At 59.2% G+C, this 230,686-nt stretch carries 209 protein-coding genes, 10 pseudogenes and 1 riboswitch (2 of these 220 only partly in view); of the genes and pseudogenes, 130 read left to right on the top strand and 89 right to left on the bottom strand.

Translation table 11 applies throughout. The annotated features are described in order from the left end of the window. Positions 1–289, top strand: partial view of a tyrosine-type recombinase/integrase gene (locus OMP44_RS15675; protein ID WP_280309551.1) — the 3' end only. It extends 332 nt beyond the left edge of the window; 289 of the gene's 621 nt are visible here — the last part of the coding sequence; its start codon lies beyond the left edge, outside the window; the stop codon is at positions 287–289. A 210-nt stretch (positions 290–499) separates the two neighbouring features. Here OMP44_RS15675 and OMP44_RS15670 read toward each other — a convergent pair whose 3' ends face one another. Then, entirely contained in the window at positions 500–1,771 is a 1,272-nt protein-coding gene (locus OMP44_RS15670; RefSeq protein WP_280309549.1) for an aspartate carbamoyltransferase, read from the bottom strand. Positions 1,772–2,108: 337 nt separating this feature from the next. Between OMP44_RS15670 and OMP44_RS15665 the strand changes: the two genes are divergently transcribed. The 5 genes from OMP44_RS15665 to OMP44_RS15645 all read left to right on the top strand — a co-directional run bounded on the left by OMP44_RS15665 (position 2,109) and on the right by OMP44_RS15645 (position 5,290). After that, positions 2,109–3,248: a hypothetical protein gene (locus tag OMP44_RS15665; protein ID WP_280309547.1), complete on the top strand. Its 1,140-nt coding sequence runs from the start codon at positions 2,109–2,111 to the stop codon at positions 3,246–3,248. Between the two features lie 79 nt (positions 3,249–3,327). Further along, positions 3,328–3,537, top strand: coding sequence for a hypothetical protein (locus OMP44_RS15660; protein ID WP_280309545.1), 210 nt, complete (start codon positions 3,328–3,330; stop codon positions 3,535–3,537). A gap of 353 nt (positions 3,538–3,890) precedes the next feature. Beyond that, positions 3,891–4,406 (top strand): hypothetical protein, encoded by a 516-nt coding sequence (locus OMP44_RS15655; protein WP_280309543.1) that lies wholly within the window; start codon positions 3,891–3,893, stop codon positions 4,404–4,406. A 50-nt stretch (positions 4,407–4,456) separates the two neighbouring features. After that, entirely contained in the window at positions 4,457–4,663 is a 207-nt protein-coding gene (locus OMP44_RS15650; protein ID WP_280309541.1) for a hypothetical protein, read from the top strand. Between the two features lie 318 nt (positions 4,664–4,981). Then, positions 4,982–5,290, top strand: coding sequence for a hypothetical protein (locus OMP44_RS15645; protein ID WP_280309539.1), 309 nt, complete (start codon positions 4,982–4,984; stop codon positions 5,288–5,290). Positions 5,291–5,381: 91 nt separating this feature from the next. Here OMP44_RS15645 and sppA read toward each other — a convergent pair whose 3' ends face one another. After that, complete coding sequence (sppA, locus tag OMP44_RS15640) at positions 5,382–6,326, bottom strand: signal peptide peptidase SppA (protein WP_280309537.1); 945 nt, start codon at positions 6,324–6,326, stop codon at positions 5,382–5,384. A 181-nt stretch (positions 6,327–6,507) separates the two neighbouring features. Here sppA and OMP44_RS15635 point away from each other — a divergent pair, with 181 nt between their 5' ends. The 4 genes from OMP44_RS15635 (at position 6,508) to OMP44_RS15620 (ending at position 8,507) form a co-directional block, all read left to right on the top strand. Next, positions 6,508–7,101: a hypothetical protein gene (locus tag OMP44_RS15635; protein ID WP_280309535.1), complete on the top strand. Its 594-nt coding sequence runs from the start codon at positions 6,508–6,510 to the stop codon at positions 7,099–7,101. Between the two features lie 420 nt (positions 7,102–7,521). Continuing rightward, entirely contained in the window at positions 7,522–7,839 is a 318-nt protein-coding gene (locus OMP44_RS15630; protein WP_280309533.1) for a hypothetical protein, read from the top strand. 26 nt (positions 7,840–7,865) lie between these two features. Continuing rightward, complete coding sequence (locus tag OMP44_RS15625) at positions 7,866–8,309, top strand: DUF6012 family protein (protein ID WP_280309531.1); 444 nt, start codon at positions 7,866–7,868, stop codon at positions 8,307–8,309. 3 nt (positions 8,310–8,312) lie between these two features. Further along, entirely contained in the window at positions 8,313–8,507 is a 195-nt protein-coding gene (locus OMP44_RS15620) for a hypothetical protein (protein WP_280309529.1), read from the top strand. Positions 8,508–8,636: 129 nt separating this feature from the next. On the opposite strand, the gene OMP44_RS15615 is transcribed toward OMP44_RS15620, so the two are convergent. The 8 genes from OMP44_RS15615 to OMP44_RS15585 form a co-directional block, all read right to left on the bottom strand. After that, on the bottom strand, positions 8,637–9,047 hold the full coding sequence (locus tag OMP44_RS15615; protein ID WP_280309527.1) for a phosphohydrolase: 411 nt from the start codon (positions 9,045–9,047) through the stop codon (positions 8,637–8,639). 322 nt (positions 9,048–9,369) lie between these two features. Continuing rightward, positions 9,370–9,627 (bottom strand): hypothetical protein, encoded by a 258-nt coding sequence (locus OMP44_RS15610; protein WP_280309526.1) that lies wholly within the window; start codon positions 9,625–9,627, stop codon positions 9,370–9,372. Continuing rightward, on the bottom strand, positions 9,617–9,871 hold the full coding sequence (locus tag OMP44_RS15605; RefSeq protein ID WP_280309523.1) for a hypothetical protein: 255 nt from the start codon (positions 9,869–9,871) through the stop codon (positions 9,617–9,619). Before OMP44_RS15605 ends, OMP44_RS15610 begins: the two co-directional genes overlap by 11 nt. Positions 9,872–10,147: 276 nt before the next feature. Then, positions 10,148–10,648: a hypothetical protein gene (locus OMP44_RS15600; protein ID WP_280309521.1), complete on the bottom strand. Its 501-nt coding sequence runs from the start codon at positions 10,646–10,648 to the stop codon at positions 10,148–10,150. 43 nt (positions 10,649–10,691) lie between these two features. Continuing rightward, on the bottom strand, positions 10,692–11,036 hold the full coding sequence (locus tag OMP44_RS25075) for a DNA cytosine methyltransferase (protein WP_431312652.1): 345 nt from the start codon (positions 11,034–11,036) through the stop codon (positions 10,692–10,694). A gap of 117 nt (positions 11,037–11,153) precedes the next feature. Beyond that, on the bottom strand, positions 11,154–12,902 hold the full coding sequence (locus OMP44_RS15595; protein ID WP_431312651.1) for a DNA cytosine methyltransferase: 1,749 nt from the start codon (positions 12,900–12,902) through the stop codon (positions 11,154–11,156). 181 nt (positions 12,903–13,083) lie between these two features. Next, on the bottom strand, positions 13,084–14,259 hold the full coding sequence (locus OMP44_RS15590; protein WP_280309519.1) for a tandem-95 repeat protein: 1,176 nt from the start codon (positions 14,257–14,259) through the stop codon (positions 13,084–13,086). 421 nt (positions 14,260–14,680) lie between these two features. After that, positions 14,681–16,117: an Ig-like domain-containing protein gene (locus OMP44_RS15585; protein WP_280309517.1), complete on the bottom strand. Its 1,437-nt coding sequence runs from the start codon at positions 16,115–16,117 to the stop codon at positions 14,681–14,683. Between the two features lie 163 nt (positions 16,118–16,280). On the opposite strand from OMP44_RS15585, the gene OMP44_RS15580 reads away from it, so the two are divergent. The 3 genes from OMP44_RS15580 (at position 16,281) to OMP44_RS15570 (ending at position 19,110) form a co-directional block, all read left to right on the top strand. Next, positions 16,281–16,895 carry a hypothetical protein gene (locus OMP44_RS15580; RefSeq protein WP_280309516.1) on the top strand — a complete coding sequence of 205 codons (615 nt, stop codon included), beginning with the start codon at positions 16,281–16,283 and terminating at the stop codon, positions 16,893–16,895. A gap of 489 nt (positions 16,896–17,384) precedes the next feature. Next, positions 17,385–18,005 carry a hypothetical protein gene (locus OMP44_RS15575; RefSeq protein WP_280309514.1) on the top strand — a complete coding sequence of 207 codons (621 nt, stop codon included), beginning with the start codon at positions 17,385–17,387 and terminating at the stop codon, positions 18,003–18,005. Continuing rightward, complete coding sequence (locus tag OMP44_RS15570) at positions 17,998–19,110, top strand: ImmA/IrrE family metallo-endopeptidase (protein ID WP_280309498.1); 1,113 nt, start codon at positions 17,998–18,000, stop codon at positions 19,108–19,110. The genes OMP44_RS15575 and OMP44_RS15570 overlap by 8 nt, the downstream gene beginning before the upstream one ends. Positions 19,111–19,191: 81 nt before the next feature. On the opposite strand, the gene OMP44_RS15565 is transcribed toward OMP44_RS15570, so the two are convergent. From OMP44_RS15565 to OMP44_RS15550, 4 genes are all read right to left on the bottom strand, one after another. Continuing rightward, positions 19,192–19,320, bottom strand: a complete 129-nt coding sequence (locus tag OMP44_RS15565) for a hypothetical protein (protein ID WP_280309496.1) — start codon at positions 19,318–19,320, stop codon at positions 19,192–19,194. Between the two features lie 176 nt (positions 19,321–19,496). After that, positions 19,497–22,916, bottom strand: a complete 3,420-nt coding sequence (locus OMP44_RS15560; protein ID WP_280309494.1) for a DEAD/DEAH box helicase — start codon at positions 22,914–22,916, stop codon at positions 19,497–19,499. Positions 22,917–22,995: 79 nt separating this feature from the next. Continuing rightward, positions 22,996–23,775, bottom strand: a complete 780-nt coding sequence (locus tag OMP44_RS15555; RefSeq protein ID WP_280309492.1) for a Hachiman antiphage defense system protein HamA — start codon at positions 23,773–23,775, stop codon at positions 22,996–22,998. Between the two features lie 138 nt (positions 23,776–23,913). Next, on the bottom strand, positions 23,914–24,678 hold the full coding sequence (locus OMP44_RS15550; protein WP_280309490.1) for a hypothetical protein: 765 nt from the start codon (positions 24,676–24,678) through the stop codon (positions 23,914–23,916). A gap of 167 nt (positions 24,679–24,845) precedes the next feature. Between OMP44_RS15550 and OMP44_RS15545 the strand changes: the two genes are divergently transcribed. The 6 genes from OMP44_RS15545 (at position 24,846) to OMP44_RS15520 (ending at position 29,787) form a co-directional block, all read left to right on the top strand. After that, positions 24,846–25,910, top strand: a complete 1,065-nt coding sequence (locus tag OMP44_RS15545; protein ID WP_280309488.1) for a helix-turn-helix domain-containing protein — start codon at positions 24,846–24,848, stop codon at positions 25,908–25,910. A 100-nt stretch (positions 25,911–26,010) separates the two neighbouring features. After that, positions 26,011–26,790 (top strand): hypothetical protein, encoded by a 780-nt coding sequence (locus OMP44_RS15540; protein WP_280309485.1) that lies wholly within the window; start codon positions 26,011–26,013, stop codon positions 26,788–26,790. Further along, positions 26,790–28,274: an ATP-binding protein gene (locus OMP44_RS15535; RefSeq protein WP_280309484.1), complete on the top strand. Its 1,485-nt coding sequence runs from the start codon at positions 26,790–26,792 to the stop codon at positions 28,272–28,274. The genes OMP44_RS15540 and OMP44_RS15535 overlap by 1 nt, the downstream gene beginning before the upstream one ends. After that, positions 28,246–28,572: a hypothetical protein gene (locus tag OMP44_RS15530; protein WP_280309482.1), complete on the top strand. Its 327-nt coding sequence runs from the start codon at positions 28,246–28,248 to the stop codon at positions 28,570–28,572. The genes OMP44_RS15535 and OMP44_RS15530 overlap by 29 nt, the downstream gene beginning before the upstream one ends. 140 nt (positions 28,573–28,712) lie before the next feature. Beyond that, a complete protein-coding gene (locus OMP44_RS15525; RefSeq protein WP_280309480.1) occupies positions 28,713–29,081 on the top strand; it encodes a response regulator in 369 nt (122 codons plus the stop codon). A gap of 397 nt (positions 29,082–29,478) precedes the next feature. Beyond that, positions 29,479–29,787: a hypothetical protein gene (locus OMP44_RS15520; RefSeq protein ID WP_280309478.1), complete on the top strand. Its 309-nt coding sequence runs from the start codon at positions 29,479–29,481 to the stop codon at positions 29,785–29,787. Positions 29,788–29,793: 6 nt separating this feature from the next. On the opposite strand, the gene OMP44_RS15515 is transcribed toward OMP44_RS15520, so the two are convergent. The 3 genes from OMP44_RS15515 to OMP44_RS15505 form a co-directional block, all read right to left on the bottom strand. Then, positions 29,794–30,081, bottom strand: a complete 288-nt coding sequence (locus tag OMP44_RS15515) for a hypothetical protein (RefSeq protein ID WP_280309476.1) — start codon at positions 30,079–30,081, stop codon at positions 29,794–29,796. An 85-nt stretch (positions 30,082–30,166) separates the two neighbouring features. Continuing rightward, positions 30,167–31,414 carry a DNA methyltransferase gene (locus OMP44_RS15510; RefSeq protein ID WP_280309475.1) on the bottom strand — a complete coding sequence of 416 codons (1,248 nt, stop codon included), beginning with the start codon at positions 31,412–31,414 and terminating at the stop codon, positions 30,167–30,169. 70 nt (positions 31,415–31,484) lie between these two features. Next, a complete protein-coding gene (locus OMP44_RS15505) occupies positions 31,485–32,003 on the bottom strand; it encodes a hypothetical protein (protein ID WP_280309473.1) in 519 nt (172 codons plus the stop codon). 274 nt (positions 32,004–32,277) lie between these two features. On the opposite strand from OMP44_RS15505, the gene OMP44_RS15500 reads away from it, so the two are divergent. After that, positions 32,278–33,105 carry a hypothetical protein gene (locus OMP44_RS15500; protein ID WP_280309472.1) on the top strand — a complete coding sequence of 276 codons (828 nt, stop codon included), beginning with the start codon at positions 32,278–32,280 and terminating at the stop codon, positions 33,103–33,105. 576 nt (positions 33,106–33,681) lie between these two features. On the opposite strand, the gene OMP44_RS15495 is transcribed toward OMP44_RS15500, so the two are convergent. Then, complete coding sequence (locus tag OMP44_RS15495) at positions 33,682–34,065, bottom strand: histone-like nucleoid-structuring protein, MvaT/MvaU family (protein ID WP_280309470.1); 384 nt, start codon at positions 34,063–34,065, stop codon at positions 33,682–33,684. 189 nt (positions 34,066–34,254) lie between these two features. On the opposite strand from OMP44_RS15495, the gene OMP44_RS15490 reads away from it, so the two are divergent. From OMP44_RS15490 to OMP44_RS15480, 3 genes are all read left to right on the top strand, one after another. Beyond that, a complete protein-coding gene (locus OMP44_RS15490; protein WP_280309468.1) occupies positions 34,255–35,139 on the top strand; it encodes a hypothetical protein in 885 nt (294 codons plus the stop codon). Between the two features lie 107 nt (positions 35,140–35,246). Continuing rightward, a complete protein-coding gene (locus tag OMP44_RS15485) occupies positions 35,247–35,663 on the top strand; it encodes a hypothetical protein (RefSeq protein ID WP_280309466.1) in 417 nt (138 codons plus the stop codon). Positions 35,664–35,912: 249 nt separating this feature from the next. After that, the gene (locus OMP44_RS15480; RefSeq protein WP_280309464.1) at positions 35,913–36,791 is read left to right on the top strand and encodes a DsbA family protein; all 879 of its coding nucleotides are present in this window, start codon (positions 35,913–35,915) and stop codon (positions 36,789–36,791) included. A 299-nt stretch (positions 36,792–37,090) separates the two neighbouring features. On the opposite strand, the gene OMP44_RS15475 is transcribed toward OMP44_RS15480, so the two are convergent. Beyond that, entirely contained in the window at positions 37,091–38,578 is a 1,488-nt protein-coding gene (locus tag OMP44_RS15475) for a 3'-5' exonuclease (RefSeq protein WP_280309461.1), read from the bottom strand. A 220-nt stretch (positions 38,579–38,798) separates the two neighbouring features. Here OMP44_RS15475 and OMP44_RS15470 point away from each other — a divergent pair, with 220 nt between their 5' ends. Next, positions 38,799–39,344 carry an SEL1-like repeat protein gene (locus tag OMP44_RS15470; protein ID WP_280309459.1) on the top strand — a complete coding sequence of 182 codons (546 nt, stop codon included), beginning with the start codon at positions 38,799–38,801 and terminating at the stop codon, positions 39,342–39,344. Between the two features lie 647 nt (positions 39,345–39,991). Here OMP44_RS15470 and OMP44_RS15465 read toward each other — a convergent pair. Continuing rightward, positions 39,992–40,261: a hypothetical protein gene (locus OMP44_RS15465; RefSeq protein ID WP_280309457.1), complete on the bottom strand. Its 270-nt coding sequence runs from the start codon at positions 40,259–40,261 to the stop codon at positions 39,992–39,994. Positions 40,262–40,407: 146 nt separating this feature from the next. Between OMP44_RS15465 and OMP44_RS25070 the strand changes: the two genes are divergently transcribed. Continuing rightward, positions 40,408–40,905, top strand: a complete 498-nt coding sequence (locus OMP44_RS25070; protein ID WP_431312650.1) for a PD-(D/E)XK nuclease family protein — start codon at positions 40,408–40,410, stop codon at positions 40,903–40,905. A 31-nt stretch (positions 40,906–40,936) separates the two neighbouring features. On the opposite strand, the gene OMP44_RS15460 is transcribed toward OMP44_RS25070, so the two are convergent. Then, a complete protein-coding gene (locus tag OMP44_RS15460) occupies positions 40,937–41,983 on the bottom strand; it encodes a ParB/RepB/Spo0J family partition protein (protein ID WP_280309455.1) in 1,047 nt (348 codons plus the stop codon). After that, positions 41,980–42,168 (bottom strand): hypothetical protein, encoded by a 189-nt coding sequence (locus tag OMP44_RS15455; RefSeq protein WP_115947003.1) that lies wholly within the window; start codon positions 42,166–42,168, stop codon positions 41,980–41,982. Before OMP44_RS15455 ends, OMP44_RS15460 begins: the two co-directional genes overlap by 4 nt. A 176-nt stretch (positions 42,169–42,344) precedes the next feature. Here OMP44_RS15455 and OMP44_RS15450 point away from each other — a divergent pair, with 176 nt between their 5' ends. The 23 genes from OMP44_RS15450 to traN all read left to right on the top strand — a co-directional run bounded on the left by OMP44_RS15450 (position 42,345) and on the right by traN (position 76,975). After that, a complete protein-coding gene (locus tag OMP44_RS15450; RefSeq protein WP_280309450.1) occupies positions 42,345–42,878 on the top strand; it encodes a hypothetical protein in 534 nt (177 codons plus the stop codon). Between the two features lie 945 nt (positions 42,879–43,823). Continuing rightward, on the top strand, positions 43,824–46,487 hold the full coding sequence (locus OMP44_RS15445; protein WP_280309448.1) for a zinc dependent phospholipase C family protein: 2,664 nt from the start codon (positions 43,824–43,826) through the stop codon (positions 46,485–46,487). Between the two features lie 472 nt (positions 46,488–46,959). Continuing rightward, positions 46,960–47,796, top strand: a complete 837-nt coding sequence (locus tag OMP44_RS15440) for a hypothetical protein (RefSeq protein WP_280309444.1) — start codon at positions 46,960–46,962, stop codon at positions 47,794–47,796. A 189-nt stretch (positions 47,797–47,985) separates the two neighbouring features. Further along, entirely contained in the window at positions 47,986–51,432 is a 3,447-nt protein-coding gene (gene mobH / locus OMP44_RS15435; protein WP_280309441.1) for a MobH family relaxase, read from the top strand. Between the two features lie 5 nt (positions 51,433–51,437). Then, a complete protein-coding gene (traD, locus tag OMP44_RS15430; protein ID WP_280309439.1) occupies positions 51,438–53,303 on the top strand; it encodes a conjugative transfer system coupling protein TraD in 1,866 nt (621 codons plus the stop codon). Next, complete coding sequence (locus OMP44_RS15425; protein WP_143008589.1) at positions 53,300–53,749, top strand: hypothetical protein; 450 nt, start codon at positions 53,300–53,302, stop codon at positions 53,747–53,749. Before traD ends, OMP44_RS15425 begins: the two co-directional genes overlap by 4 nt. Continuing rightward, complete coding sequence (locus OMP44_RS15420; RefSeq protein WP_064306964.1) at positions 53,742–54,383, top strand: IncC plasmid conjugative DNA transfer DtrJ family protein; 642 nt, start codon at positions 53,742–53,744, stop codon at positions 54,381–54,383. Before OMP44_RS15425 ends, OMP44_RS15420 begins: the two co-directional genes overlap by 8 nt. Before the next feature lie 153 nt (positions 54,384–54,536). Continuing rightward, on the top strand, positions 54,537–55,346 hold the full coding sequence (locus OMP44_RS15415) for a DsbA family protein (RefSeq protein WP_064306965.1): 810 nt from the start codon (positions 54,537–54,539) through the stop codon (positions 55,344–55,346). Then, a complete protein-coding gene (traL, locus tag OMP44_RS15410) occupies positions 55,346–55,627 on the top strand; it encodes a type IV conjugative transfer system protein TraL (protein WP_064306966.1) in 282 nt (93 codons plus the stop codon). The genes OMP44_RS15415 and traL overlap by 1 nt, the downstream gene beginning before the upstream one ends. A 7-nt stretch (positions 55,628–55,634) precedes the next feature. Then, on the top strand, positions 55,635–56,273 hold the full coding sequence (locus OMP44_RS15405; RefSeq protein ID WP_064306967.1) for a TraE/TraK family type IV conjugative transfer system protein: 639 nt from the start codon (positions 55,635–55,637) through the stop codon (positions 56,271–56,273). Continuing rightward, a complete protein-coding gene (locus OMP44_RS15400) occupies positions 56,263–57,459 on the top strand; it encodes a TraK domain-containing protein (protein ID WP_093256561.1) in 1,197 nt (398 codons plus the stop codon). The genes OMP44_RS15405 and OMP44_RS15400 overlap by 11 nt, the downstream gene beginning before the upstream one ends. A gap of 10 nt (positions 57,460–57,469) precedes the next feature. After that, positions 57,470–58,831 carry a TraB/VirB10 family protein gene (locus OMP44_RS15395; RefSeq protein WP_093256558.1) on the top strand — a complete coding sequence of 454 codons (1,362 nt, stop codon included), beginning with the start codon at positions 57,470–57,472 and terminating at the stop codon, positions 58,829–58,831. A 94-nt stretch (positions 58,832–58,925) separates the two neighbouring features. Next, entirely contained in the window at positions 58,926–59,438 is a 513-nt protein-coding gene (gene traV / locus OMP44_RS15390) for a type IV conjugative transfer system lipoprotein TraV (protein ID WP_280309431.1), read from the top strand. Between the two features lie 29 nt (positions 59,439–59,467). Further along, entirely contained in the window at positions 59,468–59,860 is a 393-nt protein-coding gene (gene traA / locus OMP44_RS15385; RefSeq protein ID WP_064306971.1) for a TraA family conjugative transfer protein, read from the top strand. A gap of 80 nt (positions 59,861–59,940) precedes the next feature. Next, positions 59,941–66,726 (top strand): Ig-like domain-containing protein, encoded by a 6,786-nt coding sequence (locus tag OMP44_RS15380; protein ID WP_280309426.1) that lies wholly within the window; start codon positions 59,941–59,943, stop codon positions 66,724–66,726. A 121-nt stretch (positions 66,727–66,847) separates the two neighbouring features. After that, a complete protein-coding gene (locus tag OMP44_RS15375; RefSeq protein WP_280309424.1) occupies positions 66,848–67,528 on the top strand; it encodes a DsbC family protein in 681 nt (226 codons plus the stop codon). Then, positions 67,528–69,930, top strand: a complete 2,403-nt coding sequence (gene traC / locus OMP44_RS15370) for a type IV secretion system protein TraC (protein WP_280309422.1) — start codon at positions 67,528–67,530, stop codon at positions 69,928–69,930. The genes OMP44_RS15375 and traC overlap by 1 nt, the downstream gene beginning before the upstream one ends. Continuing rightward, a complete protein-coding gene (locus OMP44_RS15365) occupies positions 69,927–70,247 on the top strand; it encodes a hypothetical protein (RefSeq protein WP_280309420.1) in 321 nt (106 codons plus the stop codon). Before traC ends, OMP44_RS15365 begins: the two co-directional genes overlap by 4 nt. Further along, complete coding sequence (gene lepB / locus OMP44_RS15360) at positions 70,244–70,735, top strand: signal peptidase I (RefSeq protein WP_280309418.1); 492 nt, start codon at positions 70,244–70,246, stop codon at positions 70,733–70,735. The genes OMP44_RS15365 and lepB overlap by 4 nt, the downstream gene beginning before the upstream one ends. Further along, positions 70,729–71,865 (top strand): TrbC family F-type conjugative pilus assembly protein, encoded by a 1,137-nt coding sequence (locus OMP44_RS15355; protein ID WP_280309417.1) that lies wholly within the window; start codon positions 70,729–70,731, stop codon positions 71,863–71,865. Before lepB ends, OMP44_RS15355 begins: the two co-directional genes overlap by 7 nt. After that, complete coding sequence (locus OMP44_RS15350) at positions 71,862–72,533, top strand: EAL domain-containing protein (RefSeq protein WP_280309416.1); 672 nt, start codon at positions 71,862–71,864, stop codon at positions 72,531–72,533. Before OMP44_RS15355 ends, OMP44_RS15350 begins: the two co-directional genes overlap by 4 nt. Positions 72,534–72,551: 18 nt before the next feature. Further along, positions 72,552–73,598, top strand: coding sequence for a TraU family protein (locus OMP44_RS15345; RefSeq protein WP_093256535.1), 1,047 nt, complete (start codon positions 72,552–72,554; stop codon positions 73,596–73,598). Positions 73,599–73,606: 8 nt separating this feature from the next. Then, positions 73,607–76,975, top strand: coding sequence for a conjugal transfer protein TraN (gene traN, locus OMP44_RS15340; RefSeq protein ID WP_280309415.1), 3,369 nt, complete (start codon positions 73,607–73,609; stop codon positions 76,973–76,975). A 47-nt stretch (positions 76,976–77,022) separates the two neighbouring features. Here the strand turns inward: traN and OMP44_RS15335 are convergent, their stop codons facing one another. Continuing rightward, on the bottom strand, positions 77,023–77,676 hold the full coding sequence (locus OMP44_RS15335) for a hypothetical protein (protein WP_064306979.1): 654 nt from the start codon (positions 77,674–77,676) through the stop codon (positions 77,023–77,025). Between the two features lie 313 nt (positions 77,677–77,989). Between OMP44_RS15335 and OMP44_RS15330 the strand changes: the two genes are divergently transcribed. The 21 genes from OMP44_RS15330 (at position 77,990) to OMP44_RS15230 (ending at position 93,992) form a co-directional block, all read left to right on the top strand. Further along, positions 77,990–78,121, top strand: a complete 132-nt coding sequence (locus OMP44_RS15330) for a hypothetical protein (protein ID WP_256326465.1) — start codon at positions 77,990–77,992, stop codon at positions 78,119–78,121. Beyond that, positions 78,118–78,465: a hypothetical protein gene (locus OMP44_RS15325; RefSeq protein WP_064306980.1), complete on the top strand. Its 348-nt coding sequence runs from the start codon at positions 78,118–78,120 to the stop codon at positions 78,463–78,465. Before OMP44_RS15330 ends, OMP44_RS15325 begins: the two co-directional genes overlap by 4 nt. 84 nt (positions 78,466–78,549) lie before the next feature. Then, the gene (locus tag OMP44_RS15320; protein WP_064306981.1) at positions 78,550–78,741 is read left to right on the top strand and encodes a hypothetical protein; all 192 of its coding nucleotides are present in this window, start codon (positions 78,550–78,552) and stop codon (positions 78,739–78,741) included. A gap of 224 nt (positions 78,742–78,965) precedes the next feature. Next, positions 78,966–79,553 carry a single-stranded DNA-binding protein gene (ssb, locus tag OMP44_RS15315; protein ID WP_280309414.1) on the top strand — a complete coding sequence of 196 codons (588 nt, stop codon included), beginning with the start codon at positions 78,966–78,968 and terminating at the stop codon, positions 79,551–79,553. 70 nt (positions 79,554–79,623) lie between these two features. Then, entirely contained in the window at positions 79,624–80,751 is a 1,128-nt protein-coding gene (locus OMP44_RS15310; RefSeq protein WP_280309413.1) for a recombinase RecT, read from the top strand. Between the two features lie 68 nt (positions 80,752–80,819). After that, a complete protein-coding gene (locus OMP44_RS15305) occupies positions 80,820–81,833 on the top strand; it encodes a YqaJ viral recombinase family nuclease (RefSeq protein ID WP_108576341.1) in 1,014 nt (337 codons plus the stop codon). A gap of 210 nt (positions 81,834–82,043) precedes the next feature. Next, on the top strand, positions 82,044–83,093 hold the full coding sequence (locus OMP44_RS15300) for an AAA family ATPase (RefSeq protein WP_280309412.1): 1,050 nt from the start codon (positions 82,044–82,046) through the stop codon (positions 83,091–83,093). Continuing rightward, positions 83,090–83,554: a hypothetical protein gene (locus tag OMP44_RS15295; protein WP_257706735.1), complete on the top strand. Its 465-nt coding sequence runs from the start codon at positions 83,090–83,092 to the stop codon at positions 83,552–83,554. The genes OMP44_RS15300 and OMP44_RS15295 overlap by 4 nt, the downstream gene beginning before the upstream one ends. 60 nt (positions 83,555–83,614) lie before the next feature. Further along, positions 83,615–83,941, top strand: a complete 327-nt coding sequence (locus OMP44_RS15290; protein WP_108576338.1) for a DUF5983 family protein — start codon at positions 83,615–83,617, stop codon at positions 83,939–83,941. A gap of 196 nt (positions 83,942–84,137) precedes the next feature. Next, positions 84,138–85,334: a DUF3150 domain-containing protein gene (locus tag OMP44_RS15285; protein WP_280309411.1), complete on the top strand. Its 1,197-nt coding sequence runs from the start codon at positions 84,138–84,140 to the stop codon at positions 85,332–85,334. A gap of 66 nt (positions 85,335–85,400) precedes the next feature. Beyond that, complete coding sequence (locus OMP44_RS15280; RefSeq protein WP_280309410.1) at positions 85,401–87,134, top strand: VWA domain-containing protein; 1,734 nt, start codon at positions 85,401–85,403, stop codon at positions 87,132–87,134. A gap of 99 nt (positions 87,135–87,233) precedes the next feature. Beyond that, positions 87,234–87,656: a hypothetical protein gene (locus OMP44_RS15275; protein WP_074585472.1), complete on the top strand. Its 423-nt coding sequence runs from the start codon at positions 87,234–87,236 to the stop codon at positions 87,654–87,656. Positions 87,657–87,875: 219 nt separating this feature from the next. Continuing rightward, a complete protein-coding gene (locus tag OMP44_RS15270; protein WP_278897442.1) occupies positions 87,876–88,631 on the top strand; it encodes a hypothetical protein in 756 nt (251 codons plus the stop codon). A gap of 87 nt (positions 88,632–88,718) precedes the next feature. Next, entirely contained in the window at positions 88,719–89,129 is a 411-nt protein-coding gene (locus OMP44_RS15265) for a hypothetical protein (protein WP_108576318.1), read from the top strand. A gap of 80 nt (positions 89,130–89,209) precedes the next feature. Continuing rightward, a complete protein-coding gene (locus tag OMP44_RS15260; RefSeq protein WP_278897440.1) occupies positions 89,210–89,692 on the top strand; it encodes a hypothetical protein in 483 nt (160 codons plus the stop codon). A 57-nt stretch (positions 89,693–89,749) separates the two neighbouring features. After that, the gene (locus OMP44_RS15255) at positions 89,750–90,400 is read left to right on the top strand and encodes a hypothetical protein (RefSeq protein ID WP_278897439.1); all 651 of its coding nucleotides are present in this window, start codon (positions 89,750–89,752) and stop codon (positions 90,398–90,400) included. A 192-nt stretch (positions 90,401–90,592) separates the two neighbouring features. Continuing rightward, a complete protein-coding gene (locus tag OMP44_RS15250) occupies positions 90,593–91,078 on the top strand; it encodes a hypothetical protein (RefSeq protein WP_278897437.1) in 486 nt (161 codons plus the stop codon). A gap of 72 nt (positions 91,079–91,150) precedes the next feature. Continuing rightward, positions 91,151–91,414 carry a hypothetical protein gene (locus OMP44_RS15245; protein ID WP_074585436.1) on the top strand — a complete coding sequence of 88 codons (264 nt, stop codon included), beginning with the start codon at positions 91,151–91,153 and terminating at the stop codon, positions 91,412–91,414. Between the two features lie 143 nt (positions 91,415–91,557). Beyond that, the gene (locus OMP44_RS15240; protein ID WP_081049679.1) at positions 91,558–92,928 is read left to right on the top strand and encodes an IS3 family transposase; all 1,371 of its coding nucleotides are present in this window, start codon (positions 91,558–91,560) and stop codon (positions 92,926–92,928) included. 151 nt (positions 92,929–93,079) lie between these two features. Then, positions 93,080–93,140, top strand: a riboswitch (Fluoride riboswitch). 107 nt (positions 93,141–93,247) lie between these two features. Further along, positions 93,248–93,631, top strand: coding sequence for a fluoride efflux transporter CrcB (gene crcB / locus OMP44_RS15235; RefSeq protein ID WP_027597932.1), 384 nt, complete (start codon positions 93,248–93,250; stop codon positions 93,629–93,631). Between the two features lie 10 nt (positions 93,632–93,641). Further along, complete coding sequence (locus OMP44_RS15230; protein WP_027597933.1) at positions 93,642–93,992, top strand: DUF190 domain-containing protein; 351 nt, start codon at positions 93,642–93,644, stop codon at positions 93,990–93,992. Between the two features lie 165 nt (positions 93,993–94,157). Here OMP44_RS15230 and OMP44_RS15225 read toward each other — a convergent pair whose 3' ends face one another. From OMP44_RS15225 to OMP44_RS15210, 4 genes are all read right to left on the bottom strand, one after another. Beyond that, positions 94,158–95,321 (bottom strand): TDT family transporter, encoded by a 1,164-nt coding sequence (locus OMP44_RS15225; protein WP_027597934.1) that lies wholly within the window; start codon positions 95,319–95,321, stop codon positions 94,158–94,160. A gap of 129 nt (positions 95,322–95,450) precedes the next feature. Beyond that, entirely contained in the window at positions 95,451–95,825 is a 375-nt protein-coding gene (locus tag OMP44_RS15220; RefSeq protein ID WP_027597935.1) for a COG4315 family predicted lipoprotein, read from the bottom strand. A gap of 25 nt (positions 95,826–95,850) precedes the next feature. After that, positions 95,851–97,311, bottom strand: a complete 1,461-nt coding sequence (locus OMP44_RS15215; protein WP_037007585.1) for a YncE family protein — start codon at positions 97,309–97,311, stop codon at positions 95,851–95,853. A gap of 5 nt (positions 97,312–97,316) precedes the next feature. Further along, complete coding sequence (locus OMP44_RS15210; RefSeq protein ID WP_051398701.1) at positions 97,317–97,670, bottom strand: DUF305 domain-containing protein; 354 nt, start codon at positions 97,668–97,670, stop codon at positions 97,317–97,319. Positions 97,671–97,800: 130 nt separating this feature from the next. On the opposite strand from OMP44_RS15210, the gene OMP44_RS15205 reads away from it, so the two are divergent. From OMP44_RS15205 to OMP44_RS15130, 16 genes are all read left to right on the top strand, one after another. Next, the gene (locus OMP44_RS15205) at positions 97,801–98,313 is read left to right on the top strand and encodes an RNA polymerase sigma factor (RefSeq protein ID WP_027597937.1); all 513 of its coding nucleotides are present in this window, start codon (positions 97,801–97,803) and stop codon (positions 98,311–98,313) included. Positions 98,314–98,342: 29 nt separating this feature from the next. After that, entirely contained in the window at positions 98,343–99,065 is a 723-nt protein-coding gene (locus tag OMP44_RS15200; RefSeq protein WP_108576350.1) for an anti-sigma factor family protein, read from the top strand. Positions 99,066–99,315: 250 nt separating this feature from the next. After that, positions 99,316–99,657: a hypothetical protein gene (locus OMP44_RS15195; protein WP_077171998.1), complete on the top strand. Its 342-nt coding sequence runs from the start codon at positions 99,316–99,318 to the stop codon at positions 99,655–99,657. 59 nt (positions 99,658–99,716) lie between these two features. Beyond that, a complete protein-coding gene (locus OMP44_RS15190) occupies positions 99,717–100,214 on the top strand; it encodes a hypothetical protein (RefSeq protein WP_278895122.1) in 498 nt (165 codons plus the stop codon). A gap of 68 nt (positions 100,215–100,282) precedes the next feature. Continuing rightward, positions 100,283–101,167, top strand: a complete 885-nt coding sequence (locus OMP44_RS15185; RefSeq protein ID WP_280309386.1) for a DNA adenine modification methylase — start codon at positions 100,283–100,285, stop codon at positions 101,165–101,167. Positions 101,168–101,665: 498 nt separating this feature from the next. Continuing rightward, complete coding sequence (locus OMP44_RS15180; protein ID WP_171991231.1) at positions 101,666–101,806, top strand: hypothetical protein; 141 nt, start codon at positions 101,666–101,668, stop codon at positions 101,804–101,806. A gap of 267 nt (positions 101,807–102,073) precedes the next feature. Further along, positions 102,074–102,370: a hypothetical protein gene (locus OMP44_RS15175; protein WP_278895110.1), complete on the top strand. Its 297-nt coding sequence runs from the start codon at positions 102,074–102,076 to the stop codon at positions 102,368–102,370. A 62-nt stretch (positions 102,371–102,432) separates the two neighbouring features. Then, positions 102,433–103,080, top strand: coding sequence for a hypothetical protein (locus OMP44_RS15170; RefSeq protein WP_278895108.1), 648 nt, complete (start codon positions 102,433–102,435; stop codon positions 103,078–103,080). Between the two features lie 148 nt (positions 103,081–103,228). Next, positions 103,229–103,522, top strand: coding sequence for a hypothetical protein (locus OMP44_RS15165; RefSeq protein WP_064307005.1), 294 nt, complete (start codon positions 103,229–103,231; stop codon positions 103,520–103,522). 211 nt (positions 103,523–103,733) lie between these two features. Continuing rightward, positions 103,734–103,874, top strand: coding sequence for a hypothetical protein (locus tag OMP44_RS15160; protein ID WP_156522273.1), 141 nt, complete (start codon positions 103,734–103,736; stop codon positions 103,872–103,874). Positions 103,875–104,288: 414 nt separating this feature from the next. Further along, a complete protein-coding gene (locus tag OMP44_RS15155; protein WP_278895104.1) occupies positions 104,289–105,086 on the top strand; it encodes a hypothetical protein in 798 nt (265 codons plus the stop codon). A gap of 139 nt (positions 105,087–105,225) precedes the next feature. Then, the gene (locus OMP44_RS15150) at positions 105,226–106,359 is read left to right on the top strand and encodes a DUF7146 domain-containing protein (protein ID WP_280309373.1); all 1,134 of its coding nucleotides are present in this window, start codon (positions 105,226–105,228) and stop codon (positions 106,357–106,359) included. Continuing rightward, positions 106,356–106,646: a hypothetical protein gene (locus OMP44_RS15145; RefSeq protein WP_280309371.1), complete on the top strand. Its 291-nt coding sequence runs from the start codon at positions 106,356–106,358 to the stop codon at positions 106,644–106,646. The genes OMP44_RS15150 and OMP44_RS15145 overlap by 4 nt, the downstream gene beginning before the upstream one ends. Before the next feature lie 121 nt (positions 106,647–106,767). After that, complete coding sequence (locus OMP44_RS15140; protein WP_256563469.1) at positions 106,768–107,010, top strand: DUF1654 domain-containing protein; 243 nt, start codon at positions 106,768–106,770, stop codon at positions 107,008–107,010. Positions 107,011–107,121: 111 nt separating this feature from the next. After that, positions 107,122–107,850, top strand: coding sequence for a hypothetical protein (locus tag OMP44_RS15135; protein ID WP_280309368.1), 729 nt, complete (start codon positions 107,122–107,124; stop codon positions 107,848–107,850). Between the two features lie 7 nt (positions 107,851–107,857). Further along, entirely contained in the window at positions 107,858–108,274 is a 417-nt protein-coding gene (locus OMP44_RS15130; RefSeq protein ID WP_064306999.1) for a hypothetical protein, read from the top strand. Positions 108,275–108,418: 144 nt separating this feature from the next. On the opposite strand, the gene OMP44_RS15125 is transcribed toward OMP44_RS15130, so the two are convergent. Both OMP44_RS15125 and OMP44_RS15120 read right to left on the bottom strand, forming a co-directional pair. Beyond that, positions 108,419–110,068: a hypothetical protein gene (locus OMP44_RS15125; RefSeq protein ID WP_280309365.1), complete on the bottom strand. Its 1,650-nt coding sequence runs from the start codon at positions 110,066–110,068 to the stop codon at positions 108,419–108,421. Positions 110,069–110,076: 8 nt separating this feature from the next. Continuing rightward, on the bottom strand, positions 110,077–111,768 hold the full coding sequence (locus OMP44_RS15120) for an Hsp70 family protein (RefSeq protein WP_280309364.1): 1,692 nt from the start codon (positions 111,766–111,768) through the stop codon (positions 110,077–110,079). A gap of 258 nt (positions 111,769–112,026) precedes the next feature. Between OMP44_RS15120 and OMP44_RS15115 the strand changes: the two genes are divergently transcribed. Then, entirely contained in the window at positions 112,027–112,659 is a 633-nt protein-coding gene (locus tag OMP44_RS15115) for an SOS response-associated peptidase (RefSeq protein WP_077171985.1), read from the top strand. 358 nt (positions 112,660–113,017) lie between these two features. Here the strand turns inward: OMP44_RS15115 and OMP44_RS15110 are convergent, their stop codons facing one another. The 14 genes from OMP44_RS15110 to OMP44_RS15045 form a co-directional block, all read right to left on the bottom strand. Beyond that, a complete protein-coding gene (locus OMP44_RS15110; RefSeq protein ID WP_077171983.1) occupies positions 113,018–113,866 on the bottom strand; it encodes a hypothetical protein in 849 nt (282 codons plus the stop codon). Positions 113,867–113,997: 131 nt separating this feature from the next. Beyond that, the gene (locus OMP44_RS15105) at positions 113,998–114,441 is read right to left on the bottom strand and encodes a hypothetical protein (protein WP_280309358.1); all 444 of its coding nucleotides are present in this window, start codon (positions 114,439–114,441) and stop codon (positions 113,998–114,000) included. 156 nt (positions 114,442–114,597) lie between these two features. Continuing rightward, the gene (locus tag OMP44_RS15100) at positions 114,598–115,977 is read right to left on the bottom strand and encodes a heavy metal sensor histidine kinase (protein ID WP_044340845.1); all 1,380 of its coding nucleotides are present in this window, start codon (positions 115,975–115,977) and stop codon (positions 114,598–114,600) included. Then, on the bottom strand, positions 115,974–116,660 hold the full coding sequence (locus OMP44_RS15095; protein WP_044340846.1) for a heavy metal response regulator transcription factor: 687 nt from the start codon (positions 116,658–116,660) through the stop codon (positions 115,974–115,976). Before OMP44_RS15095 ends, OMP44_RS15100 begins: the two co-directional genes overlap by 4 nt. Positions 116,661–116,715: 55 nt before the next feature. After that, on the bottom strand, positions 116,716–117,648 hold the full coding sequence (gene copD, locus OMP44_RS15090) for a copper homeostasis membrane protein CopD (protein ID WP_044340847.1): 933 nt from the start codon (positions 117,646–117,648) through the stop codon (positions 116,716–116,718). A gap of 2 nt (positions 117,649–117,650) precedes the next feature. Next, a complete protein-coding gene (gene copC / locus OMP44_RS15085) occupies positions 117,651–118,028 on the bottom strand; it encodes a copper resistance system chaperone CopC (RefSeq protein WP_044340848.1) in 378 nt (125 codons plus the stop codon). A 53-nt stretch (positions 118,029–118,081) separates the two neighbouring features. Further along, positions 118,082–119,116, bottom strand: a complete 1,035-nt coding sequence (locus tag OMP44_RS15080; RefSeq protein WP_144959389.1) for a copper resistance protein B — start codon at positions 119,114–119,116, stop codon at positions 118,082–118,084. 5 nt (positions 119,117–119,121) lie between these two features. Beyond that, a complete protein-coding gene (locus tag OMP44_RS15075; RefSeq protein ID WP_044340849.1) occupies positions 119,122–120,966 on the bottom strand; it encodes a copper resistance system multicopper oxidase in 1,845 nt (614 codons plus the stop codon). Positions 120,967–121,093: 127 nt separating this feature from the next. Next, positions 121,094–121,288 carry a co-regulatory protein PtrA N-terminal domain-containing protein gene (locus tag OMP44_RS15070; protein WP_007162445.1) on the bottom strand — a complete coding sequence of 65 codons (195 nt, stop codon included), beginning with the start codon at positions 121,286–121,288 and terminating at the stop codon, positions 121,094–121,096. Between the two features lie 316 nt (positions 121,289–121,604). Next, positions 121,605–123,011 carry an ISNCY family transposase gene (locus OMP44_RS15065; protein WP_280309349.1) on the bottom strand — a complete coding sequence of 469 codons (1,407 nt, stop codon included), beginning with the start codon at positions 123,009–123,011 and terminating at the stop codon, positions 121,605–121,607. A gap of 260 nt (positions 123,012–123,271) precedes the next feature. Next, positions 123,272–123,481, bottom strand: a complete 210-nt coding sequence (locus tag OMP44_RS15060; protein WP_007162516.1) for a hypothetical protein — start codon at positions 123,479–123,481, stop codon at positions 123,272–123,274. Between the two features lie 91 nt (positions 123,482–123,572). Further along, positions 123,573–126,710 (bottom strand): CusA/CzcA family heavy metal efflux RND transporter, encoded by a 3,138-nt coding sequence (locus OMP44_RS15055; RefSeq protein WP_280309345.1) that lies wholly within the window; start codon positions 126,708–126,710, stop codon positions 123,573–123,575. Positions 126,711–126,719: 9 nt separating this feature from the next. After that, entirely contained in the window at positions 126,720–127,988 is a 1,269-nt protein-coding gene (locus tag OMP44_RS15050; protein ID WP_371099833.1) for an efflux RND transporter periplasmic adaptor subunit, read from the bottom strand. 47 nt (positions 127,989–128,035) lie between these two features. Beyond that, positions 128,036–129,244, bottom strand: coding sequence for a TolC family protein (locus OMP44_RS15045; RefSeq protein WP_280309341.1), 1,209 nt, complete (start codon positions 129,242–129,244; stop codon positions 128,036–128,038). A 265-nt stretch (positions 129,245–129,509) separates the two neighbouring features. On the opposite strand from OMP44_RS15045, the gene OMP44_RS15040 reads away from it, so the two are divergent. Beyond that, on the top strand, positions 129,510–130,184 hold the full coding sequence (locus OMP44_RS15040; RefSeq protein WP_007162511.1) for a heavy metal response regulator transcription factor: 675 nt from the start codon (positions 129,510–129,512) through the stop codon (positions 130,182–130,184). A 5-nt stretch (positions 130,185–130,189) separates the two neighbouring features. Next, the gene (locus tag OMP44_RS15035; RefSeq protein ID WP_169887035.1) at positions 130,190–131,617 is read left to right on the top strand and encodes a heavy metal sensor histidine kinase; all 1,428 of its coding nucleotides are present in this window, start codon (positions 130,190–130,192) and stop codon (positions 131,615–131,617) included. 372 nt (positions 131,618–131,989) lie between these two features. On the opposite strand, the gene OMP44_RS15030 is transcribed toward OMP44_RS15035, so the two are convergent. After that, positions 131,990–134,200, bottom strand: a complete 2,211-nt coding sequence (locus OMP44_RS15030; RefSeq protein ID WP_425326784.1) for a heavy metal translocating P-type ATPase — start codon at positions 134,198–134,200, stop codon at positions 131,990–131,992. A gap of 292 nt (positions 134,201–134,492) precedes the next feature. Here OMP44_RS15030 and cadR point away from each other — a divergent pair, with 292 nt between their 5' ends. Beyond that, positions 134,493–134,924 carry a Cd(II)/Pb(II)-responsive transcriptional regulator gene (cadR, locus tag OMP44_RS15025; protein WP_186354194.1) on the top strand — a complete coding sequence of 144 codons (432 nt, stop codon included), beginning with the start codon at positions 134,493–134,495 and terminating at the stop codon, positions 134,922–134,924. A 265-nt stretch (positions 134,925–135,189) separates the two neighbouring features. Here cadR and OMP44_RS15020 read toward each other — a convergent pair whose 3' ends face one another. Beyond that, positions 135,190–135,441, bottom strand: a complete 252-nt coding sequence (locus tag OMP44_RS15020) for a helix-turn-helix domain-containing protein (protein ID WP_231893101.1) — start codon at positions 135,439–135,441, stop codon at positions 135,190–135,192. Positions 135,442–135,816: 375 nt separating this feature from the next. Here OMP44_RS15020 and OMP44_RS15015 point away from each other — a divergent pair, with 375 nt between their 5' ends. Genes OMP44_RS15015 through OMP44_RS15000 form a run of 4 tightly spaced genes read left to right on the top strand, consistent with a single transcriptional unit; the run spans position 135,817 to position 141,629 of the window. Then, positions 135,817–136,116 carry a hypothetical protein gene (locus tag OMP44_RS15015; RefSeq protein WP_280309332.1) on the top strand — a complete coding sequence of 100 codons (300 nt, stop codon included), beginning with the start codon at positions 135,817–135,819 and terminating at the stop codon, positions 136,114–136,116. Beyond that, the gene (traF, locus tag OMP44_RS15010) at positions 136,113–137,171 is read left to right on the top strand and encodes a conjugal transfer protein TraF (protein WP_280309330.1); all 1,059 of its coding nucleotides are present in this window, start codon (positions 136,113–136,115) and stop codon (positions 137,169–137,171) included. Before OMP44_RS15015 ends, traF begins: the two co-directional genes overlap by 4 nt. Beyond that, on the top strand, positions 137,155–138,588 hold the full coding sequence (locus OMP44_RS15005; protein WP_280309328.1) for a conjugal transfer protein TraH: 1,434 nt from the start codon (positions 137,155–137,157) through the stop codon (positions 138,586–138,588). The genes traF and OMP44_RS15005 overlap by 17 nt, the downstream gene beginning before the upstream one ends. Continuing rightward, the gene (locus tag OMP44_RS15000) at positions 138,588–141,629 is read left to right on the top strand and encodes a conjugal transfer protein TraG N-terminal domain-containing protein (protein ID WP_280309326.1); all 3,042 of its coding nucleotides are present in this window, start codon (positions 138,588–138,590) and stop codon (positions 141,627–141,629) included. The genes OMP44_RS15005 and OMP44_RS15000 overlap by 1 nt, the downstream gene beginning before the upstream one ends. 35 nt (positions 141,630–141,664) lie before the next feature. On the opposite strand, the gene OMP44_RS14995 is transcribed toward OMP44_RS15000, so the two are convergent. The 7 genes from OMP44_RS14995 to OMP44_RS14965 form a co-directional block, all read right to left on the bottom strand. Beyond that, positions 141,665–142,402: a hypothetical protein gene (locus OMP44_RS14995; protein ID WP_280309324.1), complete on the bottom strand. Its 738-nt coding sequence runs from the start codon at positions 142,400–142,402 to the stop codon at positions 141,665–141,667. 113 nt (positions 142,403–142,515) lie between these two features. After that, entirely contained in the window at positions 142,516–142,812 is a 297-nt protein-coding gene (locus OMP44_RS14990; RefSeq protein ID WP_280309322.1) for a hypothetical protein, read from the bottom strand. Positions 142,813–142,893: 81 nt separating this feature from the next. Then, positions 142,894–143,892, bottom strand: a complete 999-nt coding sequence (locus tag OMP44_RS14985; RefSeq protein WP_280309320.1) for a DNA replication terminus site-binding protein — start codon at positions 143,890–143,892, stop codon at positions 142,894–142,896. Positions 143,893–144,835: 943 nt separating this feature from the next. Beyond that, a complete protein-coding gene (locus OMP44_RS14980) occupies positions 144,836–145,891 on the bottom strand; it encodes an antitoxin Xre/MbcA/ParS toxin-binding domain-containing protein (protein ID WP_280309318.1) in 1,056 nt (351 codons plus the stop codon). Positions 145,892–146,314: 423 nt separating this feature from the next. Further along, on the bottom strand, positions 146,315–146,608 hold the full coding sequence (locus OMP44_RS14975) for a hypothetical protein (RefSeq protein WP_280309316.1): 294 nt from the start codon (positions 146,606–146,608) through the stop codon (positions 146,315–146,317). 361 nt (positions 146,609–146,969) lie between these two features. Then, positions 146,970–147,452: a hypothetical protein gene (locus tag OMP44_RS14970; RefSeq protein WP_280309314.1), complete on the bottom strand. Its 483-nt coding sequence runs from the start codon at positions 147,450–147,452 to the stop codon at positions 146,970–146,972. Next, on the bottom strand, positions 147,449–148,441 hold the full coding sequence (locus OMP44_RS14965; protein ID WP_280309312.1) for a coiled-coil domain-containing protein: 993 nt from the start codon (positions 148,439–148,441) through the stop codon (positions 147,449–147,451). The genes OMP44_RS14970 and OMP44_RS14965 overlap by 4 nt, the downstream gene beginning before the upstream one ends. Positions 148,442–148,825: 384 nt before the next feature. Here OMP44_RS14965 and OMP44_RS14960 point away from each other — a divergent pair, with 384 nt between their 5' ends. Further along, complete coding sequence (locus OMP44_RS14960) at positions 148,826–150,037, top strand: tyrosine-type recombinase/integrase (protein ID WP_280309310.1); 1,212 nt, start codon at positions 148,826–148,828, stop codon at positions 150,035–150,037. 202 nt (positions 150,038–150,239) lie between these two features. Here OMP44_RS14960 and OMP44_RS14955 read toward each other — a convergent pair whose 3' ends face one another. Genes OMP44_RS14955 through OMP44_RS14945 form a run of 3 tightly spaced genes read right to left on the bottom strand, consistent with a single transcriptional unit; the run spans position 150,240 to position 151,929 of the window. Then, positions 150,240–151,022, bottom strand: coding sequence for a FlhC family transcriptional regulator (locus OMP44_RS14955; RefSeq protein WP_280309308.1), 783 nt, complete (start codon positions 151,020–151,022; stop codon positions 150,240–150,242). Between the two features lie 38 nt (positions 151,023–151,060). Further along, complete coding sequence (locus OMP44_RS14950) at positions 151,061–151,552, bottom strand: hypothetical protein (RefSeq protein ID WP_280309307.1); 492 nt, start codon at positions 151,550–151,552, stop codon at positions 151,061–151,063. Beyond that, complete coding sequence (locus OMP44_RS14945) at positions 151,549–151,929, bottom strand: lysozyme family protein (protein WP_280309305.1); 381 nt, start codon at positions 151,927–151,929, stop codon at positions 151,549–151,551. Before OMP44_RS14945 ends, OMP44_RS14950 begins: the two co-directional genes overlap by 4 nt. Before the next feature lie 599 nt (positions 151,930–152,528). On the opposite strand from OMP44_RS14945, the gene OMP44_RS14940 reads away from it, so the two are divergent. Beyond that, positions 152,529–153,224, top strand: a complete 696-nt coding sequence (locus OMP44_RS14940) for a S24 family peptidase (protein ID WP_280309303.1) — start codon at positions 152,529–152,531, stop codon at positions 153,222–153,224. A gap of 749 nt (positions 153,225–153,973) precedes the next feature. Here OMP44_RS14940 and OMP44_RS14935 read toward each other — a convergent pair. Continuing rightward, the gene (locus OMP44_RS14935; protein WP_280309301.1) at positions 153,974–154,981 is read right to left on the bottom strand and encodes a ParM/StbA family protein; all 1,008 of its coding nucleotides are present in this window, start codon (positions 154,979–154,981) and stop codon (positions 153,974–153,976) included. Positions 154,982–156,032: 1,051 nt separating this feature from the next. Here OMP44_RS14935 and mobI point away from each other — a divergent pair. The 6 genes and pseudogenes from mobI (at position 156,033) to OMP44_RS14905 (ending at position 163,139) form a co-directional block, all read left to right on the top strand. Then, entirely contained in the window at positions 156,033–156,506 is a 474-nt protein-coding gene (gene mobI / locus OMP44_RS14930) for a conjugative transfer protein MobI(A/C) (RefSeq protein WP_208693715.1), read from the top strand. Between the two features lie 56 nt (positions 156,507–156,562). Next, the gene (locus OMP44_RS14925) at positions 156,563–156,886 is read left to right on the top strand and encodes a hypothetical protein (RefSeq protein WP_280309299.1); all 324 of its coding nucleotides are present in this window, start codon (positions 156,563–156,565) and stop codon (positions 156,884–156,886) included. A 676-nt stretch (positions 156,887–157,562) separates the two neighbouring features. Continuing rightward, positions 157,563–158,015, top strand: coding sequence for a hypothetical protein (locus OMP44_RS14920; RefSeq protein ID WP_280309297.1), 453 nt, complete (start codon positions 157,563–157,565; stop codon positions 158,013–158,015). After that, positions 158,008–158,640: a translesion DNA synthesis-associated protein ImuA gene (imuA, locus tag OMP44_RS14915; protein WP_280309295.1), complete on the top strand. Its 633-nt coding sequence runs from the start codon at positions 158,008–158,010 to the stop codon at positions 158,638–158,640. The genes OMP44_RS14920 and imuA overlap by 8 nt, the downstream gene beginning before the upstream one ends. Positions 158,641–158,652: 12 nt before the next feature. Next, positions 158,653–160,068 (top strand): annotated as a pseudogene (locus tag OMP44_RS14910) (Y-family DNA polymerase). A gap of 17 nt (positions 160,069–160,085) precedes the next feature. Beyond that, the gene (locus OMP44_RS14905) at positions 160,086–163,139 is read left to right on the top strand and encodes an error-prone DNA polymerase (protein WP_280309619.1); all 3,054 of its coding nucleotides are present in this window, start codon (positions 160,086–160,088) and stop codon (positions 163,137–163,139) included. A 1,074-nt stretch (positions 163,140–164,213) separates the two neighbouring features. Here the strand turns inward: OMP44_RS14905 and OMP44_RS14900 are convergent. From OMP44_RS14900 to OMP44_RS25060, 3 genes and pseudogenes are all read right to left on the bottom strand, one after another. After that, positions 164,214–164,495, bottom strand: coding sequence for a hypothetical protein (locus tag OMP44_RS14900; protein WP_280309293.1), 282 nt, complete (start codon positions 164,493–164,495; stop codon positions 164,214–164,216). A gap of 837 nt (positions 164,496–165,332) precedes the next feature. Then, positions 165,333–166,163, bottom strand: coding sequence for a methyl-accepting chemotaxis protein (locus OMP44_RS25065; protein ID WP_431312658.1), 831 nt, complete (start codon positions 166,161–166,163; stop codon positions 165,333–165,335). Positions 166,164–166,190: 27 nt separating this feature from the next. Beyond that, positions 166,191–167,165, bottom strand: a pseudogene (locus tag OMP44_RS25060) (methyl-accepting chemotaxis protein); the annotation flags it as partial. 1,863 nt (positions 167,166–169,028) lie between these two features. Here OMP44_RS25060 and OMP44_RS14890 point away from each other — a divergent pair. After that, positions 169,029–169,607 carry a hypothetical protein gene (locus OMP44_RS14890; RefSeq protein WP_280309289.1) on the top strand — a complete coding sequence of 193 codons (579 nt, stop codon included), beginning with the start codon at positions 169,029–169,031 and terminating at the stop codon, positions 169,605–169,607. Further along, positions 169,558–169,755 (top strand): helix-turn-helix domain-containing protein, encoded by a 198-nt coding sequence (locus OMP44_RS25055; protein WP_431312649.1) that lies wholly within the window; start codon positions 169,558–169,560, stop codon positions 169,753–169,755. Before OMP44_RS14890 ends, OMP44_RS25055 begins: the two co-directional genes overlap by 50 nt. Positions 169,756–169,766: 11 nt before the next feature. On the opposite strand, the pseudogene OMP44_RS14885 reads toward OMP44_RS25055, so the two are convergent. Both OMP44_RS14885 and OMP44_RS14880 read right to left on the bottom strand, forming a co-directional pair. After that, positions 169,767–170,395 (bottom strand): annotated as a pseudogene (locus tag OMP44_RS14885) (beta-ketoacyl synthase N-terminal-like domain-containing protein); the annotation flags it as partial. Between the two features lie 108 nt (positions 170,396–170,503). Further along, positions 170,504–170,818 carry a hypothetical protein gene (locus tag OMP44_RS14880; RefSeq protein WP_280309287.1) on the bottom strand — a complete coding sequence of 105 codons (315 nt, stop codon included), beginning with the start codon at positions 170,816–170,818 and terminating at the stop codon, positions 170,504–170,506. A 743-nt stretch (positions 170,819–171,561) separates the two neighbouring features. On the opposite strand from OMP44_RS14880, the gene OMP44_RS14875 reads away from it, so the two are divergent. Both OMP44_RS14875 and OMP44_RS25050 read left to right on the top strand, forming a co-directional pair. Continuing rightward, positions 171,562–172,485 (top strand): PAS domain-containing protein, encoded by a 924-nt coding sequence (locus tag OMP44_RS14875; protein ID WP_431312648.1) that lies wholly within the window; start codon positions 171,562–171,564, stop codon positions 172,483–172,485. 16 nt (positions 172,486–172,501) lie between these two features. Then, positions 172,502–172,918, top strand: a pseudogene (locus OMP44_RS25050) (methyl-accepting chemotaxis protein); the annotation flags it as partial. A gap of 742 nt (positions 172,919–173,660) precedes the next feature. On the opposite strand, the gene OMP44_RS14870 reads toward OMP44_RS25050, so the two are convergent. Then, entirely contained in the window at positions 173,661–174,134 is a 474-nt protein-coding gene (locus OMP44_RS14870) for a helix-turn-helix domain-containing protein (protein WP_280309285.1), read from the bottom strand. A gap of 78 nt (positions 174,135–174,212) precedes the next feature. Here OMP44_RS14870 and OMP44_RS14865 point away from each other — a divergent pair, with 78 nt between their 5' ends. Next, positions 174,213–175,343, top strand: coding sequence for a lactonase family protein (locus tag OMP44_RS14865; protein ID WP_280309283.1), 1,131 nt, complete (start codon positions 174,213–174,215; stop codon positions 175,341–175,343). Between the two features lie 1,177 nt (positions 175,344–176,520). Here OMP44_RS14865 and OMP44_RS14855 read toward each other — a convergent pair. From OMP44_RS14855 to OMP44_RS14830, 6 genes are all read right to left on the bottom strand, one after another. Continuing rightward, positions 176,521–176,982, bottom strand: a complete 462-nt coding sequence (locus OMP44_RS14855) for a TetR family transcriptional regulator (RefSeq protein WP_280309281.1) — start codon at positions 176,980–176,982, stop codon at positions 176,521–176,523. Positions 176,983–176,988: 6 nt separating this feature from the next. Next, a complete protein-coding gene (locus OMP44_RS14850) occupies positions 176,989–177,135 on the bottom strand; it encodes a TetR family transcriptional regulator (protein ID WP_280309279.1) in 147 nt (48 codons plus the stop codon). Positions 177,136–177,484: 349 nt separating this feature from the next. Continuing rightward, on the bottom strand, positions 177,485–178,771 hold the full coding sequence (gene fabF / locus OMP44_RS14845) for a beta-ketoacyl-ACP synthase II (RefSeq protein ID WP_280309277.1): 1,287 nt from the start codon (positions 178,769–178,771) through the stop codon (positions 177,485–177,487). 69 nt (positions 178,772–178,840) lie between these two features. Next, on the bottom strand, positions 178,841–181,933 hold the full coding sequence (locus OMP44_RS14840) for an efflux RND transporter permease subunit (protein WP_280309275.1): 3,093 nt from the start codon (positions 181,931–181,933) through the stop codon (positions 178,841–178,843). Next, positions 181,930–183,048: an efflux RND transporter periplasmic adaptor subunit gene (locus OMP44_RS14835; protein WP_280309274.1), complete on the bottom strand. Its 1,119-nt coding sequence runs from the start codon at positions 183,046–183,048 to the stop codon at positions 181,930–181,932. Before OMP44_RS14835 ends, OMP44_RS14840 begins: the two co-directional genes overlap by 4 nt. A 64-nt stretch (positions 183,049–183,112) precedes the next feature. Next, positions 183,113–183,730: a TetR/AcrR family transcriptional regulator gene (locus OMP44_RS14830; protein WP_280309272.1), complete on the bottom strand. Its 618-nt coding sequence runs from the start codon at positions 183,728–183,730 to the stop codon at positions 183,113–183,115. A 97-nt stretch (positions 183,731–183,827) separates the two neighbouring features. Here OMP44_RS14830 and OMP44_RS14825 point away from each other — a divergent pair, with 97 nt between their 5' ends. The 3 genes from OMP44_RS14825 (at position 183,828) to OMP44_RS14815 (ending at position 187,564) form a co-directional block, all read left to right on the top strand. Continuing rightward, positions 183,828–185,282 (top strand): efflux transporter outer membrane subunit, encoded by a 1,455-nt coding sequence (locus OMP44_RS14825; protein ID WP_280309270.1) that lies wholly within the window; start codon positions 183,828–183,830, stop codon positions 185,280–185,282. Positions 185,283–185,379: 97 nt separating this feature from the next. After that, positions 185,380–186,369, top strand: coding sequence for an NmrA family NAD(P)-binding protein (locus OMP44_RS14820; protein WP_280309268.1), 990 nt, complete (start codon positions 185,380–185,382; stop codon positions 186,367–186,369). Next, a complete protein-coding gene (locus OMP44_RS14815) occupies positions 186,359–187,564 on the top strand; it encodes a multidrug effflux MFS transporter (protein ID WP_280309266.1) in 1,206 nt (401 codons plus the stop codon). The genes OMP44_RS14820 and OMP44_RS14815 overlap by 11 nt, the downstream gene beginning before the upstream one ends. A 1,607-nt stretch (positions 187,565–189,171) precedes the next feature. Here OMP44_RS14815 and OMP44_RS14810 read toward each other — a convergent pair. The 14 genes from OMP44_RS14810 to OMP44_RS14745 all read right to left on the bottom strand — a co-directional run bounded on the left by OMP44_RS14810 (position 189,172) and on the right by OMP44_RS14745 (position 205,934). Then, positions 189,172–189,393 (bottom strand): hypothetical protein, encoded by a 222-nt coding sequence (locus OMP44_RS14810; RefSeq protein WP_280309264.1) that lies wholly within the window; start codon positions 189,391–189,393, stop codon positions 189,172–189,174. A gap of 10 nt (positions 189,394–189,403) precedes the next feature. Next, positions 189,404–189,874, bottom strand: a complete 471-nt coding sequence (locus OMP44_RS14805; RefSeq protein WP_280309262.1) for a chemotaxis protein CheW — start codon at positions 189,872–189,874, stop codon at positions 189,404–189,406. Next, positions 189,874–191,529 (bottom strand): methyl-accepting chemotaxis protein, encoded by a 1,656-nt coding sequence (locus OMP44_RS14800; RefSeq protein WP_280309261.1) that lies wholly within the window; start codon positions 191,527–191,529, stop codon positions 189,874–189,876. The genes OMP44_RS14805 and OMP44_RS14800 overlap by 1 nt, the downstream gene beginning before the upstream one ends. A 716-nt stretch (positions 191,530–192,245) precedes the next feature. After that, positions 192,246–193,658 (bottom strand): lipid II flippase MurJ, encoded by a 1,413-nt coding sequence (locus tag OMP44_RS14795; RefSeq protein ID WP_280309259.1) that lies wholly within the window; start codon positions 193,656–193,658, stop codon positions 192,246–192,248. Positions 193,659–193,666: 8 nt separating this feature from the next. Further along, positions 193,667–194,488, bottom strand: a complete 822-nt coding sequence (locus OMP44_RS14790) for an acyltransferase (protein ID WP_280309257.1) — start codon at positions 194,486–194,488, stop codon at positions 193,667–193,669. Beyond that, positions 194,485–195,801 carry an O-antigen ligase family protein gene (locus OMP44_RS14785; protein ID WP_280309255.1) on the bottom strand — a complete coding sequence of 439 codons (1,317 nt, stop codon included), beginning with the start codon at positions 195,799–195,801 and terminating at the stop codon, positions 194,485–194,487. The genes OMP44_RS14790 and OMP44_RS14785 overlap by 4 nt, the downstream gene beginning before the upstream one ends. A gap of 80 nt (positions 195,802–195,881) precedes the next feature. Continuing rightward, entirely contained in the window at positions 195,882–196,973 is a 1,092-nt protein-coding gene (locus OMP44_RS14780; protein ID WP_280309253.1) for a glycosyltransferase family 4 protein, read from the bottom strand. Continuing rightward, positions 196,964–198,178 (bottom strand): glycosyltransferase family 4 protein, encoded by a 1,215-nt coding sequence (locus OMP44_RS14775; RefSeq protein WP_280309617.1) that lies wholly within the window; start codon positions 198,176–198,178, stop codon positions 196,964–196,966. The genes OMP44_RS14780 and OMP44_RS14775 overlap by 10 nt, the downstream gene beginning before the upstream one ends. 25 nt (positions 198,179–198,203) lie before the next feature. Next, the gene (locus OMP44_RS14770; RefSeq protein WP_280309251.1) at positions 198,204–199,517 is read right to left on the bottom strand and encodes a glycoside hydrolase 5 family protein; all 1,314 of its coding nucleotides are present in this window, start codon (positions 199,515–199,517) and stop codon (positions 198,204–198,206) included. Next, the gene (locus OMP44_RS14765; RefSeq protein WP_280309249.1) at positions 199,504–200,694 is read right to left on the bottom strand and encodes a glycosyltransferase; all 1,191 of its coding nucleotides are present in this window, start codon (positions 200,692–200,694) and stop codon (positions 199,504–199,506) included. The genes OMP44_RS14770 and OMP44_RS14765 overlap by 14 nt, the downstream gene beginning before the upstream one ends. Positions 200,695–200,696: 2 nt before the next feature. Then, positions 200,697–202,700, bottom strand: a complete 2,004-nt coding sequence (locus OMP44_RS14760; protein WP_280309247.1) for a GumC family protein — start codon at positions 202,698–202,700, stop codon at positions 200,697–200,699. Then, the gene (locus OMP44_RS14755; RefSeq protein ID WP_280309245.1) at positions 202,697–203,506 is read right to left on the bottom strand and encodes a polysaccharide biosynthesis/export family protein; all 810 of its coding nucleotides are present in this window, start codon (positions 203,504–203,506) and stop codon (positions 202,697–202,699) included. The genes OMP44_RS14760 and OMP44_RS14755 overlap by 4 nt, the downstream gene beginning before the upstream one ends. A gap of 6 nt (positions 203,507–203,512) precedes the next feature. Next, positions 203,513–204,424, bottom strand: coding sequence for a glycosyltransferase family 2 protein (locus OMP44_RS14750; protein WP_280309243.1), 912 nt, complete (start codon positions 204,422–204,424; stop codon positions 203,513–203,515). Positions 204,425–204,494: 70 nt separating this feature from the next. Then, the gene (locus OMP44_RS14745) at positions 204,495–205,934 is read right to left on the bottom strand and encodes an undecaprenyl-phosphate glucose phosphotransferase (protein WP_280309241.1); all 1,440 of its coding nucleotides are present in this window, start codon (positions 205,932–205,934) and stop codon (positions 204,495–204,497) included. Between the two features lie 544 nt (positions 205,935–206,478). On the opposite strand from OMP44_RS14745, the gene OMP44_RS14740 reads away from it, so the two are divergent. The 12 genes from OMP44_RS14740 to OMP44_RS14685 all read left to right on the top strand — a co-directional run bounded on the left by OMP44_RS14740 (position 206,479) and on the right by OMP44_RS14685 (position 211,541). Further along, the gene (locus tag OMP44_RS14740; protein ID WP_280309239.1) at positions 206,479–206,859 is read left to right on the top strand and encodes a hypothetical protein; all 381 of its coding nucleotides are present in this window, start codon (positions 206,479–206,481) and stop codon (positions 206,857–206,859) included. A gap of 116 nt (positions 206,860–206,975) precedes the next feature. After that, positions 206,976–207,152: a hypothetical protein gene (locus OMP44_RS14735; RefSeq protein ID WP_280309237.1), complete on the top strand. Its 177-nt coding sequence runs from the start codon at positions 206,976–206,978 to the stop codon at positions 207,150–207,152. 1 nt (position 207,153) lies between these two features. Then, positions 207,154–207,279: a hypothetical protein gene (locus OMP44_RS14730; protein WP_280309235.1), complete on the top strand. Its 126-nt coding sequence runs from the start codon at positions 207,154–207,156 to the stop codon at positions 207,277–207,279. A 299-nt stretch (positions 207,280–207,578) separates the two neighbouring features. Further along, positions 207,579–207,818, top strand: coding sequence for a hypothetical protein (locus OMP44_RS14725; protein WP_044340832.1), 240 nt, complete (start codon positions 207,579–207,581; stop codon positions 207,816–207,818). Positions 207,819–207,921: 103 nt separating this feature from the next. Next, positions 207,922–208,392, top strand: a complete 471-nt coding sequence (locus OMP44_RS14720; protein ID WP_280309230.1) for an STY4534 family ICE replication protein — start codon at positions 207,922–207,924, stop codon at positions 208,390–208,392. Between the two features lie 141 nt (positions 208,393–208,533). Further along, positions 208,534–208,701: a hypothetical protein gene (locus tag OMP44_RS14715; protein WP_165904673.1), complete on the top strand. Its 168-nt coding sequence runs from the start codon at positions 208,534–208,536 to the stop codon at positions 208,699–208,701. 50 nt (positions 208,702–208,751) lie between these two features. Continuing rightward, positions 208,752–209,000 carry a hypothetical protein gene (locus OMP44_RS14710; protein ID WP_027597851.1) on the top strand — a complete coding sequence of 83 codons (249 nt, stop codon included), beginning with the start codon at positions 208,752–208,754 and terminating at the stop codon, positions 208,998–209,000. A gap of 72 nt (positions 209,001–209,072) precedes the next feature. After that, entirely contained in the window at positions 209,073–209,630 is a 558-nt protein-coding gene (locus OMP44_RS14705) for a hypothetical protein (protein ID WP_280309225.1), read from the top strand. 67 nt (positions 209,631–209,697) lie between these two features. After that, entirely contained in the window at positions 209,698–210,129 is a 432-nt protein-coding gene (locus OMP44_RS14700; protein WP_280309223.1) for a hypothetical protein, read from the top strand. Positions 210,130–210,196: 67 nt separating this feature from the next. Continuing rightward, positions 210,197–210,556, top strand: coding sequence for a hypothetical protein (locus OMP44_RS14695; protein ID WP_280309221.1), 360 nt, complete (start codon positions 210,197–210,199; stop codon positions 210,554–210,556). Between the two features lie 280 nt (positions 210,557–210,836). Beyond that, positions 210,837–211,073 (top strand): hypothetical protein, encoded by a 237-nt coding sequence (locus OMP44_RS14690; RefSeq protein WP_280309218.1) that lies wholly within the window; start codon positions 210,837–210,839, stop codon positions 211,071–211,073. 144 nt (positions 211,074–211,217) lie between these two features. After that, positions 211,218–211,541, top strand: coding sequence for a hypothetical protein (locus OMP44_RS14685; protein ID WP_488803454.1), 324 nt, complete (start codon positions 211,218–211,220; stop codon positions 211,539–211,541). A 140-nt stretch (positions 211,542–211,681) separates the two neighbouring features. On the opposite strand, the gene OMP44_RS14680 is transcribed toward OMP44_RS14685, so the two are convergent. Beyond that, positions 211,682–212,476: a class I SAM-dependent methyltransferase gene (locus tag OMP44_RS14680; protein ID WP_280309215.1), complete on the bottom strand. Its 795-nt coding sequence runs from the start codon at positions 212,474–212,476 to the stop codon at positions 211,682–211,684. A gap of 334 nt (positions 212,477–212,810) precedes the next feature. On the opposite strand from OMP44_RS14680, the pseudogene OMP44_RS14675 reads away from it, so the two are divergent. The 5 genes and pseudogenes from OMP44_RS14675 to OMP44_RS14660 all read left to right on the top strand — a co-directional run. Further along, positions 212,811–213,451, top strand: a pseudogene (locus OMP44_RS14675) (DUF3275 family protein). Between the two features lie 497 nt (positions 213,452–213,948). After that, positions 213,949–217,028: pseudogene (locus OMP44_RS14670) on the top strand (error-prone DNA polymerase). A gap of 523 nt (positions 217,029–217,551) precedes the next feature. After that, entirely contained in the window at positions 217,552–217,827 is a 276-nt protein-coding gene (locus tag OMP44_RS25045) for a glycine zipper domain-containing protein (protein WP_431312647.1), read from the top strand. Between the two features lie 64 nt (positions 217,828–217,891). Next, the gene (locus OMP44_RS14665) at positions 217,892–218,821 is read left to right on the top strand and encodes a TraB/GumN family protein (RefSeq protein ID WP_280309213.1); all 930 of its coding nucleotides are present in this window, start codon (positions 217,892–217,894) and stop codon (positions 218,819–218,821) included. A 175-nt stretch (positions 218,822–218,996) separates the two neighbouring features. Next, positions 218,997–219,340: pseudogene (locus tag OMP44_RS14660) on the top strand (OB-fold nucleic acid binding domain-containing protein); the annotation flags it as partial. Positions 219,341–219,532: 192 nt separating this feature from the next. On the opposite strand, the gene OMP44_RS14655 reads toward OMP44_RS14660, so the two are convergent. Further along, positions 219,533–219,982, bottom strand: coding sequence for a hypothetical protein (locus OMP44_RS14655; protein ID WP_280309211.1), 450 nt, complete (start codon positions 219,980–219,982; stop codon positions 219,533–219,535). A 1,061-nt stretch (positions 219,983–221,043) separates the two neighbouring features. On the opposite strand from OMP44_RS14655, the gene OMP44_RS14650 reads away from it, so the two are divergent. The 3 genes and pseudogenes from OMP44_RS14650 to OMP44_RS25035 all read left to right on the top strand — a co-directional run bounded on the left by OMP44_RS14650 (position 221,044) and on the right by OMP44_RS25035 (position 224,511). Beyond that, positions 221,044–222,957 carry a HAMP domain-containing methyl-accepting chemotaxis protein gene (locus OMP44_RS14650; RefSeq protein WP_280309209.1) on the top strand — a complete coding sequence of 638 codons (1,914 nt, stop codon included), beginning with the start codon at positions 221,044–221,046 and terminating at the stop codon, positions 222,955–222,957. A gap of 195 nt (positions 222,958–223,152) precedes the next feature. Then, positions 223,153–223,923: pseudogene (locus tag OMP44_RS25040) on the top strand (PAS domain-containing protein); the annotation flags it as partial. Further along, positions 223,924–224,511 carry a methyl-accepting chemotaxis protein gene (locus OMP44_RS25035; RefSeq protein WP_431312657.1) on the top strand — a complete coding sequence of 196 codons (588 nt, stop codon included), beginning with the start codon at positions 223,924–223,926 and terminating at the stop codon, positions 224,509–224,511. Between the two features lie 209 nt (positions 224,512–224,720). On the opposite strand, the gene OMP44_RS14640 is transcribed toward OMP44_RS25035, so the two are convergent. From OMP44_RS14640 to OMP44_RS14630, 3 genes and pseudogenes are all read right to left on the bottom strand, one after another. Then, entirely contained in the window at positions 224,721–225,869 is a 1,149-nt protein-coding gene (locus OMP44_RS14640; RefSeq protein ID WP_280309205.1) for a GGDEF domain-containing protein, read from the bottom strand. Between the two features lie 37 nt (positions 225,870–225,906). Then, positions 225,907–226,572, bottom strand: a complete 666-nt coding sequence (locus OMP44_RS14635) for an OmpW/AlkL family protein (protein ID WP_280309203.1) — start codon at positions 226,570–226,572, stop codon at positions 225,907–225,909. 358 nt (positions 226,573–226,930) lie between these two features. Beyond that, positions 226,931–227,344: pseudogene (locus tag OMP44_RS14630) on the bottom strand (transposase); the annotation flags it as partial. Positions 227,345–228,874: 1,530 nt separating this feature from the next. Here OMP44_RS14630 and OMP44_RS14625 point away from each other — a divergent pair. Then, on the top strand, positions 228,875–229,837 hold the full coding sequence (locus OMP44_RS14625; protein ID WP_280309200.1) for a helix-turn-helix transcriptional regulator: 963 nt from the start codon (positions 228,875–228,877) through the stop codon (positions 229,835–229,837). Between the two features lie 2 nt (positions 229,838–229,839). On the opposite strand, the pseudogene OMP44_RS14620 reads toward OMP44_RS14625, so the two are convergent. Together OMP44_RS14620 and OMP44_RS14615 are read right to left on the bottom strand one after the other, a co-directional pair. Then, positions 229,840–230,514, bottom strand: a pseudogene (locus OMP44_RS14620) (beta-ketoacyl synthase N-terminal-like domain-containing protein); the annotation flags it as partial. Positions 230,515–230,593: 79 nt separating this feature from the next. Then, a protein-coding gene (locus tag OMP44_RS14615) for a hypothetical protein (protein WP_280309199.1) crosses the window boundary here: on the bottom strand, positions 230,594–230,686 show its 3' end. 231 nt of this gene lie beyond the right edge of the window; 93 of the gene's 324 nt are visible here — the last part of the coding sequence; its start codon lies off the right edge, out of view — the gene reads right to left on this strand; the stop codon is at positions 230,594–230,596.

Genomic DNA, 230,686 nt, shown 5'->3' with positions numbered 1-230,686 from the left:
TCGAAGCGAGAACTTCCTGTTCCCAAGTAGACTTGCCCACTCCGAGCATATTTCCACCCGGCAGTACGCACGGATCGTCAAAGCCTGGGTGACAGCGATTGGTTTGGATCCAGCCTTGTACGGAACCCATACCCTGCGGCGAACCAAGGCGTCGCTGATCTACCGCAGGACAAAGAACCTCAGGGCCGTACAGCTCCTACTGGGCCATACGAAGCTAGAAAGCACTGTCAGGTACCTTGGCATCGAGGTAGACGACGCTCTGGAGATGGCCGAACAGACAGAGGTATAGCCGCATGACCTGGCGACGGCTGCGGGGCCGTCGCTATCCGGCCAGAAGCGACCCTAAGCTACCGTATCGCCGTAGGGCCGCTGGCGGCCAAGAGCAGACATACGCGAACTTGGAGCTGCCGTCAGGCTGCAATGGCGCGGAGCGCGCCCCAGTTTCTGAAGGGCCTGCAACCCTTTTTGCAGCTTACGGCAGCTCCACACTGCTTGCAGGTCATTGGTCGCGATATGGCACTTCTTCCTCCGGCCCTAGGTACACCGGCACCCGCCACCCCACCTCGCGCAATGAGTGCTGGACCTGGTCCTGAACGCCCAGCAGTGTGGCAAAGATGGCCATGCGTACGGCGATACCGTTATCCGTCTGTTTGAAGATGGCCAGCCGCGAGTCAAAGTTCAGGTCGACACTCAGGTCATTGGCGCCCGGGCGCGAGTCCCGTGGCAGCGGATGCATGATCAGGGTGTGGGCACCGCAGGTGGCGTTGACCAGGGCCTGGTTGATCTGGAAGTCGGTGCTGTAGCCCTCCAGCGTTTCCTGCTGGGCAAAGCGCTCTTTCTGGATGCGGGTGGCGTAGACCACATCGGCGCCCTTCAACCCACCGGGTAGGTCGTGGGTCTGTTCGACGTGGTGACCATTGCGCGCAAGGTACTCCACCAGATGCTCAGGCAACATCAGCGACGGCGGCGAGATCAGGGTGACCCTCAAGTTGCGGTGCAACGCCAGCAGTTTGGTCAGCGAGTGCACGGTGCGGCCGTATTTGAGGTCACCGACAAAGGCGATATGGGCGCCATCGACCAGCTTGTCCAGGCGCGAGAATTCGCGTTGGATAGTGTATAAATCAAGCAATGCCTGGCTGGGGTGTTCACCTGGCCCGTCGCCAGCATTGATCACCGGCACGTGGGTGGCACGGGCAAACTCAGCCACCGCCCCCTGCTCCGGGTGGCGCACGACAATGGCATCGGCGTAGCCGCTGATGACCCGACTGGTGTCATGGATCGACTCGCCCTTGGCCATCGAGGAAAAGGTGAAGCCGGTGGTGTCGCACACCGACCCACCCAGCCGGGCGAAGGCCGAGCTGAAACTCAGGCGCGTGCGGGTGCTGGCCTCGAAAAACAGATTGGCCAGCACCGCGCCTTCCAGCACGCGCGTGGTTTTCTGTCGGCGTGCAACCGGCTGCATGATATCGGCGACACGCAACAGCGCCTCTACCGAATCTCGGGTATAGCCGTCCACCGACAACAGGTGCTGACCCGATTCACTATTACCAGTCGGATGATTGTATACATCCTGCGTATCGATCGATGTCCTTTTAAGGATTTCCAGGACGAACCGCTGGGCAATCTCTGGCATCTTGCGCATCTCCGGCGACTCGTCTGGCAGCAGCCAACTGTCCAGTGCTCGCCGTGAGACGCCGATGCGCTGGGCGAGCGCATCACGAGTGAAGTTCAGACGACGCATGGCATCGCGCAGAAAGACTTGTTGGGGCATTAGGGATGATCTCGGTCGACATATACACAATGCGTATTGTCACCCGCCAAATCAAGCAACTCAAGCGTGGACTTTGAGCTAATCTCACAGGCAGTGCCGGCCGATAGGAGATTCTATGGTTGACCGCAACATTTGCGGTGAATCTACCAGCCTGCATCGCGGTGTGTCAGGCAAGACGCCATCGCGGAGAATAGGCCGGCTCCTCCTGAGTGAAGTTGAAGCGAACCATAGAATCTCCTACACGGTGTGATCCCGATGTCGGCTTTGGGTCGAAAGCTGACAACTTGCGTTTTATCGATCCTCCGTACGCTGGCTGCTTCAACTGGAGGCAGCCAAGATGAAATCCATAGAATTCGTCGCTCCGGAACGGGCTTCTTTCCCCCTCGAGCACTACCGCCAGGCGATCCTGTGCAGCGAGGCTTATTACTGGGCGCGACGGCACCTCGTATCCCTTCAGTCGGACACTGTTTGCGCCGTGCTGGCCGCGGTGCCGCTTCACCTGCAGCAACCCGTCCAGCTCATAGCCGAAGCTGTCCAGTGTGGTTGGTTCGTGGTGCCCAATGGCAAGAATGGGACGTTCAGCGCCCGCCAGTTTGCCGAGCGCTGGCGGATGGCCGCAGCGCTGTCGTGGCTGCCGGACATCCTGCAGCGGGCGCTACAGGCGGAAGCACGGGCGCGGTACCACCGCCCCGCGGAACGCCACACCTTCGGCGTTCGGCGGCTGCCCGGGTTCGTGGATCAGGCTCTGGGCCTGCCTCACCGCCTGTCTCGGCTTCCGCTCAATCACCAGGCCGGCGCCGTCACGGCAGAGCTCTGGTTCCAGGTACTGACTGACGTGCACGCTGCGACCGCCGCGCTCGCGGCGCAGATCGAGTGCTTTGCGCCGGCGTGGATGTGGGATCCGGCCGCCTCACTTGCACACCAGGTTGAGCGCCTGCGGCAGCATGGGTGCGCGCACCTGCTGATTGCCTACGTGTCGCAGACACGAGATCGCTGGATCGATAGTCCTGAGCAAAAGAAGCTCGAAAATGTGCTGTACCGAGGGCTACCGGTGGTGGAGTACGAACGGTGGTACCTGGAGAGGGCTACCCGTGCGCAGGTTGAGGAGGAGGGTAGATGGCGCGCGCACTTCGCCCGGATCCGCGAGCTCGCCGGAATCTTCGATGACGCTCGCAGCTTTGCGCGGATTCCGTTGGGGCGGCTGATCCGCGAGCTTTCGGGAGGCCGCTTCACATTGCGGCGCGAGGCGGCCGCAAATCCCGGGCTGGTCGTTGAGGTCTCGCCAAATTACCTGGTTGGTGTAGGAGAGGAGATAGACGAGCCATTCGCGCTCGCAAACTTTTGCCAGGCGCTTGCCGATGCGCTGGCCGATGTTTCGTGTTCCTTTGCTGGGTACCTTGAGGCGTGCCGCCAGGCTCGGACCTCGCTCGTCGCGTTCCAATCCGACATGGCTGCGCCCTGCGAGCGTGCCGGCTAGCGCCTGAGACGAGCTAACTGCAGATTCACACCTTTGGCTGGCGTGAACTTGGCCTGCAGCAGTGCTGAGCTATGCGAGGATGATGATCATCTGGCCTATAGGGAGACCACCGGTGAAGGTAAGCATTGAGGTAACGACGGACGAGCTCGAGGACATGGGGTGCGATTCGGTTGAAGAGCTTGCAGCCCGCCTGCGGGAGCAGCTGGATACCGGCGTTGTGGGCGACGCCGGCGAGGCAGGTAGCGATTGGCTCGTCTCCTACGAGTTGACGGCTAAGCTCGGGAGTTAGGGGAGAATGGGAATAGTCCTGCCTCAAGCAGGACGCTCCCATACGAGTGATGCTCACTGAAGCCATGATGTGCGAGGCCATGGACCTTCCGATTCCTTTCCCCGCAGCGAAACTCGTCGTGCGCGCCGGCGCTTCAAGTTCGTGCTCTCCGTGCGCAAGCCTGGAGGCGGTATCTGCTACCGCTTCGAACATGAGGACGACACCATCAACAAATTCGAGGCACGCATGAATGCCGAGAATGCCGCGCGCCGGCCGGGTACATGGTCTGGGCCCTGCAGGATGTCGAGCACCCATAAGCTAGGCCACAACGGCCGTGCAAGGCACACTATGGTTTTGAGCAGCGAGAAAAAAACGTGGCGCGTTTAGGCGTGTGGGAGAAGTATCGAACATTGGCGGAGGCCGCTCGTGAGGACGCCGTCGATACGGTTGCTGCTAAGCCTTGGATCGTCGATTACAAGCTTGATCCAGCGCTGTTGCGTTTCGGTAGGGTCAACCAGAAGGCGTTAGCCGCGCTCCAAGAGTGGGAGCCGCGACGATACGACTTCAACTGGGAAAAGAAGCACAACCATGCCAGGGCAATTGACCTATCCCTGTGGTACGACGATCAACTCTACGGCCTCTGTTTTGCGACAGCCAAACACAGCAAGCTGCGCATCAAGTGGACGCTGCTGGAGGGTCACCTAGATACAAACCATCCCCTCAGGGGATACGTCGCCACCCTGATGCTGATCGTTCTTGAGTCCTATGCGCTCGGTATCGGGGTTCCGATGATCCTCATCCCGGAAGCGCTGGCAGGGGCGATACCCACCTATCGCGAACTTGGCTTCGACTACAACTCCAAAGGCCAGCTTGTCAAGCAGGTCGAATAATATTATTGTGGTGACACCCCTGAAGGGTGTCATCTACTTGCGGAGGACCTATGTCCAGAGCACAGTCCAATACCATGCAGGCCAAGAAAGACGCGGCCAAAGCCAAGCTCAAGGCTGAGGCAAAGGTGCGGATGAGCAAGCTCAGACATTCTCATGAGCAGATGCTGATCAAGGCCACTCGGCGCGGTTCAGATTTCGAACCTACGGGTCCGCTGATCGGCCCCAGAGTGAACGAGCGCACCGCTGCTCGCGCCTGAAGACGGATAGCCTAGAAAACCGCCCTCGTGGCGGTTTTTTTCTGCCTGTCGTGCGGCAACGTTCGCCCAGGCACTATCGCCTGGAGCTCTTGGAAGTGCTCCACTTATAGAGCAGACCTGGCGAAGGGCTACCTCATTCCGTGGTCCTGGCTTCCGTGCCGCTCAGTCTGTGGACGGCCCAGATCAGCAGACACGCTGCCAAGGCCTGGGCAGCCTTCGAAGCTTCGATACCTCAGCTATCGCGCTGTAGCAGGATCTTTATCCGAAAACGACAATCTCTATGACCTCGGTAATCGATGCCCATAGCAAGGAGATGTCATGGAACAAGGAATCGATCGGCTTAGAGCGGCCCTAGCGCCGTACACCACCACAGCTGCGCCACGCCCGGCTGACAAGGCGCTTGTGGTAACGGTCAGTTATGAGGCGGCGGAGGTCACGCGCGCTGTGAAGCTTGCGGACCTGGAAGATCCGGCCAAGCTCGCCGATGTCATCAACGATTTCAAACGCGATGTGGCACTGGGTCGGGAGGGCGGTGAGGAGGAGCACGCGAAGCTGATGCGGCGCCTAGGCTCGCGCGGGTTGAAGTCTTTCAATCCAGAGCTGCATGCCGCGCGCAAGGCGAAATAGCTAATTCGGACAGGTACAGATAGTGACCGCGCCTGAGGCATCGTCAGCCGCGGCTATCGCTATCGGTGCGGCCGTTGGCCGTCCCTACTCCTCATCGTAGCGACACACCACTGAAGCCGAGCGCCATCGACAGCTGCTGCGCAGCAGAGGCGCCCAGGCGCTTCGCGAACCGATCGAAGGCATTGTCCTTGACGGTGAAGTCGACCTGGCTCGTGGCGCCCACTAGGTCCCGGGCGACGTAGTCGACATCCCCCAGCTTGTCGATCAGGCCCAGCTGCTTGGCCTGCTCGCCGGTCCAGATCAGGCCGGAGAAGAGCTCCGGATGATCGGCATCCTTCAGGCGATCGCCGCGGCCGGTCTTCACCGACTGGATGAACTGCTGGTGTGTCTGCTTGAGCACGTCATTCCAGAAGACGGTCTCTTCAGGGTTCTTCGGCTGGAACGGATCCAGGAACGCTTTGTGCGCGCCAGAGGTGTAGGCCCGGCGCTCCACCCCGACGCGGTTCATCAGCTCGACGAAGCCGAACGACGCCGCCGTCACGCCGATGGAGCCGACCAGCGAGGCTTTATCTGCCACGATCTCGTCAGCGGCCGCGGCGATGTAGTAGGCACCTGATGCGCCCAGGTCCTCGATGACGGCGTAGACCGGCACCTTCGGATGCAGGCCGCGCTGGCGCTTGATCTCGTCGAACACCTGGCCAGCCTGTACCGGGCTGCCGCCGGGCGAGTTGATCTTGAGAACCACGGCTTTGGCGCGCTCGTCATCGAACGCGCGCCCGATGGCCTTCTTCAGCGCGGCGGCGTTTGCCTCGGCGCCGTCGGCGATCTCGCCCCGCACCTGGATGACGGCCGTGATCTGCTTGGCTTCATCCGCCTCGTCAAGTTGCAGGTGCTCGACTAGTACCGCGCCTGCAACCAGCAGCAGGCCGGTACCCCAGAAGGAGTACTTGAGCAGCTTCAGCCGGCGAGATGCGTGCCGCTCTTTGATGAGGTCGCGGATGAGTTCGGGAAGCAGCGTGTTGTCGTGCTCGGACATTGGAACCTCGTGGCGGGTATCAGACCGTCAGTGTCACGAGACCCGCGCCGAAAAAGTCACGAGTTTGCCCCTCGAAAGGGCGTGTACTGGCCCGGTTCTCGCCCTGGAAAGGTTTGAATCGGCCGCCTAGGGCGTGGTGGCGCGTCGATACTGATGATCTCTACCAGTCGGGATTCCAGCCATGAAATACGCACTCGAACACACGGGAGGCCGCACCCTGCCAGTCGACCCGGCCATTTACCTGAAAGCTATCAAGGCCCGTTTGGCATGCGCCCAGGCGCAAGGTGCCAGGAGCATATGGATCGATCACCGCGATGGGCTGTGGCATGGCAAGGCGACCCATACGGCGCTGATCAGCGCCCTGGAGCTACTCACTGCAGAAGGGTACGGATTGAGTTGGGACGAGATGCGAGGCATCCAAGTACTGCGGTTGGATGTCGATCCGAAAGTGTATCTGGCGCCGGCGGCCGTCCGTAGAGCGCTGGGCCTGGTCGAGACCTGGGACACCACTCCTTTCAAAGCACCGGGGCCGGTGGCAGCGCCGGTGAGCCATAGCAGCCAGGTCGGCGACTACCTGCTCTTTATCGTGCTGATCGTATTCTTTGGCAGCCTTCCATTTACCTTGGCGCGAGTGATGGGCGATCCGACGCCGCGCCTATGGATGCTAGTGCTCTACTACCTTGTGTTTGGGCGAACCCTCTATACCTGGTGCTCGGTTCTCGTGCAGGGCATCTGGGCTGCGGAACGTTCGCGGCGGCACACCCCGCCGGCGTGATCGGCCCCCGGCGCCTATCGATGGCGCCAGGTGCTGGCGGCTGGCTGAATGTCCTCTTGACGCTGCGCGCTACCGGAATGACATTCAGCGGCCCACATTTCGGAGGGTGAACATGACTCAACCTCGTGCCCAGGCACCAGGCCCGACTCCCGATCGGCCGGCGCCGGCGGCGGATCACGACGCCCACTCACTGGCCCGCCAGCTCCTGGCAGAGCTCACCGGCACGCCTGGTGAGCTCCAAGCCGAGCTCGATGCAGCATCTCGGGCAACGCCCGAATCCCTTACCAAGAAGGGCGTGAATCGACGCTTGCGCTGAGGGCGGCAGCTGCACACTAGGCCGACCGCCCGGGTCGACGCCTTTGCTGCCATGTGGGAAAGCGCGTTGATCTGGGACGGACCATTTCTATCGAGGACGGCCCCATGCTCGACCTGTACAACATGATCGGTGCACTGATCCCCATGGCTGGCCCCACCAAGGCCCATCCAGATGACGCTTACCGTGAAGGCTACGCCGCCGCGATTGATGACGCGTTGAAGAAGGTCGACCAGGCGCCTGACGCATCCACGGCCGCGATCGCTTTCGCGCTGGAGACCGACGAAGGCATGACCTTCCTACGCTGCTGGAACGAAGGCGACTTCGATGCCATCCGCCGTGAGTGGCCGGAAGCGCCGGATGAGGTCTTCGAGGACGCCGATCCGCTGTTCAAGCGATCGCCCTCGCAGGGTTCGGCTGGGTAGCACCCCGACGCGCGAGGCAGCCGCTCATGCTCATCCACCTGGTACCACGGTTCCTGACCTGCCCCGTCTCGGGGCCGCACGTCCAGCTGATCGATCTGAGGATCGACTCCGTAGGCCTGCTCCTGCGTGATCGGGTGGACCTGGCCACACGCCGGCCGGTGCCGAACAAGCGCATGGCGATTGGCTGCAGTAAGCGCGGCCGGATGGCGCGGGTAGGTTTGCTGATCGATACGCTCCGGCCGGCCAAGCCGTTCACCGTGGTGTATCGGTGTGCGGTCGCGGCAGAGCAGCTGATCGTGCATCGCGTGCACTATGAGCTGCTGGGGGAGCCGGACGCCTACCAGGTAGTCTCAGACAAGATGGCGACCTGGCCGCAGCGGCCGATGGAGCACCGGGATTCGATCCCGACCTTCGTCCAGCCGCGGCTGGAGTCGACGTGCCTGGTGCCCCGCGACAAGGTCGTCAACTAGCGAGTGGGAAGCAACGGGCTGCTGCTCGAGCGCGAGGAGTCGTTCCAGGTCCCGCTACTGGACCGGGGTGATTGGTTCAAGCGGCTGAACGAGTCCCTGGGTGATCGGGCGCCGCGCCTCAAGGACGTCGTGACCTGTCCGCTCGGTACCACAAGCCACGGGGTCGATCCCTATCCCTTTGCTGGCGGTGAGGACTAGACCAGAGTGCCGGCGAAAGATTCTTTCGCCCCCTGGATACCACCTGGCCGGATCGCAGCTGCCGCGACGCCTTTGTAAGATTCTTACACGGTGGAAACGCCGGACAGCGTCCCAAACCCGCTCAGGGGGCTAGGCCTCGGCCGCCTCGGCGGCCTGGCGCAGCTGAGCAATTTCGCCGCAGGACCGCACGAGCTGCTTGAAGCGTCGCTTGAATGCTAGGCGGGCGAACGCCGGCGGCCAGGGCACGATCCGGTTTGGGAGCGGTTGGATCCCCTCAAGCAACGGCCATGGAGGACCCGGTGGCAACAGGTCACGCCGCTCCGTTGCCATCAGCACTAGGTCTGCCACCTTGATGCTGGCCGGCATCTCCTGAGCGATCCCGAAGCGCGCCGCGATGGCAATCCAGATTCGCGCCTCGATCACCTTGAAGCCGGGCAGCAGGTCCTTGAGGGGACTTACCATGTCGCCAACATAGGCCTCGGCGGCATCGTGCAGCAGCGCGTGAAGCGCGTCCGCCGACGGCACCAGGTGGCTGGCCAATACGCTGTGTTGGCCAACGCTGTAGTGGGTCTGGGTGTAACCGCGAATCGGCAGATGTTCGCCAGTGCATGGGCGATGTCATCCAGCACCACCATGTCGGCTTTAGGGGCAAGCAGGTCAAACTGCTTTCCAGACTGGGTGAGGATCCAGCTTGCGCTCATGCGCTACTCCCGTGAGGCAAAAGACCAGGCAGTGGCCAACGTAACCCACCTTTGTCGACGCGCTAGTGCCAATACCCGCCTGTGGCGGGGCCTCAATAGCGAGGGCGCTCCTCCGCCCGCGCAATTCTCCACGCCGCGGGATCGTGGACTGCAGCCGACGGTCAACCGGCGAGCTGGGCGCAGCGCAGTGCCAGCTTGTGGTGGTAGTCGGCACCGGTGCAGGTGCGCTCCAGGCGGATGACGTCTTCCAGCGGCACATCACGCGCGCTGCGCTCGGCGGCGGCCTGGGCCAGTGCTTCGCACATGCGCACGACATAGCCGGGCGCGAGATATCGCGGATCCCGGGCGAGATCACCCTCCGCGGTGCCGCGTGATTGGAGCGCTCGCTGGATGATGCCGTCATACGGTTCATAGTCCACCTGGGGCACGATCCTCTCCTTCAAGGGTTTCCGCGTAGCGTAGTGCGGTCTGAACGAGACGACGGCCGCCGGCGGCACGTGCGGCCTTCTGCGTTTTTCCGATCACGCGGCGAAGGCCATCGCGCGCGAGTTTTAGGCTAGTCGCCTCAGCGTCGGCGGCTTCGAAAAGCGCGTACAGAATTCCGTCGGCTTCCTGCAAGGCATCCAGGTCCTCGGCCGACACGTAGATCGTCCCACCACTCATGGCCGATCCGCCTGGCCGATGAAGTCCGCTTCCGATAGGTGGCTAGCATCGGGCATTCGCGGATGCTCCCGGGTGCTCTGGGCCGCGCCCATCAATAGGCCGCGACGGTGCTGCGCCGCCCCCGCCGTTCTGCTTTGAGATACGCCTGTCACGTTGATTTTCTCCTGTGCAGTGGATGGTGTCCCGCTTAGCCAGGTGGCGCCGCCACCGGCCGAATCGATGTATCGACGCATTGACAAGCGCCGGGCAATCCAACGTGGTTATGCAAGACAGTCGTCAATTCACATCCTGTATGTCGAACCGAGTGGCGAGTGCAGCTCGTACACGCTCGATGATGGTCCTGGCACTGAAAGCCTGTTCACCCTGGAGCTGTGGGACTTCAAGGAGAACCCGCAAAGCGTCTTCCAGCTCCGTACCTTGAGCGCCCTGGGCCTCCAGCTGCTCGGCCTCGGACGACGTGTTGCGGGCGAGGAGGGCGTTTAGGAGGACGGCTTCTTCCAGCTCCTCGAAGTTTCCGTCAACCCCGTATCCGTTCTTTTCGGCGAGGCGCGTCATCCAGGGCTGCAGCTTCTTCAACAGCTCCTTAGCCTCCGCCAGCTGCCTGTCGGCGGCGCCGCGCCGCTTCAGCAGGCCGATTACCCTGTCCCGCTCCGCACGAGCTAGAGCCAGGGCTTCGCGCTGCGCTTTGTCGTGGGCGCGCAAAGCTTCCGCGGTACTTGGAAATCGCCCCTCTACCAACTGCATAACTTGCTCGAACTTCTCGCGGTTCATGCTCATGGGTCATTACTCTTTCGACGGGCTGGATGGAGTGGTGGAGGGGTTAAGCAGCTGCGGTCCTGCTCGGCGTCATCGCCGCGGCGCGCCAGGGGTCGTTGGCCCGGGCAATCGCTGCCATGTGCGGCGGTGAGACGCTGTTGCCGTACATGTGTACCTGCTCCGACTTGGTGAACGGCTTGCCGTCGTGGCCAAACTCGATTTGGTAGGAGTCCGGGAAGCCCTGGGCGCGGTACAGCTCGCGCGGCTGCAGCATGCGCAGACCGATGTCGACTACGACGTAGGGGGTACCTCCGATCGTGACGGTCACGAGCGCAAGGCGATCCTTCGTGGTGACAGTAGGGGAGGGCTCATCCGGCCGGCTCGTGTTGTCCGCACCGTAGTAGCTCATCAGGAAGGCGGCGACGCGCAGGGCACCGGCTTCGACTTCGGGCGAGAGCTGCAGCTCGACTACCGAGTTCTTGCCTCCGCCGCCGGCGGTGATGGTCGGTGCAGGCTCGTCGACTCGTTAACCAACGGAGCCGCCGAACTGCCGGGACAGGAATGCGGTGACCGCGCCGTGGTGCTGGCCGGAAGCGCTGATGGTGTGCAGCGGTTCCCCGAGGGAGCGGGCATCGCAATTACCGCGCAGGTGAGCGAGGGTGGCCACCGCCAGACGCTGTTGGCTTCCAGTGTTGGTGATGGTGGTCATTGGCTGTTCGACGCTGTGCGCAGGCGTGGTGTTGAAACCGCCGTTCGCCTGTTCCAGGAACGCCGTGCACACGCCCATCGCATGTGCTGCGCCGGCGGGGCGCTGGCAGTCACCACCACTGGTGATGGTGGGCATCGGCTCATCGGCAGCGGCGCCAGCGGAGTCGAAGCGGAATTTCACCAGGTGCGCGGCTGCGACCGCGTGCTTGATCCCACCGGCCATTACCGTGCCCAGCGTCTTGTCCAGGCCCGGTACGCGCGGTTCCTGCCCCTGGCGCTCGCCGTAGCCCACCGAGACGAGCGTGGGCGCCACCACCGCGCGGTGGTTTTCGGTCAGGATGCTACCCAACGGGGCGCCGGCATCGGCAGGCTTCCCTGCATAGGCCGGGACTCCCAGGCCGATCAGCGTGGGGCTGACAAGCATCTGCTCGCCGCGGTTAGCGCACGTCACAGTCGGCAGTGGGTCACGCGGGTCGTGCACCCGATCAGCGCCTTGGTGGGTAGCCGGCGCGATGATCGGGCTTGCCACCGCGAAGGATCCGCCGCGCGGCCAGGCCGTGATGGTGTGCAGCGGCTCACCCACCGAGATGGCCGCCTCTCGCGACCAGTTGGCGATCGGCACAATGAAGGGGTCGGCGGACTCCAGGACGAACTTGCGCAGTCCCTTGGCGACGCGGCGAAGCGTGGCAGCAGCCAGCGGCTTCTTGCGCTTGAAGATCGACGGGCACGGGACCGACCAGTCGATACACTCAGCGGCGACGCGGAGCGGCTTCTGTCCCCTGCCCGGCTTCTTGGCGTGGGTCTGCGCTGGCCAGATGATCGGCTGACCGTCGCAGCGAGCGATCATGAACAGTCGCTCGCGGCTGGTCGGCGCGCCATAGCTGGAGGCCCGGCCGACCTCCCATTCGACTTCGTAACCCATGCCCTGCAGCAGCTGCACGAACCGGCGCCAGGTTTGCCCTTTGCGCTTGGGGTCAGGCACCAGGAACTGGTTGTGGACCGGAACCTGCTCACCGACGGCGGCTACCCGGTTCACGAACTTCTTGGGCTTCGTCGGGTGAGGGATACGGTCCAGGGTCACAACCCGGCCGGTTGCAGGGTCGCGCTTGGCGATCAGCGGGCCCCACTGCAGGATCTGCTTCACGTTCTCGAGGCTGATAACCCGCGGCTGCTTCTTGCCGGCCCATTTCAGCCCAATCCAGGAGAGGTTACGGATTTCGTGCTGGCGCGGCTGGCCGCCGGCCGCCTGGCTGTGGTGGGTGCAGTCGGGCGACATGTGAAACCAGCCTACCCGCCGGCCGCCGCATTCAGTGTCCGGGTCGCCGTCGAAGACATCGGTGGTGAAATGCCGCGCCGCCGGGTGGTTGGCGGTGTGCATGCTGATGGCTTTCGCGGAGTGGTTCTTGGCCACGGCGACTGGACGACCCAGGCCCATCTCTAGCCCGGTACCAGCGCCGCCGCCGCCGCAGAAGAAGTCTACGACGATCTCATCTTCCTGAGCGGTGAAGCTCAGGCTGTACTGAGTCTTGAAGTCGACAGGAGGTTGCTTGCGGGGAAATGCGGTCATGGGGAGGGGCCTCAGTGCGTCGAGGCGCCAGCCGCCTCACTGAGCCCATCCTCCAGGCATCTCTGAAAACGCAAGTTCGCGAGCCTTCGCCAGCTGGCCCGCGACGTGGCTACTGGCTGCCCCAGGCTGGTAGGCCTTCAGAAGATGCGAGCCAGGGAAAGAACCTTTCGCTTCCCCACCATCAAGGCGTCGTCACCCGGGCGCGGACCGTCACAGGCCTGGACTCCACCGTCTTGATCTGCAGCGGTGTCGTGGCGGTCGGGGCATCGTTGATCGGCCGCACCAGCACCGTCAACCTTGCTGCAGCCGAATAGGCGCCCTCGGGGTCGCGTGCCCGGTAGGTGAAGCTGGCTGTGCCATTCCAGTCCTTGGCCGGTTCGAAGCGCAGGTTGGCGCCCTGGATGGTTGCAACGCCCACGGTCTTGAGGGGAGGAGAGACCAGCTCGAAGTAGGAGGGTGGCGCCGAGTCGATGTCGGTACCTGACAGCGTCGTCTCGACCGGAGTATCCTCGTCCGTGGTCAGGGCAACCGGCTGGACGACGGGCGGATCATTCACCGGCATGACGACGATGGTCACGGTGCCAGGGCTTGACGTGGCTCCGCGGTTATCGGTGACCTGGAAAGTGAGGGTTGTCGTGCCAGACCAATCGGCAGGTGGCCAGTAGGTGATGGCGGAAAAGCTTTGGGTGATGGTGCCGACGCTAGGCTGTTGGAGAATGGTGTAGCTGCTGATGCTACCGTCGGTGTCCGTCGCCTGGAGATTGAATCGGCCGATGGTGTCCTCGTTGACGGTAGCGGTGGAATTTAGAGCCGACGGTGGAGAGTTCGGTATGACTCGTGTGATCTGACACATGTTGCCCGTGTAGCGAACATAATTGGCTTCGACGACATAGCTACCGTACTGGCGCCGTGCAGAGTCGAGACAGTCGCGATCGAACATCGATTGATAGGCTGCTGGGCCGCCCTTCGACCGCACGTCTGCGTCGGCCGCTTCCTGCCATCGAGAGCTGAAGCTTGCGTAGGTATCGCCGTGCTGGCGTATGTCGTCCTGCCAATAGATCCAGCCGCCCTGGTCAGGGCAGCGTCCGAGGTTGGTCGAATACTGCCGATAGACCGAGATGATGTGGTTCTTCCAACCAGTGTCCAGCGATCCACCCCAGTAGCCATTGGAGTTCGAGTCGCAGATGAAGGAGTTCTGGCTGAAGGTTGTGCCAGTCTCGTCCGCACGCGAGAGCGCGCTGAAGAGGCTGAGCAGCAGGATAAGGGCCGCAGCGACGATCGTGATCGGTACAGGTGCGGTTGGGCGCGAAGGCATAGCCACCTCGGCATAGGGGAGTGGGACAAGTAAACGGGACATCGGGTAGCCCTGGGGCGCGAGTTGACGCCGTGGGAAGGGAGTCAACGGGCCTTTCCAGACGTGCGGGCCTCGATGAAGTCGAGAATGCGGTTAATCCTGCTCATTGCAGGGCGACGGGTGCCTGGTACGGAGCGGGGTGTCTTTCGCACCGCGCGAGTCAACAGCCGTCCTAGCTGGGCCGCCGGCCGATCCGAAAGCTCCAGGGCTTCGAAGGCATCCGCTGCGTCCTGCAGCTGCAGGAAGTTGGCGACGTAGCACCAGCGTGTGGCCAGGCGAAATCGCCTGGTGGTTGGCTGTAAGAGCAGGTAGACCCGCTCACCGCCGGCAGTGAAAGAGCTGCGTATTACTTCCATAAGGCGCCTCATATGCTTGGGTCAGTCGAGGCTAAGTCCTATCTCCAGAATGCAAGGCCGGCGTGTCCTCACTGGATGATCCGGGCACGCGTGGTGACCGGCACTGATTCCTTCGTGCGTATCTCCAACGACACGTCAGTCAGCGCCGGGGCGTCGTTCACCGGCCGCACGGTGACGGCAACCGCTGCCGGCGCCGACCAAGCGCCAGCGGTATCCTGGGCGCGGTAGGTGAACTGGGTGGCGCCGTTCCAATCCTTGGTCGGCTTGAAGGTGGCGGTGGCCCCGGCGAGGGTGACCTTGCCGACCGCGGCTGGCGGCACGGCGACGAGCTGGAAGACGGTGGGGGCAGGGGAGTCGATGTCCGTTGCGGACAGCAGCACGCTGGCCTGGGTGTCCTCATCGAGGCTCAGGGCCTTGGCGTCGGCGACCGGGGCATCATTCACCGGCCGGATGGTTATCGACACGGTGGCCACGTTCGACCAGGCGCCGCTGGGGTCCTGGGCGCGGTAGGTCATCGACGTCGCACCATTCCAGTCAGCCGCGGGCGTAAAGACGACGGTGTTACCGGCGAAGCGAGCGGTACCCGCGGCTGCAGGCGCTGCGTTGACGATCTGGTAGGTGAAGGTCGAATGGTCGTCGGTCACCGGCAGGGCGCCGCTGGCCAGCGCGTTCTCGTCGCTGGCGATCGCCAGGTTGCCGGCAACCGGTGTCCGGTTGTAGCAGGTGGAGGTGTCGCCCCAAACCGACTCGTTACGATGGCTGCCGTCGGTGTAGAGGTCATAGCTGCGGCTCTGAGTCCACGTGCCGCTTGGCGTCGCGGCCGGGCAGCTCAGCTGACGGCTTTCCGATCCTTTGGACGAGTAGATCGCGGTGCAGGTGTTGCCGGTCGTCCTCCAGCCGGAATCATTGCGGCGGCTGCCGTCCGACCACACCTCATAGGTCTGCTGCTGGGTAATGGTGCCCTGGGGCTGGGTCGCCGGGCAGTCCTGATTGCGCGACTCGGTTTGCGTCGAGTTGTAGACCGCCTGGCAGTTGCGCCCTATCTCGTTCCAGCCGGAGTAATTACGACGACTGCCGTCGGACCAAACCTCGAAAGTGCGTTGCTGAGTAATCGAACCGCTGGGATGAGTCGCAGGGCAGTTGGCCTGCTGCTTTTCTGATTGCGTGCTCTGATAGTTAGGTCCGTATTCCCCACAGACCGGCTGGCGCAAGGTGTTTCGGTCCACCTCTGGACCGATTCGATACCGCTTTCCGTTGGAGGCAGTGAAATACATGCCTCTATCGATCTCAATCTGATCAACACTGTATAACTCTTGCCCCTCGATCCAGAGGTATCGGTAAACGATGTCGTTGCCATCGTTGCTGTTCTCGTACAGAAACCACGTTTGGTCATCCAGCTTGCACGTCTCTGCGATCGCGCTTCCTGACCATGTAAGGGCGCAAAGGATGATCGCCAATAGGTAGCGATAGCCCGCTAACCTGCGCGTCTGTTGTTGGCTGGACATTCTGATGGCTCGATTTGCAAGACAGATGAGCCATTGTGTCGCTGTAGGGAGCAGCTAAAACGGTCGATTCGAGCCAGTCCAGGGCGTGGATAGAGCGAGGCCGAGGTCAGCGTTTGCGTTTTCAGGGGTGAGGGGATGCTTGAGCTTTCTCTCGGAGGACGCCATGACCACTACCCACTTCTCCGCCCCTACGCGCCGTGTGTGCGGCCACACCGACAACGCGTCCTTCCACTACCACTCCAGCAAGGCGCGCCAGGATGAAGAGCGCTACGCACGCTACTCGCTGTGCAGCGATTGCTCCAAGCAACTGCGATCGGCCTGGGCCAGTGCGCCGGCGGCGCAGGCGGTCGCCGAATCGGGACTTCCTGACCTATGGGGTGGCTCCGCCAAACAGCAGGCGTGGGCGGATCGCATTCGCCGTTCGCGGCAGCAGCTGGTTGCGGGCTTCCACGTTCGCGTTGTCGAGACGCAAGACCCGCTGCTTGAGCTGGCAAGCCTCACCCTCGACTTGATGTTCCGCATCCAGGATCAGGGCTTCTGGATCACTTCGGAGAAGGCCAGCTTCCACGTTGACGCGCTCAAGGTCGACATGGAGCTGCTGTTGAAAGGCAGGCTTTCGCCGCTGGATCGCACGATGGCCGGATCCGTCGTCGGATACTGGCTGCAGGCCGATTGGTCGGTCATCAACTCGCTAGCACGTGACGTTAGCGATCGGATCAAGCCGCGGCTCGCAGGAGAACCGTCGGTCGCAGCGCCGGCGCTGATGCAGACCGCGTAGGGTGGCGTGCCTGGAATCGCAGAGGCCGCGCCGGTGTGGATAGTGAGCACCTTTGCCCCGGCATGCACCACGCCGACGCAGTCCAGCTGCTCCTACGCGAAGGTGGTAGGCCATCCGTGGCCTGGGTGAACCTAGTCCTGGTCGACGTTGTTGCCTTTCCGCCCGTCAGGTTTCGCCCAAACATAAGGCGTTCCGTTGCGAGTCACGATCCCGAAATCTGGGTGCTTTCCTGCTTCTACCTCTCGCCCCAGCTGGGGCCGCGGACATTGCCCCGTCACGGGATGGTGTAGGACTGGTTCTCGCCGTTCTTACCGTCACCGTTGCCGCGAATGTGATTAGTCATGCTCAGTCCTTCCCGAAATCGAAGACGAGCTTTGACTGCGGCGATATGACGAAAGCGTGTGAAGAATTAGGTTGACAGATCTAGAAATATGCACAAAAATTCGGTTGACAGAAAATTGATTTTGCACGCTTTACGGAGAAATATCTATGCGCGAAAACCTGCATCCTAGTGTGCTGGAACCCAGGCTAACGGCCGAGTACGTCTCTGTGGTTTGCAATGAAGCCTTGGATGCAGCGTACCTAGCGATAGAGGCCGCTTCTACGGATGACGATACTACCTGGACGGTGGGCACTCTTACCTACGGACGTGTGCAAGGTCGCTTCAAAACCATGAGTCATGATCCTGAGCTTCCCTGGTTTCGTCTCGCGAACAGCACGATGGACTACACCCCTAGCATTAACGGCGTACTCCTACAGGTCGTCATGGATGATCCTGCTCGGCGAAAAAAATCGCACCGCCTATCTCCCAATGGTGTTGAGCGTTTCCAGGCAAGTCTTTTAGGTATGGCATGTGACCGAAGTCTTACATGGCGCCTCTACATCGACAGCGACTTGAACCCAGACGGACGAAAGCTGACGGCGACAGTCATGGGCTTCGATTCTAACCTCAATGTGATGTGCCAATGGGTTCATAACTACGTACCGCTCATTTCGGTTCGCACATCGGAACTGCCTCAAGAGGTCGAGATCCAAGACCCGCAGCCACAACGCCGAAAAAAAGACGCCGAGCAAGACAAGCCAAATGACACTAGAATAAATAATGAGTAGGAAGACAGGTTTTCTGCCACTAGGTGATGAGTTCTCGCCTGATAAGCTTCGGCTCGCAAGATGCGCGGCTGGACTTTCCCTAGCCGACATTGGTGAGAAGCTGGGAGTGACAAGGCAATACGCTCATAAGCTCGAAGTGAATGCGATCCCGTCCCCGTCGCAGCTCACGCTACTGAGTGAAATTTTGGATGTGGAGGAGAGTTTTTTCTTCGCGCCTAGGCGTAGTTCCGTAGAGCTGGAGCAGTGCCATTTCCGCAGCCTCAAGTCTTCGACCCAGACTTTGAAGAAGACTATCGCAGCTCAGGTTGAGATGTTCGAGCTATTGGTCGACGAGCTCGATAAAGAGATCGCTTTTCCTGCTGTGGAGTTCAAAGCATTCGACTGCGCGATTGATGATTTTCGAAAGATTGAGCAGATCGCAGAGAAGTTTCGCCGAGAGCAGGGATTGGGATTTGGCCCTATTTCTAGCGTAACTAAGCTGGCCGAGAAGATCGGCGTACTAGTAGTCGACTTGAATGCTGTCGACGAGAGGGTGGATGCATTCTCCCTCTATAATAAGCGTCCATTGATCGTTCGCAGCATTGCGAAGGCGAGCCCAGGCAGACAACGTTTCGACCTGGCTCATGAGTTAGGCCACCTCGTTATGCATCAGGGCATCGAGACGGGGTGCCGTCTTACTGAGGACCAGGCGAACCAGTTTGCTAGCTCCTTCCTGATGCCTCGTGCCAGCTTTGCGGCTGAGTTCCCGGCGATGAGAGGTCGCTACCTCAACTGGTCTGCGCTTAAGGAGTTAAAGCTTCGTTGGAAGGTGAGTTTCAAGGCATTGATCTATCGCGCTCGTAGTCTGGATCTCATAACTGCGGAGCAGGCGAAGTCAGGTTTCACATACTTAAGCCGAAAGGGATTTACCAAAGATGAAGAGTTCGACGAGCTCGTTCCTAAGGAATCGCCGGCTCTCGTTCAGCGTGCTATCGACCTGCTAGATTACTCGACTTGGCAGGGGATCCTTGAAAGCTCAGGACTGACTACGAGCTTGGTTACTGACCGATTTCTGCTCAGGGCTCCGCTGCCCCCGCTTCGGCTGTTGAGATGTGGACAAGAGTAAGTCGCGCTCAGCAGCTTGTTGGAAACGCCCAGCAATACGCCCGGCTTGCTATGGAAAGCGAGCTTATAGCGTTTGGCGTATTTATTTATGCTCGCCGTGAGTCGCGTCCTGTTGCTCCAGAAGGGTAACTTCGAAGGAGAAGTTGCTGACGGAAACGCCAGACGCCAGCGCGGCGTAGAGCGTCAAGGGGGTCCAGTTCAGGGAAGGCATGCATCGCTCCTTGGCGGTGGTAGATAGCAGTGTGCCGCTGCCAGAGCCAAGCTTGCCCCGTCCTGAGAAAACGCAACGGCGGACTCACCCCGTCAGCGTGTGAACTCCCCATTCCTTCAAGTCTTGTCCAGAGCTTGATAATTCATGTTATGAGCGTAAGCGTTCGCCCAACGGTGTTAACGCCCGATCAGATCATCCGGTCCCAGGTATGTTATGTCGATCTTAATAGGGTCCTGTGCGACCTGTGCTCGTAAGACACCAGCGAGGCCTGGCCTCGAAGGCATTTGAAGCACACCTAGCGGCTTACCGTCGCTCGAGAGCGCAGTTGGCATTCCGGTACCAAAGACCACTTGAATCGGGGTCCCGGGCGGCGGCGCTACACCGTGCCAAGCTACATTTGCCCAGTATCGACGATTAACCCAAGTGCGATTCATAACCGGTGTAAATGCCTGCGAAAACTCAGTCCAAAGGTGCTTGGTCTCTCGGCTAGGCCATTCGGGGGACGCACTCCGAGCCGCTACGGCGTCAGAGGTGAGCCACTGACGTAATTCTTGCCCTGTCGTGAATCCAGCGCTGGTATCAATTACAGCTTTGATCGCGGCGAGTCTTGAATTAAATCCCGCCTGTATAAGAATGGCAGCAGAACGGTTTAAGGTGCCGGTCTCAACGGTAGGCACCGCGACGCCGAGTTCATAGTCCTCTAATGCGAAGTCACCAACCATGTCGTCGTTTGCACTGGCGCGGACACGAATCGCTTCGAGTGCCCATGGCAGTCGATAGACCAACCCTCCTTCGACAAACTGCAGTGTTTCCGATGGATTCTCGCCCGAATAAGTAGTAAGTGGCTCGCCAAGCAGCCATGCTCTGAGTATGAGACGCCAATTTATAGGTAGCGGTTCGGGCTGGAATGGGTAAATCGCAAATACCAACTCTGCAAGCCGAGTGATACTGGAGATCGCCAGCTCTGCATCATCCGCATTAATTGCGTAATTCGCCGTAACAAGTAACGTGTTTGCTTCTTCGGCTATTGCGTCGAGGGCATGGCCAGTATTCAGTCCTACTCCGGACAAGAAGTATCCGCGACGCTGAGCGGCAGTGGATTCGCGCCAAATTAGTCTACTGCGCGAGACTAGACCCGCTTTGAGAACCTGTCTGACCGGATCGCTCTTCCGAAGAAGACGCCGTTGCCATAGGGAGGACTTTAGAATGTCATCTAGCGCTACCTCGATTCCTTCATCCGGAATGTCGTTCTCGCCAATAAGGCTGAGGATCGCGGTGTCCAAAGTCGCTACATTCCGTTTCCAGTCTGACCACGCGATTTCACGCTGTTCTGGCTTTTCATTTCTAATTTCTGGAAAATTCCAGGCGACCGCGTTATTAACAACATAGTCGCAAAGACTAGCGATATCGCCCCCTGTGCATTTCTGCATCCGCTGGAGCAGATTGATTAGTAAGCGAACAAGGCCGCTTTCCATCTCTCGTGCGCCCAGATCATTGATCAATCGCTCCCAATGTCGGCGCTTTTTTGCTATTTCGTCAAAAATGGGATAAAGAACTACGCCCTCTATGTCGACGTAGGCGCGTCCAGCGCGCCCGATTACGTTCTTGAATTCACTAACTTCGATTGGCTCGCCTGCTCGGAATAAGGAGTGCATGACAACGGACGTCGCTGAAAGGTTGAGGCCCTGAGCCAAAGTGGGAGAGGAAACTGTTACCTTCAGAACCCCTTCACGTAATAGTCGTTCAACTTCTTTGCGATAGGCTGTTGGTAACGCACCATGATGTAACGCTATCCCTAGACGAAGGCATTTGAGAATGAGGCTGTTTGCGCCAAGCCATTCCTCTCCCAAAGCGATCGCTGTGTTAAGTACGATCGGATCGGCGTCAAACAGCGAGCGCAGAGCGCCGCGATCGTGTAGATCGACGACGACCCCCGCAAACGGTTCGACGCTTCGGCGCTCTGGGCAGAAGATGAGAACCGTGTGCCCATCGTCGACAAGCCGCCACGCGGTCGCGAGACAGAGCTCGCGCTGGTCTTTGGGAAAGAGCTGCGATCTGCGCCGCTTTGGCGGAACCCATGTTGGTGGTGTTGCACCGGTGAGAAAGCGCGGGACGTAGGGTCGCTCATCTCCTACGCGCAGTGACAGCCGAGCGATTGGTCTATCCCACGTTACCTCACCGAAGCGCAGACGGGTCGGTCGCCAATCATTCTTCACTATTTCACCGGGATTATCCCTGCGTAGCCAAGCAGCGAAATCGTTGAGCTGGTCGCCGTCAGGTAGGATCGCCGACAGGCAGACGATTCGACGCTCCTGGGCATCAGCGCGCTGCAATAATCTCTGGATTTGAATTTCGTATCGAACCTCCCGTTCGTTAGGCCCGATCATATGGCCCTCGTCGAACACGAGCAGGCCCACATCGTTAAGAAGGGATGGATCGTTACGAAGCGCGAAGTCGAGTTTCTCTGGCGTAGAGACCACAATATCTCGCTCACGGATTGCGTCTTCATCTAACCCGCTTGCGCCAACGCTTCCGTACAGGGACGAGATGGTCTTGCCGAGTGGCCCGAAGGTTCTTCGTAGGGTTGTTTCAGTCTGTGCGGATAAGGCACGTAGTGGTGTGATGAATATGACCCGCTTTCTGGCGGCGAGGCAGCGTAGGATGCATAGCTCAGCGATCCGCGTTTTGCCTGCGCTCGTAGGCAGTGACACGACTAGGTCATCGGCCTGGTCGACGGCACGGGCTGCAGCTTCGATCTGACTAGGCCAGAGATCAATCTCGGCCTTAGCACGACGCTGTAACAGCGCGATGAATATCTCCCGTAACTGCTCCCAGTCATCCGCTTGGCCGCCACTGGGATCTTTGGGAAGCCTTTCATGGAAAGTGCTCGACCATAGATCATGCAGCAGATGAATCGCGATGCGGTGAACCCACCACTGCGGAAGCATATTCATCTCGCCGCAGATACTTAGGCCTTCTTGAAGACGTTCGAGGGCTTGGTCAACCAGACCTCGTTCTCCGCGTTCAATCGCGAGGAGGTAGAGGGACATCGCTGCGAGAAAGGCATCGGTTAGCGCGGTATCGAGGCCGTCGAAAAGGAAGTCGGTACCGTCTGCATCTTGCGGAAGGTCTTGATTATCAACCTGAGCTAAATGAGCCTCAAGATCGGCGGTAATTGACGCGTCGCTACCTCGGCCAGAGGTTCGGTAGTCGACAACGATAGTCCGCAGTTGGCCGAAATCACGACGCAGTAACTGCGCTAACGCTGACTCGATCAAGGAGAAGTTTTCATCTGCCGCGACAATCGCGAGGAGCGAGTACGCGCGCGCAGAAAGGTGCGCTAGGTGGTAAGCGGCGGCTGCAATGACGAAGTGGAAGTCGCGATCCGGCTCCTCGCTTGCTCCCTTGGCTATTGCCGCCTCCAGCGCAGTAGCCGCCTGTTCAAAAGCCTTCCGGGCATGAGTAGGATCTCCACCGGCTTCGCGAAGGCGCAGGCCTAGTCCCAATAGTCCATACGCGTAGCTGTGCAAGTCATAGCTCAGCTGAGAGGCAAAGTTTGGCGCGTCGGGAGGTAGCACGCCGTCACGCCAAATCATAGCGCGAGCCTGCCCTCGGGCGATTAGCCGAGCGCGGAAGCCGGTAGCTGCCGCTTCCGTGATAGCTGCCACGATTGAGTCAGGCGTTGTTGGCATTGGCGATCACCCGTTCGTAGATATCGCCAATGAATGTGCCATGGTCTTCGACCCGAAGCCCCAAACACCACTGGGTAATAGGGCCAGGATAGCTATGGATAGCGGCCCGTAGAAGCGCATCCGGTGCGTTGCCGGAAAATGTGAAAAGCAGGTGACGGACGCTTTGCGTTGCGATGCCGTGTCTATACAGCGCATCATCGATGGCATCGGCAAGCGGGGTGTTATCTAACTCCTGCAGACGTTCTGAAATAAACATCAGGGCATGTGCTGATGGCAGGCCTGCGTCTTTATCCAATCCCGCGCGGGCTTCGGTTAGCACCTGTGTCGTCAGAGCAACGCGGCTCTTAGCTTCTGTCTTTAAGAAAAGCAGACGTTGCGACTGAGGGTCTTGCTGGATGGCTATCACATCGTCACCACGCATCGCCATTTCTCGATGGTCTTTCCAGCGCAGCCGCTTAATTGGAGCACTGTAGCCGCCGCTGTGGGCATTGATCCATTCTGTCGCATAGATCTCCCCAAGGTCGCCCGAACGAAGGGGCTTGGTGATCGGCAATCTGGTCTCGATCAAGTGCGCGGCTGCTGTCTTGCCAAGCCGCGCGAGCGCCCGAGCGACTTTCTCCTCTGACGCGTAATGGGAGGGCAAGATGGCCGCGGTTGCCTGGATGCCGACTTCGCGATGAGCCACAGCAGCGGTAAGGACTCCCAGATGATGGTGTCCTATAGACTCATAGGTCCAAACGCACCAATCATTGAACTGCGCCATCTTTCTACCTTTTGACTACTGATGAAAAAGGTCACGCACGCGCATGCATGAAGGGTGCACCTGTTTCTGCGGCCCGGCGAACCTTTCGTTCTAGGACTTCGGTGAGCGGAATTTCTTGATCTAGCATATCGAACAAGTCTAAGCCATCCATACAGATGACTTTTCCCCACTCCCAAACGCGTTGAGACCTTTGACGGTGAAGTCGCTGTTACTAACAAACATGCCACGCATCCAAGCAGCTTTCGTGCGAGATCTCAGCCAGTTGGCGTGAGAGCTAATTGTGGCCCCAGTATTGCGGGTCAGCATGGCATGGACCTTGTCTCGTAGCTCATCGGTCATCACCACCCGTCCCAGGATGTGGAAATCGTCGTGCGCGAGCGTCCGACAGTCAGCTGCGGTCATTGCAGCAAGGTTGGACGGGATGCCGGCGCAGAAGGCTTTGGTACCCAGAAGGCCGATCGCCTCCTGCAGCACCTCGCCGGCTGATAGCAAGCCGGCCTGCAGGGGAATGATTATCCGGGCGCCGGCGTCTATCCAGCTCCGTATGTCCTGCGCATACCGGTGCCAAAGGAGAAGTGTCGCCTGCTGATCGCCCACTACGTCCGGGGCGATGATGCTCAGGTTCTCCGGCCGAATAGTCGTGGTGCACAAGGCGCGATAGAGCGTGGGAACCTTCGGCCAGTCCATGGCCAGCTGCCGACGGAAAGCCGTGAACGCACCCGAATCGACGAATACCTTGCCGCCCCTGTCCAGGTGATCAGGCAGGGAGCGCAGCTGCTGCCTGAGCGTCACTCGGTCGGAGACAACTCCAATGGCTATCCCGACATCGAGGGCGGCCTGCAGATCGCTATCGGCGGTGAAGCCGGAATGGAACGCGATATTCCAGGTGAAATGGGACGGCATGGTCGGCGACTCGCTTAGGAAAATGCCTACCCTGTCAGCCTTTTGAAATACGCAAGTCACAAGCGCACTAAGCGGGGCTCTAACCCCTCTAGCCCGGTATCTGGAGTGCGGACTTGCATTTTGAAAACTCGTGGGACCGTCGATCTACCCCAACAGAGGTAGTAGATATGACGAACCAGTGGTTTGAAGCGAATCGATTGGAAAGACGATGGCCTGCCATCCGGAGGGCGCTCACTCAGCGCGGAACCAATCTGACGCAGCTCGCGGATAGCAATCAGTTATCGAACCTGCGGACCGCCGAACGGCGCTCCTTTCCTGCTGCAGAAGCGGTTATCGCCGAAGCGCTTCAGGTGACCGTGGAAGCGCTCTTCCCGGAGCGTTATGGCGTCCAGTGGTCGGCGGTCGCACAGCAGGCCTTCGACGCGCTGCTCGAACAGCTGAGCGGCGCCACAGCGGCACAGGCCGGTATGGAGGGCTTCGGCTTGCATGTCGCCCAATGGGAGACGCGCCCGCAGCCTTTACAGGAATGTCCTCGCACTGAGCCAGGCCGGCTTCGTTGGATCAAGGCAAGGCTGCAGCAGCGGCAGTTCGTCCTTGAGCACCTTGCCCATCATGCCGGTGTAACGCGGAAGGTCTTCGATAGCCTCGGCCGTTCACCACATGTCGGCCTGCAGTTGCTCATCGCGCGCTGCCTCGGCGTGTCACCCCGCGAGCTCTGGCCGGAGCGATACGGCCGCGATGGGCGAGCGCTCGGCAGTGACATCCCTGATGGCGAGCACCAGGAACGTCAGGTTCCGGAAGCATCGCGCTTGAGTCTGGGCACCGGCCTTTGGCTCCCCCTGCGTGAGGTGGTTGGATTGCCCGGACTGCACGGACGTTTCAACGCGATACGCCGACGCGCGCAGGATGAGCGCTGGATCCTGCGCGTGCGTTTTGAGGTGACTGAGGTGCTGTTCACCTCACTGCCACCCGAAACCAAGGCTCACCTCTTGGACGTGCGCTCGGACCCTGACATCGCCTCCCGCGTAGAGATGACCTATGCGGCTGACCCGGTACCGCTTTCGTGCAGCGATCAGACCGCTGCGCCTGCGGCAAACGTTGCGGCGATCGAAGGCGGGGTACGCCTGGGATTGGTCGGCGAGACTGGCCAGACGCTGGATGTGCGAATCTGCAGACGGGCTGTGCCGAGCTTCGCCATCGCGCTGCTGGGGCAAGGCAGGAACGGCACGTAGGGGCGGTGAATGAGCAGGGTTCGCTCCTGCTGCGGGAGTGAACTCGGCTCGAAAGCGCAGGCTCTTTCGCCATGCTGGGCTTCTCCAAGGAGCTCAGTCCATGAACACAGCTGCTGTATTCGCCGCGCTATCGCGCGCAGGCATCGAACCGTTACCGTGGTGCCCAGTTAAAAGCGAGCTTTCGCCCAAGCAGATGCATCGCCTGCTACTGCAGCTTGTGACCGCACCTTATGCAGACGGCTATCTCGCGATCACCGACGGTGCTGATCTCGCCGAGTTGGCGCCCTCGCTGACTCGGCTCGGGTTACCTGGTGCTTCGGTCCTGGTTGGCCGCATGGCGGGCAGCGCGCTACGACCGGGTGAAGAAGCAGTTCACCTTGCAGCGCAGATGGAGCGTGTTCGCACCAGAGCCGAGGGCCTCTATCAGTCTGAGCTTTTACGTTCCGCCTATGTGCAGGATCCTGTTGCTGCTGAGCCAGACGGTTGCGCCTATCAGGTGCTAGAGCTCATCAACGAGACGTTGGACCAGTCGAATCTGCGCCAGACGACGCCGAAATGCGTGCGGACCCTGGCCGCTTTGGAAGCGGCACACCGTCAGAAATTGGGCTGGAGGCGACACCTACCTCGCCCAGGAATCCTGGGTTGGCTCGGGGCGATCGCCTTTGCCGATGCCGCTGCGGCGCTTTGGAAAGGACGGATTATTTACGGCCTGGCAGTGGGCTCGGTAAGCCTTGGACTGCTTGGCTTAGCCTGTAGCGAGAAGCAACGTGCGTCGAGGGGTAGGAAACTTCGCGCCGCACCGCGCGACGATTTGATGTGCGTGTCGCCGCCAGCTGCAGGACAAATCGTCCAAGTCGAGCGCGGTAACAAGGCCACCTGATGCAGATCATCTTCGGTATCGACGCGGCTGAGCAAAAGCAGCATCGCCAGGTCCCGGTCATGTGGGACAGCGACAAACTGGTGAACGGCCACACCCTCCTGGTGGGGATGTCCGGATCGGGCAAGACCTACACCTTGCGCAAGATGATCAGCCACATGCTGCAGTCCTGTGGCAGTCACATTCCGCGGATCCACATCTTCGACGTGCACGGCGATCTGTCGATTCCCGGGGCGTCGGAGGTTCGTTTTTCCGAGCGCACCAACTACGGACTCAATCCGCTTCGCGTGAACCCCGATCCACACTTCGGCGGTGTGCGAAAGCGCGTGCAGTCCTTTCTCGCCACCATGAATCGAAGCATGCGCCAGATGGGGCCCAAGCAGGAGGCTTGCCTGCGCAATGTGCTGAATGACGTCTACGCCCAGTACGGCTTCCGGCAGGAGGATCCGAGTACCTGGATCGTGGAGGAGGGCGCCGCGGTGGTCATGACTGACGGCAACGACGACCGCTTGTTCATCGACGTGCCCAAGGGCGAGAAGGACGAGGCCAAGGCCCTGGGCGCGCGCTGGTCGGGTGCGCCGTTGTACAGCTGGTGGGTACCGCAGATCGAGTACCAAGGCGCGATCACCCGGTGGCCGCCCAAGCTCATGGGGCGGGCCCATCCCAGTATCCGGGACGCGCTGCGCATGGCGCAGAACATCCTGCAGCAGTCCTTTATGGGCTCCGGCGCCGAGGCCGTGACTTACCTGGAGGTGGCCAACCGTGCCGCCCAGGGGCACCGCAAGAAGGTGATCCAGGCCCTGCGCAAAGGGCAAAGCCAGTTCGACGAGGAAGCGGAGAAGACGGAGCTCGACAAGAGCAAGCGCAAAGCCATCGACAGCTATACCGCCTACATCGATGCGATCACCACCGGCAAGGAGCTCGACAGCCTAATGCGCTACGACAGCACTGATGTGCTGAAGTCCGTGGTTGATCGGCTGCAGAACCTCGAGGCGATCGGCATCTTCAAGTCGGGGATTCCGCCCTTCGACCCCACCAACCCGGTATGGCGCTACAACATCCACGCCCTGTCCATGGAGGAGCGCAAGCTGATCGTGCTCTTTCGGCTGGAGGAGCTGTTCCTCGCAGCTGTCGAGCGCGGTGAGCAAGACCACATCGTCGACGTCGTGATCCTGGATGAGGCCCACATCTACGCGGATGACGACCCCGGGAGCCCGATCAACCGCATCGCCAAGGAGGCTCGCAAGTTCGGCCTGATGCTCGTGGCCGCCTCGCAAAGCCCAACGCATTTTCCGGAGGACTTCGTCGCATCCGTTGCGACCAAGATCGTCCTCGGCATCGATGAGATGTATTGGCGCCAGAGCGCCACCAAGCTTCGTCTGCGGGAGGATGCCCTGGCTTGGGTGACCCCGACGAAGACCATGTTGGTTCAGCTGAAGATGAAGGGGGAGACCCAGAATGACTGGTTCTGGTGCACGATTGCTTAAGTGGCTGCTGCTGGCCGTGATTGCCAGTTTGCCGCTCGCCGGGGCCGTTGCGGCCGAAACGCCGGACGAACTCCCCCTGCTCGATCGCCTGGAGGCCGTGGCCATCCCGATCGGCCGCGGCGCTGTGCTGCAGGACGCCCGGGGCTGCTTGTGGGGGGTACGGCCAGGCCAGAAGGTCCCGCAGCTCGTAGCCATCTCAGATGAGGCTGGCCACGCGTTGTGCCGCAGTGCTGCGCCAGGCGCTGCACCGGGGGATGAGCCGGAGCCGCAGGTGCGCCGCACGCCGCTGGTGAATTAAGCGCGCGATAAGCGATAAGGCCGTCTAATCCGCACTATTGGCGATGTCGTTTGAAATACCTATCCCTTCATCGGGTTAGCCGAACGAACGCCTCGCTGTCCGCATCTGGTGATGCATGCGTTTCTTGATCGGTGGCCGCGATGTGCCTGGTAGTGATTGCTGAAGATGAACCGCTTCTTGTGGAGATGCTGACGGAGATCTTCCAATCCGAAGGCCTCGATGTCACTGCCTTCGCGACGGCGGACGATGCCTGGCGGCATCTGCAGACCGCGGCGCGAGCGCCGGATCTTTTGTTCACCGACGTGCGAATGCCCGGAGCCATGGATGGGTTGGCCTTGGCCAAACAGGTGATGGCGCGCTGGCCAGCGACTTCGATCGTCGTATCGTCTGGCAATGTGTCAGCGGCACCGGAGCTACCGAAAGCCTCGTTTCTCCCTAAGCCGTGGTCGTTCGGTCAGCTGACCACCCTGTGTCGCAATGTCCGGGCTCTGCACCATCGCGCGGACTAGCCTGCGTGCTGAACAGCTCGGAGTCCTGCGGTACCCGGGCCGTGGAGCGTCGACAGCAGCTGCTTGACCGTCTGGCCGGGCTGCCGCGTGGCGCTTATAGCCGCGCGCCAACGCTGAAGAGGGTGGCCCAGGCTCTGACAGGCACTCCACGCCCACGCCCACGCCCACGCCTGCTGCTGCAGATCGTAAAGCTCAGGCCAATCCATATCGTGTCCGTCGGCCGAGTCGGCGTGTAACCGCTTCGCCTGGGCGATCACGGCAAGCAAAAACTGGATGTGCTGCTCCGGAGAGAACGTCATGCCGGCGGGCCCTTATTTTTGCGGTGATGACGCCTACTACCGGGCTGGCGGCCGAACCTAGACGGTCTATAGTAGTACGATGACCTTAAGGAGGCGTTATGGCAGACCTTGAGTTTCTTCCCCACCAAGCGCGACTGCGCTGGGTCGCGCTGATCGAGCAGATGGCCGTCATGGGGCTTGGCCACCTGGTTCGCCTTTACGGGCAGCTGGAAGGGTACATCCTGGCCTTGCTCGATGTCGGTTCGATTACCGCGCCACAGCATCGACATCTCGCCCGCCTGGCCGGGGAGTGGTTCGCTCAGTGCCGGGCCGAATTCCTCAAGCGCAAGCAGAACCCTTGGCGGCGAATAGCGGGCGCGGTTGGAGCCAGGATTGATGAGAGTGATAGGCGGCCAGAGCACGCCTGATCTGAGCTACTTGGCGTGGCAGTAAAGGGCCGCCGGAGAATGTTCGAGCCAGTCGGGCGAGGTCGGGCGGTCGCCGAGTAGGCCCGTGTGCGAAGGCGCGGGGGCGGTTCCGATCAGCCCCGACGTAAGGGCCGCTCGATCCGCTGCCAGCGGGCAACCGTCGGCGCCGCTGCCACCGGAAAGCGATCGGCTCAGCGGCCCGGCGGAAAAGGCAATGCTGATGGCGCCGCAAAAGCCGACGGTGAGGAGCGTCCCGCTTGTGGTGCCCTGGGTGATTCGCTGAAGAAGGTGCATGCTGCCGAGCTCCGGTTTGATCGACAGCTGCAGGGTAGCCAGGGCCAGTCCTCAAAATGCCTGAGTTCGACCCGTCGCCGGGCGTTCAAAGCGGCGGTCTAGGCTGGAGCGCAGGGTTGATCCAGAGCCCGTCGAACCCGCGAAAGAGCGCCGCCGCGCCCATTACGTGCTCGAGGATGTTCTCGACGCAGATCCAGCGTCGCCCGGCTTCTTCCGCCGCCCGCCCGACCATCATGCGGCCGGCGAACAGATCCACCACTAGGTCGTCCACCTCGGTCAGCCACCGGATGAGGAAGTCTGCCAGGGCGAAGGGGAACGGTGCGCTGTGCGCCGGTAGCCCGGCTGCGGCCAATGCCTTCCGGTGCTCACGGCTGCGTCTGCAGCTGTGGCCAATCTGCAGGACATTTTTCGGAATGGCGCCTTCGGTGGGCGCGGCGAAACTACCCGGGCGCAGGCGGTAGGCACCGTCGCCATACGAGGTCTGGCGCGTCTCGCCGCCGGCCGCGATGAGCCTGGCTTTCCGGTCAGAATGCGGTACCAGGACCCGCCGGTTGTTTGCTTTGCATCGAAGCGGATCAGGCGAGAACCAGTAGCAAGGCTCCCAGGCAACGTTGAGCTGTTGCCGGCTGAGACTGGCCCAATGGAGGGGACCTGGTGCCTTGCTGCGGTTTTCCCACACCAGGCGATCCATCAGGTGAAGGCCAAGGCGGTCTTCCAAGGCAATGACGAGGCGTTCCAGGTACGTTGAACGCGCCGGAGATCTGTGAAGGAAGATGTCGTTGGACAGGTTCAGGACCAGGCTACCGGTGCTGGCAAGGTTGCCCAACAAGGGCTCGATCGTGCGACAGATGAAGTCGGTGAACTCGCTCGCCTTCGGATTACCGTATCCCCGTGGTTGCTGCAGAGGATAGGGCGGGGAGGTCAGTACGAGGTCGATCCGCTCTTCCAGTCCCTGCAGCGCCTGGGGCGAATGGCCAAACAGCGCCAGGCCCAGCGACGTGCTGAACCCCAGCAGCGTGACCTGCGGCGCCGCTCGATGCATCCCGCGCTTCGCCTTTTCGGTCAGTTGCCACACGCCTCGCTCGTGCGGAACGCGCTCGAGGATGCCGCAGGCCTTGAGGGTTTGCTGATGCCAGCGGATCTCGCGCGTGACGGGGCTGCGGGGCTGACCGGCCGCGCCGATTGGCTGCTTGGCGTGAACCTCCCGGTCCTGGAGCCCCGCGGCGGCGCCGACGAGGCGATAGAGCTCCGCGTTGGCCAGCGGCCGATCCGGGCAGTTCCGGAAGGCCGCTTCGACGAGAGGGAAGAGGTCGAGCTGTGGGGATTGGACCATGGTGAAGACTGCTCAAGGTTGGGCGATACGCCTCATTTTTCCAGGCGTACCGGGAATGCAAGGGCGTGGCCTAATCCAGGAGGCGCTCAAGGGCCGGCTGGTAGGCGAACAGCGCGAGCGATCCGCTGATGCGAACCTCCTCATCGGTCAGCGGGCGATGGTGCGGCGCGGTCGCGGTCGCAGCGAACGTCGGGTCGGCCCTCAGGACCTCCAGCAATCCGTAGTAGAGGTAATGGAGCCGGGAGTGGTCATCGTGGTCGTTGCGGCTGTGCGCGACGGTGATCAGCTGCGACAGCGCCAGTAGTGAGCACAGGTAGCTGGCGGCCTCGAGCGAAAGTGGTTCTTCGACCTGGCCCAGGGTCGCCGTTACAAGCACGTCCTCGACGGGCAGCACCAGGGCGAAAGCCCCGTTGAAGTAGCGGCGAAGCTGATAGGCACCATTGCTGTACCCGGATCCCAGTACCTGGCGCATGTTGGTCAGTACCAGGTCCTCGAACGGTAGGCAGTAGCGACCGAGGAGGTTGTAGAGCTCTTGAGTGGTGGGCTCGCTGGTGACGACGAGCTGCAGCGCGTGATCGTTTCTGTGCATCGCAGATTCCTCAAATTGAACCTGCTCAGCATCCACGAGCCGCGGTAAACGCAAACGGCCATTCATGCCGCTCGCGGGACCGGTTCGAGGGGAGGCTGTTGACCCTGGGCGAAGGCTTGACTAGGTTGCCTTCACTTTGGCCAGCTGCGGCGGAGCGCCGAAGGAACCGGCGCCGCGATCGGCGCTCTGACGAGTCAGGTTGCAATTGGCTGCGGATCGATAGGCTACCCATGACCCCGCGCGAGAAGCGCAGCACCTGGGTGGAAGAGAGGATATGGAAGCAGCAACGATGGAAGTGAGCGTGGCGTCCCATGCGCCGCGGTGGTCGGACTGGCCGCGATGGATCAAGCAGGCTGTCCCGTTATTCGTGCAGGTGCTACCCGCCTTTGTCGCACTGACGTTGCTGGCAGCGTTTACCACGGTGAGCATCCTGCTCATCTTGGGGAAAGCGGCGTTTCACTTGGCCAGCCTGTGCTCGCCGTTGATTTTCCTGGTGCTGGCGCTCACGCTCCGGCGTGCAGGGATGCTCGGGGACCGACCTGTACTGCGCACGGCCGTGGGCACCGGGTCACCGTGGCGAAATTTCTTTCTGGTAGCGGCGCCGCTTGCCCTGGTCATCGGCATTGCGCTGAACGCGCTGGCGGTCCTGGCGATGCTTGGCTCCGATATCGGCGCCTGGAAGCGCGGTGCGCTACCTCTCACCACCTTTCCGCTGGATCTCTTCAGCGCGGAGAAGCGCCCGCTGATCGTAATGCTCTACACCACCGCGGTAGAACAGCAGCTCAGCCTGATGCCGCTCTTCGTGATCATGGGCGGCCGGCTCGAGCCGTACCTGGTGGCTTCGGTCATGACCGGCAGAGAGACGTGGTCCTCCGCGCGGGCCGTTCAGGCGCAGCTCAGCAAATCGCAGAAGCTCGTGCTCGGCCCGATGCGGCTGCTGACGCTTTGCGGAGTGACCCTGCAGGCGACAGCGAGAGCGCTGGACGCCACCAGCAATTGGCTGGGCGTCGCGCTGTTGCTGGTAAGCATCGGTGGCTGGCTGTTCTACTGCTGCCTGATCGCCGTAGCCGCGCGGGACATCACCGACCCACACCCGCGGTAACACCTTTCTGCGTGCGAAAAAAAACCCGGCCATGAGCCGGGTTTTTGCTGATCCGTATTCGCGGAACAGTGTTGGAGCCTGATGCGCCAGTCGCCTGGGCCCTGCAGTGCAGGGTGGAGGCGGGTTCGCCCGTTCCGACAGGAAATCCTGACCGGATGTAGCGGACCCTCGCACCATCTCTGCAACTGCAGCTGTTTTGTAGGTAAAGATCACCCGGGGCACCGTCTGCTGGCCCCACCGTCGCATAGCGAAAGGTTCTTTCGCTATGCGACAGGACCTCTACCGAAGTAGAGCTCCCAGCACTTATGGCAGTGGCCGCCTTCTGGACGTATGAAACCGGGGGGCGTGAGCATTTGATGCGCGCGCGACAATTCGGCCAAGGATCGTCTGAATGATCGGCAACCGAGTTGAGTGTAAGAATCTTACAGAGGAGCAGTGGGCCTGAAAGAGCCTGCTGCAAAGAGAGTGCTGCAATGCAGCTGGTGGAGCATCCAAAGCACAGGCGTTGGATCAAGAGCGCCGATGATGACAGCGCCGGCGGTGCCGCACAAGGCCCGCCGGCGTCGGTCGACGTGATTACTCGGCCTGGAGCCAGCCTTCGACCGTGTCAGCGCCGTGCTCGGACTTCCAGGCCTTCAGCACCTTGTGGTTGCCGCCCTTGGTTTCGATGACTTCACCGGTTTCGGGGTGCTTATAGCGCTTGAGCGTGCGCGCCCGGCGCTGTTGCGGGGCTGAGCCTGAGTTGCCCTTGGATTTGCTGCCAGAGGAAGAACCGGCGTTGGGGTCCAGGATCGCAATGACGTCGCGCAGCGACTTGTTATGTTCGCCCAGCAGAGCTCGCAGTTTCTTTTCGAAATCGAGTTCTTTCTGCAGACGTTCGTCGGTATTCAGCTGCTCAAGACGCTGCTTCAGTTCTTCAATAGCGGCTTCGGTCTGACGGTATTCTTGGATCAGGGACATCGAGATCTCCTCAAGATTAGGCGGTGGCTGCCGTTATAGCCTTTTCGCATAGTTATGACTAGAGCAAATCATAATTAAATTTGTTTTAAGGCGTTGAAGCCAAGGCCACTGCCTATGACGGGCGAAGATTGGGGTTGCGTTCCTGAAAAAGCGTGATTTCATGCTTAACACCAACACAGGAGTATCGGTATGAAGACTGTTCGGCTGGCCGCAATTGCGGTCGTAGTAGCCTCTGCAACTGGCTGTGCGACCCAAGGCCAAGATTTGAAGCCTGTTGCGGCCTCGGAGCTTACTACTCCGGTATTTAGACCTTGGAAAACAGAAAACCCTACGCTAAAAATTGCGAACGAAAAGCCCTTGCAGTTCGCCCCTAACGCGACTGCCGCCGATAAGCTCTTTGCCGTACTTGGGATGCCGAGTTTCGCTCAGATTGGGCCGGGTGGAGTACGCAATGCTTATCTACAGCAAGCATCGCCTGATCAAGTCAAGCAAGCTATCAGCGCAACGGCACGGCCCAGCGCGGGCTATAACAACGATGGTTCGATGATCGCGTTCAATGCCATCGGTGGTGGAGTGGGCGCTGCTGGCTTGGCGCTCACAGTCCTCGGCGATAATGGCTTCGATCCGCGAACCAAAATGGGCTTTATGTTCTGCTTCGAGAAAAAAAGCGAAACCAGTACTCTCGAGCAGGCCGGGGTCCGATGCGCTTCAAAGTTGAATGACGTAGTCAACGCTACGTTGCAACCCACCGTCCGCGTGCAAAAGCTCGACTTTGCTCAAGTACGAGATGGCTTTGTCAAAACCCCGACCGGCAGCAAGCTCGGCGAAATCTTCATCGGAACGAAAGGAGGCTATCTCGTCGACGGCTATGCGCCGGTGGACCGGGGCGGCTATCCCGCGCGCTTGGTAGCCATACCATTTTACTCCGAAGTGGGTAGCGGCGTGGGTAAGATGATTGGTGCAAATCTTGGTGAGGTAAACGCTGCAGACTTCGCCGCCGCACTGCGCGAGCATTTGCCCAACGATATGGCCTTCTATCTGCCTGATGGGACGAACCCTGCCGCCGCCTACTAATGCGAAGCAAGCGGCTTCGTTTTATTAGGGGCCGCTGATCGCTAGCCTGAACACAGCAGGCTAAAGGGGCTATTGCTATGCAACAGGAAACAGCTAGGAGTTGTGCGATGCATCTTCGCCAACATCTCAATACTTTTTTTCTACTGAAAAAAGAAGTGCGCGCTCTAGCGGCCCGGCATCAGTCTGTGCACCGGGCTTTGCGCCAGATCGAGCGTGAGCTCAATGTGCTCGATGCTCAAGGGCAGGGAAAGGGGCTGTCGCAGGCCACGATTTTTCGGTACCGAGAGTTACAAACTCGGCAGTGGCGTGAGTCTGAGCGGCTGTCGAGCATAACATCGGCTTTAGCCGCTTTCGGCCAGCAATTCGTCTGCCTGTTTGCTGTTCTGGATGGCCAGCTACTGGCCTCCGACCGACTAGCCGTTTTAGGGGAAGAGCTCAAGCGTTCGGTACTCAGTCGTGGAGCGAGGCCCCGCTGGAAGTCATGGTGCTCCGATATCATGTCGAGACAGCCTCGGGATACCTAGGATCTGGGCCAATGGCCATTGCGCTGCAAGCCTACCGTGGACTGCTCGGCCACTCCGGTCAGCGCAGGGGCGCGTTCCAACTGCGTGCACTTCGGATGTCGCGTCCGACGCAGTGCAGTGAGTGGACGCATCGAAAAAACCGTCGCTAAGGCGTTATTTGGGGTTCGCGCCCATTTGTGGGTGGAATGGAGCTCGCCGAGCGAGGCGGATTTTTTAGGGTAGACGGCAAATCACACAGCCGGGTCGCCCATGAAAACCTCTCTTAGAAACCACCTCATCACCCTCGCGTCTGCCGTTGCCGTATCTCAGCTCGTAACCCTCGGGGTGTTTTGGACCAGCGGGCAAGCCTACCTCGAACGCAAAATTACAGCCGGCATCGAGACCGGTGTGTTCGCGAAAGAGCGGGCCGAGAAGCAAGCTTGGGTCGACGCACAGTTTGCTCGCTACGGGCGCGCGGCGGACCAGGTGCCAAACGATGCGCGAGTCTACGGTGACCTCAAGGCCCGCTTCACGCTTGCCGAATTCTCCGACCTGGAGTGTCCCTTCTGTAAGCGGCTGCAACCGAGCCTCAAGGAGATCGTGGACAAGTCCAATGGCGCGGTGAACTGGCAGTGGCGGCATATGCCCCTGGGCTTCCATAACCCTGCTGCAACCGATGAGGCGATCGCGACTGAATGCTACGCGGAGCAGAAAGGAAATCGTGGCTTCTGGGTGATCCTCGATCAGATTTTCGAAGAGTCGGCCGGCAATGGCGGCGGTGTGAAGGATCTGCCTGGGCTAGTGTCGCGCCTTGGTGCTGACATGAAGGTCTTCAATCAGTGCATCAGCAGCGGCAAGGTGAAGGACCGTATCGCAGATCACATCCGCATGGGCGAAAAGATCGGCGCTACCGGTACGCCGGCCACCATCGTCATCGACAACCTGACGGGCGAGAAAGAGTTCGTTTCTGGCGCCCAGCCGATCAGCGCCTTCGTGACGATCATGAAACGGATGCTGGCAGCTGAGCAGGCAGCGGCGAAGGCTGAAGCGGACAAGGCGCAGGGGAAGCCCCAAGATCAGGGCGATGAGGTTTCGCGCAAGATCCTCGGCTTCGGCTCGGCAGCCGATTCCGCGCAGCCAGCGAAGTAGGTCGCAGATGCCCTCCTGCCCGCCTGACACGAAGCGTTCGAGATTGACTCGAGCATGACGCCCGGGATGATGACCAGAGCGCCTTTGCAGGCGCGTTGGTCATCACCGGCTAAATGCGCAGGAACGCGACATGCTGTGTTGGGGCGCGCATTGCCGCTGGCCGCTGGCCGGTAGACGCGCGCTTACCCTGCGCCGCCAGGCCAGCAAACCGATGCCCAGGTGGGTTGTGCATAAAGCGAAGGGGTGACGGGTCCCGGCCGGTGCCTCTAAGCCACGGTGCTAGATGGAGTGTTGGCCAACTACTCGATCGCCAGCATCTGATGCTTGAGCGCCCGCCGACGGCTTCGCTCGTAATCCCGCATGATCCCTAAGATGACGGAATTGATGGCCAGCTGATGTTTTGCTCGCGTCGCAGCGACATACAGCAGATTGAGTTCATCACGGCGCGCATCCGGCGGGAGCTCAGGATCCAGGGGATCGGGGAAGTCTTCACCCAGGTAAACATGCTTCCACTCGAGCCCCTTCGAGCGGTGCGCGGTCGACAGGATGACGTCGGCATCCTTTTCATCCTTCTGTGTCAGCGTCCGCAGGCGCGCCAATCGCTTCTCGATGTCTGGGAAGAGACCCACCACCTTGATGAGCCTCGCCATCTCTCGGTCCTTGCTCTCCTTGGCCATGGTCAGATACGAGGTCCAGTCAGGGAAGTCCTTCAGCAGACGCTTGGACCTGACCTTGTCGGTCTTTCCCTGGCTGAACCAGACCAGGTCCTCCAAGTCGCCAATCTGGTACGCCTCGATGCCACCGACCCAGTAGAGGGTCTTGCCCTGCGGAGCGAACTCCAGCGCCGTCATGATGACTCCGGAGACCGTCCGACTGAGATACGCGGCCCCTCGAACGCTCTCGTCGAGTTGCGTTTTGATTTGCGTCGGCTGGCCAGCGCCGACGATCTTCAGCTGCTCGCCCTTATAGCTCAGGATGATATTGGCCACGGTGGCCACGGTGGCCACCGCCGGCCCGAAGCGGAAGGATTTAGTCAGATAGAGATCGACGGAGTCATCGAGATCCGGATCGGACAAGGCGTTGTCGGCGCCGCGGAACGCATAGAGCGACTGGTGAGGATCTCCGACGAATATCACCCGGCACGATTGATTCTTGATGAGCCCAAGCGTGATGCCGTTCAGATCCTGTGCCTCATCCGCAAGGATGACATCGAAGCGGTCCCCCAGGTCCGGCTTGCTCAGGTAGTAGAGCTTGAGGTAGGCGTCGTGCAGGTGCGGCACGGTCGTATCCTCCGGATCGATCATGCGTCGCCAAACCTCCCTGGCCTGCAGGAACACCTCGGCGATGAACGCCGGCGGCATCTCGACAATAGGTCGTCCGTTAAAAAGCGGCAGGTGATCCTCGTGGAAGTCCTCCCGGTTACTGCAAAGGTAGGCGTTAACCGTAGCGATAACCGCGTTGATGAAGGCCCAGTCACTGGTGCCCAGTACGGCGCGCATGTCTGCCGGGCGCAGCGAGGCACCGAGCTTGTGCTGAAAACGCCGGCCTACTGCCTTGAAGGCCAACTGATGGGAAGTCATGCATTTCACATTGGACGGAAATCGTGCCTTGCCCTCGTCTGCAATGCTCCTGTTGTAGGCGACGTACAGAAATCTCAACCGGGGATACCGCTTGGTATAGCCCTCGAGCGAAGTCGTCTTGGAGGCCCCAGCAAAGGCTTTCACGCGTATGCGCGGCGCCTTGCACTCATGGAAAGCCAATTGCTCGGGTGTCCACTCAAACGCCATCGCTGCATCTCCTTCGTAGGTTCAGGAATGCTATGGGCTACCCGGCCGTCAAGGCGCCGAGTTCCACCCCGTTGCAGGCGTGAATCGCGAAAGACGCGTGAGGGCGCTGGGATAGGATTTGGTTTTCCCTAGGGCCAGTGACGCTATGCGAGGATTTATCAGGTCAGGCGTAGCGAGGCGCTTTACTGGCACCGTCCGGCGTCTCGGTAGCACTTCAAATGTGGCCCTGCGCCTATGGGTGTTGGCCCTCGGTTTTGTCCCGACGCATTCAGGCGCCCATGCCGCTCCAACCAGTCACGACACCGGCTTCGAGCTGCAGGATCACCGATCCTATAGCGAGGACGCTGATGCTTTAGAGGCCGCTCGTTTTCGTGATCGCGCGTGTAATGGCGACGCTGTGGCGGCGGTAACGTTGGCTCGGATGTATCTGTCGGGCAACGGCTGGTTTGAAGAAGATCCAGCGCGCGGGAAGGCCTTTCTAATGTTGGCAGTGTATGGGGGTAACTACCAAGCCGCCGCTGATTTAGCGGTGGTGATACTCAAGGCGTCGCAAGATGATCCTGCGCTCCAAGAGGCTGCTAAGTGGGTGAAGGTAGCTCTCTACGATGCTCCAACACCGCAGGCCCTAATGGCAGCAGGTGTAGTAAAGATGATAGGTCAGGGTAAGGATCTCGCGCCCGCCTATCAAGATGGTGTTCGCTGGTATGTAACGCACAAAGGGAAATCTGATGAATATGTTGATCCGAATGTTTGCGGATATAAGTAAAGCGATGCGGCCAGTCATAACCATTGGCCTTTTGGGAGCATCCTGCGTCGCCTGGATAAAGCTGAGCCCTGTCCCCGCTCCTGGCCTAGTATTGGTTGGAGGGCTTGCAATACTTTTTGCGCTGGTCGCGACTATCGCCACCACGATCTTCTGCATCGGGCGATATTTGGACACACCCGCCAATAGAAGAGGTTACCAAGCCTTGTGCAGCGCCGCGTGGCACTCTCCGGCCGATGACTATGACAGCAGCGCCGATCTCATCATCGAGATCCTGTCAAAACAGCCATTGAGCGAGAGGCACCTCGGCAGCTGCTGGACGTTCGATTACGTGAGCGGCCTATACCCACGGTACAGGGGGCAGGGCTTTATCATCCCAAATGCCAGCGGGATAGTTTTGGGCGTTGTCACGGGTCTGCCCGGCCGGTGGCACCAGTCATCTTACGTGCAGGCGTCTGCCTCCTTAGACGGCAGCGTTTACTCTATCGAGTCTGCGATTGGCCCTCTGCGCTCCTGGGTAAAAGCCGGTTCTAAAGTCGCGCTGGAGCTTGATAGCTCTGAGCCAGTGATTCACGGTGGCCCATTTCATAGGCTCCAAATACGTCGTAGTGCAGTGCCTCCGGTATTACGTCGCTTCGCAGGCGAATCTGTTAGCGGGTAGGCCGATTCCTTTTGGCGGGTGTTCGACTCGCCAGTGTTTGGCAGAGACGCTCGTATTCCTCTTTGCTACCTGCATTGAGCACTGCACGAAGGTGGAACCGTTCATGCTCCTGGTTCCCCGCTGCGATCTTTTGATTAGCCTGATCCGAATCGTCCACGCCCGGCCCCAGCAGGATCATCAATTCGCAATAGCCAAGTTTTGCCAGATCCGTTGCGGACACAGAAGCCTTAGCCTTTTTCACGGTGTGATTGCTGCTCATGAGCGTGCTCGCGCTACTTGGTAGGAGGTCAGTCTATCAGCGGATGGTAAAACGCAAGCGGCGCAACTAGACCCTGGCGTTTTCGGAGGTAGTTGCATTTTCAAATATGCCTATACCCTGGAAATGAACGCTATGAGGGTTAAAAAATGGCAGCTATTCAGGGAGGCTGGCGAGAGCCTCTTCCGCCCCTCTTGCAGGGTGCGCAGCTATTACTGTCGGAGCGCAAAATCGCCACCGATGTACCCGTACCGCTCCACGGGCAGGTCGACCAGGTATTCCTCGCCCGCGGCTGGTTGATCCTGGTAGACACGAAGCGGCGCAAGCAGGCTCGCGTTTTCGCCAAAGACGTGATTCAGCTGAGCGTCTACGCCACGATTCTTGCGCGGCAAGCGAGCGTATTCGCAGGGCAGAACTATCCGGTCGCCAGTACCGCCTTTATCCGGTGCGTCACGCCTCACGGCACAACCTACATCGAGGTCAGCCTGCTTTCGACGCGGGAGATCATCGCACTGTGGAATCGGTATTGGATGCTGCGTCGCGAACGTCTAGCCGCCAGGCCTACTTGCCCTCCGCCTCCCGTATGCGCCGGGTGCAGCAAGAAAAGCCAGTGTCCGATGGGAAAGCGGCTAGGTAACTCAGCCTAGCCGCCGTGCAGCTCGTTCGTATCGCGGATGCTTAGTGGGCGGTGGCTTGAGCTTCAGGCTTACCGCCGGCCACGGCTATCGGCTCATTGCCACTTTCCGTACCTGGCTGGGACAGATGGGCCGCAGCCTGGGCAGACAACTCCAGGAATGCCTGGTACTCGGCCGTGGATAGATGAAGGGCAACGCGGTCATTCTGCGGGTCTGGCACGGCATTCGCGCGAAACTGCTGGGCCAGCCCCGCGATGTGATGCGTGAGTTCAGTGACGAACTTCTTACCAAACCGACGAGTTGGCACCTGCACGTGGCGACTGGTGATACGGATTTCGGGCGCAGCGGCAGGTGTTTGCACGGTCTCGGCTAACGGCTTTGTGGCGCTATCGGCCTCGATCAACGCTTGCCATTCGAGGCGCGCGCGCTCCTGCGCCTGCAGCAACACCTCTTCGGTTTGCTCACCGTAGCGGCGCCAGACGTCGAGGGCGAGGTGAGGCTTCACCACCCGATCCGCAATCATTCGCTGCACCGCGCTAGGCATACGAAGCAGGGCGACGGCGTCTCGCACATGAACTGCCGTCTTGCCGATTTCGGTGGCTACCTCCGTGGTGGACCAGCCTTCGTCCAGCAGCCTTTGATAGCCTTGGGCACGCTCGATCGGTGTCAGGCTGAGATGGTCATCGGAGTTGAGCAGGTGCACCGTCGATCGTGCTCCTCGTTCGCGAACTTCGATCACCGCGACACGCTTAATCATCGCGCCCTGCGCTCGCGCGATAAGCGCAGCGCGCAGTCGGCAGCCGCCTTTTCGCAGGAAGCAGCGGCCCGCTTTTACCTCTACCCTGATCGGCTCCATCTGCTTGCACGCGTGCCAGGCCTTGACCAGCTTGGCGATGTGCGCCTGAACCCGCGGTTCCTCGTAATTCCGTAGAGCAAAGCCTGGCTCCTCCTCGATCAGGGTCGGATCCAACCATTTCAGCTGGGTCGATCCCACCGCGTTGGGCGTCTCCGCTTCGATTTTTTCGCAGAAACGTTCCAGGTTTTCGATACCCGGATCCACCGGCTCAATGTCGTCCTCGAGATAGGTCATTGCTTGCTCCCTGTGCGTGCAGCGCGCCGCGCTTTGATCTTGCGATAGGCATATTGGAAGGCGAAACCGGAGACAAATTGAGCAACGATGACTGTCGCGACGGTGGATTCATTGTCGCCATAGGGCAGGCTGAGCAGGTACCAGGTGCCTGGTATGGCCACCGCCGCAAAGCCCAGCAGGAACATCCCAGCGTCCGCGCGCGTACTCTTCAATTTTCCGATCTCACTCTGTATTTACCCGCATACCCTATCCCGCATTATCGGAATGCAAGCTGCCAATCCCGCCCTTTTTGGGCGTGAACTCGGGCCTACCCAGGCGTCTGGGTATTTAGGCTCTCCTGAACTGTTCAGGGAGAGTCCCGATGCGTTTCTCGAAAATCGTCTTCGCAGCGTTCGCCGCCCTCGCGGCTTCCTGCACGAGCCAGTCGAAGACTGAAGGTGTACAGCCGCTGCCGACCACCTACGTTCCGGTCCGTCTCGCCCACGAGTTCTATAGCAGCTGGGGGCACGACGGGCGCGGTGGCGCGGCGCTGCGTAAGCCGGCCTATCAGCATGTGATGGGCAGCGAAGAGATGGTCATGACCACCCATGGTAACTATCTCGCGCTGCAGAACCCCAACCAGGCGACTGGCACGGGCAGCAGCGTGCTGGTCACTGCCGTCAACAGCGGTGTGAACCGGGCGATCGACCAGGCGCTTACCGTCGTACCGCCACCCTCTATGCCCATCTCTAAGCCTGTCACCGTGGCGACCGAGGCGGAGTATCTGGTTGCCTACCGGAAATTCTGCGCCGGCGCCGGTATGGCGCTTACCGAGCGAGAGTGGGAGCTGGTAGCTAAGGGTGGGCCCCACGGTGTGCCGCCGTCACTGCGTGGAAAATGCATGCGCGGCAAATAGCGCCCAGGTACTGCGTCTGGCCGGGAGGTCCCCGGCTATCGGCTGAAGAAGAACGTATAGAGAGGGGTGCCGTAGCTCCACACCCCAATCATCACCCCAAGCGCCATGCTCCCGGCAGCAGCGACTGTCAGGAACGTCGGCGAGATTCCAAGCACCTGCTGGAGGTTCGATAGCACCGAACCAAGGCCTTTGGTAACAGGTGCAGCGACCGGCACTTCGCCGGGTCGATCCGTGGCGCGCGAAGGGGATCGGCTATCGGTCACCTTGACCAAGTCAGCGATATCCCCAAGGGTTTGGGTGCCGGCGGCAATGCTTTGATGGGCCGCGCGGAGTGAGTCGTCGTCGAGGGGAGGCGCGGCGACGTTGAGCGGAAGCTCTAATGCGATTGTTCATGGCACTGCGCATGCTGACTGAGCCGTGTGTCGGCTTGTCAAATACTGGAAATACGAAACCGGAATTACCAGTGACAGCTATCGACCCATAGCTACCCTTCGCAGACGATGGCACACGACCATTAGCGGACCTCCATCTCCATGAGATCGCTGCGTAAAGCTGCGCGTTGGGCGACACCACAAGAAAACAGCGATTAATCGACGAGCTCGTCACCTCCGCGAGGTGGCTTGGAGTCGATTGACGCGAATCGGAACCGATCGAACCGTGATGCACATCGGCTGGACATTTCGTTTCCCAATGGCTAAACGAGTCGGTGGATATGCGACGCCATAAAAGAACACTACCCATTTCATTCGCGCAAAAACATATATGGCGTTGCGTAGCGCGCCCTTTGGAGCTTCACTGATAACAGCCGGCATGTCCAAGTCCCGCAGTCCTCCAGACACGCCGAAACCACCAATCTTGTGCTTCGCCCCAGGCCTTGTTGTATGGAATGTGTAGTCCGTACTTGAGCTATTTCAGCCGCTCCTGGACTGATACCTAGGAGGCTCAATGAGCAGGACGTTGGCCATATTCGCTGTGGCTTGTTCCGTTCTTGTCTGCACACCGGCTGCTGCGTTCGGCCTCAAGACCCATCTGTGGATTGGCCAGCAGATCATTGCCGAGGTCAATCAATCGTGCCGCATCCGGGTCGGTGATGTTCCATTGGCGCTGGAATCGGCGCTCTGTTCGAGTATTCGCGATCATCCGAAAGCCTTTCTGGCTGGGACGCTCGGGCCGGATGCATACCCCGATGTCATCACCGGCCAGGTCACTACTCACCCTGGCATCGATGAAGACTGGCGTACCAGCGATTGGCTGGTTCACCTATACGGCAGCGCTAAACCAGGCGCCGAGCTGGCCTTTTCGGCGGGCTATGTTGTGCACGCTGCCAGCGATGTCTTCGCCCATACCTACGTCAACGCCTACTCGGGCGACATCTTCGTGCTGAGCGATGAGCGGGCCGTGGAACGCAGACACTTTGTGCTGGAGAAGTACATCGACAGCAAACTACCGGGGTTTTCTATCGAAAGTGCCGATCTAGAAACCTTACCGGACTACCTCAGCCGTCGGCTAATATTCGATTCTTCCGCCGGCCGCACCGCCAACAAGTCCGGTGTGGCCGGGCATATCTCGGCCATGAACGGAGTACGGGTGTCGGTTGAGTACTTAGCCGAGCAATTGGATGACCTGGAGAAAGACGCCGGGCGGCTAGTGGGCGATTTCGTGGTCCGATCAATCGACCTGAACGGCCAGGTCGGCTCAGGTGAGGTGCAGTTGAAAATAGCGCGCGAGTCCCTGGCCCTGCGCGAGCAGCAACTGGCCCTGACGCAAAAGGTCTGGAACGAGACCGAAAGAGTCTTCAACCAGGCTGCCGACGCACTGCAACGCAATGAGGAGCTGATTAACTACAACGCACTTGAAGCCAGGGCCGCAGCCACTGCCGCCGAGGCTGCGCGCCAGGCAGGCTCCGAGTGGATCAACACAGTGGCGCGCTTAAGGAACTCACTGGCTGACTTGAGCAAGCAGTTGATCACCATGGGGACAACGATTCCCGTCCCACATTGCAGTACCGTGGTCGAGGTAGGGGGGTGCCATACCTTCTGCCCCGGCGGCAGATTGAACCCGTTATGCCGGGACCTGTGCGATACAGTCCGCAGAGAGGTCTGCCATGTTGTCAATGAGGTCAATAAGGCTTATAGCGACCTCATCGGCCAAATTGCTTCCATCGAAAAACAGATCACCGACGCCACGGCCGCCGTCACCAAGGCTTCCGTGGACCTGGCCGCCAATACCGCCAGGGAAGCAGCCGCCTTGCAGGGAAAAATCGCCGCCGAAAGCCAGCAGGCCGCGCTGCAAGCCGCCCGGGATTCGGCGAGGGCGGCGTTCGATCTGAAGCGTGCCCAATTGCAGGCCGAACAAGACCTGACCGAAACGGCCAGAAAGACGGTCGACGATGCCGCCGCCCGCCTCGCCAAGCTGCGTCAGCAGTTGATCGACACCAACGCCATCCGCGACAGCATTCAGGAGCTGGTGGCGCGCTCCGATATCCTCTCCGGCTACGCTCACAACTGGAGCAAAGGTATTGCTGTGGCGGGCCGGGAGTACATCAACACCTCGCACCGGGTCGCGATGGGCCTGTTGGCCGGCGAGTCGCACTTCGTGTCGGAGTACCTGCACTGGATGCAGTGCTACGGCGGTGCGTTCACGCCCAAGCCGTACCAGGTCGATGAAGGCGTCTGCAAGGCCCTTGCGTTCTACGATCACCTTGAAAACGAGTTCAACAAATTTGTGGAGCGAGTGCTGCCACCACCGTTCGATGAGCTGCACCGAAGGCTGGCGAATCTAAAGGTACAGCTCAAAAGCCAAGTGAAACAGACCACCGAAGACGCCGCGCTGAAGCTGGCCGTCTTCATTGAACCGGATGCCACCACCGGCGACTTTATCGAACTCTTGGCCCGGCCGGAAAACGCAACGGCGGCGAAGCTCAACGAGGTGTTTGCCACCATGGGCGACTCAGAAGGCAAAGACTTACTTAGGTTTGATGCCATCGCCACCCAGATCAACGAAGACATGGGCCTGAAAGACGACCGGCTGGATCCCGACAAGTTTGCCGCGCTCAAACACGCCCGCACGCTGTCTAGCATGGCGCTGTTGGACGTGGCGGGCCTGCGTAATCTAGCTTGGGTGCTGGGAGGCGATACGGCGCAGATTCCGGATGCCCCGTCGTCAGGGCGATTTTCCGTACTGTACAGCATGGTGCGGTCGATCGACGGCAATCACCAGTGGCAGCCCTATGGCCTACCCTATGGGCGGATGTCCGGGCCCCCGGTACCGCTTGATCCTGAGCAGCGGCGCTTCGGGCATGGCAAGGACCAGCCTCATCACGGCTTCGTGCTGTTCACCAATGTCAACCTACGGCACACCGTGTTCAGACGGGTATTCGATCGTCCGGTCAGCGGTGCCCTGGCGCGGCATCCGCGTCTGGCTGCAGGTAGTTATCCATTCCCGGAGTGTGATATGAATCCCTTCCCGGTGGCCATGACTTCCTCAGGGGCCTACCGCGATCAGGATATGGGATGCGCCGGGGCTGCGGCCGACACCGCTAGCCCGCAGCCAGATTATTGGGAGTGGGCGCGGCGACTGCTCAATCGATTGAATCTGTCCCCACATTAAACCCACTGCACCATGGTCTGCATGGTCACCCTTGGCGCGAACTAGTAGGTGCTCGCTCCACGGCGGGCAGCGCCTTACCTCAGCCTCAATACGAGCGCTCGATTCGAGAGGCTGCTTTCAGCCGGTTCCTATCCTTCATGAAGGTGCGCTTTAGGTCGGTAGCGGGCGCTTGTCGACGTCCGCTTCTGGCCGGTGGGCACCCGAGCGATACAAATCCTATACTTGGGGCTTTGCGCTCTGTGTGAGTTTTCATGAACGGACTTACCTGCTGCAGATGGGAAATGGCGCGGGAGTCTACACTGTCCTCAGCTTCAAAAAGCGTTGATCGCGGGATAACGTCTGGATCCATGGCTCGCCTATCATGTCCTGCACCATGGTGGCCGACGACCAGCGTAGATTTGAGATCCGATGCCCCAGGCTCCAAGGCAAACTGAATCATCAATTCATTTTTAGATGTTAGAGAAGGAATTATATGGGCTGGTTAAAATGGAGTTTCGACCTTATTAGCCAAGGTTGGTTTGGTTCTGCGGTAGGTTTAGTGGGTATTGGTGCGGCGTTGCTTACGTATTTATTTTCAAGGCAGCGTAAAAGAATCTCGTACTCGTACTCGGGGCGAACCTTGTTAGGCGCTAATCATCAAGATTTGCCAGAGGAGATTTCTGTTACATATGAAGGCAGGCAGATTAATAAGCTGTCCCGGATAGTTTTTATATTTTGGAACTCTGGAGAAAAGATTGTTGTTGGGGATGATATTGTTAAAGCGGATCCAGTAAGATTTGATTTCGGTGAGGAAGGTGTAATTCTTTCTGCTTCGGTGATTAGTCAATCAAGACCTGTTATAGGTGCGCAGGTAAAAATATCAGATCACCATGATATGGTTTTTATAGATTTTGATTTTCTTGATCCGAATGATGGGGTGGTTATCGAGGTTCTCCATAGTGGGCCTCGTGGCGAGTTTTCTATATACGGAACCGTAAAGGGGCTTCCTAAAGGCCTGACGGATATGGGTAAAACTCTCCGCATGAGTGAAGGTATATTCACTGCTGGTATCAGTAGGGCGGTTAGTGGAATGTTTGCCACGAGAAACCTTGGGTGGATGTCAATCTTCTTTGGGGGTGTGTTCAGTTGTGCTGCGCTCTTTCTACCTGCAGAAGTTTGGACTCGAAAGGTAGATGCCGCTCCCGCTGCACTGATTGGGTCGATGGCTGCTATCTATCTGGCTTCTGGTCTATTTATTTTGTATGTGACCAGAAGGAAGTATCCAAAAAGTCTGATCGTTGATGGTGTGGATAGGTTAGGTCCATCGTAGAGATTAGACAGACATCTACTGTGCCGGTAGTTCACCCTACGGAAACGGTAGCTTTGGGTTGGAAACCGACACCGCGAGCTGATTAGAACGCTCACTGGCCTTGGCCTGCTATCCGCGCCGTCAATGGGCTGCAATTGGCGACTCGACAGCGAAGCTCGGCCGCATGATGCCTTCAGACCGGAGATCATCATGCGTTTTTGGAAAAGACTTTTCGCGCCTAAGGCGATTGCCGCTCAGCCGCTGCTCAGCATCCGCGACATCCAGGAGCTGGATGTCAGCGCTCCGGAGATCCAGCAGTTCATCCAGGCCGGCGATGAGGCGCTGCTACGGTACCCGCCGTTCCAACGAGGATGGCCAGCCAGAATACCGGGCGCCCAGCTGCTCAAGCCCCACAGGGCGACGATGCAGAAACTCGCCAGCGGCGTTCGCATGCCCGCCGGTAGCTTCGATCGGATGCTTCTCCCCGTATTTGAATCGTTCGCGGACTTCGTCCACCTGCTGCCGGCTTCGCAATCTCATCACCACCGAGGCCCGGGCGGCTTGCTTGCCCATTCGCTTGAGGTGGCGATGTTCGCCTTCAACAGCTGCAAGTGCACTGCTTTCGATTACTCGCTTTTTCCCGCTCAGCGCCTCGTGCGGGAGAACCGGTGGTATGTGGCGGCGGTCATCGCGGCGCTGATGCACGATCTTGGGAAAGTGCTCAGTGACGTCGTCGTCGCTGACGAACGTGGCGATCGCCGCTGGGATCCGATGGGCCCACCTATACCCGCCTGGGCACAGGCGAACGGAATTGATCGCTACTACCTGACCTGGAACCCGAATAGGCATGACGTCCACCGGGACCTATCGGCCACCCTTATCGCACGGTTCCTTCCCCAGGAGCTGCTCGTTTGGTTGCGCGAGAGCGGGCCGGACATCTACAGCGAAATGGTCAATGCCATGTCCGGCCGCGATGATAGCAAACGGCTCGCTACCATCGTCGCTGGCGCAGACTCGAAATCCGTCGAGTTGGATATGCAGAAGCACGGCGGCGACGCATCACGTCAGTTCGGCATGGGCACCGGCGTACCCATTCCCGCCTTCGTACTGGACACCATGATTCATTTCCTGGGCCAGAAGGACTGGCTCGTGAACGAACCCGGTCACCGGGTATGGGTGTTGGGCGGCCACGTCTTCGTCGTTTGGCCTCAGGCGTCCACTGAGATCGCCGAGTATCTGCAGACGCAGGGCGTAAAGGCCATCCCTCGTAGTGCCGACGTTCTAGGTGGCATTCTGCTTGATCACAAGGTCGTCGAGGCGGCGGCAGACGGCTCGATTTACTGGCCCGTCAAAGTCGACAAGATCAACGCCGGCCGCGACAAGCCCATCGTCTTGAAGTGCATCAAGCTCACGAACCCTGAAGCGCTGTTCCGCTTCGATGGCATTCCCGCATCGACCGCCGGCACCGTGGGAGCGGCGCCCGGTGAGATCAGGTATGAGCTCCCGGGACAGAGCGGTGCTGGTGCAGTTCTGGATCCGGTGCAGGAGGATGATTCCCATCAGGTCGGCGCCGACTCACCGATGCAAGGAAGCGCTGCAGCTCCTGCCGCTGCTCCCAAGGCAAATGTCAGCCCCGCTAAAACGCCGGAGATCGTGCCGGCCAAGAAGTCGGACGTTGCGCAGAAAAACCAGGTAGCGCCGAAGGCAGCGGTTGTCCTCGAGCCCGCTGCCGCAGGCGGCCTGAAGATCAATGTCGGTCACTCCACTGGACAGCCGCATCTGCAAATTGCAGGCGTGCGTATCGAGTCCCCAGGCGGAAAGGTGAGCGCAATGGGGAAGAAGCTGAAAGGAAAAGAGCCAGCTGAGCAAGCTCGATCCGCGTCGAGTTCGACTACGGAAGCAAAACGCGAAATGGCCGGCTCCCCAGATCGAGCTGGAACGCAAGCGGACCCGCAGGCTACCGCTTCGGCCGCCAGGGCGGTGGTAGAGGCCACTCCCGCTAAGGTTGGGCCTGCACAGGATGAGGCGCCGGCCGTCCGCTACGGAGACGGCGTCTATGCGGCGGACTATGGAGACATCGATGACGAAGTCCTGCAGTTGGTCGGAATGGACATTCCTGACCGCCAGCTGCAAGGCTCCGGCGCTCCAGTGCAGACGAGCCAAGCAGTTGAAGAGGTATCACCGCTCGACCTGGTGCGTTTCAAGGATCGAATCGCTGATCGCCAGGCTGCCTCGCCGGCGATGGCCGGTTTGACGATACCCAATGAGCTTATCGCGGCCGATGAGTTTTCCTTCGATCGCCTGCTAAAGAATGCCGCCGCCGCGGGTCTGAGCGATGTACCAGCTGGCTCACCGTTAGCGGTGCAGCTACCTAAGGAGATCGCTAGGGAGACTTTCGGAAACCAATCTGAGCGGGTCGTGGCCGAAGCTTTCGCGCACGAAACCACCCCTCGAAAGGTGCAATCGCCAGAGGCGAATGCATCGGCGAAAGAATCTTTCGTGTCGCCAGCTGAAACCCCGGGCGGAGAAGAGGAGCCGGATCCGGATCACCTTGCCGCACCCCTGCAAGGGGCCTTGCTGGCACCCAGCGCTGCGGTGACGAAAGATTCTTTCGCTACCAACGACAGCGGCCTTGCCGTAGTGGACCAGGACTTCAGCAGCGAGGACGCGCCTGCGGCACGCGAAAGGGCCACCAACTACGGGGCGAGCGCAGCAAAGGAGCAGAGCGCACCATCACGTCATCAAGCTAATGGCCGCCCTGGCCTGAGCCGACCGGCCGCGCGAGAGCCTTCTACGACGATCATGGCTGCAGACGCACAGCCGGAGTCACCTCATCGTGGAGGCAAGGAGCGGGCTGAGGTAACGTCATCAACACCGGCTGCCTCAACGCGCAAAACCGCGGATCAGCCGGCGGGTTCGCGCGGATCGACCGATCGCGCCGCGCCTGTCCCTACCGCCTCCGTTGCGCCCAACAATACGATCCGGATCAGCAGCGGTGCTCAACAGCAAGGATCCATCACTATTGGCCAAGCACGCCGCCAGCGTGAGCCAGTAGAACCGCCACGTCGCGCTATGGAGTCACCGGCGGCCACCGCCAGCGTTGCCGCTAAAGGAGCCTCGGTATCCGCAGCTGATAGCGAGGCCTATTTGGCCTTGTGGCCGCCGCTCGCGGAAAAGCTGCGTTGGTACGCCAGACCAGAAAACTATAAACATATCGCGCAGCACCACGGCAAACCGTTTTGCGGGCACCGTCCTGAGGCCTTTACCCCTGAGGATCGGTCCGCTTTGCTCGATGCGAATTGGCTGTTCGACGACTTCACCGGCACATTTACCGGACTCCACCGCAAAGGCTTTCTGCTCTCGCCCTATCTCGGCTCCATCCTGGAGCAGCTGACTCAAGGCCGGTACCGGCAGTCGACCTTCCAGGCGCGCGATGAGGGAGAGTCGGCGGCGCTACAGTCGCTGGCCGAGGAGGTCATCCGTAGGTGCCCGCCGAAAATACAGGACGGGAAACGGCTCGTGCATGTATCGACGCGGCGACTCACTCAGCTGAGCACAGCACTGCAGGTCGACGAACCAACCCTCAAAAGGGCGCTAATTGCGCACTATCCCTACTTGCTCATCGGAAACAATCACGTCATTGACCTGACCGAGTGATTCCGATGAGTGAGTGGACGTACGAAATGCCCTGGCGGCCGAATTTCGAGGCCATCGAAATTGCCGGCTGGGTTTTGGGGATGGCGGGCACCTGTGCCGTGCACCTCACCACCAATCTGCCTGCTCAACCCTTCTACCTGTCCCTCGGAATCATGGGCGGCTTTGCGCTTCGGCGTGTCCCTGCTGCCCTGCACCTCCACCGGATCCGCCAGGGGTTGCGAGCGCAGCAGGCGACACTGATGGGGCAGGACGAGCTCATCGAGCAGATGCTCAAGCATCGCGACAAGATGTACATCGGTGTCGGCTTCAAATGGACTCAACGCGAAGGTCAGCAGGTATTCGAGCTGCTCAAGCGAGACATCACGAAGCTCATGCCGCCCGTACCGGAAGGATTCATGGGTTCACCCTGGATCCATGGCATCTCTTTTCAGCCTGATGTGCCAATTGGGTACAAGGACTCTCTTGCCTCTCTGCATACGTTGATCGTCGGCACTACCGGTAGCGGAAAGACCCGCCTCTTCGACCTGCTGATCAGCCAGGCCATTTTGCGTGGCGAGTCGGTGATCATCCTTGATCCGAAGGGCGACAAGGAGATGTCGGAGAACGCGCGCCGCGCCTGCGAGCTTGCCGGGGACGTCAGTCGCTACAAGCACTTCCACCCGGCGTTCCCAGATACCTGCGTGCGCATCTCACCGACGCAAAACTTCGGTCGTGCAACCGAGCTGGCATCGCGCATCGCGGCGCTGACTGATGGTGAGGGCCCGTTCCAGGCATTCGCGCAGATGGCGGTGAACAACGTCATCCAGGCGATGCTGTTCTGCGACATCTTCCCAACGCTGGTCCAGATTCGCCGGGCGCTAGAGGGTGGGCTTGCATCACTAGTCATCCAGGCGGTCACGGCTTACGGCAAGTCAGTCCATCCGGCTTTCGACGCGTTCGCCGCCGCGGCTGCCAACCAGTCGAAAACCGACGAGGCCAAAGCAAAGGCGCTGATCACGGTCTACCGCAGGGAGATCGTGCCGCTTAAGCCGAACTCCGATCTGGAGGGCATCCTGTCCATGTTCGAACATGACCGGGATCACTTCGGAAAGATGATCGCGACGCTGCTGCCTGTGCTCAACATGCTCACGGCGGGCCACATGGGTCCGATCCTTTCGCCGCTGAAGGATGATAGCGGCGATACCCGTGAGATCACGGACTCCAAGACGATCATCGAGAACAACCAGGTGCTGTACCTGGGCCTCGACTCCCTGTCCGACTCGATGGTCGGGTCCGCGCTCGGTTCGATCTTCCTGGCCGACTTGGCCGCCGTCGCCGGACAGCGCTACAACCTCAAAAGCGGCGAAGAGCTCAAGGCCGCTCCGGTCAATATCTTCTGCGACGAGGCGGCGGAGATCGTCAACGACCAGTTGGTACAGCTGCTGAACAAGGGCCGCGGTGCCGGCATGCGCATCTACGTCGCCACGCAGACCATCGCTGACTTCGAAGCGCGAATGGGGTCACCGGCGAAGGCGCGCCAGGTCCTCGGCAATACCAACCATGTGATCGCGCTGCGAATTACCGACCAGGACACCCAGAAGTACATCGCCGAGAAAATTCCGCCTACCTACTACAAGTACGTCATGCGTACCCAGGGCAACTCCACCAAGGACGACCCGCACATGCACTCTCTGAACGTCGGAGAGCGTCTGATGGACGAGGAGGGCGAGCTGTTTCCAGCGCAGCTCTTCGGCCAGCTGCCAGATCTCGAATTTCTCGCGATTCTCGCCGGCGGCCAGATCCAGAAAGGGCGCATTCCGGTGCTCACCAAACCCAAGAACTTTGAAAAGGCAGTGGCGCGTGCTCGCCTGCTTACGAAAGAGGCCGCTTGATCATGCGTACCCGCTTTGAATCCTTATCTCGACTGCTCGGTAGCGACACTAGAACCAAAGGCCTGCTCAATCTCTTGGAGGCCGACTGGCCAACAGCACTCCAGGTGGTGCCGGCTGCGTTCAAAGTCGTCGAATCAGAGAGCTGCGCGCCTTGCTGTCGAGACCTGCTCACTGAGGCGCTTCGATCCTACAAGTCTGCTCTAGGTCGGCCGGACCAGGAGCGCCTGGTTGCCTTCATGGATCCGTTCCTCGATGGACTGGCCGAAATGCTGGAAAGGGAACCTGCGCCGACCGCAGCGGTGGTCGACATGCAGAACAGCCTGCTCATTGAAGTCGAGAAGGAGAGTGGCGCCTCGGTCAGGGCCCGGCTTGAAGCAATGCTTCTTCCGGCAGACACCTCCATAGGGCTGGTGTGGCGCAGCATCCAAGGAGCCGAGCATGGCTGACATCGAAGAGCGGATGCCGGCCGGGTTCTGGCTCTCCCTCGCGTTCGTATGCATCGAGATCCTCCTCATCGTGTGCGTCGTTCCCAATGCATTCATCGACGCTGCGATCCTGAAAGAGCAGGACTGGGGTGAGGCGTTGATGGGCAAGGCCGCCAGCGACCAGCTGATTGAAGATACCGGACGGCTGTACAGCACGATCCATCTGGAGTCCGGACTGAATGCGACGGTGCGTGATTTCTTCCTGGGGGGCAAACAAACGCCAGGCTGGGAAAAGCTCGAGAGTCAGTGGGGAACGTTCATCGCCGGCCGCGGCGACGCCGTCCTCAAGGTCTGCTACCACATCTACTATCGAAGCCTGCTGCTGATGATGTGGCTGCCCTACATGCTTGTGATTCTGCTGCCGGCGATCCTCGGCGGGTACATGGCCTGGAACATCAAGCGCTACACCTTCGCCCATTCCTCGCCGTTTTTGAACACCTACAGCTCGAGGATCATCTCGTGGGTGGTCATGGCGCTAGGCCTGTCGTTCATCGCACCGCTGCCGATTCCGCCAATGATCGTTCCGCTCGTGGTCATCCTGCTCATTCCGATCGCTGCAAGCTTGTTGATAGGCAACCTGCCCAAACGGCTTTGACGCCGACAAACGCCCGGCACCTGCCGGGCGTTTCTATTTTCGTACTGCCGCCCTATCGCTCAACCACCAGGGGTTCGATCCCGCAGACGGCGTGGATTGCCCACACACAATCCTCGCGCCTGAGCACCATGGCTATACCAGCTGAGGTGCCCTATGAGCTCAAGACTTCCCATCATCCTTTCCTGCGTAGCGATCACGTTAGCTATCGCTGCCGCCGTCTTCTGCGGTCGGGCGATTCGTGATCAGCAACACCTGGTCAACCAGCTCAACGACCAGGTCGCGAAGATCCAGCCGTATGCATTCTCGCGTACCGAACTCGATTCGCTCCTTTCTCGCCGCCGAGAAGAGTCTGCCCCGGCGCCCACGCCTGTGCCCACGGCACCGGCGGTACCGAGCAAGAGCCAAAGCGTTCCGATCACCGGCGACCGTCGCTATGGCGACGCCACCGCTCAATTCAGCCTGATTGAGTACTCGGACTTCGAGTGCCCCTACTGCAAGCAGTATTTCGCGGTACCCAAGGCTGTTGTCGACAGTTCGCGGGGCAACGCCGCCGTGGTGTTCAAGCATGTCCCGATCCATGGCGAGGCGTCGCGCAGGGAGGCGTTCGCCGCAGAGTGCGCGGCGGCCCAGGGTGGCAACGATGCGTTCTACCGCATGGCCGGCGCCATCTTCAGTTCGACCGCAGGTAACGGTACCGGGACCGAAAAGCCGCTCGCAGTAATTGCCTCCAGCATCGGCCTGGACGGCGCGGCCCTTTCGCGCTGCATCGACAACCAGGAGCCGCTGCAGAAGGTGAAGGCGGACTTCCGTGAGGCGGTAGAGCTGGGCATCAAGGAAACACCGACCACCATCGTTCGCCATAACCCGAGCAATAGACAAGTAGTTCTTTCTGGCGCCAAGGGGCCCGAAGACATTCTTCGCGCCATGGCGAAACTCGTTCAAGGCAATGGAGCCGCACAATAATGCAGCCAATCGATATCCCCCAATACGTTGATGATCCGCCGCACCTGTTGTTTTGGCAGGCAGATGAAGTTGCTCCCATTGGGATCGGTCTCGTATTTGGTATGTTCACTGGATATGCCGCGGTCTGCACGATAGCGGGCTTCTTGCTGACTCGTTGGTACCGAAAGTACCGCGATGATCACCCCGACGGCTTTATGGTGCACATGATCTATTGGTTCACGGGATATTCCGGTGCAAAGGCGCGCACTATCCCTAATCCTTTCATCCGCGAATTTAACTGAGGTCGCCATGCTGTACGGCAAATTCAAAAACACCTATCGCGGGACCATGTCGGAGAACGCCTTTCTTCGCAAGATCATCGTCGCGCTGATCCTGGTGGAAGTACTGACCGTCATCGGTTGGCTGCGCAAAAGCACCGTCGTTGACATGCAGCCGCCGACGCTTGCTGAGCGTGCCTGGGTCGATCAAGACCGCGCATCGGATAGCTACGTCAGCGCTTGGGCACTCTACATTGCCGATCGACTTGGTAACGTTAATCCAAAGTCTGCCGAGATCATTAAGGCGACGCTCGAGCCATTACTTGCCAACGATATTTATCAGGACGTGCTTAACAAGATTGACAGCCAGGTTCGGCAGATTCGCCAAGACCGGGTGACGCTGGAGTTCGAGCCGCGCCAAGTCCTGCAAGATAAGCAGGATGCGACCAAGTACTTCATTGTGGGCAAGTCCAAGATGACCGGTCCGAGCGGCCAGCCTAAGCAACTCGATATGACTTATGAGATTGAGTTGAAGATCAAAAATTATAAGCCGGTCATTGCCTACCTCTCTGTGTATGAAGGTGCGCCGCGCACCGAAGAAGTTAGAAACCGCGAGGCCAAGGCCGCAGATACTCGCAAGCGTTTGGAGCAGCAGCGCAATGAAAACTAACATCCAAACTCTCACGCTGATCGGCGTCGCGCTGTTTTCTTCAGCATCGATCGCTAACGCTCGTGAGCTCAACATCCCACAGACCCCAGTGGCCGAGTCACGCACTCAGGAAATCGCCGCGGTGCCTGGCCGTGACGTCGACCCGGCCGAGTACGGCCTGCAGGAAGCAGACGAGCAGGTGGCGCGCCAGGCTCTGGCCGAGCAGCAGCAGAAAACGCTACCGAGCACCGCGGCCGCGCAACCTGCTGTTGCGCCCGCTGCACCCGCATCCGCTCCGACGGTGGCCTCCAGCACCGTGCAGAAGCAGGACCAGGTCAAAGCAGCGCCCGCGAAGGCGCCTACCGATCTGGTTCATGTCGCCGGTGGTGGCCGTGACCTTCCCGCGGTCCCGGCCTCGGTCGCCAAGACCTCTGGTGCAGCCGAGGCCGCCGCGCCGCCGGTAAGCTCGCGCCAGGACGTGGTGGTACAGCCAGGCGTCAACACGATCATCCCCGCGGCGCTGTTTCACCTGAACCGCATCGTCACCCCGTTTGAAAAACCAACGGTGCTGACCACCTCCCAAGCTACGGTCGAGACGAAGGGCAACGTGATCTACGTATCGACCAACAGCGAAAGCCCGGTGACGATGTACATCACTCCCAAGGACGATGAGTCGGTGGCCATCAGCCTGACGTTGGCGCCTCGCAAGGTGCCGCCGATCGAGGCCAACCTGATCATCGGCCAGGTGCCCGGGAGCACCAGCCCGTCCAGCGCCGGTGGCTTCGGTTATGGATCGCGCTACAGCGGGCAGGCCAAGAAGTGGGAGGAAGGCCAGCCCTACATGGAGACCATCAAGGGCATCATGCGCGCCCTCGCCCTGGGCGGTATTCCTAAAGGCTATTCGATGGCCAAGCTGCAGAGCGGCGAGAAGCTTCCCGCCTGCTATCAGCAGGGCCTGAACTTCGACTTCAGCCGGGCCCAGGTGATCATGGGCCACAACTTCCGCGTCCTGGTGGGCGTCGCCCAGAACAATGGCCGCGCGCCGATCATGTTTGATGAGACCAGCTGCACCCATCCCTCGCTGGCGGCTGCCGCCGCCTGGCCGCGCAACATGCTCGAGGCCGGTGAAAAGACCGAGGTTTACATCGTCACCCGTGTGGGCGAGGCGCCGGCGGAAGATTCGTCCCGCCCGAGCCTGCTGAACTGAGGAAGGCACCATGATCAAGCAAACATGGGCCAACCTGAGCCCGCAGAAAAAGAAGTGGACCGTCATCGGTGTGGCGATTGGAGGCGTGCTGTTGTTCGTCTGGGGCCTGAGCAGCCTGGGTGGCGAGGTACAGCGCAAGACCAACGCCAAGCCGACGATCACCAACGTCCTGACCGACGCGGATCCCCGTGGGGTCGGGTTGGATTCGCTCAACGCCGAGCAGCGTGCGCAGAGCAAGGAGCTCAACGACCTCAAGCTGACGTTGAAGAACCTCATGAATGGGACCCAGGCCCAGCAAGCGACCGCTGCGGGCCTCAAAGAGATTCAGGGGCAAATAGGGGACCTGACGGCAAAGCTTGAGGCAACGCAGGCTGCTCAGCAGAAGGCCGAGCAGGACAACCGCGACCTCAGCAAGCAGCTGCAGGAAGCGCAGTCCAAGGCACCGACGCCTGACAAGGCCGCCGAGCTGGAGCGCAAGGCTGCGCAGCAGCAGACGCAGGCGCAGGAGCGTCAGCGTTATGACCGTACGCTGATGGACCCGAACCGCAACCAGGGCAATTTCTTCGCCAACGCTCCGGCGCCGGAAAAGGAGCCTGAGAAGCCGGGCGCAGCGCCCAAGAAGGAAGAGCCGCCGAAGATCATGTCCTACGGGGATGAGGCACCTGCTGAAGATCCTGATGCCGACGCCAAGGAAGAGGACGTCTACCTTCCGGCCGGCGCCATCCTTTCCGGCGCGATCATCACTGGTATCGACGCGCCCACCGGTAACGGAGCACGGAAAGATCCTTTCCCTGTCCTGCTGCGGGTGAAGAAGGAGGCCGTACTGCCGAACCGCTTCCGCGCAGACGTTCGCGAGTGCTTCCTCATTGCCAGTGCGTTCGGCGACCTCTCCTCGGAACGCGCCTACATGCGGGCCGAGACGATCTCCTGCGTACGTGATGACGGCGGGATCATCGAAAGCGGTATGGACGCCTATGCCTCGGGCGAAGACGGCAAGGCCGGAGTGCGGGGCCGCCTGGTCTCCAAGCAGGGCGCCATCTTGGCTCGCTCGCTGATGGCCGGCTTCATGCAGGGCGTCTCGGACGCCTTCAGCGTGCGCCAGGTGCCGAGCATCAGCATCGCCAGCAGTGGCAGCGGTACGAATGGCCGGACGGTATCGCCCGTCTATGAGCAGGCCTTCAACTCCCAGGCCATGCAGGGCGCCATGATCGGCGGTACCGGCAAAGCCCTCGAGCGCATCGCGGACTTCTACCTGGAGATGGCCGAGAACCTCTACCCGGTCATCGAAGTGGACGCTGCCCGGGAGATCGACTTCGTCGTCAAGAAGGGTGTGCAGCTCAAGCTGAAAACGCTGAGCAAGAACAAAACCTGAAGCCAGTGGGAGCGCCCAGCTTCCTTCTATTGAACGCCCTGGAAGGGGGTGAATTGTCCCCTTCCAACATCTCTCGCTACGGATACTCAACCTCATGAAAACGAACCTGCGTAAGGCCCTGGGCCTTGCCGCTGCGGCGGCGCTCACCTCGATGATCAGCGGCTGCTCCATGTTGCAGATCGGCTCGTCCGATTACGGCTGTAAGGGCATGCCCGACGGCGTGACCTGTATGTCGGCGCGTGACGTGTACCAACTGACCGAGAACGAGAACTTCCGGCAGATCGTCGACGAGAAGAATGCCCAGAAGGCCGAGGCTCAAAAGCACGGCGGCCACGCCCCGGCGCCGGCGGTGCAGCCGGAAGTAGCGGCCGGCGAGCGCTACGTCGTGCCTCGCCCGGCGCGTGATCCGGTGCCGATCCGCAGTCAGGCCACCGTCATGCGGGTCTGGGTCGCGCCCTGGGAGTCGCAAGCCGGTGACCTGAACGTACCTGGCTTCATTTACACCGAGATCGAACCGCGCCGTTGGGAAGTCGGTACGCCGTCCCTGCGGCCGACGCCTTCGCTGCGTCCGCTTGAATCCCACAAAAAGGCGATCCCCGCCTCGTAACCCCCCCAGCCCTCGTAAGGAGACACAACATGCGCCTGAGCAATCCGGCTAAACCCTTGAGCAACCCGGCCCACCGCGCGCGTCGTCAACGCGACCTGGTGAAGTTCGGCGTCGCCCTGCTGCTCGTCGTGGGCGCATCCAGCGCCATGGCAGGCACCGGCGGTACCGACTTCGACGCCGTCTGGACCACGATCAGTGACTGGATGCAGGGCACCCTCGGCCGCGTGGTCGCCGGCGCCATGGTGCTGGTGGGCATCGTTGGCGGCGTCGTGCGCCAGTCGATCATGGCGTTCGCCACCGGTATCGGCGGCGGGGTCGGCCTGTACAACACCCCGAAGATCATCGAATCGATCATGTCGGCAACCTTGCCGGCCGCCAATGACATGGTGACCAGCGCAGCGCCGCTGCTGCAGATCAACTAGGGAGCCGCCCAGGGCTCACCCCTCTGATAGCCGGCGCATGCCGGCTTTCAGGTATCTGAAACTTGCTCGGGAACCGGCCTGTGAACTGGAAGATTTCGAAGGGACTCGTCGCGCTGCTGTTCGCAGGCCTCGCGCACTACACCAACCAGGTCCAAGCTGCTGAATGCACCGAGTCCAATGCGGTGCTGACGCCTGATTCCCGGGCGGTTTTTGCCGGTGCGCAGATCAAGCTCACCTACAGCGCCACGCGCAACAGCTGCACCTCGGCTGGAAGCTACAGCGTCCCGATCCTGATCGGCGCCGGCACGGGCCAGGAAGCAGGCAAGTGCGGCGGCGTCCGTACCAAAGAGGCTGCCAGCTGCAGTGGTACCGTTACGGCTCCAGCCGGCTTCACCGGCCCGTTGGTGCTTACCGTTGGCGATACGCTCACCGAGGTGATCGTTCAGGCCGCGATCGCGCAGCCGACTGCTCGCGACATCGAAATCTCGGTGGCCGAAGATCAGCCTGCGATCGTGCCGCTCACGTTGGGCGGGGAGGGCGTCACTGCAGAGCAGTTCGAAGTGCTCGATACGCCCGATAGCGCCATTGGCCAGGTCAAGGTTGAGGGCAGCGCCCTGACCTTCACCCAGGTGCCCGGGTGGAGCGGCATCGTTGCCTTGCAGTACCGCGGCCGCGATCAGCACGGCACCTACTCCAATAAGGCCACCATCCGCATCATCACCACGGGGCGAAACGATCCGCCGGTGGTTATCGCGCAGCCCGTCATCATGACGGAAGACGCGCAAATGACGTTTGAGCCAACGGTGCAGGATCCCGACGCGGTGGACATCTACCGCCTGGTGATCGAAGCACAAGGCAAGGGCGTTGCCGGCGAGGTGCTCGCTGACGGGCACCGCATCAAGCTGACCCCCAAGCCAGACTTCTACGGCCAGGACGTCTTGCGCATCAGCGCTGTGGACGCCGCAGGCGCCAAGAGCGCCGTGGTCGATATCCCAATCACTGTCCAGGGCGTCAACGATGCCCCCGTTGCCCAGCCCATCAGCATCGTGACGGACGAGGACACACCGGGGCACGCCAAGATCGTCTTCACCGATCCGGATGGCGACGGTCCCTACCAATTTGTCGTGAGCGGCCAGCCGGGCGCGTCGATCGGTGGCTGCGGCCTGGACGGCGACTCCGTGGTCTTCACGCCTGCGCCTGACTGGAACGGCAAGACCACGTGTCAGGTGGCCGTCATCGACGCTGGCAGTGCGGCCTCAGCGCCCGTACCGGTGAGCATCACCGTCACGCCGGTAGCAGACAAGCCAGTGGTCGAAAGCAAGACGGTCACCCTCAACCAGGGCGCTACCAGCAGCTTCACCCTCCAGGTTTCTGACGTAGACGCCAACGACACGGCGACGCTGCGCGCAGTATCTGCGGCAGATCCCGCCTTCGGCAGCGTCAGCTTCACGGGAACGACGGCGAAGGTCTCGCTCAACGCCACCTTCGTCGGTACCCGCGAGATTCGCTACGTGGCCAAGGACTCCTTCGGCCTGGACTCGGATGAGGGCGTGATCCTGGTGCGGGTATTACCCGTTGCCCAGGCGCCTGTGGTCGATGCCGCATCTGCCAAGACGGCCATGGAGACGCCGGTCACTGTCGAGCTGACCGCTACCGACCCGAACCACGACGCGCCGCTGACCTTTGCAATTCAGCAGCCTGTCGCTGCGGCAGCAGGAACTGTCAGCCTCGCCGGCAGCCTGCTGACGTTCAAGCCAGCGACCGGCTACTTGGGCACCGCCAGCGCCAAGGTCACGGCGACGGATCCAGGTGGCCTGGTGTCCGCTGCACAGACCATCGCCTTCGAGGTCGTCGGTGACCAGGTCATCGGGACCGATCCAGACAATCCGGACAGCCACACCGTGGTGATCGTCCAGCAACCGGATCCGAGCGTCGGGAAAATCACCACTGAAGGCCTGCGCGTTCGCTTCGTGCCGGTCGACGGCTATGTCGGTACCGCCACCTTCAAGTACAAGCTGCGCGATGCCGCCGGTGCCGAATCGGCTATCAAGGACGGCGCGATCCAGGTCGACAAGACCAACTACGCCCCCAGCGCGGCGAACGCAGCGTTGGTTGCCAACGAGGGCCAGGCCTCCGCGCCCGTCACACCCGAGGTGGTCGATAAAAACCTCTACGACGCGGGCAAACACACCTTCGCGGTGCCCATTCAGGAGATGCGTGGTACCGCTGAGGTGGTGAACAACCAGCTCGTCTACCATGCCCCCTTTGGCTCGAAGGGCACCACCAGCTTCAAATTCATCGCCCGAGATCCTGCCGGTGCCGAGGTCGTGGGGACCGCAACGGTTACCGTCCGCGGTCGTAACGTCGGCCCTACGCGAGTTGGCCTGAGCCTGGTAACAGAAGAGGGCGTCGAGGTATCCGGTACCCCCACGGTGGTCGATCCCAATCCAGGCGATACCTTCACCTTCGCCGTACCGGCCACTTCCGCGGGCGGCACGGTGAAAGTCCTGAATGGCCAGGTCGTCTACATGCCCAAGCCCGGTTGGACCGGGACCGAGAGCTTCCCCATCACCGCGACGGACGCCGGTGGGGAGTCTGGCAAAGGCACCGTGACCGTGGTCGTCAAGCCACGCAACCTGGCGCCTGAAAGCCTGTCGGGGAGCATCGTGGTGCGCGAGGGTACGGCAAGCGCGCCTTACTACCCACGCATCGTCGACCGCAACGTGGCCGATGCCGGCCGTCATTCGCTCCGGCTCGTGCAGCAGGCTGCCAATGGGGGCCTGGCCATCGTCGAGAACCGGCTCGTCTACACACCGGCGGCCAGCTTCGTGGGTACTGATTCCGCCGTCATCGAGGCGACCGATCCTGGCGGCCTGACTGTGCAGGGCACCATTGCGCTGCAGGTCGATCGCTTCAATCTGGCGCCGGTCGCGGCAACCCTGCGCATCAGGACGGTCGAGAACGCCGCCTCCTCCGCGACCCTGCCAAAGGTCACCGATGGCAATGCCTGGGATTCCTTCACCTATGAGGTGGTGGAACAGCCAAAGTCGGGAACCGTGGTGGCCACGGCCGCCGGCTACGTGTATACGCCCAACCCGCATTTCGTCGGTAACGACCTGTTCCGGTTCCGGGTGGTGGATAAGGGCGGCGAGTACGTCGAAGCGATGGCCACCGTGGCCGTTGCTCAGCTCAACACCGCGCCGACCGGCCTCACCCCCTCCGTCGTCTATTTCTATGAGGGCGTCGGTGGAAGCCAGCGACTTGCCGCGATCGACGACAACACCTGGGGCTCTCACACCTTTGCCGTGGCCACTCAGCCGGAGCACGGCTACGTGTGGTTCACCGGCGATGAACTCCATTTCAGCACCGACGGCCGTACCGCAACCACCGTCTCTGTCACGGTGACCGATCAGGACGGCGCTGTGGCGACCTTCCCTGTGCGGCTGGCGCCGAGATCCCTCGATGATCCCTTCGACAAGTTGCCGGTCAAGGAGCTGGCCCCCAGCGCATTCAGCACGCCGGCGATCACCAAGGAGCTCACTCACCTGGATGGGCGCCCTGGGCTTGTGATCACCGATCAGCAAGCGCTCGCTGAGCTGGGTACCGACATCATCGTCATGGTCGAGCGCAAGTCGGAGGTTGGCCTGCGCGTCGGCCGTCGGCCGCTGGAGCGCGGCCAGGGTGCGCGCCTGGCCATGGACCGGGTCATGAATGGCTCGCTTGGTGCGGCCGTCGCTGCGCTGCAAAGTGGCGCCGCCGGCCATGGCCGCATCCTTCTGGCGCGGGCCGATTTGACCGGTACCGTCTATGCCGTCCCATTCGATGTATGGAAGCTCACCGGTGAGCTCAAGGCGACCCCGGCGACGATCGGACTGGGGCTCGAGTCGGCCCGGATCCAGTTCTCAGCCTCCAACTCGGTGTGCACCAACACCGTCAGAGAAGTCTCGGCGCGCGACAGCAATCCCTATGACAAGCCGGTGTGCCTGTTGCAGTTCACCAAGCCGATGCCTGAGGCCAAGGATCTGTCCAGCGACGGTCTGCTGCTGCAGCAGGGCTTCGCCGCGGAGGCGGGCACCTATCCCGTCGAAGCAGCTGCCTACATCGTTGACGACAAGGGGGAGAAGAGCCTGCTGGCGACCTATCCCACCCAGGTGAACGTGGTGCCCATGGCGGGCGCCGTGAAGATGACGTCGAAGTACCCGATGGATACCGTCTATGCCCAGGTCCAGGACCTGGACATCGAGTTCGTCCAGAGCGCAGGACCAACCTGTGATCTGACGGTAATCGAGCGCCGGGCAATCACGGCGGCGGCCTCCTATTCGACCCGGCCGACTTGCCTGGTCGAATGGACCGAAATACCGCCAGGCCTTGCCATACGGGAGAACTGGGAAAAGCCGGTCCTGCGCGGCGCGGTGACGATGCTCGGCAGCAACCGGATCGCCTGGAAGCTTTCCTCGTTCACGCCCAGCGGCAAGAAGATCGATCTCGGTACCGACCAGTTCGTCTTCACCGCGAAGCAGCCGACGGCTCCGGTGGTGACGTACAAGGGTGCGCAGCAGCTCGGCGATACCCTCCTGGCGGCCCCTATCAGCGGTGGATACGCCGGCGATGCGACCGTGACCGCGGTCAGCGCGCGGCTGAAGCTTACGCACAACCTGAACCAGGGTGATTCGATCACCGAGGACATCAACCCGGTCAATGGCGACGTCAGCACCCAGTTGCGCAGGATCTACGCCGCGCCGTTTTCGACGCTGTGGCAGCGCCGGCCCCTCGCCGTGGATGTGGCCTATACCGCTCTGCCCAACATCGCTACCCACTCCGATCTCACGGTGCTATCCGTTCCGGACGCGAACATCATGCCGGTGATCGACAACGAGAACGGCAAGATCCTCTCGACCGATGCGTTGGAAGTTGGCGTCACGATGGGCGATGCCTACAACAGCCAGGTCCCGTACGACAGCGCGACCATGGGCGAGTGGGAGATTCGCCTGGTGCAGCGGCCGGATTGGAACACCGTTGAGGAGATCGCCGGATGGGTCCGTGCCGACGGCGCTGGCCACGCGGCCTTCGAGGTGCCGGTGGAGAAGCTCGCCGGCAAAAACCTGCGCGTGTACGCCGAAGCACGGGTGGTGTCGCCGGAGCCCGCCTACCAGGAGACGCGCACCTCGCCGCGCCCCTTGAGCATCGTCATCCTCAACGGTGCGGCGCTTGACGGCAGTGTCCGGGCGCTACGCCTCACCGGGGAGGCCCCCATGCGCGTCACTCTCTTCGCGGAGGTGAACAACCGGTCTTGGGCGCGGGACCTGGGCAGCGTGCGTTGGGAGATGTCCACCAACGGTGGCGAGTGGCAGACCGTGAGCAATCCAAGCAATGCCCCGCAACGGCTGGCGACGACCCTGCAGAAGGGCAGCTACATGATCAGGGCCGAGCTCACCAACAAGAACAGCGGTGCCAAGTCGATGACCCAGGCCATCGAGATCAACGCCTTCAACATCCCCAAGGGATACCTCGCCGGCCCGGGCAACACCTTCGTCGACGCTCAGGCCACCTTCCAGCTCAAGCAGTCGGAAAAGGGCGACGTCATGGATCTGTCCAACATCGAGGCGCAGTGGAGCCTGGACAAGGGGGTGACCTGGTTCGCCGGCAATGACAGCTACTCGGTCACCCGTAGCGCCGAGGAGCGCGTTTACGTCTTCTCGCGCGTCCGGTTCAAGGACGCGCCTGCAGACGATCCGCTGGCGTGGAAGCTGTTGCGCGGTGGCGTTGCGTTCCGGAAGGTGAAGCCCCCGCGCGTGCAGCTGGTCGGTAACCGCCGGCCAGAAGTGGGCAAGGAGTCGACCTGGGTTGCCCGGCTCGTCATGCCGTACACCAACATGGATCTGAAGGCCTCCGGCGAATTCATCATGCCGGATGGCACATCGATCGTTCCCGGTACCACGGCGGCGTTCACACCGACAGAAGAGGACGTGACTGACAAGCCGACCTACATCACCTACCGAGCCTGGATCGAGGGCTATCGCGACAAAGGCGGCGAGGGGCTAACGCAGCAGCGACTGACCTACTGGGAGTACGAGTGGCCGAAATGGGAGTTGCAGCCTAGCCTGAGCGCCGCCTATGTCCCGGCGACGCTTACCCTGCGGATGAGAAACCTCGGTCAGTTCAAGGCGCTGGAGAACGTCAAATATGACTGGGAGCTGCCGAAGGTTGACGGCTACACCGTGGCCAACGAGACGAACGAGACGCTGCGCATTCTGGAGATGAGCAAGGCCGCGGCCTATCCGTTCAAGGTGCACGTCTCTGATGGCCGCGGAAACTACTCGACGGTCGAGCGTACCGTGACCTTGCTGGATCCGCCCCCGTGGACGGTGTCGCTCCGGTGGACGGGCGATAACAACGCGACCCGGGCGCCCCTGAAGGTCCTGGTCATGCCCTCGATCTCGGGCGGCCATCCCAAGGACAAGGTGCTGTCCATGCGCTACACCCTGGGCGGCAAGCAGATCGACACCAATGGCTCCCGGTATGCGCGAGCAACACTGGAGAGTGAGGGCGAGTACCAGATCGCTCTGCAGATCGAGACCCAGATGCAGAAGACCGCGGAGAGCGAAGTCGTCATCGATGTGAAGGAAAACCAACCGCCCAAATGCGAGCTCGACGTGAAGGAAAGCTCGTCGTCCTGGCGCGCCAACGCGAACTGCAAGGACCCTGATGGCCGGATCTCTCGGCACCACTGGTTCGTCAACGACGAGAAGCAGGGCCTGAGCGGGTCGGTGATCACCATCTCGAAGCGCACCTATCCGCAGGCGCCGCACATCGTGCTGACCGCTACTGACGACGCCGGCGCGGATTCCGAGCCGGTGGAGTGGTGAGGCTGAGGTACTCATCCGAAGGAGCGAGCTGAGAAGATTCACGCCCACGTAGGGCGTGAATTGGGCACTTGGCCACAGTGCTCATCGATAGCCTGAAAGCATCTGAAATGGAGGTGCTTCCATGCTGCGAAAGATTCTTTCGCTCGCCGTAATCTTCGCGAGCGTCACCGGTGCCGGCCAAGTGGTCGCCGAAACAGCGACTACGCCGTTGCCCATCAACGGCATGGTTGCAGCGGTGAAAAACGATAAGTTGGCGTTCGTCAGTGACAACGGTCGTTTTGTCTTCCGCGGTACGCTCTACGACACCTGGAGCCAGAAAGAGATCACCTCCCTGGCGGACGCAGACCGCGCGTTCAGCTACATCGACCTCGCCAAGCTTCGCTTCCAGGTGGACGACCTGGCGCCGTTCACCTACGGCACCGGGCCGAAGGAAGTGGTGATCTTCACCGATCCACAGTGCCCGTCCTGTCACCAGCTCGTACAGGACCTCAAGAAGGTTGAGGGCTACACCTTCAAGATCCTCGAACTGTCCGCTATGGGCCCCGAAAGCGGCAAGATCGTGCGAAGCCTGCACTGTGCCAAGGACAAGGCCGAGGCGCTCGCGGTCGCTCTTGGCGAAACCAAGCCACGTGTGATCGACCAGATCGGTGATGACTGCGACACCTCGGCAATCGGTAAGCGAATCATCAGCGCCCAAATGTTCGGCGTTAAGGGCGTGCCGTTCATGATCCGGAATGACGGCCTTGTCCGGCATGGATACGAGAAGGGCAGCCTGCAGTCCTGGCTGGCGGGGGCAAACTGATGACCAGCTATGTACAGGGCAACTTTCCGCTCGGCCAACTGCTGAGCGTTACGTCCTTCGACGAAGAGAGCAAGCTGTTCATCCTCGATGACAATCAGATCGCCTTCTCCTTTCTGTGCCGCCCTTTGTCGGGTAGCGATGGAAAAGAGGGCGAGCAGCTCAAGTCGGTTTTGAAGCAAGCTTGGCCGGCGAACTCAAGCATCAACTTCTGCCTATTCGCCTCGCAAAATATCAACAACCCGATTAACGCGATGCTTCGCCTGCGAAGCAATACGGATGAGGGTGTTATCAAACAGGCGATCAATAATCGCTCGAGCTATCTGTTCAAGGGCACTCTCGATCCAATTGACGACTATTCCGGTATCAAGGTTCGTGATGTGCATTGCATCATCACTGTCGTCATGTCAATCGCCAACGTCGAGCCGACTGAACAGGAAACCCAAGTAGCGAGTGAAATTCGCTCACAGTTCGACTCGGTTTTTAAATCGATTGGATTTGCCCCGATTGCGTTGGGGCGCAACCTATACCTGGAAGTAATGGCATCTATCCTGAATCAAGGGGAAGAAGCCTCCTGGCGGGATCGCAATGAGATTGAGGCGGATGACGACAAGCCTTTAAAGGTCCAAGTGCTCGATTACGATCGGACGCTCATCCCCAAGAAGGATCATCTGCAGATCGGCGATACGCTCGTTAAATGTCTATCGGTGAAAAAATTCCCCCGGCGTACCCTCCAGGGCGCCGCGGGTTGGTATCTCGGAGATCTGCTGACTGGGGCTTCGGGTATCCGCGAGAACTGCCTTATCAGCTTCACGATCTATTCCCCAGAACAGCAGGGTTTCAAGGACAAGCTCGGCGCTAAGCGCCAATGGGTGAACAACCAAGCATACGGTCCGCTGCTTAAATTTGTGCCAAAGCTGGGCGCGAAAAAGCAGGGTATGGATGCGCTGTTCAAAGAGCTGGACGAGGGCGAGTCGGCTGTCCGTTGCAACATGACGATGGTGGTTTTTGCATCCAGTCGCGAGCGGCTCATTCGCGCCGCGGCCGAAGCTCGCAACTACATGAGTATTCGGCAGTTTACGTTCATGGAGGATCGATACTTCGTATTGCCGATCTTCCTGAACGCACTTCCATTCGGTGCAGACCTTAAGGCGATTGAAGAGCTTTACCGCTTCAAGTCGATGGCCATCACGCAAGCACTGCCGCTGGTTCCCATATACGCGGACTGGAAAGGAACCGGGACTTATACGATGCAGTTCGTTTCTCGAAACGGACAGTTGATGTCGTATTGTCTATTCGACTCGGACACGAATTACAATGCGACTGTTGCCGCGCAATCAGGTAGTGGTAAGTCATTCCTGACAAACTACTTGATTACCGCTTACCGCTCAATTGGTGCGCAAGTCTGGGTAATTGACGTCGGTCGCTCTTACCTGAAACTCGCCAAGGCATTCGATGGGGATTTCGTTGAATTTACGCAAGACTCCCAGATTTGCCTAAATCCCTTCGAGCTGGTGCAGGATTATTCCGAGGAGGAAGACGTCCTGATCGGACTGCTCAGCGCAATGGCCGCGCCTACCGCTCCGCTCTTGGACCTGCAGATTGCAGGGCTCCGTAAGCACACCCACGATGTATTCGAAGCCTTGGGCGGCGAGATGGTGGTCGACGATGTCGAAAAGTCGCTGCTGAGTGATGAAGATCCGCGAGTCCAGGACATCGGCAAGCAGCTGTACCCGTTCACCCGGGCGGGGATGTATGGAAAGTTCTTCAACGGCAAGAACAACGTCGATTTCAAGAACCCCTTCACCGTCCTGGAGCTTGAGGAGCTGAAAGGTCGGAAGCACCTGCAGCAAGTCGTTCTTCTGCAGCTCATCTATCAGATCCAGCAGGCCATGTTCCTGGGTAGTCGCGATCAGAAAAAAATCGTGATTATCGACGAGGCCTGGTCGCTGCTCACCGAGGGCGACGTCGCCAAGTTCATCGAGCACGGCTATCGCCGGTTCCGGAAATACAACGGTTCGGCCATCACCATCACCCAGTCCGTGAACGACCTGTACGCCAACCCCACTGGCCGGGCGATCGTCGAGAACTCAGCGCACCAATTCTTGCTCGGTCAGAAGGCCTCGGCGATTGACCTGATTCAGCAGGAAAAGCGCCTTTCGCTCACCGAGGGTGGATTCAAGCTGCTCAAGTCGGTGCACACGGTTCGCGGCCAGTACTCGGAGATCTTCTTCTCCACCGAAACCGGGTCCGGCATCGGTCGGTTGACGGTCGATAACTTTTCGAAGCTGCTTTACAGCACGTTCCCCAAGGACGTGGAAGACATCGGGCGATACACCAACCAAGGCGTTGGTACCGCAGATGCCATTCACAAGGTCATGGTTGATCGGGGGCTGGCGGCATGAACCAGACCCTGTCGACGGTCGTGATCTCCGCCCTTGTCTCCATGGCGGTGGTCACCGGCTACGCCTGGCTGTTCAAAACGGACGAATTCGGCACCCAGATCGCAATCGTCGATTACGACGCTGCCACCCGAGACGTCGATGTGCGTGACCCGCAAGCGGTAGATGCGGCCATGGCAGCCCTACGCGCCTCGGCGAACAAGCTCGCTGCAAATGGCTTCGTCACCATCGATAAGCGTGCGGTGGTCAGCTATCCCGCAGAGCTTGAGGTGCCAGCGAGCGCGCCGGGAGCTGCGAAACAAGCTGAGGGGGCCGAGTGAACCGCCACCTCAAGTTTCTGTTGAAGGCCCTCCCATTCAGCTTGCTCGCCGCCGGCGCGGCCTGGTACGCGACGTCGCGCTACGAGATAGGGATCGATCCGCAGAAGAACACGTGCCTGGACTGGCGGGTGTTCCTGATCGACCGTTATGACCAGGACGTTAAGCGTGATGCCATCTATGCGTTTCGCTCAACCCAGATGGAGCCGTTCTTCCGCAATGGCACCAAGGTCATCAAGTACGTCCGTGGCGTGCCGGGTGACCGAGTCATCGTGACCCCCGAGCGGGTAACCATCAACGGCGAGGCCCAGGGCCAAGGCGTGCTGCTGGCCAAACGGCTCGGAAAGCCCGCAAGTCGTTACCGTCGTGACGAGATCGTGCCAGCGGACCAGCTCTGGTTCATGGGCACCTCCTTGGACAGCTTTGACTCTCGCTACTGGGGCTACGTCAGCAAGGTCGACGTGCTCGGCCGGGCGTACCCGATATGGTGATCCTGCGCGCGGTAATCGGTGTCGTTGCTCTGTTGTTCGCCACGCTCTCGGCCGCCGACAGCGCCGTTGAGCAAGAGCAGGCGGCGCTGGAGCATTTCGCCGCCGATCTGAAGGAGATGCAGGTCAGCACGAAGCAGCAGGTCGACTTCACGCTGCGTAACGAGGACTTCAGCTACCTGAAGCAAAGCCAGCCGCTGGCAAGTCCCCTCGAAGCGCCCAAGCCGCCGGTAGACACCCGAAAGGTCGTCTACCAGATCCTGGTGTCGTGGTCCCTGGGCGAGGCAGAGATCAAGCAGCTGCTGCAGAGCTATGACGGTGACGAGTCGGTAGAGCTCGTATTCCGCGGTGTGCCCGAAGACATGCCGTTTGCCCTAGCGCTCGCCAAGCTGCAGCGCCTGTCGCTCGAGACCAAGACCAAAACATCGGTGCTGATCAATCCGGTGGTGTTCGAAGACGCCGGCGTCGACCAGGTGCCGGCGATTCGCAAGTTGGTGGATCAGAAGGCGGTTTACCTGGCGAAGGGCACTACCTCCACCGCAAGCGCGGACGAGGCCTTTGCCCGTCGCAAAGAGCCTGTGCTTTCGCTGGGTCCCCTGGTCGAGATCGCCGAGCGTGACCTTATCGAGGTGATGAAAGAGCGCCTGGCTAAAGTCGACATGGAAAAGATGAAAGCGCGCGCCCTGAACACCTTCTGGGACAAGCAGACGTTCGCCGAGCTGCCACGCGCCACCCGGCATCGAGTGCGCGCCCTGGATCCCACGGTGCTGGTGCCGGCGGACATGACCGCTGCGGATGGCACTGTGATCCACAAGGCGGGCGATCGGATCAATCCACTCGACATGCGTCCATTCACCCAACGCCTGGTGATCATCGACCCGCTCGACCCGCAGCAGGTCGCCCTGGCCAAGAAGCAGGTTGCGGATTACGGCGCCAAGCAAAACGTCGTGGTGATCGTTTCGCGCGTGGCCCGGGAGCAAGGTTGGGATGGCTTCGCCGCCCTGCAGAACGAGATCGACCACGCCGCCTATGTCCTGCGCGATGACGTGCGCAGCCGCTTCGCCATCGACTTCGTGCCGTCTGTTGTGACGGCCGATCGCCATAGCTTCTACATCGAGGAGTTTGCGCCGTGATCGAGCTTGCCTTGCAGAAAATCCATCATCAGAACGGCGCGGTTCTTGGGCACGAGGTCCTGGCCCGCAAGACCACCGTCCAGGGCGTCCTGGGGCCCGGCGTCTTCATGGCCGGCGCAACCGATGAGGACTGGGAACGTCTGGACGCGGAGGTGATCGGCCTGGTCGTAGCGCGGGCGCATGAGCTACCTGCCAGGGGCATCCTGTTCATCAATCTGAGCCCGGCATCCCTGCTCAACCTGCTGCACCTGAACCGCCTCTGCCAACTGGTCAGCGGCCTTTCACTGTCCGTGTGCTTCGAGATTCCCGAGCTTTCTCCCCTCCAGGGCGTCGACCTGGAGGAGCGGCTGGTGATGATCCGTCGGCACGGTATCGCTGTGGCCATCGACGACTATGGCCAGGACAGCGCGGATTCGGCCCGTCTCAAACGGCACGCCTGGGACTTCTGCAAGATCGATCTGCCGGCACTGGCCCGCAGTATCAACCTGGACTGGGTCATTGATGCGCGTGATCACTGCACCCGCTGCGGTACCGGTTTGATCCTCGAGAAGGTCGAGCAGGAGCACCTCCTGTGCGAGGTGCTGCTACCGCTCACCGGCGCCGCCCGCCAGGGCTTCGGGTTGTCGATGCCCTTCCTCCTTCCTGCTGCTGCGCTCGCCGCCTCCTGACTCAAGGCCTTTGAACCCATGTTGATTCGCTATGCAGCGGCTCTGATCCTGTTACTGGCCGTTTTCGGCTCCAACGGCGCGCGGGCAGCCGAAGCGTCCACGCCAACAGCGTCCTGCCCGAACGCCGAGCTGTTCAGCGGCAAGCTGTTCACCGACATCTGCTGGGCGTGCCTCTTCCCGATTCGTATCGCCGGCATTTCCATCACGCCAGGCGATGCGCCGCGGGGGGCCTCGAAGAAAAGTCTCTGCATGTGCGAGGACAACCTCGGCATTTGGAAGCCGGGAATCGTGAACTCCATGTGGGAGCCGGCGCGTTTGATCGAGGTGGTGCGCAAGCCGGGCTGCCTGCCTGCGCTTGGCGGCGTGACGCTCGCGATCGGCGACAAGCGACTGTGGGGGACTCACGCCGATGCCACGACCGGCAACCAGGTGAGCCACGAGCGGATGTCGTTCTACAACGTCCACTACTACGCTTTCCCGCTGCTCTCGATCCTCGAGATGTACATGCCCAAGCGCTGCTCACCGGATGGCTATGCGGACTTCGACATCATCCAGCTTTCCGAGATAGACCCCACCTGGACGAACGACGAGTTGGCCTTCTTCGTCAATCCGGAGGCTGCTGCGGTAGCGAACCCAATAGCCCAGGCGGCGTGCACGGCAGACGCCGCGCTGGGTGTGGTCGGTAAGGAACCGCTGACCTCCCTGTGGTGGTGCGCTGGGACCTGGGGTGAGATCTACCCAATGGCCGGCACCACGCTGCCGAACGACTTTGGCCGGACTACCTCGTTGCTTGCTGCGCGGACCCTGGCCACCCAGCACCGGCGCGGCCTGGCGCACCTGACGATGGGCGATGACACCCTATGCCGGGGATCCATCTTCCCGACCATTCCCAAGTCGCAATACAAGATGTCGATGTTTTTCCCGCGCGCAGAGACGAAGAAGGGGCATTACATCGGCGCAAGCCCCCTGACGTGGCAAGGCGGCGAAGGGCGCGCCATTCCCCAGGTCGGCGAAGACGCGCTCTACATGATGTTCCGCTGGAACGACTGCTGTAACACCCTGTGAGGCACCCGATGCGCAATCCAATCTTTGCCCGGGTGATCGCCGCTATCACCCTGTTCTTCTATGCCTATGCGTGCCCCGTCATGGCCTGGGCCGACAGCGTGACGGCGTCTTCTGCGACCGGCACTGCGACGGCAAAAGAGGCGCTGAACGCTTGGTCGCCACCGTCCGCCAGCTCAACGGAGATCACCTTTGGCTCGGACGCGGCGAAGCAGTCGATCAGCATCTCGGAGCTGTTCCCGGGGGTGACCGACTCTTCCAACACCAGCGCGCTCAGCAACATCTACGGCGATGACAAGGCGACGATGGCTGCCGGTAGCGATGCCAACCTGCGGCTGACCTCGGAGGAATCTTCCAGCGGTGAGGCCTATCGCCTGCTGCGCGGTAACGTCTCTCAGACGCGTCCCGATCTGACCAATGATCCGTTGTGGAACAACACTGACAAGATCATCGACAACCAGGCGCTCTTCAACAAGGAGTTCTCGGACTGCAAGCAGAATACCGAGTACACCAAGGGCACGACCACGAAGCATGTGAGCGAGCTCAAGCAGTGCGAACGGGTGACCGATAAATCCGGCAGCTACACGCTCAAGCATGAATACCTGGCAGGGGTCGTCCGGTACTACGATGGTCCAGCGAACGTCCAGTCTTGCGGTGAGGGCTGCGTCGATATCTGGCTGGGCCAAGTCGGCAACGACTACTGGCGCGGCAGCTGCACGATCTTCGAAAACGAGATGAAGTTCGAGGTCATCAAGCCCGAAGCGATCCAGAGCGCGCAACTGGTCTATGCGAAATGGGACGACTACATGCAGGTGCTGGTCGGCGGGACCAAGGTATGGTCTGGGCCGAACGAGAACTTCCCGCCGGAGACCGACGGGGCCTGCGAGCTCGATACGTCTTGGGAGACGAATCCCGACGTCAACATGACCTCGATCGTCAAAAAGGGTGGCGTCATCCCCTTCAAGATCCGCGCGTCGGTTACCGGCCGCGGTGAGGCCTATGCCAAGCTGCGCATTCTCTACGACCCACAGGAGGTTATCAGCAACAACAACTGGTACCCGCCAGAGGCGGTCGAAGCGGTGACCGCGGTCAACGATGGCGCCTGCCAGGGCAAGTTCGTTTGTACCAAAATGCCCGACGTCGATAAGGACGGCTGCGCGGTCATCAACGGGACGCGCGTATGTGAAAGCAATTTCAAAGACGGGTCCCCGGCCTCAGGCATATCGCCCCTGTGCCAGGAGGTGTCGGTAGACGCTCAATGCAACTTCTACAAGGGTGACATGCAGTGCTACACCGACGCCCAGGGCAACGAGCAGTGTCCCACCAATAGCGATAAGACCTGCGCCGTCTCTCACGACATGCGCGTGGTTGAGGTACCCGTATCAGCTCGGTTTGCGGTTGAGGATGCCCCGGGCGCCGGTGAGACCAATCGGGTCGAGGTCGACTTCCTGGCCGGTACCTACCGCAACACCTCGAGCAACTTGCGCAGCGACGGCTATGTGGACCAGGCCTCGCTAGACGTGATGTGCAAGAAAGGCGCAGACGGCAAGCGGCTTCCGCAACGCTTCGCCGTTTCGAGCACCGCGATCTGGACGGGGCACAAGTTTGCCCCGAACACCTTGACCGAGGACTCCCTGAACATCGTTCAGATGCCGACGTGTGATAACGGCCTGAAGATGGTCGTCGACGTGAAGGACACCGGCAAAGGCACGCCTGGCGCGTTCTATGCTCATGAGCTCAAGCTGAAAAATGTGCGCATCGATGGTGAGTCATTCGGTCCCCAGTACTGCATCGATTCGGCGAACAAAATCCAGAACGGCCAATGCTCAGAGGGCGGCAGTGTCACGGTTACCCGGGGCGTGGCCAGCGGGTGCTTGAATCTGAAGGGAGTGACGGTTTGCCCCGGCGATGACATGTACAACGCCATGAAGCCTTCCCCCATCAAGGGCGTCGATAAGCTCTTTCAGAACGTCAAGGTGCAGGGTTGCGTCACCGGTGGGCTCAACCTGGATACCTGCACCAAGTTCGAAGCTGACAAGCAATGTGGCTTCATCTCTCGCCAGTGCGTGGACGGCGCCGCCGGCGAGTCGGGCAAATGCTATGTCACGGAGGAAACCTGGGACTGCGGCCATGAGGTTGACGTCCCAACGTCAACGTCCAGCACGAGCTACCAGTGCGATGGCCCAGTCCGGTGCCTGGGCACGGAGTGCTTCAACCCGACGGATGAGAAATCTACCGACTTCGGTTATGCCGCGGCGGCGCTTCAAATTGCCCAGTTTGCAGAACATGATCTGGACTGCGGGGAGAACCCCACCGACACCTCCACGGACCACAATTGCAAGGTCTGGAAGGGAGAGCCGATGGAGTGCAAAAAGGCGGTCGGCGGGTGGGTCGATTGCTGTGAGGCGCCGGATGGCATCTCCCTCATGGACTACGTGTCGCTGACCATGAATACCATCAGCCTGACTGAGAAGGTCGGCATTATTGATAAAGCCCCTACGGCTCAGGCTGCCTGGACCTTCGGTAAGGAGCTCGCGAGCGGAAGCGGGTGGTCGAATGCCTGGAGTAGTGCCCAGACGGTGAACAAGGGGGCGACGTCCATCACCCAGATGATCGGCCTAGATGCACTGAAGCAGAAGATGATGAACTACGCCGCGGAGTGGACAGCGAACACATTCGGCACCGCCGCAGCGAATACGATTTTCGCGAGTGGATCAGCGTCGGCAGGATCCAGCACTACGCCTTACGCAACGACTAACGCCACCACCGGCGCGGTCAGCACGGCGCCAAACGCTACATTTGCTGCAGGTTTCGCCAGTGCGCTGTCTGTGATCATGATCGCTTATACGATCTACACGATCGCGAACATCATGGTGCAGATCATCTGGGAGTGTGAGCAGAAGGAATTCGAGCTTGCCGCCAAAAAGGAGACAAAGGTCTGCCATTTCCTAGGCAGCTACTGCGCTTCCAAATCCCCCATGGGTTGCATCGAAAAGCGCGAGTCCTATTGCTGCTTCAACTCACCATTGGGACGCATCATTCAGGAGCAGGCTCGGCCTCAACTCGGACGCACATGGGGCGATGCCGAGAACCCATCCTGCGAGGGCATATCGGTGGGCGACCTGGCAAAGCTAGACTGGAGCAAGATCGACATCTCCGAATGGATCGGCATCCTGCAGGTCACCAACAACTATCCCACAGCGGACAAGATCAACCTCGATAATCTGACTGGCAGCGGTTCCGCGCTCAACTATCCCGGTGCGGATCGTAAGGATGTTCTCACGCGAAATAACGACATCATGGATGGCATGGAAGTAACGTTCCCCGACTCCAGAAATGCCGCGGAAAAGAACCTGCGCGGGACGTTCACCGACAAGTAGCAACAAAAAGGGCGCCTATGTAGGCGCCCTTTTTTATAACCAGCGAATCACGCGGCGTCTGCCTCGAGCTCTCGGACTGCCTGTGCGGTATCTCGGTCCAGGTCGCTTTCTTCCGCGACCGCGCCGACGGTGCGGGCGATTTCTTCTGCATCAGGGCCTTTGCGGGCCTTTGCCCGGGCATCGGAGGCCATTGCCTGCAGCTTGCGCACCACACGCATGAGCTGGCGCTTGCGCTCATTGGCGGTCATGTCGTTCTTGTCCGACGGCAGAAACCCCATCAGCCAGGCGGTCTGGGCCTGGACGAGCATGTCGTCGAAGCTCTGGATCACATGGGCGAGGCGCAGGATCAGAGGCGTGGAGATCGTGAAGTTGAACTCAGCCGCGTTGTCATAGCGGGCGACCATGCCTTCGCCGCCCTGGGCCTTGAGGATCGCGAGGAAGCGGTCCCGCTCGTCATTGATCTCTTTTTCCAGCTTGGTGATCAGGCTCTCTACGGCCTTCATCACCTCGGTGTGGCTGAAGGCCTTGTTGCGATGGGAAAGCGCGCGCGCGATGACATCGATGGTGTAAAGCGCATGGGCGGCGCCTTCGAAGCAGCGTCGATGGACCTGCTGCGCTTGCTCGGTCTTCAGCGTGTAGGTCGAGGGCAGGGTAGGGGCGGAAAACTTACCCTGGGGTTTGAAATCACTTCCGTTGGCCATGGTGGGCTCCTGGGGTTGGGGGAAGCTCAACCATAGGGGCTGGGATCTCATATTCGCGCGCGATTCACGCCCTATCCGGGCGCAGTTAAAAACGTGTTTACAGGAGGTCGAGAGCGGCGATATTCTGAAGCCTACTTCGCCCAAGCATGTTGCTTGTGTGTCGTACCCACCGAGCTCTGCTCTGGTTGGGTTTTAGTGCAGCTAGGCACTTTCTCTAGCACTATCCAGTCACGATTCGCGATCGTGACTTAACCCAAGAGGGCTTCCTGTCCCCTTGGGGCGGAGGCTCTCTTTTTTTTGGAGGCCTCCAAGAATGAAATACCTGCTCGTTTTTGCGATCTGCACCGCCATTGCGCAGTTCACGATCGTCCCGTCGTTTAAGACCGCTCCCGTTGCTCAGCAACTTCGTGCCCATCAACAGGCTATCGAGGAGGCTGGACAATGACCGATATCGTCCCGGTTTTGCTGGTTCTCGCTGTCGGTTGGGTGATCTGGTCTGCTATCACCGGTGGCCACAAGCGCTCTGAACGTACAGAGCCTATGGTTGCATCCGTTGATGTTGACGATGACATCCAACTGGATTCGCCCCTGCGGGCCGTTCCAGTAAAAGCAGCTCCCTCTCTTGTCATCGAACGCGATGTCGCTTCCCAGCCTCGGCTGCGTGGTGCTACGCGTGAATCTCAACTGCCGAAAGGCATTGATTACTCCGGGTACGAAGCGCCAACGTGGCAGCGTCGCGGAGTCGATGTGCAAGGGTTGATCATGGACTGCCCGCCCACCGGCGAGTAGTGCTGCACGGACCTCCCTCGCGGGTGGTCCACCCAAGCGTCTCTGGCAGGCGTTTGGGTGGACCACTCGACGGGGAACTCCGCCATGCTTATGAACGTACAAGCGATCTACCTACTGGATCGTCAGGAGCTCTACCTATCCGATAGCTCGGTCACCGTACCGCCGCATATCGCTGAGACCGTGGACCCTGATGCCCTGGACCTGCGCTACCTGGCGCACTGGGCCAAGGAAACTGGACTGATCGGCGCCACCGCGGAGGTGTCGATTGCGATGTGATCCAGCAGTAGCGAGGGGGGCTTCGGCTCCCCGGAAGCTTTTCCCGACTGGCCTTGCCTCAAGCCCAGCCGGAAGGAGCTTCTCCTGCCCAGACCATGACTTTCGAGCACCCTCTGCAGGGCACTTGATTGCAGCAGCTGAACTGTTTCCGTCAGCACCTCCCTTCCACCCTGCGGGGCTTCTTCCCCATAGGGGCAAGGCGCCTCGGTTACCGGAGATTTCTCATGGCTCGTGGCGTCAACAAAGTCATCCTCGTCGGCAACGCCGGTGCGGACCCCGAAACCCGTTACATGCCCAACGGCAATGCCGTAACCAACGTCACCCTGGCCACCAGCGAAAGCTGGAAGGACAAGCAGACCGGGCAGCAGCAAGATCGAACGGAATGGCACCGCGTCGTGTTCTTCGGCCGCTTGGCCGAGATCGCCGGCGAGTACATCCGTAAAGGCTCCCAGGTCTATGTCGAAGGCACGCTTCGCACGCGCAAATGGCAGGGGCAGGACGGCCAAGACCGCTATACCACTGAGGTAGTCGTCGACATCAACGGCAACATGCAGTTGCTCGGCGGCCGCGGCAATGGTGGTGGGCAAGGCGGTGACTACGACGATCAGCAGAGCGCGCCAGCGCCCCAACGATCGCCACGGTCACAGCAGGCACCGGCGTCGTCGGCGCCGGCGCCGGCGAATGATCGGCCGCAGCAAGCACCGCGGCCGCAGCAGCAGCCCCGTCCTCAGCAGCAACCAACCCCAGGAGATTACGACTCGTTCGACGACGACATCCCGTTCGCGAAAGTGCCGTATCTCTGCATGCTGTAACGCTTCAATCCAATAACCCTTGCGGGCGTCTCCCGCTCGGGGGACCTCCGCATCCTCACCGGAGGTTCACATGTCCCGTTCTATCCAATCCCAGAACACTCAGCAGGTAACCCAGCGCGATCAACAGGCGCAGGATCTGCTCAGCGGTATCGAGGCGGAATGCATCCAGATCGTCACCCGTTCGCAGAGCGGGGTGAACTGGGCGCAGGAGGCGCTGTTTGCCTATCACGCCATGCTGTCCAACGAAACGCTGATGAAGTGCGCAATCAACAACAAGCTCAGCTTCAAGCTTGCGATGCAGCAGATCGCAGCGACAGGGCTGACGCTCAATCCCACCGAAAAGATGGCCTTCCTGGTTCCCCGCCAGGGCAAGGTGATCGCTGATGTTTCGTTCCGCGGTTTGATCAAGGTGGCCACCGACAGCCGCGCTGTCGATATGGTGGTGGCGGAGGTCGTCTACAGCGGCGATCGCTTCATCTACCGAGGTGCGACTGCCGAGCCTGAGCATGTCTTCGACCCGTTCCTCGACGTGAGCGAGCGCGGGACGTTTCGCGGCGTCTACACCACCGCCTACCTGGCAACAGGACGGGTCATGGTGAAGGCGATGCGGGCGGCGGATGTGTTCAAAGCACGGGACATGTCGGCGGCCTGGACCTCTCAAGGTCCTGGTAAACGCGGTCCCTGGGAGACGCACTTCGAGGCGATGGCCATCAAGAGCGGTATCAAGTCAGCGCGCAAGTACTGGCCAACGACCAACCCGGTGCTCGACCAGGTCATCGATTACCTCAACACCGAAGGTGAGGAGGGGATCGCTGGCACCCCGTTGAGTGCTTCGGACGGTTTGGCCGACGCGTCGATGGTGCAGGCGTCCGCGCCGGTATCGCAGGCGCAGGGCGGTAACGTCTATGACCACGTCGGCGACCAGCCGCATGATCGTCGCCAGCAGGAGACGGTCAATGAGCAGGTTCCACGTGAGCAGCCCGGTCGCACCCAAGTGCAGCCGGCCGCCCAAGCTGCTTCTGGCCAAGGACGTGAGGTGACGCGCGAGCGAATCCATAGCGTCTGCGACCGCGCGGCACGAACCCGCAGCTGGGAAGGGGCCTGTTCCTGGGCAGAGCAAAACCTCACGGGTGAGGCTCTGACCTATGCACTGGGTCTTTTCAAGCAGAGGCAGGCCGCGCAAGCACAGGCGGCATAGCCCAAACCCAACCCTAACGGGGCTTCATCCCCGTTGGGGCTGGGGTCCCTCCTAACCTGGAGGTGATGATGAAGATTGTCGACTTGCGCCAGCGCACGCCGGAATGGCACGCCTGGCGCCGGCAGGGCATCACGGCGACCGCGACAGCGGTCATCCTGGGCCAGCATGTGGAAAAGACGCGCTGGCGGTTGTGGGCGGAGCTCACTGGCCGTGTCGCGCCGCTGGATCTGTCCATGATTCCTCAGGTCCGCCTGGGCATCTTGCATGAGCCGTATGCGGTCGCCTGGTTCGAGGAGCGGTACCAGACCACGCTCCTGCCGCTATGCGGCGAGTGCGCGACGTTTCCGCTTCTTCGCGCCAGCTTCGATGGCGTCGACGACGACGGTTGCCCGGTCGAGGTGAAGGTCCCCTCGGACAAGAACTTCGACCTGGTGCTGGAGCAGGGCGAGAAGAGCGAGCCCTACCGGCTCTATTGGTGGCAGGTACAGCACCAGATTGCGGTGGCTGGCTCGGCCAGGGGCTATCTCGTGTTTTACAGCACGACTCGACAGCCCCTGGTGTTCGAGATCCGGCGTGATCCGGACACCATCGAGCTCATCAAGCAGCAGGCGCAGTTGTTCTGGGAGTTGGTGGTCAGCGAGAAGGAACCTGAGAAGGATCCTCAGCGCGACTATTTCACCCCGGTCGACGGTGCCCTGGCGCGCTGGGCAGCGACGGCGCAGCAGGTGCGCGACGTCGACGCCTTGGCGAGCACGCTGCAGGAACAGCTGAAAGCCCTGAAGGGCCAACGCGAAGCCCTGCAGGCGGATCTCGTCGAGCAGATGGGCGGATACATGCTGGCAGAGGCGGAGGGCGTTCGCGTCGTCCGCTACCAGCAGGCCGGCAACATGCGGTGGAAGGATCTCTTCGAGAGCCGGAAGCTGCAGGCGACTGAGGAGGAGCGTCAGCGCTTCCGGCAGGCACCCTCTGAGCGGGTCCGGATCACCCTCGATTCGGATCACCCAATCACGACTGCCGCGCTGGAGGCCATGAGGCTTCCATCGGTTGACCAGGAGACAGAATCTCAGGCATTTTGCCTGTGAGGATGAGGGGGCGCGAAAGCGCCCCTGTCTCTTGCCTGGAACGTTGCGGTAAACCTCCGGTTTACCAGAGCTTTCCCGGATCTGTTCTCTGGCTATGCGGCCCGAGAGCGATAACGCAGCTGTGCGTCTTCACAGCAATCATTGAAACCCTACAGGGGCCACCACGCCCCGTAGGGGAGTGGTGCGCCTCCAACTCACTGGAGATTCACCATGAACCTTTCCTCTTGCGTCCCGATGTCCGCCTACGGTGTTACTGGTACGAACGCTGACACTATGTCGCCTGCGTTCGCCGCCGAGAATCACCCGCTACTCGACCTGGTACCCAAGCACAACGCGCAATTCCTGTTCCGCACTGAACTGCGCATGCCCGTGATGAACTTCCTGACAGCGTCAGGCGGTGACTCGCTGGCACTCGTAGGCCCTACCGGCGCCGGCAAAACGTCCGTCGTCGAGCAGATTGCAGCGCGGATGCGGTACCCACTGCGCAAGGTCAATGCCCACTCCCGCATGGAAATGCCTGAGCTCATTGGTCAGATGTCGTTGCAGTGTGATCCTGTCACCGGTGATCAGCAGACCGTGTTCGCGCACGGGCCGCTGGCGCTGGCGATGAAAGAGGGCAGCATCTTCCTCCTGGATGAAGCTGACTTCCTGGATCCGGCTGTCATGGCCGGCCTCAACGCGGTATTGGAAGGCGGCGCCCTGGTGCTGGCCGAAAACCGTGGTGAGGTCATCGTGCCGCATCCCAACTTCCGCTTCATCATCACCTGCAACACGCGGGGTCAAGGTGATGAGACGGGCCTCTACACGGGTACCTTGTCCCAGAACCTTGCGTCCTGGGATCGGTACCGCATGCTGGAAGTCTCCTACCTGAGCAAGGAGGAGGAGCTCGCGGTTCTGCAGGCGACGCTTCCCCAGGTCGATGCGACGATCCTGAGCACCATGATCGATGTGGCCAATGGAGTGCGCCAGCAGTTCATCGGCAATCCCGACCAGGCGCTTAAGGCTGGCCAATCGGGGCTCACGGTCACCTTCTCGACGCGGACCCTGCTGCGCTGGGCCCGTATCGCGACGACCTACAGCACCGCTGCCAGCAAGCAAGCGAACTTCCCGTTCGCCTGCCCTCTGGCGCAGGCGCTGCGCGAGGCACTGACCAACCGGACGGACAAGCCCATGCGACTGGTGATCCATACCATCGCGAAGGACAAGTTCGGCGCGGCCTGGGCAAATGATCCTGTCGTTCCATCGGTAGTTAAACCGTGACGCTCTACTTTGCGCTGGCCCCCGCGGACCAGAACGAGTTCGAGCAGGCGAATACGCAGTGGTGGGCTGGCCAGGCATTGTCTGGCTTGAGCGCTGCTGCGGCATCTCTCGGAATCTCCGGCGCCTTCGAGGCTGTGCAGGCTTCCTTCGGGAAGCTTGCCGCGGGCTCGGTGGATCCGGAGTACGAGGTCGAAAAGGTTGTGATGCTCATTGCACTCAAGGTAGCTCTGGAGGAGCCGTCGAATCTGACCCTGTCAGACGATACCGGCGCCACATTGGAGCCCGCTCGGCCGGATGGCTGGGACCTGGTGCTGCAGCGCGTCTGCAACCTCACCGATGCGTCGATGCCGAAATGGCGTGATGCCCTGGTTACCCTGGGCGTTATGCCGCGGCCGATGGATCTTTCGAGCCTTGTGGTCGCCGATACGGCTGCTTCAGGCGAGACGTCCTTCTGCTTTTAAACCACCCTGGCGGGGCCATCCCGCTGGGGTGGCCTCCGTCCCTTACGATGGAGCGATGCAATGCAACTGAACCTCACCAAGTCGATCGAGCTGTCCAATGCCCACGTCACGCAGGAAGACTTCCTGCTGCTGGACCGGATGGCCGCCGACTATCGCGACGTTCTCAAGACCGACGACACGTTCGTGCCAGCGGTGCTTGAAACTCGCCATGGCTATGTCATCTGTATCGGCAGCAGGACGATCGCAGGCCTCATCGAGGCCGGCGCATCGAAAGCCTTCAAGGACATCCTGGACTACTGCCAGAATGCCCATGACGGCGCGATCATGTACCTGGCGTTCGACCGCGACGCTGAAGTCGAGGACGATCTGCCGACGTTTGACTGGTGAATAGGGGCCTTCGGGCCCCCGTTCTCTGAGCCCGATTTGCTATAGTTGGCTATAGCAAATCCGGTTCTCGGCCGCCTCCATGTGGAGGCAGCTGCGAAGTGCCAGCTGGGCACTCAAAACACCAGCAGCTCATCTCAAACCCAATGGGGGTCTCTCCCCATCGGGGAAGACTCCCGCCCAAACCGGAGTCTTCACCATGCAAACTGCTCAACCCATCAAGGAAATCGAAACCCTCAGCAAGCTCTTGCTGGTAGGTCTCGACGTCAACATCTGGTCCGGCCGCAAAAAGCTCCGTATCGAGGACCTCGGTCCTGGTGTGGATCTGCCGCCGGCGGAGCTCGCATCGCTGGGAAGCAAGCGGATCATGGATCCCGAGCAGATCAAGCGGTTCGACAACCTCAAGCGCCGCGCCCATCGCCTCCTCGAGAGCGAAGGCGTGCGCTTCCTGGGCGGCTACGGCATCCCGAACGACGCGGCTCCGGCCATCGCGAAGGAGCTCGACGACATCCAACGCGAGTTCGGCCTTGAGATCAAATCCTTCCTCGACAACTACGACTCGAACTTCGACGCGTGGGCGCAGAAGTGGGATCAGGATCCGAAGTGGCAAGCTGCGATCGAGAAGGCCAAGACCCCGAAAGAGGTCGTGGCCCAACGTTTGGGCTTCCGCTACACCCTGGTGCGCGTGGTGCCCGACAAGTCCGATCCGGCCCTGAGCAAGGGGCTGGAGCAGGAAGTGGAGGGTCTTTCCGGACAGCTGTTCCGGGAGATCGCGGACGCGGCCGAGGACCTGGTGGATGGCAGTTTCGCCAACAAGTCCTCTGTCAGCCGCAAGGCGGTCAGCGCGATCCTGAAGATTCACCGCAAGCTCACCTCGCTTGCGTTCTTGAATCCTGGGATCCATCTGGTTGCCGAGCACATGATGTCCGTCATCGAGCAGCTCCCCAAAAAGGGGCCGTACGAGGGTGGGCATTTCCAAACGCTGCAGACACTCATGCTGTCCTTGAGTGACGAGCGCAACATCTCGAAGCTGGCCACGTCCTTCGCGGCATCTGCTGCGCAGACTGCCGCCACCGGTGGCGTGCCGGCGGCGAGTGTCGTGACCGAACAGGCCCCGGCAGCTGCTGGTGTCGTCGTAGCTTCTGCCGCCGTGATCGAGCAGTCGCCGTCCCCTGCGGACGACGGCGGCATGTCCGTTGGCGAGCTGCTCGATGAGATCACCGGTCAGCAGGCAGCACCTGGTCTTCAGGATCTGAGCTCGGTAGCTGCAGAGCTGCAGGCCCGGGCCATTGATGGGCAGGTGATCGATACCCAGATGTCGGCGTTGGGCGTTGCTACGTCTATTGCCAATATCCCAATGCCGACTACCCAGGACGCCTTGGACTTCTGCATGTAAACCAACCCCCCGGGGGCACCTGCCCCCTTTGGGGGTGGTGTGTCCTCCACTACTGGAGTGACAGCTATGCAACGTTCTCTGAGCAATGCCTTCCCGATCATCGCGCGCTACTTCTGCGACGACCTGGGGGTGCGCATCGAGTTTGGTGGAAACCAGCCGGCGACAAAGGACAAGGTGATCTACCAGCCGGTGCTCAAAGATGAGTCGCCACGCATGGTCAACGTCTCCCTCGGGTGGACGGCCCATGAGTCGGCGCACATCAAGTACACGGACGATGAGCCCTATGAGCTGGCCTATGCAGTAAGCCCCTTCATGGGTCGCTTTCTGAACCTGCTCGAAGACCTGCGGATCGAGAAGCGCATGATGGAAGACCATTACTGCGCCATCGAGCCACTGCGGGTGACCGCCCAGGAGGTGTTCCAGAAGCCTTGGAGCGCCGACGGCAAATCCGAAGCGGTGGTTTTGCACGACGCCTGCCTGATCATCGGCCGGGCGCGCTTGCTCAATCAGCCGATCGAAGAGGTCGCCGTTGTTCTGGACGCTGCGTTGGCCAACACCTTTGGTGCCGGCCGACGCGCGAAGATCCTTGGTCTCCTGTCCACGGTCACCGGCTTGCCGGATACCGCGGCGGTGTACCAGCTGGCGCATCGGATACTCGATGTCTTGGATGAAGAGGAGCCTCAGCAGCCAGACGCTGGCGCGGATCCAGATCCTGCGCCGCAAGGTCAGGACGAGAGCCCACAACAGGGCCAGGATCAAGGCGCTCAGCAAGGCCAGGATCAACCTGGTCAGGGTGAACAGGGCAACTCCAGCAAGGGCAATCAGGCAGGTCAAGGCGACGCGCAAGCGGCGTCCGGCCAGCCTGGAGCCGATCAGCAGGGCGCTCAGCCAAGCCTGAAGCAGCGGGTGGTAAACGCTGACTCACAGGCGATGCAGGATGCGCTTGGGGACGTCTCATCCCAAGCCGCTACCCTGATCAGCGCCAACGCCGGCGGCACAAGCTCCACGCCGAGTTCGGTGCTGGCGCACGCCTTTGGTTCACAGGCTCTGCAGCAGGACGTTGTCGTCAACGGACGCGCCGCCTCCATGGGGCTGCGCCAGGTGCTCAACGGCCTCATTCAGGGCAGCCAGAACGCACGGGTCACCGTGCGCAAAACGGGCAGTCGCCTGGATACAGCGAGCCTTGCACGGGTGAGGGTTGGGGAAAACCGGATCTTCCGGAAACAGGAACCCGTGCAGCGTACCAACGCTGCTATCCAGCTGTTGCTCGATGGCTCCGGCTCTATGGGTGTGAAGACCGGCGGGCGCAAGCCTATCCAGGTTGCGGAGGAGGCGTGCTTTGCGATGCTTACGGCATTGGAGGGTATTGCCGGCGTTACCAGTGGTGCGATGGTCTTCCCTCGGGGGAATCGGGAGCAGGTCGGTGTTTTGAAACGGCACGGCCAGAACCTGGCCAGCGCCGTAGCAGAACAGCGCTTCGGCCTGACTGCTTCCGGCGGAACACCGTTGGCCAGCGCCATGTGGCCGGCCGCCGGCGATCTGCTGCGCGCCAAGGGACAGCGGAAGGTGCTGATCATCAGCACCGACGGCGACCCGCGGAACGTGACCGACGTGATCGATATGGTCGCCCGGTGTCGCGCTTCAGGAATCGAGGTGTTCGCGATCGCCTATGGCGAGGCGAAGGCCACGAAACTGCAGCTGATGTTTGGCACCGGTCACTGGCAGCTGCTGGATGACCTCGGGCAGTTGCGCAGCGCCCTCCAGGCGCTCGTGCAGCGTGTGTTGACCCAGGCCGCCTAACCGCGGCCGCTGATCTACCAACCGCCTAACGGCGGACAACCCACCAGGGGACATACCCCCCTGGTGGGGGGTGTGTCTCCTCCTAACCGGAGGCATACCATGCAACTTGCGCTTTCTTTCACCGAAAGCTCGTTTTGCGAATTTCCCTTACCGCAGCGCTTGCCCAGGCCGCGGGTCAAAAGGGCGCCTCGCAAGACGAACACCGCGGTTGATATCGAGCAGCTGTATTTCGACCTGCTGGCCATTCCGGACAGCGAGGTTGACACCTACGTCTGGACTGACGCAGACATCGATCGCGTTCGCGAATACATGCTGCATCACGCGCTGGGCGTTCTGCTGGACCGGCGTAATTCGCTGGCATCTCGGCAGGAGCATTGGGCTTGGGTGATGGACGAGGAGGACTTCGGTCCCTTTTCGTTCAAAACCCTGGCCTACTTCGCCGGCGTCGACAGTGAGTTGCTGCGCGAGGGGTTGGTTCGAACCCTCACCAAGCACCAGGTCCTCGAGCAACTGACGGTGTGATTGCTTGACACCTCCCCCCTCACCGGGGGAGGCTTTTTCTCGAGTCTCATGGGCAGAGCGCCAGGCTGCGCCGATCAGATTCTCCTCGACCTCTGTTGGTCGAGAGATAACTAGCTGGAGGTTTCCAGCACCTATCGTTCCGGCCCGTCCGGAGCATCACACCCTTGGGGGCACGTTCCCCTTTGGGGTGACGTGTCTCCTCTCTACGAGGAGTTCACCATGCGTTATCTACCCACCCAGTCACCTGTAGTCGATGCCCTGCTGTTCCCCTATCGTGCTCCGGATGCCTATCGCACCCGGGCGGATTACGAGCAGCTTGATCGGCTTCAGCGTGAAGCACTGCAAGACCGGCAGCGCGAATTCGCGCAGCGCCTTCGCGGGGTCATGAAAGACGGGCCGTGCTCGCTGCGCAGCTTCCCTTCGCGTGCAGCAGACACCTCCTGGGAGGACTTGCCGCGGTTCCATCACGCTGCGCAGTTCATCCCGTTTGAAAGGTCGACCCCGGCCGCCGGGCAGGACTATTTCACGGCGCCGCCGGCGAGCCTTGCTGACTATGAGGGCTTCGACGTCGGCGAGGATCTGCCGGTACCCGATGAAACACCTGCTGTCCCGTCCAAGGCGGAGCGGCGGGCGCCCGCATCGGCGGCGTCCTCGGACGTCATCGACTGGTCCGACGCAAAGGAAGGGGTAGTCAAGCAACATGGCCGCTATCGCTATCGCTTCGAAAGGAATTCCTCATTCTCCTACCTGGTTCGCTTGGACACTGGTGGGGACGTGTGGGGAATCGAGCTGCAGCAGGTCGTCAATGAGCTGAACATCGAGGCTGGTGATCGGGTGCAGCTCAAGCGCATGGGAAAGGAAACTGTCGAAGTCGACGAGAAAATCCTCGACGCCGATGGCAACCCGACCGGCACACGCAAGAAGCGCGTCACGCGCACCATCTGGCGTGGCCGCATCCTGCAGAAGCACGCCTGATCGCCGCCGGCGTTTCCGGCATTAACCTACCCTGAGCGGGCCACTCCCGCGTAGGGGGTGGCCCGCTCTTCAACTGGAGAGACGACCATGACACAAGCCGATTCGGTACCCACTTTTCGCTTCAAGCAGCGCCTAAGCTTCGCTGGCCAGTGGGAACACGATGTGTGGGAAAACGGCCGGCACTACCTGGTGATTGTGGGGGACAGCTCCCACCGGCACCTGCGGGACTTGATGAGCGGCCTCACCGATGAGGAGTACCTGCGCGATGTGGTTGGTCGCGAGAACCTCATCAGCTGCGTCAACCAGTCTGCGCCTAGCGCGGCGCTGGTGGATGCCTTCAACGCCTGGCGACAGGATCTGCATACCGAGCGCCTCAACCGGCTATGCAGTCAGCCCGAGCGCTATGGTGTGATCGAGCAAGACGATCCGGTTCGCAAGCCCTATCCCATAGTGCATGCGGCCCGATACGAACCAGGGGTCGGTTGGGTGCGTACCTGATCAATCCTCGATAGACCTTCAACCCTCTGCGGCCTTTCTCCCGCGGGGGGAGGGGCCGCTCTCTTCATAGGAGCTTCCCCATGACGACTACCCAAACCGTGCCTTCTGCTGAGCTCAAGCGAACCATGCTCAACCTTCGGGTGCGCTGGCGCTCGAGCTACCAAGGCCGCCATTCGTTCGACTGTGTTTTGGACGGCGCATCGTGCCGGTTTGAGGTTCAGACCGAGCGCAGGATCCGCGATACCTACTCGAACCTCTCGCCAGAGGAGTTCGAGCGGGACGTCAACGGGTCAGTCGGCCTGGTGCGTTGTTTCTTGCCGCTGTCGCTTGAAGCCGTTGCAGGGTTCAATCGGTCACGCTACGACGAATTTAAGGCGCAGATCGATCTGATCCTGGCCCAGCCGGAGAAGTATGGCGACTACACGCCGAAGCCATTTCGGGTGTACCTCGGCGGGGTGTGGAGTAAGGAGGCCGGCTGGTCTCGCCTCCACACGTTCGATGAGGTGCTAGCGCTCAGCGGTATCCCGCCTAATGAAGCGGTAGACGGTACGCAACACCCATAACCCACTGCGGGATCACCCCGCACTGGGATGGTCCCGCTCCCACCCAGGAGCAATACCATGAATACCCATCAAGCCCTGCTGGTCTGTCAGCTGCTACTCAAGCGTGCAGGTTCTCGCGTGCGTCTACGGCAGCCCTCGCATTGCGGGACCGATTTCTGGTCCTTCACCGTCGTCGGCCGTGGTCGCCTCGGCAACCGCATCGTGGTCCCGTTCGTCCATAGCTTCCAAGGCTATCGGATCCTGGGAATCCTCGATCAGACGGGCCGCAACGCTCGTTGGAGCGGTCTTGGCCAGGCGCTCACCGGATGCCGCCAGCTGGCGCACTACGGTGACATCGGCCAGGTGGTCGTCCGTTTCGGACAGCCTACGCTGCTCAAGGAGTATCACCTGGGCTCGCCCGAGGTGATCCCACGGCTGTCGCCGACGCTGCGCAAGCTCCTGACAACGGCGCCCGCAGCCGATCAGCTGATCGTGCGGGACCGCAACACCGGTGACGACGTGGTCACCAGCACGCTGCCCGGGGAGGACGTCGCTCAGCTGCTGAGCAGCTGCCTCGCCGGCGCCGCGGTTGCAGCGCCTGGGAACGCCTCCCAGCTGATCGCTGAGTTTGGTTTGGACCTGTGCTTTGGCACCGGGACTGATCGCGGGATGCTGCTATCCCGAGAGACGCTGCGGCGGACGCGTTTCGCCCTGCTGACTGTTGCGTGACACACCTGCCCCCATCCAGGGGCAGGCCTTCTACCGAGTCTTTTGAGCAAGCGATGGCTTGCTGAGCAGACTTCTCCGTCATCGATGTCGATGCCGGGAAAGCCAGCTGACGCCTAGTCAGCACCCCACCAACCCAGCGCGGGGCTGCATGGTCCCGCGTGGGGATCATGGCCTCGCTTCAAGGAGCAGACCATGAACGATCGTACCCTTCACACCCTCATCGCCGCTCTGCGTTTCTGGCAGCTGCACGAGGGCCAGCATCCATCGCCGTTGGTGGATGTTGCCAGCAACGACGGTGAGGTCGACCCGCTCTCCAGCGAGGAGATCGATGACCTCATCGAGAATTACCTGAACGCCGACGGCGCCAACCCAGTAACAGCAATTGGCGCCGAGCTCGTCCAGGACGCAGGTACGGTGATGGTCTCGCCTCCGACGCTTGTGGTGACGCTCTCTGAGGGCGGCATTACGAACCTTCAATCTTCTACGGCTATGCGGGTGGTGACGTTGGAATACGGCGCCCCCGACGCTGAGCTGTACGAAGAGACCGGCGTCGACGGTGAGGATTGCATCGTTCGCGAACACAGCCTGTCCAGGCACGTCGTCGGCGGTAGCTTTGCCATAGATCCCGATCGCGTGATGAGCGTGATCGGCCAACTCAGCGCGTCCTCACCGGCGTGACCTGAGCTTCAACCCTAGCGGGCATTCATGCCCGCTAGGGGCGTGCGTGCCCGCCTCTTTCGAGGTGCATGCATGACCATCATTCTTCAAGCCGCGAGGCTATTGGGACCACGTCAGATCGGCCGACGCGCAAGCGTCACCACCGATACGATGAAAATTCTGCTCTGGGAGCTTTCGGACGGTGCGGTTCTAGAGCTTCACCGCGAGGTGGGCCCCGGGAAGCGGCCGCGCTTCACCCTGGTCCGAGAGCGCGGCGATGGCTTCGACGACCTGTTGGTGTACTACGAGCGCGGGCGCGCCCGGGTCTTCAGCCCAAACCGCTACGCTGCTGCGTAGACTTCCCCCTCTGGCCGCTTCGGCGTCCTGAGGGGGGCTTTGCTGGCGTCGGCCCAGCCGCTTCGCTATAGTCGGAGCGCGCATCGACGCCTGAGCTGGCTGAAATGACCCCCGAAAGTTGGACGCTGCCTTGAAGGCGTACCATGCCCAAGTACTCTCTAGCGTTCAAATTGAAGATCGTCGCTCAGTACCAAAAGGGCGATTGCAGCTACGGCCACCTCGCTAGGGTGCATGACGTCAGCGTGGTGCAGGTAAAAGGATGGATTGGCGCCTATGCCAATCACGGAAAAGCGGCTCTACAAAAGCGTTATCGTTATCACAGCATCGATTTCAAGATCGAGGTGGTGCGACAGATCGTCGAAGGCCTATCAATCCGACGGGCTAGTGAGCGATTTAGTCTCAATCGCTCCCAAATGCAGCGCTGGGTCGATGCGTGGCAGAGGTATGGTATCGAGGGGTTGGCCAGCAAACGCAGAGGTGACTCCTTGCCCCTTCTTCCCGTTCCAGATCCATCCGCTTTCAAGCCCCACATCGCAAACCCAGTCCGAGAGCTGGAAAAGCAGGTTGCCTATCTGCAGGTCAAAAACGCCTTTCTGCGCAAAGCCATGAGCTTGGGTCTCAAGGACAGTGACCTGGACAATCAGCAGAAAGCACTTATCGTGCAGGAGTTGCGGTCACGATATCCACTTGATGCGCTTCTTCAGGGAGCATGTCTTCCTCGAAGCAGCTTCTACTACCACCTCAAGGTCACTCGCCAACCAGACAAACAAGGTGCCCGCAAAGAGAGCATCCGGACGATGTTCGCGCATCATCGGGGTCGCTATGGCTATCGCCGCATCACGCAGGCGCTACGCAATCAGGGGCAGCAGATCAATCACAAGGCAGTACAGCGGCTGATGGGCGAAATGTCGTTAAAGTGCACGCTGCGACGCCGTCGCTATCGTCCATTCACAGGGCCGGAGTCCTGCGTGGCGCCTAACCTGCTGGAACGCCGCTTTACCGCACCGCAGCCCAATCAGCGGTGGGCGACTGACATAACGGAGTTTCGTGTCAATCAAAACCGGCTATACCTGTCACCGATTCTTGACCTCTTCAATAAGGAAATTGTGGCTTTCGAGATAAGTGAGCGCCCATCGTTCGAGATGGTCTTACGTATGTTGAAAGACGGATTGAAGACCCTTCGGCCTCATGAGAAACCGCTCATCCATTCCGATCAAGGCTGGCACTATCAATACCCTGCCTACCAACAGCTGATCCGTCAGCATGGACTGACTCAGAGTATGTCAAGGCGAGCCAATTGCCTCGACAATGCGGCAATGGAAAGCTTTTTTGCAGTACTAAAATCTGAGCTTTTCCACTGCAACAGGTTCTCAAGCGTAGAGGAGCTGGCAGTAGCAATTCGGGCCTATATCGACTACTACAATAAGGAGCGAATCAAATTGGCACTGGGTGGGCGCAGTCCAGCTGAATATCGTCTGGCAATAGCGAAAGCTGTGAATACCTGTGACGAATAGGACGTTTGCCTCATAGCTACCGCAGAGTCGATCGGTTTCTAGACCCTCGGCGTTTGAGGAGTGCAGGCATGCTCCGGGTCTCAATAAGCAGTGGCAGGCATGTCGGCTTCAAGAACGAGCCATCTTCAAAGTCATCTGCTGCGCTGCTATGATCCGCTAAGGAGATGGCATTCCTCCTCAAACCGCCTCGTGCTGATGATGCCTACGTAACCCCTTGGCAGGGTGCGTAGGTGCGCCCTGTCTTTTTCGAGGACAGCGCTATGCACCGACCATATCCCTCCCCGGCCCCTAGTCTTCCATTCCCCTTGGGAGACGTTCCATGCTGAAGCCGCTCATAGCCATCGCACTCGGTGCGACCTTGGGTGCCTGGCTCCGTTGGATACTGGGCTTGAAGCTAAATGCCTGGTTCCCGTCGCTCCCGCCTGGGACGGTCGTTGCGAATCTTGTAGGTGGCTACATCATCGGAATGGCCGTAGCCATCTTCGCTGCTTGGCCCGGGATTGCGCCTGAATGGCGGCTGTTTCTGATCACCGGATTTTGCGGCGGCTTAACCACCTTCTCGACGTTTTCTGCTGAGACACTGATGCTAATCCAGCAAGGAAGGCTGCTCATGGCGCTGACTGCAATCAGCGTTCATGTCGTGGGGTCCCTGTGCATGACAGCCCTGGGTATCTTGACCATCAACCTGCTGCACCCACGATAAAGGCAATAGCATGAACGACTATCTCGTTACGTTCTATACCGAACAAAATCGTCGCCATGAACATCAGCAGATTGGAGATTGGCTTCTGGATCTTGCTAAAGAGCTTCACCTAAGTGGCGCAACGTTGTCAGTGGCGGCTGAAGGCTTTGGCCAAGATGGAAAACGCCACTCCGCTCATTTTTTTGAGCTTGCCGATCAGCCCATCCAGGTAACGATGGCGCTGACTCAAATTCAACACGACATGCTGTTTCAACGCCTCGAATCGGAAGACTTGGCACTGTTCTACATCAAGACGCCTGCCGAGATTGGCACGGTAGGACGCCACCGCCCTTCCCAAGAGACAGAGTCATCCTCGTCCTGAGCTGACGCACCTTTGAATCGGTTAAGGCGGCCGCGGTAACCAACGGCATCAAGGGATGGCTTTCACTGAGCCCCATTTGCGGACTCATCAGCTCACTCGTCGTAGAGAGTGGGCTGATGGTCCTAGCTTGGTAGCGTTGCTCAGCGAGGCGCCACCTAATCGACCTCATTTGCGTGGTTGCAGATGAGCAATGCAAGGCGAGACGAACAGCGTCCCGCGGTAGGCACCGGCTAGGGTGCGTCCCGCGACCACCGCCCACAGAGCAGTCAAGGCGACGACCAAAAAGGCACCGAAGACGGTAAGGAAACCTGACCCAAGCGTGCTTCCCAAACGTAGCGTCGTGACGGCATAGACGCCCAGTGGAAAAGTAAAACCCCACCATCCCAGGTTGAAAGGGATGCCGTGGCGCGCGTACTTCAGCGTGATCAGTATGGCAAGGCTCATCCACCACAAGCCGAGTCCCCATAGTAGGATCCCGCCAATTACGCCTAGCCCCTGCGCGACGGCGCCAATTCCGGCCATACCGTGAGCAGCGAAGATGACCGGCGCGTCGCTGCCCATCACGAGCAGACCCAACGCACCTGTACCAATGGGGCCAAGCGATAACCAGCTCGATGCAGCCATGTTCTCGTGAGGCAGCTTGTGCAGTGCCATCCGCAATAGCAGGATCACGAGGACACTTAGGGCGACAGGTACCGAATAGGCCCAAAGCACATAGCTGGTCACCAGCACGGTGAATTGGTGCCCGCCATCGGCTAGGTGCGGTGCCAACAGCCCGCCACTGGCAGCGGCCACTTCGGCGGCTACCACAGGTAGCAACCATACCGCCGTCATTTGATCGATGCTGTGCTGCTGACGAGTAAACATCAGGTACGGAATCGCTACTCCGCAAACCAGTGCCATGGCCGCATCGACCCACCAAAGTCCGGTGGCAATCGTGACAGCCACCTCACCCCATCGTGGCAGCCCAAAGATCAGCATCCCGTTGATGATTGTTGCCAACCCCATCGGAATGGTGCCGAAGAACATCGATACGGTGGAGTGGGCAAAAATTTGCTTGGCTTCGTTGTAGAACAAGATCCAGCGAGCGGCATACAAGCCGCTGAATAGAACGAAAAGCAAGATGTTGAACAGCCACAGTCCTTCGGCGATCAGACGCAAGCCGGGTACCGACGCGGGAAAACTCGCTAAGGCGATTGCCAAAATACCGGTGCCCATCGTTGCCGCAAACCAGTTGGGGGTGAACTGGCGAACGACTTCGAGCGGCTGCTTGAGCTGGCTGAGCGGCTTGCCGCCGGTGCGCAGGGCTATAGCATCCTTTAATGTCATGAGGTGAGCTCCGCTGAGGAATGCAAACAGTCTAGCCCGGCTCGATTATCTGAAAAATTGAATATGATATAAAAAGTAATCTACTAAATAGATAAGCAGTCCCCGCTGTCCGCAGGGACTGCTCCACGATCAAGGCTTTGCGACGTGCCAGACTTGATTGACACCTTCACCGGTCGTTTCACCGGGCTTGCTGTCCTTTACCCAGGTATAGAGTGGCTGCCCCTTATAGGCCCATTGCTGGCTACCATCCTCACGCTGTACTACGGTATAGCCGTCACCGCTCTTGGCCCCTGCCGGTGCCATCAGCGGCGGCCAGTTCTTGGCGCACGGGCCGTTGCAGGCGGACTTACCCTCGCTGTCCTTGGTGAAGGTGTAAAGCGTCATACCCTTTTCATCCACAAGCACCTTACCCAAGGTGGTGTCGCCAACCTTGGCGGGCGTGGCCGCCACGGCCAGCCCTGTCATGGAGAAAATGGCAGTGGCAATCAACACTTGTCTGAGCATGCTGGACCTCGATGGTTATTGGTTATTAGTATTTCGATTGGAGCACTTGCACTTGCACGGGAGCACCTGGCGCATCGGCTGCACCAGGTGCGATGACGAGGTAGCGCTGTTCATCCGCCTGGGATTGCTGAACCAGTTGGCGTATCGGTCCTACCGCATTCACGATAGCTGCGCCGGCGGGATTGGTTTGAAAAGCGGCGAGAGACTCAAGAGCGCCGCTACCGTCTGCATGACGAGCCAACGCTAGTACATAGGGCTGCTTGGCCACCAGGCCCGTAACCGAGGCCTGCAGGACCTGAGTCAAGCCCTGGTCGAAAAGTGTCACCTGAGTGGTATGACGTTCGTGTTGACCCGGCGGAGCCAGGGCGATCTGAATACTCTTGGCGGCGCTCCCTAACGGCTTAAGATTTGCCAGCCCAGCGCCCTGGGTAGCGGCGCGGGGAACGTAGACCAAAGCCTGGGGCGCCTGCCCCACGGGTACAGTGGTTTCAACGCTATTGGTCAGCGTATTGATGACGGCCACACTGTCAGCATTCTCTAGTCCCACGTACAACCGCGTGCCATCTCCTGACGGCCAGAGACCGTGGGGCAAAGCGCCAACAGGAATGCTGGCGACTTGGCTGAAATCATCGGTTCGGAAGACCTTGACTCGATTTTCTCCGCCTACCGTTACATAGGCGAAGCTTCCGCGGGCATTGCGAACCAAGTTGACGTGATTAGTGATCGCGCCAGTATCAAGCGTCTTAATCAAGCTGAACGGCGGTTTGGCTGCGAACACCTGGGTCTTACCGACATCTTTTAGGGTGAGCCAGACCTGTTGGCCATCTGCAGACGCAGCGATGTTGGGGCAGAAGGGACTCGCCTGAGCGACGCGGCCAACAATTCGATGCTCGGCAACCGAAACCACTACGGTTTCCGGAGTGAACGAGGAGCAGACGTAGCCATAGCGGCCATCAGGGGAGAAGATCTGCATGCCAGGGCCTGGCGGTACGCCAATTCGCGTCTTCTCTTTGAAAGTCACCGGGTCGATCACGGCGATATAGTCCTCGCCCCGTACCGTGACCCAGAGCTCTTTGCCGTCAGGGGTGAAAAAGGCTTCATGAGGCGCGCGACCCAGATAGGTTTTACCCTTCACCTGGTTGTTGGCGGTGTCGATGAAGGACACGGAGTTCGAGCCTATCGCTACGACGGCCAAGGTTCGCCCATCTGGCGAAAATCCCAAGCCATGCACCAGTAGCTCGCCCTTGTACAAAGGACTCAAGTTCTTGGGTTGGCTGTCGCCTAGGGTGATGACGCCGAGCAATTTTTCCGTGCTGGGATCAATCACCGATACCGTGTTGGAGAACTGCTCCGCCGTATACACACGGTCTTGGGAACTAATCGTGATGTCCGGTTGTGCAGCAGCACGCGGAACTTGACCGGCTGAAGCGGTGCAGGAGATTACTAACAACACAGCGGCGAGCGGGGTGAGCGACAATCGAGGCATGAGGATTACCGAGTTGGAGAGGCGGGCAATTCAGAAAGCGCCTGCTGCATGACGGCGATTTCCTGTTGTTGGGTGACAATGATCTCTTGGGCCAGACGGCGTAGGCGTTCGTTATGGCCATACCGCAATTGGATCCGTGCCATTTCGATCGCACCCTGGTGATGTGCCGTCATCTGGGTCACAAAGTCGCGGTCTACGTTGCCACTGCTGGGCTTGTGCATCGCGGCCATCATCTGATCCATGGCCTGGCGGTTGTCGGCCTGCGCCGTGGCGGCGCTGCTATCAGGTTCGGCCCAGGCAATGGGAAGCACGAGCACCAGAAGGGTGACTGCCAACAACGGGTGTTTGACTGAAAACACGTGGCGCTCCAGCAGACTGGTGAGTTTCCAATGCAGACGTTTGTACGGTCTGGGTTATTCCATACCTACAAAAATAAAAATTGTGGGGAATAAAAGGTCAGCTCAAGCGTCTGTCAGCGATACCAGGGGAATGTCCATGCTTGATGACGCCATGCTTTCTCAGCTACTACCGTCTCTGCGTCGCTTCGCAAGATCGCTTACTCGTCACGAAGCCAGCGCCGATGACTTGGTCCAGAGTTGTCTAGAACGGGCGCTTACGCATGGGAACACGCGCTGTCCCGCCGGTGATGTGCGAGCCTGGCTGTTCACCATCCTGTACCGCCAATTCGTTGATGGCCGACGTCGTGAGCGCCGCTATGGTCGTCTGTTGGAGTGGCTGGGATTCCAAGAGGTCCCGGTTGAGCCTTCGGCTGAGACGATCTATCTGGATCAAGAAGCGTTGACGAATCTTGAGAGACTCAATGACGAACAGCGTGCCCTGCTGCTGTTGGTCGCGGTGGAAGGCATGAGCTATCGCGATGTATCACAGGCGCTTGGCATTCCACTGGGAACCGTCATGTCTCGTTTGGCGCGGGCACGCGCGGCCTTGAGACAGATCCACGAAAGTCCTTTGGCTACCGCCGCTTTGCGAGTATTGAAATGATGTATCGACCTCCTACTCCTGAAGAGTTGATGGCTTATGCCGACAATCAGTTGGATGCGCTGCGGCACGAGGAGGTGATGCGCTATCTTGCAACCCATCCGGAAGATGCCGCACGGGTAGCTGATATCCGCGAGCAGAATCGTCGGCTACGGCTGATTTTTTCTCCCGTGCTTGAGCCTTTACCGACACACCTTATGCCAGCAGTCGTGCGACACCGGATAGTCGCCAGACGTAAAAGACGTATGACTTATCTCGCTTCGCTAGTGCTGACGTTAGGCCTGGGTAGCGGCTTAGGGTGGCAGGCACGGGAATCGATGCTGCGGCGGGCGCACGTTCCAATGGCGGATGCCGTGGAGGCTTATCGACTATTTGCGAGCGCCGAGGGGCGGCCGCCAGTCGATGTAACCGGCCAGGACGGTGCGATTCAGCATTGGCTTGAAAGGACATTTGTGCAGGCGCCCGCCCTCCCTAACCTGGAGCGCTTCGGCTTGATCCCAGTGGGTGGTCGTCTCATGGCCACGGACACCGGCGCCGCCGCGATGGTGCTCTACCGGGATACGAAAGGGCGCCAAGTGATCTTCTATGTGCGGCATCCCAACAGCCAGCGCGACGTTGGCCACGGATCTCGTAGGGAAAGCGATGTTACGGCTGACTATTGGTCAGGACAGGGCTACAACTTTGCGTTGGTGAGTCCTAGCGAAGCATCGTTTGATACCTTGCGTGAGGCGATCTCGCAGAGGCCACCTCTCTAGTTCCCGTTCAGACCAGTGCTCGTTGCTTGAAACCAACCCTGTCCAACATTTGGGGGTCATTTCATGGCAGCCCAGCACCCTTTCTGATCCGTTCGAGATGGCTTTCCCAAGCCCAGCTTGCGAAAGCGATCTTTTCTGTCCCCGCATGTGCGGTGGCAGATTCCTCAGCTGACTTGGTCAGCACCTCACCCACCTGCGGGGCTACTGGCCCTGCAGGGTCATAGCCTCGCTTCACTCTGGAGCGATCGGCATGAACCTCTACCACTGCACGTTTGAAATGGCTGATTACCGGGTGACCGCCCAGGTAGCTGGTCTGAGCACGGTCGACGCGGCGAGTCGCTTCGTCGTGTCTCCCTTCGGCAAGCGGCTATTTCGCCACATTGCGCCGCGGGCATCGGCGGCCGGCGCCATCATCGGTTTTTTCGATGGCAGCCGGTACGTGATGGCCTTGCCGCTGTGGCGCACCGCGGCGCGCGACCAGTTCGGCAAGCCGCGGTGCCTCGTCTCGGCCTGGAGCCTCACGACTCAGGCCGTTGACGACCTCTGCTTCGATGCTTCGGCGGTTGCCCGTCGCAGCGTCTGCGTTTCCTAACCCCCTGGGTGGCCATGTCCCCCTCGGGGCATGACCACCTCCTACTCCCGGAGATAGTCATGAAACTCACCTACACCTGTTCGCTCGTTTCCCGCGGTTTCAAACTGGTTGATCAAGCTGTCGGTTACGACATGCAACATGCCGCCAGGCGGTTCCTAATGAACGGCATGGGAGCGTTGGCGGCGCAGCGGTTCAATATCTGCATCGTCGACGATCTGCAGAGCGTTCCTGAGGCACATACCACGGATGCGTTCATTCTGAGCGGTGGCGTCGGTACGCAGCAGCCGTGGACCCTGACGGTAGCCCAGCAAGGCGAAACCGGTACGGTCAATGTCCTGGTTCGCTACAACGACGGCGGAGAGGTCTTGGTCGAGGCAGACAGCCCGATCAATCTCTTCTTCCTGCAGGATGGCGATAGCGACTTTGATAGCGAGGAGAAACCGGAGACCTGCGTTTCGGTGGGTAGCCTCGATCTCTACGTCCAGCGTATCGCTTGCCAACCCACCGATGTCACCGAGCTATTGGCGGCATTCAGTCACGTGCCGCCAAACCACTGATCAACAACTCAACCCTATCGGGGCATTACCCCCGATAGGGGGTGTGCCCCCTTCAACTGGAGCACATCATGAAATTTCCGAACTCGATCCTGTCTTTCCCGGACCGTGGACCCTGGGGCAATAGCCGCTACCGCGGCAACTGCAGTGGCCACGTCATCCAGGGCTTTTTTGCGACCTACCACCGGCGCAAGGACGGCCTGGCGTTCGATCCCAGCATTGGCGGGGGCACCTCGGTCGAGGTGGCTCAGGAGATGGGGCTGCGTTTCAAAGGTACCGACCTGCACCAGGGCTTCAACCTGCTGCTGGATGATCTGCAGACGTTCCTGGGCGAGGAGGCACATTCGTGCTTCTGGCACCCGGCGTACCTGGACATGATCCAGTACAGCGGGAACGTCTGGGGTGAACCCAATCGGTGGGACATGAGCCGCATGGCGATGGGGGAGTTCGTTGAGGCGCTGGAGTTGGCCTTGATGAATATCCACGACGCGATGGAGCGCGGCGGTACCTACGGCATCTTGATGGGCAACCTGCGCCGGCAGGGGGAGTACTTCAATCTCTCTTCGCTGGTGGAGCGGGTCGCGCCCGGCAAGCTGATCGACGAGCTGATCAAGGCGCAGCACAACTGCGTCTCGGACCGGCGAACCTATGGCGGCAATGTCGTACGCATCGCGCACGAGAAGCTGCTGGTCTTTCGCAAGGAGCGCGGCTCACTGCACTTCCTGGCCAAGGTCCAGCAGCGCGCTCATGCGATGCAAGGCATCACCTGGCGCGCCGCGGTGCGTCGTTTGCTGCAGGGCGGCAAGACGCTGCACCTCAAGGAGATCAACACGCAGCTCGAGGCCTACGCGGCTACCCGGGCGAACAACCACTGGGAGGCCAAGATTCGGCAGGTCGTCCAGGACGAGCGCTATTTCGAGCGCGTCGCGCCTGGCACCTATCGACTCGCGGCATGACGATCTCGCCCCCCTTCAGCCTGGCTGAGGGGGGCAGAGACCGCTTCGGCAAGAGCAGCTTGCTCAAGCGGTTTCAGGCAGACCCATGGTGGTCTGTTTTGAAAAGCTGGTACCACCAGCACTCACTAAACCGGCGGGGTTTAACAACCCCGTCAGGGCGTTGTTATCTCCGCCATAACCGGAGATAACACGATGAAAAAAATGACGTTCTTGGAGAGTTCATCGCACACACGTTTTTTGGTGTGATGTTCTTTCTTGTCCTTGCGTCGGCGGCGCTCCTGCTGTCGTGGTTTACCTACCTCATAGGGACGTTTGAGTTTGGCAGACCACTTGTTCCGATACTGACCGTACTGGAAAAAGTGATTTTGGCTGGAGACTGCATTTTTTTGCTCTGGTGGGTGATAAAATCCACCATCAAAGCCTGCAAGAATCTAGACTAAAACGAGTTGATAGGCCGTATCGCGGCCTTCCACATGTGTAGTACTGAGAGGAATTGCTATGAATGACTTTATTCGTGGCTTCAAGCGCGGCGCCAGACAGACCATGTACGGCTACTGGGCGCCCGCCGTGGCTTTGTGGAGACTGCTGTCGAGCACTACGGACGATCTGATCCGGAAGGCGAACCAGGCAGAGAAATAGAGCTTTCCTTCTACATCGGCGGCGGTCCAGGCTTGCCTGCGCCGCTGCACCCGTTCCTCTTGCTGGGAACGCCGATGTCGATCCAGGGCCCTTGTGGCTCTGGATCGGCGGATCGGAAACCGTTTCGCAAATCAGGCCTTTGCAAAGCGGTTTCAGCGTGGCCAATGGTGGCCGCGTCGAAAGGCAGCTGATCCTCTATCAGCACATCGATAAACCCTGGCGGGAGCTCTCCCGCAGGGACTGGTCTCGCCCTCTACCGGAGAGACCATGGAAGTCACAGCTCCCCACCTTGCGAACTATCTCTACTCAGGCTTCGTCTCGACGTTTTCCGACGTTGAGCGTGAACGGCTCTGCCAGGTGTATCCCTGGGCCAGAATCGACTTTGCCGAAGGAGAGATGGATGTCCACACGAGCTTTCGCGCCCGCCTCACGGATGGGCGCACGTTGCTGTGTCTGTTCCCTGAGGCCCTTGGCGATCACGTGCTGATCGTCGACACCCCAATGGAGCTGCTCAAGCAGACCCTGATACCGCTCGTGTCCATCGAACGCATCATCTACTCATAACCCCACCCAGCCGGGCCTAGTCCCGGTAGGGACACGGCCTGGCTCTACCAAGGAGCTAGACCATGAATCACAAAAACGCGGAACGTCCCTGTGCCGAAGCGGATGCCCTGAAGCTCGTGCATTCGCTGCGCGCGCTCGACGCCAAACAGCTGCTGCAGGCCGCCATCGAGCGAGGGCTGACCTTTGGTGACTGCATCAACGCTTTCGGTATGACGCCTGAGGAAAGCGCGTTCGTGAGCGCTGCGCAGGCAATGCCGGACGACGACATCGAGTTCGACGACAGAACCGTTGTGTCGCGTAGCGAGCGGGGTGCATTCGTGCACTGCTGGCACTTCGTGTCGAATGAAGCGGCTGGCATTCCCGAGCCTTCGGTGATGCTCGAAGCGCTGCAATACTTCGCTGCCACCCACCAGGGTGGAGGTGATCCGCAGCTGAAGGCCAAATATCTCGCGCTTGCGCAACTGATGGATGTCCTGGGCGCTGAGTTCGACGAGCTCGAGGGCACCCCGCAAGAGGTGGTGCCGTCGTGCTTCGACCTGGGGGACGCGTCTATTGAGATGCTGCCCTCCAGGCTCGTCGCTGAGCTGGCTGCCACCGCAATGGAACAGGGATTCTCCCAGGTTCTCGCGGAGGCGCTACTCAACTGGATCGAGCACCAGGGCAACCTGCTCGACCAGCTGGCGGCTGAGATGTTCGTAGCAGCGGCCTGAAGCCAGGCCGCGCTGTAAGAATCTTTCACGCGATCATGCGATCGGTGAAGACGATGTAGCTGAGCATCTTCCTTCAGCACTTCAACCCACCGCGGGGATCTCTGTCCCCGTGGGGCAGGGGTCTCTGCATTTTCGATGGAGGCCTGTTATGGGAGACCATAGCAAGAAAGACCCTGCTGTCCGCGTTCCCTGGTACCACCCATTGATGCACTTCGCCGGCCATAGCCTGGTCGGTACCGGCATCTTCCTTATCGTCGCCATGCCGGCGGTGCTGCTGGGATACCTGGTGCACAAGCTGCGGGAGTACAACGTCGCTGAGTTCACGCTCACGGTGCTGTTCTTCCTCGAGCACACCATCCTGGTGGTCGATGCTTTGCTGTTCCTGTCCTACCTGGGCTTCACGTCCTGGAAGGCATTCAAGGAGATCAAAGATGATCACTGAAGGCTCGAAGGTAAGAAGAGCGGTAGCGGAGTTCATCACGGCGGCCCGCGAGGCACCGCGGATCTACTTCGCTCCGTTACGCGGGGCTATAACCGGTGTCACTTTGCAGTGGCGACAGCTGCAAAACTGCCACCAAAACAGTGGCACAAAGCCGTTGTGATGGCACCAGCCCGGGCGTATGCTCAGGACATGTACTGGCGAGGAGCCGACCATGTTCCGACATCACCTGGTGCGTTTCTTCAAAACCTTCGCTGCTGAGTTCGTCAGCGCTGCCAAGCAGGCGCCGGCGATCTACTTCGCACCCCTGCGGGGCGCGATCAACGCGGTAAAGGCGCAAGCTCGCAAGGCTTGAGCGTAATCCTGGCCAGCCTCTCTTCCGGGAGGCTGAGCTTTCACCGATAGACGTATCAGCGGGCCGCAAGGCCTTTCCCCACGGGACTTCTGCTCCCGATGGGGGCAGGGTCCCTCCCAACCAGGAGGTGCACCATGGCCGAGATCATCAATCTGGTGATTGTCGTTCTCGATCTGCTTCTCTGAAGCGATCACTCAAGCGAGTCCCCGCCCATGCGGCGGGGCTTGCCTTGATTCTACTGCGGAGTGCCCCTCAGGCAGCCCATAGTGGATTCTCGATGGCGCCATGGTGCGCCCTCGTGATGCAGCAGCTGAGCTCTTCAGCACCGGCCTATCATTCTGATAGGCCAACCCCTAACCCGCGCGGGCTTCGTCCCCGCCGGGGCCGGACTCCGCGCTTACCGGAGATCCAGGAATGTCTATCACCACCGCGCTTACCACCATGATGGCCCGCCAGCTCGACAAGCTTGGCTACCCGTCTGACAACGTGCGCTTCTGCCTCGGCTACTGCCAGGGTGACGGCGCAAGCTTCACCGGTACGCTCGACATCGAAAAGCTTGGCCCGCGCCTGGTACCGGAGATACCTCCGGTAATCTGGAGCGAGCTAAAGGAAAATGCAGACCCGCACGAGGAGCTCACGCTGTTACCCGGCCGAGATCGCTATGTACACGAGCGATCTACCTCCCTGAGCGAGTCAGCTCGCAGTATTGAGGGTACCGACGCAGAGGTATATGGCGGCCCTGAGCATAAGGACGCCTTCCTTCGCTTCATGACGGCCTTGGAAGAGGACGTTGTGTCCACGGGTGCGATGCTTGCGCGCATGGGCTATTGCCTCACTGAGCGCTACCCGCGCGAGGAAGTCGAGCTGCGGGTTTTTCACCTCGATCGCTTTCGTGTAGAGCTACGCGCTTTCGAGGATGACAATTACAACCCGTTCGAATGGCAGACCACCGATGACGAGCTTGATGAGCGAATCACGGCCGTCATGGAAGGAAAGCTGCAGTTCTGCGCCCTGGAGGCCAAGGTCTACCTGGTCACCGGTGAAGAGGAGGGTAACGACATCCTGCTCGCCGGCGAGCACGTCCTCGGTGTAGAGCTTCCGGAGGGTCGGCGCGTTTGCAGCGTCGGCCGCGAGCTTATTCACGAAGCTATCGGTACTGCCCGTCGGTACCTCAACTCGCTGTCCATACCGCGCCTGCGGCAGACGGCCTGATCCAACCAACCCCAGGGGGGCTTATCCCCCTCTGGGGGCGAAGTCTCTCTGGACCACTCCCCAGCGCCGGGGCTTCCCCAAGCTCCCGTCTCGGGGGTTTCGGGAAGCCCCGGTGCTGGGCTTTACCTGGAGGTCCATGATGAGAAATTTGAAAGCGAGTGTGGTGCGTGACGCGGCAAAGGTGCGGGGCTGGGACTCCATCCTGGAGGATCTGTGTCCTGAGATCGATGCACGCGCATTCAGCAAGGTGGGGCGCCATGTCGCCTGTCCTGTGCACGGCAAGACCGGGCGCAAGGGGGATGGCTTCCGCTTCTTCCGCAAGGACTTTCACGAGTCCGGCGGCGGAATCTGCAACACCTGCGGTGCGTTCCCGGACGGGTTCGCGCTGCTGCAGTGGCTCAAGGGTATCGACTTCGCTGATGCGGTATCTCTGGTGGGTGACCGCCTGGATATCCGCTCTACCGATGACGAGAACGTGCAGGAGCGTGTCAACCGCCAGAGCCTGCCCAAGCTTCAAGCCCGGCGCGAGGCCGCGGCCGCGAAGCAGGCGGAGGAGGACACGATGCTGCGCAACCGGCTGAACAAGATGTGGGCGGAGACCATCCCGCTGACTTATCCTGATGCCGAGCCCGCGCGGTTGTACCTGGCCAGCCGCAAGATCCTGATCTGGGATCGGAGCGGCCTCGAAGGCACGGTGCGGTTTCACCGGGGCCTGGCCAGCCACAACGAAGATGGGCGCTTTGAAGGTGAGTACCCGGCGATCGTCGCCAAGGTCTCGAAGGCGAAGATGCCAATCACCCTGCACCGGCACTTTCTCACCGCCCGCGGCGAGAAGGCACCGGTGGAGAACCCGAAGAAGATGTGCGCCTATCCCAGTGATCGTCTGGTCACCGGTGGCGCGATCTGCACCGGGCAATGGGATGCCCAGGTCGTCGACCTGTGCGAAGGCCTGGAGACCGCGTTTGCGATCGAAACAGGGATGGATCTTGCGGTCCGGGTTTACCCGGCGGTGAGCGCCACCTTGCTGGAAGCGTTTGAGCCTGGGCCGTCGACCAAGCTCGTTCGCATCTGGATCGACAAGGACCGGTCAGGTCGTGGAGAGGAAGCTGTCAAGGTGCTGCGCAAGCGGCTTTGGGAGCGGAACATCCAGCTGCAGGTCTTCGTACCGCCGCTCCCCATTCCGGAAGGCGCCAAGGGCGTCGACTGGAATGATGTGCTGTTGCAGCTGGGGCGGATGGGCTTCCCGCAGTGGGCAAGGAGGGCAGTTGCGTGAGCAATTACCTCTTCGATCCGCGGATCGTGCCCACGGCGCCAGGCAGCCACGGTATCGATCCCTTTGCGCCGCCGGCAACGTTTGCCGGTGGCCCGGGGGAGTACCGCGCGCTGGTCAGGGAGCGGTACCGGGAGCACTACGGCCGGTACCGGATCCTGCTTCACGTAAGGGCCGCAGAGGAGGGCGCTACGCTGACCTTCCTCGGACCCTACGCCGCCGAGGCTCAGCTCATCATCAACTCCTTGTTCGGTCAGACCGAACACCCTGAAAGGGTCAGCGCACGCTGACCCTTTTTTTTCGCCTGGCGATCAGCCCGGGTGCCTTTCGTCTCGCCAGGGCAATACGGGTTGCCAGCGGAGCGGCCGGTTTAATACTGTATAAAAGAACATCCCCATGGGACCTGTGGAGATGGCCCGCACCCCACCGCCGGCATTGACGCCCTATGACCAGCTTGCCGCTAGGGTTCATAGGCAAGTCATGAGCGCCCCTGGCGTCCGAGAAAAGCACGTCCACGTTGAACGACGTGATGCGAGAGATCAGGACTGGGACCAGCTGCTCGAGGCGATCAGCGAGATGGAGGGCGTCATCATTGCCCACCGCGATGACGGTAGCGTCGACCTGTTCTGGAAGGTTACCTACGACGACTTTTGAGTGATCGTATGACGCGCTGGAAGGTTCGACCCACAACCGCGCTAGAATCGGCGTTTGCAATTTTCGAAAGGCATGGAGACTAGGTTCCAGTTACCTGCCGAGATCCAAACGATGACCTATAAAGTTTGCAAAGTGAGCACCGCGGCCACGGACGTGCCAGGCGTCTATAACGTCCTGTTCAATGGCGACGACCGCTTCTTCCGCCGGATCGAGATCCACCTGAGCCGAGACCTGGGCGACAACGTGCTCGACTTCATCGAGCTCTACGGCCTGTGGTGCGCCCTGGTGCAATTTGAGCTGGCCGGGCACCAGCGTACCTGCGGCAACCTGAAGCTCGTGGTATCGCGCGGCGCGGTGAAGCGCCTGTTGCTCTCGGACAGCTCCAAGGGCGAGCTCTACGAGACGTCGAATGCGCTACGCACCCAGTTTTTCGGCCTGAGCAATATCAGCGTCGAGAAGAACAGGCCCTGGACCCGCGAGGAGCATCCGGCCTTCTGCGTTAAGTGGGAGGGAACGCCTCCTCCGCAACCGTCGGTAGAGAACCCTGTCTTCGGCAAGATCTATCTGACCCATCACACCCTGGTCGAGTACCTGGACGAGACGAAGGGTGAGTGCAAGCTGGAGAACGTCTTCCCGCGGCTGGCGCGGGTGGTCAGGGATCTGAACCGCGAGGTGGCGCTGCCGGCTGACGTTATGCGGCACAAGCAACGTCGGCACGCGGGTGACCAGGACGGCGTACGTTACCTGGGCAGCATGGCGGGCTGGCAGCTCGTGACGAGACCCGCGCTGGACCAGACGGGTCTGCTAGCGATCACCGTATACCAAAGGCAGGGGTACTGAAGGATCCATGGAAGCAGGGCTAAAGCGATATCTTTCCAAGCTACGGCCGGAGCTGCTCGCGATGGTGCGCGCCGTCGAGCCGGCGCTGTGGGAAACGATTCGCGACGCTTCGGAAGAGGAGCAGGTCGCCGCGTTGGCCAACTCCTACGCGGTCATGCAGGGCATCAGCCACCAGGCCCTCGGGCAAGCAGGCTTTGAGCAAGGCAGCCTGATCCAGCGGCGGGGTGAGCAGCGTATCTACCGCCTGCAGATCATCAAGATCGATTGGGATGCGCGCGGTAGGCCCGAAAGAATCTTTTTCTACGGGCACGACTCCAGCAAGGGTAATGCTCAGATGGATCTGCTTGGCAAAAGCAGTGAGTTCACCAGCATGCGTACCGGACTGTGCATTGACGGACCTGACCTGCTGAGATTCATCAGGTAACGGCAGGACGGCGTCGGGCGATCGCCAACTCGTACTAAGGTGTCACGCAACGAGGCCCCGAATGGAGGGCCCGCGCGTCAGCGGAGCGATCGAATCTGGTTGAGCTTGAGCGCGCGCCCACGACGTTGCATTTCCTGAAGTCGCTCAGCCAATGAACAGCCGCGCCGCGACCATAAGCGCCAATCCTGCGCCCAGGGCGAGCACCTGCTTCGCTCGACGGCGGTTCTGCAGCAGTTGATGCAGGCCTCGTTCGATCCAGGCTACCGGCGAGGCGCCTCGGGTGACGACGTTGGCGAACTGCATAGCGCCCAGTACGGTGGCCAACGCCATCACCGGGCCTAGCATGGGTACGGCGCGTCCCCACATCCAGACAAGCCCCGCGGGCAGCAGGCTGGGAAACACATGGCGCAGCACCAAAACGCCACTGCCTCTTCGCGTCAGGCGCCGTGGCAGCATCCTGGTGCTCATTGCGAAATCTGCTGGCGCGAGCAGACGTGATAGGTCCGTCCACAGGCGCATGAGCCAGGTGGCAGGCAGCACAAACGCCAAGGGCACGACCGCGAGCGGTGCTACGAGTAGTATCCCAAGGCTTTCACCGAGGGTCTTTTCTGGGTTGGCGATCAGCATGATGGTCAGCGCCAGGGAGAGCATCGCCCAAAGGTAGACGTAGCCCCAGCGCCAGTAGCCGCGTGGCATCCAAGATCGCCATTCCGCGAAGTAGGATCGCTGCAGAGCGGCCGGTATCTGGGAGAAGGTCGCGATGTCCTCTTCCAGCGCTATGCAGGCCTGCCAGTCTTCTGCCGTGAAGCTATCGGCCCACTGCCGCCGGCGACGGTCGTCCAGGTCGCCGAGCAAGAACCACGCTGCCCGTTGCCCGGCTGTTTTCGCCGGCGCGGCGAGCTGCTCGCGCAAGCTCGCCTCCAATGCGTAGGCGTGGCAGCGGCCCAGTATCGCCGTCCAGCGCTTAGCGCTGCTGGGCAGGTGGCCACGCTCTTCGCTCCAAGCATTGAGCGCGCAGACACGATCAAAGAACGCCGGCGTCCAGTGGCCGTCGTTCTCCAAAAGCTCGAACACCTCGGCCTGGAATCGGGTCCGGCGGTCGAGTGGTTGCAGCCAGTCGCTCTCCAGGGCCGCACGAAGCTGCTTATAAGCCTGAGTCTCGAGGCCCTGCGTGAGTGCCTGCCGCATCTGCACCAGCACCTGGTTGGCTAGCTGGTTGGCCAGCACAGCTTCCTCACGCAGACCCAGGTAGTCGGGCTGGGCCAGGGTCAGCCAGTGGAGGTTGGCTTGCGCCCAGGCCAGGGCTCGCAGGTCAGCGCTGTTCAAGCACCGCTGCAGGAGCTGCCGCTGAAAAGCAGCCTCCAGGCCTTCGCGCCTGGCTGTCTCCCAGGCCAGAGTGAGGTCACCCTCAAGAAGCTTGGCGAGACGACTGGAATCGTCCGGAAGCAGCTTCTCGGATAGGCGCTGGATGGAAGGTTCTGTTGGCGGTTGTTCTGCTGCGCGCTGGATCGGTTGGACCGGAGCGGCCAGCGGAGTCCCATCCATTGTAGGCACAGGACCGATCGGCGTCGCGGCCGCGGGGGAGGGTGAGTACACCCATTGGGTGGCCCGAGGCTCTTCGTCCAAGCTTGCCGGCCGACTGAGGTCCGCCAACGCGCGTTCGTAGGCTTGCCGCAGCCGTTGAAAGGCCTCTGGGTCCGTATCGGGTCGGTGAATCTTCAGGAAGCGCGCATAGGCGCGCTTGAGATCCCGCTCGGTGGGCGCCTGGGAGAGCTCCAACAGATCGAGTTTCATGCCTGGCCTCAGAGACGTCGTTCGAGACGATCCAACCGCTCCGCCAGCGACTTGCGGGCATCGCGGATGGCGCGCTCATCCTGGCTGTCGAGCGCTCGCTGGAAATCCTGCGCCAGGCTGCCGGCCCGCTCCCGGAGGTCACCCAGGCTTTCTTGATACAGGCGCTCCAGCCGGGCCATCAGCACGCTGTTCACCTGCTGATCGCGAGGATGCACCTTGAGGGCGGAAAGCGCTTCCAGGCGCTGCGCAATCTCCTCCGGGCTGAGGACGCCCGGGTTGTTCTCGATGACCAGGCTAAGCCTTGCGCCCGTCATCGGCACGTGTGCCTCCGCTTCCAGCAGCCCGTTGTTGTCATAGGTAAAGCGCACCTCGATTCGCACCTCACCCGCCCGGCGCGGTGGCACCGGTACCTCGAGCTCGCCCAGGTAGATGTTGTGCTTCACCAGCCGGCTCTCGCCCTGGAAGATGCAGAGCTTCACCGCGGTCTGATTATCATCGAGCGTTGATACGGTCTTGACCCGGCTGACCGGGACCACACTGTTGCGCTCGATGATGGGGAGGTACATCCCATAATCCCGCCGGAGGTCATCGCCTGACGTCGTCTCGATGCCGAGCGTGTAGGGACAGACATCGGTCAGCACCACCTCGTCCAAGGAGGCGTGCCTGGCCTTGAGTGCGGCTTGGATTGCCGCGCCCTGGGCCACGACCTCGTCGGGGTTGAGCTGCATCGACGGAAAGCGACCGAATAAGCCGGCCACCAGGCGGCGCACTAAGGGCATGCGAGTAGTGCCGCCCACCAGCAGTACCTCATCCAGATCGGCAGCGTTGATCCGTGCATCCCGCAGTGCGCGCTCGATCGGTGCGCGCATTCGATCGAGCAGCGGCTGGTAGAGGGCCATTACCTCGTCCTGAGTGATCTCCAGGCTCCACTCACGGCCGTGCTCTTGGATAGCAAACTGCGCCCGGGGGTGCTGTCCGAGCTGGTGCCGCACACGCTGGGCCTCACGGCGCAGGCGCTGCGCCAGCGCGCCAGTGGTAGCGTCAGGTAGGCCTGCGGCCGTCGGCGCCGCCAGGAAGTGCGCCACCAGGACATCGTCGAAGTCTTCACCGCCCAGGAAGTTGTCGCCGGCGCTGGCGCGGACCTCCATCACCCCTTCGAACAGCTCGAGGACCGACACGTCAAAGGTACCGCCACCCAGGTCGAAGACCAGGAAAGTCGTTTCCTCCTTGTGGTGCAGACCATAGGCGAGGGCGGCGGCCGTGGGCTCGTTGATGAGCTTCTCGACCTTCAGCCCGGCCAGCTCGCCGGCAATACGGGTGGCCTTGCGCTGCGCGTCGCTGAAGTAGGCCGGGACGCTAATCACCGCTTCGGTCACCGGCTCGCCCAGGAACCGCTCGGCATCTTCCTTGAGGCTGCGCAGGACCAGCGCAGAAAGCTCTTCCGCGCGGTACGGCCGGTGCCCCAGCAGCGTTTCCTGCGCGCTGCCCATATAGCGCTTGAACAAGGCGGTAGTCATCTGCGGGTGCGTCTGCAGGCGCTTGCGCGCAATGTCGCCAACCACCAGCTGGCCATTGTCGTCCAGGCCAACCACGCTCGGGGTCAGCACCTTGCCCAGGGCATTGGGGATCAGCTGGGCAACTTCGCCGCTCCAGACGGCGACCAGGCTGTTGGTGGTCCCCAGGTCTATGCCGATGATCATGCTCGCTCCTTGTGCTGTGCGGACCCGCGCAGGTGCCGCCAAAGGGCGTTATTAGAACGGCTACCATCTGGAGGGTAAAGAATCAGCCGATCGCGCGTTCCGAGCGCGGCGTCAGCGGCCGGCCGGCGTGGGTGGCAGCGCCTAGGCCACCCGCCCGGCCGCGGTCCTTCTGGAACACATCGCTGTGGTCAGGTCAAACAGTGTGAGGCGGTAGAAAGGCTAGCGGCCTCAGGTGGGATTTCGCGGAGGCTACAAGGCATGTGCAGTCACTATGAGGCGCCGACGCCGGCGCGGTTGAAAAGCGCGTTCGGCGCGCCCGTTGACGAGCAATACCAGGGCGAGCTCTGGCCGCTCTACGTGGGACCCTTTGTTCGGCTGAATTCAGCCGAAGCGCAGGAGGATGGCGCAGCGGAGTACGACATCTCGGTAGGCCAGTTCGGCTTGCTGCCTGGTTGGGCAAAGGACAGAAAGCTCGGGCGCAGCACCTACAACTGCCGTTCGGAAACGGCCGCCACGAAGAACTCCTTTCGCACGGCCTGGAAAAAGGCCCAGCACTGCATCATCCCTGCAGCAGCGATCTATGAGCCCGACTGGCGCAGCGGGAAGGCGGTGCCCACGCGGATCGAGCGAGCCGACGGCGGCCTGATGGCGATTGCGGGGCTATGGGAGGAGTGGAGCGATCCAGACGGCAAGGGTTGCTTCAGCTTCACGATGCTGACCGTCAACGCTGACGATCACCCCTTCATGAAGAACTACCACCGGCCTGAGGACGAGAAGCGCATGCTGGCCATACTGCCGAATGGCTCTATCAAGGACTGGCTGATGGCGCCGGCCGAAGCCTCGACTGGCTTCCTGCGCCAGTATCCCCCGGACCGCCTTCGGGCGGCTTGAGCGCTCCCAGCCTCTCGTGTCTGCCGGCGCTGCGAACGATGCCGTGCCGGTTTGGCTGAGAAGCGGTAGCATTATCGTAGGTGGGCAGCTGAGTCAGTGAGATTTTATCATGAGCGAGAGAGAGAACTTGGAGCTCGAGTCCCGGCGTCTTCAGTTTGAGATGCAGCGGATGATCGTCCAATCTATGAGGGATACGGCAGAGATAAACCGGAAGAACTTAGAGATTCTCTCTAAACCAGCCTGGCGGTCGTTCGAGCATTTTTGGTTTCCAATATGCGTCGGATCTGCAATGGTCTTCATTCCGTCAATGTTAGTCTTCTTGCTACACGGGCTTTCCTGACAGCAAAAGGTTCCTTAGCTAAAGTGGGCTTATGTGGCTAGCATAGTGCTCATATAGGGCAGCGATCGCAGGTGCCTCTACGCGGATATCAATCTGATCAACGTCACGAGGTAGTAATCGGCCCACATTATCGTTATGGAAAAAAGTATATTTAAAAAGGAAAAGTACACCGCACTCGATGGGAATCCAGTTTTGTATGGTGAACGGCAGGTGGGAAATCAACTTGGGCGCTGCTATCTTGTAGATTTCGAAATCTCGAAGAAGGTGGGAAGGTGCAAGTTTTTCTATCTCCTCAAGTGAGTACTGGCGAATTGCTGAAGAGTCATGCATGCCCTCCATGTGCGAGCTGCCCTGCAATAGTTTAAATAAATCGATTTTTCGAAGCCTAGGTAGAAGTTCGCCAAAATACATTTTCTGCCAGTCGCTAGCGATCACTCGAAGCTGCATGTTCGCAGTTACATTGTCGCTATCCTTCTTGAATGCTACGGCCAGATTGGTCAGCTCATGAAGAAATTCGATAAGTGGCATGACATCCGCGTTTTCGGGATTGAATGCCTTTACCAGCTCTATCATCTTTTCTAAGCTTTCTTGAGCTTGGTTCAAAAAGTAAAGTTGGTTTTCCCGTTCGGCTGACGCAGCCGCATCTTCTTTACTCTTGCGGAGCTGTTGGAAAGCGATCCAGAATGCGCCAACAGTCGCGAATTGCCCAGCCGCTTGAATCATATCGTTCAAGTTAGTGATGAAGCCAGCTTTCTTCAGATTATCCCACTCGCTGTACAATCCGATACTTATCGGCATAACCGTGAAGATGACTGAGATAGCTATTCGGTTGCTTGACCACCAAGCCTTAATATCTTGAATACTCAATGCGTTCCCTGCAAAACTGCGATTTATGCAAAAATCCTTTGAAATGAGCCTTTGCCGCGAGCGCTTGCTTCAGCAAGCGATGGCATGGGGGGCTAGTTGCGCAACTCATACCAATCCTGATCGCCCAGACCCTAACATTCTTCTTTGAGGACCGTATGAATTATGTCTAGCAGCTCATCGGCGGAATCCTCGACACTGTAATCGTAGGGGCGAGTAGCGTCTCCCCAGCTCAATCTATCATGGCTCAAAGCATAGGTATAAGGGCCGATTTTTTTTGATTTTGGCTGGGCAGCACTAGGCGTTTTTAACAGCTCGACGAGTTGCTCAAACCCATGACGGTCGAGTGTGATAGTTGACGGGCCCCAGTGCGCATTGATACTGATCGTTGGCATAGCATATTGTTCCGAGTCAAAAAATAGGTATAACGTCGAATATAGCAGAAAGCTCATGTCACGTAAAAGGCATGCTTTTCGGTTCAGCGCCAGTAATGGCTTATCGAAAGTTGACTCCGAGGCAATTCCCGAGTTGTCATTGCCGGGTTCCAAAGCAGGTAAGCGGCACTGGAAGAACGACACCTACAAGCCCGTAAATTATGTCAAGGCTAAGAAGAGATGTCGCGCTGACAGCTAAGTAAAAATGTCATTATGGCCTTACGGCCGAGCCTAACTCTTATCTGAGTGACATCAATAGTTGGTACCTAGCTCTGCCTTTCTGAGAGTTAGATAAGCGTGTCATGTGCGCAGACTAGTCCGGCGCGTGAAGGTCAGGATGAATGCCGTTCGACCTCCTTGGGAGGTACATGAAATCGTGCCACCATGCGCTTGCATCAGTGACCGGGCAATCGCTAACCCAAGCCCTGCGTTCCCATCACCTTCGCGGCGTGCAGGATCCACCCGATAGAACCGGTCGAAGATCTTCGCCAGGTGCTCCGGCGGAATTTCGGGGCCTGGGTTTTCTATCCGAAGCTCTACACGGCTGCCATAGTCCTGGATGTAGACCTCAATCGTCTCTCCAGAAGGGGTATAGCGCAGGGCATTGGACAGCAGATTCGACACGACACGGTCGATCATCACGCTATCCGCAAAGATCAAGGCGCTTCCCGATGCCTTGAGCTGGATACCCTTATCCTCAGCCAGAAGCTCGTAGTATCCGAACAGCTTGCCGATGACCCTACCCAAATCCAGCTCGACCGGTTCAGGTACGATCAGGCCGTTGTCGGACTTGGCCAGGAACAGCATGCCGTCGATGATTCCCGACAGGCGATTGAGCTCTTCCAGGTTGGAGGTCAGATTCTCCTCGTACACGTCCGAGTCCCGCTTTTGGGCCAGGATCACCTCGGTATGAGTCCGCAGGTTGCTGATCGGGGTTCGTAGCTCGTGTGCGATGTCGGCAGAAAAATTCGATAGACGTATGAACGAGTCGTCCAGGCGACCGAGCATGGAATTGAAGGCGGTGATGAGCTCGCGTAACTCATCGGGCACGGGCTCCAGAGGAATACGCTCCTTCAAGGAGCCTGCGGACATCGAGGCGGCTGTCTGGGTCACCTTGGCCACCGGCCGCAGCCCATTCTTGGCAACCAGCCAACCAAGTGCGGCACTCAGCACGGTGCTGGCTAGCAGAACGCCCCAGAACCAGCGCTCCAGCATGGCGAAGAAGTGCATATGCGTCGTGACGTCCAGTACCAACCACATGGTCAGCGGAGCAGTGGCCTCCGACGACGAGACTGGCGCCTTCAAGGCCCTGAACATGTGTCCGTCACTTTCCCACTCCCACACGCCATCGTGCTCGGTCGCCTGAGCCAGGGACGGCACCGATGACTGGGGAGGCTCTGCAAAAAAGAGGCTTCCGTCAGCCTGGAGGAATACCGCGCTGAGATCGGGATGTGCTCCCAGTAGCGTGTGCCAGCGAATCTTGAGCTGGTCCGAATTCGCGCCGGGCTCTTTAGCGATCTGGGTGATCGCTTCCAGCTTTTCTTCCAGAGCCTGGGCATCCAGAGCACGAAAATGGTGGCGGCTCAGCTCGTTGAAAGCGATGCCCACGATGATGAGGACAGCGACGACCGCGGCTACAAACATGAGGCTGAGGCGGAAGGTAAGTGAACCTGGCTTCATCCTTCGTCCTGCACGTCTAGCCTGTAGCCCATTCCACGGCAGGTGTGGAGAAGTTTCGCCTCGAAGTCATCGTCAATCTTGGCCCTTAACCGCCGAATCGCCACCTCGATGACATTCGTATCGCTATCGAAATTCATGTCCCATACTTGTGATGCGATAAGAGATTTTGACAGGACCTCGCCTCGCCGACGCATCAACAACTCCAGCAAGGCGAACTCTTTAGCGGTAAGGTCAATTCGCTTGCCGCCCCGCGTGGCGCGGCGCTTGAGTAGGTCAACCTGTAGATCTCCGATCTGCAGGTTCGTTTGAACCGGCGGGCTGGCGTTCCCGCGCCTTAATAGAGTTCGAACACGTGCCAGCAGCTCTGAAAAGGCAAAGGGCTTGATCAGGTAGTCATCGGCGCCCAGCTCTAATCCTTTGACTCGGTCATCCACGCCATCCCTTGCCGTCAGAAACAGCACCGGTACCGACTGACCTGCAGCACGCAGGCGTGTTACCACCCCCCAACCATCGAGGCCGGGCATCATCACGTCGAGAATCAGCAGGTCATAGGCTTCAGTCTGCATCTGATCGATGGCATCCGTTCCAGTGACCACTCGATCTACCGTGAAGCCAGCCTCTCGCAGGCCCTGCTGCAGATAGATTCCTGTCTTGGGTTCGTCTTCGGCTACCAGCAGTTTCATGCTTCACCCTCGGGGACACGATCTTGGCGAGACGGCACGACGGGGCCAGGCAAACTTACTTCCCCGCTTCCATCTCGGGAGACAGCGTACCAAGCCAAGCAATCAGTCCTAGCACCAAAATGGCGGAGCCTAGCTCCAGTGCCATGCTGTAACGGATAGACCGTGCCGCACGCGTGTAATCGCCTTGGTGGACTGCTTGCTCCAATGCCGGGCTCAAGAGAAAGCGGTTGGCCGAAGCCAGCCCGATCATCACGACGAAAAGGCCCAGTTTGACCAGCAGCAGCAGGCCATAGGTGCTTTGTGCCAGACCCGTGATTTGGGGTCCGACGATGAGCAGATAGTTCATCACACCCGTGAAGACGATCAGCACCACGATCACCGCACCGGCTCGCTCAAAGCCGGTAAGCGTGCGCGAGAGGATCTGGACTGATGCCTGCGTTTCCGATTTGCTGGGCCGCAGCAATAGGGCAAAAGCCACCAGCGCGCCGAACCAGCCACCACTGGCCCACAGGTGGAGAATGTCTGCGCTGAAGTGCCAGAAGCGGCGCAAGCCTTCGTCCATAGCGCCGTGCCCAGTCCACGCCAGCGTGGCCAGCGCCACGCCTGCCAGCAGCGAAACCACGAGCAGGCTCGCCAATGGCCAACGAGGATTGAAGGCAATGGCCACAGCAGCGGCCACGAGGGCGGCCATACGGATAAGCCAGGCGGTGCCAAGCTCCGTCTCGGCGATCATCATCTCAACATGCGGTATGGCCTCGCCCCATTCCTCAACCCCGCTCATAGCCTTGGCCATTTGCACCATGGACACGACCGAGAGCAAGAGGCCCGTCGCCGCGCTTGTAGCCAGCAGAGGCAAGAACGGCAATACCATGCCCGAGCGGCGCTCAGGGCCACGCAAACTATAAAGGCCGAAGAGCGCCAGCCCGAACAGCATCATCAAATCGGCATACAACGCGAAGCGAAGTCCGATGCTGAACGGATCTTCCATACTTACTTGACCTTGAATGTCACGCTACCGGTGATGGGGTGGGTATCTGATGACACTGCCCGCCAATCGACCTTGTAGGTGCCGGCCGTCAACGGCGAGGCAGGTGCGATGACCATGGTCTTCGGATCACTGCCACCCGAAACAGCCGCCTTGACCGCCATCGGCGGATGCTCCATACCAGGCATCGCCGTCATGACCAGTTTCGCGCCGGAAAACTGAGTGACCAGGTTTTCAGAAAAGTGCAGCTCGATCTTTGCCGGGGCGGCGCCTTCAGCTCCTTCGGCAGGCGTCGAAGACACCAGCTTGGGATGGGCTTGAGCCAGGACGCTAAACAGCATTCCAGCGGCTAAGAGCGTTATGAAAGGTGCACGATTGAACATGCGAACTCCTACAGCCCAAGGGGCGTTCGTGGGGAATGAGATTTGGTGTCTGGTTAGAACCACATACGTACACCCAGGACCAGTCGGGCTTCGCTGCGGTCTTCCCCTTCCTCCCGGGCAAAATCGGCAGTGTTGCCATAGGAGCGGTTCCAGCTGACACCAATGTACGGGGCGAACTCTCGGTAGATTTCGTACCGCAAACGCACTCCGACTTCCGTCTCGGACAAGCCAGAGCCGATTCCGCGTTTTGGGTCGTTCTGCCCGTAAAAATTGGCTTCGGCGGTGGGCTGCAAGATCAGGCGATTGGTCAGCAGGATGTCGTAGTCGCCCTCCAGCCTCAACGCCGTTTGGCCACCCTCTCCGAGGAAAGCAGTCGCTTCGGCCTCGAAGTTGTATAAGGCCAGGCCTTGGAGGCCAAACGCGGCCCACGTCTGTGACGGTCCTGGTTTGAAGTCCTGCCGTACGCCACCAACCACGTCCCACCACGGGCCGATGGAGTGGCCCCACAACGCTTGTAGCTCGGCGGATTCGGTTTTGCCGTTGGAGCGCTCCCCCTCGGAGCGAATCCACAGCCGGTCAATATCCCCCCCTACCCAACCATTGACGTCCCAATTCAGCACACTGCCGTTATCAGCGTTCTGCCACTCAAGCTGATCGAACAACAGGAAGTAGTTGAGGGCATCGTCATGGACCGTATGACCTTTACCACTTTGATAGACGGCCGCCCGGTTGGCATCCGTAATGGGCGGAATAGGTGTGCGGCTTTGCGTGGGGGCTGCTGGCTTGCTGGGCGCCATGGTGGTCATTCCAGAGTCCATACCCTGCATCTGGCTGTGGTCCATGCCCTGCATCTTGGAGTGATCCATCCCCTGCATCTGGCTGTGGTCCATGCCCTGCATCTTGGAGTGATCCATCCCCTGCATCTGGCTGTGGTCCATGCCCTGCATCTTGGAGTGATCCATCCCCTGCATTTGGCTGTGGTCCATGTCAGAACTGCCCGCTTCAGCAGCAAAGGCATAAACCGGTGCGATGGTGAAGCTGGTAACTGCAAGCAGCGAACAAACGTGGAGTCGATTCAACACGGTCACTGGCTTCACTCCTCTACCCGGACTTCGCGGAACATACCCATCTCCATGTGGTACAGCAGATGGCAGTGGTAGGCCCATCGCCCCAGGGCGTCGGCGGTGACGCGATAGCTACGCTTGGATCCGGGTGGCATGTCGATGGTGTGCTTGCGAACCAGGAAGTTGCCTTCCTCGTCCTCCAGGTCGCTCCACATGCCGTGCAGGTGAATTGGGTGCGTCATCATCGTGTCGTTCACCAGCACGATCCTCACACGCTCCCCGTATTTGAGAACCAGAGGGTGAGCTTCGGAGAACTTGATCCCATCGAAGGACCAGGCAAACTTCTCCATGTGTCCTGTCAGATGTAGCTCGATGGTACGGCTTGGCTCGCGGCCATCAGGGTCTTCAAAAGTGCTTCTGAGATCGGCGTAGGTGAGTACCTTGCGTCCGTTGTTACGCAGGCCCAGGCCGGGGTCATTCAATTTGGCGGTAGGCGTCATCGCCTGCATGTCGACCAGCGGGTTGTTCTTCTCACTCGCAGGATGACTTTGCATCGTCATGCCGCCCATTCCAGACATCGAACCATGGTCCATCCCCGCCATAGCGCTGTGGTCCATGCCCTGTACGGAGGACATCTTGCTGTGGTCCATGGCTGGCATGGGGCTGCCTCCCATGCTGCTCATGGTCTGCATATCATCACCGGCCGCCGAATTCGTACCCTTCATGCTGCCGTGGTCCATGCCGCCATGGTCCATACCGCCCATACCCATGTCGTCCATCGTGACCAAGGGGCGAGGATCAAGCGGAGGGACTGGAGCCACCAAGCCATCCCGCACGGCAAGGGTGCCGCGGGCATAGCCGGTACGATCCATTGACTGGGCGAAGACCGTGTAAGCCTCGCCTGTAGGCTCGACGATGACATCGTAGGTTTCGGCCACGGCGATACGAAGCTCGTCGACCTCAACCGGGTTCACGTAAAGACCATCAGACGCTACTACGGTCATTTTCAGGCCTGGGATACGGATGTCGAAGTACGTCATGGCGGAGCCATTGATGAATCGAAGCCGTAGCTTCTCACCAGGACGGAACAGGCCTGTCCAATTCATGTTCGGAGCCTGGCCATTGAGCAGGTAGGTGTAGGTTGCACCGCTCACGTCCGCAAGATCCGTGGGGTTCATCTTCATCTCAGCCCACATCTTTCGATCCGCCAGCGTCGCGGCCCAGCCCTTGTCAGCCACGTCATTGACGAAATCACCAACGGTGCGCTTGTGGAAGTTGTAGTAGTCGGACTGTTTTTTCAGCGTGCGCATCAGCGAAGCCGGATCTTCATCCGTCCAGTCCGTCAGCATCACCACATGCTCACGATCGTATTTGAAAGGCTCGGGCTCCTTCGCCTCGATGACAAGGGGGCCGTAGACCCCTACCTGTTCCTGGAAGCCTGAGTGGCTGTGATACCAGTAGGTCCCGTTCTGTTGGAGCTTGAATTGATAAACGTACATCCCGCCCGGCTCAATGCCTGCGAAACTCAGGCCCGGCACCCCGTCCATGTTTGGCGGAAGGATGATGCCGTGCCAGTGAATCGAGGTGGCCGCATCAAGCTTGTTGCGCACGCGAAGCGTCACCGTGTCGCCCTCCTTCCATCGCAAAAGGGGCCCTGGCAATCCGCCGTTGATCACCATCGCTGTGCGACGCTTGCCGGTAATGTTCACTGGCATCTCGCCAATCGACAGGTCGAACTCCGTGCCCGTCAGAGTGCTGAGCGCCGTTGAGCCAGCTGCTGCCCAACTGGGAGAACGCCACAAGCCCAGTCCCCCCAGCATGCCAGCAGCCGCGAGGCCTTTGACGAAGGTACGTCGAGAGGTTCTTGATTCCATACGAGCAGGCCCTGGTAGGGAGGACGGCAGTGGCGCCGTGCACAGGAGTTAGAAGATTAGGCGGAAAGATGTCATAGCGCTTTGTAGGGCGCGATTACATTTCTGTAAGCATTAGGTGGCCGCTCCACTAGCAGCAAACCTTGCCGCCCTCATCCTTTTTTTCTTCAGACATCCCGGCTAGCCTCGGCTCGGCTTTTTCGCTTTGCGCTGCTTGTTGGGCGTCCATCATGCGAGTGAAGACGCGATCGGCGCCCCCTTCAGCAAAAGCAGACGAGGAAAGGGTGAAAGCAAGAGCGAGGAACACAGCTTTAGAAAGGTTCATGACGAAGCACCTCAGGCAAACACAGCGGCACATGCCGCGGACCACAAGGTAGCGCTGGAAAGCTTTCAGTAGACTGAGCCGAGGATTACAAAGTAGTCAGCTTTCGACCCAGAACCCTCGTATTTCAATGCCCTGTGCATACCCGTTGAGCGTATCGAGTGACTGAAATACCCTTACTACTTCGCGTCTAGAGCGGAGAGGAAAATGTCGGCTCTCTTTGCTGTAACGCACCTGCAATTGCCACCCATGGCCGTCGGGACCTGGAATTGCGCGCACGTCGTATGCGGCCCCGGCCGCTACAAGCGCACTGAGCCCTTCAGCGCTGATTGACTGACGCATGACGGCTACGCTTCGGAGGCCGGCTTTTATCGAGGGCAGCCACGATATCCTCCGGCATGAAATCTTTCGCCTTCTTCTTCGGCGGCTCTTGGCGCTGCGCTTTGGTTGGCTTTGGATTGCCAGGTACCGCTTGGGACCGACGGCTATCGCGCTGCTCTTGCATCCGCTGCGCGACCTGCAAGACGTGGCCCAGCCGCTTGTTTTCCACGATGGTGCCTTGGCTGACCTCAGGCAACTGATCCAACGTCTCGTAGGAAAAGAGAATCCCTGCTGAACGGACCTCAATCCGGCCGTCAGGGTAGTGATAGATCTCTGCGTATCGGCCTGCTAAAGCTCGTGCTTGCAGCGTGTCGTGCAGGACATAGAGACGTCTGTCGTACTGCAGCGTGAGGCTTTTCGATACCCGCCGCGGTTCCCGCCATGTGAAGGTTAGAGACAGGTCCTCGTCGTCGCGTACTGGCCGGTGCGCATCGAAATCCGAGCGGGCAATTTTACCGAAGCGGCGATTGTAATCGGCCATGAAAAGCGGCAGATAAGCGTTAGCGGCGTCGACGGTGCTGATGTTTCGTAGTCGCAATTCTTTGACCAGGCGATCCTGCAAGGTGAGATGGGCTCGCTCCACGCGGCCCTTGGCCTGGCTGGAGTTGGCGCAGAAGGTATCGATGTTCAGCTCGAACATGGCCCTGGCGAACTGCGTGTGGCCATCGCCACCCTGAGCATCTTTGCTGTTGACTCGAAACACACTGGCCTTGTCGCTGTAGAGCGCCAAGGGCTTACCGTGGTGCTCCAAGTAGGCCCGGGTAGCCTGGAAGTAGCTGAAGGTCGATTCGCTGCGGGTGAAGGCTAGGTGCATCAGGCGACTGGTGGCGCCGTCGATGTAGACCAGAAGGGTGCATGCCGGTGCTCGGTCCTCGAACCATCGATGATCGCTGCCATCGATCTGGATCAGCTCGCCCAGGCAGGCCCGGCGATTGCGTGGCTGGTACACCTTGGGCGGTCGCTGCCGACGCGGCGTCCATAACCCGGCATCCATCATGATGCGCCGGACGGTTTCCTTGGCCAGGCGTAAGCCGTGACATTCAACGAGCTTTTCGGCCGCAAGCGTGGGACCGAAATCCTGGTAGTGCTGCCGGATTAGAGCGGCGGCACGCTGCTCAAGGCCAGGCCGCAGCTGATGATTGCTGGGCTGGCCGCGCTTACGTGAGGTCAGGCCCGAAACGCCGGCGTCCCGGTAACGCTGCACCAGGCGGTGAACCTGCCGGGTACTCAGCTGCAGGCGCTGGGCGGCGCGTGTGGGCGTAAGGAAACCCTCGGTCACCGCCTGGATGACCTTGAGGCGATCGACTTCGCGTAGGCTCATCGTGATCCGCTCGTAGGCTGACATCCTGATCGCTCCGCATCGGCTGCAAAGCCGCTAGGCTAGCTGCCATACGTGATCGGGACATTTCTATCTGGCTGGATCGCGACATTACTATTTGGCCGTAACAGAGGTGGAGCGCGGGCAAAAGGGGGGCAAGTGGTGCCGGTGAAGCTGTTTTTCCAGGGCAGTATATTTTTAGGTATGCAGAAAGCGCCACATGGCGCTTTCTGTTCGAGCCTCAGATGCGCGGCATCGATCGTCTACGGCCAAACAGATGCGTAGTCTCAGTTGGTCGCTTTGACGTTGGATGCTTTATCTGGCTGACGCCCTTCCTGTGCCAGCGTTTCATGCATCTCTCGATGCTGCTGGAGCGCCGCCTGGCTATCGCGGAAATCTTGGTTGTGCGAGATCGAGCGCTCGCTGCCGTCTGCGGCATAGCTGAGGTTCGCAACGGCGAGGGTGGCGGCAAACAGGGCAATTTTAAGGAACGTCATGGTGTTTCTCCTTCTAGAGTGCAGCGTGGGTATGAGAGCCACTCTAGAGGGGCGCGGCTAACGCCAGGATGAGCCGCGCATTACAATCCTGTCATCCTGCCGGGGGCTGTTCGCGACGGCGCAGGACGCTGCGGTAGAGCGCAGGCAAGACCAGCAGTGTCAGGGCAGTGGAGGACAAGATGCCGCCGATCACCACGGTCGCTAGCGGGCGTTGTACCTCCGCCCCGGTGCCGGTGGCCAAGGCCATGGGAATGAAGCCCAACGAGGCCACCAGCGCAGTCATCAGCACCGGCCGCAGGCGGACCAGCGCGCCCTCGCGCACGGCGATATCCAGCGGCTTGCCCTCCTCCAGCAGGCCACGGATGAAGGAGACCATCACCAAGCCATTGAGCACTGCGACGCCCGACAGTGCGATGAAGCCCACACCGGCCGAGATCGACAAGGGAATGTCCCGCAACCACAACGCCAATACCCCGCCCGTCAAGGCGAAGGGAATGCCGGTAAAGACCACGAGGCCGTCGCGCAGATTGCCGAACATCATGAACAGCAGCACGAACACCAGCAGCAAGGCCACCGGCACCACGAGTTGCAGGCGGGCGGCGGCGGCCTGCAACTGCTCGAATTGGCCGCCCCAACTGGTCCAGTAGCCTGCGGGAATTCGCACCTGGTCCGTGATGGCGGCAGTGGCATCCGCCACGAAGCTACCCAGGTCCCGATCGCGCACATTGGCACTGACGATCACCAGGCGCTTGCCGTCTTCTCGGCTGATCTGATTCGGCCCCAGCACCGTTTCCAGGCGCGCCACATCGGCCAGGGGAATGAACTCGACGCGGCCTTCCACCGCTGGCAATGGAATGGGCAACCGCGCCAGCACCGCCGGATCGCTGCGCAGGGTTTCCGGGAGGCGGATCATCAGATCGAAGCGGCGATCGCCCTCGAAGAGCGTGCCGGCCTTGCGTCCGCCGAGCGCCGTGGCAATCACATCCTGGATGTCGCCGACATTGAGGCCGTAGCGTGCGGCTCGCTCACGATCGATCTGCACACTCAGCAGCGGCAGCCCACTGGTCTGCTCCACCTTCACCTCGGCAGCGCCGGTGACCTTCTGCAACACCCTGGCGATGTCCGCAGCGGTCTTGTTCAGCACCGCCATGTCATCGCCGAAGACCTTGACCGCCACATCGCTGCGCACCCCGGAAATCAACTCGTTGAACCTCAGCTGGATCGGTTGCGACAGCTCGTAATTGCTACCGGGTACACGCGCAGCCGCTGCTTCCAGCTCAGCCATCAGCTGCTCGCGAGACTTGCCTGGATCAGGCCACTGCGCCTGCGGCTTGAGCATCACATAGCTGTCGGAGATGTTCGGCGGCATCGGATCCGCGGCGATCTCGGCGGTGCCGGTCCTCGCGAATACCCGCTCCACCTCGGGTACCTGATCCAGGATGGAGCGCTCCAGGCGTTGCTGCATATCCACCGATTGCCCCAGGCCGGTACCGGGCACCCTTAGCGCCTGCAGCGCGAAATCACCCTCGCTCAAGCTGGGTACGAATTCACTGCCCAGGCGCAGCGCCAGCAGCACCGTCAGCACCACGCTCAGGCCAGCGCCGGCGAACACCAGTGGCCGCCGGCGCATGGCTGCATCCAGCGCGACGGCATAGCCGCGCCGCGCCGCGCTCATCAGTCGATTGTCCTTTTCCTGCACGCGACCCGTGACGAACAGCGCCACGGCCGCAGGGACGAAGGTGATGGACAGCAGCATGGCGCCCACCAAGGCGATCACCACGGTAAAGGCCATGGGATGGAACATCTTGCCTTCCACACCCGTCAGGGCGAACACCGGCAGATAGACCACCATGATGATCAGCTGCCCGAAGATGAGGGGTCTCCGCGCCTCGCGGGCGGCGGCGAACACTTCCTGGAAGCGCTCCCGGCGATCGAGCGCCCGACCGTGCCGTTCCTGGGCATGAGCCAGCCGGCGAATGGCATTCTCCACGATCACCACGGCGCCATCGACGATGATGCCGAAGTCGAGCGCACCCAGACTCATCAAGTTGGCGCTGACCCGATTCGCGGCCATGCCGCTGAAGGTGAAGAGCATCGACAGCGGGATCACCAGCGCGGTGATCAGCGCCGCGCGCAGATTGCCGAGGAAGACGAAGAGCACGGCGATGACCAGCAGCGCACCCTCCACAAGATTCTTGCGTACCGTAGCGATCGCCTTGTCCACTAGCGTGGTGCGGTCGTACACGGCGACCGCCTGCACGCCTTCCGGCAGGTTGCGGTTGATCTGCGCCAGGCGCTCGGCCACTGCCAGGGCCACCTCGCGGCTGTTCTCACCCACCCGCATGAAGACGGTGCCAAGCACCGCCTCTTCGCCATTTTCGGTAGCTGCTCCGGAGCGTGACTCCTGCCCGACCCCGACCGTGGCCACATCCCGGATCCGTACCGGAGTACCGTCCACGGTAGCGAGCACGATGGTGGCGATATCCTCGACGGAGGCGAGCTGCCCCGGTACCCGAATCACCAGCTGCTCCCCGGCGCGCTCGATGAAACCGGCGCCGACATTGGCGTTGTTCCGCTCGAGCGCCATCGCCAATTGCTCTAGGGTGATGCGATAGCCTGCCAGCCGTTTGGGATCGGGCGCGATCTGATACTCCTTGGCATAGCCGCCAATGGTGTTGACTTCCGCCACCCCGGGCACGGTGCGCAACTGGGGTTTGACGATCCAGTCCTGGATCTCCCGCAGATCGGTGAGCGTATAGGCTTCGCCGTCAGCGCGGCGCGCCTGGGGCGCGGCCTTCACCGTCCAGAGGAAGATTTCCCCAAGCCCCGTGGACAGCGGACCCAGGTTGACCTCCACACCCTCTGGCAGGGCTTCGCGCGCACCCTGGAGGCGCTCGCTCACCTGCTGGCGAGCGAAGTACAGATCCGTCCCATCGGCGAAAATGACGCTGATCTGGGCAAAGCCCGAACGCGACAACGAACGGGTCCGGTCCAGTCCCGGCAGGCCGGCCATGGCTGTTTCCAGCGGATAGGTGACCCGCTGCTCGACCTCCAGCGGCGAGGCGCCCGGTACTTCTGCATTGATCTGCACCTGGACGTTGGTGATGTCCGGCACCGCATCGATGGGCAGGTGGCGATAGCTGTAGATCCCGAGTGCAGCGATGCCGAGCGTGGCAAGCAGCACCAACCAGCGCTGCTCAATGGCGAAGCGAAGAATACGTTCGAACATGATGCGCCCTTAGTGGGAGTGCTCGGCCGAGCCCTTGCCCAGTTCCGACTTGAGAATGAAGCTGCCGCGGTCGGCCACTACCTGGCCGGCGCTCAAGCCCTGACGAATCTCTGTGCGCTCACCGTCCCGGACCCCGGTGACCACTGGTGTCGCCTGAAAGCCGTCTGCCGTCCGGACGAACACCACGGTGCGATCCTCCACGACATGCACGGCGCCATTGGGCACGCCAAGTACCTTGGCCTGTCGCTCGTCATCGAGCCGCACCGTAACGAACAGACCCGGGCGCCAGGCGCCCGCCGGATTGGCTAGGGTGACGCGCGCGGTCGCCGCCCGGGTCTGTTCGCCCAGCAGATTGCCAACATGCGCCACGGTGCCCTCGGTGCGGCTATCCAGCTCACCCGCGAGTACCTCCACCTTTCGGCCAACGGTGACTCGATCGAGGTCACGCGCAGGAACGGCGAACGTGGCCCAGACGCGGGACAGGTCGGTGAGCGTGAAGAGGTTGCTGGCTTCGTCCACCCGCTCACCCAGGACCAGGTGCTTCTCCACCACCACGCCGTCGAAGGGCGCGCGCAGCTGGTAGCGACTGCCGCCCTGAGCGGAGGCTGCTCCACCCAAGGCCTGTGCTTTTTGACGGGCGTTGCGTACAGCAATCTCGGCTTCCTGCAGTGTCTGCCGCGCCTGCAGTAGATCCTGCTCGGCGCTGATCCGCTCCTGCCAGAGGTTCTGCTCGCGGGCATACAGGGTGCGCGCCAGTTGCAGCCGCTGCTGCGCGGTCGCCAGCTCGCTGCGCACCTCGGAAAGCTGCTCGCTGGCAATGACTGCTAGCACCTGTCCCTTGCGCACCCGGTCTCCAAGATTCGCCTTCACCTCCTCGACGACGCCGGGCGTACGGGACACCACGTGAGCGGTACGATCTTCATCGAAGCGAATCTCGCCCGGAAGACTCAAAGAGGCGCCAACGCTCACCGGCGTGACCACCTGGGTTTCGATGCCGGCTGCTCGAATCTGCTCTGCGCTCAGCTCGACTTCGCCTTCGGCATGCGTCTCTTCGCCGTCGCCATGGGCGCCCTCGTTCGCGTCATGGCCGTCTTTGCCTTCGTCCAGATCAGGGCGAGGCTGGGTCGCCTCAGCCTTGGCATCTGCCGATTTCGTTAGGGGGGCAGCGGGTTCGGGGTGGTCGTGACCGGTACCCGCCTGAATGGTACTGAATGGCAGCCCACCGCCAATTACTGCAATCAGCAGCGGCCGCAGCAGTCTCGGCCTGAATGAAGTCATGGTCATGCAAGAACTCCGCACCCGATTTATTACCGGGATCTGTAGCGTCATGGGGAGGTGAAGAGCGGGCCGTGGAGGCGTTCGAGGCGGGCCCAGGCATTGATCTGCGCACGTTGAGAGAGCAGGTACTGCCCCCTAGCGGCAATGAGGGCGCGCTGGGCTTCCAGCACATCCAGCTGGGCAAAACGTCCCAGCGAGAAGCCGCGAGTTAGGTCATCGACCGTACGCTGGCCCGCCGGCAAAACCCGGTTGCGCAAGTCGTCGACGTCAGCTGATGCACTACGCCAGTCGCGCAGTGCCTGCAGGGTTTCGGCCTGGATCTGCAGCTCGGTCGCTCGCTGTATATCCCGGGCCTGGTCAGCGCGACTGGACGCGGCGAGCAGGTTGCCCTGGTTGCGATCGAAGAGCGGTAGCGGGAGCGAGAAGCCCACCAGATTGACCCGCTCCCCCTCGAGCTCGTCGTATTGGCTGCCCAGGCTCACCCGCACGTCCGGATAGCGCTGGCTGCGCTGCAGATCGACGTCGGCATCCCCGGCGGCTACCTGCCGCCGCGCCTTGAGCATCGCCGGTGTCTGGCGGATCGCCTGCAGCAGTAGGGCTTCGCCGGGAGGTGCGGGCAGACGATCCAGGTCACCGACCGGCTCACCGAGCTCTGTCACGGAGACACCCAATTGGCGGGCAAGACTCACCCGCGCGTTGTCACGCTGCTGCAGTGCGCGTCTCAGCTCCAGCCGCTGGGTGACCTGTTCTACCTCCGCGCGGGTACCCGATACCGGTGAAATCTTGCCCGCTCGAATTTGCGCCCCTGAGCTGTCCAGGCTGCGCTGTGCCAGTGCCTGCGATTGCTCGGCGAGCCGCACCCCTTCAGCGGCCAGTAACAACTCGTAAAAACTCTGGATGACGTCCGCCCGGAGGGCATAGCGTCGCGCCTCGAGGTCCGCATTGACCACGCCAGCGTTGGCCTCGGCCACCGCCACCCGGGCGGCGCGCTTGCCACCCAGTTCAAAGGGCTGGGTGAGCGTGAGACTGCGCGTCTGACTGGCAGAGCGCGTGTCCTCGACCTCGAAGGCGAGTTCCGGGTTGGGCAGGAGGCCTGCCTGCTGCCGTGCACCTGCGGCCGCGGCGGTCTCCTGGCGGGCCGCCAGGTAGTCGGGATTGTCGCGCAGGGCCTGGGCCAGCGCCTGCTCCAGGGTCAGCGATGAGGCCTGGACCGGTCCGCCGGCGAGCAGCAGACCTAGCCCCAGCGCCAGACCCATCAGGCGCCATGGGGCGGGATATCGACATGGAAGGGATAACGGCACTGCAGCGACTCCTGTGCAGAAGGCGCGACGTTCGAAGAGATCGTCGCGTGATAGCGGAGCCGACTCTAGGGAGCGCCACCTATCGCTCCGGTGACGCCAACATTACAAAGCTGTAAGGAAGTTGCCGCCGTCCAGGTATACCGGCACGCTTGATCGCTTGACTCTCTAGCGGCTACAGGCTTCAGCCTCCGCAACATCCTCGACACGACTGATACAGACGATGCGCTTACTGATAGTGGAAGACGAAGCCCGCGCCGCGGATTATCTGCAGCAAGGCCTCACGGAGAATGGCTATGTGGTTGATCGCGCCGCGACCGGGATTGATGGTCTGCATCTGGCTCTGCAGCAGGATTACGACCTGATCCTGCTGGACATTAATCTGCCGACTATGGACGGTCTGGAGGTCCTGGAATTGCTGCGGCGACGCAAGCAGACCCGCGTGATGCTCCTAACGGGCCAGAGCCGAACCAGCGAGCGCGTCCGAGGACTGGACGCCGGCGCTGACGACTATCTGACCAAGCCGTTCGAGTTTCCGGAGTTGCTCGCCCGCATCCGCGCGTTGCTCAGACGCGGCGAAACGCGAGTGGTCAGTGATACCCTGCACCTGGCCGATCTTGAGCTGCATCCCTTTCGCCATCGTGCGTTTCGCGGGGACCAGCGCATCGACTTGACCAGCAAGGAATTCGCGCTGCTTCACCTGCTCATGCAACGCCAGGGCGAAGTGCTCTCCCGCACCGAGATCATCTCGCGCGTTTGGGACATGAATTTCGACTGTGACACCAATGTGGTGGAAGTCGCCGTTCGACGCTTGCGGATGAAGGTCGATGAGCCCTTCGGGGAGGCGCTTATCCATACAGTACGAGGCGTTGGCTACGTGATGGAGCGCCGTTCATGAGACCCATGAGCCTCGCCCTGCGCCTGGGGATGATCGTCACGAGCGTGGGCTTGCTGCTGGCTATCATCTTGGTCGTTATGGTGTACAGCGTTCTAGAGCGGGAGCTTGATAAGCGTGCTGTTGACCAGCTGCAAGCCAAATTAGGGCAGATCCAGCACAGCCTGGAAGAGCGTCCTGCAAATCCTACCAAAGCGCCTTGGCAGCACGTACTAGCTGACGCTCTGCTCGGCCACGATGAGCTGTCGGTCACCGTGCTTTCGGCGGAAGAGGACACACCCCTGTATGGGCTTGGCTCCCATGCCTATGCCGATGAGCTACGGCCGGGCCGTTGGCCAGACGCCCAGACGTTGGCCTGGCATTCTGATGACGGCCACGATCTATTAACTATCCGGACTAGCCTGACCATCCCATCGCTGCCTCCACTACAGCTACTGCTCAGCCAGGACCGCAGCAGTGATAGATTTTTGTTGGATGCTTTCCTACGTGCAGCCTTGATAAGTCTGCCGATTCTGCTACTGCTGATTGGCGCCGCGGCGTGGTGGACGGGTTATCAGGGCCTTGCGCCGTTACGCCACTTCCGCCGTACTGCCCGTGCGATTACTACCCGGCAGCTGACATTGCGAGTGGATGACACCAATCTGCCTGCAGAAGTAGCTGATCTAGCCATCGCGCTGAACACGATGTTGGAGCGCCTCAATACGGGCGTGCAGCAACTAGACCGCTTTGCAGACGACGTTGCCCATGAATTGCGCGCCCCGCTCGGGATCCTCATAGGTCGAACGCAGATGGTACTTAGCCGGAAGCGTGACGAGGCCACGTATCAAAAGGCCTTGGAGGACTCCCTAGACGAACTGGACCGCTTGAGCCGTATTGTCGCGGACATGCTCCTCCTCGCGCGTCTGGACAGCCACGAACCGCTAACCTCACTGAGCCAAGTGGCCGTCGAGCAAGAGACACTTAAGGTCTGTAGCCTGTTTGAGGCTTATGCCGAAGCGCGCGAAATAGAGCTAGTAGTCAAAGGACAGCTTCAAGTCGAGGGCGACAAGTTGATGATCCAGCGTGCGCTATCGAACCTGCTATCAAACGCTATTCGCCACGCTTATCCAAGAACGGCTGTGATAGTAGAGCTTGGCGCGCAAGAGGAAGGTGGTGGATGGGCAGCTGTGATAAACCAAGGATCTCCCATAGATCCGGATGAGTTATCGAATGTCTTCAATCGCTTTTACCGGGCTGGCGATCAACCTACAGGCGGCAGTGGATTAGGGTTGGCGATCGTCCGCGCGATTATGATTTCTCACCGGGGCCTGGTGCAGGCCGAATCTCATAATGGAATGACGCGCTTCACGCTGACATTTCCTCCAGCAATTACGCCCGTAACCAACTTTGATGAACAAGGCGAAGCGGAAGCGCTTTGTTCCCCCACCAATAGATAGGTGTGAGCACGATGCTGGTCGATATGGCAGCGTAGACATGTCAATAACTAACCCGGAGCTGTTATAGACAGGGCTGCATATGCAGGACTTCCCGACCAGCGTCTTTCTGCAGACGAACTACAACGTCTTCCAATGCAGCAAGCAGCGCGAGGATACTCGGGCAACCTGTTTATTCGTTTTTACGCATATACGAATGTACACATACCCCTGCCCATGAAGCTGCTTATCTCGCCCGAAACGATCGAGGTGCTGAAGCAGACCTTACGGCCTGCCCGAAGGCTGGGTAACCCAGTAACTGCAGTTGTGATTGGCGCGAGGATTTGCCGTGGGACACCTTTCAAACCCTCCCGGTCATCAACGAGGAATGCCAGCTTATTGGCGCAGCAACCTTAGCCCGTTGCCCACTACCAAGAGGCTGGCTCCCATATCGGCGAATACGGCCATCCACATGGTTGCTTGCCCAGTGAAGGTCAGCAGCAAAAAAGCGGCTTTTAGGCCAAGTGCAAGCACGATGTTTTGCAAGAGCACCTGAGCGGTGGCGCGAGAGAGCTTCACAAAGGTTGGAATCTTGCGCAGATCATCGTCCATGAGGGCCACGTCTGCTGTCTCGATGGCCGTGTCGGTGCCCGCAGCCCCCATCGCAAAGCCAATGTCGGCGCGTGCCAATGCCGGGGCATCGTTGATACCGTCTCCTACCATGCCGACCTTACTGGACTGGGCAAGCTGTTCGACTTCGCGCAGCTTGTCGGCCGGTAGCAGGTTACCTTGGGCGCGATCTATTCCGGCCTGAGCAGCAATCGCTTGGGCGGTATGTGGATTATCGCCCGTCAGGATCACGGTCTGGATACCCAGCGCATGCAGCTCGGCTATCGCATTGCGGCTGCTGTCCTTGATGGTGTCGGCGACAGCGAAGATCGCCAGTACATCGTCAGCCCCTACCAGCATCACCACGGTCTTGCCCTCGCTTTCGAGCGCCGTGATGCGCTGTTTCAGGTCCGAGGAGCACCCCCTCAATTCGTCGACCATTCGATGGTTTCCAAGATGATAGGTCTGTCCATCGATCACACCGCGTACGCCCTGGCCAGGCAGCGCGGCAAACTCCCCGACCTCTCGCAGCACCACACCGTCGCCAACGGCGGCTTTCGCGATGGCTTTGGATACCGGATGGTCAGAGCGGCTAGCGAGACTCGCTGCAATGCTGCGACTGCTATCGGTCAAGGCGCTGTTCAAGGAGATAGCGTCGGTCTGCTCGGGTTTGCCGTGGGTGAGCGTGCCGGTCTTGTCCAAGGCTAGCCACCGCAGCTTGCGACCATCCTCCAGATAAACGCCACCCTTGATGAGGATGCCTTGGCGTGCTGCGGCAGCCAGTCCGCTGACGATGGTGACCGGAGTGGAAATGACCAAGGCGCAGGGGCAGGCCACCACCAGCAGAATCAGGGCCCGATAGAGCCAATCCATCCAAGCTGCGCCCAGAAGCAGGGGAGGTAGTACCGCCACGGCAATTGCTAGCACGAAAACGGCAGGCGTATACCAGCGGGCGAATTGATCGACGAAGCGCTGGGTTGGAGCGCGGCTGCCTTGCGCCTCTTCCACCATTTGGATGATGCGTGCCAAGGTGGAGTTGCCGGCCACCGCCGTGACGCGATATTCGAAGGATCCAGACTCGTTGATAGTGCCGGCATAGACCGGATCGCCGGGGGCCTTTTCAACGGGAAGGCTTTCCCCAGTGATCGGCGCTTGGCTCACGGTGGAGCCGCCCTCTAGCAGCACACCATCGAGCGCGATGCGCTCGCCCGGCCGCACCCGCACCCGGCTACCGATAGCGACCTGCTTGGCCTCCACATCGAGCCAAGTACCGTCAGGCTGCTGCACCGTGGCTTGTTCGGGGGCTAGATCGAGTAGGTCCCGGATGGCATTGCGGGCACGATCCAGCGATTTGGCCTCAATGACCTCGGCGAGGGCGAATAACACCATCACCATCGCCGCTTCCGGCCAATGGCCGATCAACATGGCCCCGGTGACGGCAATCGACATTAGGGCGTTCATGTTGAGATTGCGGTTCTTAAGCGCTATCCAGCCCTTTTTGTAAGTGGACAACCCACCCAGGGAGATGGCAATCAACGCCAGTACCAGGACCGACCAATGATTGCCACCTAGATACCAGTACATGCCCTCAGCGGCTATTGCAGCAGCAAGAGAGAAGCCGAGCGGCAGCCACGGCGTCGAGTCGCTATAGGCCCTTGATGGTGGAGTGCGATAATTCTGGGTGTCCAGCTCCTGAGCTTCGAAGCCTAGCGACTGGATCGCATCGAGTACCTTGGCTAGCGCGCTGGCGGTATGACGCACAGTCAATGTGCGCTGCATCAGATTGAAGTCCAGATCAACTACACCAGGAAGAAGGGTGAGCTTTTTCCGAATCAGGGTCTCTTCGGTAGGGCAATCCATCTGGGCTATGCCAAGACGGGTAATCTGCGTGCTCGGGTCGTCTCCCTGACGCACCGCCTGCATACCGACCGCTGACAAGGCTTCTTCCAATGGGGTCAGCGAAGGCAGGTTGTGCCGTACGATCAGCGTGCGCTTCATCAGGTTGAATTCCAAGCCGACAACGCCGGACAAGCCCCCCAGCTTGCGCCGAATGAGCGCTTCCTCTGTGGGGCAGTCCATATTCTGAATAAGGTAGTGAGCTTCCCTAGCCTCGGCCAGGGCGCTGGCCGTCGGTTCGGGCGTAAGAAGAGGGCCTGACGCAGCCGAGCTGCAACCGCACCCCTTTGATCCGCAATCGCTCATGTCAGCCCCCACTTTCACCGTTGAATGGGGAGCATTACAATCCCTATAGTTACTATAGAGTCAAGCACTCAAGGCGGCCGAAGTGGACATGAGGATTGGGGAGCTAGCCCGGCTCACAGGATGCGAAGTTGTGACCATCCGCTACTTCGAGAAGGAAGGGCTGTTGTCGGAGCCAGCACGTAGCGCCGGGAATTACCGGTTGTACAGCAAGGCACACCTTGAGCAATTGCAGTTCGTTCTGCACTGCCGCACGCTGGACATGACGCATGCCGAGATTCGTGCCCTGCAGGGCCTGCGCGAAAACCCAAGGCAGGACTGTAGCGAGGTCAACGCGCTGCTGGATTCCCATCTCCAGCAGGTGGAGGCGCGGATCGTGGCATTACTGCAGCTAAAGCAGCACATGACTGCCTTACGTGAAAGGTGCGGTGGAGCGCGCCCCATCGAGTCCTGCGGTATTCTGCAAGGGCTAGCGGATTGTTCTTTCCATACCCCAGGGCCTATTAGGACTAGTGAGCCTTGAGCCCACATTGGATATATCCGAACTCTGCAGGGAGACACTGAGCAGCAGCATGAGCACCCATTTCAGCTTTCTACTCTGAAGCCCCGTATCCCAACGCTCTGTGCATACCTATTGAGCGCGTCGAGCGACCGAAACACTCTCACCAATTCGCGCCGGGAGCGGAGAGGAAAATGTCGGCTTTCTTTGCTGTAGCGTACCTGTAGCTGCCATCCATGCCCCTCAGGGCCTGGAGTAGCACGCACATCCCAAGCGGCCCCGGCTGCAACTAGGGCGGCCAGGCCCTCAGCGCTAATCGACTGACGCATGACGGTTGCGCTTTGGGACGCAACTGGTGATTGCTGGGCTGGCCGCGCGTTCTGGAGATCAGCCCTGATACGCCGGTGTCCCGGTAACGCTGCACAAGGCAGTGAACCTGCCGTGTTGTCAGCTGCAGCCGCTGGGCAGCGCGGGTAGGCGTGATAAAACCCTCGGTCACCGCCTGGATGACCTTGAGACGATCTACTTCGCGTAGGCTCATCGTGATCCGCTCGTGGGCTGACATCCTGATCGCTCCGTATCGCTAGCAAAGCCGGTAGGCTAGCGACCACAGGTGATCGGGACATTTCTATTTGGCTGGATCGCGACATTACTACTTGGCCGTAACAAATTAGCTTCGCATAATCTTTGTTATGTTAAATAGAGGGCGGCTACGCGTTTTCAAAGCCAGTGGCTCGCGCCGCTTCCTCTTCGGCCCAATCCGCCGACAGTTAAGAGTAGCCTGCCGAAGCGGAGTGGTAAGCTCACGACCTTCGCTTACGGCAGTAGAACGCGCCCTAGGTGGGAGCAAACCCGCCGCCCGCATGGCTTCCTTCTTCTTAGCATAGCCTCATCAATTCGGTCGGAATGATGAGTCATGCTTCATCCGCTTAGCTCTACCCTCACGCCCCCCAACCTGCCGCACTGCGATCAGCAACGCGCCGAAGTGAGCGCGAATGAGGCTCGCCTTACGGCCGCCTACGGCAAGGCGATGACGCCCGAGCAGATCGCCAAAGAGCTGGAGTACAGCGCAACCTACGTTGCGAAGAAGATCGGTGCCGCCGGCTACGAGCACCTGCCCTGGGTCAAGGCGATAGCCCCTCACCGGCGAAAGCGCGGCCTGCGGTGGGTCTACGCCACCGAAGCCGTCGCGAAGTACCTGGACACGCCCCAATGAAGCGGACCGTGCACATAGCGTTGGCCAGCGCTCTGTGGGTGAGCCTGGCTCACGGCCAGGCCAGCGCCTCGGAACCAGCTGCCCCGGGCGCGAAAGATTCTTTCGCTGCACCTGGTAGCGAGAGCTTTTACCGCGGAAAGGCCGAGGGGTGGTTCTGGTACAAGGACCCGCCCGAGGACGAGCCTGAGCTCGAGGTGAAGGCGCCGCTCCCTCCTCCGCCGCCGCCTGCGCCGATGCAGATGGCCGAGCCGCCGGCGGCGCCTGCAGCGGCTCCTGGCCCCGAGCTGTTCAGCGTGGCCTGGATCCGCGACAACCTGCCGAAGTACCGCGATCGCGCGATCGACAATCCGACCGATGCCAACGTGCAGGCCTATTACTACCTGCAGCGCGTGATGATGGATAAGTCGTCCAAATTCTCCGAGCGCTCCAGCCAGGTGATCATGCGTGACCCGTTCCTCGACGAGGACAGCCGGCGCCCGGTGGCCACCTACGCGGCGAACGCGCTCAATCGGGAGGTCTCGAACAATCGGGACAAGGTGCTCAAAGGCCTGGCCAACAAGGTCGGCCTGTTCTTCTTCTTCAAGGGCAACTGCGTGCTCTGTGCTGAGCAAGCGGCCGTGCTGCAGTCGCTCACCGCGGCTACCGGCATCCGGATCATCCCCGTCTCGCTGGATGGCGCGCCCCTCGACAACGGGCTTTTCGCGAATTACCGCACCGATGATGGCCAGGCTAAAAAGCTTGAGGTCTATCAGGCCCCTGCCCTCGCCTTGGCGATCCCGCCGGGCCGCACCGAGATCGTCGGCTACGGCGCCATCACCCTGGACGTGCTGTTCAACCGGGTCTTGATCGCCGCGCGCGAAGCCTCGCTTATCGACCAGAAGACCTTCGCCTCCACCCAGCCTTTCTTCGACAACGGCCTGCTGACCCTCGACGACAACGACGGGCTCAGCCAAGACCAGATCGACCAGGACCCCGCCGCATTCGTTGAGAGCATGCGCCGCAAGCTCGCCCGCAAGACCATAGATGGAGAGGTGCCCCATGAGGCGCAGCAGTAAGCAGTCGTTGTGCGCAGCCGTGCTGGTTGCGGCCCTCGCGCCCCTGGGCGCCTACGCCAACATCGAGAGCCAGCTGGACTCGATGTTCAACTCGATGTCCAACAGCACCGACCCGGGCATGTACCAGACGGCCACCCGAGGCGTGGTCAGTGGCGGCTCGATGCGGATCCGGAATCAGATCGCAACGGCGCCGGTGGTCTCCTTCCGACCGCCCTCCTTCCAGGCCGGCTGCGGCGGCATCGACATGTTCGCCGGCTCTTTCTCGTTCATCAACGCGCAGCAGTTCGTTCAGTCGCTGCGCTCCATCGCCTCCAACTCAGTAGGTGTAGCGTCGGGCTATGCGTTCAAGCTGGCGCTTAAGGCCATGGGTCCTACGGTGGAGAACACCATCGCCAACCTGCAGGAGACCATGCAGGACCTCAACGGCCTCATGTCCAATAGTTGCCAGCTTGCCCAGGGCCTGGTGACGGACGCGTTCTCCGCGTTCGAGGGCAAGGACAACATGCAGACCGCCACGGGGAACACCGTGAAGGGCCTCGCAGACAGCTTCGGCTCGCTGTTTTCCGGCAGCACCAACTCGAAGTCGCCGACGGAGGAAAAGAGCAAGGCCGGCAACTTCGTCAGCTGCGAGGACACCGGCAATGTCGTCTGGTGCGCCATGCAGCAGTACAACAGCCAGCAGTTCTTCAAGTACGGGTCTCAGCAGACCGATGAGATGATCATGTCCTTCACTGGCTCGGTGGTCATTACCGGCCTGGTGGACGCGGCCGATGGCAAGGGGCAGGTCCCCGAAACGAAGCCGATATTGCCGACCAGCATTTCGCTGCGGGACATCATCGAGGGCCAGAAGACCGAGACGGTGCAGATCTACTCGTGCGGCGGAGACAAGGCCGCGTGCCTTACGCCCAGCACTCAGTCGATCGCCTTCGACGGGCTAGCGGAGAAAATCATCAAAGGCTTCAACGGCTCGACCAGCTCCGTCGGCATCGTAAACAAGTGGGCGACCAACACAGGGACGTTCACCAACGATGAGCAGGCCATCCTCAACATGATGCAGAAGCCGGGCTTTGCCGGCATGGTCCAGCGCCTGTCGCAAGGTAGCGAATCGATGGCCCGCGGCTTCGTATCTGCCCACGCGAAGATGCTCGCGCTTGAAGGCGCTTATTCGCTGGTGAAGTCCTACATCGACACGGCTGAGACGGTGATCACTCGCAGCAAGATGGTCGACAAGCTGGGTAAACCTGCCGGCGAATTCATAGGTACCGCACGGGACCGCCTGGTGCAGGAGCATCAGGCGCTACTTAGCCGCTACGGCAATGAGAACGACCTGGTGCTCGACTACGAGGCGCGGATGAAGGTGCTTCCCACGCCTGCAGCATTCATCAACGTCGAAAAACCTGTACAGGGAGCTCAGTAATGGAGTTCTCGATCTACTCGGTCGGGTCGGCGACCTATCTCGAAAGCATCCTCAACGCGGTGGCCATGATCTCGGGATCGGGCAGCATCGAATCGTTGGCTAAGGTCGGTCTGTTGATCGGCACCCTCTTCCTCGGCTTCCAAGCGGTCTTCAAGAACCAGGCGATTCCTTTCCAGCAGGTGGGCGTCGCCTTGATCCTGTACATGGCGCTGTACGGGCCCACCGGCCGTGCAGTGGTGGAAGACGTGTATGACGGCACCGTCGTGGTCGTCGACAACGTGCCGATTGGACCGCTGTTCGTCGGATCTGTGGTCTCCAACATTGGCTACAAGCTGACGAAGGAGATGGAGCAGGCTTTCTCTACGCCGGCCATGACCACCTATGGATTCGCCGACCCCCTAACCACCCTGATGAAGGTGCGCGGCGCCACCCGCAATGTCTTGGCGATGCCGTCTGTGATGGGCGACACCCGTGCAGGCGGAGACTTCGTACGGTCGTGGATGACCTATATCAAGGAGTGCACCCTGGTCGGGGTCGGCCGCAACGTGGCCGCCTACGGGTCTCTCATGCGAAGCAATAACCCGGTCGATGCCATGAGATTCGAAAGCCAGGTCTACGGGACCGAGATCTTCGAGGGCAACACCGGCGTCGGTACCTACTACACCTGCTCCGAAGCGCACACCCGGCTCAAAGCCCTCAGCGCGTCCACGCAAAGCGGCATCATGGACGATGTCGCGAAGCTGGCGTTCCAGAAGCCTGGCAAGACGGTCACCGGGGACGATGTCACCACCCGGGTGGACGACGCGCTGCGCGGTCTGAATCTCCAAGTGGCGGACGCTCGCGCCTTCACCATGGCGTCCGTGTTGCTTCCGATCTTCGAGCGAGCGCCGGCACAGAAGGCCCTCGAGGATCAGCAAGGTGCATACGCCATCATGCTCAGCCAGGCCCAGGCGCAGCAAGCCACTCAGTGGGCTGCCGAAGGCTCGATGTTCACGCGCTACGTCCGGCCGTTCCTGACGTTCTTCGAAGGCCTCATCTATGCCATCACCCCCATGATGGCGTTCCTCCTGGTGATGGGCACCTTCGGGATGAACCTCATCACCAAGTACATCACCATGCTGTGCTGGATGATGCTGTGGCAACCCATGTTGGCCATCGTCAATCTCTATACCAACTGGTACACCGGAACGGTCATGGAGGGCCTGCTCGCGACCACCAGCAGCGTCACGGACGGCAATGCGCTTTCGTTCGAGATGATGAAGCAGATGATGCCTGCCCTGGACAGCGCGATTGGCGTTGCCGGCTTGATGGCATCTTCGGTACCGGTGATCAGCATGTTCCTGGTCACGGGAAGCGCGGTCGCGTTCACCAGCATGGCCCAGCGCCTCGGTGGATCCGATCAGATTAACGAGAAGATCGTATCGCCAGACGTCGTTACACCGTCTGCGGGCCTGCAGACGACGCCCTATGCGACCGATGACTTCGACAAGGGGCTGCGGAAAACGGGGTCGGAGAATCAACGCGGTAGCATTGCTATCTCGCAAGGGCTTACGCAAACCGAACAAAGCCAGCGTGTACAGGCTGAGCAGTCTTCGGAGGCCTTTAGCAAGCAGCTGATGAGTTCCTATGCCAAGCAGTATGAAAACGCCAAGGGTATAAATCAGCAGGCGGAGATTGGCAGATCGCTTCAAAATACGTTCGGCCTCTCTCAAAATGCGGACTTTCAAAAGCAGGTCCAAGCGCTACGCGCTGAGGGGATGACCGATAACCAGATTGACGCGGAAGTCGCTCAAAGAACACTGGGCGCCAGCGGATCCGCCGGCGCAAGTAACGGAGCGTTGAGTGCAAACATCAGCGCGGCAGGTTCAACATCGAAAACATCGACAGATTCAACCATTCAGAAGGTAGATTCATCGCAATCTCAAAGTAAGGCTGCCGGTCTTGGCGAAACTGTACGCAATGCTATCGACAAGACTGAAGGTTTCAGAGCAGCTGAGAGTTTCCAGAACGGTGAGCGTCTCAGTCTTTCGCAATCAGACCAGGAAAGTCTAAGCAGAAGTGCGCAAAAGGCCATTTCTGATCAGAAGGCATACACGCAGACTGCTGCATTCAGCAAGTCGGCTGGGTTGAATGAGTCGATCTCCGTTGACTCGTGGGCCGGCAGGGCAATCCGCGAGGGGAAAGCAGATACCCTAGTTAATGAAGCGATGAACAAGTACCCGGAACAGTTTCGCGAGAACGTCGCGCAGAATGCTAGCATGCTCGATCCGGATCGACGCGACGTTGGTGCAGCGTTACTGACGCTAGCTAAGAATAACGACTTAGGGGCCTTGACCCGCGCGCCAGCAACGCATGATGAGTACGCAAGCCCCGGGCAGCTTAAACCTAGCGAGTATTCGAACATCAAAGGCGTGAACACGGAAAGGCTTGATCAAGAAACTGGTGGTGCAGGGCATCAAGTCTCAGATAGTAGCTTTAATAGTAAGTTTGATTCAGGGTATACGCGAGCTTCAGGCCCTGCCGCAACAGCGCAGGTTGGAGCCGCTTTTCATAAGCATGGTGCGACGGTAGAGAACGATGCTCAAGCCTATGCGGGCCAAGCGAACAAAGAGGCTAGGCATCAGGCCGAGGGCCGACTTCGCGATACTGCCAGGGACGTTGATAATCGAAACGAATCGGCCCTAGGCGTCTATCCAAGCGCTATAATTAATACCGCTAAAGATTGGGCGGGACTGAAGCCGTCTTATGACGCCTACATGGAACACGGTGAGAAAAGATTAGGCTTGGAGCCTGAGCAGGCGGCTGTCTATGCTGGTGCGAAAATAGGCAAAGTCAATGACGAAAAAATCACGGCAGACTGGAATAACTATGTGGAAAATAACCACATAGATAAAGAGGTGGCTGCCGGGATGTACCAAAAATTGGTTCAGGCTGGAGTATCAAATAACGGTGATGGAACGCTTGGCGACGTGATGACGTTAAATCGCTTAGGTCACGCTGAGAGTGAGTTATCTCTACACTCAATACCGCGAGGCAATTAATAGAATAAAAAGCCCACCATATGGTGGGCTTTTATTTAAGACTCACCTGATAGGTTTCGAATAACCTGCCCATGATCATTGTCTTTAGTAAACTCAAATTGCTCATGAGCAGTGTGTTCGTAGACTGGTATGTTGTTGCCGTAAGTGGTGGGACGAGCGGCTATCCCTTTTATGAGTTCTATCAAGAAAATGAAGGCGGAGACCAATAGATATATACCTGACATCTTCGCTGGAGCTTCAGATATGAAAGCAGCTAGACTGCCGCCAATGGCAAGCAAGGAAAACGCACATACGAGCACCGTGCCATGCGGTCTTGCTGCTAGATAGCTGTTAACTAGAATCAACATCAGCACTGTCAGTCCGCTGATAAAAAACACATCCCGGACCTCTACGTTGCCAACGTGACAATATACCATTCCCATCGCTGCCAAAATCATTGGCAGCACAAATCTCGTGAAGTGAGAAAGCTTGTTTTTTGACAGTGCTGCATCAATATCGCGTAGTATCTCTAGCCGCGGGTGAACATCTGCCTTCGAAACTTGATTGCTTAGTTCATCTACAAGATTTACTGCGATCGCCATGTCTCGCTGAGACAGATGTCGCTTTTGAACAATAATTTGCAAATTAGATAAGGGAGCCTTGATTCTTTGCGGCAGGCGCCGAAGGCGATCGAGGTCTATATGCTCCAGTTCAATGCTTTCTAGAGGAAACGCGAGGTAACCTTCCAGCAATGCTTCCGCCCTACGCACTTCCCCAGCAATGATCGGATGCATGATGCACCTCCTGATTCGATAGACCCATGGTATCGCAGGTCCCAAAAACGCAAGGGGCGCTCAGCCGCCGTTCGTGCCGCTGATGCGCCCTTCCCTCCGTGCCCTGGCCGCCACTAAGGCAACCCAGGCTCTGCGCCAGGCGCGGCTTCTTGATCATGTGCTAGTAGGTTTGCCTCGAAATGGCCGATTGCCACGCGCGCCGCCTCAGCAAAGCTCGCGATGGACAACGCCACCCACACAAGATGTGGCTCGGCCATGTCATCCAGATAATCGACTGACACCGCATAGGCGCCGCCCCAGCTGGATGAGTCTTGGATCTGGACGCGTGTTGCTTTCCCGCAGTGCTGAAGCACGAATTCGGGGTCGCTATCATCGGTGCCGGATCGCTTCTTGAAGCTATAGCTGGTCATGTGATCGTCCGCTGGTTGGGGTAACTGTGTGCCTCAGCAGAACGTATCCGACGCGGTGGAAATGCAACCCCGGCCGCGGCGTTAGTCCTCGATGTGAACGCCTGGCACGCCCAGGGCCTCATAGGCGACGCCGCTGAGCCGATACGTCGAAGGCGTCTTGAGCGGTACCCGATCATCCTCCGCCACTTCGACCCGCTGGCCACCGGTGGGTAGGTAGAGGTTGCGCTCCGCCCAGACCTCCGCCCGCGCCTTCACGTCGCCACGCTGGCGGCCGCGGGCGGCGCGATCAAAGTCGCGCAGCGCGGAGACCCTGGGCTCGGCCTCGCCGGCGAGCACGAACACCGGCAGGTTGGCCTTGATGATGGCATCCCACTTCTCGCCGCGCTCCCCGAACCAGAGCGTGCAGCGTGGATGCGGCGCCACGACCTTGTGCTTGATCAGGACCTGGTCGTCCGCCAGGCTCGCGATCGTGCGCAGATCCTGGTACTCGGGCGTCTGCTCGATCGGTATGCCCTGGTGCTGCGCCCTGCTTTCGGCCTCCGCCTGCAGCTGCTCGCGGACGGTGGCCACCGGTACCCGCTGGTTGCTGGTGGTGTGGCCAGCCCAGGTGAACGAGATCCGGCGCGGCGCGCCGTCGAAGGCATGGATGGTGCGCTGCAGCTGCTTGGTGGTAATGCCGGCGCCCAGGGCGCGCCGCAAAAGCCGCGGCCGCATCTCGGGGGTGTAGCCCAGGGCGACGCGAAGCGCCTCGATCTCGTCGGTGACCACCTGCTTGCTCGCATTGATGGCCAACACCTGTGGCAGCACGCTGGCCTGCAGGCGGAAGTAGCCCGGCAGGCGCATGACGGTGCCCGCGGCTTGGCCAACGTCACGCTGGTGGCTGGCGATGGCCGCGGTGGCCAGCGCGATCGCCGCCTGGCCGTCGACCTCCTGGACTTCAAGGACGTCAGGCGTCTTCTGCTCATTCAGCAGCGGCACCTGCCACACGCGGCCGTCGACCACCAATCCTGGCCAGGTCGAATTGAAGCTGGCCAGCTGCTCGACAAGCACCTGGTGCGCACGCTGTATCCCTTCGTACATGGCAGTGCCCTCCTCACGGGCGACGTTCCCAACCACCAAAATATACCACCCCTGTACAACACAAGCCCTTATTCAACCTCTCCCCCTTTCACCCCAAGCCGCTCTGCCCCCTTTCCTTCCTTCTTTTCCTTCTCTCTTTTCCTTCCCTTCCCCTTCCATCGCGCGCAGGGCGCGGGCGGAGGGGGTGCAGTGGGTAGACGTTAGAGGTATGTGCAGGGGTGGTATATTTTTCCGTCCAAACCATTCCTTCAGAGCAGCATGCGCAGAGGCAGGACCTGCACTCGCTGCTCGTGCACGATTATGTCGCGGCGGCGCTCGGCGAAACTGACATCCTGGTAATCCGTGCGTGCGGAGGCTTGCGCGGTACGGCCAACCCGCGCATGCGCGGGTTGGCCATGCGAAGCCGTCTGGTGACATGAGCCAGGTGCTCGGGGCTAGGGCGATCAGAGCTGCGCAAGGTGTTGGCTTGATTCTCGTTCGGGATGGACGTTTCCGACTGCCCGTACGGCCTTCAACTGGGAGGTATCGGCCCTGTGAAGGATCTGTACCGAGTTGAGTGGCATCCCGAGCTCGCCTTCTCCACGCTGAACGTTCCATAGCCACAGATGTTACGAAAATGCGTCGTTTAGCCCTGACCGCAATAGCGTTGGCCGCTCTGTTGAGCCCCTCAACGCTAACGCCCGCCACTCGCATCTCCCACCCTCATACCTTCCCATCAAGCCACAAGTGCTTCCAGTGGCTGCAGCAGTCGGCAGCCATGCCAAACCAGCAGACCGGTGACGAAATCCTGCGGTCTTCGAAGCCCTTCGCCGGCAAAGCGAAAGGCAGCGGCTTGGCCTGCGTCAGCGGCCTTTGATAGATAATGGGGGCGGTCCGCGCCGCTTAGGTTTACAGGGCGGCCCTCAGCTGAACGATCGGCCGTAAGCAGACCGATAGCAGTGGGCTATTCCGCTGCTGGCGGCTCCGGCGTCACTATCCCACTACCTGGGGCAGCCTCCACCTGCTGCGTCGCATGCGCAATGTACGTCCGGATGTACTGCAGGACCTCTCGAGCACCTTCCTCAGTCTCGATCATGTCTACGGGGCGGGCGTTTCCTAGCCGTGGGAAAGGCTGCTCCATCCATTTGAAAACTGCCGCGATCGACCCGCGGATAGGCTCTGCCAGATCCAGGATCTCCTGCAGCAACGCCGGTTGTGCATACCAGGATAACGGCTTGATGGCTGCACGCCGGCCGGGGATGACCCTAGGCAGTTGGCAAGCGGCCAACTCGTCACGAGTGATGTGGGCGCGCGTCCAGTGAGCGTGCTCCCCGAGATCCCGATTGACCCGCCGTGTTCCAGGACCAGTTGGCACCACGAGCCCGACCGTCACCGGGGTATGTGCTCGTATCATCTGGAGCGCCGGCGCTATGTCGGTGTCGTTTGTCACTATTACTACCTGATCCACCTGCCGGGTAATCGCGTCGTGATAGGCCTGCAGGGCCAAATTCACATCGCTCTGCTTCTCTTCAACCTTCCAGGCCAGGATTTCCTGGCACTCCTTCGGAGGCCGGCGAGGCTCCTCCGCGTCGACGATCTTGACCTTCATCTCCTGGACAGCGTAGTAGCCTTTGATCAAGGCAACGCGACCCGGGTACTGCATCGCCAGCGCCTTGTGGTACTGACTTTGCGAGGCCACCGAGTCAGTCGCCCGGGCGACATTCTCTCGAATAGGCGCAGTGAAGTACTTGATCGAAGGATCCGGCAGCAAAACCGATAGGCGGGGATTGCCATTGACGTCCTTAGTCAGGACAGAGGGTAGGATCTGCTGCTCGAACAGTTGGACCAGGTCCAGCCATTTGTAGGGTGTGCCCTTCAAGCAGCCGTAATAGAAATTAAAGCCGTCGATGTAAACGCGCGTGCGCAGAGGGGGGTGAGCCAGCGGTCCCTGCATATCCAAACTCCAGAAACGAAAAAACCGGCTTTCGCCGGCTTTCTCTCCCCTCAACCAGATGGTCATGCCACGCAAGCCAAGGGGTTAGTTGTTGCGACCTATAGTACGCAACACCTGACACATTGCAAGCATTTTCCGCAAAAGCTTACCGAATAGCGTTGCAGAAAGGTTTTGCCATTCCGATGCGGTATCGGAACCGCGCATGGTGAGAATACCAGTGTTCACGGCAGTTGGCCTGTACCGAAATGTCCCCGGCAGCCACCTGCAGCTCGTCATCACTGAAGAGCGCCCAGGTATTTTCGAAGCTACTGTATCGGCACCTGCTCCCAGGTTAAGACGTACCGTTACTCACCACTCGCGGCGATCCGTAGTCGGCCAGCAGTGCCCCGCAACTGGGTACCGGTGACCACAGGGAGGCCGGTGCTTCCGTGCAAAAGGCTGACACACCTGCCAGCGCTCAGCAGGTCGGAGCCGTTCCGCCAATTCCATTCAGCCGGCAAAAAAGCACATCCAGACAATGGCCACACCTGCGCCGCCGGCGGCAACGCGGCTCATTACCCGGGCGGACGCAGTATCAGTCGCTCGCGCCTCGAGCGCACATAGGCCAAGCAGCTCAGCAACGACGAAGCCATACCAGCCTGGATGCACCTCAACAACCGGTGCAGGATCGAGGCCACGTGTGAACCAACCGAACGTGCAGATGAACAGGACCAACAGCAGCAGGCCGAGCCACGGCCAGTTACGGACGACGTAGCTCTCTTGCTTCATAGGTATGGGTTTCAATAGACCGCTCCATAGTGCAGACCCCAGGCATGTCTACCCGAGACGGGGCGACGTCGCTCGCTATGACGACCATTGTCGCTGCCACTAGCGGTCGGATATGAGCAGTTCATGCCTGGAAAGGGAGGAAACCTCGCGTAGAACGTGCCGAGCCATCTCTCGTCAATGAAGGCCGGTTCGGCTCAGCCCCATAGCCACAGGAAAGCGCCGACGACTGCCGATTCAGCTGTCATGGCCAGGGCGAAGCTATGACGCTGGATCAGGATAGCCAGCGCCCAGCGAAGCCGACGATTCGCCGCCTCGCGTAAATCGCGGTTGAGGTGCTTTTCCGCAGCGGATGCTTCGCGCAGCTCGAACTCGTGGTTTACTCGCTTCCTTGCGATACCAGCAGGCGCCCCGCCGTACCGCGCAACATCGCCAGACATGTCGGTACGTCCAGATGAACTTGTTTGGCCAGCACACGGATGCCCAGGGCACCCAGATGGAAGACCTTATCTGCGGTGATCGGCACGTTGATCGATACGCGTTGCTGGAGCAGGCGAAGGTAGAGCACACCGCGCTCAGGCTGGTTAACCAGGGTCAGCCCTTTGTCGCCGGCGGCGCCATGATTGCGCGCTTCGAACGTCGGCGTAATCCCAAGGACGCAGCACATGAAGGCGGGCATTTCGCGAGGCGTAATCTGGAGCGTCAGCTTCTCCGACCAGTCGAAGTTTTCGCTGGATCCCTTACGCCCGGCACCGTCCACCGCGAGCACGCTTTCCTGCGCCTGATTCAGTACCACCTCGAACTTCAGCGCGGCAGATCCGCCGTAAACGTGAAAGCCCTCGAACTGCTTGGCCAACGTCATTCCCCTGCAGCAGGGCTAGCTGCTCGCGGTGCCTTACCGGTGCCCCTGGGAGCAGGTTTCGAAGCCGCTTTGGCGAGCTGGCGCTCCAACGCCGCGATTCGGCCACTGCTGTCTTTCTGCACGCGCTCCAAGTAGCGCTCTGCGGCTTCCCGGCCGGCGTCGGCCCGGGCGAGCTTGTCACCCAGGGCGCGATTTTCCACTCGCAGCTCTGTGAGGATCTCAAGATCCTGGGCGCGCGTACGCTCCATTTCCTGGATCTGTCCCGCGGCGTTGTCAGCCTCGGAGCGGGCTATGGCAAGTCGATTGCGCATATCGCGGAGCTCAGCCTGGGTATCGGTAAGACGCTCCTCGGCTGCGGAGGCGGAACGCTGATGCTCCGCGCTCGCCGCTTCTGCGGAAGCCTTCTGGGCGAGCGCCAGGCTCAGCTCGGCCTGACTCTCGGCGAGCTGGTCCCGAGCTAGTTGTGCCTGCCCTTCTGCCTCGGCAAGCCGCTCGGCGAGACTGGCGTTCTCCTCAGCCATAGCACTGAGCTGGCTGTCCTTCAGCTGAAGCTCGTTTGCCAATCCGTCCATCTGCTGCTGATTGCGCTCCTGATCAGCCTCAAGGCCTTCGAGCACGCCGCTGGCATCGTCTTGCTCAGCCTCCAGGCGGGCGATCTCCTGCCGCGCCTGCTCGAGCTCCAGCACAACCTCTTTGCGCGCCGCTGCCGCTACCAGGTCGAGGGCGCCGGCCAGGGCGTCCTGCATCGCCTTGGTCTGCTTGGCAACAGCGGTGTCGATGATCGCCGTGGCCTCTTCTGGCAGTGGCTTGGTGGGAATGGCGCCACCCGGTACCCCAGTGTGATGGCGCTGCCAGACGCTAAGGAGCGTTTCGGGCCGTCCCCCGCCAAGGGTGGTCCGTAGCGCCCAGCCATTGACCTTGCGCCCACCTGCCAGCAGCTGCTCGCCGGCGGCGATCACCTCTGCGTCTGTAAATTTGCGTTCCGCCATGGCCGCCTCCGGGTCAAAGAAAACAGCATGGTAGCGCCAAACAAAACAAACAAACAACAACGTTTGTTCTGTTTGGTTAGTAGCTAACGTTAGTTAAAAACCGAGCGCGTGCTTACCGGCCCTGGGCCTCAACAGCCGTTGGTAGACGCGAGGATCGACACTGGTCGTAAGCCTCATCTGCGAAAGGAGCTTCGACAGTTATGTGGGGCTCATTGTGGGCTCTAATTAAAGCGAGAAAGACTCATCCCTGCAGTGATGCGGGTTCTAAGGAATTGGTACGGGGATGAATGTTCCCCGTACCGACTAGCGAAGTCTGTGAGAGTTTGAGTAGTTGCATACGCAAGATTGAGTGGTAGCCTTCGGCGGTCGATGAGGGGGGTTACCGTGGGCCAGTTGCTACCGAAGCAAGTTAAGGAGCTATGCGAACCGGGCGTCTACCAGGACGGACGCGGCCTGATCTTGCGCGTAGCCAAGACCGGGGCCAAACGCTGGATCTTCAGGTTCTCGTTCCAAGGCCAGCGCTACGACGTTGGGCTCGGTGGCTATCCTACTGTCTCGCTGAAGCAAGCCCGACTTGAAGCGGACAGGCGCCGGCTGAAGATTGCTGAAGGAGTGCCGGAGCTACCGGGTCGACGATTGCCTGCTGTTCTATCGCCGGCCGCCGGTCCGGATCTCTTCGAGACGCTGGCCAGGCAATACATTGCCACCCACGGTACATCGTGGAGCCACGACCATCACCGTCAATGGGTCAGCTCAATGGAGCGCTATGCCTTTCCGGTGCTCGGCTGTCGTCCCGTCGCCGAGATCGATACCGACCTGGTGCTGCAGGTGCTTCGCCCGATTTGGGACACGATTGAGGTGTCAGCCGCGCGCGTCCGTAACCGCATCGAGTCGGTGCTTGATGCCGCCCAGGCGCTGGGGTATCGCGAGGGCGCTAATCCTGCTCGCTGGCGCGGGCACCTCGACAAGCTGCTACCTCGCCACGATCGCAACGTGGTGCATCATCCCGCGGCGCCGGCGGAAAGCTGCCCAGCCGTGCTGCACCGCCTGGATTCCCTGGACGGGCCCGCCGCCCGTGCGGCAGAGCTACTGATCCTGACATCGCTGCGCAATGCAGAGGTTCGTGAGGCGCGGTGGACGGAATTCGACGTTGCGGCGAGACGATGGACGATCCCGGCCGAGCGCATGAAGCGGGACAAGGAGCATATTGTGCCCCTGACGGACCGAATGCTCGAGGTGCTCGAGCAACAAAGGGGTCAGCACGATACCTGGGTGTTCCCCAACGCCCGCGGTAAAAAGCCACTCCCTGGCAACGCCATCGGCCGAGCACTCCGAAAGATCAAACTTGAGGGAGCCGTCCCGCACGGTTTCCGCTCAACGTTTCGCACCTGGGCGGCTGAAACTACCTCACACCCAAGGGAGATCTGCGAGAAGGCACTGGCGCACAGGGTCGGCTCGAAGACCGAGGCCGCGTACAACCGAGGTCCACTCCTCGAAAAGCGCCGCGCGTTGATGAGTGACTGGGAAACATTCCTCGCGATGCCGGACCTAACAGGCTCACAGGCCGTTACGCCAGGACGTCTCCAGGACGCCTAAGCTTGTGCGGGTAGGTAAAGCGCTTCCGCATCGAGGAGGCCAGGACGCCTGCAGGACGCCTTCGAATGGATGCCGGATTTAGCGAGGCGTCCTGCAGGACGCCTCCTTGAGGCGTCGCCCCGGCAATGACCGAACTCCGGCAAAGGGACCTGGAAACAGGTTGCCGGCTTATGGAAGGTCGTGGCTGCTGCCACAGCGCACTTTACGCCAGACGTCTTTCAGCCACGCCTCTATTGCTACGTGTCAGCGCCCTCACAAGCGCACTGCCTGTCGAATAGCGCTTAGCCATCGCTTGCCTTGCCGGCTCGCCATAGGCGTTGAGCCGGCGTGTAGCCAGAAACTCGACGTTTGATAAGCCCAGTTCCTTGACCACTTCATCGTCCGCCAATCCCCAACCTGCCAGGTCCTGGACGCGAGCTGCCAGCTCCAACAATTCGGCCACCGGACGTTCGGTCAGTACTGCGTCGTTCACATCGCAATGGTAGCGATCGCGTTCAGCCACAGCGCTGCAGAATGGGCAGGACGAGCGATGTCCCATGGAGCTCGACACGAGGTATGGCAAGCGGCACCGGCGCGAGGAGCAAATTCGGACCACAACCTCTTTGGAGCGGTACTCTCGCGCGATCACCCAGGCCCGATCGATATGAAGCGCTTCGGCCGACGTTGCCAGTCCTACCTCGCTCCCCGACCGGTATCCGGTGTAAACGCGATAGGCCGCCATGACAGCCTGAACATCGACATCGACGTACGGATTTTTCGCGGCGCGAAGGTACGCACACATGAACAATGTTGCTTCAACTACCTGGGCCGAATTCGACAGCAGGCAGGCGCCACTTGGGAGCGGGCCACTTGCCCCTCTGTACTCGACACCGATCTGCTTGCGCAGGCGGTTGACCTGCTTAGACGTGTGATCGGTGTGCACGGTGATGATGCTGCAGCGAAAGCCTGCCTGCACCATCTGTTGGGTCAGAGTTGCGTTGTCCATGTCTGCGGATCTCAAAGGGTGTTATCGGATTCCCAGGTTCAATAGCTGGGATTCATGACGCGAAGCAGAAGCTGAAGGGTGTCGATGCGCTCACTGGCGGACTCGCGTACAAGGCCGTCCCGAGCACTGAATTTCACACGGCCTAACGCGGCAATTAGGTTGCGCTGGCTGAAGGAACTCTCAATGAGCCAGCCTGCGTCTTTCTCGGAGAGTCCCCAGAAGATTCGGCTCTCCAGCTCCGAGGTCCGCAGATTCTCGCGGATCTCGCTCAGTACATTAGTCACGAGGCTGACGCTGTAGCTGTTAAGCATGGAGCGGGGGGCGCTTCCGCCGTCAGCATGTACCAGACTGATTTTGAAGACCGACGCGGGCAGGCAGGCCAGGCGCTCGATGTCGCCTTCAGCTGCGGAGAGCAGCCACTTTCCGTCCTCAGTGCTGATATCGAAGAAGCGATAGAACGCACCGTCCTTCGACTCAATCCACTCTTGTGCCGTCTCCAGCAAGCAACCCACTGGCGTCGCGGTTGTCATCCTTGTTCCCCTTCCTGCTTGAGCAACACTAGGCGCCTCCACACTCGGAGGACGTCCTCTCCATAGGCCCGGGCGACGCTCACCAGCTCGGGGTTCGGGGTGTGATAGCGCCCAATCAGCAGCGCCATGTCACCTCCTTGCTTTTGAAAACCGCAGAAGACTTTCGTGGCGGTCCGAACGTTGGTGCGTAGATCGAGCAGATCAGTCGGGTCGCTGACTTCGCCGCCATTCCACCTGAGGCTAACCTGCATCGCTCCTACAGCAATTGCTCGAGTTCTAGGCAACGCTTCTCGGAGCAGTTTTTCTGCTTCTTCGCGGGTGCCAGGGTGAAAGCCCTTACCGTCGATGTTGAGGGCATAGGGATTGGGGGTAACCATCCGGCCTGCGTACTTTTTCGACTCGACCAACGCGATTGCATAAAGAAGCTCTGGTAACGGCCGACACCCTTGGGTCGAAGGCCGATCCCAGACGGTGCCAGTCAGATCGAAGGCAGCGACAGGGGCTGGGATCGCGCAGGCAGTACAGAACAGTGCTGCTGCTAGTCTCCCGTAAATAGCTCCAATCTTCGCCACACTCACCACCCTGTAAGTTGCACCTCTAATGTGCGCATATTTTGTGAGTTGGTTCTCACTGTTTCAAGTGAGCTACCTATCGATCGCCCCCAAAGGGGGCTAACTGGACGCAAATCGGGGATGAACGGTGGGTACCCTTAAGGAACTCCTAATGCTTTGTGAATTGCTTCACGCAATAAGCGTTGATCCGGCGTCATCTGATTGACGCTAGTCATAGAGTACCCCGGTATTTACGGTCAAATTGTCGTAAATCCGGCACCATTTCTAGCGCATTTTCCCGTTCAATTTTTGTACAGGGAATGGTGTAAATAAAAGCGCGTAAATCGCAGATAATTGGATTGTTGTTAAGCGCACCACCAAGCCACGAGGGCACCGCGATCGCCCCGTACCAGGAAGGGACCACCATGCACTACACACCCGAAGCCACTTCGCACGACGCGTTCGTCACACGGGTTAAGGACCTCATGGATGCTCGAGGTCTGTCCGTTCAAAAGCTGGCCCTTGCTTTGAACGAAAATGAAGGGACCACGAAGAACATGCTCTATCGGGGCACGAGCTGTAACAGGGAGCGCCTTGTAGCGCTCGCAGGCGCGCTGGGCAGCACTGTCGAATACCTTGCTACCGGTGTGGGCGAGCCTGATCAGACCTCGGAGTCAGTCACCCTCATAGTCAGATCGCTGCGCGAGCTGGCTTATGAAAAAGGGTTGCTGGAAGTAAGGCCTGAAGTCGCCTCCGAGGGGACGTTCCTCCGCACGTTTCCGCTGCCGCTCCAGCTGCTGCAGCGATACGGCATTAGCCCTGGCAACGCCAGGGCCGCCAGAGTCGACACCGACGCTATGGAGCCGTACATCAAGCCGGACGAGATTGTCGTTGTCGATATCGCAGACACGACTCTGACCGAAGGTAATTTCATCCTGACTCATCATGGGTCGGTCATTGTGCGCAGCGTCAGCCCAGTGAGTGATCTGATGAGCTTCAACGTCGCCAACGTGCGTTATTCCGGTATGACGTTTTCGCCCGAGGAACTCGCCAGCGGCGAGGCGCGGGTGCCCAAAGTTGTAGGCCGGGTGAGGTTCAAGATTTCTACGACGTCACTTTGAGCACGGCCCGATCCATATGCGCTTTCGGATCGCCTGGGTCGTGAAGGAAATGCGAGGGCCTGAATGCGTTGCCACGTCGTATTCGCTCAAGCTCCCGCATCAGTTCCTCAGCTACCTGCCCCCTAACCAGTCAGATCGACGTTGAAGCTGGGACGCCTCCGGGGCCTCGTCGACAAACCTGGCGTTTCCTCAGCGCGCTGCTGATGATCTGGTGACTGGTTGGCCTCTACCGCTGCCACTACTCCTGCGATGGGAATCTTGCCCACCTCTTGAGACGGCCCGGCTGGGTCCGACAGCTTCTCAATGGTTTGACCACCTGGAGGCGCTGCGGCTTGGTGAGCGACGGCATCAAGCCTAGGTGCTGTCAGCCCTGGGGAAGACCTGGTACCGCCCTCTGCCGACATACCGCGCTCGGCCATGAGCTCCAGGCGGCCCAACTCTTGGGACGGCACTGGCGGCTCCGACAGTCTATCAACGGGTTGCTCACCTCGCGCCGCTCCGGCCTGCAAAGGGACGGTATCAAGCTTGGGCGTGGTCAGCCCTGGGGAAGACCTGGTACCGCCGTCTGCGGATATAACGCGCTCGGCCATGAGTCCCAGACTGCCCAACTCCAGCAGACGCTTCACCCGCTGCCGCCCCGGGAGCCTCAGCAGCTCGGCTTGAAGCGTTGGAGCGGTGCCGTCTCGAAATTTGACGTTCAGCCTCAGCGTAAGATCGTCCGACGCGTCACTCATCTCCTGGCCCCCTTATCAGTGATTTAGCCAATACCCGAAGGCGTTAGAGATAACCGGCTCAGCCGCAGCGAGAATTTTGGACAGGGGAAAAATCTCCTTCGCCGCGGCGCTGTAGCAATTACCGCCGCCGCCGCCGATCAAAACGAAGTCGATCGCTTCTCCATCGAGGAAGCGCATTTGCTGCTTCATGTTCGATAGCGCCTTAGGCACGACAGTCATGACAGCCTGATCAACGAAAGGCTGCAGGTCCACCCTACTGCCATAGAGCTGGATGTAGGGTTTACCGCGCTGCAACGCGATCTCAATTTTGTCACGGCCAGGGCCAGGCCCGCCAAACTCACGACCGATCAGGACGTTGATAGCGTCAAGCAGAGCGCTCATCGCCTCCATGGACGAATCACTGGAATCGCGAACGATATCCCCGCGCCGGAAGACCACCCAATCGACCGAGAAGAACCCCGGATCCAGTACCAGGATCACGCCTTCATCGAGGTCGTCCGGGCTTTCGTAGGTGCTGTAGATGTAGTTGAGCGTTCCAACTGGCTGCGGCAGCACCGTGACCTCATGGACTGTGATCTCACGCTGCGGCGCTACCTGGTGAACGCCACTCAGCTGCTCGATCAGGCGCTCGACGAGCTGAGGATTGCGCATCTGGCTGACTGGTAGACCGGTGATGAGGTGATCGATTTCGCTTCGACCGTCCCGGCACGCTTCACTGATCGACGCGTTGAACAGCGCCCGGTAGCTCTTCGAGGAGGGGTAGTCCGCGTGCAACTCACGTGTTACCCCAGCCCGGCCGGCGCTCAGGAACGCTGCCCAAGGTTCGCCATCAAGCGTGACATAGTGCTCCCCCTCCTTGAGTACCGCATTGCCATTGAGGCTGCCCAGCGGCGCCGCCTGGGCGGGAGAGATGAATTGGCGTGGCGAGGCCTCGTCGGCGTAGCCTTCGACCCGCTTGACGTTGGAGTAGCCGATATCGAGGCCAACCACATACGGGTGGGTGTTCTGGGACTTCTTACTCATGCGTGCACTCGCTTGAAAGGGTTCGCTACGCGTTACGCTCCGCAATGGTCAGCCAGGCGTCCTGTAGGACGCCTACCGGTCAAATCGGGGCGCCCCCCCTTAGCCATCCTTAAGTACGTCGACCATTGCGGTGGGCAACGAGGCGTCTTACAGGACGCCTCGGTCAAGAGTGCCCGTCGCCATTCCCCTTATTTCTCCAATTCGCGCCCTTGGAGGGCTCGAATTCGCCGAATCCACGGAGATTGCGGTGTTTAGATAGCGGCATCTCCCATTTGCAAGACATCCGTATGAGTTGCGGTCACAACCTAGACGTTTCAAAAAAAAGTTTCCCCATATTTAATGACAATACAAACGGATGTATTGAATTTTTTATAGCGCTGGGACAGCGCCTCGCCCAGCCATACCTAATGACAATACAAACGGATGTGTTGGATCCTTCAATTCTAGCATCGCAGGTATCAACTCGGCCGTCTGGACTCTTGCGAAATGGTAGTGCAGCGCAGGATATCTGGGGCTTCCCACCAACATTGCAATTAGTATTGACAATGTGTCTGGCACTTAGAAAAGCCGCTAATAAGGCTTTTTTGCCGGAGCAATGCTAATGGGCGATCTTCCATACTTATTGACAACCTAAACGGATGTATTGGCCTGCCTCTTCCTATTGACAACACAAACGGATGTATTGGGTAGGCCAATTTGTGCCTCCAGAGGCAGACTCCCCCATATTTAATGACAATACAAACGGATGTCTTGATTTCGCGGGAAAGTGTACATCGGTATGAATCTAGCGCGAAAACCGCCAAGGCAAGCGTTCCACCGACACTTTCGCCAACACCCGAATGCCGAGTTTTTCCATATTTATTGACAATACAAACGAATGTATTGCCTTTCCTACCTTCGCATTCCAGTTAGCAGCGAAATATACATAGTTAATGACAACCTATACGGAAATGTTGGTTTTCTCGAACAAAGTGGATTTCCAGTCCTGTTTTCTCCCTCGTTCGCTAATGACAACCCGAACGTCCTCCTTGTAAATAGATAGGATATGACAATGACCCCTGCAATCGACCCTCAAGCCAGCAACGGCCGTATCTCGCATCTTTACGGGCTGGCGTTGACTACTTTGGACGAAGCCCACGAAGCCCTGCGCGAAGAAGCAGTGCGGCTAAGAGATGAATACTTCGAAGATGCCAAGGCAAGAGCCAATGGAAAGATCATCTATCGCCTGATCGATGTCCGGGGAAATGGCAAGGGATCCGTGTCCATTGCCTGGTGCAAGGTCTACTTCTTCAACGGGGAAGGAGGAAAGAAGAAGCACGCACGGAGTCCGATTGCTAAGGGTCTGGGCCATACGTACGCCGCCAGCACAGTTACCTTCGGAATGGAGACGTGGTTCGTCGAGCTGTTCCAGCTTTATGAGCCTAAGCTCGCCATCATCAGGGAGCAGCTGCTGAACGTTGGCAAGATGCGAAAGCAGCTCCTGTTGCAGCAGCGCAAGGTGAACGCCAATCCGCCGGTGGCCTAGTTGCATTTTCAGAACTAGCGGTACCGTGATCCTTTTCCTGACAGCAAGGACCGGTTATGAAACGCCCGCCAGAAATGGATCACCCCGTCATCGTCGATCGTGTCGACCTGGACATGTGGGCTGACCTTTACTTTCAAGCCTACTGCGGCCGCCCGAATGCGGTGCCGCTGTCGGACTTCCTGACTCAGCCCTATGCCTATCTGCACGAGGCCGGCCTCCTACAGGTGGATCAGCAAGAACCGGAGTATCCGGTCTTGCTGCCAGTCCGGACGGGCACCGCTCGGCAGATCCAAGATGAGTGGGCCGTGGAGCAAGAGACGAAGCTGGCGCGTACTTCGGCCAAGCGACATCTCACGCTCATACACGGCTCGATGCGCTGACACCATGCTTACCAGGCGGGCAACTGGAAAGGGGCCTGCAGCTTGCTGCCGGTAGCGGGCCCTCAGGTGCTGCCCCTGTCCAAGGTTTCAACCGTACCTGACGCCACTATCGCTGACCGGTATCAGGCGCGAATTGCCGTCCAGTCCGCGGTCGGCGATGCGATCCTTTCTCTCGCAGATTGAGGGAATACAGATGGCGGTACGGTCCATAGCGCGAACGGTGATAGGTACCGGCCTGGTAGCAGCGGCATTTGCCATCGTCTGCGAAGGTGCTCGATGGCTTCATGCAGCCAGAAACGGACTGCTGCCAGCAGCGCTTCCCGCGCCGTTCGATTCGGACCTTGTAATCGTGCTTCTCACGGCGGCCACTTCCATAGCGACGCTGCTGCCTGGCTGCATACTCATTGCACGCCACACCGGCTAGGTGGAATCAGGTGCTGATGTGCATCCGCCTGGATGAACGAAAGAATCTTTCGCTTCGTCTTCTCTGCCGTCTGTCGCTGTCAAGCTTGCTGGATCGTCCCCCCCCTGATTACTGTCTATTTATACAGTAATCAGATAGGAGGCTATCCCATGTCCATTTCTCCCCGTATCCCTCGACCCTGTCACCGCTGTTCCGATCGCTCTGTCGAGTACCAGAAGGTCATGGCGTCAGGGATTGAGCAGGTGGGCCGCTATGGACATGCTTGGTGATGAGCAGGACAGTTTCGAACAGCAGCAGTCATTCTTCCGCCCCACGGAGCTGATGTACTGCCGCAACCTTGTTGATCTGCTGACTGAGGAATTGGACAAGGTGCGTCAGTGCTTAGGGCAAGCCCAGCGGGCCAATCGCATACTGGTCGCTGAGCGGGATGTCCTGACAGCGGAGGTGCAGCGTCACCGACTGCGCTACGTCCAGTTCGTACAGGAAGAGAATCAGCGCCACGTGCCCCGCGGTGACCGGCTCATTCCGGACGACCGCGACGATCCCCTCTCGCGTGCCCAGCGTCATATCCTGCGGCTGGAGTCGATGAACTCCGTTTTGCACGCAGACCTCTTCAGGGTACGCGCACAGCTGCAGGTCCTGCTCACCGAGCGCGGCAGCACGCCGTCGGCACAGGTAGTGCAGACGGGGGTGCAGCATGGATAACGCAGCCGCCAATGTCGTTGCGCTCGACTCCCTGCTCGACAGCCGCCGCGTGTGGCGCGGGCAGAGTCCGCATGTGGACGATGCCAGCACCCAACCAACCGGGCACTCCGCGCTCGACGCCCAACTGCCCCTCGGCGGTTGGCCTGATGCTGCCCTGACCGAAATCCTGAGCGCCCGGCCGGGCCTGGGTGAGCTGACCCTGGTGTGGCCGACACTGGCGCGCCTGACCGCCGCCGGCGAGCAAGTGGTGCTGATCGCCCCTCCCTACCTGCTCTACCCGCATGCCTGGCTACAGCCCGGTGTGGATCTTGGCCGGCTAAGCGTCATCCAGGTCCAGGGTAAAGACGTGCTGTGGGCCGCAGAACAGTGCCTGCGCTCCGGTAGCTGCGGCGCGGTGCTCTGCTGGCCAAGCCGTTCGGACGATCGTGCTCTGCGCCGGCTGCAGGTGGCCGCAGAGACCGGGCAGACCCTTGCCTTTGCGTTCCGCCGCCAGCGGGAAGCGGTCAATGCCTCACCTGCAGCACTGCGCCTGGTGCTTGAGGGTTCGCCTCAGCAGCTGCGGGTGCTCAAGTGTCGCGGCGGCAATCCACCGACGACCGCGCTGGCGCATCGGGTCTGGCATTGAGGGACGACCGCCATGAAATGGGCCTGCATTTTTTTCCCGCAGTTCGCGTTGGACGGTGTGCTGCGCAACTGTCCTGACCCGGACGAACCCGTGGTGCTGCTCCACGGGCCTATCCAGCGCAGGATCATCAAGGCGGCGAACCCGGCGGCGTTGGCGCTTGGGCTCCGACCGGAGATGACCTACACCGCCGCCCAGGCGATCTGCCCGCAGTTTGCGACGGTTGAGTACGACGAGGCAGCGCTGAGGCGCCAGCACGAGCTGCTAGCCGCCTAGGCATATGGCTTCAGCTCCCAGGTGAGCCTGCACTTCGCCGACGCCCTGGTGCTAGAGGTGCAGTCGAGCCTGCCGCTATTCGGCCCGTGGCCAAGATTCGAAGCGAGGCTGCGCCAAGAGCTCACAGCGCTGGGCTTTGGCCACCGGATCACCCTGGCGCCAAATCCGGTCGCCGCCCGGGTGTTGGCCAACGCCGGCGACAGCCTGGCGGTCCGCGACGACGCAGGCTTGGCCAGCGCGATGCGCACGCTACCGGTGGCGCTCTCGGGCTTCGAGCCGGAAATCGTCCAGGCCCTGAGCCGCATGGGGCTCCGTCAGCTTGATCAGGTGCTAGCCCTGCCCCGGGCCCAGCTCGCCCGGCGCTTCCCCCTGAGTCTGCTGAACCACCTCGATCAGATGCTCGGCAGCAAGGTGCTGCCCCTGGAGTTTTTCCTGCCGCCGACCACCTTCAGGCTGCGGATTGAGCTCAACTTCGAAGTCGAGTCGACGCAGGCCCTGCTATTCCCGTTGCGCCGGCTGACCTCGGACCTGGCCACCTACCTCGCTGGCCGGGACATGGGCGCCCAGCGCTTCACCCTGCGCCTTGAGCATCGCGATGCGCCGACGACTGAAGTGGTGGTGGGGCTGCTCGCTCCTGAGCGGGACCCGGCACTGCTGTTCGAATTTGCCCGCGGCCGCCTGGAGCCCACCCAGGTAGTTGAGCCGGTGCTCGCCATCGGCCTGGTCGCTGACGAGCTGCCATCGTTCGTCCCTCAGCACCGCGGCCTCTTCGATGATCGTCCGCAACAGACCGTGAGCTGGGAGCAGCTGCGCGAGCGGCTGCGCTCTCGCCTGGGCGACGACGCGGTCTATGCGGTGGGCGCCCAGGGTGATCACCGGCCGGAGCGGGCCTGGCGGCGAGACACGCCTTCGCTGGCGCTACAGGCATTGGGACCGAATCGGCGGCCAGGGTGGCTGCTACCGGCGCCGGAGCCCTTGCATGTCGATCAGTCACGGGTCCTGAGCGGGCCTGAGCGTATCGAGAGCGGGTGGTGGGACGGAGAGGATGCCCGGCGGGATTACTACGTCCTCGAGCTCGCCGACGGTCGCACGGCCTGGGCCTTCCAGTCTCCGGCGGAAGGATCAGGCTGGTGGGTACAGGGGTGGTTCGCGTGACACTCGGCTAAGCGGAGCTGCACTGCCTGTCGAACTTCAGCTTCCAGCGCGGTGCCTCCAGCGTCGATCAGCTGTTCGAGCGAGCCAAAACCATGGGCTATGAGGCGCTGGCCATCACCGATGAATGCACCCTCTCTGACATCGTGCGGGCCTGGCAGGCCTCAGAAAAGCATGACGTCCGGCTGATCGTCGGCGCGGAGTTTCAGGTCGCCCAGGGCCCCAAGCTGGTGGTGCTGGTGCAAGACCTACAGGGTTACCAGCATCTCTGCCGACTGATCACCCTCGCCCGCCGGCGCGCCGACAAGGGCAGTTACCGGCTGCTGCGCGAGGACCTCGACCAGGTCGCCGGCCTCGTAGCGCTCTGGGTACCGGCGCGGGACGCGGAGGCGGAGGCGGTGCGTTGGCTCTTGGCGGTGTTCCCGGACCGGCTATGGATTGCTACTGGGCTGCACTTCGACCAGAACGACCAGGTACGACTGCAGCAGCTGCAGCAGCTGGGTGTGGCCCTGCAGCTGCCGCTGGTAGCCGCCGGCGACGTGCACATGCACTGCCGCGGGCGCCGGGCCCTGCAGGACACCATCACCGCGATCCGCCATCACGTCCCAGTAGCTGAAGCCGGCCAGTTGCTCTTTCCGAACGGGGAGCGCCACCTGCGCACCCGTGAAGCCTTGGCGAGGTGCTATCCGCCCGAGCTGCTGGCGGAAACCCTGCGCGTCGCCGAGCGCTGCACCTTCAGTCTGGCCGAGCTGCGCTATCAGTACCCCAGCGAGGTGGTGCCGGAGGGTCACACGGCTACCAGCTGGCTGCGGGTGCTGACCGAAGAGGGCTGCGCCTGGCGCTGGCCCGAAGGCCTGTCTGATCGGCTGCGCGCCCAGATCGAAAAGGAGCTGCAGCTGATCGCCGACAAAGCCTATGAGAGTTACTTCCTGACGGTGCATGACATCGTCCGCTTCGCGCGGCAGCAGGGGATCCTCTGCCAGGGGCGCGGCTCGGCGGCCAACTCTGCGGTTTGTTTCGCACTAGGTATCACCGAGCTGGATCCGACCCGGATAAACCTGCTGTTCGAACGCTTCATCAGCCACGAGCGCGATGAGCCACCGGACATTGATGTCGACTTCGAGCATGACCGCCGGGAAGAGGTCATCCAGTACATCTTCCGCCGTTACGGTCGCCAGCGCGCCGCGCTCACTGCGGTGGTGTCCACCTACCACGCCGCTGGCGCCGTCCGGGACGTGGCCAAAGCTCTAGGCCTACCCCCAGACCAGATCACGGCGCTGGCGGACTGCTGCGGCCGTTGGACGGACAACCTACCGCCACCGGAGCGTCTTCGCGAATCGGGCTTCGATCCTGACAGCCCGCTGCTCCACCGGATTCTGGTGCTCACCGGTGAGCTGATTGGCTTCCCGCGGCACCTGTCGCAGCACCCGGGTGGTTTCGTCATCGCAGACCAGACACTAGATACCCTGGTGCCGGTGGAGAACGCCGCCATGGAGGGTAGGACGGTCATCCAGTGGGACAAGGACGACCTCGATGCCATGGGCCTGCTTAAGGTCGACATCCTCGCCTTGGGCATGCTCAGCGCCCTGCGCCGGTGCTTCGACTTGGTCAAAGGCTACCGGGGCGAGGAGCTGACGCTGGCGACCGTGCCTCAGGAGGACAAGCCCACCTACGCCATGATCAGCCGTGCGGACACCCTTGGCGTGTTCCAGATCGAGTCACGCGCCCAGATGGCCATGCTGCCGCGCCTGAAACCGCAGACTTTCTACGACTTGGTGATCGAGGTGGCCATCGTCCGGCCCGGCCCTATCCAGGGAGGGATGGTCCACCCGTATCTGCGCCGGCGGACCGGCCAAGAAGAAATCAGCTATCCGCCGGAGCTGGAGCGCGTCTTCGGCCGAACACTGGGCGTCCCGCTATTCCAAGAACAGGTGATGGAGCTCGCCATCCTTGCCGCCGACTACACCCCAGGCGAAGCCGATCAGCTGCGTCGCAGCATGGCGGCCTGGAAGCGCCATGGCGGGCTTGAGCCGCACCGGGAGCGGCTCACCTCGCGCATGCTCGCCAACGGCTACACCGCCGAGTACGCCGCGGACATCTTCCGCCAGATCGAGGGGTTCGGCAGCTATGGCTTTCCCGAGTCCCACGCGGCCAGCTTCGCGCTACTTACCTACGCCAGCTGCTGGCTCAAATGCCATGAGCCGGCGGCCTTCGCTGCGGCGCTGATCAACTCATACCCCATGGGTTTCTACAGCCCCGACCAGATCCTGCAGGACGCCCGGCGGCACCGGTTGCAGACACTGCCGGTGGACGCGACGTGCAGCGACTGGGACTGCAGCCTTAAGGCTGTCGCGGATAGCCGACAACCCGCCATCCGGATGGGGCTGCGTATGGTGCGAGGCCTCGCTGAGAAAGCCGGGCGCGCGGTTGAGCAGGCCCGCCGGCACCGGCCATTCTGCGATGTCACCGATCTGTGCCTGCGCGTTGGTCTTGATGCCAATGGGCGTGAGTGCCTGGCGGATGCTGGCGCGCTCCAACGCTTAGCGGGGCATCGCTTTCAGGCACGCTGGGCGATGGCTGCGATCGAGCCGCAATTGCCCCTCTTTGCCGAGGGCGCTGTCGTCGAGGAGGAGATCCAAGAGTTAGCCGCCCCGACGGTGGGTGAAGACCTCCATTCCGACTACGCCTCGCTGGGTACAACCCTAGGCCCCCACCCCCTAACCTTGCTACGTCCCAAGCTCTTGGCCCAGCGCCTTATGAGCTCTAGCGACCTTAAGGAGCGCCGCCATGGTCAGCCAGCCCGGATCGCTGGGCTAGTTGTCGGTCGGCAGCGCCCAGGCACCGCCAGCGGCGTAACCTTCGTAACGCTTGAGGATGAGTTTGGCATGGTGAATGTGGTGGTCTGGCGAACCCTCGCGGAGCGTCAACGGCGGGAGCTGGTAGCGTCCCAGCTTATGCGTGTGGATGGCACCATTGAGACGCGAGATGGCGTATTGCACGTCGTCGCAGGGCGCCTACAAGACATAAGCGAACTGTTGCAAGGGCTTGATACTCGTAGTCGGGATTTCCGATGAGCCCTATTGACTCAATGTTAACATTCGGTCTTCGCACCATCGGCATAGGCAACGAAGGGCACGGCATTTCTTTCCTCTTCGTTGCATCGAGCTAGGTTCGAGTGCCATCTGCTCCTGGCGCACCATCTGTGCCAGGTGTGCCGTTCGCACCAGGCGCTCCCCCTTTTCCTCCAGTGCCTCCTTTTCCAGGTACAGCACCACTGCCGCCTGCGCCGCCTGCACCACCAGCGCCACCTTTCTTAACTTGCTTAACGTGGCTGCGCTTGCTATGCCCCTGGTCTGAATAACCTGCAGTGTCGGAAATTTGAGGAGATGCAGTCTGTACAGTGGTTGAATTAGCAGCAAGCACCTGGTGGACGCTTCCCAACGCGATTAAGAGACATGCTGTCCGTATCGAATTATTCATCTAAAACCCTTTTGATACCGAAAATTAATTTGATCATAAAATTTTCTGAACGATCTACGTGCCTAATTAGACCGTGTCAAACTCGCAGCCCCACCTTGACGATTAATTAAGAAAAATCGCATTTTATAAATTAATTGATTTCTATCACACCTGTCCAAGCCGTGATTCAACGAAACGAAGTGTTCTGGATCCATACCATGCACTTTTCCTTATCTAAATGGGCCTATCTTTTTATCCTCAAATCAGGCTATAGCAAAGGGATATCAGGCGAGCGGTAAGCGTCAACCAGGCTTTATGACGACATCCCCCCTGGTCGCTTCGTATTGGCAGATGACGAAGACAGCGACAACATCTAGCGGCCCAAAGTGATCACCGATAGCGGTCTGGACGCTCCAATATCGCAATCAATACGTACTGGCCGACGTGCATGACTTTCAAGACGGCCAAATCACCTACCGAGCCACATTCGCACGCCTCTGAGTGAGACGCCTGAGAAAATTTAAAAAAAGTAGCTGAGCATTTCAATGCTGATATCCGCGTCATCAAGACGAGCGCAGGTATTTCAAACAAATACTTTCAGAGCTGACTAAAAATAGTAGCCAGCAGGCGGTTATGTGATCGGAGTATCAGCAACTACTAAAATTAATGCCTGGATATGGCAAAAACTATTATTCGACTAATTTAGAAAACATCAAACGGATTTTTTCAAAATCGACTTTATTGCCAAAAGAAGAACGGCGATGCGCACGTCTGGTTTTCCCAGTTGCCGCGGACCATGCTTTGGCTACCAGCCAATCTTGCTGCTCACGGCTAATACAGAATGTCGTTTCCCGGCCCATTAAATCGGCCAACATTTCTGCTAACGCTTGCCGTTCATCAAGCGTTAAATTGCTTGATACTATGAGCAGCTTCGACCCAAGGACAGCTTGAACAAGAGAAGATTTATTCATCAGCTTGACGATGCTCAACGGCCAAGAAATGCCAAATTTTTGTAAGCCTCTACAGCCCGACCCTACCGAACCATCTGTTAGATCCTATCACTTACTAAGGACTTTTATCACGACCCTGAAGATCGAATAACGGCCGCGATTTCGTTGGACTCTCTTACCAGAAACCTGCAACTGCAGCTAACAATCCAAAACAAATTGTTATGTTTGCAAGAAGGAGGACCACAACGGTAAATCGCATTTCGCGTCTTGTCATTATGAGTCAAATCGCCCCTCAGAATTTAATAGCAAAAGCCGCTCTGACCTATTAAAGTCGACAAGTATTTTGACTTAAAATTGATCACACCAAGACACTTGTGTACGTTTTGATTATATCACGCCTTGATTTGAAGAGCGCTAAGTGCCACTTTATATTAAATAGCAGCAATCACTAATAAACAAGTAGACTCAGCGGCGCGGCGGCCGCTTTTTAGTCCCTAATCAACCAGAACATAGAAACACCGGCGCATCATTTCTAAAGAAAGACAAAAGCAGGTACAGACCTTCCTGAACGAGCATTTTTTATAACCCAGCACGAAGTCGAGGGCGAGGGCGGTATGAAAAGCGAAAGCTAACTAGAGGATAAATTTCTACTGGAGTGATAATATGCCACCTGCTTTACCTCGATAGAAACCAATTTGGATATTCGGAAGGGTAAACACCCGCCGTTGCTGCCAAGGTACTAGCGCGGCGGACATATAAAGGGGCAGACTGAGATCAGAGAATGAACGCTATCGCAGCCAACGTAATAGATGGGTAGCTGACCTTATAGGAAAAGCCCCCGCCACTTCAGCCGTCATCCTAGACTTTGAATTTCCCAGTTATTCCCTGCAACCTCACGCTTATACGCGCCAACTCCATACTTGATGCCGCCGTCTCTTCACTCGCGGCTGCAGTCTGATTAGATATATCGCGAACATTAACCACACTACGATTAATCTCCTCTCCAACGGCGCTTTGCTGCTCTGCAGCGCATGCAATCTGATCATTCATAGACTCAATATTTTTCACCGCAGAGGTGATATGCCTAAGCATCTCACCCGCTTCACGCGATAGACCAACGCTGCTGTTAGTCAGCAGCATATTCTGCTCGAGCACCGTGGCCATGTGATCCGTACTTTCATTCAAAACCGTAATGAGCTGAGCAATTTCTTCAGTCGACGAGCGTGTACGCTGAGCAAGCCCACGTACCTCATCGGCGACGACGGCAAATCCTCGGCCGGCCTCGCCAGCACGAGCGGCCTCGATGGCGGCATTGAGAGCTAATAGATTGGTCTGGTCAGAAACGGCTTTGATGACGTCCAAGACACTACCTATGCCTTCGGCATGGCCGCGAAGCGCGGACATAGCAGACTTAGTTGAATCCATTTCACTGGCTAGCCGTTCGATTTGGACGACCGCTTTTTTGACAACCACATCGCCCTCTTGGGCTTGTTGGCTAGCATCAAGCGCCGACTTTGCCGCTAGAGCCGCGTTACGCGCGACCTCTTGGGTAGAGGCCGTCATTTCCTGCATTGCTGTGGCGATCTGATCAGTCTCAATTTTTTGAGAATGGACGCCAGCACTAGTCTGCTCCGTAACTGCAGACAACTGCTCTGCAGCACTAGCTACCTGTATAACGCTATCACCCATCTCGCTGATCAGACCACGCAAATTGAAAGTCATACGCTGCATGCTGGTCTGCAGCACGCCCAGCTCGTCCTTACGCGTTACGTTCAACTGATGTGTGAAATCTCCGGAGGCGACGTTTTTCAATAAGTCAACTGTCTGTCTCAATGGCAAGACAATAGAGCGCGTGATCAACCAAGCGCTTAGTAAGGCCAAGACAACTGCGAGACTTAGCCATATCAATAGTCGCTGGCGAGCATCAGCAACGTCGGAATTCTGAAGCTCCGCCTGAATCGCTGTGAGTTTGTCCGTTATAGAAAGAACAGAAGCAATAGATGCTGTAACGCCACCTTGCGCTGCCTCCACTCTGGCTTGTAAACCAGCTAACTCATCTAGGCGCTTTCTGTATTCTGAGACTGTATCAGCAAGGCCCTGAACGGCTTCGTCCGGCAGATCGCTTTTGTCAAGTGCTTCTACCTGCTTTAAGGCGCTATCGATGGCCGTGCGAGCAATGCTTTCGGCTTCAATGCTCGGTTGCACCGCGTAACCATGCAGTCCTATTCGCATTCGTTGTATTCCAAGCGATAGGGCTGCTAGCTGCTGACGGACGTGGTAGTTGCCTGACTCACCATCTGCAACATCTTCAAGAGATGAAATCTGCGTGTTAGCTGTTTCTGCTGATGCCGTTGCAGCTCGTTGCGCTACATTGCGTTCTTGGGTAGCTAAAACTGCAGCATGCAGAAAGCTACGATAGCGTTTAAGCGTTTCTTCTGCTTCGCTTAGCAAAGCTTTATTCATCGGCGACCGAAAGTTAGGAGCGATTGTCTGAAGTTGAATTTCAGTTTTTTCAAGAGCGGACAACCATTTCGCAGCCTGCGTGTCGTCGGCCTTAATGAAATATACTACACGCTCTGTGCGCATGTCTCTCGCTATTGAACTAAAGCTTGCAACCTGGCTAGTTCGTTCATTGCGGCCACGCAAGATATCAGTAGTTTCCCATGCGGTATAAGCCACGAGCAATATCATGCCTATCAGCAAGGAAAAGCCTAGCGTTAGCTTAGTACGAACACTGATGTTATCAAGGGAGGGCCAGCCACTAGGATGCATCGAGATTACCTGAATGTATGATGCCGCTAGGCAAGGGGGCAAAGTCCTTTAAACCGCAAAATTACTCAAACGCACAATAATTCCGGGCAATACTCCGAAACTTCAAACTCAAAAAAACAACCTCTTACTCTCGATCGAGCAGTACCATGAAAATATTACTACTTTAAAATAGCCGTTAGCCTTGTTACGGAGATGACAAACTAGTCACCTTAAAGGCTATCTAGATCACCAAAGCAGACATGGCAAATTAAGCCAACATCGGAAGCTACGCTACTAAGAAAATGGTCTCTTAGGCTCTGCTTCATTAATGGGTAAAAAGACCGCCGCCGTTTCCGCAATCAAGTCAGCGCTTTTTTCCAGTAGCATCTGTATAGACCTAATAAGAGCATCAAAATCTTTATCGCTGCACTCTATTAGCCTCAGCGCATTATGGTGCTCCAAGAGTTCTTTATGGAGCCGAATTAGCTCAGCACGTGTCTCAAGTTCTTTTTCGTTTAACATAGTATGACCTCAAATGACTCGCCAGCGAGCTATTAATTGCACTACGCTCATCTGACTATATATTAAATTTATATAAAATGGCCAGACACCGAGCCTAACTAATCAATCAAGCATCATAATAAGCAATATAATAAAAAATAAAACCCGAGAGCCTATTAGGCAGAAAGCCAAATCCGCCAAAGCAAGATCATTCATTTATAACAATTTAATTCACGCAATGACATTAGGTACTAAGACCTTTGAAACCCGATGGACCGAACGAGCACAGCCATAAATCCCCTTTTCGTGGTCATAAAAATTTAATAATTACTCGACGCCAAGATTGCCTTTCTTGAGCAATTACTCAAAAAGCAATAGTACAAATGCACTATATTTCTCCTAGTGGCACGATGATCTCATAGCCTCCAGCATAGCTGGGATAGACTTACACCACGATGATAGGTTATAGGCAGCTCCTTTTTCTTAACTTTACTGAAAAATACTTTTACTTTTCTCTGTGCTCGCTGCGCACACTAAACAATCTATTAATATCCGCCACGTAAGTTTCGCGCCTTGAAGAGCATACCGACAAGCTTATCTCCTTCGTACAAAAGGAGTATTTATCTCCTTTTCCATTTGATAGGAAGCTAAAATTTTGACGTCATTGAGATAAGCAATGACTAAGCAGACTAGCGAGTTCAACTCCCTAGATAGTGCATCGACAAGAACGTCAACTTCTACTTCATGATAATTCAATCTGGGTGCATACTCGATGCATCGTGCGAAGAAGAAGTGACCAACGTCCTTTCGGCCGGAATGGTCTAGATGACCTTCCTCCACGAGGATTCGTATGAAGGCTACCAAATATGCCAGCAGCGGTATGCATCTAGCACGCAAAGACGATCGAAGATTTCGTTTTGTTAAACGCACTTTTCGCTTTATAGACTCGTGCCAGAAACCCGTTCGAAGCTTGCCATCTACCGCCTATGCCGAGTTTCGACGCCAGAGGCAATCCCAGAGTAATTTTCGAGCTGACACTAATCCTAGAAGGCAGGTACTGTTGAGATGAATCCAAGCGTTTCGGCGGTTACAATAAAGAACGAAGAAGAACTACAAGCCTACTATGATCAGTGCGGACTGGCTCCGGATATTATCCTGCCAAAAGCAGTAGCAATCGATTACAGGAAGACTACTTATCTCATTAACGATTTATTCTTGTGTTCAACACAGAGCTCAAGCGGATGGGGATTCCGATAACAGCAAGAAACCAATGTTTATTTTCTCTCGTTCACAACCGAAGGGATGTCTGAATGGCAGATGCGGAATGCTGAAGCGGTGCAATGCGTTCGCCAGCTCTGCGTCGTCGATAGCAGCCGTTTGATTACTGGCCAATTTAAAGCCGGAACGACGACTGAGACCATTATACTCTCGAGTGATCTGCTGCACGGCGAGATGGGGGTATTACAAGGCTTTCCCTGCCAAGACCGCTGGGATTTTTCGCCCATGATAATTTTGGGATCTGAAGCTTGGTATGGGATTGCTAGCGTCGCTCAAGCTTTAAGGGCCAACATCGGAAAACCCGCATTCACATCACCGATCGCCGTAGCCCATTTGCGACAAGCATTACTTAGCACCATTCTTGAAAGAGTACCGCATAATTATACGGAGTCGTTACGAGGCAAAAGACTCGAGGTCCTTCCTGGAGCACTACGGCGAGCATTAGACTTCATGCTGGCAAAGGCAGATACGCCCATAGGACTGACCGAAGTCGCGCTAGCAGCCGGTACAAGCGGTCGGAACCTTCAGCTTCTTTTCAAAGCCTATCGGGGGAATGACGCCACTGGCGGTACTTCGGGATATTCGGCTACAACGCTGTCGTGAGGCCTTTCTGAACGCTGATGAATGTGATTCAATTACAGAGATAGCCTTTCGATGGGGGTTCACTAATCGCTATTTCTTCACGCGTTATTACGGAACTAGATTTGGTGAAACACCAAAAGAAACGCTACTAAGAAAACGTAAATTCTAAAGTTCACAGATGGACGTAGCATAGGCATTGATGCGCTGGGCGTCAGCAGCACTGATACCGGCCTGGCCGCAGGGCTTGCTCCATAGCGCGGCGAGCGCCGCGACCATCTTCAGGGCCGGCCGTGAAGTGATAGGCATCGCCGCTGGTGATGTCGCCTACAAGCTCGGCCAGCGGGTGCGCGCCGCCCGCGAGGACATGCTCGCGCGTCTCTATCACGAGCTGCCCAGCACCCTCGCCCATGACGAAGCCGTCGCGATCGCTGTCGAAAGGGCGGGATACCTCCTGCGGGCCGTCGTTGAATCCAGTGAACAAAGCCCAAGCGGCGGCGAAGCTCCCTAGGCTGATGCGATTGATAGCAGCCTAGGCGCCGCCGCAGAGCGCGATGTCCGCCTTAACACTACGGATTAACCGCGCCGCTTTATTGATAGCTGTACACTGGCCGCGCAGGCAGTGATAGGTGCTCCCAGCTGACCATCGAAACCATACTGGATCGATACGTTGCCCGTCCCATGTTGGCTAGAAAGGACAGCGCTGTAAGAGGCTAGAGACGACCTGGACCTTTGTCATCGGCGGCCCGCACGGTCTCTGCAATGACACGAAAGTAACCGCCCCCGGAAGCGATGATGGTTGCTGTACTTTGCGCTCCACTTCTTCTATAGAGTGCCAACCGGGGATAAGGCTAAAGTAAGCATTTAACTTCGCAACTCGATGGCACTTGCCGAATAGATATCGCTACTCACCTAGTAGCCTAATTTCTATGCTTAGCGTTCCATTTCGCTATATCTGCGTCATGTTCAGCGAGCTTCGCATCTTTATGCGCTTCCCCATCCCTAACAGCTGCAGCGTGCGCGTCAGCATTAGCCGCTCGATAGCTGCCATCTAGCTTTGCTACGTCTGCGGAATGCTTATCCCGTGCAGCTTCGATACGGCGAACATCGGCACTATGCTCTGCCGAGCGTTCCGATGTCTCATGAAGGCTGGATGACTGCGCGCTTGCCTGAATAGAAAAAAGCATAGCACCGCCAAAAAAAAGACCTAATGGAACAGTGAACAATGATTTCATCTCGATCACCTTTACTTTTCGGAAAATTCAGCCGATTGAATGCAGTCACCATCAATACTACCCAAAGGTCCGACCTCGTCAATACGAAAAATGTGTCTCACGTAAAATCTCTTGAGTTATAGGACTTTGATCTTAAATTTCACAAAAAAATTAGACATGTTAATGTATCCATAAGGCTTCCGTAGTATGGCCACCCATTTTGCGGTTTCCCCCCTGCTTCGCAGATTCATTCCTATAGCTGACCTTTAGTGATCTGACGCTTAAAGAACGTAAGTGATAGCAAACTAACAATCTACAAAAAAAGCGGAACAACTACTAAAAAACGAAATTTATGTTAAAAACGCCTGAGATATCAGCTGACTATTTCTAGTTTCAGATGCTAACTTCTTCCCAATGACCTCATCTCAACCCCTAATCGTTTGACCTAACGAATTGACCCCTTGGTGACGAATGTTCTGAGGCAGCAGAACCTAACTCACTTTAAAAAATTCTGGAATGAGTACCTTATAAAAAGAGATAAAAAAGAACGTACTTCCTAGCGACTCACGTACGTTCACCCCGATCTTATTAAAAAGGCGCCTAGCTTATACATAAACGTACTAGTAACGTGTGAATTTTAGATTATACATCTACAATATTCTGAGGCGACGCTATATTGGAAGCGCGCTCAGCTTGCCGCTCATCTCTATATCTTAAATAAAATTGAAATTAAAAAATTTACGCCTTTTTAAAGGAGAGCACCGATGTTCAATACGAGTCATAAGAAAAAAATCATTCATCTTGAAACTGAGCTGAACGCCAATTTAAGTTTAACCCGAGCATTTGAACGTTCAATGGCCGTTATCGAGTTTGATGTTGGCGGAACGATCCTACGTGCCAATAATAACTATCTTGGTCTCTCTGGCTACCGTGCTGAGGTTCTGGTAGGTCAGCATCACCGCCGCTTGTGTCCAGATACCGTAGTGCAAAATCGAGATTACGCGGAATTTTGGGCCCGTTTAAGCCGCGGAGAGTTCGTGTCAGGAACATTCCAGAGACCAGATGCGCAAGGCCACATTCTGTGGCTGGAGGCCAGCTACAATCCAATTCCCGACGTTAATGGTAATATCGTCAAGATAATAACATATGCACTCGACGTTACCCGCCGAGTTAAACTTAATAATGAAGACAGAAGCAAACTCGAGGCATTGGACCAGGCTCTCGCGCGCATAGAATTTGATCTTGAAGGGCGCATTCTTACAGCAAACGAAAACTTCCTATCGACGGTAGGATACAGCCTTGGTGAGATCCAAGGCCAGCATCACAGACTATTCTGCGACCCTCGGCTAATCAATAGCGAAAATTATGTGGACTTTTGGCGCCGTCTCAACGCCGGAGAACTCTTTCGCGGTCAGTTCAAGCGATTTGGCAAGCACAGCCGAACTGTATGGCTTGAGGCCAGCTACAACCCGGTATATGACGTTAGGGGCCGACTCTATAAAATAGTTAAGTACGCCAGCGACATTACTGAGCGAGTCGAAAAAAATGAAAGTGATGGACGTAGCGCATCTCGCGCCTACCATATTTCGGCAGAGACCGAAAAAGTTGCAGAACATGGAACTCAAATTATACAAGCAGCAGCTAGCGAGATGTGCGAGATCGCGGAAAATGTGTCGCTCGGCAACTGAAATCGCTCAATTAGGCGCACGTTCAGAACAGATAACCGCCATTGTTAAAACGATCCGTGGCATCGCAGATCAAACAAATCTACTTGCCCTTAACGCGGCCATTGAAGCTGCCCGCGCTGGCGATCAAGGCCGCGGATTCGCAGTGGTAGCAGATGAAGTTCGCCAATTAGCAGGGCGAACCAGCAGTGCAACTACCGAAATTGCCGAGATGATCAGCAAGATTCTTAGCGAAACACGGCAGGCGATCATTAGCATGGAAAGTACCCAGGGCCGCGCTCTGAAGGGCGTAGAGCTGGCGGACCAAGCAGGTGCGGTGATCGTGCAGATTCGTGATGGAGCCAGTGATGCGTTGGAAGCCGTAAGCATGTTTGCAAACAAAATTGATGAGTCTGAAATTATTTCCAACGCCGCCCTCGGTCAGGCGGATCGTTAGTCTAAGACGGTAATCTTGCTTGTCTTACTCTCGCATGGAGCTTAACCTACAAATGGAAGATGCTATCGACATTTTGATAACCGCATTTCCCACGTATTCTTGCATTGCTGTGCCACGTCGATCCATAGGCTCACTCGACTTCATCCTAGCAAGCTATTCTGCCGAGCTACATATTAAGAAATCCATCTCCTTTTGCGATCTCAAATGCGCAGGAGCACTAGCTCGCTTCATTAAGGATATAAATTCCGACCTTTCTATACAGGTGATGACCCATATATAAAAGGCTACTTTCCCACAGCTCAGCTATTTTCCTAAATGGTACAGGCAAACCCCTTGCGAAAGGCGCGGCTGAAATGGGCCGAATCGGTGAAGCCCTAGCGATACGTAATCTCGGGAATAAAGGTGCGCTGGAGCATAGGGCTACTGAGGTCGGCGGCGCTGCGCTCCAGTTGAGAACACATGATGGACTAGCAGATGCTGTCGCGCATTTCGAACGCCTAGTAGAGATTGCGCACCGAGACGCCCAATTCTTGGGCCAGCCAGCTGGGTGACAGCAGCGGCCGCCCCAGCGAGGCTTCGATCATGGCTAGGGCATTGAGCTTGAGACCGTTCAGGGCTTGGTAACGCCCTCCAGCGGAAGATTACGCCGATGATCGAGGGCTGGAGTCAGCAGCGCATGCAGTCCTTTGCTCAGGGCAGTCCCCCATTCCGGGGTAGCGGCCTGCAGGTCGAGATGTGTGACCTAGCTGACCAGGGAGCGAAGCAGCGGAGTGGTCAGACCCGAGTTCGGTAGCTTGCCGAATCGCGGATCGCCTCTGGCTAGCCGTCTTCCTTGCGCTTGGCGATCCAAGTGGAAGGAGGTATGGCGGATTAGTACACAGGTCAGGATGTCGCAACCGAATTCTGGGCACATCAGCGCGATGTCGCCGGGGCGGAATTGGACTGCCTCACCCTGATGGCGCAGCACTGAGCGCTCGGCCTTCTGGACTATGAGAAAGCAGGTACGGTCATCCACCTGATCGCTTAGTGGACGCTCGCAGGCGATATGCGCGGCATTGATGTTGATCGTGGTGTCTTCGAAGCGCCGATGTAGATGTGCAAGATCTTGCCGATGAAAAACGAGTGCGCGGGCGCCAAGCCGGACTGGCAGCGGCCGCATCCCGACTGCAGCCTGTGTCCAGTCGGCGAAATCATGCAACAGGACCTGTTGGGTCATCTCGTTCTGTAATTTCTTGATACACCTCAATCTTAGTCATAAGATGTCGTAACACTAACAACAAGATGGGGTTTCCCTATGCACCTAGGCATTCGCACCTTAAGTTGCGCTATCGCAGCCCTTGTTACGCTGCAAGTCCAGGCCGCTACAGATGCATACATCGCAAGTCCGGACGATGGTCTCATTTCGCACTATCGCCTTGAGGACAAGACTGGTGCGCTAAAGCTGCTGGCCCAGACACCCGCCGGTACCCAAGTCGGTCCCCTCGCACTCAGTCCCAGTGGCCAGACTCTCTACGCGGCGCTGCGTAGCAAGCCCTATACGGTCAAGAGCTACCATATTGACCACGAAACTGGCGCACTTGAGGCGGCCGGTCAGGCACCGTTGGCGGAAAGCCTCGCGTATCTGGCCACGGACCACAGCGGTCGCTGGCTACTAGGCGCCTCCTACGGCGGGGATCTGCTAAGCACCCAACCCCTTGATGATCGTGGCCAGCCGGCAAGTGATATTCGGATTACGGCCACCGGACCCCATGCGCATTCGATCCGCACCGATCCATCCAACCGTTTTGCCTATGCAGGAAACCTCGGTAATGATCATGTGCTCCAGTACCGCTTTGCTGATGGTGTGCTAACACCTATTGGTCAGGGCTTCGTCCAACTGCCCGCCGGTACCGGACCGCGCCATCTGGCTTTCTCGAAGAATGGTCGGTTTGTCTACGTCGTCGGCGAGATGAGCGGGACGGTTACTGGCTTCGCCATCAACCCGGAAACCGGCGCCCTTAGCCAAGTCGATTCGGCGTCCGGCATTCCTGCGTCGCTGAATTTAGCCCATGGCCTCGTACGAGATGCGAGCACGCACAACCTTGAGGGCGATCCCACTAGACGCATCTGGGCAGCTGACCTTCGTATGTCGCCGGATGGAACGCTCCTAATGATGAGCGAAAGGACTAGCAGCAGCGTCTCGGCGTTTCAGTTGGATGCCGCTAACGGCCATATTAAATTCCTTGGGAACCACCCGGTCCAAGAACAGCAGCCTCGAAACCTGGCTTTCTCTCCAGACGGCCGCTGGCTTCTAGTGACAGGTGAAAAGAGCGCAACCGTGGGCAGCTATTCAGTAGGTGCCGGTGGCTCTCTGCGACGCGTCTCCGAAGCGCCGTCAGGCAAGGGAGCGCTTTGGATAGAGATCGGTCAGAGCGGACCCAACTGACGTAAAAAATGGCAAAGCTTGTGACAGATGAGGTGACGATCGAGGCGCTCAGCGGGTCGTCCGCTGAGTGCTTTGGAGCGTGGATGAAGATAAATACAATCTGGGCGCAGTTGTGTATTTGCTTGAGTGCGCCGACACCTCCTTTGCCAGGCGCAGCAACGCTTCTACCTCCACCAACCGCCCCGGCAGACCAACCAGCTCCATGAAGCGTCACCTGCTGCCTCTGCTCCACAAGCGCCAAACTTTTCGTTGTGACTGACCTACTACGCGCGCTCTGGCGTTTTACCTGAGTACTGGTACTGGCAATTCGCGGCACGATAGGCGAATCTGAGAGAAATGCGTGATGCGTGGCTCCTAAACCGACGAAAAAGAACCCTGCTTCAGCCTCTGATTTGAATACCTTGATAAGAGTGAATCATCCCCTACTGCGTTGGCTTATATCGCTATCGCATCGATAGCTAGATCGCTGCACATCCTTGAGTTCATTGACCAACCAATTACTTACTGAGAGAACAGATCCAGTACTACCACCAGGTAGGGTCATCCTTCACTGGCCACAGGCCGTCTCGTTTAGGGCTATGCAACAAACCCGTGTCAGCGGTTCGCTTCGTATTGCTAGCTACTGCAGTTCTGTGTCGTTACGTATTACCTCGACCGTCATGTCGATGAAGGCGCGCACCTTTCGGTTAACGTGCCGGCCTTCCCGGTGCACAACGTGGATCGGCACCGCCATGTCCCTGCACTCGGCCGAAATAGGCAAAGGTCAGATCCCGGTGGTGGGTGATCTACCCGACGGTTAGGCGGACATAAGGCGCGGACTGCTGGCCGCCTCCGTGCTCCAAGACCCACGAGGCCAGAACGTGCAGGCGGTGCAATCCGCGCTAAGGTTGCTCCGGAAGGTAACCGGTCCAAGCGAATGCCTGATTGCCTTACGAGCTGATCACGCCCGGTAAACTGCCGGATTACACCGCTCGTTTCAAGTAGCGACTGGGAGCGCGCCAGCCTGAACAAGGTAGCGTCTCGAAATCGTGCGGGTCGCTGCCGGAAAGAGCGATCGCCCTGCAGGACCACCCCCTCGAAGGCTGAAAACCAACTCCCGGGGCAGCTTAGCACCAGGTCCAACGGTAGGAAGGCTTTAATGCTGCTCCCTTGCTCCACTGGCGCCGCTCCCCCAACGTTACGGCCAGTCTTTCACCAGCGACCGGAAGTAAAGGGTGAAGATAAGTCGTACATCCATGAGCGGCGCGAAGATGTCTTGGTCACGAAGGATGCCAGCCAGCGTACCGCGAAACAGGCTATGCAGCTGTAGGCTGGCGCTTCTCGGTGTCACCGCAGCATGCAAGCGCTGCCGTTGACCGTCGAAGAGGCGCTCGACGAGCACTACGAATTCGCGGGTCAAGGCATTTTCCCGCTGTTCGACTTCATGCAGTTCCAGAGTAAATTCGCAACGGTGCATCAGGATGGTCATGACACGACGCTCCCGTCCCGGCCGAACGAATTTTTCCATGCACTCTACGCAAAATTCGTAAAGCCTTATCAGGCAATCGCCGTCCCCATCCGCACTCAACTGATGGGCAACTTCGTCCAGCGGAATGCGGATGCGATTTAGCATCTCATAGACCAGCTGCGCCTTGTCCATGAAGTGCTAATACACCGCTCCTCGAGTGAACCCGCATTCTCTGGCGATCATTTCGAGGCTGGTGCGTGAAACACCATTGGTGATAAACAGCGCCTCGGCTGCGTCCAGGATAGTCTGCCGGTTGTACTCAGCGTCTTCTTTCGTACGGCGCATAGTTCTCATGTTTCAACGGTATCTGGTTTCGCCAGCTAAGCGTTTAGAAGATCGTTTACAACCACTCTTGCATGTATGCTTTTACGCGCCAACTTTCGGTATCTGCGCGCTTGCACGCCCTAAGATCCTACTCACGTGCCACCTGCCGATTCGCCGTGTGAGTGCGTAGGGGAAGATGACCGGTGGCTAAAAAAACAGGAAGAGCGAGCTTCTCTTCCTGGCGGACTCAATCTTTATCTGAAACGACGAAGGGAAACGTCGCTCCTACCGCCACGCGAGTCCTAGAAATCGTATGCAGCGCCGTGGGCGTAAACGGCCGGGCTACGGATGCTTGCGGGTTCAGCCTCAATCAAGCCCCTATCCAACGCCTGAACAGCACGCTGGCGTTCACCCCACCGAAGCCGAAGCCATTCGACAGGGCGTACTCAATCGGTAGCTCCCGTGCCTGCAGGGCGATGAGGTTAAGGCCTTCGGCGGCCGGATCGGGATGGTGCAGGTTCAACGTCGGCGGCACGACCTGGTCGCGCAGCGCGAGTACGGTGAAGATGGCTTCGATACCCCCGGCCGCGCCCAACAGATGCCCGGTGCTCGACTTGGTCGAGGTGATGGCCACTGGGGACGCATCGCCAAATACCGCGCGGATGGCGGCCAGCTCGCCCTTGTCGCCCACCTGGGTGGAGGTGGCGTGGGCGTTGATGTGCTGAACCTGGGCAGCATCGATGCCGGCCTGGCGCAGGGCCTGCTCCATCGCGCGACGGGCACCGCTGCCGTCCTCCGGGCCGGCGGTGAGGTGATAGGCATCGGCGCTGGTGCCGTAGCCCACCAGCTCGGCCAGGGGTGTGGCGCCCCGTGCAAGAGCATGCTCCAGGGTCTCGATCACCAGCAGCCCCGCGCCTTCGGCCATGACGAATCCGTCGCGATCACTATCGAAGGGACGCGAAGCCTCCTGCGGACGCTCGTTGAATCCGGTGGACAAAGCGCGAGCGACGGCGAAGCTGCCCAGGCTCACGCGATTGATGGCCGCCTCAGCCCCGCCGCAGAGGGCGATGTCGGCCTCGCCGCTGCGGATCAGCCGAGCGGCGTCGCCGATGGCCTGGACACCGGCGGCGCAGGCGGTAATGGGGGCGCCCAGTGGACCGCGAAAACCGTGCTGGATGGAGACGTTGCCCGCCGCCATGTTGGCCAGGAACGAGGGCGCGGTGAACGGCGAGAGCCTTCGCGGGCCGCGGGCGTCAGTGGTCCGCACCGCCTCGGCGATGGCGCCGAAGCCGCCGACACCAGAGGCGATGATGGTCGCCGTCCGCTCCCGCTGCGCCTCGCTGGTCGGCTGCCAGCCGGCCTGATCTAGCGCTTCCCGGGCCGCCACCAGAGCGAACTCGATGAAGCGATCCATCTTCTTCAGGTCCTTGGCGGCGATGGCCACCAAGGGGTCGTAGCCAGCTTCAGGATCGTCGGCGCGGTCGGGGACCTGACCGGCGATGAGACTGCCCACCCCGTCGCTGACCTCAGCCGGCAACAGGCTCAGTCCCGAGCGACCGGCCAGCAGCCGCGCCCAGACGGCGTCGGTGCCACAGCCCAGCGGACTGACCGTGCCCAGGCCGGTCACCACGATGCGTGTTCTGTCATTGCCTTGCATTGTCTTACCTCGTTTCTTCGACTATCTAGCTCGCCTGGTAGCAGGCTCGGACGTCACTGGTATTACTTACTAAGCAGAACTCGATGGTGTTTGCTTAGCAGTGGGCTCGCTGCTAGTTGGCTTGATTCTGAACCAGAGGGCATACATAGCTGGCAGGAAGACTAGGGTTAGCACTGTGCCGGCCACGGTCCCACCGATGAGGGTGTAAGCAAGGGTGCCCCAAAATACCGAGTGGGTGAGTGGGATGAACGCTAAGACCGCCGCCAGTGCAGTGAGGATCACTGGGCGGGCGCGTTGGACCGTTGCCTCTACCACAGCCTGAAACGGCGCCAATCCATCTTTTTCGTTCTGATGGATCTGGCCGATGAGGATTAAGGTGTTGCGCATCAGGATGCCCGACAGTGCGATCAGGCCGACCAGCGCGTTGATACCAAAAGGTTGTTGGAACAGGATCAGCGTGGGTACCACACCGATCAGCCCCAGCGGACTGGTCAGGAAGACCATGACCATAGCGGCCATCGACCTCACCTGAACGATGATGATCAGTAGGGTCAGCGCAATCATTAGCGGGAAAATTGGCAGCATGGCCGTCATGGCCTTGCCAGATTCCTCAATAGCACCGGCTTCTACGATCCTATAGCCCGTCGGCAACCGTTTGATAATTGGATCCAATTGCTTCAGCACGGCGGTGGAGACATCCGGCGGCTGGAGGTCCTCGGCAATGTCTCCCCGCACGGTTATAGTTGGTACCCGATCGCGCCGCCGGATGATGGGTTCTTCCATCTGGACTTGCACCTCGCCGACCTGTGAGAGAGGGATGTGCTGTCCTTGAGCCCCCACTATAGTGAGGTCGCTCAGACGCGCAGGATCAAGGCGGACGTCACCGGCCGCCCGGGCGACCACCTGAACAGTACGAATATCTTCGCGAACAGCCGTGACTGGTACACCGGTGAGCAGGAACTGCAGTTGCTGCGCTACCGCACTGGAACTTAGGCCCATGGCCTGCAGGCGATCCTGTTGCAGTTTGAAATGCAAAACAGGCGTGCGCGTTCCCCAGTCGGTGTTGACCGTGCGCATCATAGGGCTGGCACGCATGACCTGCTCAATTTCCTCAGCCACTTGCCGCAGGACGTCTGGGTTAGGGCCGCTGACGCGGTAAGCAACAGGGAAAGGCGAGTAGGGGCCAAACACCAGTTGAGTGACCCGCAGCCGTGCTTCAGGCGCGAGCCCCGCGGCAATCGCTTCGCGTAGACGAAATTTCAGTGCTTCTCTTGCCTCGGGATTATCGGTGCGAATGATAATCTTGGCGAAGGACGGGTCCGGTAGCTCAGGGCTCATAGCCAAGAAGAAACGCGGGGCGCCCTGTCCGATATAGGCCGTAACAATCTGCGCGTCGTCCTGCTTGGCCAGCCAAGCCTCGACCTTAGCGCTCGCCCGCTCTGTTTCGTTGATGGACGTGCCGTAGGGCATCTGTACTTCGACCATTACCTCAGGCCGATCAGAGATAGGAAAAAACTGCTTCTTGACCACAGCCATTGCTAGTACGGACGCAATGAACAAGCCGATCACCGTCATCGCGACTGGCCATTTGTGTGCAACGACACCCCCGAGGACGCGGCGGAAACGGTTGTAGCGCGGAGTGTCATAAAGCGCAGAATGGCCACCTTCGACCTTCTTGGTCTCCGGTAACAGCTTGACTCCTAAATAGGGCGTAAAAACCACCGCCACGATCCAAGAGGCAATCAACGCGATACCAACAATCCAGAACATATTGCTGGTGTATTCGCCAGCCGCAGACTGAGCAAATCCATTGGGCATGAAGCCCACCGCGGTCACCAGCGTCCCTGCCAACATCGGCGCCGCCGTGTGGCTCCAGGCATAGGCCGAGGCTTTTACACGGCTATAGCCCTCCTCCATCTTTACCACCATCATCTCGATGGCGATGATCGCGTCATCCACTAGCAGGCCAAGCGCAAGGATCAGCGAACCAAGGGTGATACGGTCGAAATTCTTACCAGTCGCGGCCATGATCAGGAAAACAGCGGCCAGCGTCAGGGGCACTGCGGCCGCGACAACGATGCCTACACGCCAACCCATGCTGACGAAGCACACAACCATCACTACGAGCAGAGCAACAAAGAACTTGATCATGAACTCGTCGACTGAAGAGGCGATATTGACCGCCTGATCGGTCACCTTAGTCAGATTCATGCCTAGCGGTAGCTCAGAATTGATAGTGCTTACTTCGGCTTCAAGCGACTTACCGAGATCTAGGCCATTCCAGCCGTCGCGCATGACGATGCCCAACAGCAGAGCAGGCTCACCGCCATTGCGAATGACGAACGTCGCTGGGTCTTCATAGCCCCGTTTCACAGTAGCGATATCTTTCAGCTGGAACGTACGTCCCTTAACAACTACTGGCGTATCCCGTATCGCATCGAGCTGATTGAAAGCACCGTCCAGACGAATGAATACCTCTGGACCTTGAGTTTCAATTGAGCCCGCCGGGGTTAGCAGGTTCTGCTCATTGAGTGCTACGAAAATGTCCTGAGGGACAACGCCGAGAGTTGCCAGCCGGTCATGCGAAAACTCCACATAAATGCGCTCTGTTTGCTCCCCCAGGATGCTCACCTTTTTGACGCCTGATATATGTAGCAAACGTTGGCGCAGAGTTTCTGCCTCGCGAGCCAACAGGCGCTGCGGCTCGCCATGAGCCTTGAGTGCGAACAGGGCAAAGGTGACGTCAGCAAATTCATCGTTGACCATTGGCCCGATCACCCCGGCAGGCAACGTCTTTGTCTCGTCATTGATCTTCTTGCGCGCCTGGTAGAACTCCTCTGGTACCTCCGACGGTGGAGTATTGTCGAGTAGTGTCAAAGTAGTAAAAGCCAGACCAGGCCGGGTGTAAGTCTCAGAGCGATCGTACCAGCGCAATTCCTGTAGGCGCTTTTCAAGTTTCTCAGCTACCTGGTCTTGCATCTCCTGAGCCGTGGCGCCCGGCCAGGCGGTGATGATGGTCATCACTTTGACGGTAAAGGCCGGATCTTCCGCTCGGCCAAGCTTGAAGAAAGACAACACTCCACCGACCGAAATCAGAAGGATCAGAAACAGGGTGATCGAGCGCTCGCGCACTGCTAATGCCGATAGGTTGAAGTGGCTCACGGCTGCTGTCCTTCTTGAACCGCGCTGTCAGGGCCCCCAGCGATTCGGATGGCCTGCCCCTCATGAAGCAGATGAACTCCGAGCGCTACCACCCGATCACCCGCTTGCAGTGCCCCCTCCACGAGTGCGCTGTCGTCTGACAGCCGGCGGATTTGAACTGGAACCCAAACGACCTGCTGAGGCGATCCCTGGATCCGCCAAACCCCTGCGCCTTTACCTTCGTCGTGTAGCGCCCCGATCGGTATCGCCAAAGCATTAGCCCTGACCTCTGCGCTCTCTGGGACACTCACCGTCACAGTGGTACCTAGGGGAGCGGTTGCAAGAGCACCTTCCAGCACATAGCGCGCCTCGAAAGTACGGGTTTCACGATCAGTGCTGTCCGACAACTGTCGTAGCCGCGCTGGCACCGACTGATCGTTGGTTCCTATCAGTGCGGCCTGCGCCCATGACCCAAGCGCCGGTCGGAGCGTTTCCGGTAATTGGACGATGGCCTCGCGGGCCCCTGCTCGCGCGAGCCGCACCACGACTTGTCCGGCACTAACCACCTGCCCAGGTTCCGCCAGGGTATCTACAACAGTACTGTCGGCGTCAGCAACCAACACAGCGTAGCGGCTGGCGTTGAGCGCTACGTCAGCCTGCGCCTCAGCTGCCTTAAGTTGGGCCCTTGCCGAATCCGCAGTGGCCTTAACCTGGTCGTAGCCAGAAACCGAAATCGCTCCAGTACCGCGCAGGTCGCGATAGCGGGCTTCATCCTCAGCCGCTTGCCGCGCCTTCGCATGAGCAGCCGCTACCGCTTCTCGCTGCGCCTGCAACGCCAACTGCAGATCAATAGGATCAAGCCGAAGCAGCGGCTGACCGCGTTTAACGGTCTGACCGGTATCCACCAGGCGCTCGGCGATCTTGCCGGCCACACGGAAACCCAGGTCGCTCTGCACTCGCGCCGCGACGACTCCTGTAAACGTCCGGCTCAGCGCCTCCGCTGTTTTCACCGTAGCGACTCTCACCCGCGGCGCCTCGGTGCGCGGATCAACTTGGGACGGCGAATCGCACCCGGAAAGAAATAGTGGAAAAACCACACCAACCACAGCAGTAGGAAGCAGGCGGCGCGAGAACATGGAAGCTCCGAATTAGCACGATCAGAGCCTATAATTTGCTACTAGTGACCGTTTTAGTCAACAGTCACAGCGCTAAACTTCTCAGCACAAGATTGGCCAGCTGGGTTGGTGCAACCTCGAAGTCGTCGAAGCTGTGCTGAAGCAGTAATGGATTCAGATACGGGCGCAGCACGAGAAAGGCGCTCAACGCTACATCGTCGATTGGGGTCTTTCGCTCAAAGTCGCCTGCCGACCTACCCTCAATCAGAATCTGCTTGAGAAGCTCCTTGACATGATTCTCGTACGTGATCGTTGCCGGCCAGCGACCAGAGGCCGCGTAGATAGCGATCTCATAAAGCTTACGGTCGTCAGAAAAGAGGCGCAGCGTGACTGTCGGAAGGCTCTGGAATAGCCTCCTCAGTTTCTCAGAAGGGCTTGACACCGTAGCTATAGCGGCTCGCGCTTCGGATTCAATCTCCTGCAAACAGTCCTTGCAAATCGCTTCGCCAATTGCCTGCTTGGAATCGAAGAACTTGTAGATGTAGGCCTTTGAGAAACCGATGCTCCTAGCGAGCTCAGACACCGTGGTTTTCTCGTAGCCATACCGGCTGAAGTGCTCCTTGGCCGAAACCATGATTTGGAAGCGTACGTCGTGATCAGCGGGTCCCCGGGCCTGCCCAGATAAAGCAGAATCGTTAGTCATGAGCGTTAGCATCTCGATGGTTGCGAAAAAAGTGAATAGTGACCAATATACACCTTGGTCACACGTCACGTTAAGCGTCGCCTAGGATAAAAAGCCCATGCTCTCCAGATCCCAGATGATTCTGCTAGCTGCGTCAACGGTGCTGAGCGGTTGCACGGTCGGTCCTGATTACGCCCCCCCTACCATCGCGCTACCTAACCATTATCAGGCACAGACTGCCGCGATGCCGCTCGCCGATCATGCCTTGGACACCTGGTGGGCCCGCTTCGAGGACCCGCTGCTCACGCGCCTCGTGGAAATGGCTCTGGCGCAAAACTTAGACATTGAGCAGGCTAACGCCCGTATCGTTCAGGCGCGTGCTGGCCTAACTGCGGCGCGAGCCGCTCTTCTTCCTGTCGGGAACGTCTCAGGTCAGGCCGGTCGCGCTTATCAATCATTGGAGACCTCTCTCGGGCGAATCATGCAAGCCACTTCTGGCGACGACCGAAGTGGATCCTCCTATGAGCTCAACTTAGACGCGAGCTGGGAACTGGACGTATTTGGTGGCCTACGGCGTGGACGTGAAGCTGCGCACGCCGACTACCAGGCCACAGCAGCAGGTGCCAGGGCCGTACGCCTGGCTGTATCCGCCCAGACGGCCGATCTTTATGTAGATATCCGCGGCCTACAGGCACGCCTGGCGATCGCTCGCCATCAGGTCGAGACGCAGCGCGGACTGCTATCGATGGTCAAGCTGTTAAATGACAAAGGCCTAGCCACCGAGCGCGAACTCCACCAAACAGAGGGCGGTTTGGCCGAGGTGCAAGCTTCGGTACCCGCGTTGCAATACTCTCTGGATCTCGCTTTGAATGCACTGGATGTCCTGCTGGCGCAGCCACCTGGAACCTATCGAGTACAGCTTGCGAAAGTTGAACCAATTCCAAAGGCCCCGCATATCGAGTCGACTGGCAGCCCTGCCGACCTGCTTCGGCGACGTCCAGACCTGATCGCAGCTGAGCGCCGATTGGCCGCTGCCAATGCACGTATTGGTGAGGCGATCGCTGAGTACTATCCCAAATTGTCCCTGAGCGCATTGATTGGCAGCGCCACTACGATCTCTAGCAGCAACTTATTTAGCCATGACGCCAATCAGGCACTCGGCGGTGTGGGACTAAGCTGGCGGCTGTTCGACTTCGGTCGTATTGATGCGCAAATTCAGGCAGCGAAGGGTCGCGATGCAGAGTTGCTGGCGGCGTATCGATTGGCAGTCCTACGTGCTACCGAAGACGTCGAAGGCGCCTTAACCGGTCAACTACGTCGCGAAGAGCAAGTAACAATCTTGACCTCGGGAGAGGCCTCTCTTACTCAAGCTCGCCAGGCATCCGCACTCGCCTATCAAAAAGGCGTGGTTACCCTCGTCGAGGTGTTACAGGCCGATGACCGGCTACTGCGAACTGCTGACGCTCGCGCTCAAGCGCAAACAGCAGCGGCGCAAGCAGCAGTCGCTACATTTAAGGCATTGGGAGGTGGCTGGCAATCGTCAGTAACGGCCCATTTAGTTAGTACAGATTGAGTAGCCATCAAGCTCTACATGGCTAAATCTGCTGTTCTCTACTATTCGACTTCTTTGATAACGCAAAAAATTTATCTATTTAGGAGAAGCAAATCACATGAATAACCTTTCCCCTATTCTGATCACTGGCGCAGGTGGCGAAGTAGGATCTGTCAGCGGAGACATCGCCCGACGATTGCTTGCTAAAGGCTATCCGGTTAGGGCCTTTGTTCGTACCGATGATGAGCGCGCTGATGCGCTGCGCGCAGTCGGCGCCGAAGTTTTTGTCGGTGATCTGCTTAAACTGGCCGATGTCGCGCAAGCCTTGCGTGGCTGCCGCCGAGTGTTCTTCACCATGAGCCTCTCGCCCTATTATCTGGATGCCAATCTGGTGATGGTAGCCGCTGCAAGGGCGGCGAATAACATTGAGGTTTTGGTCAACATCTCGGATATCGAACAGTCCTATATGACCTACGAGCACATGGCGGCACCTCGCGAGCACCGCTTGAAATGGCTAGGCGGCCTCGTAGACGACTACTCGCCGCAGCAGCGCGCTCATTGGTTAGCCGAACAAGCAGTGAATTGGTCGGGACTGCCAGCCGTCCAGATACGTGCCACTTTCTTTATCGAAAACCCATTGTTGACATGGTTCCCGGTAAAACGAGTAGTGGAAAAGGGCGAACTGCTTCTACCTTTTGCTGGTTCCAGCTTCAATCCGATTGCCGCTACGGACGTTGCCGAGGCATGCGCGCACATCCTCATTGCTCCTGAGGAACATATCGGTCAGTCGTATGCATTGACCGGACCCGAGCTAAAAAATATGGACGAAGTCGCCGCCGACTTTTCAGCCGTGTTAGGCAAAGAGATACGTTATGTCGCTCAGTCCTTAGAATCCAGTGATCAGTCGATCGACAGTATTCTAACCGCCCGTAATGCTCATGCCGGTGAGCACTTGAAAGCACTAACCCGACTTATAGCGGGGGGCCGTTATGAAGAGGTGACAGATACGCTAACGATGCTAATCGGCCGAACGCCGACGACCCTGCGCCAAGCTTTGGCGAAAAATGTACGGTTACAGCAGGCGCGAGTCACTTCAAATGCAGGCTGAAACCCCTAACAAAGCGGGAGATCGCCCTAGGCCTTCATCGGGAATAATCGTGGCACTGGTAGCAGGACTCGCTGCAATCAGCATGCTTTCGACTAATATCATGCTCCCAGCCTTCCCGCAGATTGCAGAGGATCTTGCAGTAAGTGCTCGTGACCTAGGCCTAACGCTATCGAGCTTTTACATCACCTACGCTTTAGGTCAACTTATCGTAGGGCCATTGTCCGACCGCTATGGACGCAAACGTTTGATAGTGGGAGGTCTCATGGTATTTGTTGCAGGTACCATAATAGGAGGACTGGCTAAGTCTTTAGAGGTATTAGTTCTTGCACGTATCATCCAGGCGTGCGGCGCCTGCGCGGCATCGGTACTCTCGCGTGCTATCGCGCGAGACATGTTCGACGGGGAAGCTTTGGCCAAGGCCCTGTCACTTACGATGATTGCGACCGCTGCCGCACCTGGCTTCTCGCCGTTAGTTGGTGGCTTTCTGTCGATCACAGTAGGCTGGCGCACTACGTTCATTTTAGTAGGGCTAGCAGCAGTTGTAATCACCGTAGTTTATGTACGAGTGCTAGGTGAGACTCACCCTATAAACCGTCGCGCAGCTACCTCCGCCCACCAAGTGATCCTAGCCTACGGTGGCCTCATGAAAGATCGGCGCTTCATATTGCCTGCGCTATCAATGAGCCTACTGATGAGCGGGCTTCTTGCATCTTTCGGCGCGGCCCCGGCTATTCTCATGGGCGGGATCGGCTTGACCTCACTGCAAGCTGGATGTTATTTCGCTAGTACTGTTTTTGTAGTATTTGGGGCAGGAATAACCGCCCCCCGCCTGGCACACTGTTACGGATCCCCCCGAATTGCCACACTAGGTATCGCCTGTGCCATGTTGGGTGGCGCCATGCTCCTATTTGGGCCTGCTCAGCCAGAACTGTGGTGGTACACGCTATCGATGGTGACCTTTCTTTGGGGGATGGGACTCGCCAATCCCTTGGGCACAGCACTAGCTATGGGACCTTTTGGACCGAGAGCCGGATTGGCGTCCGCGTTGCTCGGTTTTTTGACAATGGGTCTAGCTGCCATAGCAACATGGCTGGGATCAGTACTACCATTCCCTCCAGTTACAACCTTGGGCGGCATTCAGTTCGTAGCTTGCCTGTGCGCGATAGGTCTATTCACTGCCAGAAGCAACCAATGAAGACTGAAGGTGAAGGCGCAAAAAACGGAAGTAGAACTCTATTTAAGCTTACAGCCAAATGCTCAGGAAAAAGTTCTCAGCTGATCTAGTAAAGGCGGCTTAATTTTCCGCTAAAACTGACCATACTCATATTCGAGCGAATCTCCGAATATGAGTATGTCTAGCTAAAGTAAAAAGCCACTTGCCAGCTGCATTATTAGATAATTACCTCCCATTGAGAGTTGGAAGGCGATCTTGCAGGTGCCAATCTACGATGGTGAAATGAAGCTATACGCCGTAGCGCAGGGCACTTATTCCATAACCCAAAATTGGATTCCAATTTCGCAAATTGATGTCACTTGACCCAAAAAACACCGCCAACGCGGCCCGGTCAATAGCCTAACTCCTATGCGTAGCATTCAATTTCGCTACATACGCGTCATGGTGGGCCAGCCTCGCATCTTTATGCGCTTTTCCGTCCCTAACAGCTGGACACTGCAAAAGATTAATTACCTATCGCCTTTACACAAACTATTCAGATTAAGCGAAAACGTACCCGCCGCCGCATCCCATTGTCTGACAACTCTAGCTATAATCTTCCCTTTTCCATAAAACACCTCCTGTATGGTTCGGCCCATAGCGTGACCACCACTTGAGACGACTACCTCGTCAACACTATCAAGGCCGCTGCATTGTGGACTGCTAGTATTAAGCATCAGTGTCTTATAGGGGTAAAAATATTCAACAGCTGAGGCACCGTGATACTCTGATGGCAGATCAGCGACTCCCCACGCTACTGGAGAAAACGATAGCGCGCCGAAGACCATAAATCTCAAATAAAACATAGGCACTCCAGAAAACATTAAACTTCATCGCGACATCTAGAAAACCGAATAAAAAGTTAGCTAGATATTGCGTCCAAATTTAAATTCTTAAATCTGCAACGACTTCTACAAACCTTATGTATACACCTTAAGCAGCAGCTCGAATGCCTATTTATATAGCAATAAAGTCCAAATTTCGACTTATGATTTTTCTGACTAACCTTTAATGGCTTGGCATTCGCTCACTGGGATAAATAAAATTTTCTGCGCTTAGCTGACTAGGCTAATTTTATTTATACCTATAGCATAGCCCCTAAATTACAACGCAGATACAAATACGATCTCTATTATCTGCTTCACGTACACAGGGCATGCTATGCGCATCAGCCCTTCTACAAGTTTCGCCGGCACTGCATGAGAAGTGTTGTAGCGGATATCCTTACGCTTGAGCTAAGTAGCCGAACGGTATTGCTTGCCGTGATAGACATGGACTTTATGTCCACGTAGACGCAGCCTTGGCAAGCAATAGCTTCAGCTATGAATTGAGGTCGCACATCGACATAGTAACCGCCGAAGTTAGCTTCCGAAACCTAATGCACACGCTGTAGCAACGGTGCCTGAGTCTGACCGACAGTGCACATACAGACGTAATACCCCATATAAGAACTTGTTTTGTTCCAGACTCTCGACTCCTCAAAATGAAAACACCATTCTCTCTTTAAGATAGAGGATTTTTAACGCGAGAGGCATGATAAACACCACCGTTAATAGTGTGAAGCTGGCTTTTGCCGGAGCGACGAGCAATCAGATTATCGGCTCGCTATATATAGGTTTCGCTTGATCGACCGCCATCTGGCATTCCGCCTGGTCGCGCTGGATCAGCTGGATCAGCTGGAAATAGGCGTCGTAGCTGGGCGTGCCGCGCTGGCGCACGCGCTTGGCATCGGACATGCTGATGCCGGCGACCCGGAAGATGAAGCTGCGAAACTGGCGGAATTCGCTGTCGGTCAGCGCGGGGAGTTCCATGGTTCGCGACTCAGGCAGCCGTCATGGCGGCGAGCTGGGCGAGATCGTCCGCGCCCAGGACCCGATCCATGTCGAGCAGGATGACGAAACCGGCACCCTGCTTGGCCATGCCGAGGATGAAGTCGGTACGGATCGAGGCGCCGAAGCGCGGCGCCGGCTCGATGTCGTCGGCGCCGATCTCCAGCACCTCGCAGACCGCGTCCACCACAATGCCGAACACCTGGGGGCCGCCGTCGACCTGGATCTCCAGCACCACGATGCAGCTGCGGCGGGAGGTCTCGGTCACCTCGTTGCGAAAGCGCACGCCGAGGTCCATGACCGGCACGGCGGCGCCGCGCAGGTTGATGACGCCACGGATCGCCGGCGGCAGCATGGGCACCGTGGTCACCGCGCCGTACTCGATGATCTCCCGCACGCAACCGGTGTTCACGCCGTAGAGGTCACCGGCGAGCTGAAAGGTCAGAAACTGGCGCAATAGCATCAGGCCTGCTCCTCGAAACGGGCGAAACCGGCCGGCACGCCCCCACGCGGTACGCAACGGGAAGCATCGATCAGCGAAGAGTTGCGTTCGGCCAAGCTCGGACCTGAACGACTGTTAGTATGACGGGCGACCTGATGCTGCGCCGGCGAACCGCTCAGAGTGAAATACTCCATCATCTGCTGGAGCTGTTCGGCCTGGCCGCTCATTTCTTCTGCAGTGGCGGCCAGCTCTTCGGACGCCGAGGCGTTCTGTTGGGTGATCTGGCTTAGCTGCAGCATGGCGCCGTTGATCTGCTCGACCCCAGCGCTCTGCTCTTCGGAGGCCGCGGTGATTTCCTGCACCAGGTCGGAGGTCTTGTTGATGGAGGGCACCATCTCGCCCAGCAGCGACCCAGCGCGCTCGGCCAGGGCCACGCTGCTCTTGGCCACGGTGCCGATTTCCTGGGCGGCGATCTGGCTGCGTTCGGCCAGCTTGCGTACCTCGGCGGCCACCACGGCGAAACCCTTGCCGTGCTCGCCGGCGCGGGCGGCTTCGATGGCGGCGTTGAGGGCCAGCAGATTGGTCTGGTAGGCGATGTCGTCGACGATGCCGATCTTGTCGGCGATGGTCTTCATGGCCACCAGGGTCTCGCGCACGGCCTGGCCGCCCTCGTCCGCTTCACGCGCGGCCTTGCCAGCCATGCCGTCGGTGACCTTGGCGTTCTCGGTGTTCTGGGCGATGGAAGCCGACATCTCCTCGATGCTGGCGCTGGTTTCCTCGACGGAAGCCGCCTGTTCGGTGCTGGCCTGGCTCATGCTCTGGGCGGTGGCGGAGACCTGTTCGGAGGCGCTAGCGAGGCCATCGGCCGAGCTGCGTACGTCGCTGATGATCTGCGCCAGGGTTGTGGTCATGGTGCGCACGGAAGCCAGCATGCTGGTGGTATCGCCCTCGCGGGTCACTACCTCGACGCTCAGGTCACCGCGGGCGACGCGCTGCACTACCTCGGCTGCATAGGCCGGTTCGCCACCCAGCTGCCGGATCAGGCTGCGGGTGATCAGGTAGCCGAGTAGGATGGCGATTATGGTCGCCACCGCACCGATCACCAGCATCAGGTTGCGAGCGGCCACATAGGCAGCGGTCGCCGCTTCGCCGGCTTCCTGCATACGCTGCGCTTGGCGATCATTCAGCGTATTGAGCGCAGCAACCAGCTCATTATTAGTAGGCGCAAATACATTCAGCAAATAATCACGTGCCTGGTTTCGATCAGAATCAAGTAAACGGAAGAACTCTGTATATTTATCCTGCAAACGCTGACGAGCATCCATAGCTGTCGCAAGGATCTGCTTGCCCTCCTCGCTTACAATCCTCTCTTTCAGTCCAGCAAGAAGATCGGTATTAGCCGCGCGTATTTTAGCGATTTCACCTATAGTTTTCACCTTGACCTGATCATCGTCTATCAACAGCAAATTGCGCAATAAGCGTCCACTATTGAGAGTATTTTGAACCAGAGTATTAGCTCGAACGGTCATAGGGAAGCGAAACTGCGACATATTGTCGGCTGCTTCCTTCATAGCCCCCATGTTCACTAGCGCAACACCCATGACCAATATCAGCATGAGTATTGCTGCACCGAAGCCGATCACTAGCTTGGTCGAAACGCGAAGATTATTAAGCATGCGAAAAGCGCCTCCGGCGCCAGCTATTAATTTGATGATAACTAACGTAACTGCAGTCAAGGTTACCTTCAGACAAGAAACACCTTTCCACAGGGCGTTAGCTCCCTCATATTTATCGGCACGTCTAAAAAAACTTGATAAGAATCGCAAAATAATTTATCGCAATAGCAGTCCAGCAGGCTCCACGTTGATCCCCCTCCGCCATGCTTTTGTTCCCCTATGCCCTTTTCTACCTGCTAGAACCATTCATGCGCGGATGCGCGCCTTGCGATTGCTGGCCCTAGCCACGATAACGGGTTGGGGGAATACGACGATCATCAGGATGGTAGGTCAGTGCCCAGGGACCACCAATGCCAGTGCTCACGCTCACAGGTGACATTTTTCTCCTGATTTCTCCTGAGCCCCTCTGTCCTCACACTCGCCAAGGCGCTTTGCTGCTAGACCCAGCGCTGCGCCTGGCGGGCTTATCCTGCCTCAGTCGTCTCTTCATACTTTCCGTTTTTTTCCCACGCCTTGCTCTATCCTGCACCCTCTAAAAAGCTCCCACCGATGCATCTGTGATTGCCCTGAGACTGAATGACGTCGTCAGCTTCCGGCGTATGTCTTCGTCTCAGAGACAACGAATTGTTGACGGTTTGGTGCCCTCAATAACTCACTTAGTGAGCAAGTCCTGCTAGCGACAGGCGGTAAGCTTCGTGCTGAGGCTAAGCGAATTATTAAGCTCGCCAAGGCTTCCACCGCCAGGCCAAACCGGCGAGCGTTATGACGCCAGCTAGCGCGCCCAGGCTTAGCAGGTCCAAACTGGGCAGGGTTCGCCACCAGTCCCCCAGCAGCAGGGCCATGCAGAAGCTACAAAAGCTGAGCAGGCCCTGGTCGCGCCAGGCGACCAGCTCGAGCAGGTCCAGACGTTTCAGCAGCGTTGCCATGGTAGTCAGTAGACCAAGCAGTGCGGCGATCGCGATGCCCGCCACACCCAGCACACTGGGCAGTATCAGTAGGCTCAAGGCATTGACCAGATTGCCCGTCAGCTCGCAGCGCAGTGGCAATCGGGTGTCCCCTGCCGCGTAGGCGTAACGGGCCAGCATGGCATTCCAGGCGCCTATCGACAGCGGTGCGGAAAACCATACCAGCAGCAACGTGAGGCGATCATCTCCCACCTGGGTCGGCAGTAGCAGTGCCACCAGCACTGGTGCCGTGGTGACCATACCGACCATTGCCGGCAAGGTCAGCAGGGTCGCACATTGCAGGCCTAGTCTCAGCACCGCCAGACGTGCATCCCAGACACGGCCGCTCATCAGCGCTAGGAGGATCTGGTTTAGGCTCATGAGCGCGACCAAGGGCAGACTGATGAGCTTGCGTGCCAGATTGACCCAGGTCACCACGCCCTCCCCCAGCCAGGAAGCCACCATTCGCTCGAGCAAGGTCAGGCCATTGCTAGCACAGGCGCTGACCAGCAAGGGACGCATTCTCTCTGCTAGCTCTCGACCGACAATACCGGGGTCCGGCCAGCGCCAGGGTCGCCAGCCTTCACGCCATGCGGTCGACCACAATGACAGCGGCATTAGCAGACTTCCTACCACGCAGCTCCAAGCCAGTTTCTCGACCGTGATGGCGCTCCCCCAGGCCAGCAGGCAGATCACAGGTGGCAGGTTGAACAGAAGGGAACCGCACCCGGTCAGCAGATAGCGTTCGCGTGTCAGGGCAGCCACACTGAACAGGGCGTGCAAGCAGACTCCGGGCAAGCACCATGCCAGTATCTTCAGGGCTGCAACGGCTTGCTCTCCACCCGCCTCGCTCAAACCGGCCCCCACCACACCTGTCCAGGCGCCAGCACCTAGCGTCAACGTAAGCGCCACCCCGGACGCTAGTAGCAGAATGCTGGGTGCTAAGGCCTCCAGCCAATGCGCCTGCGCAGCCGCCATCCGCTGCTGATAGAGCGGTAGCGCTGCGTTGCTCAGTAAACCCGTTGCGAGGGCGGTACGTACAGCTTCTGGTAAAAACAGGGCCACCAGGAAGGCGTCGCTGGTTAGACCAGCGCCCCAGGCATGCACTAGCAGCCACTCCCGAGCGAATCCCAGAACCAGCCCGGCGAGGGTAGCCAGCGTCAACCAGAGCGTGGGGCCGAACATAGGCACCCTCAATGCAGGAAGGTGAACAGGCCCTTACCACCGACGCGGTAGGCAAGATCGTGCGGCCTTTCACCCATGACCTTGGCACCGCTGCCGCCTACGATCTTATAGGGCGGTACGACCTTGGCGACCACCGTGTTGGCCGTGACTACAGCCCCACGGCCGATCTGGGCCCCATGACCGACGAGGGCTCGCGAGGCGATCCAGGCGTAGTCGTCAATACGAATGGGCGCAGAGACCGACCAGAACTCCGGAGCGGCCAGGTCATGGCTTCCAGCGATGATCAGCACATGGGAGGCGATGGCCACATGGTCACCTATAATGAGTCCAGCGCGGGCATCCACCTGGCAATGCCAGGCGATGACACTGTCCTCGCCCATGCGCAAGTTCTCGATGCCGAGCACCTCGGTATTGCGCCAGATGGATGAGCCATTCCCAATCTTGGCGCCGCCGAGGCGCAACCAGGCCAGCCGGATGTTATGGCTGGGAATCTTGTTGACGATGATGTTGTAGAGTTGCTCCCACACCCGCAGGGTACGATCGCGCAGGGTGGGCAGGTTATAGCCGTAGAGAGGCACCAGCCGGGTCGGTACGAGGCTTCTGAGGCGGACAAACCAGCGCCGCGCGAGCGAATGCTCGATACGTGGTTCGATATCCACCGAACATATGGAATAGCGTCGGGCCAAGCCCTCGCCTTCCTCGAAGGCGACATCATGCGCCAGCATCCACTCCAGTGTCTCAGTCAGCGCCTCTTCGCTCACCTCCAGGATTCGGGCCTCCTGCGCCAGGTCGGCGCGCAGGTCCACGGGTACAGCGATGCGATGCTTCATGACGGGTTCGTCCGCGGCGAGGTCTGGGAACCAGCGAATTCAGGATGGGCACGGGCTTGCTGCAGGTTGAGGGCGAGCAGCAGAAAGAACAGGGCCACCAGCACGTTGGTGAAGCTGAAGTAGTGATCGAAGAATCCGGTGAGCAGCGCTGCCGCCACTCCGCAACCACTACCCAGCCAGAGGGCATTGTCCCGGGTTATCGAGGGAATAGGACCGCGAGGGCGCGTCTCATGCCACCAGCGCCAAGTTACCAGCACAAACAGCAGCAGGCCCGGCAAGCCTACTTTGTAAATGTAGTTGAGCCAGAGATTGGATATGCCCAGCAGCCCACTACCCGGCACCGGCGGATCCACCTTAAAACCGATGCCCAGGGGATATGCCGCCATGGCTTCGGGAAACCGGATGTATTCGTCCAGTCGGATCTCGGTACTGGCGTTGGTCGAGGAGAACATGGTCGCCAAGCGTTCCTGCAGGGGCGGATAGCAGGCCACCAGCAGCAGCCCGAACACCACTGCGAGACCGACGATACGCCCGCTGTAGGGCACCTTGCGCGCACTCAACCACAGCAATACCAGCGCAAGAGCAAGGATGGCACCGCGCGAGATGCTCAGCAGCAGGCCGGCGCATCCCAACAGCGCCACCGCGAAACCCAACCAGCGCCGCCAGCCCTGCTGCACCCAGCCATAAAAAAGCGCCAGGGGGATGAACAGGGCCAGGGCGCCGCCGGTGAGATTGGGATGGACCCAGGGTGAGGCCATACGCGTGTAATTGCCGGAAAAGATGTCCTGTACCGCTTCTGGATGGGCGTATTGGAGCATCGTGAGCAGGGGCAGCATGCTCAGCGCATTGCGGTCCTTGAGGAAGTAGCCGATGGAAACCACCAGCATCAGGAGATTACCCAGCAACAGGGCTACCAACAGGCGATCACGAGAGCGCTCATCGGGCAGCAGGAGGGGTACCAGGAATAGAACCGACAGATTCAGTAACCAGCGGACCCAGTTGACCAGGCCACTGCCGGGCCCGGCAATCACCAGCTCTCCCACCACGAAAGGCAGCGCACTGAACAGCATCAGCGTAAGCAGCGCCCGCTCCGTCGCAAGCCAGCGTAGCCTTCCACGATAACGCCCAAGTAAGGTCTGCCAGAGCACCCCGAGCCAGGTCAAACCAAGCAGAGCCTCGCTCAGGGTGGTACGCAACCCCAGCTGCACCGTGCTATAGGGAATCGCTGTGGCTACCCCGGCGAACAACAAAAGCCCTAACAGGGGGTATTGCAGCAGTACCAGCAGCAGCAGCATGCCGGCGGTGGCGAGCATCACCTGACCTGCCGGGAGTACGCAAAGCAGAACGCCAAACGCCAGGCCGAGTACAGCAGCAATCCAGGTCCCCAGCCGTGTCACGATCGTAACTCCGCCAACAGCTCAGCCAGCCGAGTGTGATAGGCAGGCGCACCAAAGCGAGTCGCCCAGCTGCGGCCGCGAATCGGCTCCCGCAGCGCAGGCTGCGCCAGCGTGATCATCAAGGCCGCCAAACCTGGTACATCCATGGCATCGAAGCGTGGCGCCCAAGGCGGCGTTACCTCGTCCAATGCCGAACCCCGGGCGCAGGCGACCGGGGTCCCTACCGCCAGGGCTTCTACTACGGGCAGTCCGAACCCTTCGGCGTAGGATGGCTGCCAGAGACGATCAGCACCCTGATACAAACCTTTTAACCGGACTTCATCCAAGTCATCTAAATAGATCAGGCCAGGACGCTCCCTTAACTCAGGTGGTAGATCTTCCGCTGCGCCGAGCAGCACAAGGTCGGGTACCACTGTTCGGCGTCGGGCCTCGCTCCAAGCGGTCACCAAGCGCGCGATATTCTTGCGCGGTTCGCGCGTACCGATTGCCAGCCAGTACCCTGGCGTCAGCCCCTCGATGGGCTGCGCCTCATCGGAGGTCCCATCGACTAAGTTCGGCAAGATGCGAAGCTGCGTCCTGGCCCGTGGAAAGCGCCTAATCACCTCTTCGGCAGTGAATACTGAAGGGGTCCAAATCTGAGATGCACGATATATCGAGTAGCTGATAGACGCCCAGTCGATCAGGCGGTAGGCACCTGCCCTCCAGATTGAGGAGTGGCGGTTGTGCTCGGTGATCTGAAACAGATCGTGCAATAGTAGAATTTGCAGGATTCCTGATACGCGTCCTAGGGGCAGTCCCATATTGGCCGTCGCGATGTAAACGTCCATGCCAGTTTCGCGCAGCCGACTTGGAAGAAAGGCGGCTTCAAATGAGAGACGTTGCTGCGGTCGATGCTGTCCATTCAAGACCAGATCGGCGGCTGGAGCTTCAATTTGGCCTCTTAAGGGATGGCCATGAGGTAGGCAGCCGAAACGCGTCACCGTGGTCATTGCAAGTGTAGAAAGATGAAAATCCAGAGCACGTACCTGCCGAGCGATACCCGAACGGGGCGCGGCGAGTACGGGGCGATAATCCAGTCCTACGCGCATGGTCTGTGCTCTTTTCTCGGCAACAAATCCCGATAAACCGCCTCGAGCTGGCTCGCAGCAGTTTGCCAGTCATGGTAGGTCCGCACGTAGGCACGACCCGCTTCACCCATTTTCGCGGCGCCGAACGGCGCCTCGAGCAAGTCGGCCGCCGCCCGAGCCAGGGACGTCGCCTCTTCCGCGAGTAAAGCCTCCTGCTTGTTTCGCAGCGCTAGACCCGACGCGCCCTGAGCGGTGCTGACCACCGGCAAGCCGGCAGCCAGGGCCTCCAAGACCTTGAGCTTGGAACCACCGCCTTGCCGCAAGGGTGCGATGAACAGCGCGGAACGACACTGGGCGTCACGAAGGTCGGGGAGATAGCCGCGCCACTCCAGACGCGGATCAGGGAAATCCCGTGCCCAGCGCGCGGGCATGGCATAGCCGCCGATCTGCAGCCGTGCCTGGGGATGGGTCCGCCATAGCAGGGGCATGATCTCGGCTACCAGCCATTCCACGGCGTCCAGATTCGGCGCATATTCGTAGTTACCGATGAACAGTAGCCGCTGACTGGCCGAGTCGGACCGCACCTTGGCGAAGAACTGCGTATCCACGGCATTCACCACTACGGAGACCTGCCCTCCGGCTAGTGGCTGCAAAAGTCGGGCATCGTCGGGCGTGACCGCCACGACCCGGTCGGCAGCCCCCATCACCCGTCGCTCCCAACGTCGATAACGTCCCTGGTCGTAGCGGGCGAAGCCCTTCACCCAGGCAGGTAGCCGATCGTAGGTCGCTCCTCCAAGCGCCGATTCCAGATTGTGCTCGGTAAGCATCCAGGGTAGCCGGCGGGACTCGAGCAGATCGAGGTAGGGCTGGCACCCATAGCTGTGCTCCAGCTGAATCACATCCCAGGATTCCTCCAGCAGCGTGGCGAAGGCACTCCTGGCCGCCGGCGCAAATCCATTGATGCTCGCGAGCATGGGACAGCGAGCGAAGGCGACCGCTGCCAGGGTGAGCGGATGGCGTACCGGGCGCCTAGGCAAGACCACTAGTCGCTCCAACCAGGGTTCCAAGGCGGCACGGGCAGCTGCATCCAGGGGTGTCTTGCTTTGCGCCAACAGGGTGATGCGATGTCCCCGCGCGGCCAGCCCCCGCAGCAGATGATACTGACGTGTCTTGCCGCCGCTGGACAAGGGCCAGGGTAGATAGGGTAGAACCCAGAGCAACCGCAGTCCGGGGCCTCGAAGCGTCATCGCCCTACTTCCATGTCAGCACCTGCAAGCTGGCCTTAGCCTGGACTGCGATCCCAGCGGCGTCATTCAGCTCCCGGCTTTCGCCCGTCAGGGGATCGTGCAGCGTGGCCTGGGTGATCTGCGGCAGCTGGAGACGTTCCTGGCCAGCCGACCAGAACAGCCAGACCTGGCTGCCGTCATTGCGGCGCCAGGCGATGCTGTAGAGTTCGCCGGGCGCCCGAGCCAGGACCGGCGGCACCACGGGAGTCAGTCGCGGACCGGTCAGGGCGAGAAAGCGCTGAAGGGCCAGGTATACCGGTTTGGGGCTGCCATCCAGACGCAACAGACCGTAATGCTGATCTCGAACACTGGCGCGACCGTCCAGATCGCTCAGAGCGAAGAGGAAGATACGGTCATAATCGAGAGCACTCATCACGGCGAGCCGACGTAGTACGAAGTCCGCCTGGCCCTGCTCGCCGATGATGTTCTGCTCTTCCTGCGGGCCAGGATAGCTGGACCAGCCCCACTCGTCCGCCCAGATCGCCGGTGGCGCTATGCCGCGCAACTTTTCATTGAGCAGTTGGGCGCGCACGATGAAATCTCCCGCCTTGGGATCGTCTCCTTCGGGATACTGGGAATAGGGATGGTAGGCGATGACCGTCCCCAAGCGCTGCACCCCGAGCTTGCCAAGGGATTCGAGCATCAGACCGCCGCGTACCGGCATCTGACTGTAGTAAGCCATGCCGCCCATCACCACCTCTCGACCGGGGGCCTGGCTGCGCATGGCTTCCACACTGGCCTGCAGCAGGCGGGCATAGCGCTCTGGGTCCTCGAAAGGTTGCCAGTAGCTGGGCAGGTTGGGTTCATTCCACACCTGCCAGGCTTGCACCGAGGGATAGCGCGAGGCGAACTTGACCAGGCTAGAGGCGTAGAGCGCGGGATCCCGGGGTGGATAGGCGCCGCGGTTGGCGATGCCGAACGGGCCGCTGCTGGCGAAATCCGGACTGCCCACGAGGTACATTTCCGATTTGAGCTGGCGCGTGCTCAGGGTTCGCGTCAACTCATCCAATTCCACCGTCCGCAGCTGACCCTGCTCCGGCTCCATGATGTCCCAGTGCAGATCGATGCGGGTCCACTCGAGACCGAGGTCTTGCAGTCGATCTATCTGCTGCCGGTACTCCTCGGGGCTGAACCAGAGGAAATGGGCGTTCACGCCGAGGAAATCACGCCAGACCACCGGACGCGGACCCTGCAGACGCTGTTCAGCCTGCACGCTTGCCTCGCTCAGCACGATGGCAAGACACATCACCGCTAGGCGCGTCAGCTCAGCGAGGCGCATCGGTATGACCTCGACTGGCTAGCTCGAAGACCTGTCGGAAACGCTGTGCGGTTTGCGGCCAGGCCCTCGTGGCGCCCAACTGCGCTGCGTGCTGGGCCCAGCTTACCAGCTGCCGAGGATGGTCGATCAGCGCGCGAAGACGCTCCGTCAGTGCGGTGACGTCGCCTTCCGGATAGGTCACGCCATTGCCATGGGACGTTTCTTCGGCAAAGGCCCGGGCATCAGAGGTAATCACACCGCGACCGCAGGCCATGGCCCAGGCCAGCACGCCGCTAGTTCCGCGCTGAGCTCCCAGGATGGCCAGCTTGCGTGACTCTCGATACGGCAACACCAGCAGGTGGTGGGCCTGGATGGTCGTGACGATGGCTTCTTCCGGCAGATCCAGCTGCCAGTCCAGGCAGTCGTTCAGTCCGCGGCGAAAGGCCCGCTCGCGCAATTCGCCCAGGTAGTCGCTCTGGGCGGCAAAGGTGATTTCCGGCGCGGTACCGCCCGCCAGCGTCAGACGGATACGACCGCACCAGTCGGGCCGCTCGCTGAGCAGCTTCGCCAGGGCGTCAAGCAGATCCTCGATGCCCTTGCCCCGATAGATGAAACCGAAATAAAGCAAGCGCAGGGGCTCCAGGGGAGGAAGCGGTGCCTCCGGTACCACCCTGTTGCCATGGGGAATGCTGACGACCCTGCCCGGTGCCAGACGCAAACGCTGACGCAGGGCGTTCGCTCCGGTCTCGGTCAGCGTCACCAGCTGCGTCAGGCTTGACGCCAGCGTCCGCTCCTCACGCAGCGTCATGGGATCGCCCAATACCGTCGCCACCTGTGGCCAGGGCGAGCGCTGCTGCATCAGCAGGCTGAGTGGCCAGGGCTGCTGCCGGCGTCGCCAGACCAGGCGCTCGGGATCATGCACCGTCACCGTAATCGGCAGACGCGGGTAGCGCTGACGCAGGCGTAGCAGGGTTTCATATTCCCGTACCCGGCCACCGCCCAACTCCGCGTGCACCACATCCACGCTCAGCCAGTCGAAATCGGTCAGACGCCGCGCGGGACGACCACCATGCTCCGGGTGGCGTAGGGGGATGAGCACCTCCATGCCCTCTTCCTCCAGAGCCTGACGAAAGTGCACCGCATAATCAGCGATACCGTTGCGTTCCATTGGTAGCGGTGCCAATAGCGCTATGCGCATCGTTACCCCCGGGTCCGGTGGAGAAAATCAAGGAGCCGGGACGGCACTTCGAAACGGCGGAAATTGACGATGATGCCGTCGGTCCGCTTGAAGGCGGTGTCGAGCATTGCCAGAGAGCTCTCCAGCATGGGTACCGTACCGGAGCGCGCCTTCACCACGAGGGCAATCAGATCGGCGTGGTGCAGGTAGAGAAAGGCCTGGCTGTTGGCCAGCAGGGCCGAAGCCACCAGCAGGATGACTTCGCCGGGTAGCGCCTGCAGTGCCTGCGGCGGTGGCTCATTGGCACTGTCGAGAATACGTACGGTGAAGCCCTGCTCGCGTAGCAGCGTGGCCAGCCGTTCGGCGACGAAGCTGCAGCCCTCGCCATGGCGCGACGAGGTGAGACCGACCTTTAGCCCCTGCTCGCGAATACGCTCCAGCGGCAACTGACTGAGCAGGCGATACAGGCTGGCAGTGAAGGCCGGATCGCCGGGTTGCGGAGTCTCGAGCTGCTGCAACGTCGTCCATAGCGGGATGCCGAAACGAGCCTGGATGCGTCCACCGTCGTGGATGCGCTGATCGAGCAGGTAGCAGAGATAGATCACCAACAGCCCGACGGCCAGCCCTGTGGGAAGGCAGAGCAGAATGATCAGCAGGCTCTTGGGAAACACTCGGCTGGGGTTGAAGGTAGGCTGTTCGATGATGGCGATGTTGCTGATGCGACTGCTATCCAGCGCCCGATCGATCCGAGCCTTTTCCAGGTTGTCGGCATAGAGAAGGAAGTTCTGCTGAGCAACCTGCAGCTCACGCATGACGCGGCTGACTTCTGGCTCCTGGGCCATGACCTGCTCGAGGTCCGCACGCACCTCCTTGATCTGCTGGTCCTGCTTGGCGAGCTGCGCTTTGAGACTGGCCAGGCGTACGGTGCCATCGGCAACCTGCTGCTTGAGATTGACCACGATGCCGTTGGGCGCGCGGTTGGTACTACTTTTGACGTGCTCTGCCTGCTGGCTGAGCTGCTGTCGCAGTTCCGCGATGTTCTGGTCAATTTGCTTGAGCGGTTCGGTACCGGGCAAAAATACCCGCAGGAGGCGTTCACGCTCCACGATCAGCCCATTGAGCTGCCGCTGCATGTCCAGGCGATCCGGATTGAGGGTACTGGACTCCTCGGTCACGACTTGCTGTGGCATGCCAGCGATCTGCTGACGGGCACTGATCAGGGATGTGGCCAGACTGGTAATCTCGGCGCTGGTCTGGAACCGCTCCGCGTTCATTCGCTGCAGGGTGTTGCTCTGGTCATGCAGGTAATCTTCCACGCTGCTGCTGCCAATCCGGCTCAGATGTCCGGCGAGCTGCGCCTTGAGTTGCTCCACCCGGCGTCCGGTAGTAGCGGTCTGCTCCTGATAGAAGGCGTACAGGCTCTTGCGCTCGAGGCTGGCCGCGCGCACCTCCAGATAGGTGTTCACCCAAACCTGCACCAGGCGCTGCGCCACTGCAGGATCATCCCAACGCAGGCTGGCCACCATGACCGAGGAGCCTGGTTCGTGACCGATGCTCAGGCGCTTGATCAACTCCGTGGCGAGACGTTCTTCCGGACTCTGGGCTTCAGCCAGGCCAAGGGCCTGCAACACTGCCCGCAGACTGTCTTTCAATCCGGCTAGCAACTGCCTGATCTGTGACTTGACTGTCTGCCACCAGCCTTCGGGCGAGCGTGCAGTATTTTCCTGCAGATAGCTTTCGGCGACCTTGAGGGCTATGGGTCGGCCAGTGAACAGCTGCTCCTCGTCAAGAATGGGGTCCCGCTGGGTGCTGGGGGCCACCAGCGTCTGCCGATCGCTGGCTTCGATCGGCAGGGTATTGCTCAGGCCGGGCTTGACCAGCAGGCGTGCGGTGGATTCGTACTGCCTGGGCAGCAGGAAGGCACCGAGAATGGCCACCACCACCGTCACCACGAAGGCCAGCTGGAACTCTCGCCGGAAGATGAAGAACAGCCGCAGGAGATCGCGCAGGGAGCGTACTTCGATCATTGACAGCTTGCTCCCGCGCTGCACACCGTACGGATGTTGGTGTTTCCGCTGTTGCTGATGTCGCGTTGATTGAGGTCGTAGTTCAAGCCCAGGCCGATGCCCTTGTTGATGGGGATGAGACGGGTGAAATACAGGTCGACGGCCTCTACGGCGTTGCCGATGCCGGACTTGGGCACGAAGATCAGATCGCCACGTTGTAGCGCGACGGGCGGCAGGCTGCCGCTGAGCAGGTCGCTGAAGGCGAAGAAATAGCGCTGATAGCGGCCTGCGTCATCGCGCCGAACCAGCGCGATATTGCCGCTATCGGCGCTGGGCAGCAGACCACCCGCTCCGATCAACGCCTGCTCCACCGAGGCTTCGCCATTCAGTTCGTAGACCGAGGGGTTATGCACCTCCCCGCCGACGAAGATACGGTTGCTGGGTGCCACGGCGATGTTCACGGTGACATGGGGCTCACGGTAGAGGTTGGTGCCAGCGGCGGTCAGCCGTTGGGATACCTGCTCCGGCGTCTGTCCCGCTACGGCCAGGCGCCCCACGTAGGGATAGTGGATATAACCATCGGGCTGGACCATGAACAACGTCTGCCGATCTTCCTCCGCCGGGCTGCGGGCATCACGAGTGATGCGCAGGGTATCGCCCGGCTGAACTACCACGGCCGGCAGTGGGCGCATCGCCAGCTGCACATAGGCGGCGTGTCCGGCTACCAACGCCTGCTTGGCGGGCAGACCGATCTTGGCTGGCGTGCCGCAGGCGCAAAGCAGACAGAACGACCAGAGCAGCAGGCCGCGTGTGAAAAGGCTCTTCATGAACGATCAGGCCCAATAGGTGGAAAACATGCTGATGCGGCGCTTCAGCGCATTGGGCAGCAGACGCTCCCGGTGCCCGAGGCGATAACCGAGGAGCTTGCAGGCACTGCGCAACAGCACCTCCGGAATGCGCCAGGCCTGACCGGCCGCGCGCAAGGCGTCGATCTCAGCCTCGACGAAACGGCGCCCCTCACCCGCTGCCCCGCCGAAAGCCGCGGCGATCCAGTCCTCGCGACCATAGAAGACGCCGATATCGAAGTACCGGCGGAACTCCTCAAGCAGTCGGTAATCATGGGAATGGCGCGCCTGGGCCTCCGCCACGTAATGCACGGCCCAGCCCCGCAGCAGCATGCGCGCTGCGGTATAGGCGTCCTCACTGCCGATCACGTCGGCGGGAAAGCCGCCGGCGTCAGTCAGGGCCGCCCGGCGATAGGCGGAAAAGGAATTGGAGCTGAAGCAGGTCTTCACTTTCAGCTGGGGAGCATCGCTCAACCGCTTGATGCGGCTCTCGACGGGATAATTGAAGCGGCGCGCCTGGGCACCAAGGATACCGGCGTCAAGATGTGGCAATTGACGACCGTAGGCGATACCGATGTCCGGCGCAGCAAAGAGTCCAGCGCGCAAGCTTGCCAGGCAATGCGGGTCGGCAGGAATGGCGTCTTGGGTGAGGAACATGAGTACTTCGGCGTCCACCTGCCGACTGGCCCAGCGCCGGGTCCCGCCATGGTTGAACTGCTGGGGCTGAATCACCTCGACACGTGCACCGAAGGCGCGAAAGCGCGCCGCCGTCGCATCCTGCGAGTGGGTATCGACGACCAGCAGCTCATCTGGCTGCAAGCTCTGAGCAGCCAGCGCCGGCAGCAGGTGATCGAGGTAGCGTTCGGCATTGCGAGTCGGAATGATCAGCGCGGTCTTCATCAAAGCACTCCAGTGCGATACGGCGATGAACCAACGGTCGATAGAATGAGTGGCGTGGCTTAGGACTGCCTTAATAGGCCGTTCGGCTCCAGATAAGCGAAGGCAGGGTGCGGAGGAGGATGTACAGGTCCAGCCAGAGCGACCACTCCTCGATGTAGCGCAGGTCGTATTCGATACGGCGCTCGATCTTGTCCAGAGTGTCGGTCTCACCACGAAGGCCATTGACCTGCGCCCAGCCGGTCATGCCAGGATTCATCCGATGCCGGGCCGAATACTCTATGACTGCGTCTTCGAACATGAGACCGGAGGCCTGGGTCGCCTTGGCATGAGGACGCGGCCCGACTAGCGACATGTTTCCGCTTAGGACATTAAACAGTTGCGGTAACTCGTCCAGGCTAAACCGGCGCAACCAGCGTCCCACACGCGTTACCCGTGGATCGTCCTGGGTGGTCTGGAGCACAGCATCTTGGTCGACCTGGCAGACGAACATGGTGCGGAACTTCCACACATCGATAAGACGGTCGTTGTAGCCATAGCGTTGCTGTCGAAACAATATCGGCCCTGGCGAATCCAGCTTTATGATTAGGGCAATCAGTAGCATTGGAAGTGCCACGAAAGGCAGGATCAGCCCTGTTAGCAGCAGATCTTCGATGCGTTTGAACAGAGGTGCCCAGCCGCTGAGGGCTTGCTTCGATACGCGAAAGAGATGAACACCGGCGACTTCTGCGAGAGGGAACTGGGCGTAGCGTAGGGCCACTAGGTCCGGCACCAGCAAGACGTTGACGGGCAGGCGTCCAAGGACTCGGGTCACCTGGTCGATCCGACGCTCGGCAGTCCACGGCAGGGCGATGAACACTATATCTAGCTTTATCTGCTCAATAAGAACGCGCAGATCCTGGGTACCACCCAGCAAGGGCAGCCCAGCTAGATGCAACGGCAGACGCTTCACTGTGCGATCGTCGACGATGCCAACCAGCCCACAGCGGAAGTCCTGGCGTACTAGCATGTGATTCGCCAAGCGAAGACCATTCTCGGTGGCACCGAGGATCGCCGCGCGCTGTAGAAAGATCCCCCGCTGTGCTAACAAGCCATATGAGGTGAGCGTCAGCACACGCATAAGCAGTAGCAGTGCTAAGCCGCCAAAGAACCATTTAAGTAGGGGCTCTTGCTGATCCTGTAGCGAAAAAGGATGGACCTGCTGGAGAACAAAGAGGCACAGCACGAAGGCAATCAACCAGGCAAGGGTCAGCCGTCGAAAGCGCAATAGATTACTAAAAAGCAGATCGCTGTAGAGCCCAGCGGCTTGGAACACAGCCAAGACCAACAGCACCAGCAGGCCATGTGCTTTCCAGTGTGTCCCGATGGGATAAAAGTAGGCACCGGCACCTACCACTGCCAGCGCTTGCAATATCCGAGAGATCAGCACCAGATAAACAGTACGGCCCGCGCACCCGTACCATAGGCGCCGTATCGCTCCTTCCGTGGAGAGGATTGATCCTGAAGCGTCCATGTCAACTCCTGACGCGACGATATTACCTAGGGTTTGTGTAATGAGCGGCCCCGAATAGATGTTTCCACCGGGCGCTCAGCCATTGGCAGCCGAAAAAAAGAGAAGCTCATCACAAAAAATTGTGATCCATATCTGCCGTTTAGTCATCAAGCCATCACAAAATATTTCCTCATTTTCGACGAAAATCTAGCCAACGACGCATTTTTGGCGGCATAAATCAGACGATCCTGTGCTTTCATTGCTTTTTTTAGCTGCAATTCTTCTTTTTCGCTTGACATATCTATTTGATGCTCAAGATGATTACCTCATGTTACGCTGACGTCGTCAGCAACATGCCCAGCAGTTCTGGATCTCAAGACTGCAACGTGGCCACCCACGTCGATCCGCACCGATAGTTCGCCAAGCTTCCGGAGGCGCGAACGGTTGACCGGTTTTACCGGTTGATGGAGGCACCTCACACATCTGCTCTACCTACCCAGCGGGGATACACTCCCCCGCCCGGGATCAGTGTTTCTCCGCATTACTCACCTGCAGGAGAAACACCATGACCACCCCTACCCTGAGCTATCGCTTTGGCGAATCCGTCGGTACTGCCCTGCGTGAAATCATTCGCTCCGTGCGTAATGCTCAAGCCCAGGCACGTGCTGCGCGTCCGTCCATAGCACCGGCTGAACGCCGTGTAGTCGAGTTTCCGCAACCGATCGTATCGGCTGCTGTGCTCGAGGAGATGGATCACGTGCCGGCGTTCGTTCGCCGCAACGCGATCGACCTCACACTTGGTTCAAGCAAAACACCCAGGAAGCCCAGCCTGAAAAGCCCAAGCGCGAGCGCAAGCCGCGCAAACCCAAGGCTGCCGCCTCTGTCACTGAGCCCGTCCAGTCGCCAGCACCCCGCGCGTTGCGTCCGGGCTCCCTGGACCAGCTGATCGCCCCGCTCGACCCTGAGGTCGCGATGGCCAGCTGATTCACACCTTACCCACCCCTGTCGGGAAACCTCCCGTCAGGGCGGTTTTCCTGACGTCATCTGAACGAAGGAGAGCTGATGGCTATCAAAAAACAAACCGCTGTGGCAGAGGATCTGCGAAAGGTTGGTACCACCTCGGTGGCCGCCGGCATCGTAGGTGTCTTCCTCAGCGATCACCGACTGTTGACGGCTTGTGCCCTCGCAGTAGGTGTTCTAATCTGGTTCATAGGTATCGTACTTACCGTGGAGGAATGACATGAGTCAGACCGCCTTCGGCATCCTCATGCTGACCTTTCTTTTGCTCGTCTGCTCTGGCATGGCGATTTGGGTCACCTGGCCCAACTTCAAACTGAAAGCGCAGAAGCTGCTGCGATCTCACTGAATGATCCACACCCCTAAAGCCCTCTTCGGAGGGCTTTTTCATTTCTGGGGTATTGACAAGCGATACGGCCCTGAACATTCTGAGGATGTATGCCGCTGACGTTGTCAGCAACATGCCCCAGGCAGTCTCGGATCTCACAACTGCGATGCGCTCCTAGCGCATTGATCCAAACCCAAGTTCGCTAAGCATTCGGTAGCGCGAGCGATTGACCGGCACCCCCGGTTGATGAATGCACCTTCCACCCACCCTCGACGGGACTACCCGTCAGGGCCGGTCTCCGTCAAACCTGGAGACCTTCAATGAAAAGCAGCTTTGCGTTGTACCAGGCGTTGATTGCGATCAACGTCCCGGATGACAAAGCCACTGCTGTTATCGATGCTCTGGAGTCCGATATGCAAAATCAGCTCGCTACCAAAGCTGACTTAGCAGACATCAAGGCTGAGCTAGCTCAGCTCGAACTCAAGCTCACCATCCGCATGGGCGTCATGCTTTCTGCTGCTGTCGGCATCCTGCTGGCCGCGATGAAATTCATGCACTGACCTGGCACCACCCTTTCTGGCTACACCCACCCACGCGGGGAATACTCTTCCCCTCCCGGGCAAGGTGTTCTCCGTTTTCACCTATTGAAACTGGAGATACACCATGAGCAACCAAGCCAACGAAAGCCAATACTTCGACCTGCACACCACCGGTATCGGTTACCTCAACCGCATCCGCGAAGTGAAACCCAAAGGCAGAGGCGCCAAGCCGTTTTTGGCCGTCACCGTAGCAGCCCTGTGCGGCAGCAAAGAAGCGGTGGAATACCGCTACATCGACTGCAATGTCGTCGGCGCCGAAGCTGAAAAGCTGGTTCGCCGCTGCATCGAAGCCGAAACGGCGAACAAGAAGGTCCTCGTGTCCTTCCGCATCGGCGATTGCTGGGCTGATCCCTTCACCTACTCTTCTGGACCGAAGCAGGGACAACACGGCGCAAGCCTGAAAGGTCGTCTCCTGTACATCGGCTGGATCAAGGTGGACGGTGAAACCGTGTACGAAGCCAAACCGCGCGATGCAGCCCCGGCTGAGCAGCAAGGTACGGATCAAGGGAACGAAGGCGACCAATCGGCCGCTTGAGTCACCCTGCTCTTCCAGGCGCCCACCGGGCGCCCCTGCTCTACCTAGGCTTTGCCACCTTTCTCTTCGCACACCCATCCGGGGGCACCATCCCCGGACCGGGGCATGGTGATCTCCATTAGCTAGATTTTGGAGCCCATCATGCAAGTCATCGCCACCATCAAGTCCGAGCTGCCCGCCCTGCCCATCGTTGCCGAAGTCTCCTATGACGACGTCACCGAAGAGCTGCTGAGCAGCGACCTGTTCTGCGACAACGCCTGGTTTCTGTTCGAGATGAACGCCACCAGCGCTGACCGCGTCCAGGCCTGACTGACCACACCCTAAGGCGCCCTCGGGCGCCTTCGTCTTTTGGAGGCCCCATGGCTACCGATACCCCTGCAGGCTTCGGCCGGCTCGCCTTCGAATCCGAAGGCAAACACTTTCCCCTTCAGGTACTGCGCAGCAACGCGGGCTACTACATCGGCACTGTCGATGAGGATGGCTTTCCACTGAGTCGCGAGTCGAAGGAGTACTTCCGCAAGCAGGCCGAGGCTGACCAAGCCCTGGCAGAAGGCACCTGGACCCAGCACGGTTTGTCGTCGCTCGTTCCTGCCTTGCTTGGCTTTTAACCCGCTTCGTTTACCCTTAAGGGATTCGTCATCCCTTAAGGGCATGATGGATCCAAGGACGTTGGAGGCATCATGGATTTGATTATTCAACACTTCGAAGGCCAGGCCTTTGTCAGCAACCCGTACGTTCCTGGTACGTCTCTTCGCCAAGACCTTTTCGAGCGGCAGTTCACCATCACCCTGCATGGGTCGATGGAGCGCTTTGATGAATCTGGTCGTGGCACCTTCCACATCAATGGCCATGTCCAGCTCGGCCAGTGCGGCCTGCTCGACGACATCCTGCCGATCGCCCTGGAGGCGATTCGACAAGACCGCTATACAACACCTGTCGCCGTGCTCGACTTCCATCCAAAGCGGATCTGCGTTTCCGATCGCCACGGCCACCTGGTCATGGCGGGCAAGGTGTATCGTGAGAGCCGCCGCATCGACTGGATTGACCCCTGCCGCACGGCCGAGGAAGAGAAGGTGGTACTGGCTCAGATCCAGCTGTTGCGTTCGCGCTCCGCGTTCCAACACGGCTGGGACAACTTCAGCACCTCACGACTGCTAGACACCGACGCCGACCTCCTCAAGGGGCGGCTGGTCCACAAAGCCTGGCGGCCGCAAGTCCGTGCCCTGCTAGGCGCCTGATCTCACCCTTCCACCCGGGGACACCGTCCCCAGGGGGCGGCTGTCTGCCAAAATCAGGATCTTCGCTATGCCTCACCATCTGATTATCGGCAACGCCATTCACAGCAGCGCAGCAAGCCTCCGCGAAGCCCAGACAGGACTTTCGACGCTTCGCGCCCAAGGGCTCAAGCCGCGGTTGTTTTACTCCCTATCATTTGATTCGTTCGGCAGCGAGCTGGACGATGACGGTCGCCCGCTGCACCTCTACATCCTGATGTCCACGAATGAGTTCGAGTCCTACCTGACCCGCTTTGAGCGGATTCGCCTCCTGACCGACCCTGAGCACGCTGCGTCGCCGTTACGGGTCGTGGATGTCCGGGGTGTACTTGAGGGACGCGACTACCACATCGCCGAGCTGCTTTACCCCGGCTTTGCCGAGGAGCCCGAGATTCGTGTTCAGACCCTGCTGATGCGAGCTACCCAAGGGCTCGTTGACCTGCAGGACCTGCTTCGCATCTAGCTTCACTTCTATCCACCTACTCAGAGGGGCTGACTCTCTGGGCAGCTCCTCGTCCGAGGAGTCTCCAATGAACAATTCGTCCACTTCTACCGCCCAGGCGGTAACCGAGCACAGCGGCCTGGTAGCCGTCCTGACCGATTTGCAACGCCAAGGATGGCGCGCCTTTGAACTGTGGGATGGCGAGGCCTGGGAGCCTATCCACGCTATTTGGTCCGCTGATGACATCGCTAAGCACGCGGCAGAAACCGACTTGGCCAAGCTGCGATTCCTATCGGAAAACACCGCCGGCCACGAAGGTGTGATGCTGCTGGTATGGGGCAATAGCCCTATCAAGCTGATCGCCGACATGACCATGGCGAACGGCTTCGGTGAGGCCGTCGAGTTGGCCCAGCGAAGCGTTTGGCCGCACCACCCGGAGAAGGTATAGCCATGTGCTGGACCTGCCCGCAGTGCGGTTCTACTGCCGTCTCAACTGAGGGGGGAGTGATACCACCTCGACCCGACATTGATGCGCCCGAAGCTGCTGAGTCCGACTGGGACTACACCTGCGAGATGACCTGCAACACCTGCCAACACCAAGATCTCTCGATGTTCTTCGCGAAGGATCTGGAACAACCCTAAACCCTAGCTCTGCTGAGCCCCATCAACCACCACACTACCCAGAGGGGCCGACCCTCTGGGCGGCTCCTCTTCCTGAGGAGAGCCCCATGACCACCCCTAACCCCTTCATTCGCGGCTACCAGGACCTGTTTATTCGCCGCGAGCTGCTGATCACGTACGACGAGCACTTCGAGCCTTGCTACCGACAGATAACGTCCGAGCAGCAGGATGCAGCCGACGACCAACTGGTAGGCCACTACAGCGTCTTCAACGAAACTCATGCCCTGGCTATCGAGCCGGAGGAAGTCACTGCTGACCAGCACACGCTCTACCCGTCCACTTGACAGGTACGGGCGGTGGTCTATGCGCTTCGTGCCATTGAGAATGGCGAAGAGATTCACCTCGGTGACACTGAGACTCTGGCTAGGGCCCAAGGCCTGCTCAAGCGGATCCAGTTCGAAACCGGCTTCTAAAGTCGAGCGTTCGAGATCACCTCGTCCCATCTGCCCGATGACGAATGGGATGACCTGCAGGACCTGGTGCAGCACGCTGACACCCAGCTACTGATGTTCGAGTGCTTCACCCTGCCAGACAGCGACGCCGTCGGCTTCAAGCTGCACGGTACGCCCTGGACTGACGAGCACCTGAACAATCTGGAAGGGTTCGGGCTGTCAGTCCTGCAGGCCAAGCACTACGAAGAAGGCTTCATGCCGGAAACCATACGGGTGCTCAGCCTGGCAGGCCAGGTCGACGTGAGGATCCTGATCCTTGATCCCAATGGCTGCCTGCTTGAAGGCCTGCCTCAGTTCTAACCCCCCTGACAGGCGCCTTCGGGCGCCTCTTCTAAAAGCAACCTTCCGAATAACATTGATGAAACCCTCGCTCGACACCTTAAGCTCACGAACGAATGCTTTGGTCAATATCATCCAAAGGACAGACTGTTACTTGCCTGCTACCGAAGCACGCCTTTCACAGAACTGAAGACCGTAATGGCACTAGCAGCAGCCTGCTCCGCTATATAATTGATATGAGAGGTCCTCATATCGGAGTGCAACTTTCTCAGAAAAGTATTGCTTCGACTCACATCATAAGCGTCGCCTGCCAACTCCTGATGCTGAGTTACCAACGAGTCACGCGCATCATCCTTATCAGACCAAGACCTGATACCACCCCGATCCACTAGATGAACTACACCGCTTTTTTTCAAGAGTGACTCGCCGATTTTGTAGCAACGCGCGTGAATCAGCTCTCTATACTCAGCAGCTTCCGGGCCATCAAAATCTTCAAGCTTTTTACTCAAGTGCTCTGCCTGTCGCTCGGGTTCAGACCCCACCAACCAACACACAACCGCGTCAAATTTGGCTTTTACAGACCCTTCTGCAAATTCCAGGCTGAAAACATCACCGTGAATGATTGACACAGAGGGCGCGTCATTTTCTTGGGCTGCAAGATACTGCAGATCGACTTCAACCGCGTCGTACCCTGATCCTTTCAGATTCTTGATAGCGATGTCAATCATAGGCCGATTAGGCTCTATCACGACGACCTTGCAGCCGGACTTAACAAGTGCGATCGTCCCATTACCCGAGCCGCAGCCAATCTCTAGAACCTTGGTTGCAGCGCCCAGCTGCTCGGCCATCCAGCGGTAATAGCCTTCATTAGAAAATGACTTTGAATTTATTTCCCACTCTTGCGCGTATTGCTCGGCAGTCATGGGTTTACCCAGAGAAAACTTCGCACTACTCATCGATGTACAATCCTTTTCCGAAGAACCAACTTATAGTAGACGTACATTCCGATCACGCCTGTGCGATTAATTTCTTGTGCTTCTAAAAGCAACCATTTGACACATCGCTCCTTCGGAATCATGATCATCCTACATGCCGCTGACGTTGTCAGCCATGCCCAGGTGGTCAGGATCTCAAGACCACGGCGCCCTGCGCTGATCCAGCCCCAAGCTTGCCAAGCATCCGGTAGCGAAAGCGGTCGGCTCCGCCGATGGATGCACCTTTCACCGTTTTCTCCCACAGGGTACCCATCCCCTGCTGGGCATGGCGTGCCCCTTATTCACGAGGACCGCCATGATCAAGATCCCCGGCCACTTGGCCATCCGCACCATCCAGGGACGCAACGGCGCTTTCAACGTCGGCCGGCTCTCTACCTCTATCGGTGAATTCGTCATCAAGGATGCTGTGCTCGAGCAACACGTCGAGGGCAAGTACCGCGGCGAGTTCGTCATCACCGAGATCCGTGCATCGTCCTACAGCACTGGCGGCCGCCTGGTCATCGAGATTCGCGCGCGCCTAGACAGCATGGTGCTCGAGGACCTTGATGCCTTGACGGCCTACGACAACGCGCAGATCGATGCGCAGTCGCCGGATCCGCTCGATGAAGAGCAACCTCTCGCGGCACCGCCGCCAAAGGCTCGACAACAACCCTCGCGTCCCGCCAGGCCTGCCAGCGCTCCGGTAGCGCCTGCAGACGACAACGCACCCTTCGGGATGCCGGTATCACCAGCAGCTGCTCAGCTGCTCAGCTGACGCCTTAGCCAGATGTCGATGAAGCTGACCAGGAGCTCTTCGGTACGGTCTGGCCACTTGGCGAGACCGTGCGACTGGACTCCACGGTCGACCGGCACCGCCTCAGGCAGTAATGCCAACGGCTGAGCGAGCTGGGCTACGCCATGGACTTCAAGTCGCAGGCCTGGAACCGCGCGGCCTGACCTCACCTTCACAACCCCACCCGGCTGGGACCTCTCCCAGCGGGAAGGCCTGGCCATCACCTAGAGGACCTTCCCCATGGGCTGGCTGCTTTCTCACTCCACGCGCGATGCGCTGATCTCTGAACTGACCGCCGACGGCGAAACCGACAACTGCACCCGTACGTCATCGATCATCACCTGGTCGACAACGTGCTGTGGCAGATCGTGATGCTGGTACCCAAACGCGATGGCGTCTTCCCTGGCGTCGCCGCCGGCGAAACCTGCACCTTGATCGGCTGCGACCTACTGGACGTTCACGGGGGCCGTTGGGGCCATAAGTCACTGGATGAAAGCTCGGTCCCTTCTACTGGAGTTGCCCGCTGCACTTCTTGCCCAGGGCCATCCACGGCATCAACCCCGAATGGCGCGAAGGCGTCGGCGATACCACGCGGCGCGCTGAGCGCCTTCCCTCACCCACCTCGGGGCAACCACCCCTGGTGGGTACAGGGGTGGTTCGCGTGACACTCGGCTATGCGGCGCTGCACTGCCTGTCGAACTTCAGCTTCCAGCGCGGTGCCTCCAGCGTCGATCAGCTGTTCGAGCGAGCCAAAACCATGGGCTATGAGGCGCTGGCCATCACCGACGAATGCACCGTCGCTGGCATCGTGCGAGCCTGGCAGGCCTCAGAAAAGCATGACGTCCGGCTGATCGTCGGCGCGGAGTTTCAGGTCGCCCAGGGCCCCAAGCTTGTGCTGCTGGTGCAAGACCTACAGGGGTACCAGCATCTCTGCCGACTGATCACCCTCGCCCGCCGGCGCGCCGACAAGGGCAGCTACCGGCTGCTGCGCGAGGACCTCGAACAGGTCGCCGGCCTCGTAGCGCTCTGGGTACCGGCGCGGGACGCGGAGGCGGAGGCGGTGCGTTGGCTCTTGGCGGTGTTCCCGGACCGGCTATGGATTGCTACTGGGCTGCACTTCGACCAGGACGACTAGGTACGACTGCAGCAGCTGCAGCAGCTGGGGGTGGCCCTTTCACTGCCGCTGGTGGCCGCCGGCGACGTGCACATGCACTGCCGCGGGCGCCGGGCCCTGCAGGACACCATCACTGCGATCCGCCAACACGTCCCGGTAGCCGAAGCCGGCCAGCTGCTCTTCCCTAACGGGGAGCGTCATCTGCGCACCCGCGAGGCCTTGGCGAGGTGCTATCCGTCCGAGCTGCTAGAGGAGACCCTCCGCATTGCCGAGCGCTGCACCTTCAGCCTGGCCGAGTTGCGCTACCAGTATCCCAGCGAGGTGGTACCGGAGGGACACACCGCAACCAGCTGGCTGCGTGTACTCACTGAAGAGGGCTGCGTCTGGCGCTGGCCCGAGGGGCTTTCAGATCGGCTGCGCGCCCAGATCGAAAAAGAGCTGCAGCTGATCGCCGACAAAGCCTATGAGAGTTACTTCCTGACGGTGCACGACATTGTCCGCTTCGCACGGCAGCAGGGGATCCTCTGCCAGGGGCGCGGCTCGGCGGCCAACTCTGCGGTTTGTTTCGCACTGGGCATTACCGAGCTAGATCCGACCCGGATCAACCTGCTGTTCGAACGCTTCATCAGCCACGAGCGGGACGAGCCACCGGACATTGATGTCGACTTCGAGCATGACCGCCGGGAAGAGGTCATCCAGTACATCTTCCGCCGTTACGGTCGCCAGCGCGCCGCGCTCACCGCGGTGGTGTCCACCTATCACGCTGCTGGCGCCGTCCGGGACGTAGCCAAGGCACTGGGCCTACCCCCAGACCAGATCACGGCGCTGGCGGACTGCTGCGGCCGTTGGACGGACAACTTGCCGCCACCGGAGCGTCTTCGCGAATCGGGCTTCGATCCTGACAGCCCGCTGCTCCACCGGATTCTGGTGCTCACCGGTGAGCTGATTGGCTTCCCGCGGCACCTGTCGCAGCACCCGGGTGGTTTCGTCATCGCAGACCAGACACTAGATACCCTGGTGCCGGTGGAGAACGCCGCCATGGAGGGTAGGACGGTGATTCAGTGGGACAAGGATGACCTCGACGCCATGGGCCTGCTCAAGGTCGACATTCTCGCCCCGGGCATGCTCAGCGCCCTGCGCCGGTGCTTCGACTTGGTCAAAGGCTACCGGGGCGAGGAGCTGACGCTGGCGACCGTGCCTCAGGAGGACAAGCCCACCTACGCCATGATCAGCCGTGCGGACACCCTTGGCGTGTTCCAGATCGAGTCACGCGCCCAGATGGCCATGCTGCCGCGCCTGAAACCGCAGACTTTCTACGACTTGGTGATCGAGGTGGCCATCGTCCGGCCCGGCCCTATCCAGGGAGGGATGGTCCACCCGTATCTGCGCCGGCGGACCGGCCAAGAAGAAATCAGCTATCCGCCGGAGCTGGAGCGCGTCTTCGGTCGGACCCTGGGTGTGCCGCTGTTCCAGGAGCAGGTGATGGAGCTCGCCATCCTCGCCGCCGACTACACCCCGGGCGAAGCCGATCAGTTGCGCCGCAGTATGGCGGCGTGGAAGCGCCATGGCGGGTTAGAACCGCATCGGGAGCGGCTGACCTCACGAATGCTCGCCAACGGCTACACCGCTGAGTACGCGGCCGACATCTTCCGGCAGATCGAGGGGTTCGGCAGCTACGGTTTTCCCGAGTCTCACGCGGCCAGCTTCGCCCTACTCACCTACGCCAGCTGCTGGCTCAAATGCCATGAGCCGGCAGCCTTCGCCGCGGCGCTGATCAACTCCTATCACATGGGTTTCTACAGCCCAGACCAGATCAGATCCTGCAGGACGCTCGGCGCCATCAGTTGCAGACCCTGCCGGTGGATGTGACCTGCAGCGACTGGGATTGCAGTCTCGAGCCAGTCGCTGATAGCTCGCAGCCGGCGATCAGGATGGGACTTCGGATGGTGCGAGGCCTGGCCTAGAAAGCCGGGCGCGCAGTTGAGCAGGCCCGGCGGCACCGGCCATTCCGCGATGTTACCGATCTATGCCTGCGCGCAGGCCTCGATGCCAAGGCACGGGAATGCCTTGCGGATGCGGGAGCCTTGAAGAGCCTGTCCGGGCACCGGTTCCAGGCGCGCTGGGCGATGGCTGCGATCGAGCCCCAGCTGCCGCTCTTTGCCGAGGGCGCGGTGGTTGAGGAGGAAATCCAGAAGCTGGTCGCCCCGACTGTGGGTGAGGACCTCTATTCAGACTATGCCTCCCCGGGTACCACCCTGGGCCCACACCCGCTCACCCCGCTGCGGCCGGAGCTGTCGGCCCGCCGGCTGATGAGTTCGCTGGAGCTGAAGGAGCGGCGCCACGGTCAGCCGGCGCGGGTCGCTGGCCTAGTCGTCGGCCGGCAGCGGCCTGGTACCGCCAGCGGTGTGACGTTCGTGACGCTGGAGGACGAGTTTGGGATGGTGAACGTGGTGGTGTGGCGAACTCTGGCGGAGCGCCAGCGGCGGGAGCTCGTGACGTCACAGCTGCTACGGGTAGATGGGACAGTGGAGACGCGGGATGGCGTACTGCACGTGGTGGCTGGCCGCTTGGAGGACATCAGCGAGCTGCTGCAGGGCCTCGACACGCGAAGCCGGGATTTCCGCTGATGTTCATAAAACTTTGCCAAATGCACAACTCTCGGCTACCGGCATATAAGCGAAGAGCCAGATTTCGTTAGTATTCCAAAGTCCACCAGTCTTTTGTTCCCTACAAGCATCGAGCATTTCTCGAAACCGTGGAATGCTTCAACGGTATGACTTTGAAAAGTGCATAAACTATAATTACTGAATGTTTTAAGATCCAAAAAGAAAATATCTACGCCTTCTACCATCGTTCTAGCGCTGTCAGCCCAAAAAACCATAAATTTAATTATTGCACAAATTGTTTTTGTAGTAGGTATTACCAGCTCTAAACCTATAGCCAAAAAATATATGGCGCCTTAAGCAAGCGTTAAGCAATCGAAAAGACAGATGGCATCTACTGCTCCCGTTCGCAGGCGTGAGGTATTGATCGACAGCTCGATAAATGCAGAAAACTTTCGCAGACGTGCGCAAGGAGCCTAGGCTGCGCGAAGCAAGTTGGAACGTCAGCGATCACTTTCAGAAAACACAACGGATCTGAGGCACTGAAATGAGAATGTTGCGTGATGATGAGCTTGTTTACCCCAGTGGCGGGATTACCGCCAGGGATGTTGGCTCCGCAATAGGAGGGGCTTTGGGTAGCCTAGCAGGCGCGGAAGTAGGAGGGCCTGTTGGCGCTGCAGTCGGTGGAGCAATGGGCGCATTAGCTGGCGAGGCGGTTGGTGAAGCAATCGGAAACGCTATGAGCGGCCAAGATGATGACACAAGGACGATGATTCAAACAGTGATGACGGCGACGGCGGTGACTGACATTTCCAATAGGTAATGCTGTCGACCTAGCTGCGCGCGTACGCGTAGCTAGGCTTCAGGGACGCCAAGGAATAAATACGATGGATAGAAGACAGTTTCTGCGCGCGGCGAGCTGCGCTGGATTCGCCAGTCTTGCCATACATACTAAAGCATCATCCTTTGAGGTCAGCGGCGAAGCGCAAAATGGCATCATTTGGAGGGCGGATTCAAAAAAGGGGAACGTCTTTCTCACACCAACTGTTCACAAACTTCCACGCCATTTAAAAGTACCTCACCAAATAAGTATCGCCCTGCAGCAGTCCGACGTAATTTTTATCGAAGCCAATACTGACGACAAGGCTCTCCCAGAAGACAAATCAAGCCTAATATACGTTGATACAAATGACTCGGTATTTGAAAATCTATCACCGGCAACAACACAGCTTCTAAAGCTCAAGTTAGCAACGATCAACATACCTATCGAGAAAATCATAAGACTCAAACCATGGGTAATTTCATCGATTTTGGAAGAAAGAGAACTTGCAGATTCAGGATTTGAAAGTCTTACTAGCGTAGAGCAGCTCTTTAAGGAAATTGAAAAGGGCTCAGGGAAAAAAGTCATCTATCTAGAAACCATCAGCCAACAGCTTAGGCTATTTGACTCCCTGCCAGATCATATTCAAGATGCCATGCTGCAAAATTACTTGCTCCAAAAGATGTCGTCGAAGGATACCCAAAAAGTTGTTATTAGGATCGCGCAGGCTTGGGAACAAGGAAACATTACTTGTGTTCAAACCCAAATGAAGAAGATAGACGTAATACCAGCTAATGTCGAAGAGACCGTGAACAGAGTCATGCTAGCAAACCGAAACCTAGCATTCTTCAAGCAAGTCAATGAACATTTCGACTTGATTCCAACAAATTTCGCGACCTTAGCAGTTGGCTTCAATTATTACTTAGGAGACCAAGGCCTTCTGCGACTATTTCAAGATAGCGGATACAAAATAACCAGCCTGAGAATAAGCAAATGAATATAAAATTCTTAAGCATCGCATTGATCGTTGCGCTAACGGCATTTTTGACCTCCTTAACGATAAACGTTGTCTCGCCCAATGCACCAAAGGCGACCAAAAGAATCGTTCTGGCAGTCATTGTGTTCGCGGTAGCAATATCTGCCACCGTCATTATAAAAACTTAATTCGTGAGATCACCCTGCTGCGTCCAGAACTCTCGGCCTACCGGCTGATGAGTTCGAAGGACCTGAAGGAGCGCCGGCCCGGGTCGCTGGGCTGGTGGTCGGCCGGCAGCGGCCGGGTACCGCCAGCGGCGTGACCTTCGTGACGCTCGAGGACGAGTTTGGGATGGTGAACGTGGTGGTGTGGCGTACCTTGGCGGAGCGCCAGCGGCGCGAGCTGGTGGCCTCACAGCTGCTACGGGTAGATGGGACAGTGGAGACGCGCGACGGCGTGCTGCACATTGTGGCCGGCCGCTTGGAGGACATCAGCGAGCTGCTGCAGGGTCTCGATACGCGAAGTCGAGATTTTCACTGACTGCATCTTCGAGTAGGCAGGTCTCGGATCGGCAGAATGCACGGATGACGTGGCGCTGGAGGGGATGCTTTAGAGCGGAAGTATACCGCCGGGGATACTTCCGCTCTATCGACTGGCGCGGGGTGTCTTCAGGGCAGGCGGGTCTTGCTTGCCCTGGCGGACTGCCAGGCGTGAAGCCTTGCTACTGAATGCTTATAAGGTCTCGCCCGACCACCGCCATTCACGTGGCGCTCCCGCCTCCCGGTAGTTGGCCGCGAGCACGTCTGCGAGGTGAGATGGGGTACAGGGCGTGTCGTACGTTGGCGCAGCCATCCATTGCTTCAAGGCACTCTGCAGCTCGGCAAACTCCTCCGCGCCGATGCCATCTAATTCCTCAGACCGGAAGACGTTGCCGTCGACAGCCGTTGGGCTGAGGTCTGCGGACAAGAACATCGCCAGAGCGCCATCCACCGGCGCAACGATCAGGGACTCGCTGTCGACTTTGGCAATGGTGCCGGCCGGCGCCGCAGCGAGGATTGGCGCCACCGGGTTCCAAACCATAAGCAGCTGCTGGAAGGCCGGGTCTTCGGCTCTGGAGTAATAGCGGTGGACGCACAGCTGTAGCGGCAGAGCCGGAGTCGTGAGGGTGATGGGGGTCTGCATGGGGAAGCCCCGTCGGCATCAATGAGTGATGCTGACCAACGTCCCATAGGTCTTCAGATACGCAAGCCGCGACGGGCTTAGCAGCTAGTGCACTGGGGCAGGCCTGACTCTCCTACTGCGGCCGCTTTCAGATCCCGTCAAATCCCGCGGTACCGGACCTGAAGGGCTTCCACTCTTCCTCCGGTGCACCCAGTTTGCAGATAGCCACGGTAACCTTCTGGCCAATGGCCGGGTCCGACGGTTTGACGGCGAGGTGGCGGTAGGGGGTGTAGTCGGACACCCACATACTGGAGCTCTGGCTCCGGTGGTATTCCAAGATACCGTATCCGTTCGAGGTACTCACCTGGCACTCCAGATTAATCACGCCACTTTTTCGAGCCGAATCACTAGCATGCTGGGAGCCCTCTCAGCCAAAGCGAGCATCATACCCGGCCTGCTTTCAGCAGCTGGCCAAAGAGCCCTACCTGCCTTCCCTCGTACTTCGGCTCCTGCGCCGCCTACCGGCATGAGGATGATCGCGCTCGCTGAAGCTCGGTGTTGGTGAACGAACCTATTGCTTTGGGGAAACATTCTGCTACTTGTGCTTGACCTTCCAAACGCGCGGCAAGCCTTCAGCTGGTGCCGCGCTCAGCACAAAACCAAAGTCACTTCCAAACAAACGTTGGCTTTCGACGAAAAAGCCGAACTCAACCACCGGCGTTAGGTAGTCGCTAAGCGTGCAACAGTGTATGTATTGGTGCATCTATCGCCATCCGTCCTACTTTTGATACAGCGTATCGTCTCGGTCAGTGGCGTTGATCAAATTTTCACTTTTGCTTTGTCAGTGTAAAGCGAAGCGTAAAAACGCTCTACCGCCCGCATTTCAGTTACCTACCGCGCTGCATTCACTATCTTGTCGCACAGTCTCGAATAGCCGGCACTAGCTATCAGAGCGTGACCCCAAGGTGTCATAGGTAACCGGATAAAACGTATGACTAAATACGTATTGCGATAACTGACGACTGCCTGTGCCGGTTCACTCCGTGCCTTGCCTGTTGAAGCTCTCTATCCAGGTAGCTCTTATGTCCATCAGTAATTGGAATTCCCTTAGCAACATAAGCGTCCGCGCTAAACTCAACCTTGGCTTCTCCCTGCTTATCGGCATGATTTTGCTGGTGGCCTATACGGGATGGCAGGCCACCGACACGCTACGGGATCGCAGCGAGCGAATCGGTGACATTTCTGGATTTAGCACTGTCGCGCGAGACATGCGCATCGAGCGTCTGGTGTACCTCCTGAAAGGCGATGATGCGCAGGGTGCCAAGTGGCTAGCTGCGTTGGAAAAAACAGAGAATCAGCTGCAGGCGATTAATCCAAACTTCCATTCGCCGGTTAACAGAGCGCTGCTCAATGAAGCTGATACCACGCTTAAACGTTACCGAGAATTTCTGAAAAATACGGTTGCTGCTACTCGTGATCGTGAGGCGGCACGCAAGGAGGCCTCGACGTCTGCAGAAGTGGCCAATACCCAGTTGATAGCGCTTTCTGAGGCAGCAAACGCTGAAGCGCAGGGCGGTGAGGATCGAGCTAAGGTCACCGCCCTCCTCATCGGTATTCAACAAATGCGCCTTGCCTTTCGCGGCTATGCAGTGCAGCCGACCAAGGACGCCGCGGATGCAGCGCAAACCGCAATTGGCAGCGCGCTTGTCCAGAGCCAAGGCCTTAAGACTGGCGGCCTACCTGGTGCTAACGTCCAAAAACTTATCGACGCGGTCGTTGAATACCAGAATCGGTTAAAGGTTCTGGTTGAACTGCAAGCACGAGTTGATGAAGCCCAAGCGGGTATAACTAGCTCGATTACGGCGATTCTTTCCATCACAGACAACCTGACCAATATCCAAACGGATTTCCAAGCGTCCGACGTCGCCGGCGCGCGTCAGAAACTGATGATATGGCTTGGTATGGCGATTGCTTTGGCCCTGCTCGGAGCCTGGTTGATCACCCGATCCATCGTGGTGCCGTTGAAGGAGACCGTTGCGTTGGCAGAAACCGTCGCCAGCGGCGACTTCACATCCCAGCTGAAGGTGACGCGCAAGGACGAACTGGGTGATTTGCAGAAGAGCATGCAACGTATGACGACCTATCTTCGCGACCTAATAGGTGAGATGAGGGACGGCGTCGTACAAGTCGCTAGCGCTGCTGAGGAGCTTTCTGCGGTGACGGAACAAACCAGCGCCGGTTTGCATTCGCAAAAGAGTGAGACCGACCAAATCGCCACTGCCATGCAGGAAATGACGGCAACCACCCACGAAGTTGCGCGCAACGCTGGTGAGGCAGCCAGATCTGCACAAGACGCCAGCCAGCAGGCCATTCAAGGAGATGGGGCGGTCAATAAAGCAGTCGCACAAATCGAACAGCTTGCGAGCGAAATGGACGCGACTAAAGCAGCCATGACCACGCTGCGAACCAATGCCGAGAGCATCGGCGGTGTTCTTGATGTGATTAAAGCTGTTTCTGACCAGACGAATCTTCTCGCGCTCAACGCTGCTATCGAGGCGGCTCGCGCCGGTGAGGCTGGCCGCGGGTTCGCCGTTGTCGCTGATGAGGTGCGCGGGCTCGCCCAGCGCACGCGTTCCTCGACTGAGGAGATCGCGCAGCTCATCACTGTGTTGAATCAGAGTACCGACCACATGGCCGTTGTGCTTGAGCAGAATATGCAACTGACCGACAGCAGTGTCGGCCTTTCACGGGAAGCCGGTGAGATGCTCAAACGAATCACACAATCGGTAAAAAACATCGAGTCTATGAACGATCAGATTGCCTGTGCAGCGGAGCAGCAGAGCGCTGCAGGCGAAGAGATCAGCCGAAGCGTTACCAACGTCCGCGAGATCTCTGACCAGACCGCGGCGGCGAGCGAGGAAACAGCCTCTTCGAGCATGGAGCTTGCGCGCATAGGCGTGCGGCTTCAGGAGATGACCAGCCGCTTCAAAGTGTAGGTGGTGCACGGCGGGATGGGTCAGCGAGTCGCTAACCCATTCACGTGGCGGGAGAATACTTACTGAAGCAGCACAGGTTTGCAAGGCTGACCAATCATGCATGCCGTTACCACTTCGAGCTACATCATGACCTCCTAGCAGGCCTCTCCTTTCATATAGCCATAGATCGGCGAATAAATTATCTGCGAGCTCAATATGTTCAACGCACATTATAAGAAAACTATCGCTCGAATGGATGCCGAGCTGCACGCGAGCCAGGGCCTGACCCAGGCCCTCGAGCGTTCCATGGCGGTGATCGAGTTCGATCTCGACGGCACCGTCCTGCGCGCCAACGACAACTTCCTCCGCCTGACCGGCTACCGCGCCGACGCCCTGGTCGGCCAGCACCATCGCCGTCTCTGCCCCGCCAGCGTGGTCCAGGGTCGCGACTATAACGATTTCTGGGCGCGCCTGAAGCGTGGCGACTTCGTCTCCGGCACCTTCCAGCGCCTGGACGCCCAGGGCCGTACGCTCTGGCTGGAGGCCAGCTACAACCCGCTGCCCGACAGCAGCGGCAAGATAGCCAAGGTGGTGAAGTACGCCCTCGACATCACCGCCCAGGTCGAGCGCGACAGCGAAGCCCAGAGCAAGCTCAAGGCGCTGGACCGCGCCCTGGCGCGCATCGAGTTCGACCTGGACGGACGCATCCTGGACGCCAACGACAACTTCCTGGCCACCCTGGGCTACAGCCTGAAGGAGATCCAGGGCCAGCAGCATCGACTGTTCTGCGAGTCGGCCCTGGTCAACAGCAGCGAATACGCCGACTTCTGGCGCCGCCTCAACGCCGGCGAGTTCTTTCGCGGCCAGTTCAAGCGCCTGGGCAAGCATGGCCGGGTGATCTGGCTGGAAGCGAGCTACAACCCGGTGTACGACGCCACCGGTCGGCTGTACAAGGTGGTCAAGTACGCCAGCGACATCAGCGAGCGGGTGGAAAAGCACGAAAGCGACGGCCGCAGCGCGTCGCGGGCCTATCACATCTCCGCCGAGACCGAGAAGGTCGCCGAGCACGGCACCCGGGTTATCCAGGCCGCCGCGGGCGAGATGCGCGAGATCGCGCACAACGTCAGCGCCTCCGCCGAGGTGATCGGCCAGCTGGGTCAGCGCTCGGAGCAGATCACCGCCATCGTCAACACCATCCGCGGCATCGCCGACCAGACCAACCTGCTGGCGCTCAACGCCGCCATCGAAGCGGCCCGCGCCGGTGACCAGGGCCGTGGCTTCGCCGTGGTCGCCGACGAGGTTCGTCAGCTGGCGGGGCGCACCAGCAGCGCCACGGCAGAGATTGCCGAGATGATCGGCCGGATTCTCAACGAAACCCAGCAGGCGGTCGCCAGCATGGAGAGTACCCAAGGGCGCGCGCTCAAGGGCGTCGAGCTGGCGGACCAGGCCGGCGCCGTGATCGTGCGAATCCGCGATGGCGCCAGCGACGCCGTGGAAGCCGTGAGCATGTTCGCCAGCAAGCTGGACGAATCCGAGGTGATTCCCAAGGGCGCGCGCAACTGGGTGGGGCATTGATCAAGAAGGTAGTAACGGAGAGAATTAGTACGCTATAAAGGAGCTATTGAAGTGATAGCTTCACCTCTACCCAGTACTTAACGATTCGACGCAGTAACCTTCATGATCGTTAAGTACTGAACTGTTACAATCCTCGGCTCTCACCTCAACAAACCGCTGAACGCAGCTTATTATATACTCGTTAGTTAATTAGCCGTACCTGCCAATAACTAACAGACTTGATTACGTCCTGTGCCTTTCGCTCGATACAGAGACTTATCGGCACGCTGCACACTTTCTTCATAGCTTAGATCTTGAGTATCCATACGGGCGCAACCCAGACTTAGGGTAATAGATAGTTCAGCGACGCCTGTCGAAAATGGACAATTAGCGATAACCTCCCGCAAGCGCTCAGCTGACACCTTCGCTTCCTCTACAGAGGTATCTGGAAGAATAATTAGGAACTCTTCTCCGCCCCAGCGTACTAAATAATCCTCATAACGCAGACTAGAGCCCAGCCGCGCAGCAACCCCCATCAAAATAACGTCACCTATCTCATGTCCCCAAGTGTCATTGACGTTCTTGAAGTGGTCAACGTCAGCCAAAATCACGCTACAGTGCCGACCGCGCAGTTGACGACGGTACATCTGTTCGAGTGTAAACTGGCCGCCCCGTCGATTAGCAACGCCCGTTAGTGGATCAGTTGTCGCTTGCCGCCGTAAATCCCAGGTAGCTCGCTCGCCGCTCATGGCAATATAGCCAAAGTACACCAAAATGCTGCTGGCTTGATCGAATAGGATAGCCGGCAGAGAACTAGTGTCTATTGCAGCGGGCAGTACGCCGGCCAAGATCAATATTCCAGGCACCGCGAGTGCTAAAAAGTACGTAGCAAAGGCGGCAGCAACCAGATAAGGCGTCAGCAGCCTTTGACCGGAGCTTCTGATAATTTCGTAAAGCGCTAGACCTGCCGCAAGCGCAGCAATGGCATAGATCATCGGCAGCAGTAGTCGCGCACTAAAGTCTAGGCTAGCGCCCAGCACATACAGAGCGCTTGGCAGAATGGTGAGAAGGGGGATTAACCATAGGTTTACCGCTCGGCTATAAAATAACCTGAGCCCCGTCCATGATGTGACAAGACTGCCCAACAGTGTACTATAGGAAACAAACGCAATCGGGAGCGGCAGTAAAGAGTGGTCGGCGTACTCTACGGTGATGTACAAACCCACCGTAGATGCAATTAGTGCCGATGTCCAATGACGTAGGTAGCGTGCCTTAGATTGACTAACAAGCAATACCAAGAATATCAGCAAAAAGGCGCCTCTGCTTAGGGCGCTGCTCAGAAATAGCGTCTTTAGGTCGGGAGCGATCGTCAGCAGCATTGAATAATCCAGGAGATTCAGGTATCTAGACGAGCTATCAAAAATAAAATCCGACGCCCATTCCTATTACGAGCGTATTTATTTTGACAGCGGCGTTAAAACCCTCGCCTTTGAAGTCATACTCAGGGCTCAGCAGGTAGCGCGCGCTAGCGTTAACCAGCCACCCAGGAGCAACGGCGATGTCTACTCCCGCAGCAATCAGTGCACTTGTGACTGGCTTGACGTCAAAACGTGGAATGTTTTGCGCAGGCTGAACGCTACGTGTCCACGCATAATTAGCACCTGCTCCCACATAGGGTTTTACCGACGCTGTTGGCCTGAAGTGATACTGCAGTGTTAGCGATAGAGCGCCGCTATCTATACTTCCTACTGAGAAGCCTCCTAAACCAGAGCCGGACACTGCATAACTGCGCTTGACGTGGCCGCCTTGGAACTCGATAGCCCAATGGTCGGTAAAGAAATAACTGATGTCCAATCCCGGCAAAGTCTTGTCCGATGATTTGATTTGTCCCCCAATGACAGGGATCTCAGTTTTTTGAGTAAGAGAGCGGACACTTAAGACTGATCCGCGCACGAGCCAGTCGGCCTGCTTTGGCCCCTTAATAATACCGTCTGAATTAGCTGCCGTTACCGTCCCGGAACTCAGCGCAATAACTACGCCAAATACCGATAAAGAAACGTACGTCCGCGCCCGTCTGCCCATTGCCCATCCTTGTATGGCACCAAAACCCGGCTTCGGCTTCTTCGAGGAACCCAACTTGTGCCATCATTAAGCCACTATAATTGTGAAACGTATCACAAAAAGCTTTCCCGTCACCTACGAAACATTTAGATGGTGCCGGAAAACCGCCGAGCGGTAGCTGCCCTAACGCGCTCACGCTGTAGAGACCGCGAGCGCGTGCCCGCTAAAGAGGAATTTAGCGGCCACAGAAATTCAACCTACTTGCCTAAAAGACAGCGATTGAGGCCGGCTGGGTCGACCAAGCCAGGAATGGCTTAGGGATTGTGGTAGATGGGATTCGGGGCCTCGTCGAACGTATCGGGAATAGCACGCGGAAAAGGAGCTTGGCACCCAGCCCACCACGACTATGGCCCAAAGCATGATCTAGCGGCTCGTCCAGGCCCCCTTTTTTTCAGCCTCCCGAGACGGCTCGTGTAGCGCGGATCATGATGAAATCGATCATCCAGATGTCCAGATCCAGATAGCCATCCTGACGCAGTTTCAGATGCAGACGCGCCAGGATGCGCTCGAAGGTAACGTCGTCGCGCCAGTGCCGGATGCGCTGGTAGACCGTCTTCCAGGGACCATAGCGCTCGGGCAACCCACGCCATTTGGCGCCCGAGCAAAGGATCCGGAAGACGCCATTGAGCATTTGCCTACCATCGCGGTGGGGGCGCCCTATCCTCCAGGGAGGGGAAACGATGTCTTCAATCAAAGCCCATTGCTGATTCGAAAGCTCATAACGCCCAGTTATGCCTGCCCCCACTGCTATCTTAGGGGCAGACTAGCAAATTCGACTTTTCAGGCAAATCCTAGGTTGCCCTCAAGTCTTCTCCAGCGAAACGAGTAGTGCTGAGCACCAAAGCTTGGTCCAGCGTAACGACAGCACCGTCGCCCAGGAATGGGGCCTAAGTTTGCTGGACCCTCATTTAATACGGTATAAGTGGCCAAGAACTCCAACATATCCTACGCCTTGAATCCAATCTAGATGACAAAAACAGAAATGGCAAACTAAGCGCAACTTCGAAGGATATGCTACTAAAAAGATGGATTCTTAGGCTCTCCCTCATTAATGGGTAGAAAGACCGCGGCCGTCTCAGCAACCAAGTCTGCACTTTTTTCCAGTAGCGTTTGTATCGAGCGAATAAGAACATCAAAATCTTCATCGCTGCACTCTATTTGCCTCAACGCGTCATACTGCTCTAGGAGCTTTTTGTGAAGCTCAATTAGATAAGCACGCGTCTCAAGCTCTTTTTCGTTTAACATAGCAGGACCCCGATCGACTGATAAGCGAGCAATAAAACTAAGCAAAAGTTATTTAATTATAAAAATGTGATTGATCAATTGAACACCATAATCAGTCATATAAACTGGATCAAAATTTGAAAAATCTTATAGTCAGAAAGTTAAATCCTCCCAAAGCAAATTTATTATCTATAGCGATTTACTTCATGGAATAACATTAAACACCAATACCACTGATTACGTATGGAATGCACAAGCACAGCCAAGACCCCGCTTTTCACTGTCATAAAAAATTAATACTTGCTATGCATCGTTCCCCCCATCCTTGAGCATTTATACAAAAAGCAATAGCACAAATGTCCTATACTGCTTCTGATGGCACGATGATCTCATAGCTTCTAACGTAGCTGAGATAGACTTATGCCACGATGACAAATTATAGGGCAGACTATTTCTTCCTTATTTTAATTTAAATGCGTTCAATTTTCTGCCCTAGCTGCGCTCACTAAAAAAACTTCTAATATCCGCTATATAAGCTGCGCGCCTTGAAGAGCATACCAATATGCTTATCTCCTTCGAACAAGAAAAATATTTATCGCCTTTTCGACTTGATACGCTGATAAAAACTTTGTCCTCAGTAAGACGAGGAATGACTAAGCAGACTAGTGGGCTCAACCCCCTAACTAATGCATCGACAAGATAGTCAATTTCTATTTCATGATGATTCAATTTGTGTGCATCCTCGAACATCGAGTGAAGAAGAAAACGCTAATGCCCTCTTGTCCGGAGTGGTCTAAACAACCTTCCTCAACTAGGAGTCGTATCAACGCTACCAAATATGCAGGCAGCGGTACGCATTGAGCGCACAAAGGCGATGAAAGATTTCGTTTTTTTAAAGGCGCTTTTCGCTTTATAGACTCGTGACTAAAAGCCCATTCGAAGCTTGCCATCTACCGCCTATGTCCAACTTCGCCGCCAAAGGCAATCCCAGAGTAAATTTTCGAGCTGACACCAATGCTAGAAGGCAGGTATTGTTGAGATGAATCCAAGTGTTTCGGCGGTTACAATAAATAACGAAGAAGAACTACAAGCCTACTACGATCAATGCGGACTGGCTCCTGATATTATTCTGCCTAAAGCAGTACCAATTGATTACAGAAAGACTACTTATCTTATTAACGACTTATTTTTATGTTCAACACAGAGCTCAAGCGGATGGGGATTTCGAAAACAGCAGGAAACAAACGTCTATTTCCTATCGTTTACAACCGAAGGGATGTCTGAATGGCAGATGCGAAACGCTGAAGCAGTGCAATGCGTTCGGCAGCTCTGCGTCGTCGATAGCAGCCGTTTGATTACTGGTCAATTTCAAGCCGGGACGACGACTGAGACCATTATGCTCTCTAGTGATCTGCTGCACGGCGAGATGGGCGTATTACAAGGCTTTCCCTGCCAAGATCGCTTGGACTTTTCACCAATGATAATTTTGGGATCTGAAGCTTGGTATGGGATCGCCAGCGTAGCTCAAGCTTTACGGGCCAACATCGGGAAACCCGCGTTTACATCGCCGATCGCCGTAGCCCATTTGCGACAAGCATTACTTAGCACCATTCTTGAAAGAGTACCGCATAATTATACGGAGTCGTTACGAGGCAAAAGGCTTGAGGTCCTTCCTGGAGCTTTAAGGCGGGCGTTAGATTTCATGCTGGCAAAGGCGGATACCCCCATAGGACTGACCGAGGTCGCGCTAGCAGCCGGTACAAGTGGTCGGAACCTTCAGCTTCTTTTCAAAGCCTATCGGGGTATGACGCCACTAGCAGTACTTCGGGATATTCGGCTACAACGCTGTCGTGAGGCTTTTCTGAACGCTGATGAATGTGATTCAGTTACAGAGATAGCCTTGCGATGGGGGTTCACTAATCGCTATTTGTTCACGCGTTATTACGGAACTAGATTTGGTGAAACGCCAAAAGAAACGCTACTTAGAAAACGTAAACTCTAAACCACACGGATGGAAGTGACATGGGCATTGATGCGCTGGACGTCAGCAGCACCGATACCGGCCTGGCATAGGGCCTGCTCCATGTCGCGGCGAGCGCCGCGGCCATCTTCAGGACCAGTTGTGAGGTGACAGGTATCGGCGCTGGTGCCGTCGCCTATAGGCCCCGCCAGCGGGTGCGCGCCGGGCGCAAAGGCATGCTCAAACGTCTCTATTACCAGCAGCCCGTCCCCCTCGCCCATGACGAAGGCTTCGTGATCGCTGTCGAAAGGGCGGGATACCTCCTGCGAGCGGTCATTGAATCCGGTAGACAAAGCCCGAGCGACGACTGAGCTGCGTAGGCTAACGCGGTTGATAGCAGCCTAGGCCCCGCCGTAGAGCACGATGAGCGCCTCACCACTATGGATTAATCGCCCAGCATCACTGATAGCTTGCACACTGGCCGCGCAGGCAGTGATAGGTGCCCCCAGCGGACCATGGAAGCCATACTGGATCAATACGTTGCCCGCCGCGATGTTGGCTAAAAAAGACGGTGCTGTAAAAGGCGAGAGGCGACGTGGGCTTTTGTCGTCGGTGGTCCGCACTGCCTCTGCAATGGCACCAAAGCAACCTACCCCGGAAGCGATGATGGTTCCAGTCCTTTTACGCTCCACTTCTTCTACTGAGTGCCAACAGGCTTTAAAACAAAAGTAGGCTTCTAACTTCGCAACTCGATGTCGCTTGCCCAATAGATATCGCGACGGCTACTCAACTAGAAGGCTAATTTCTATGCTTAGCGTTCCATTTCGCTATATCGGCGTCATGTTGGGCAAGCTTCGCATCTCTATGCGCTTCCCCATCCCTAACAGCTGC

The sequence above is a fragment of the Pseudomonas flavocrustae genome (genome assembly GCF_029872515.1).
Lineage (GTDB): Bacteria > Pseudomonadota > Gammaproteobacteria > Pseudomonadales > Pseudomonadaceae > Chryseomonas > Chryseomonas aestiva.
Note: the sequence above shows the minus strand (reverse complement) of the source record. Positions and strands in the feature narration are given on the sequence as shown.

Bases quoted from the DNA above. Each gene is read 5' to 3' on its own strand.
- cadR (WP_186354194.1), top strand. From the start codon at position 134,493: ATGAGGATTGGGGAGCTAGCCCGGCTCACAGGATGCGAAGTTGTGACC.
- OMP44_RS15320 (WP_064306981.1), top strand. From the start codon at position 78,550: ATGCTTATGAACGTACAAGCGATCTACCTACTGGATCGTCAGGAGCTC.
- OMP44_RS14825 (WP_280309270.1), top strand. From the start codon at position 183,828: ATGCTCTCCAGATCCCAGATGATTCTGCTAGCTGCGTCAACGGTGCTG.
- OMP44_RS15230 (WP_027597933.1), top strand. From the start codon at position 93,642: ATGAACGACTATCTCGTTACGTTCTATACCGAACAAAATCGTCGCCAT.
- OMP44_RS15325 (WP_064306980.1), top strand. From the start codon at position 78,118: ATGACCGATATCGTCCCGGTTTTGCTGGTTCTCGCTGTCGGTTGGGTG.
- OMP44_RS15190 (WP_278895122.1), top strand. From the start codon at position 99,717: ATGAAACTCACCTACACCTGTTCGCTCGTTTCCCGCGGTTTCAAACTG.
- OMP44_RS15200 (WP_108576350.1), top strand. From the start codon at position 98,343: ATGGCTTATGCCGACAATCAGTTGGATGCGCTGCGGCACGAGGAGGTG.
- OMP44_RS14935 (WP_280309301.1), bottom strand. From the start codon at position 154,981: ATGAGTAAGAAGTCCCAGAACACCCACCCGTATGTGGTTGGCCTCGAT.
- traC (WP_280309422.1), top strand. From the start codon at position 67,528: ATGACCAGCTATGTACAGGGCAACTTTCCGCTCGGCCAACTGCTGAGC.
- OMP44_RS15300 (WP_280309412.1), top strand. From the start codon at position 82,044: ATGAACCTTTCCTCTTGCGTCCCGATGTCCGCCTACGGTGTTACTGGT.
- OMP44_RS15285 (WP_280309411.1), top strand. From the start codon at position 84,138: ATGCAAACTGCTCAACCCATCAAGGAAATCGAAACCCTCAGCAAGCTC.
- OMP44_RS15600 (WP_280309521.1), bottom strand. From the start codon at position 10,648: ATGAGCATGAACCGCGAGAAGTTCGAGCAAGTTATGCAGTTGGTAGAG.
- OMP44_RS15000 (WP_280309326.1), top strand. From the start codon at position 138,588: ATGGAGTTCTCGATCTACTCGGTCGGGTCGGCGACCTATCTCGAAAGC.
- OMP44_RS15130 (WP_064306999.1), top strand. From the start codon at position 107,858: ATGGAAGCAGGGCTAAAGCGATATCTTTCCAAGCTACGGCCGGAGCTG.
- OMP44_RS15505 (WP_280309473.1), bottom strand. From the start codon at position 32,003: ATGCACAGAAACGATCACGCGCTGCAGCTCGTCGTCACCAGCGAGCCC.
- OMP44_RS15565 (WP_280309496.1), bottom strand. From the start codon at position 19,320: ATGCCTTCCCTGAACTGGACCCCCTTGACGCTCTACGCCGCGCTGGCG.
- OMP44_RS14815 (WP_280309266.1), top strand. From the start codon at position 186,359: ATGCAGGCTGAAACCCCTAACAAAGCGGGAGATCGCCCTAGGCCTTCA.
- OMP44_RS15355 (WP_280309417.1), top strand. From the start codon at position 70,729: ATGGTGATCCTGCGCGCGGTAATCGGTGTCGTTGCTCTGTTGTTCGCC.
- OMP44_RS14990 (WP_280309322.1), bottom strand. From the start codon at position 142,812: ATGACCAGCTATAGCTTCAAGAAGCGATCCGGCACCGATGATAGCGAC.
- OMP44_RS15125 (WP_280309365.1), bottom strand. From the start codon at position 110,068: ATGAAACTCGATCTGTTGGAGCTCTCCCAGGCGCCCACCGAGCGGGAT.
- OMP44_RS15440 (WP_280309444.1), top strand. From the start codon at position 46,960: ATGGGCTGGTTAAAATGGAGTTTCGACCTTATTAGCCAAGGTTGGTTT.
- OMP44_RS15150 (WP_280309373.1), top strand. From the start codon at position 105,226: ATGAGAAATTTGAAAGCGAGTGTGGTGCGTGACGCGGCAAAGGTGCGG.
- OMP44_RS15265 (WP_108576318.1), top strand. From the start codon at position 88,719: ATGACACAAGCCGATTCGGTACCCACTTTTCGCTTCAAGCAGCGCCTA.
- OMP44_RS15205 (WP_027597937.1), top strand. From the start codon at position 97,801: ATGTCCATGCTTGATGACGCCATGCTTTCTCAGCTACTACCGTCTCTG.
- OMP44_RS14965 (WP_280309312.1), bottom strand. From the start codon at position 148,441: ATGGCGGAACGCAAATTTACAGACGCAGAGGTGATCGCCGCCGGCGAG.
- OMP44_RS14890 (WP_280309289.1), top strand. From the start codon at position 169,029: ATGTCTGAATGGCAGATGCGGAATGCTGAAGCGGTGCAATGCGTTCGC.
- OMP44_RS14720 (WP_280309230.1), top strand. From the start codon at position 207,922: ATGAGCAACCAAGCCAACGAAAGCCAATACTTCGACCTGCACACCACC.
- OMP44_RS14770 (WP_280309251.1), bottom strand. From the start codon at position 199,517: ATGCGCCTCGCTGAGCTGACGCGCCTAGCGGTGATGTGTCTTGCCATC.
- OMP44_RS15460 (WP_280309455.1), bottom strand. From the start codon at position 41,983: ATGACCTATCTCGAGGACGACATTGAGCCGGTGGATCCGGGTATCGAA.
- OMP44_RS15520 (WP_280309478.1), top strand. From the start codon at position 29,479: ATGGCAGACCTTGAGTTTCTTCCCCACCAAGCGCGACTGCGCTGGGTC.
- OMP44_RS15625 (WP_280309531.1), top strand. From the start codon at position 7,866: ATGCTCATCCACCTGGTACCACGGTTCCTGACCTGCCCCGTCTCGGGG.
- OMP44_RS15180 (WP_171991231.1), top strand. From the start codon at position 101,666: ATGAATGACTTTATTCGTGGCTTCAAGCGCGGCGCCAGACAGACCATG.
- OMP44_RS15045 (WP_280309341.1), bottom strand. From the start codon at position 129,244: ATGGGTCTGGCGCTGGGGCTAGGTCTGCTGCTCGCCGGCGGACCGGTC.
- OMP44_RS15490 (WP_280309468.1), top strand. From the start codon at position 34,255: ATGAAGACTGTTCGGCTGGCCGCAATTGCGGTCGTAGTAGCCTCTGCA.
- OMP44_RS14740 (WP_280309239.1), top strand. From the start codon at position 206,479: ATGACCACCCCTACCCTGAGCTATCGCTTTGGCGAATCCGTCGGTACT.
- OMP44_RS14870 (WP_280309285.1), bottom strand. From the start codon at position 174,134: ATGACCCAACAGGTCCTGTTGCATGATTTCGCCGACTGGACACAGGCT.
- OMP44_RS14650 (WP_280309209.1), top strand. From the start codon at position 221,044: ATGTCCATCAGTAATTGGAATTCCCTTAGCAACATAAGCGTCCGCGCT.
- OMP44_RS15215 (WP_037007585.1), bottom strand. From the start codon at position 97,311: ATGCCTCGATTGTCGCTCACCCCGCTCGCCGCTGTGTTGTTAGTAATC.
- OMP44_RS15405 (WP_064306967.1), top strand. From the start codon at position 55,635: ATGCTGTACGGCAAATTCAAAAACACCTATCGCGGGACCATGTCGGAG.
- OMP44_RS15550 (WP_280309490.1), bottom strand. From the start codon at position 24,678: ATGCCGTCCCATTTCACCTGGAATATCGCGTTCCATTCCGGCTTCACC.
- OMP44_RS15160 (WP_156522273.1), top strand. From the start codon at position 103,734: ATGTTCCGACATCACCTGGTGCGTTTCTTCAAAACCTTCGCTGCTGAG.
- OMP44_RS15060 (WP_007162516.1), bottom strand. From the start codon at position 123,481: ATGACGTTCCTTAAAATTGCCCTGTTTGCCGCCACCCTCGCCGTTGCG.
- fabF (WP_280309277.1), bottom strand. From the start codon at position 178,771: ATGCAAGGCAATGACAGAACACGCATCGTGGTGACCGGCCTGGGCACG.
- OMP44_RS14805 (WP_280309262.1), bottom strand. From the start codon at position 189,874: ATGCTATTGCGCCAGTTTCTGACCTTTCAGCTCGCCGGTGACCTCTAC.
- OMP44_RS25065 (WP_431312658.1), bottom strand. From the start codon at position 166,163: ATGGGTGATAGCGTTATACAGGTAGCTAGTGCTGCAGAGCAGTTGTCT.
- OMP44_RS14690 (WP_280309218.1), top strand. From the start codon at position 210,837: ATGACCACCCCTAACCCCTTCATTCGCGGCTACCAGGACCTGTTTATT.
- OMP44_RS14980 (WP_280309318.1), bottom strand. From the start codon at position 145,891: ATGACCATCTGGTTGAGGGGAGAGAAAGCCGGCGAAAGCCGGTTTTTT.
- OMP44_RS14925 (WP_280309299.1), top strand. From the start codon at position 156,563: ATGAAACGCCCGCCAGAAATGGATCACCCCGTCATCGTCGATCGTGTC.
- OMP44_RS15495 (WP_280309470.1), bottom strand. From the start codon at position 34,065: ATGTCCCTGATCCAAGAATACCGTCAGACCGAAGCCGCTATTGAAGAA.
- traD (WP_280309439.1), top strand. From the start codon at position 51,438: ATGAGTGAGTGGACGTACGAAATGCCCTGGCGGCCGAATTTCGAGGCC.
- OMP44_RS15480 (WP_280309464.1), top strand. From the start codon at position 35,913: ATGAAAACCTCTCTTAGAAACCACCTCATCACCCTCGCGTCTGCCGTT.
- OMP44_RS25055 (WP_431312649.1), top strand. From the start codon at position 169,558: ATGACGCCACTGGCGGTACTTCGGGATATTCGGCTACAACGCTGTCGT.
- OMP44_RS15220 (WP_027597935.1), bottom strand. From the start codon at position 95,825: ATGCTCAGACAAGTGTTGATTGCCACTGCCATTTTCTCCATGACAGGG.
- OMP44_RS15015 (WP_280309332.1), top strand. From the start codon at position 135,817: ATGCTTCATCCGCTTAGCTCTACCCTCACGCCCCCCAACCTGCCGCAC.
- OMP44_RS15590 (WP_280309519.1), bottom strand. From the start codon at position 14,259: ATGTCCCGTTTACTTGTCCCACTCCCCTATGCCGAGGTGGCTATGCCT.
- OMP44_RS15650 (WP_280309541.1), top strand. From the start codon at position 4,457: ATGTCCAGAGCACAGTCCAATACCATGCAGGCCAAGAAAGACGCGGCC.
- traN (WP_280309415.1), top strand. From the start codon at position 73,607: ATGCGCAATCCAATCTTTGCCCGGGTGATCGCCGCTATCACCCTGTTC.
- OMP44_RS15555 (WP_280309492.1), bottom strand. From the start codon at position 23,775: ATGGCGCAGTTCAATGATTGGTGCGTTTGGACCTATGAGTCTATAGGA.
- OMP44_RS15065 (WP_280309349.1), bottom strand. From the start codon at position 123,011: ATGTCAGCCTACGAGCGGATCACGATGAGCCTACGCGAAGTCGATCGC.
- OMP44_RS15545 (WP_280309488.1), top strand. From the start codon at position 24,846: ATGACGAACCAGTGGTTTGAAGCGAATCGATTGGAAAGACGATGGCCT.
- OMP44_RS15225 (WP_027597934.1), bottom strand. From the start codon at position 95,321: ATGACATTAAAGGATGCTATAGCCCTGCGCACCGGCGGCAAGCCGCTC.
- OMP44_RS14780 (WP_280309253.1), bottom strand. From the start codon at position 196,973: ATGCGCGTAGGACTGGATTATCGCCCCGTACTCGCCGCGCCCCGTTCG.
- OMP44_RS15525 (WP_280309480.1), top strand. From the start codon at position 28,713: ATGTGCCTGGTAGTGATTGCTGAAGATGAACCGCTTCTTGTGGAGATG.
- OMP44_RS14705 (WP_280309225.1), top strand. From the start codon at position 209,073: ATGGATTTGATTATTCAACACTTCGAAGGCCAGGCCTTTGTCAGCAAC.
- OMP44_RS15075 (WP_044340849.1), bottom strand. From the start codon at position 120,966: ATGGAATCAAGAACCTCTCGACGTACCTTCGTCAAAGGCCTCGCGGCT.
- OMP44_RS14635 (WP_280309203.1), bottom strand. From the start codon at position 226,572: ATGGGCAGACGGGCGCGGACGTACGTTTCTTTATCGGTATTTGGCGTA.
- OMP44_RS14855 (WP_280309281.1), bottom strand. From the start codon at position 176,982: ATGGACAAGGCGCAGCTGGTCTATGAGATGCTAAATCGCATCCGCATT.
- OMP44_RS25070 (WP_431312650.1), top strand. From the start codon at position 40,408: ATGGCAGCTATTCAGGGAGGCTGGCGAGAGCCTCTTCCGCCCCTCTTG.
- OMP44_RS15020 (WP_231893101.1), bottom strand. From the start codon at position 135,441: ATGAGCCTACGCGAAGTAGATCGTCTCAAGGTCATCCAGGCGGTGACC.
- traL (WP_064306966.1), top strand. From the start codon at position 55,346: ATGCAGCCAATCGATATCCCCCAATACGTTGATGATCCGCCGCACCTG.
- OMP44_RS14735 (WP_280309237.1), top strand. From the start codon at position 206,976: ATGGCTATCAAAAAACAAACCGCTGTGGCAGAGGATCTGCGAAAGGTT.
- OMP44_RS15580 (WP_280309516.1), top strand. From the start codon at position 16,281: ATGACCACTACCCACTTCTCCGCCCCTACGCGCCGTGTGTGCGGCCAC.
- OMP44_RS14755 (WP_280309245.1), bottom strand. From the start codon at position 203,506: ATGAAGAGCCTTTTCACACGCGGCCTGCTGCTCTGGTCGTTCTGTCTG.
- crcB (WP_027597932.1), top strand. From the start codon at position 93,248: ATGCTGAAGCCGCTCATAGCCATCGCACTCGGTGCGACCTTGGGTGCC.
- OMP44_RS15415 (WP_064306965.1), top strand. From the start codon at position 54,537: ATGAGCTCAAGACTTCCCATCATCCTTTCCTGCGTAGCGATCACGTTA.
- OMP44_RS15645 (WP_280309539.1), top strand. From the start codon at position 4,982: ATGGAACAAGGAATCGATCGGCTTAGAGCGGCCCTAGCGCCGTACACC.
- OMP44_RS15135 (WP_280309368.1), top strand. From the start codon at position 107,122: ATGACCTATAAAGTTTGCAAAGTGAGCACCGCGGCCACGGACGTGCCA.
- OMP44_RS15195 (WP_077171998.1), top strand. From the start codon at position 99,316: ATGAACCTCTACCACTGCACGTTTGAAATGGCTGATTACCGGGTGACC.
- OMP44_RS14945 (WP_280309305.1), bottom strand. From the start codon at position 151,929: ATGGTTACCCCCAATCCCTATGCCCTCAACATCGACGGTAAGGGCTTT.
- OMP44_RS15070 (WP_007162445.1), bottom strand. From the start codon at position 121,288: ATGAACCTTTCTAAAGCTGTGTTCCTCGCTCTTGCTTTCACCCTTTCC.
- mobI (WP_208693715.1), top strand. From the start codon at position 156,033: ATGACCCCTGCAATCGACCCTCAAGCCAGCAACGGCCGTATCTCGCAT.
- OMP44_RS14985 (WP_280309320.1), bottom strand. From the start codon at position 143,892: ATGTACGAAGGGATACAGCGTGCGCACCAGGTGCTTGTCGAGCAGCTG.
- OMP44_RS14795 (WP_280309259.1), bottom strand. From the start codon at position 193,658: ATGTTCGGCCCCACGCTCTGGTTGACGCTGGCTACCCTCGCCGGGCTG.
- OMP44_RS15270 (WP_278897442.1), top strand. From the start codon at position 87,876: ATGCGTTATCTACCCACCCAGTCACCTGTAGTCGATGCCCTGCTGTTC.
- OMP44_RS14765 (WP_280309249.1), bottom strand. From the start codon at position 200,694: ATGCGCATAGCGCTATTGGCACCGCTACCAATGGAACGCAACGGTATC.
- OMP44_RS15280 (WP_280309410.1), top strand. From the start codon at position 85,401: ATGCAACGTTCTCTGAGCAATGCCTTCCCGATCATCGCGCGCTACTTC.
- OMP44_RS15605 (WP_280309523.1), bottom strand. From the start codon at position 9,871: ATGAGTGGTGGGACGATCTACGTGTCGGCCGAGGACCTGGATGCCTTG.
- OMP44_RS14750 (WP_280309243.1), bottom strand. From the start codon at position 204,424: ATGAAGACCGCGCTGATCATTCCGACTCGCAATGCCGAACGCTACCTC.
- OMP44_RS15155 (WP_278895104.1), top strand. From the start codon at position 104,289: ATGTCTATCACCACCGCGCTTACCACCATGATGGCCCGCCAGCTCGAC.
- OMP44_RS15365 (WP_280309420.1), top strand. From the start codon at position 69,927: ATGAACCAGACCCTGTCGACGGTCGTGATCTCCGCCCTTGTCTCCATG.
- OMP44_RS15570 (WP_280309498.1), top strand. From the start codon at position 17,998: ATGAGTAGGAAGACAGGTTTTCTGCCACTAGGTGATGAGTTCTCGCCT.
- OMP44_RS14830 (WP_280309272.1), bottom strand. From the start codon at position 183,730: ATGACTAACGATTCTGCTTTATCTGGGCAGGCCCGGGGACCCGCTGAT.
- OMP44_RS14695 (WP_280309221.1), top strand. From the start codon at position 210,197: ATGAACAATTCGTCCACTTCTACCGCCCAGGCGGTAACCGAGCACAGC.
- OMP44_RS15100 (WP_044340845.1), bottom strand. From the start codon at position 115,977: ATGAAGCCAGGTTCACTTACCTTCCGCCTCAGCCTCATGTTTGTAGCC.
- OMP44_RS14745 (WP_280309241.1), bottom strand. From the start codon at position 205,934: ATGGACGCTTCAGGATCAATCCTCTCCACGGAAGGAGCGATACGGCGC.
- OMP44_RS15630 (WP_280309533.1), top strand. From the start codon at position 7,522: ATGCTCGACCTGTACAACATGATCGGTGCACTGATCCCCATGGCTGGC.
- OMP44_RS14865 (WP_280309283.1), top strand. From the start codon at position 174,213: ATGCACCTAGGCATTCGCACCTTAAGTTGCGCTATCGCAGCCCTTGTT.
- OMP44_RS15165 (WP_064307005.1), top strand. From the start codon at position 103,229: ATGGGAGACCATAGCAAGAAAGACCCTGCTGTCCGCGTTCCCTGGTAC.
- OMP44_RS15120 (WP_280309364.1), bottom strand. From the start codon at position 111,768: ATGATCATCGGCATAGACCTGGGGACCACCAACAGCCTGGTCGCCGTC.
- ssb (WP_280309414.1), top strand. From the start codon at position 78,966: ATGGCTCGTGGCGTCAACAAAGTCATCCTCGTCGGCAACGCCGGTGCG.
- OMP44_RS15635 (WP_280309535.1), top strand. From the start codon at position 6,508: ATGAAATACGCACTCGAACACACGGGAGGCCGCACCCTGCCAGTCGAC.
- OMP44_RS14970 (WP_280309314.1), bottom strand. From the start codon at position 147,452: ATGACGTTGGCCAAGCAGTTCGAGGGCTTTCACGTTTACGGCGGATCT.
- OMP44_RS15375 (WP_280309424.1), top strand. From the start codon at position 66,848: ATGCTGCGAAAGATTCTTTCGCTCGCCGTAATCTTCGCGAGCGTCACC.
- OMP44_RS15250 (WP_278897437.1), top strand. From the start codon at position 90,593: ATGAACGATCGTACCCTTCACACCCTCATCGCCGCTCTGCGTTTCTGG.
- OMP44_RS14665 (WP_280309213.1), top strand. From the start codon at position 217,892: ATGGATAGAAGACAGTTTCTGCGCGCGGCGAGCTGCGCTGGATTCGCC.
- OMP44_RS15305 (WP_108576341.1), top strand. From the start codon at position 80,820: ATGAAGATTGTCGACTTGCGCCAGCGCACGCCGGAATGGCACGCCTGG.
- traV (WP_280309431.1), top strand. From the start codon at position 58,926: ATGAAAACGAACCTGCGTAAGGCCCTGGGCCTTGCCGCTGCGGCGGCG.
- OMP44_RS15240 (WP_081049679.1), top strand. From the start codon at position 91,558: ATGCCCAAGTACTCTCTAGCGTTCAAATTGAAGATCGTCGCTCAGTAC.
- OMP44_RS15055 (WP_280309345.1), bottom strand. From the start codon at position 126,710: ATGTTCGAACGTATTCTTCGCTTCGCCATTGAGCAGCGCTGGTTGGTG.
- OMP44_RS15170 (WP_278895108.1), top strand. From the start codon at position 102,433: ATGAATCACAAAAACGCGGAACGTCCCTGTGCCGAAGCGGATGCCCTG.
- OMP44_RS14730 (WP_280309235.1), top strand. From the start codon at position 207,154: ATGAGTCAGACCGCCTTCGGCATCCTCATGCTGACCTTTCTTTTGCTC.
- OMP44_RS15400 (WP_093256561.1), top strand. From the start codon at position 56,263: ATGAAAACTAACATCCAAACTCTCACGCTGATCGGCGTCGCGCTGTTT.
- copD (WP_044340847.1), bottom strand. From the start codon at position 117,648: ATGGAAGATCCGTTCAGCATCGGACTTCGCTTCGCGTTGTATGCCGAT.
- OMP44_RS15455 (WP_115947003.1), bottom strand. From the start codon at position 42,168: ATGTTCCTGCTGGGCTTTGCGGCGGTGGCCATACCAGGCACCTGGTAC.
- OMP44_RS14700 (WP_280309223.1), top strand. From the start codon at position 209,698: ATGCCTCACCATCTGATTATCGGCAACGCCATTCACAGCAGCGCAGCA.
- OMP44_RS15420 (WP_064306964.1), top strand. From the start codon at position 53,742: ATGGCTGACATCGAAGAGCGGATGCCGGCCGGGTTCTGGCTCTCCCTC.
- OMP44_RS14760 (WP_280309247.1), bottom strand. From the start codon at position 202,700: ATGATCGAAGTACGCTCCCTGCGCGATCTCCTGCGGCTGTTCTTCATC.
- OMP44_RS15330 (WP_256326465.1), top strand. From the start codon at position 77,990: ATGAAATACCTGCTCGTTTTTGCGATCTGCACCGCCATTGCGCAGTTC.
- OMP44_RS14940 (WP_280309303.1), top strand. From the start codon at position 152,529: ATGCACTACACACCCGAAGCCACTTCGCACGACGCGTTCGTCACACGG.
- OMP44_RS14995 (WP_280309324.1), bottom strand. From the start codon at position 142,402: ATGCATCCGATCATTGCTGGGGAAGTGCGTAGGGCGGAAGCATTGCTG.
- OMP44_RS14875 (WP_431312648.1), top strand. From the start codon at position 171,562: ATGTTCAATACGAGTCATAAGAAAAAAATCATTCATCTTGAAACTGAG.
- OMP44_RS15540 (WP_280309485.1), top strand. From the start codon at position 26,011: ATGAACACAGCTGCTGTATTCGCCGCGCTATCGCGCGCAGGCATCGAA.
- OMP44_RS14955 (WP_280309308.1), bottom strand. From the start codon at position 151,022: ATGGACAACGCAACTCTGACCCAACAGATGGTGCAGGCAGGCTTTCGC.
- OMP44_RS25075 (WP_431312652.1), bottom strand. From the start codon at position 11,036: ATGAGCTACTACGGTGCGGACAACACGAGCCGGCCGGATGAGCCCTCC.
- OMP44_RS15530 (WP_280309482.1), top strand. From the start codon at position 28,246: ATGACTGGTTCTGGTGCACGATTGCTTAAGTGGCTGCTGCTGGCCGTG.
- OMP44_RS14920 (WP_280309297.1), top strand. From the start codon at position 157,563: ATGGACATGCTTGGTGATGAGCAGGACAGTTTCGAACAGCAGCAGTCA.
- OMP44_RS15485 (WP_280309466.1), top strand. From the start codon at position 35,247: ATGCATCTTCGCCAACATCTCAATACTTTTTTTCTACTGAAAAAAGAA.
- OMP44_RS14655 (WP_280309211.1), bottom strand. From the start codon at position 219,982: ATGCAGACCCCCATCACCCTCACGACTCCGGCTCTGCCGCTACAGCTG.
- mobH (WP_280309441.1), top strand. From the start codon at position 47,986: ATGCGTTTTTGGAAAAGACTTTTCGCGCCTAAGGCGATTGCCGCTCAG.
- OMP44_RS15515 (WP_280309476.1), bottom strand. From the start codon at position 30,081: ATGCACCTTCTTCAGCGAATCACCCAGGGCACCACAAGCGGGACGCTC.
- OMP44_RS15040 (WP_007162511.1), top strand. From the start codon at position 129,510: ATGCGCTTACTGATAGTGGAAGACGAAGCCCGCGCCGCGGATTATCTG.
- OMP44_RS14800 (WP_280309261.1), bottom strand. From the start codon at position 191,529: ATGCTTAATAATCTTCGCGTTTCGACCAAGCTAGTGATCGGCTTCGGT.
- OMP44_RS14785 (WP_280309255.1), bottom strand. From the start codon at position 195,801: ATGCTCGCCACCGCCGGCATGCTGCTGCTGCTGGTACTGCTGCAATAC.
- OMP44_RS15395 (WP_093256558.1), top strand. From the start codon at position 57,470: ATGATCAAGCAAACATGGGCCAACCTGAGCCCGCAGAAAAAGAAGTGG.
- copC (WP_044340848.1), bottom strand. From the start codon at position 118,028: ATGTTCAATCGTGCACCTTTCATAACGCTCTTAGCCGCTGGAATGCTG.
- OMP44_RS15185 (WP_280309386.1), top strand. From the start codon at position 100,283: ATGAAATTTCCGAACTCGATCCTGTCTTTCCCGGACCGTGGACCCTGG.
- OMP44_RS15335 (WP_064306979.1), bottom strand. From the start codon at position 77,676: ATGGCCAACGGAAGTGATTTCAAACCCCAGGGTAAGTTTTCCGCCCCT.
- OMP44_RS15670 (WP_280309549.1), bottom strand. From the start codon at position 1,771: ATGCCCCAACAAGTCTTTCTGCGCGATGCCATGCGTCGTCTGAACTTC.
- OMP44_RS14710 (WP_027597851.1), top strand. From the start codon at position 208,752: ATGGCTACCGATACCCCTGCAGGCTTCGGCCGGCTCGCCTTCGAATCC.
- OMP44_RS15260 (WP_278897440.1), top strand. From the start codon at position 89,210: ATGACGACTACCCAAACCGTGCCTTCTGCTGAGCTCAAGCGAACCATG.
- OMP44_RS15585 (WP_280309517.1), bottom strand. From the start codon at position 16,117: ATGTCCAGCCAACAACAGACGCGCAGGTTAGCGGGCTATCGCTACCTA.
- OMP44_RS15035 (WP_169887035.1), top strand. From the start codon at position 130,190: ATGAGCCTCGCCCTGCGCCTGGGGATGATCGTCACGAGCGTGGGCTTG.
- OMP44_RS14640 (WP_280309205.1), bottom strand. From the start codon at position 225,869: ATGCTGCTGACGATCGCTCCCGACCTAAAGACGCTATTTCTGAGCAGC.
- OMP44_RS14715 (WP_165904673.1), top strand. From the start codon at position 208,534: ATGCAAGTCATCGCCACCATCAAGTCCGAGCTGCCCGCCCTGCCCATC.
- traF (WP_280309330.1), top strand. From the start codon at position 136,113: ATGAAGCGGACCGTGCACATAGCGTTGGCCAGCGCTCTGTGGGTGAGC.
- OMP44_RS15245 (WP_074585436.1), top strand. From the start codon at position 91,151: ATGACCATCATTCTTCAAGCCGCGAGGCTATTGGGACCACGTCAGATC.
- OMP44_RS15005 (WP_280309328.1), top strand. From the start codon at position 137,155: ATGAGGCGCAGCAGTAAGCAGTCGTTGTGCGCAGCCGTGCTGGTTGCG.
- OMP44_RS15345 (WP_093256535.1), top strand. From the start codon at position 72,552: ATGTTGATTCGCTATGCAGCGGCTCTGATCCTGTTACTGGCCGTTTTC.
- OMP44_RS15450 (WP_280309450.1), top strand. From the start codon at position 42,345: ATGCGTTTCTCGAAAATCGTCTTCGCAGCGTTCGCCGCCCTCGCGGCT.
- OMP44_RS15275 (WP_074585472.1), top strand. From the start codon at position 87,234: ATGCAACTTGCGCTTTCTTTCACCGAAAGCTCGTTTTGCGAATTTCCC.
- OMP44_RS15665 (WP_280309547.1), top strand. From the start codon at position 2,109: ATGAAATCCATAGAATTCGTCGCTCCGGAACGGGCTTCTTTCCCCCTC.
- OMP44_RS14900 (WP_280309293.1), bottom strand. From the start codon at position 164,495: ATGAATAAATCTTCTCTTGTTCAAGCTGTCCTTGGGTCGAAGCTGCTC.
- OMP44_RS14880 (WP_280309287.1), bottom strand. From the start codon at position 170,818: ATGAAATCATTGTTCACTGTTCCATTAGGTCTTTTTTTTGGCGGTGCT.
- OMP44_RS15560 (WP_280309494.1), bottom strand. From the start codon at position 22,916: ATGATTTGGCGTGACGGCGTGCTACCTCCCGACGCGCCAAACTTTGCC.
- OMP44_RS15115 (WP_077171985.1), top strand. From the start codon at position 112,027: ATGTGCAGTCACTATGAGGCGCCGACGCCGGCGCGGTTGAAAAGCGCG.
- OMP44_RS15030 (WP_425326784.1), bottom strand. From the start codon at position 134,200: ATGAAGCGCACGCTGATCGTACGGCACAACCTGCCTTCGCTGACCCCA.
- OMP44_RS15310 (WP_280309413.1), top strand. From the start codon at position 79,624: ATGTCCCGTTCTATCCAATCCCAGAACACTCAGCAGGTAACCCAGCGC.
- OMP44_RS15595 (WP_431312651.1), bottom strand. From the start codon at position 12,902: ATGACCGCATTTCCCCGCAAGCAACCTCCTGTCGACTTCAAGACTCAG.
- OMP44_RS14680 (WP_280309215.1), bottom strand. From the start codon at position 212,476: ATGAGTAGTGCGAAGTTTTCTCTGGGTAAACCCATGACTGCCGAGCAA.
- OMP44_RS15510 (WP_280309475.1), bottom strand. From the start codon at position 31,414: ATGGTCCAATCCCCACAGCTCGACCTCTTCCCTCTCGTCGAAGCGGCC.
- OMP44_RS25045 (WP_431312647.1), top strand. From the start codon at position 217,552: ATGAGAATGTTGCGTGATGATGAGCTTGTTTACCCCAGTGGCGGGATT.
- OMP44_RS15465 (WP_280309457.1), bottom strand. From the start codon at position 40,261: ATGAGCAGCAATCACACCGTGAAAAAGGCTAAGGCTTCTGTGTCCGCA.
- OMP44_RS14725 (WP_044340832.1), top strand. From the start codon at position 207,579: ATGAAAAGCAGCTTTGCGTTGTACCAGGCGTTGATTGCGATCAACGTC.
- OMP44_RS15475 (WP_280309461.1), bottom strand. From the start codon at position 38,578: ATGGCGTTTGAGTGGACACCCGAGCAATTGGCTTTCCATGAGTGCAAG.
- OMP44_RS14850 (WP_280309279.1), bottom strand. From the start codon at position 177,135: ATGCGCCGTACGAAAGAAGACGCTGAGTACAACCGGCAGACTATCCTG.
- OMP44_RS15535 (WP_280309484.1), top strand. From the start codon at position 26,790: ATGCAGATCATCTTCGGTATCGACGCGGCTGAGCAAAAGCAGCATCGC.
- OMP44_RS15500 (WP_280309472.1), top strand. From the start codon at position 32,278: ATGGAAGCAGCAACGATGGAAGTGAGCGTGGCGTCCCATGCGCCGCGG.
- OMP44_RS14810 (WP_280309264.1), bottom strand. From the start codon at position 189,393: ATGGAACTCCCCGCGCTGACCGACAGCGAATTCCGCCAGTTTCGCAGC.
- OMP44_RS15445 (WP_280309448.1), top strand. From the start codon at position 43,824: ATGAGCAGGACGTTGGCCATATTCGCTGTGGCTTGTTCCGTTCTTGTC.
- OMP44_RS15140 (WP_256563469.1), top strand. From the start codon at position 106,768: ATGGCCCGCACCCCACCGCCGGCATTGACGCCCTATGACCAGCTTGCC.
- OMP44_RS15175 (WP_278895110.1), top strand. From the start codon at position 102,074: ATGGAAGTCACAGCTCCCCACCTTGCGAACTATCTCTACTCAGGCTTC.
- OMP44_RS14820 (WP_280309268.1), top strand. From the start codon at position 185,380: ATGAATAACCTTTCCCCTATTCTGATCACTGGCGCAGGTGGCGAAGTA.
- OMP44_RS14790 (WP_280309257.1), bottom strand. From the start codon at position 194,488: ATGAAGCATCGCATCGCTGTACCCGTGGACCTGCGCGCCGACCTGGCG.
- OMP44_RS15575 (WP_280309514.1), top strand. From the start codon at position 17,385: ATGCGCGAAAACCTGCATCCTAGTGTGCTGGAACCCAGGCTAACGGCC.
- OMP44_RS15290 (WP_108576338.1), top strand. From the start codon at position 83,615: ATGCAACTGAACCTCACCAAGTCGATCGAGCTGTCCAATGCCCACGTC.
- OMP44_RS14625 (WP_280309200.1), top strand. From the start codon at position 228,875: ATGAATCCAAGTGTTTCGGCGGTTACAATAAATAACGAAGAAGAACTA.
- traA (WP_064306971.1), top strand. From the start codon at position 59,468: ATGCGCCTGAGCAATCCGGCTAAACCCTTGAGCAACCCGGCCCACCGC.
- sppA (WP_280309537.1), bottom strand. From the start codon at position 6,326: ATGTCCGAGCACGACAACACGCTGCTTCCCGAACTCATCCGCGACCTC.
- OMP44_RS15255 (WP_278897439.1), top strand. From the start codon at position 89,750: ATGAATACCCATCAAGCCCTGCTGGTCTGTCAGCTGCTACTCAAGCGT.
- OMP44_RS15050 (WP_371099833.1), bottom strand. From the start codon at position 127,988: ATGACTTCATTCAGGCCGAGACTGCTGCGGCCGCTGCTGATTGCAGTA.
- OMP44_RS14950 (WP_280309307.1), bottom strand. From the start codon at position 151,552: ATGACAACCGCGACGCCAGTGGGTTGCTTGCTGGAGACGGCACAAGAG.
- OMP44_RS14835 (WP_280309274.1), bottom strand. From the start codon at position 183,048: ATGTTCTCGCGCCGCCTGCTTCCTACTGCTGTGGTTGGTGTGGTTTTT.
- OMP44_RS15095 (WP_044340846.1), bottom strand. From the start codon at position 116,660: ATGAAACTGCTGGTAGCCGAAGACGAACCCAAGACAGGAATCTATCTG.
- OMP44_RS15660 (WP_280309545.1), top strand. From the start codon at position 3,328: ATGATGATCATCTGGCCTATAGGGAGACCACCGGTGAAGGTAAGCATT.
- imuA (WP_280309295.1), top strand. From the start codon at position 158,008: ATGGATAACGCAGCCGCCAATGTCGTTGCGCTCGACTCCCTGCTCGAC.